The sequence below is a fragment of the Mucilaginibacter mali genome (genome assembly GCF_013283875.1).
Taxonomy (GTDB): Bacteria; Bacteroidota; Bacteroidia; order Sphingobacteriales; family Sphingobacteriaceae; genus Mucilaginibacter; species Mucilaginibacter mali.
Genome location: NZ_CP054139.1, coordinates 2,128,693 through 2,359,378 on the forward strand (window position 1 = coordinate 2,128,693; position 230,686 = coordinate 2,359,378).

195 protein-coding genes, 1 tRNA gene, 1 other RNA gene, 1 pseudogene and 2 riboswitches (2 of these 200 running past the window's edge) are annotated in these 230,686 nt (G+C 45.5%); of the genes and pseudogenes, 102 read left to right on the plus strand and 96 right to left on the minus strand.

The window, feature by feature from the left end; genetic code table 11:
• Positions 1-207, plus strand: partial view of a DNA helicase RecQ gene (recQ, locus tag HQ865_RS08990; RefSeq protein ID WP_173417762.1) — the final stretch only. 1,986 nt of this gene lie to the left of the window's left edge; 207 of the gene's 2,193 nt are visible here — the last part of the coding sequence; the start codon falls outside the window, past its left edge; it ends in the stop codon at positions 205-207.
• A 112-nt stretch (positions 208-319) separates the two neighbouring features.
• On the opposite strand, the gene HQ865_RS08995 is transcribed toward recQ, so the two are convergent.
• Positions 320-2,221 carry an OmpA family protein gene (locus HQ865_RS08995; protein ID WP_173414574.1) on the minus strand — a complete coding sequence of 634 codons (1,902 nt, stop codon included), beginning with the start codon at positions 2,219-2,221 and terminating at the stop codon, positions 320-322.
• A gap of 38 nt (positions 2,222-2,259) precedes the next feature.
• Positions 2,260-2,883 (minus strand): 7-carboxy-7-deazaguanine synthase QueE, encoded by a 624-nt coding sequence (locus HQ865_RS09000; RefSeq protein WP_173414575.1) that lies wholly within the window; start codon positions 2,881-2,883, stop codon positions 2,260-2,262.
• Positions 2,884-3,043: 160 nt separating this feature from the next.
• Between HQ865_RS09000 and HQ865_RS09005 the strand changes: the two genes are divergently transcribed.
• From HQ865_RS09005 to HQ865_RS09015, 3 genes are read left to right on the plus strand one after another with little or no spacing between them, the layout of a single operon-like run.
• On the plus strand, positions 3,044-3,808 hold the full coding sequence (locus HQ865_RS09005) for a hypothetical protein (protein ID WP_173414576.1): 765 nt from the start codon (positions 3,044-3,046) through the stop codon (positions 3,806-3,808).
• 6 nt (positions 3,809-3,814) lie between these two features.
• Positions 3,815-4,153, plus strand: a complete 339-nt coding sequence (locus HQ865_RS09010) for a Rieske (2Fe-2S) protein (RefSeq protein ID WP_173414577.1) — start codon at positions 3,815-3,817, stop codon at positions 4,151-4,153.
• On the plus strand, positions 4,154-4,585 hold the full coding sequence (locus HQ865_RS09015) for a hypothetical protein (protein WP_173414578.1): 432 nt from the start codon (positions 4,154-4,156) through the stop codon (positions 4,583-4,585). It abuts the gene before it with no gap.
• A 397-nt stretch (positions 4,586-4,982) separates the two neighbouring features.
• On the opposite strand, the gene HQ865_RS09020 is transcribed toward HQ865_RS09015, so the two are convergent.
• From HQ865_RS09020 to lepA, 3 genes are read right to left on the minus strand one after another with little or no spacing between them, the layout of a single operon-like run.
• Positions 4,983-5,864, minus strand: a complete 882-nt coding sequence (locus tag HQ865_RS09020; protein ID WP_173414579.1) for a bifunctional 5,10-methylenetetrahydrofolate dehydrogenase/5,10-methenyltetrahydrofolate cyclohydrolase — start codon at positions 5,862-5,864, stop codon at positions 4,983-4,985.
• Between the two features lie 13 nt (positions 5,865-5,877).
• Positions 5,878-6,492 carry a hypothetical protein gene (locus tag HQ865_RS09025; protein WP_173414580.1) on the minus strand — a complete coding sequence of 205 codons (615 nt, stop codon included), beginning with the start codon at positions 6,490-6,492 and terminating at the stop codon, positions 5,878-5,880.
• 9 nt (positions 6,493-6,501) lie between these two features.
• Positions 6,502-8,289, minus strand: a complete 1,788-nt coding sequence (gene lepA / locus HQ865_RS09030) for a translation elongation factor 4 (protein ID WP_173414581.1) — start codon at positions 8,287-8,289, stop codon at positions 6,502-6,504.
• A gap of 86 nt (positions 8,290-8,375) precedes the next feature.
• On the opposite strand from lepA, the gene HQ865_RS09035 reads away from it, so the two are divergent.
• On the plus strand, positions 8,376-8,897 hold the full coding sequence (locus HQ865_RS09035; protein ID WP_173414582.1) for an SHOCT domain-containing protein: 522 nt from the start codon (positions 8,376-8,378) through the stop codon (positions 8,895-8,897).
• A gap of 25 nt (positions 8,898-8,922) precedes the next feature.
• Here the strand turns inward: HQ865_RS09035 and HQ865_RS09040 are convergent, their stop codons facing one another.
• Together HQ865_RS09040 and HQ865_RS09045 are read right to left on the minus strand one after the other, a co-directional pair.
• Entirely contained in the window at positions 8,923-10,575 is a 1,653-nt protein-coding gene (locus tag HQ865_RS09040; protein WP_173414583.1) for a hypothetical protein, read from the minus strand.
• A gap of 164 nt (positions 10,576-10,739) precedes the next feature.
• Positions 10,740-12,017 carry a DNA polymerase Y family protein gene (locus tag HQ865_RS09045; RefSeq protein ID WP_173414584.1) on the minus strand — a complete coding sequence of 426 codons (1,278 nt, stop codon included), beginning with the start codon at positions 12,015-12,017 and terminating at the stop codon, positions 10,740-10,742.
• A gap of 916 nt (positions 12,018-12,933) precedes the next feature.
• On the opposite strand from HQ865_RS09045, the gene HQ865_RS09050 reads away from it, so the two are divergent.
• The 4 genes from HQ865_RS09050 to HQ865_RS09065 all read left to right on the plus strand — a co-directional run bounded on the left by HQ865_RS09050 (position 12,934) and on the right by HQ865_RS09065 (position 18,950).
• Positions 12,934-14,283: a PhoH family protein gene (locus HQ865_RS09050; RefSeq protein ID WP_173414585.1), complete on the plus strand. Its 1,350-nt coding sequence runs from the start codon at positions 12,934-12,936 to the stop codon at positions 14,281-14,283.
• 89 nt (positions 14,284-14,372) lie between these two features.
• Positions 14,373-15,578, plus strand: coding sequence for a glycoside hydrolase family 88 protein (locus HQ865_RS09055; protein WP_173414586.1), 1,206 nt, complete (start codon positions 14,373-14,375; stop codon positions 15,576-15,578).
• Positions 15,578-16,537: a family 43 glycosylhydrolase gene (locus HQ865_RS09060; RefSeq protein WP_173414587.1), complete on the plus strand. Its 960-nt coding sequence runs from the start codon at positions 15,578-15,580 to the stop codon at positions 16,535-16,537. Before HQ865_RS09055 ends, HQ865_RS09060 begins: the two co-directional genes overlap by 1 nt.
• Positions 16,538-16,604: 67 nt before the next feature.
• Complete coding sequence (locus HQ865_RS09065) at positions 16,605-18,950, plus strand: glycoside hydrolase family 31 protein (protein WP_202020461.1); 2,346 nt, start codon at positions 16,605-16,607, stop codon at positions 18,948-18,950.
• Positions 18,951-19,059: 109 nt separating this feature from the next.
• Here the strand turns inward: HQ865_RS09065 and HQ865_RS09070 are convergent, their stop codons facing one another.
• The 9 genes from HQ865_RS09070 to HQ865_RS09110 form a co-directional block, all read right to left on the minus strand.
• Positions 19,060-20,787 (minus strand): RagB/SusD family nutrient uptake outer membrane protein, encoded by a 1,728-nt coding sequence (locus tag HQ865_RS09070; RefSeq protein WP_173414589.1) that lies wholly within the window; start codon positions 20,785-20,787, stop codon positions 19,060-19,062.
• Positions 20,788-20,811: 24 nt separating this feature from the next.
• On the minus strand, positions 20,812-23,874 hold the full coding sequence (locus tag HQ865_RS09075) for a SusC/RagA family TonB-linked outer membrane protein (protein ID WP_173414590.1): 3,063 nt from the start codon (positions 23,872-23,874) through the stop codon (positions 20,812-20,814).
• A 41-nt stretch (positions 23,875-23,915) separates the two neighbouring features.
• Entirely contained in the window at positions 23,916-25,622 is a 1,707-nt protein-coding gene (locus tag HQ865_RS09080; protein ID WP_173414591.1) for a RagB/SusD family nutrient uptake outer membrane protein, read from the minus strand.
• A gap of 4 nt (positions 25,623-25,626) precedes the next feature.
• A complete protein-coding gene (locus HQ865_RS09085) occupies positions 25,627-28,785 on the minus strand; it encodes a SusC/RagA family TonB-linked outer membrane protein (RefSeq protein WP_173414592.1) in 3,159 nt (1,052 codons plus the stop codon).
• A 288-nt stretch (positions 28,786-29,073) separates the two neighbouring features.
• A complete protein-coding gene (locus HQ865_RS09090; RefSeq protein WP_173414593.1) occupies positions 29,074-29,931 on the minus strand; it encodes a ThuA domain-containing protein in 858 nt (285 codons plus the stop codon).
• A 9-nt stretch (positions 29,932-29,940) separates the two neighbouring features.
• On the minus strand, positions 29,941-31,104 hold the full coding sequence (locus HQ865_RS09095; protein WP_173414594.1) for a glycoside hydrolase family 18 protein: 1,164 nt from the start codon (positions 31,102-31,104) through the stop codon (positions 29,941-29,943).
• A 551-nt stretch (positions 31,105-31,655) separates the two neighbouring features.
• Entirely contained in the window at positions 31,656-34,547 is a 2,892-nt protein-coding gene (locus tag HQ865_RS09100) for a two-component regulator propeller domain-containing protein (RefSeq protein WP_173414595.1), read from the minus strand.
• Positions 34,548-34,713: 166 nt separating this feature from the next.
• A complete protein-coding gene (locus tag HQ865_RS09105) occupies positions 34,714-35,469 on the minus strand; it encodes a ThuA domain-containing protein (RefSeq protein WP_173414596.1) in 756 nt (251 codons plus the stop codon).
• 184 nt (positions 35,470-35,653) lie between these two features.
• The gene (locus HQ865_RS09110; RefSeq protein ID WP_173414597.1) at positions 35,654-36,829 is read right to left on the minus strand and encodes a DUF5009 domain-containing protein; all 1,176 of its coding nucleotides are present in this window, start codon (positions 36,827-36,829) and stop codon (positions 35,654-35,656) included.
• Positions 36,830-37,030: 201 nt separating this feature from the next.
• Here HQ865_RS09110 and pelA point away from each other — a divergent pair, with 201 nt between their 5' ends.
• The 4 genes from pelA to HQ865_RS09130 all read left to right on the plus strand — a co-directional run bounded on the left by pelA (position 37,031) and on the right by HQ865_RS09130 (position 40,685).
• A complete protein-coding gene (gene pelA / locus HQ865_RS09115) occupies positions 37,031-38,248 on the plus strand; it encodes a pectate lyase (RefSeq protein ID WP_173414598.1) in 1,218 nt (405 codons plus the stop codon).
• A gap of 270 nt (positions 38,249-38,518) precedes the next feature.
• Positions 38,519-39,109, plus strand: a complete 591-nt coding sequence (locus tag HQ865_RS09120) for a TetR/AcrR family transcriptional regulator (protein ID WP_173414599.1) — start codon at positions 38,519-38,521, stop codon at positions 39,107-39,109.
• A gap of 48 nt (positions 39,110-39,157) precedes the next feature.
• Complete coding sequence (locus HQ865_RS09125; RefSeq protein WP_173414600.1) at positions 39,158-39,382, plus strand: hypothetical protein; 225 nt, start codon at positions 39,158-39,160, stop codon at positions 39,380-39,382.
• A gap of 16 nt (positions 39,383-39,398) precedes the next feature.
• Positions 39,399-40,685 carry an MFS transporter gene (locus HQ865_RS09130; RefSeq protein ID WP_173414601.1) on the plus strand — a complete coding sequence of 429 codons (1,287 nt, stop codon included), beginning with the start codon at positions 39,399-39,401 and terminating at the stop codon, positions 40,683-40,685.
• Positions 40,686-40,742: 57 nt separating this feature from the next.
• Here HQ865_RS09130 and HQ865_RS26050 read toward each other — a convergent pair whose 3' ends face one another.
• Entirely contained in the window at positions 40,743-40,877 is a 135-nt protein-coding gene (locus HQ865_RS26050; protein ID WP_262889724.1) for a hypothetical protein, read from the minus strand.
• A gap of 70 nt (positions 40,878-40,947) precedes the next feature.
• Between HQ865_RS26050 and HQ865_RS09135 the strand changes: the two genes are divergently transcribed.
• Both HQ865_RS09135 and HQ865_RS09140 read left to right on the plus strand, forming a co-directional pair.
• Positions 40,948-42,543 (plus strand): ABC transporter ATP-binding protein, encoded by a 1,596-nt coding sequence (locus tag HQ865_RS09135; protein ID WP_173414602.1) that lies wholly within the window; start codon positions 40,948-40,950, stop codon positions 42,541-42,543.
• Complete coding sequence (locus HQ865_RS09140) at positions 42,543-43,661, plus strand: glycosyltransferase (RefSeq protein WP_173414603.1); 1,119 nt, start codon at positions 42,543-42,545, stop codon at positions 43,659-43,661. Before HQ865_RS09135 ends, HQ865_RS09140 begins: the two co-directional genes overlap by 1 nt.
• Here HQ865_RS09140 and HQ865_RS09145 read toward each other — a convergent pair.
• The 6 genes from HQ865_RS09145 to HQ865_RS09170 are packed head-to-tail and all read right to left on the minus strand — an operon-like array spanning position 43,589 to position 49,478.
• A complete protein-coding gene (locus HQ865_RS09145; protein ID WP_173414604.1) occupies positions 43,589-44,695 on the minus strand; it encodes a glycosyltransferase family 4 protein in 1,107 nt (368 codons plus the stop codon). The two genes, HQ865_RS09140 and HQ865_RS09145, sit on opposite strands and share 73 nt — an antisense overlap.
• An 11-nt stretch (positions 44,696-44,706) precedes the next feature.
• The gene (locus HQ865_RS09150) at positions 44,707-45,621 is read right to left on the minus strand and encodes a hypothetical protein (protein WP_173414605.1); all 915 of its coding nucleotides are present in this window, start codon (positions 45,619-45,621) and stop codon (positions 44,707-44,709) included.
• Positions 45,622-45,637: 16 nt separating this feature from the next.
• On the minus strand, positions 45,638-46,582 hold the full coding sequence (locus tag HQ865_RS09155; protein ID WP_173414606.1) for a GNAT family N-acetyltransferase: 945 nt from the start codon (positions 46,580-46,582) through the stop codon (positions 45,638-45,640).
• Complete coding sequence (locus tag HQ865_RS09160; RefSeq protein WP_173414607.1) at positions 46,575-47,582, minus strand: polysaccharide deacetylase family protein; 1,008 nt, start codon at positions 47,580-47,582, stop codon at positions 46,575-46,577. Before HQ865_RS09160 ends, HQ865_RS09155 begins: the two co-directional genes overlap by 8 nt.
• A 4-nt stretch (positions 47,583-47,586) precedes the next feature.
• Entirely contained in the window at positions 47,587-48,738 is a 1,152-nt protein-coding gene (locus HQ865_RS09165) for an amidohydrolase family protein (RefSeq protein ID WP_173414608.1), read from the minus strand.
• Positions 48,735-49,478: a class I SAM-dependent methyltransferase gene (locus tag HQ865_RS09170; protein WP_173414609.1), complete on the minus strand. Its 744-nt coding sequence runs from the start codon at positions 49,476-49,478 to the stop codon at positions 48,735-48,737. The genes HQ865_RS09165 and HQ865_RS09170 overlap by 4 nt, the downstream gene beginning before the upstream one ends.
• A 142-nt stretch (positions 49,479-49,620) precedes the next feature.
• Here HQ865_RS09170 and HQ865_RS09175 point away from each other — a divergent pair, with 142 nt between their 5' ends.
• From HQ865_RS09175 to HQ865_RS09190, 4 genes are read left to right on the plus strand one after another with little or no spacing between them, the layout of a single operon-like run.
• Complete coding sequence (locus HQ865_RS09175) at positions 49,621-51,120, plus strand: B12-binding domain-containing radical SAM protein (protein ID WP_173414610.1); 1,500 nt, start codon at positions 49,621-49,623, stop codon at positions 51,118-51,120.
• Positions 51,121-51,131: 11 nt separating this feature from the next.
• Positions 51,132-52,187, plus strand: coding sequence for a radical SAM protein (locus HQ865_RS09180; RefSeq protein ID WP_173414611.1), 1,056 nt, complete (start codon positions 51,132-51,134; stop codon positions 52,185-52,187).
• Positions 52,188-52,193: 6 nt separating this feature from the next.
• Positions 52,194-53,666: a B12-binding domain-containing radical SAM protein gene (locus HQ865_RS09185; RefSeq protein ID WP_237073782.1), complete on the plus strand. Its 1,473-nt coding sequence runs from the start codon at positions 52,194-52,196 to the stop codon at positions 53,664-53,666.
• On the plus strand, positions 53,660-54,478 hold the full coding sequence (locus tag HQ865_RS09190) for an SAM-dependent methyltransferase (protein ID WP_173414612.1): 819 nt from the start codon (positions 53,660-53,662) through the stop codon (positions 54,476-54,478). The genes HQ865_RS09185 and HQ865_RS09190 overlap by 7 nt, the downstream gene beginning before the upstream one ends.
• Positions 54,479-54,481: 3 nt before the next feature.
• Here the strand turns inward: HQ865_RS09190 and HQ865_RS09195 are convergent, their stop codons facing one another.
• From HQ865_RS09195 to HQ865_RS09215, 5 genes are all read right to left on the minus strand, one after another.
• Positions 54,482-55,402, minus strand: a complete 921-nt coding sequence (locus HQ865_RS09195) for a hypothetical protein (RefSeq protein ID WP_173414613.1) — start codon at positions 55,400-55,402, stop codon at positions 54,482-54,484.
• Between the two features lie 114 nt (positions 55,403-55,516).
• Positions 55,517-56,779 (minus strand): O-antigen ligase family protein, encoded by a 1,263-nt coding sequence (locus tag HQ865_RS09200; RefSeq protein ID WP_173414614.1) that lies wholly within the window; start codon positions 56,777-56,779, stop codon positions 55,517-55,519.
• Positions 56,757-57,875 (minus strand): glycosyltransferase family 4 protein, encoded by a 1,119-nt coding sequence (locus tag HQ865_RS09205; RefSeq protein ID WP_173414615.1) that lies wholly within the window; start codon positions 57,873-57,875, stop codon positions 56,757-56,759. Before HQ865_RS09205 ends, HQ865_RS09200 begins: the two co-directional genes overlap by 23 nt.
• Positions 57,872-58,837, minus strand: a complete 966-nt coding sequence (locus HQ865_RS09210) for a glycosyltransferase family 2 protein (protein WP_173414616.1) — start codon at positions 58,835-58,837, stop codon at positions 57,872-57,874. Before HQ865_RS09210 ends, HQ865_RS09205 begins: the two co-directional genes overlap by 4 nt.
• Positions 58,827-60,491, minus strand: a complete 1,665-nt coding sequence (locus tag HQ865_RS09215) for a hypothetical protein (RefSeq protein ID WP_173414617.1) — start codon at positions 60,489-60,491, stop codon at positions 58,827-58,829. Before HQ865_RS09215 ends, HQ865_RS09210 begins: the two co-directional genes overlap by 11 nt.
• 199 nt (positions 60,492-60,690) lie before the next feature.
• On the opposite strand from HQ865_RS09215, the gene HQ865_RS09220 reads away from it, so the two are divergent.
• Together HQ865_RS09220 and HQ865_RS09225 are read left to right on the plus strand one after the other, a co-directional pair.
• A complete protein-coding gene (locus HQ865_RS09220) occupies positions 60,691-62,103 on the plus strand; it encodes an oligosaccharide flippase family protein (RefSeq protein ID WP_173414618.1) in 1,413 nt (470 codons plus the stop codon).
• Positions 62,104-62,186: 83 nt separating this feature from the next.
• Positions 62,187-63,305 (plus strand): glycosyltransferase family 4 protein, encoded by a 1,119-nt coding sequence (locus tag HQ865_RS09225; protein ID WP_173414619.1) that lies wholly within the window; start codon positions 62,187-62,189, stop codon positions 63,303-63,305.
• Between the two features lie 7 nt (positions 63,306-63,312).
• Here HQ865_RS09225 and HQ865_RS09230 read toward each other — a convergent pair whose 3' ends face one another.
• Positions 63,313-64,116 carry a glycosyltransferase family 2 protein gene (locus HQ865_RS09230; RefSeq protein ID WP_173414620.1) on the minus strand — a complete coding sequence of 268 codons (804 nt, stop codon included), beginning with the start codon at positions 64,114-64,116 and terminating at the stop codon, positions 63,313-63,315.
• Positions 64,117-64,732: 616 nt separating this feature from the next.
• On the opposite strand from HQ865_RS09230, the gene HQ865_RS09235 reads away from it, so the two are divergent.
• The 6 genes from HQ865_RS09235 (at position 64,733) to HQ865_RS09260 (ending at position 70,349) form a co-directional block, all read left to right on the plus strand.
• On the plus strand, positions 64,733-65,368 hold the full coding sequence (locus HQ865_RS09235) for an RNA polymerase sigma factor (protein WP_173414621.1): 636 nt from the start codon (positions 64,733-64,735) through the stop codon (positions 65,366-65,368).
• Positions 65,365-66,687: a hypothetical protein gene (locus HQ865_RS09240; RefSeq protein ID WP_173414622.1), complete on the plus strand. Its 1,323-nt coding sequence runs from the start codon at positions 65,365-65,367 to the stop codon at positions 66,685-66,687. The genes HQ865_RS09235 and HQ865_RS09240 overlap by 4 nt, the downstream gene beginning before the upstream one ends.
• 4 nt (positions 66,688-66,691) lie before the next feature.
• The gene (locus HQ865_RS09245; RefSeq protein WP_173414623.1) at positions 66,692-67,240 is read left to right on the plus strand and encodes a YceI family protein; all 549 of its coding nucleotides are present in this window, start codon (positions 66,692-66,694) and stop codon (positions 67,238-67,240) included.
• Positions 67,241-67,262: 22 nt separating this feature from the next.
• The gene (locus HQ865_RS09250; protein ID WP_173414624.1) at positions 67,263-68,180 is read left to right on the plus strand and encodes a DUF5777 family beta-barrel protein; all 918 of its coding nucleotides are present in this window, start codon (positions 67,263-67,265) and stop codon (positions 68,178-68,180) included.
• Between the two features lie 86 nt (positions 68,181-68,266).
• Positions 68,267-68,710 (plus strand): QcrA and Rieske domain-containing protein, encoded by a 444-nt coding sequence (locus HQ865_RS09255; protein WP_173414625.1) that lies wholly within the window; start codon positions 68,267-68,269, stop codon positions 68,708-68,710.
• 112 nt (positions 68,711-68,822) lie between these two features.
• Positions 68,823-70,349 carry an IS1182 family transposase gene (locus tag HQ865_RS09260; RefSeq protein WP_173414626.1) on the plus strand — a complete coding sequence of 509 codons (1,527 nt, stop codon included), beginning with the start codon at positions 68,823-68,825 and terminating at the stop codon, positions 70,347-70,349.
• Between the two features lie 155 nt (positions 70,350-70,504).
• Here HQ865_RS09260 and HQ865_RS09265 read toward each other — a convergent pair whose 3' ends face one another.
• The gene (locus HQ865_RS09265) at positions 70,505-71,614 is read right to left on the minus strand and encodes a bile acid:sodium symporter family protein (RefSeq protein ID WP_237073783.1); all 1,110 of its coding nucleotides are present in this window, start codon (positions 71,612-71,614) and stop codon (positions 70,505-70,507) included.
• A gap of 123 nt (positions 71,615-71,737) precedes the next feature.
• Between HQ865_RS09265 and HQ865_RS09270 the strand changes: the two genes are divergently transcribed.
• Positions 71,738-75,043: a glycosyl hydrolase gene (locus tag HQ865_RS09270; RefSeq protein ID WP_173414627.1), complete on the plus strand. Its 3,306-nt coding sequence runs from the start codon at positions 71,738-71,740 to the stop codon at positions 75,041-75,043.
• A 188-nt stretch (positions 75,044-75,231) separates the two neighbouring features.
• Here HQ865_RS09270 and HQ865_RS09275 read toward each other — a convergent pair whose 3' ends face one another.
• The gene (locus HQ865_RS09275; protein ID WP_173414628.1) at positions 75,232-75,756 is read right to left on the minus strand and encodes a hypothetical protein; all 525 of its coding nucleotides are present in this window, start codon (positions 75,754-75,756) and stop codon (positions 75,232-75,234) included.
• A gap of 78 nt (positions 75,757-75,834) precedes the next feature.
• On the opposite strand from HQ865_RS09275, the gene HQ865_RS09280 reads away from it, so the two are divergent.
• The 3 genes from HQ865_RS09280 (at position 75,835) to HQ865_RS09290 (ending at position 81,107) form a co-directional block, all read left to right on the plus strand.
• A complete protein-coding gene (locus HQ865_RS09280; RefSeq protein WP_202020462.1) occupies positions 75,835-76,971 on the plus strand; it encodes a redoxin family protein in 1,137 nt (378 codons plus the stop codon).
• A 164-nt stretch (positions 76,972-77,135) separates the two neighbouring features.
• On the plus strand, positions 77,136-79,637 hold the full coding sequence (locus HQ865_RS09285) for an ABC transporter permease (RefSeq protein WP_173414629.1): 2,502 nt from the start codon (positions 77,136-77,138) through the stop codon (positions 79,635-79,637).
• 45 nt (positions 79,638-79,682) lie between these two features.
• Entirely contained in the window at positions 79,683-81,107 is a 1,425-nt protein-coding gene (locus HQ865_RS09290) for an amidohydrolase family protein (protein ID WP_173414630.1), read from the plus strand.
• Positions 81,108-81,118: 11 nt separating this feature from the next.
• Here the strand turns inward: HQ865_RS09290 and HQ865_RS09295 are convergent, their stop codons facing one another.
• The gene (locus HQ865_RS09295) at positions 81,119-83,305 is read right to left on the minus strand and encodes an FUSC family protein (protein ID WP_173414631.1); all 2,187 of its coding nucleotides are present in this window, start codon (positions 83,303-83,305) and stop codon (positions 81,119-81,121) included.
• Positions 83,306-83,481: 176 nt separating this feature from the next.
• Between HQ865_RS09295 and HQ865_RS09300 the strand changes: the two genes are divergently transcribed.
• The 3 genes from HQ865_RS09300 to HQ865_RS09310 all read left to right on the plus strand — a co-directional run bounded on the left by HQ865_RS09300 (position 83,482) and on the right by HQ865_RS09310 (position 87,422).
• Entirely contained in the window at positions 83,482-86,064 is a 2,583-nt protein-coding gene (locus HQ865_RS09300; protein ID WP_173414632.1) for a phosphoenolpyruvate carboxylase, read from the plus strand.
• A gap of 3 nt (positions 86,065-86,067) precedes the next feature.
• Entirely contained in the window at positions 86,068-86,790 is a 723-nt protein-coding gene (locus tag HQ865_RS09305) for a ThuA domain-containing protein (RefSeq protein ID WP_202020463.1), read from the plus strand.
• 95 nt (positions 86,791-86,885) lie between these two features.
• Positions 86,886-87,422, plus strand: coding sequence for a DUF4142 domain-containing protein (locus HQ865_RS09310; protein ID WP_173414633.1), 537 nt, complete (start codon positions 86,886-86,888; stop codon positions 87,420-87,422).
• A gap of 2 nt (positions 87,423-87,424) precedes the next feature.
• On the opposite strand, the gene HQ865_RS09315 is transcribed toward HQ865_RS09310, so the two are convergent.
• The 13 genes from HQ865_RS09315 to HQ865_RS09375 all read right to left on the minus strand — a co-directional run bounded on the left by HQ865_RS09315 (position 87,425) and on the right by HQ865_RS09375 (position 101,079).
• Positions 87,425-88,627: a DUF763 domain-containing protein gene (locus tag HQ865_RS09315; protein ID WP_173414634.1), complete on the minus strand. Its 1,203-nt coding sequence runs from the start codon at positions 88,625-88,627 to the stop codon at positions 87,425-87,427.
• A gap of 127 nt (positions 88,628-88,754) precedes the next feature.
• Positions 88,755-90,017: a tetratricopeptide repeat protein gene (locus HQ865_RS09320; protein ID WP_173414635.1), complete on the minus strand. Its 1,263-nt coding sequence runs from the start codon at positions 90,015-90,017 to the stop codon at positions 88,755-88,757.
• Positions 90,018-90,020: 3 nt separating this feature from the next.
• Positions 90,021-91,142 (minus strand): tetratricopeptide repeat protein, encoded by a 1,122-nt coding sequence (locus HQ865_RS09325; protein WP_173414636.1) that lies wholly within the window; start codon positions 91,140-91,142, stop codon positions 90,021-90,023.
• A gap of 9 nt (positions 91,143-91,151) precedes the next feature.
• The gene (gene gyrA / locus HQ865_RS09330; RefSeq protein WP_173414637.1) at positions 91,152-93,740 is read right to left on the minus strand and encodes a DNA gyrase subunit A; all 2,589 of its coding nucleotides are present in this window, start codon (positions 93,738-93,740) and stop codon (positions 91,152-91,154) included.
• Positions 93,741-93,907: 167 nt separating this feature from the next.
• The gene (locus HQ865_RS09335; RefSeq protein WP_173414638.1) at positions 93,908-94,303 is read right to left on the minus strand and encodes a hypothetical protein; all 396 of its coding nucleotides are present in this window, start codon (positions 94,301-94,303) and stop codon (positions 93,908-93,910) included.
• Positions 94,304-94,308: 5 nt separating this feature from the next.
• The gene (hemF, locus tag HQ865_RS09340) at positions 94,309-95,220 is read right to left on the minus strand and encodes an oxygen-dependent coproporphyrinogen oxidase (RefSeq protein ID WP_173414639.1); all 912 of its coding nucleotides are present in this window, start codon (positions 95,218-95,220) and stop codon (positions 94,309-94,311) included.
• A 73-nt stretch (positions 95,221-95,293) separates the two neighbouring features.
• Positions 95,294-96,532: an MFS transporter gene (locus HQ865_RS09345; RefSeq protein WP_173414640.1), complete on the minus strand. Its 1,239-nt coding sequence runs from the start codon at positions 96,530-96,532 to the stop codon at positions 95,294-95,296.
• A gap of 123 nt (positions 96,533-96,655) precedes the next feature.
• Entirely contained in the window at positions 96,656-96,853 is a 198-nt protein-coding gene (locus tag HQ865_RS09350; RefSeq protein ID WP_173414641.1) for a cold-shock protein, read from the minus strand.
• A 340-nt stretch (positions 96,854-97,193) separates the two neighbouring features.
• The gene (locus HQ865_RS09355) at positions 97,194-97,697 is read right to left on the minus strand and encodes a hypothetical protein (RefSeq protein WP_173414642.1); all 504 of its coding nucleotides are present in this window, start codon (positions 97,695-97,697) and stop codon (positions 97,194-97,196) included.
• Between the two features lie 230 nt (positions 97,698-97,927).
• Positions 97,928-98,674: a menaquinone biosynthetic enzyme MqnA/MqnD family protein gene (locus HQ865_RS09360; RefSeq protein ID WP_173414643.1), complete on the minus strand. Its 747-nt coding sequence runs from the start codon at positions 98,672-98,674 to the stop codon at positions 97,928-97,930.
• A 7-nt stretch (positions 98,675-98,681) separates the two neighbouring features.
• Positions 98,682-99,299, minus strand: a complete 618-nt coding sequence (locus HQ865_RS09365; protein WP_173414644.1) for a histidine phosphatase family protein — start codon at positions 99,297-99,299, stop codon at positions 98,682-98,684.
• Between the two features lie 77 nt (positions 99,300-99,376).
• Positions 99,377-100,570 (minus strand): aminofutalosine synthase MqnE, encoded by a 1,194-nt coding sequence (gene mqnE, locus HQ865_RS09370; RefSeq protein WP_173414645.1) that lies wholly within the window; start codon positions 100,568-100,570, stop codon positions 99,377-99,379.
• Positions 100,571-100,665: 95 nt separating this feature from the next.
• A complete protein-coding gene (locus tag HQ865_RS09375) occupies positions 100,666-101,079 on the minus strand; it encodes a hypothetical protein (protein ID WP_173414646.1) in 414 nt (137 codons plus the stop codon).
• A gap of 146 nt (positions 101,080-101,225) precedes the next feature.
• On the opposite strand from HQ865_RS09375, the gene HQ865_RS09380 reads away from it, so the two are divergent.
• The 6 genes from HQ865_RS09380 to HQ865_RS09405 all read left to right on the plus strand — a co-directional run bounded on the left by HQ865_RS09380 (position 101,226) and on the right by HQ865_RS09405 (position 108,235).
• A complete protein-coding gene (locus tag HQ865_RS09380) occupies positions 101,226-102,344 on the plus strand; it encodes a trans-sulfuration enzyme family protein (RefSeq protein ID WP_173414647.1) in 1,119 nt (372 codons plus the stop codon).
• A 178-nt stretch (positions 102,345-102,522) separates the two neighbouring features.
• Positions 102,523-102,634, plus strand: a riboswitch (SAM riboswitch).
• A gap of 243 nt (positions 102,635-102,877) precedes the next feature.
• Positions 102,878-103,930, plus strand: coding sequence for a homoserine O-acetyltransferase family protein (locus HQ865_RS09385; protein ID WP_173414648.1), 1,053 nt, complete (start codon positions 102,878-102,880; stop codon positions 103,928-103,930).
• An 8-nt stretch (positions 103,931-103,938) separates the two neighbouring features.
• Positions 103,939-105,174, plus strand: coding sequence for a homoserine dehydrogenase (locus HQ865_RS09390; RefSeq protein ID WP_173414649.1), 1,236 nt, complete (start codon positions 103,939-103,941; stop codon positions 105,172-105,174).
• Between the two features lie 155 nt (positions 105,175-105,329).
• On the plus strand, positions 105,330-106,499 hold the full coding sequence (locus tag HQ865_RS09395; protein WP_173414650.1) for a glycosyltransferase family 87 protein: 1,170 nt from the start codon (positions 105,330-105,332) through the stop codon (positions 106,497-106,499).
• A gap of 7 nt (positions 106,500-106,506) precedes the next feature.
• Complete coding sequence (locus tag HQ865_RS09400) at positions 106,507-107,463, plus strand: glycosyltransferase family 2 protein (RefSeq protein WP_173414651.1); 957 nt, start codon at positions 106,507-106,509, stop codon at positions 107,461-107,463.
• Positions 107,444-108,235 carry a polysaccharide deacetylase family protein gene (locus tag HQ865_RS09405; protein ID WP_173414652.1) on the plus strand — a complete coding sequence of 264 codons (792 nt, stop codon included), beginning with the start codon at positions 107,444-107,446 and terminating at the stop codon, positions 108,233-108,235. Before HQ865_RS09400 ends, HQ865_RS09405 begins: the two co-directional genes overlap by 20 nt.
• A 47-nt stretch (positions 108,236-108,282) precedes the next feature.
• Here HQ865_RS09405 and HQ865_RS09410 read toward each other — a convergent pair whose 3' ends face one another.
• The 3 genes from HQ865_RS09410 to HQ865_RS09420 are packed head-to-tail and all read right to left on the minus strand — an operon-like array spanning position 108,283 to position 113,851.
• Complete coding sequence (locus HQ865_RS09410; RefSeq protein WP_173414653.1) at positions 108,283-109,770, minus strand: dihydrolipoamide acetyltransferase family protein; 1,488 nt, start codon at positions 109,768-109,770, stop codon at positions 108,283-108,285.
• Positions 109,771-109,814: 44 nt separating this feature from the next.
• Positions 109,815-111,062, minus strand: a complete 1,248-nt coding sequence (locus tag HQ865_RS09415; protein WP_173414654.1) for a competence/damage-inducible protein A — start codon at positions 111,060-111,062, stop codon at positions 109,815-109,817.
• Entirely contained in the window at positions 111,062-113,851 is a 2,790-nt protein-coding gene (locus tag HQ865_RS09420) for a putative LPS assembly protein LptD (RefSeq protein ID WP_173414655.1), read from the minus strand. The genes HQ865_RS09415 and HQ865_RS09420 overlap by 1 nt, the downstream gene beginning before the upstream one ends.
• Before the next feature lie 53 nt (positions 113,852-113,904).
• On the opposite strand from HQ865_RS09420, the gene HQ865_RS09425 reads away from it, so the two are divergent.
• The 4 genes from HQ865_RS09425 (at position 113,905) to HQ865_RS09440 (ending at position 117,311) form a co-directional block, all read left to right on the plus strand.
• Positions 113,905-114,774, plus strand: a complete 870-nt coding sequence (locus tag HQ865_RS09425; RefSeq protein ID WP_173414656.1) for an N-acetylmuramoyl-L-alanine amidase family protein — start codon at positions 113,905-113,907, stop codon at positions 114,772-114,774.
• Between the two features lie 25 nt (positions 114,775-114,799).
• Positions 114,800-115,744, plus strand: coding sequence for an MlaD family protein (locus HQ865_RS09430; protein WP_173414657.1), 945 nt, complete (start codon positions 114,800-114,802; stop codon positions 115,742-115,744).
• A gap of 6 nt (positions 115,745-115,750) precedes the next feature.
• Positions 115,751-116,329, plus strand: coding sequence for a Crp/Fnr family transcriptional regulator (locus HQ865_RS09435; protein WP_173414658.1), 579 nt, complete (start codon positions 115,751-115,753; stop codon positions 116,327-116,329).
• Positions 116,330-116,417: 88 nt separating this feature from the next.
• Positions 116,418-117,311: an SDR family oxidoreductase gene (locus tag HQ865_RS09440; RefSeq protein ID WP_173414659.1), complete on the plus strand. Its 894-nt coding sequence runs from the start codon at positions 116,418-116,420 to the stop codon at positions 117,309-117,311.
• A 238-nt stretch (positions 117,312-117,549) separates the two neighbouring features.
• Here the strand turns inward: HQ865_RS09440 and HQ865_RS09445 are convergent, their stop codons facing one another.
• The 4 genes from HQ865_RS09445 to HQ865_RS09460 form a co-directional block, all read right to left on the minus strand.
• Positions 117,550-118,461: a ribonuclease Z gene (locus tag HQ865_RS09445; RefSeq protein WP_173414660.1), complete on the minus strand. Its 912-nt coding sequence runs from the start codon at positions 118,459-118,461 to the stop codon at positions 117,550-117,552.
• 21 nt (positions 118,462-118,482) lie between these two features.
• On the minus strand, positions 118,483-118,860 hold the full coding sequence (locus HQ865_RS09450) for an STAS domain-containing protein (protein WP_173414661.1): 378 nt from the start codon (positions 118,858-118,860) through the stop codon (positions 118,483-118,485).
• 55 nt (positions 118,861-118,915) lie between these two features.
• Complete coding sequence (locus HQ865_RS09455; protein ID WP_173414662.1) at positions 118,916-119,860, minus strand: phosphoribosylaminoimidazolesuccinocarboxamide synthase; 945 nt, start codon at positions 119,858-119,860, stop codon at positions 118,916-118,918.
• An 81-nt stretch (positions 119,861-119,941) separates the two neighbouring features.
• Positions 119,942-120,904, minus strand: a complete 963-nt coding sequence (locus HQ865_RS09460; protein WP_173414663.1) for a PhoH family protein — start codon at positions 120,902-120,904, stop codon at positions 119,942-119,944.
• A 102-nt stretch (positions 120,905-121,006) separates the two neighbouring features.
• Between HQ865_RS09460 and HQ865_RS09465 the strand changes: the two genes are divergently transcribed.
• From HQ865_RS09465 to HQ865_RS09485, 5 genes and pseudogenes are all read left to right on the plus strand, one after another.
• Positions 121,007-121,783, plus strand: coding sequence for an SAM hydrolase/SAM-dependent halogenase family protein (locus tag HQ865_RS09465; RefSeq protein WP_173414664.1), 777 nt, complete (start codon positions 121,007-121,009; stop codon positions 121,781-121,783).
• Positions 121,784-121,795: 12 nt separating this feature from the next.
• Positions 121,796-122,311: a hypothetical protein gene (locus tag HQ865_RS09470; RefSeq protein WP_173414665.1), complete on the plus strand. Its 516-nt coding sequence runs from the start codon at positions 121,796-121,798 to the stop codon at positions 122,309-122,311.
• A 36-nt stretch (positions 122,312-122,347) separates the two neighbouring features.
• Positions 122,348-124,192, plus strand: a complete 1,845-nt coding sequence (locus HQ865_RS09475) for an ABC transporter ATP-binding protein (protein ID WP_173414666.1) — start codon at positions 122,348-122,350, stop codon at positions 124,190-124,192.
• A gap of 77 nt (positions 124,193-124,269) precedes the next feature.
• A pseudogene (locus tag HQ865_RS09480) lies at positions 124,270-124,619 on the plus strand (four helix bundle protein).
• A gap of 54 nt (positions 124,620-124,673) precedes the next feature.
• The gene (locus HQ865_RS09485) at positions 124,674-126,068 is read left to right on the plus strand and encodes an MBL fold metallo-hydrolase (protein WP_173414667.1); all 1,395 of its coding nucleotides are present in this window, start codon (positions 124,674-124,676) and stop codon (positions 126,066-126,068) included.
• A 182-nt stretch (positions 126,069-126,250) separates the two neighbouring features.
• On the opposite strand, the gene HQ865_RS09490 is transcribed toward HQ865_RS09485, so the two are convergent.
• The 3 genes from HQ865_RS09490 to HQ865_RS09500 all read right to left on the minus strand — a co-directional run bounded on the left by HQ865_RS09490 (position 126,251) and on the right by HQ865_RS09500 (position 129,531).
• Positions 126,251-126,940, minus strand: coding sequence for an SIR2 family NAD-dependent protein deacylase (locus HQ865_RS09490; RefSeq protein WP_173414668.1), 690 nt, complete (start codon positions 126,938-126,940; stop codon positions 126,251-126,253).
• Between the two features lie 71 nt (positions 126,941-127,011).
• A complete protein-coding gene (locus tag HQ865_RS09495) occupies positions 127,012-127,587 on the minus strand; it encodes a DUF6580 family putative transport protein (RefSeq protein WP_173414669.1) in 576 nt (191 codons plus the stop codon).
• A gap of 33 nt (positions 127,588-127,620) precedes the next feature.
• A complete protein-coding gene (locus tag HQ865_RS09500) occupies positions 127,621-129,531 on the minus strand; it encodes a TonB-dependent receptor plug domain-containing protein (protein ID WP_173414670.1) in 1,911 nt (636 codons plus the stop codon).
• Between the two features lie 104 nt (positions 129,532-129,635).
• Positions 129,636-129,841, minus strand: a riboswitch (cobalamin riboswitch).
• A gap of 127 nt (positions 129,842-129,968) precedes the next feature.
• On the opposite strand from HQ865_RS09500, the gene HQ865_RS09505 reads away from it, so the two are divergent.
• Positions 129,969-130,679 carry an SRPBCC family protein gene (locus tag HQ865_RS09505; RefSeq protein WP_173414671.1) on the plus strand — a complete coding sequence of 237 codons (711 nt, stop codon included), beginning with the start codon at positions 129,969-129,971 and terminating at the stop codon, positions 130,677-130,679.
• Positions 130,680-130,687: 8 nt separating this feature from the next.
• Here the strand turns inward: HQ865_RS09505 and HQ865_RS09510 are convergent, their stop codons facing one another.
• From HQ865_RS09510 to HQ865_RS09520, 3 genes are all read right to left on the minus strand, one after another.
• On the minus strand, positions 130,688-131,983 hold the full coding sequence (locus tag HQ865_RS09510) for an alkaline phosphatase family protein (RefSeq protein WP_173414672.1): 1,296 nt from the start codon (positions 131,981-131,983) through the stop codon (positions 130,688-130,690).
• A 57-nt stretch (positions 131,984-132,040) separates the two neighbouring features.
• The gene (locus tag HQ865_RS09515; RefSeq protein ID WP_173414673.1) at positions 132,041-132,454 is read right to left on the minus strand and encodes a BLUF domain-containing protein; all 414 of its coding nucleotides are present in this window, start codon (positions 132,452-132,454) and stop codon (positions 132,041-132,043) included.
• 72 nt (positions 132,455-132,526) lie between these two features.
• Positions 132,527-133,042, minus strand: a complete 516-nt coding sequence (locus HQ865_RS09520) for a GNAT family N-acetyltransferase (RefSeq protein ID WP_173414674.1) — start codon at positions 133,040-133,042, stop codon at positions 132,527-132,529.
• Positions 133,043-133,206: 164 nt separating this feature from the next.
• Here HQ865_RS09520 and HQ865_RS09525 point away from each other — a divergent pair, with 164 nt between their 5' ends.
• Both HQ865_RS09525 and HQ865_RS09530 read left to right on the plus strand, forming a co-directional pair.
• Entirely contained in the window at positions 133,207-134,877 is a 1,671-nt protein-coding gene (locus HQ865_RS09525) for an ArnT family glycosyltransferase (RefSeq protein ID WP_173414675.1), read from the plus strand.
• 8 nt (positions 134,878-134,885) lie between these two features.
• Complete coding sequence (locus HQ865_RS09530; protein WP_173414676.1) at positions 134,886-135,494, plus strand: FMN-binding negative transcriptional regulator; 609 nt, start codon at positions 134,886-134,888, stop codon at positions 135,492-135,494.
• Between the two features lies 1 nt (position 135,495).
• On the opposite strand, the gene HQ865_RS09535 is transcribed toward HQ865_RS09530, so the two are convergent.
• Both HQ865_RS09535 and HQ865_RS09540 read right to left on the minus strand, forming a co-directional pair.
• Positions 135,496-136,752, minus strand: coding sequence for a cation:proton antiporter (locus HQ865_RS09535; RefSeq protein ID WP_173414677.1), 1,257 nt, complete (start codon positions 136,750-136,752; stop codon positions 135,496-135,498).
• Positions 136,753-136,781: 29 nt separating this feature from the next.
• Positions 136,782-137,699: an MBL fold metallo-hydrolase gene (locus tag HQ865_RS09540; RefSeq protein ID WP_173414678.1), complete on the minus strand. Its 918-nt coding sequence runs from the start codon at positions 137,697-137,699 to the stop codon at positions 136,782-136,784.
• A 176-nt stretch (positions 137,700-137,875) separates the two neighbouring features.
• On the opposite strand from HQ865_RS09540, the gene HQ865_RS09545 reads away from it, so the two are divergent.
• Together HQ865_RS09545 and HQ865_RS09550 are read left to right on the plus strand one after the other, a co-directional pair.
• Positions 137,876-138,115 carry a hypothetical protein gene (locus HQ865_RS09545; RefSeq protein WP_173414679.1) on the plus strand — a complete coding sequence of 80 codons (240 nt, stop codon included), beginning with the start codon at positions 137,876-137,878 and terminating at the stop codon, positions 138,113-138,115.
• A 15-nt stretch (positions 138,116-138,130) separates the two neighbouring features.
• Positions 138,131-139,081, plus strand: coding sequence for an aldo/keto reductase (locus tag HQ865_RS09550; protein WP_173414680.1), 951 nt, complete (start codon positions 138,131-138,133; stop codon positions 139,079-139,081).
• A gap of 249 nt (positions 139,082-139,330) precedes the next feature.
• On the opposite strand, the gene HQ865_RS09555 is transcribed toward HQ865_RS09550, so the two are convergent.
• On the minus strand, positions 139,331-140,173 hold the full coding sequence (locus HQ865_RS09555) for a hypothetical protein (protein ID WP_173414681.1): 843 nt from the start codon (positions 140,171-140,173) through the stop codon (positions 139,331-139,333).
• A 249-nt stretch (positions 140,174-140,422) separates the two neighbouring features.
• On the opposite strand from HQ865_RS09555, the gene HQ865_RS09560 reads away from it, so the two are divergent.
• The 3 genes from HQ865_RS09560 to HQ865_RS09570 all read left to right on the plus strand — a co-directional run bounded on the left by HQ865_RS09560 (position 140,423) and on the right by HQ865_RS09570 (position 144,176).
• On the plus strand, positions 140,423-142,369 hold the full coding sequence (locus HQ865_RS09560; RefSeq protein WP_173414682.1) for a heparinase II/III domain-containing protein: 1,947 nt from the start codon (positions 140,423-140,425) through the stop codon (positions 142,367-142,369).
• Between the two features lie 74 nt (positions 142,370-142,443).
• Positions 142,444-143,736, plus strand: coding sequence for a PQQ-dependent sugar dehydrogenase (locus HQ865_RS09565; RefSeq protein ID WP_173414683.1), 1,293 nt, complete (start codon positions 142,444-142,446; stop codon positions 143,734-143,736).
• The gene (locus HQ865_RS09570; protein ID WP_173414684.1) at positions 143,736-144,176 is read left to right on the plus strand and encodes a c-type cytochrome; all 441 of its coding nucleotides are present in this window, start codon (positions 143,736-143,738) and stop codon (positions 144,174-144,176) included. The genes HQ865_RS09565 and HQ865_RS09570 overlap by 1 nt, the downstream gene beginning before the upstream one ends.
• 72 nt (positions 144,177-144,248) lie before the next feature.
• On the opposite strand, the gene HQ865_RS09575 is transcribed toward HQ865_RS09570, so the two are convergent.
• From HQ865_RS09575 to HQ865_RS09585, 3 genes are all read right to left on the minus strand, one after another.
• The gene (locus HQ865_RS09575; protein WP_173414685.1) at positions 144,249-145,247 is read right to left on the minus strand and encodes a Hint domain-containing protein; all 999 of its coding nucleotides are present in this window, start codon (positions 145,245-145,247) and stop codon (positions 144,249-144,251) included.
• A gap of 84 nt (positions 145,248-145,331) precedes the next feature.
• Positions 145,332-146,507, minus strand: coding sequence for a pyridoxal phosphate-dependent aminotransferase (locus tag HQ865_RS09580; RefSeq protein ID WP_173414686.1), 1,176 nt, complete (start codon positions 146,505-146,507; stop codon positions 145,332-145,334).
• A gap of 34 nt (positions 146,508-146,541) precedes the next feature.
• A complete protein-coding gene (locus HQ865_RS09585) occupies positions 146,542-148,134 on the minus strand; it encodes a flavin monoamine oxidase family protein (protein ID WP_202020464.1) in 1,593 nt (530 codons plus the stop codon).
• 222 nt (positions 148,135-148,356) lie between these two features.
• On the opposite strand from HQ865_RS09585, the gene HQ865_RS09590 reads away from it, so the two are divergent.
• The 3 genes from HQ865_RS09590 to HQ865_RS09600 are packed head-to-tail and all read left to right on the plus strand — an operon-like array spanning position 148,357 to position 151,662.
• Entirely contained in the window at positions 148,357-148,719 is a 363-nt protein-coding gene (locus HQ865_RS09590; RefSeq protein WP_173414687.1) for a BlaI/MecI/CopY family transcriptional regulator, read from the plus strand.
• A 5-nt stretch (positions 148,720-148,724) separates the two neighbouring features.
• Entirely contained in the window at positions 148,725-150,620 is a 1,896-nt protein-coding gene (locus tag HQ865_RS09595; RefSeq protein ID WP_173414688.1) for a M56 family metallopeptidase, read from the plus strand.
• Positions 150,621-150,663: 43 nt separating this feature from the next.
• Positions 150,664-151,662, plus strand: coding sequence for a hypothetical protein (locus tag HQ865_RS09600; RefSeq protein WP_173414689.1), 999 nt, complete (start codon positions 150,664-150,666; stop codon positions 151,660-151,662).
• 74 nt (positions 151,663-151,736) lie between these two features.
• Here HQ865_RS09600 and HQ865_RS09605 read toward each other — a convergent pair whose 3' ends face one another.
• Positions 151,737-152,822 carry a DNA topoisomerase IB gene (locus tag HQ865_RS09605; RefSeq protein WP_173414690.1) on the minus strand — a complete coding sequence of 362 codons (1,086 nt, stop codon included), beginning with the start codon at positions 152,820-152,822 and terminating at the stop codon, positions 151,737-151,739.
• A 247-nt stretch (positions 152,823-153,069) separates the two neighbouring features.
• Between HQ865_RS09605 and HQ865_RS09610 the strand changes: the two genes are divergently transcribed.
• Complete coding sequence (locus HQ865_RS09610; RefSeq protein ID WP_173414691.1) at positions 153,070-154,086, plus strand: aldo/keto reductase; 1,017 nt, start codon at positions 153,070-153,072, stop codon at positions 154,084-154,086.
• Between the two features lie 124 nt (positions 154,087-154,210).
• On the opposite strand, the gene HQ865_RS09615 is transcribed toward HQ865_RS09610, so the two are convergent.
• Positions 154,211-154,498: a hypothetical protein gene (locus HQ865_RS09615; RefSeq protein WP_173414692.1), complete on the minus strand. Its 288-nt coding sequence runs from the start codon at positions 154,496-154,498 to the stop codon at positions 154,211-154,213.
• Positions 154,499-154,613: 115 nt separating this feature from the next.
• Here HQ865_RS09615 and HQ865_RS09620 point away from each other — a divergent pair, with 115 nt between their 5' ends.
• Entirely contained in the window at positions 154,614-155,921 is a 1,308-nt protein-coding gene (locus HQ865_RS09620) for a tetratricopeptide repeat protein (protein WP_173414693.1), read from the plus strand.
• On the opposite strand, the gene HQ865_RS09625 is transcribed toward HQ865_RS09620, so the two are convergent.
• The gene (locus tag HQ865_RS09625; RefSeq protein ID WP_173414694.1) at positions 155,884-156,468 is read right to left on the minus strand and encodes a riboflavin synthase; all 585 of its coding nucleotides are present in this window, start codon (positions 156,466-156,468) and stop codon (positions 155,884-155,886) included. The genes HQ865_RS09620 and HQ865_RS09625 overlap by 38 nt on opposite strands.
• 65 nt (positions 156,469-156,533) lie before the next feature.
• Between HQ865_RS09625 and HQ865_RS09630 the strand changes: the two genes are divergently transcribed.
• On the plus strand, positions 156,534-157,001 hold the full coding sequence (locus HQ865_RS09630) for an NUDIX domain-containing protein (protein ID WP_173414695.1): 468 nt from the start codon (positions 156,534-156,536) through the stop codon (positions 156,999-157,001).
• A 63-nt stretch (positions 157,002-157,064) separates the two neighbouring features.
• The gene (locus tag HQ865_RS09635) at positions 157,065-158,303 is read left to right on the plus strand and encodes a TPR end-of-group domain-containing protein (RefSeq protein WP_173414696.1); all 1,239 of its coding nucleotides are present in this window, start codon (positions 157,065-157,067) and stop codon (positions 158,301-158,303) included.
• On the opposite strand, the gene accC is transcribed toward HQ865_RS09635, so the two are convergent.
• Both accC and HQ865_RS09645 read right to left on the minus strand, forming a co-directional pair.
• Positions 158,304-159,788 carry an acetyl-CoA carboxylase biotin carboxylase subunit gene (gene accC / locus HQ865_RS09640; protein WP_202020465.1) on the minus strand — a complete coding sequence of 495 codons (1,485 nt, stop codon included), beginning with the start codon at positions 159,786-159,788 and terminating at the stop codon, positions 158,304-158,306.
• Between the two features lie 267 nt (positions 159,789-160,055).
• Complete coding sequence (locus HQ865_RS09645) at positions 160,056-160,424, minus strand: VOC family protein (RefSeq protein WP_173414698.1); 369 nt, start codon at positions 160,422-160,424, stop codon at positions 160,056-160,058.
• 100 nt (positions 160,425-160,524) lie between these two features.
• On the opposite strand from HQ865_RS09645, the gene HQ865_RS09650 reads away from it, so the two are divergent.
• From HQ865_RS09650 to HQ865_RS09660, 3 genes are all read left to right on the plus strand, one after another.
• The gene (locus HQ865_RS09650) at positions 160,525-161,424 is read left to right on the plus strand and encodes an ABC transporter ATP-binding protein (protein ID WP_173414699.1); all 900 of its coding nucleotides are present in this window, start codon (positions 160,525-160,527) and stop codon (positions 161,422-161,424) included.
• 5 nt (positions 161,425-161,429) lie between these two features.
• On the plus strand, positions 161,430-162,740 hold the full coding sequence (locus HQ865_RS09655; protein ID WP_173414700.1) for an ABC transporter permease: 1,311 nt from the start codon (positions 161,430-161,432) through the stop codon (positions 162,738-162,740).
• Positions 162,741-162,911: 171 nt separating this feature from the next.
• Positions 162,912-163,838, plus strand: a complete 927-nt coding sequence (locus HQ865_RS09660; RefSeq protein WP_173414701.1) for a Ppx/GppA phosphatase family protein — start codon at positions 162,912-162,914, stop codon at positions 163,836-163,838.
• On the opposite strand, the gene HQ865_RS09665 is transcribed toward HQ865_RS09660, so the two are convergent.
• Positions 163,839-164,597, minus strand: a complete 759-nt coding sequence (locus tag HQ865_RS09665; RefSeq protein WP_173414702.1) for a carboxypeptidase-like regulatory domain-containing protein — start codon at positions 164,595-164,597, stop codon at positions 163,839-163,841.
• A gap of 9 nt (positions 164,598-164,606) precedes the next feature.
• On the minus strand, positions 164,607-165,344 hold the full coding sequence (locus tag HQ865_RS09670; protein WP_173414703.1) for a carboxypeptidase-like regulatory domain-containing protein: 738 nt from the start codon (positions 165,342-165,344) through the stop codon (positions 164,607-164,609).
• Between the two features lie 64 nt (positions 165,345-165,408).
• Here HQ865_RS09670 and HQ865_RS09675 point away from each other — a divergent pair, with 64 nt between their 5' ends.
• A complete protein-coding gene (locus tag HQ865_RS09675; RefSeq protein WP_173414704.1) occupies positions 165,409-167,400 on the plus strand; it encodes a M1 family metallopeptidase in 1,992 nt (663 codons plus the stop codon).
• 266 nt (positions 167,401-167,666) lie between these two features.
• Here the strand turns inward: HQ865_RS09675 and HQ865_RS09680 are convergent, their stop codons facing one another.
• Positions 167,667-169,193 (minus strand): IS1182 family transposase, encoded by a 1,527-nt coding sequence (locus HQ865_RS09680; protein WP_173414705.1) that lies wholly within the window; start codon positions 169,191-169,193, stop codon positions 167,667-167,669.
• A gap of 92 nt (positions 169,194-169,285) precedes the next feature.
• On the opposite strand from HQ865_RS09680, the gene HQ865_RS09685 reads away from it, so the two are divergent.
• The 13 genes from HQ865_RS09685 to HQ865_RS09745 all read left to right on the plus strand — a co-directional run bounded on the left by HQ865_RS09685 (position 169,286) and on the right by HQ865_RS09745 (position 179,364).
• Positions 169,286-169,684 (plus strand): GNAT family N-acetyltransferase, encoded by a 399-nt coding sequence (locus HQ865_RS09685; protein ID WP_173414706.1) that lies wholly within the window; start codon positions 169,286-169,288, stop codon positions 169,682-169,684.
• Between the two features lie 8 nt (positions 169,685-169,692).
• Complete coding sequence (locus tag HQ865_RS09690; RefSeq protein WP_173414707.1) at positions 169,693-170,157, plus strand: DinB family protein; 465 nt, start codon at positions 169,693-169,695, stop codon at positions 170,155-170,157.
• Positions 170,158-170,351: 194 nt separating this feature from the next.
• Positions 170,352-170,726 carry a hypothetical protein gene (locus HQ865_RS09695; RefSeq protein ID WP_173414708.1) on the plus strand — a complete coding sequence of 125 codons (375 nt, stop codon included), beginning with the start codon at positions 170,352-170,354 and terminating at the stop codon, positions 170,724-170,726.
• A gap of 344 nt (positions 170,727-171,070) precedes the next feature.
• Complete coding sequence (locus HQ865_RS09700) at positions 171,071-173,401, plus strand: TonB-dependent receptor (RefSeq protein WP_173414709.1); 2,331 nt, start codon at positions 171,071-171,073, stop codon at positions 173,399-173,401.
• A gap of 3 nt (positions 173,402-173,404) precedes the next feature.
• Positions 173,405-174,862 carry a PepSY-associated TM helix domain-containing protein gene (locus HQ865_RS09705; RefSeq protein WP_173414710.1) on the plus strand — a complete coding sequence of 486 codons (1,458 nt, stop codon included), beginning with the start codon at positions 173,405-173,407 and terminating at the stop codon, positions 174,860-174,862.
• Positions 174,863-174,864: 2 nt separating this feature from the next.
• Positions 174,865-175,071, plus strand: a complete 207-nt coding sequence (locus tag HQ865_RS09710) for a heavy metal-binding domain-containing protein (protein ID WP_173414711.1) — start codon at positions 174,865-174,867, stop codon at positions 175,069-175,071.
• Between the two features lie 13 nt (positions 175,072-175,084).
• The gene (locus HQ865_RS09715) at positions 175,085-175,495 is read left to right on the plus strand and encodes a hypothetical protein (protein WP_173414712.1); all 411 of its coding nucleotides are present in this window, start codon (positions 175,085-175,087) and stop codon (positions 175,493-175,495) included.
• On the plus strand, positions 175,492-176,151 hold the full coding sequence (locus HQ865_RS09720) for an SCO family protein (RefSeq protein WP_173414713.1): 660 nt from the start codon (positions 175,492-175,494) through the stop codon (positions 176,149-176,151). Before HQ865_RS09715 ends, HQ865_RS09720 begins: the two co-directional genes overlap by 4 nt.
• Positions 176,148-176,564 (plus strand): c-type cytochrome, encoded by a 417-nt coding sequence (locus HQ865_RS09725; RefSeq protein WP_173414714.1) that lies wholly within the window; start codon positions 176,148-176,150, stop codon positions 176,562-176,564. Before HQ865_RS09720 ends, HQ865_RS09725 begins: the two co-directional genes overlap by 4 nt.
• A gap of 124 nt (positions 176,565-176,688) precedes the next feature.
• An RNA gene (rnpB, locus tag HQ865_RS09730) (RNase P RNA component class A) lies at positions 176,689-177,069 on the plus strand.
• Between the two features lie 107 nt (positions 177,070-177,176).
• The gene (locus HQ865_RS09735; RefSeq protein ID WP_173414715.1) at positions 177,177-178,556 is read left to right on the plus strand and encodes a sigma-54-dependent transcriptional regulator; all 1,380 of its coding nucleotides are present in this window, start codon (positions 177,177-177,179) and stop codon (positions 178,554-178,556) included.
• Positions 178,557-178,577: 21 nt separating this feature from the next.
• Positions 178,578-178,853, plus strand: a complete 276-nt coding sequence (locus tag HQ865_RS09740; RefSeq protein ID WP_173414716.1) for a hypothetical protein — start codon at positions 178,578-178,580, stop codon at positions 178,851-178,853.
• 73 nt (positions 178,854-178,926) lie between these two features.
• A complete protein-coding gene (locus HQ865_RS09745) occupies positions 178,927-179,364 on the plus strand; it encodes a hypothetical protein (protein ID WP_173414717.1) in 438 nt (145 codons plus the stop codon).
• A 7-nt stretch (positions 179,365-179,371) separates the two neighbouring features.
• Here the strand turns inward: HQ865_RS09745 and HQ865_RS09750 are convergent, their stop codons facing one another.
• From HQ865_RS09750 to HQ865_RS09760, 3 genes are all read right to left on the minus strand, one after another.
• Entirely contained in the window at positions 179,372-180,106 is a 735-nt protein-coding gene (locus tag HQ865_RS09750; RefSeq protein WP_173414718.1) for an AAA family ATPase, read from the minus strand.
• A 102-nt stretch (positions 180,107-180,208) separates the two neighbouring features.
• The gene (locus tag HQ865_RS09755; protein ID WP_173414719.1) at positions 180,209-182,659 is read right to left on the minus strand and encodes a bifunctional YncE family protein/alkaline phosphatase family protein; all 2,451 of its coding nucleotides are present in this window, start codon (positions 182,657-182,659) and stop codon (positions 180,209-180,211) included.
• Positions 182,660-183,779: 1,120 nt separating this feature from the next.
• On the minus strand, positions 183,780-184,217 hold the full coding sequence (locus HQ865_RS09760; protein WP_173414720.1) for a nuclear transport factor 2 family protein: 438 nt from the start codon (positions 184,215-184,217) through the stop codon (positions 183,780-183,782).
• Positions 184,218-184,526: 309 nt separating this feature from the next.
• Between HQ865_RS09760 and HQ865_RS09765 the strand changes: the two genes are divergently transcribed.
• A complete protein-coding gene (locus HQ865_RS09765; RefSeq protein WP_173414721.1) occupies positions 184,527-187,421 on the plus strand; it encodes a S9 family peptidase in 2,895 nt (964 codons plus the stop codon).
• 119 nt (positions 187,422-187,540) lie between these two features.
• On the opposite strand, the gene gpmA is transcribed toward HQ865_RS09765, so the two are convergent.
• A complete protein-coding gene (gpmA, locus tag HQ865_RS09770; protein WP_173414722.1) occupies positions 187,541-188,230 on the minus strand; it encodes a 2,3-diphosphoglycerate-dependent phosphoglycerate mutase in 690 nt (229 codons plus the stop codon).
• Between the two features lie 106 nt (positions 188,231-188,336).
• On the opposite strand from gpmA, the gene HQ865_RS09775 reads away from it, so the two are divergent.
• Both HQ865_RS09775 and HQ865_RS09780 read left to right on the plus strand, forming a co-directional pair.
• Positions 188,337-188,924: an acetate uptake transporter gene (locus tag HQ865_RS09775; protein WP_173414723.1), complete on the plus strand. Its 588-nt coding sequence runs from the start codon at positions 188,337-188,339 to the stop codon at positions 188,922-188,924.
• A gap of 142 nt (positions 188,925-189,066) precedes the next feature.
• On the plus strand, positions 189,067-189,450 hold the full coding sequence (locus HQ865_RS09780) for an SRPBCC domain-containing protein (RefSeq protein WP_173417768.1): 384 nt from the start codon (positions 189,067-189,069) through the stop codon (positions 189,448-189,450).
• Between the two features lie 15 nt (positions 189,451-189,465).
• Here the strand turns inward: HQ865_RS09780 and HQ865_RS09785 are convergent, their stop codons facing one another.
• The gene (locus tag HQ865_RS09785; RefSeq protein WP_173414724.1) at positions 189,466-191,382 is read right to left on the minus strand and encodes a tetratricopeptide repeat-containing sensor histidine kinase; all 1,917 of its coding nucleotides are present in this window, start codon (positions 191,380-191,382) and stop codon (positions 189,466-189,468) included.
• A gap of 16 nt (positions 191,383-191,398) precedes the next feature.
• A complete protein-coding gene (locus HQ865_RS09790; protein WP_173414725.1) occupies positions 191,399-191,974 on the minus strand; it encodes an acyl-CoA thioesterase in 576 nt (191 codons plus the stop codon).
• Positions 191,975-192,123: 149 nt separating this feature from the next.
• Here HQ865_RS09790 and HQ865_RS09795 point away from each other — a divergent pair, with 149 nt between their 5' ends.
• Together HQ865_RS09795 and HQ865_RS09800 are read left to right on the plus strand one after the other, a co-directional pair.
• Positions 192,124-192,855 (plus strand): toxin-antitoxin system YwqK family antitoxin, encoded by a 732-nt coding sequence (locus tag HQ865_RS09795; RefSeq protein ID WP_173414726.1) that lies wholly within the window; start codon positions 192,124-192,126, stop codon positions 192,853-192,855.
• 53 nt (positions 192,856-192,908) lie between these two features.
• Complete coding sequence (locus HQ865_RS09800; RefSeq protein ID WP_173414727.1) at positions 192,909-194,762, plus strand: chloride channel protein; 1,854 nt, start codon at positions 192,909-192,911, stop codon at positions 194,760-194,762.
• A gap of 82 nt (positions 194,763-194,844) precedes the next feature.
• Here HQ865_RS09800 and HQ865_RS09805 read toward each other — a convergent pair whose 3' ends face one another.
• A complete protein-coding gene (locus HQ865_RS09805) occupies positions 194,845-196,116 on the minus strand; it encodes a DUF1501 domain-containing protein (protein ID WP_173414728.1) in 1,272 nt (423 codons plus the stop codon).
• A 24-nt stretch (positions 196,117-196,140) separates the two neighbouring features.
• The gene (locus HQ865_RS09810) at positions 196,141-198,144 is read right to left on the minus strand and encodes a DUF1800 domain-containing protein (protein WP_173414729.1); all 2,004 of its coding nucleotides are present in this window, start codon (positions 198,142-198,144) and stop codon (positions 196,141-196,143) included.
• A gap of 474 nt (positions 198,145-198,618) precedes the next feature.
• On the opposite strand from HQ865_RS09810, the gene HQ865_RS09815 reads away from it, so the two are divergent.
• Genes HQ865_RS09815 through HQ865_RS09825 form a run of 3 tightly spaced genes read left to right on the plus strand, consistent with a single transcriptional unit; the run spans position 198,619 to position 203,543 of the window.
• Positions 198,619-199,392 carry an ABC transporter ATP-binding protein gene (locus HQ865_RS09815; protein ID WP_173414730.1) on the plus strand — a complete coding sequence of 258 codons (774 nt, stop codon included), beginning with the start codon at positions 198,619-198,621 and terminating at the stop codon, positions 199,390-199,392.
• A gap of 3 nt (positions 199,393-199,395) precedes the next feature.
• Complete coding sequence (locus tag HQ865_RS09820; protein WP_173414731.1) at positions 199,396-201,138, plus strand: hypothetical protein; 1,743 nt, start codon at positions 199,396-199,398, stop codon at positions 201,136-201,138.
• The gene (locus HQ865_RS09825; protein ID WP_173414732.1) at positions 201,135-203,543 is read left to right on the plus strand and encodes a S9 family peptidase; all 2,409 of its coding nucleotides are present in this window, start codon (positions 201,135-201,137) and stop codon (positions 203,541-203,543) included. Before HQ865_RS09820 ends, HQ865_RS09825 begins: the two co-directional genes overlap by 4 nt.
• Before the next feature lie 342 nt (positions 203,544-203,885).
• Here the strand turns inward: HQ865_RS09825 and HQ865_RS09830 are convergent, their stop codons facing one another.
• Together HQ865_RS09830 and HQ865_RS09835 are read right to left on the minus strand one after the other, a co-directional pair.
• On the minus strand, positions 203,886-204,779 hold the full coding sequence (locus HQ865_RS09830; RefSeq protein ID WP_173414733.1) for an SMP-30/gluconolactonase/LRE family protein: 894 nt from the start codon (positions 204,777-204,779) through the stop codon (positions 203,886-203,888).
• Positions 204,779-206,281 (minus strand): alpha-L-fucosidase, encoded by a 1,503-nt coding sequence (locus HQ865_RS09835; RefSeq protein WP_173414734.1) that lies wholly within the window; start codon positions 206,279-206,281, stop codon positions 204,779-204,781. Before HQ865_RS09835 ends, HQ865_RS09830 begins: the two co-directional genes overlap by 1 nt.
• Positions 206,282-206,373: 92 nt before the next feature.
• On the opposite strand from HQ865_RS09835, the gene HQ865_RS09840 reads away from it, so the two are divergent.
• The 6 genes from HQ865_RS09840 (at position 206,374) to HQ865_RS09865 (ending at position 212,002) form a co-directional block, all read left to right on the plus strand.
• Positions 206,374-206,835 (plus strand): DUF4268 domain-containing protein, encoded by a 462-nt coding sequence (locus HQ865_RS09840; RefSeq protein ID WP_173414735.1) that lies wholly within the window; start codon positions 206,374-206,376, stop codon positions 206,833-206,835.
• Positions 206,836-206,945: 110 nt separating this feature from the next.
• Positions 206,946-208,055 carry an SPFH domain-containing protein gene (locus tag HQ865_RS09845; protein ID WP_173414736.1) on the plus strand — a complete coding sequence of 370 codons (1,110 nt, stop codon included), beginning with the start codon at positions 206,946-206,948 and terminating at the stop codon, positions 208,053-208,055.
• 19 nt (positions 208,056-208,074) lie between these two features.
• Positions 208,075-209,205, plus strand: coding sequence for a zinc finger domain-containing protein (locus HQ865_RS09850; RefSeq protein WP_173414737.1), 1,131 nt, complete (start codon positions 208,075-208,077; stop codon positions 209,203-209,205).
• A 33-nt stretch (positions 209,206-209,238) separates the two neighbouring features.
• Positions 209,239-210,201, plus strand: a complete 963-nt coding sequence (locus tag HQ865_RS09855; RefSeq protein WP_173414738.1) for a lipase family protein — start codon at positions 209,239-209,241, stop codon at positions 210,199-210,201.
• 42 nt (positions 210,202-210,243) lie between these two features.
• A complete protein-coding gene (locus HQ865_RS09860) occupies positions 210,244-211,104 on the plus strand; it encodes a hypothetical protein (protein WP_173414739.1) in 861 nt (286 codons plus the stop codon).
• Positions 211,105-211,543: 439 nt separating this feature from the next.
• Positions 211,544-212,002 (plus strand): hypothetical protein, encoded by a 459-nt coding sequence (locus HQ865_RS09865; protein ID WP_173414740.1) that lies wholly within the window; start codon positions 211,544-211,546, stop codon positions 212,000-212,002.
• 56 nt (positions 212,003-212,058) lie between these two features.
• Here HQ865_RS09865 and HQ865_RS09870 read toward each other — a convergent pair.
• Positions 212,059-212,132: transfer RNA gene (locus HQ865_RS09870), tRNA-His, on the minus strand.
• A gap of 162 nt (positions 212,133-212,294) precedes the next feature.
• Here HQ865_RS09870 and HQ865_RS09875 point away from each other — a divergent pair.
• Positions 212,295-214,397, plus strand: a complete 2,103-nt coding sequence (locus HQ865_RS09875; RefSeq protein ID WP_173414741.1) for a heavy metal translocating P-type ATPase — start codon at positions 212,295-212,297, stop codon at positions 214,395-214,397.
• A gap of 94 nt (positions 214,398-214,491) precedes the next feature.
• Positions 214,492-214,962, plus strand: coding sequence for a ribonuclease HI (gene rnhA / locus HQ865_RS09880; RefSeq protein ID WP_173414742.1), 471 nt, complete (start codon positions 214,492-214,494; stop codon positions 214,960-214,962).
• Positions 214,963-215,082: 120 nt separating this feature from the next.
• Here rnhA and fbp read toward each other — a convergent pair whose 3' ends face one another.
• From fbp to HQ865_RS09910, 6 genes are all read right to left on the minus strand, one after another.
• On the minus strand, positions 215,083-216,132 hold the full coding sequence (fbp, locus tag HQ865_RS09885) for a class 1 fructose-bisphosphatase (protein WP_173414743.1): 1,050 nt from the start codon (positions 216,130-216,132) through the stop codon (positions 215,083-215,085).
• Between the two features lie 24 nt (positions 216,133-216,156).
• Positions 216,157-216,648 carry a metallophosphoesterase family protein gene (locus HQ865_RS09890; protein ID WP_173414744.1) on the minus strand — a complete coding sequence of 164 codons (492 nt, stop codon included), beginning with the start codon at positions 216,646-216,648 and terminating at the stop codon, positions 216,157-216,159.
• Between the two features lie 93 nt (positions 216,649-216,741).
• A complete protein-coding gene (locus tag HQ865_RS09895; protein ID WP_173414745.1) occupies positions 216,742-217,449 on the minus strand; it encodes a tRNA1(Val) (adenine(37)-N6)-methyltransferase in 708 nt (235 codons plus the stop codon).
• 222 nt (positions 217,450-217,671) lie between these two features.
• On the minus strand, positions 217,672-218,058 hold the full coding sequence (gene gloA2, locus HQ865_RS09900; protein ID WP_173414746.1) for an SMU1112c/YaeR family gloxylase I-like metalloprotein: 387 nt from the start codon (positions 218,056-218,058) through the stop codon (positions 217,672-217,674).
• Between the two features lie 105 nt (positions 218,059-218,163).
• Positions 218,164-220,389, minus strand: a complete 2,226-nt coding sequence (gene purL, locus HQ865_RS09905) for a phosphoribosylformylglycinamidine synthase subunit PurL (RefSeq protein WP_173414747.1) — start codon at positions 220,387-220,389, stop codon at positions 218,164-218,166.
• A gap of 196 nt (positions 220,390-220,585) precedes the next feature.
• Complete coding sequence (locus HQ865_RS09910; RefSeq protein WP_173414748.1) at positions 220,586-220,792, minus strand: hypothetical protein; 207 nt, start codon at positions 220,790-220,792, stop codon at positions 220,586-220,588.
• Between the two features lie 160 nt (positions 220,793-220,952).
• Between HQ865_RS09910 and HQ865_RS09915 the strand changes: the two genes are divergently transcribed.
• Complete coding sequence (locus tag HQ865_RS09915; RefSeq protein WP_173414749.1) at positions 220,953-222,332, plus strand: MATE family efflux transporter; 1,380 nt, start codon at positions 220,953-220,955, stop codon at positions 222,330-222,332.
• A gap of 106 nt (positions 222,333-222,438) precedes the next feature.
• Here HQ865_RS09915 and HQ865_RS09920 read toward each other — a convergent pair whose 3' ends face one another.
• From HQ865_RS09920 to HQ865_RS09940, 5 genes are all read right to left on the minus strand, one after another.
• Entirely contained in the window at positions 222,439-223,341 is a 903-nt protein-coding gene (locus tag HQ865_RS09920; protein WP_173414750.1) for a histone deacetylase family protein, read from the minus strand.
• 40 nt (positions 223,342-223,381) lie between these two features.
• Complete coding sequence (gene kynU, locus HQ865_RS09925) at positions 223,382-224,668, minus strand: kynureninase (RefSeq protein ID WP_173414751.1); 1,287 nt, start codon at positions 224,666-224,668, stop codon at positions 223,382-223,384.
• Positions 224,669-224,732: 64 nt separating this feature from the next.
• Positions 224,733-225,335 (minus strand): DNA-3-methyladenine glycosylase, encoded by a 603-nt coding sequence (locus tag HQ865_RS09930; RefSeq protein WP_173414752.1) that lies wholly within the window; start codon positions 225,333-225,335, stop codon positions 224,733-224,735.
• Complete coding sequence (locus tag HQ865_RS09935) at positions 225,332-225,985, minus strand: alpha/beta fold hydrolase (protein WP_173414753.1); 654 nt, start codon at positions 225,983-225,985, stop codon at positions 225,332-225,334. Before HQ865_RS09935 ends, HQ865_RS09930 begins: the two co-directional genes overlap by 4 nt.
• Complete coding sequence (locus HQ865_RS09940; protein ID WP_173414754.1) at positions 225,985-226,461, minus strand: GAF domain-containing protein; 477 nt, start codon at positions 226,459-226,461, stop codon at positions 225,985-225,987. Before HQ865_RS09940 ends, HQ865_RS09935 begins: the two co-directional genes overlap by 1 nt.
• 42 nt (positions 226,462-226,503) lie before the next feature.
• Here HQ865_RS09940 and HQ865_RS09945 point away from each other — a divergent pair, with 42 nt between their 5' ends.
• Together HQ865_RS09945 and HQ865_RS09950 are read left to right on the plus strand one after the other, a co-directional pair.
• Complete coding sequence (locus tag HQ865_RS09945) at positions 226,504-227,121, plus strand: hypothetical protein (RefSeq protein ID WP_173414755.1); 618 nt, start codon at positions 226,504-226,506, stop codon at positions 227,119-227,121.
• Between the two features lie 11 nt (positions 227,122-227,132).
• On the plus strand, positions 227,133-227,381 hold the full coding sequence (locus HQ865_RS09950; RefSeq protein ID WP_173414756.1) for a hypothetical protein: 249 nt from the start codon (positions 227,133-227,135) through the stop codon (positions 227,379-227,381).
• A 326-nt stretch (positions 227,382-227,707) separates the two neighbouring features.
• Here the strand turns inward: HQ865_RS09950 and HQ865_RS09955 are convergent, their stop codons facing one another.
• On the minus strand, positions 227,708-228,424 hold the full coding sequence (locus HQ865_RS09955; RefSeq protein ID WP_173414757.1) for a Dph6-related ATP pyrophosphatase: 717 nt from the start codon (positions 228,422-228,424) through the stop codon (positions 227,708-227,710).
• 167 nt (positions 228,425-228,591) lie between these two features.
• Between HQ865_RS09955 and HQ865_RS09960 the strand changes: the two genes are divergently transcribed.
• Both HQ865_RS09960 and HQ865_RS09965 read left to right on the plus strand, forming a co-directional pair.
• Positions 228,592-229,341: an SDR family NAD(P)-dependent oxidoreductase gene (locus tag HQ865_RS09960; RefSeq protein WP_173414758.1), complete on the plus strand. Its 750-nt coding sequence runs from the start codon at positions 228,592-228,594 to the stop codon at positions 229,339-229,341.
• 107 nt (positions 229,342-229,448) lie between these two features.
• Positions 229,449-230,027: a TetR/AcrR family transcriptional regulator gene (locus HQ865_RS09965; RefSeq protein WP_173414759.1), complete on the plus strand. Its 579-nt coding sequence runs from the start codon at positions 229,449-229,451 to the stop codon at positions 230,025-230,027.
• Between the two features lie 72 nt (positions 230,028-230,099).
• Here the strand turns inward: HQ865_RS09965 and HQ865_RS09970 are convergent, their stop codons facing one another.
• A protein-coding gene (locus HQ865_RS09970; RefSeq protein ID WP_173414760.1) for a D-2-hydroxyacid dehydrogenase crosses the window boundary here: on the minus strand, positions 230,100-230,686 show its 3' portion. The gene runs 367 nt beyond the window's last position; the window shows 587 of its 954 coding nt (coding positions 368-954); the start codon falls outside the window, past its right edge — the gene reads right to left on this strand; it ends in the stop codon at positions 230,100-230,102.

Sequence of the window (230,686 nt, forward strand, 5' to 3'; positions counted from 1 at the left end):
ATTGTAAACTCAGGTACCAAGCTTAACCTTAACTATTATATAGATGAGGTGATAGATGAGGACAAGCAGGAAGAAGTATTTGATTATTTCCGTTCAGCAGAGATTGACTCCATCGATAATGCCCTGGTTGAGTTAGGCGCTGATGACTATACCCGCGAAGAGGTGCAGCTAATGCGCATCAAATTCATGTCGGAATTAGGGAACTAAGCTGAAAGGCGAAAGCACAAAGCCAAAAGCGGTTATGAAGCGTTATGCTGATAGCTGCTTTTTTTTGACCAAAGGCTAAGGACTTTAATCTTTTTGCTTTCGGGTTTTAAGCTTACTTCGCGATGATCTTAAATTCTGTCCGGCGGTTTTTAGCGCGGTCTTCATCGGTGGTATTAGGCGCTATGGGCTGCGTTTTTCCGTAACCTTTAAATACCATCCGAGTTTGATTGATGCCATGATCGCCAAGAAACTGGTATACGGATTTAGCCCTATTTTCTGATAGGGTTTGATTGGCAATATCGTTACCCACATTATCAGTATGGCCGGATAATTCAATCCTTACGGATGGGTTTAGGTTTAAGAACGCTATTATTTTTTTCAATTCCGCCATCGATTCCGGTTTCAGGTCGAAACGGTTCGTATCAAAGAATATGTTTTTCAGGATCACCTTATTGCCGATGTCTATTGGCTCGAGCGAGACCGAGATGTTAAAGGGCTTTTTCGGTTCATGGTCTTTCAGCGAAAAATTCTCGGAGTAGAACATATACCCATTTTTTGATATGTTGAGGCCGTAGTTTTTACCCGATGTTAGCGTAGCCAGGAAATCGCCACCCGTTGCCGAACTGTAATCCTGGTACACGGGGATATCCTTTTCAAGGTCGATGATCTCGACAGCAGCCTCAAGCGGTTGCTTTTTTGCAGCGTCGGTAATAACGCCTTTAACATAAGTTACCATATGTGGCCGCACAGTTGATGGTAACTCGAAGGTGTAAATATCGTACCCGCCATATCCGTTCAGGTTGTTTGAGGCGAAAAAGGCATATGCGCCATTGGCAGTAATGGTAAGGCCGTTCTCATCGCCGCTGGAATTGATTGGGTAGCCCAGGTTTTCGGGTTTTTGCCATTCGCCGTTTTTGCCAAGTCTGCTGATAAAAAGATCTTTATTGCCCATTCCCGGCCAGCCGTTCGAACAAAAATACAAGGTGCTATCATCGGGATGGATAAACGGCGATTGCTCATCGAAGCTGGTATTGATATTAGGCCCAAGGTTTACCGGTTCGCCCCAGCCTTTTTCTGTCAATGTCGATTTCCAGATATCATATCCGCCATAACCACCTTTGCGGTTACTTACAAAGTACAAGGTACGCCCATCAGCGCTGATAGATGGTTGTGATTCCCAGCCCGCAGTATTAATAGGCGGACTCAGGTCAAAGGGCTTAGACCAATCGTTACCTCTTTTTTGCGAGATATAAATATCGCACCGGCCCAAACCATCTGGGCGGTTGCAGCCGGTAAAAAATAAAAACCGGCCATCCTGCGATATAGATTGCGCCCCCTCGTTGTAATTTGGTGTATTAATAACGCTGCTAAGCGGGGAAGATAGCTGCCATTTGCCATCCAGTTTGGTGCTTTTATAAAAATCCTCGTTGTTGGCTATCTTACGGGTAAATACCAGCATGCTTTCATCGGCTGTGGCTACCGGCAAGTATTCGTCGGCAGCGGTATTTATCTCAGGCCCCATGTTAACAGGTTTAAACGGCACAGGATGCTGCATGGCATTAATGCTGAAGTCGCAGTCGGCTATTAATTTTCGGGCTAAAAAGCGGTTTGCTTCGGTAATGTAGGGTGCGGCCAGGTATTTTTCCAGGTCGGGTTTGGCTGCTGCGTATTCCGCGTTGTATACTTCAGCTTCACCCAATTTAAGGTAGATAGCACGGTTATAATCGGGCCTGAGTTTTACTACCGCCCTTAACTGTGTGATGGCGTCCTTATAATTGCGTTTTAAGCGCAGCAGGTCGCCCAGTTGCGAATGCGCCTCTACAAAATTATCGTCCTTTTGTACCGCTTTATAAAGGTATTGTATGGCCAGGTCGTAATCGTTCTCATCTATAGCCTGGTTAGCCCGGGTATAAAAACCGGCCGCCTCCTTATCAGTAGTAGAATATTGTCGAACCTGGGCAAATGTCAGTACCGGGAGGGAAAACAGCAATATGAGTATGATAGAAATCCTCATGCAGAATTATAGCGGTATATAATTCTAAGTTACACTTTTTAAGGAATATTCAAATATTTATGTGTCTGCAACGAAATTTCCCATTGCGGGTTGTGCATTACATAATCAACAATCAGCGGGATCATTTCCTTCGACTTTGACCATTCGGGTTGCAGGTATAGCTTGCATGCGGGGCCAACCATCTTTGCATGCTCCTCGGCCCATAAAAAGTCCGATTTGTTAAAAACGATCACTTTCAGTTCGTGCGCCATTTCGGCCACATGTTTTACCGGTGCCTTAAATTTTTTAGGCGACAGGCAGATCCAATCCCACGAGCCCGAAAGGGGGTAGGCGCCTGAGGTCTCGATAAAAGTCCGGATACCTTTTTGTTGTAGCTGGCCGGTCAGGTAATCAAGGTTGTAGATCAGCGGTTCGCCGCCAGTTACTACTACGGCTTTGGCGGGGTGCTGCGCGGCGTGTTCTACAATCGTATCAGCCGCGGTCAGCGCGTGTAGTTCGGCATCCCAGCTTTCCTTTACATCGCACCAGTGGCAGCCCACATCGCAACCGCCAAGGCGTATAAAGTACGCGGCCTTCCCGGTATTATACCCTTCGCCCTGTATCGTGTAAAACTCCTCCATCAATGGAAGCAATGTGCCGTCTTCCGGAATTACGTGTGCCATAATAATTTGCAAAGGTACTTTTTTGGGCTGAAAGCCGAAAGCTTAGGGGCAAAGGTGATATTATGGTGATAATATCTTTAGCGTACCAACGATTATTTTAGTTTTCGCTTGCATTGTATTTAATTAATATTCAGTAATATTACTTAATTATTGCGGCAGCATGAAAAAGCTTTACTTCCCCGTCATCCTGGTGCTTATCTTTTGCCTCTCGTCCTGCGTGGATATCGAGGAGCATTACGATTTTAAGGCCGATGGATCATGCGCTGTAGTGTACGACTTTGACATGAGTAAGGCCGTGTCCGTTTTGATGAACCTGATGAGCGACTCCGTCCGCTCGACACCCGAATTTGGGATGGTGAAAGATACCACGCTTAACTTTTATACCGCGTTGCCGGATACCACTATCGACAAAATGACGCCGGATGAGATCACCATGGCTAACTCAAGCAGGTTAAAAGTAAAAATGAACCTGAAAAACAACCTGATGAAGGTGAGTTTAACCCATGATGCTAAAAACATCAACGACCTTAAATATTACCTGGCGCACATATCTAAATTAAGCAGCATTGGCGGTGTTAACGCACTGACAAAGAATAATAAGAAGAGCAACTCGTTCGATCCGCAGCAATTGATAGCGGGCGAGGATTACTATATCTACGAGATCACCGAGAAGAAATTTTACCGCATTATCGATCTTTCCAAGTTCAACGCCTTTCTTAAACGCACCTCGTCAACCTTTGCCATGGCCAAAGCTATGTTGATTGAAACACCCTATAAGGTAGTGCTTAATTTTGCCAAGCCGGTAAAAAAGATAGATAACCCCAAGGCTATCCTATCTGCCGACAGGCGGCGTGTAACCCTGCAAACCAGTATGGATGATATCATCAAAAATCCAGCATCGATGAACCTGAAAATTGATTTCTAAACAATAATGAAATGGTATAATACCGGGCTGCCCTATACCGATAGGCCTTTTATAAAAAAGATATCACCCGGTGGGCGTATCGTTTGTTTGGTTGGTTACGAAGGAAAAGTATTCGCCGTATCGTCTAAATGCCCGCATGCCGGCGAAGATCTTTCGGGCGGATGGTGCAGCGACGAATCTAAACTGGTTTGCCCGTATCACCGTTACTCGTACGATTTGGAGACAGGCAAGGGCAGCCCGGGACAAAACGATTATATTAACACCTATGCCGTTAAAATAGAAGAGGGGATGATTTGGGTTGGGTTTAACACCTTTAAAGAAAAACTTAAACAACTGTTTCAGTAAATGGACACCTTATCAATAGACAAGCTAACCACCGGTTTTTACTATACCATTAGCTTCGATCACCCCTCCGAGTTTGACATCACCTCGCTGAAAAACTTTTTTTATGGCGAAGGTATCCTCATCAATAACTCGTTTGGCAAACCGGTTGCGCTTACGGCCGATGCCTACGCCAATAAGCTAAAGGCCCAGGTGGCCGATCATACACTTAAGCACTATTTTCAGCGCGAGATATTTGCTAAAACCGAAGTGTTTGGCAAGATAGCCCAGCGTGTAAGTACCTACGAATATACTTTTGCCGATAACCGCGCCATAAACATGCCCCGTGGTGTTAACTATATTCAATATTTAAAGGTTGATGGTAAATGGAAGATCACATCGATGGTGTGGCAGGATGAGAACGAGCATCACCAGATACCGGCGGAGTATTTGTAATTAAAGAACTTGTATAATTGCGAATAGTTCGGCTAAAGCCAATAGTGCCGAAAATATATCCCGTTGGCTGAAGCCAACGGCAATGAATGTTTTTGAAATTTATTGCCCCCCATTTATGGGACGGGGTAATAAATAAGATGAAATGGCTTTAGCCTAAACATATGCGCAAATGCAGCTTGGCTATGTTTTTTGCACTACTTATTAATGCTATAATTTTTGTTTCAGAATAATAAAATTCCTGCAACTTGCATATAAAACATCAGGAACGACTGGTATTGAAGCAAATAAAGGATTTTGACTGGTGATGTCTATGTTAGCAGTTGATCATTCAGGATTATTTCAGGCATGCCGCTGTTTAATTATAATCGGTGAAATCAATTCTGAAATCGGTGAAATCTTAAGAATAAACCTCCTTATTAGCCGAAGCCAAAGTATTCTTCAACAAACCGATAATGGTCATCAAGCCAACACCGCCCGGAACCGGAGTTATCCACGATGCCTTTTGCGAAACGCCCTCAAAATCAACGTCGCCATAAAGCTTAAAGCCCGATTTGGTAAGGGTTGATGTTTCGCGGTTCATGCCTACGTCAATCACTACCACGCCGTCTTTTACCATATCGGCGGTAACAAAATTCTTTTTACCGATGGCTACGATCAATATATCAGCATCAAGCGTAAATTTCTTTATATCTGGGGTACGACTGTGGCAAATGGTTACCGTACAATTACCCGGTTGGGTGTTGCGGGCCATCAGGATGCTCATGGGTGAGCCGACTATGTTGCTGCGGCCAATCACCACACAATGCTTGCCGGCGGTTTCTATGCCGTATTCCTTCAGCATCAGGGTGATGCCATAAGGTGTAGCAGGGATAAATGATGGCAAATTACGCTGCATGCGGCCCAGGTTAATAGGGTGGAAACCGTCTACATCCTTGCGATGATCGATGCGTTCGGTTACCTTTTCCGGGTCGATATGTTTGGGTAGGGGAAGTTGTACGATGATGCCGTCTATATCCTCATCGGCATTTAGTTCAGCTACCTTTATCAGTAGTTCCTCTTCGGTAACGGTATCCTCGTAACGCACCAGGCTCGATTTAAAACCTACAGCTTCGCAATTCTTCATTTTGCTGGCCACGTAAGTTTCACTGCCGCCATCGTGCCCAACCAGTACCGCCACCAAATGGGGCTTGCGGCCGGTGCGCGCTAAAATTTCGGCAGCCTGTACGGCTATTTCACCTTTAAGTTTTTCTGATACGTATTTTCCGTCGAGTAGTTGCATTAGTATTTTTATTTTAATCAATAAAAGTCCAAGTTATCCTTTTGGGTTTAGGGTTTGCATGTGGGAACGATGGGTCAAATATTGATTCTTTTACAAAAAAAATTTTTTCATTATCTAATAAAGCCTTAAAAAAATTCTGTTTTGGAACGTAGTAATGATCATCTGGTGTCCCAATTGTATATTTTTGCTCTTCAAATTCTTTTAAAAAAGGAATGTCAGAAATCGATTTATATTGAGGCGTACCTGGTACCGGTAAGTATTTAAAATGAGAATTAATCATTGGACCTATGTTAGCTCGATATTTAATAAGCTTTATGCAGTTGGGTCCAGGATAGTAATAATAAACATCTGCAGCAAAAGTTCCAGGAAATATGGATTTATTATAAATAGGAGGCGAACAAAGTTTGTAAAACCCTAATCTAAGAGATCTTAAACCTTTTTTGAGAAACTCACTATAAGGTCCGTCTTCATCTAATCCAAAAAAATGATTAAGTTCTGGTGTTTGTTTTGCGTGTCCTATACTTATGGGTGAATAGGCATCTAAATCAAGTGCATTTTGATGTTCCTTGGGATTATTAATGGCTTCTTTTAACCCATTAAGATACTCTGAAGCTTCTTGATTGGTCATAAATTGATATTAATCCAATTTCAAAACCGCCATAAACGCGCTTTGCGGTATCTCTACGTTACCTACCTGGCGCATGCGCTTTTTACCGGCTTTTTGTTTTTCCAACAGTTTACGCTTACGTGAGATATCACCGCCGTAACACTTGGCGGTTACGTCTTTACGCATAGCCTTTACAGTTTCGCGGGCGATGATCTTGGCGCCGATGGAGGCCTGTATAATGATCTCGAATTGCTGGCGTGGTAAAAGTTCCTTCAGCTTTTCGCAGATCTTTTTACCAAAATCGTACGAGTTGCTGCGGTGGATCAGTGATGATAAAGCATCTACCGGTTCACCATTCAGGCGAATATCCAGTTTTACCAGGTCACTTTGGCGGTAGCCAATCTGGTGGTAATCGAACGAAGCATAACCTTTTGAAATGGTTTTCAGCTTATCGTAAAAGTCGAATACGATCTCGCCCATCGGCATCTCAAATATCAGCTCCACACGGTCGGAGGTAAGGTACGATTGGTTAGTGATCATACCGCGTTTTTGGATACAAAGCGACATCACCGGCCCAACAAACTCAGATTTGGTAATGATGGTGGCCTTAATGAAAGGTTCCTCTACATACTCCAGCTTGCTCGGGTCGGGCAGGTCACTTGGGTTGTTCACCAGCAGGTCTTCGCCTTTGGTGGTGTAAGCAATGTACGACACGTTGGGTACCGTAGTGATCACCGTCATATCAAACTCGCGCTCTAAACGTTCCTGGATGATCTCCATGTGCAGCATCCCCAGGAACCCGCAACGAAAGCCAAAGCCCAAAGCCGCCGACGATTCAGGTTCGAAAACCAAAGAGGCGTCGTTCAGATGCAGTTTAGCCATGCTTTCGCGCAGCTCTTCATAATCTTCGGTATCAACAGGATATATACCCGCAAATACCATTGGTTTTACCTCTTCAAAACCCTGAATACCTTCGGCGCAAGGGCGGTCTACCGTGGTGATGGTATCACCAACTTTTACCTCTTTTGCTTCCTTAATACCTGATATGATATAACCAACGTCACCGGTTTTGATCGAGTCCTTAGGTAACTGGTTCAGTTTTAATGTACCCACTTCATCGGCAATGTACTGACGCTCGGTTGCCACAAATTTTACCTTGTCGCCTTTGCGGATCTCGCCGTTCACCACCTTAAAATAAGCGATGATACCGCGGAACGAGTTAAACACCGAATCGAAGATCAATGCCTGCAGCGGCGCTTCCGGATCGCCAACGGGAGCGGGGACGCGGTCAACAATGGCCTTTAAGATATCGTGCACACCCATACCTGTTTTGCCCGAAGCGGCAAGGATCTCCTCGCGCTTGCAGCCAATCAGGTCTACTATCTGGTCCTTTACCTCCTCGGGCATAGCGCCGGGCAGGTCCATTTTATTTAAAACCGGGATGATCTCCAGGTCGTTCTCTAAAGCTAAATACAGGTTAGATATGGTTTGCGCCTGAATGCCCTGCGATGCGTCTACGATTAGCAGCGCACCCTCGCAGGCAGCTATCGAACGGGAAACTTCGTAGCTAAAATCCACGTGTCCCGGGGTGTCAATCAGGTTCAGCACATATTTCTGGCCGTCAAGCTCATAATCCATTTGGATGGCATGGCTTTTAATGGTGATCCCGCGTTCGCGTTCAAGGTCCATATCGTCAAGCAATTGGGCCTGTGCCTCGCGCTTGCTGATGGTGTTGGTATATTCTAACAACCGGTCGGCAAGGGTACTTTTGCCGTGGTCGATGTGTGCTATGATACAAAAATTACGTATGTGCTTCATTCAACCGCAAAAATAGCTTTTTGCGGCGATAAATTCGTATCAATTAAAGGATTTGCCTAACTTGGTATCAGAATTATACCTACACTATGAAAAAGATATTGCTAACAGCGGCGCTTTTTGTACCGCTTTTTGCGCTCGCGCAGGACATTAAAGAATACAAAGCCACCAACGGGGTTACTTATCATATTAATGATACCGTTCATTTGGGCAAGGGTTCAAATTCAAACGGATCGTTCATGTTTGTGCAGGACAGAGGCCTTGGTTTTACCTTACCCGGCCCTCCGGGACGTACCGCTGGTGGACGTGGTTTACCCAAAGATCTGGCCAATGGCGGCGTGATCATCCGAAGCATTAAAAAAACTACCGAGAACAACCTGGAGAAATACGTATTTATGGTTTATGCCGGTGGCCCGCTGCGCTTTACCCTGTTTATTGATGATGCTATTTCTGTATGCGAAGTTACGCCGTGCAAGCAATCAAGTGCCGGATCACCTGTTCCTGTAGCTTCCGTTGCCGACGAGATCAAAAAACTGAAGCAGTTGATGGATTCGGGCGCCATCACTAAAGAAGAATACGAATCAAGAAAAAAGAAGCTACTGGATCAGTAGCTTCTTCAAAACATATCTTTTAAACTTATTGAACCTGTCCGCCTGCTTCTACAAATACCGGCGTTTCGGTTACGGTAACTTTTAATTTGCCAGCCGCGGCCGCGCTTGTAGTTTTGGTCATCGCGTCGGCGCCTGCTGTTGGGGTGTAAATGGTAGCGCTCGAAACGCCGCGGCCCAGATCTAAAGTATAAGTACCGGTGCGCCCTTTTTGGTCGGGGATGGTTAGTACATACATTGTTTTTTTACCGCTTACATAAACATCCACTAAAGGGTCGGCATTGATGGTTTGGCTATAGGTGTAACTGCCCATCAATTTGGTTGTCTGCAAGATATAATCGGCGGCAGGGCGGCGTTTAATACCTTCGGCCAGGCCCGATGTAGCGTATTGCGTCGGGTTATCAGCGGTTACATCAAACAACTGATAAAAATACAAGCTTTGCACATTATGGCGCATGTACAGCAGGCAGGTGCGTAATATCCAGTCGGCTTGTGTAATTAAGGCCGATTTTGAACCGATGGCGATAGCGCGCTGGTAACTGCCCGCGTTAATATCGTAACCGGCCTCGGTAACCCAAACGGGCAGATTATATTGTTTGCCCACCTTCACAAAACCATCGGCAATGCTACCCGCGGCCGATAGTTCGGGCGCTATACCTGTAGTGGCCTGCTTATGCGTACGCACATCGCCATCGTTTGAATAGTAATGATAATTGATAACATCAAAACACAGGTTAACCGCTCCATTGGCTTTATAACCACGGTTGATTTTACACCACTCGATAATGCGGGTAACGTAGGTTGGGTCGCAGGTGGCTATACCGCCCATCACCACTATCATGTTCGGGTCGGCGGTTTTAATACCGGCATTAGGGCCTAATTTGCCTTTATCGCCATCGTAAAAAGCCGAAAGGTTAGCGGCGTATTGTTCTGGCGTTTGAGTGGTCAGCGGGCCTTTCCACCAGCGGTCGGGTTCGTTATTACATTCGATGTATTTGATCAGGTTCATACCGATCTTTACTTCGTTGATATGGTCGTTAGTCCAGCGCGGGCGCGAATCAACAGTTACCAAACCAGGGTTAACAGCAGCGTTAGAACCATACCTCGCCGCGAACTGGAAGCCAACGCGTGCCTGCTGCACATAGCTGGCTGGTTTGCTTAGGTCGGCGCCGTAAGGTGCCGGCACATTCTCGTCATCTTGTTGAGCAGATGGATATCCTGCCACCATCCAGCGGGGGCAATTCTTCAGGTCGGCCAATACCGTAATGCCTTCTGCCTTGCAACGGGTGTAGATCAGGTCGTAATCCCAGCTGCCATCGTTGGTAGGGTTGTAGGTATAATTGCCCTCGGTATTTTCAAGCTTGTTCCAGTTCATGTAATGACGCACCGCGCTGAACGACTTGATGAGCGACATGTTATCTTCGTAAATGGTATATTTTACATTCGGTTGGTTAGGGTTTTGCAGGAAATCCCATTCGTACGAATTGATACCGAACATATTCTTTAAGGGGGTATTGTTGGCGGGGGTAGCAGTGCCCGTTTTCGACATCATTTCGATCGGCATGCTGTCTTTTACCGACTGGGTGGGCTGCAACGGCTTTACAACGCATCGCGACATTAATAGTACTAATAACACCAGGGCCTGATACATGGGTAATTTTTGGGTAAAGAATAGTTTCATAACAAAGATAATTAGGGTTGGGCACTTATGTAAACAATTGTATTAAAAACCCTAATGAGGGGTCAGTAATACAACTGTTTGATTTTACACTTGTACGTTGTACACCAAAAACTTGTTGTGATTTTCTGAAAACAATTTAACCTGAAGTTGAGGAAGGCGAGAGGTTAGGCTTTATAGTCCAGCTCGCTCAGATCCTTTACCGAGCCAAAGCCTATCACATCCTTAATTACCTGTCCGTCGGTCATTTCTACAGCCCGTATCAGTTTGTCCGATCCAAACTTATCCTTAATGGCATGCATGGTTTTAAAGGCCGTTTCTTTCTGATCCATATCTTCGAACAGGCTGTACAGCATATTATCGGCATTTACAAAATTGGTGACCGATACCCGCATTTGGGTAATATCGTTATTAAAGATGGGGCCGCAGTTCATCATGTCCATAAACTTTTCGGTGCGCAGGCGTATGCCACGCATCAGGCTGATGGCATCCTGGATAGGGGTGGTGAGGGCAAAGGCGTCGTCCCAGCGGGTGCCATCCTCGTAACGTGCCGTAAAACCTACCGCTTTGCAGCGAAACTTATGCTTTACCATCCGTTTTTCAAGCGTTAGGCAAAGGGTCATAAACAGCTGATCGATGTACTCCATGCTTTTTCGCTTCTCGGCCGAGATCTGCCGCATGGCCTGCATACCCCGGTATTCGTGCGATACGATATTGGTTTCGATAAAATTCAACCGGTAATGCCAGAATACGCCCTCAATGCCCTTAAATATGGCTTTCAGCTTTTGAGGGCCGGCGTAGCGCATATCCAGCGGGGTCATTACGCCGGCCCGCTCCAGCCGGTACGACATGTTACCGCCGATACCCGGCAAATCGCCCAGGCGCAGGGGGCGCAGGATATCATCTATATTATCATGGGTGATCATCAGCAGGCCATCCTGCTTTTTGCCCCGTACCGATGCCAGTTTAGCCAGGAAGGCATTCGGCGCGATGCCAACCGAACAGGTAAGCCAGTCGCCAACACGCTCCAGGATCTCACGTTTTATTTTTTTGGCGATGGTTAACGGATCAGTATTTTCATGATGCGTTAGGTTGATGATGGCCTCGTCGATACTTTTGGGCACCACATCCATGCAGTGCTCTTTCAATACATTAATGATCTTGGTATGATAACCCCGGTAACGGGCAGGATTACTTTCTACCGGCACCAGGTCGGGACAAACCAGCATGGCATCATTAAGGCGCATGCCAGCCTTCAGGCCACGCTCTTTGGCTTCGGTTGAAAGGGAAATAACGCAACCATACTTGCCGGTATACACACAAACGCCCACCGGGCGACCGCGCAACCAGTAATTTACCTGCTGCTCACAGCGGGCAAAAAAACTGTTCATATCCACAAACAGCACCCGCGAATCCTTCTTTACCGCTACCGAATTCTGATTCATGATATCAAAATTGCTAATAATATTAGTAACATGCAATATTTATTTTAGATATTTTTGATTGTATTAATGTTGTCGTCGGCTATAGTTCGTCAGATTCAGGGCCGCAGGTGATATCCCAATATAGCGCTGGGTTTCAAACCCATCGCTACTGATGAGCCAAAGTGTTACAAAGGAAAATCTGAAAAAAGGAAATCTTACCCTTAATCTCACCCGCAAAATAACCTAATTAAGCCCAACCTGTTCATAACCGAAATGTGAATAACCACGTACATAAACGCTGTGCAAGCCATTAAAAAGCAGGTATTTATCATTGCAAAAGTGTTGATAAGCACCCGCAGTTGGTTAATAAGCTGTTTATAAATACATTAAGATTTTGCTTGACATGGGTGCTTAATGCAACTATCTTAGAATCAACAAGAACAACGTACTTTGACAGTCCCGCTTAAAACAGGAGCCGACCGGGTGAAACCTTTGGGCCAGGCGGTTTTAAAAGATTACCCAAAATGCCAGCCGGCCGAAAGGTCCGATCAGCTCACCGGGATAGTTTAGGGGCATACACTGGTTGCCGGCGCCACGGCGTAACGCAATACAGGTAACGGACATTAACCATATTCAAAGTTTGCACAAACCTGGATAGTTTAACCGGTCAAAACTACAAAAGAACTTGGGCGCCGGGTGTGCAGCTATGGCTGGGCATCAGGTCAGAAAACGGAAGTCGAATCGCAAGAGGAGGCTTCCGTTTTCGTTTTTTGTAGTGATTTGGTTGGGGACGAATTAACCACAAAGTGGCACAAGGATTTTCTTACCTCATATTTAGCTCAAAAGCCTTTGTATTCTTTGTGCTAATCTTTGTGCCTTTGTGGTTAAATCACCGGGCGATTTTCTTAATCTGCCAATAATTCCCTAATTTGGCACTATGACTAAAGAGGGCAGGAATAAGCCACCGGCTAAAAAGAAAATATTCGTTTTAGATACATCCGTTATCCTTTACGATCATAACGCTTTCGAGAATTTCCAGGAGCACGACGTGGCCATTCCAATACAGGTGCTGGAAGAACTGGATAACATGAAGACCGGGAATGATACCCGCAACTTCGAAGCGCGGGGTTTTATCCGCCTGATGGACAACCTGTCGCGCAAGCGCCTGCTTAACCAGTGGCAACCTTTAAACGGGCAAAACAAGGGCAACTTCAAGGTAATTATGGATAACAAAAACCTGGGTGTTGATGCCGAGGAGGTTTTTGGCGATGATAAGATAGATCATCGTATCCTAAATGCCGCCCTGTCATTACAACAGGAAAATCCCGATAAGCGGGTGGTGCTGGTATCAAAAGATATCTGCCTGCGCCTGAAAGCCAAATCACTTAATCTTAATGCCGAGGACTACGAAACCGGCAAGATCAAAAACCTTGATGAGTTATACACCGGCACTACCATTAATAAGGCTACCGATAAGCTGATCAACCAGTTAAATAAGGAGGACGTGCTTACCGCTGCCGATTTGGATATTCAGCCGGGTCGTGGCAACCACTTTTATTTGTTAAACGGCAAGCGCTCGTCGCTATCTGCGTTTTACAGCGCGCAGATAGATCATTTGGAGAAGGTTAAGGAAGAACCCGTGTTTAACATATCGCCCAAAAACCCGGAGCAGGCCTGTGCCTTACACGCACTGCTTAATACCGATATTAAACTGGTAACCATACAGGGTAACGCGGGTACGGGCAAAACCCTGCTGGCATTGGCCGCGGCTTTGGAGCAACGCAAGTATTACCGGCAGATCTATGTCACCCGTCCGATCGTCCCCCTCAGTAATAAGGAGATCGGCTTTTTGCCGGGCGATGCCAAATCAAAAGTAGACCCTTATATGGCACCCATTTGGGATAACCTGAAATTTATCCGCGAGCAATTTGCCGACGACGAAAAGATGCAGCAAAAGATAGATGAACTGGTCACTAACGATAAGATCTCCATCGCGCCGCTGGCCTTTATCCGCGGGCGTACGCTTACTAAGATCTTCTTTATTGTGGACGAGGCCCAAAACCTGACCCCGCACGAAGTGAAGACTATCATATCCCGTGCGGGCGAACACAGCAAATTTGTATTCACCGGCGATATTTACCAGATAGATACCCCATACCTGGATGCCGAAAGTAACGGCTTATCGTACCTGATAGACAAGGCCAAAGGCCACCCGCTTTACGCGCACATTACCCTGCAAAAAGGCGAACGCAGCGAACTGGCCAATTTGGCTAATGACCTGCTGTAGGCAAGTGAGAAATATTTAAATTTAGGTGACGATTAAATTGATAATCGCCTATATTGCAATACTTTATAAAACGAAATATAAACTTAATAATGATCTTAAAAAACATCCTGTACACCGTAGCGCTGGTGATGCTAAGCTGCACGGCTTCGTTAGCGCAAAAAGTTAAATTTAAACCCAACCCGCAACTATTAAAAACCATCAGTGCCGATTATAAGGACGGTGTTAATCAATATAAATTAATGATGAAGGGCCTTGAGCCCGGAAAATTCCCTAAAAGCTATTACCCGAAAACAGGCAAGTTCGAGACCAGTAACTCGGGCTGGTGGTGCAGTGGCTTTTATCCGGGTACTTTGCTATACCTGTATAAAGCTACCGGCGATAAAGCCATGCTAACTGAAGCCAACCGCATACTGGATGTGCTGGCAAAAGAACAGTATAACAAAACCACGCACGATCTGGGCTTTATGATGTATTGCAGCTTCGGTAACGCGGAAAAGTTGGAACCGTCTGCGGCTTACAAGCAGATCCTGATCAACAGCGCTAAATCGCTTTGTACCCGTTTCGACCCCAAAATTGGTTGTATCAAATCCTGGGATTCTAACAAACCGGAATATTTGGTGATCATTGATAACATGATGAACCTTGAACTGCTGTTTTGGGCCACCCGCGCCACCGGCGATTCCAGCTTTTATAAGATTGCCGTTACCCATGCCAATACTACCATGCGTAACCATTTCAGGCCTGATTATAGTTCGTACCATGTGATCAACTATAACCCGCAAACCGGCGAGGTGCAGCAAAAACGTACCGCGCAGGGCTTTGCCGATGAATCGGCATGGGCGAGGGGGCAAACCTGGGGCCTGTACGGCTATACGGTGATGTACCGCGAAACAAAAGATAAAAAGTATTTGGCGCAAGCTAACCATATCGCGCACTTCATCCTGAATCACCCCAATCTGCCAAAGGATAAGATCCCTTACTGGGATTTCAACGCGCCGAATATCCCGGATGCTTTGCGCGATGCTTCGGCAGGGGCCATCATGGCATCGGCTTTACTGGAACTGTGCCGTTATACTGATAAAAAAGATAGCCAAACTTACTTCACCACCGCCGAAACTATTATCCGCAATCTGTCCAAAGCGCCGTATTTAGCCGAGTCCGGTACAAACGGGGGCTTTATTTTACAGCATTGCGTTGGCCATTTCCCGGCCGGTACCGAGGTTGATGTGCCTTTAACTTATGCTGATTACTATTTTATTGAGGCTTTGGGCAGGTATAAAAACATCGGCAAATAATGGTTACGATAAAAAAAGCATTGACTTTGCTGATAGCCGTTGCGGCATCGGCACCATTAATGGCGCAGGAAAAAGATACGCTTAACGCACCCGCGCCGGTATTGCCGGGTGTATATGCTGATCCGAACATCACTGCGTTTGGCAAAAAGTTTTACATCTATCCAACTACCGATGGTACCACCGGCTGGCTATCAACCTCGTTCACCTGCTGGTCATCAGATAATTTGGTGGATTGGAAGAACGAGGGCGTGATCCTTGATCTGCCGCGGGATCTGACATGGGCCAAGGAGCGTGCCTGGGCGCCGACCATCGCCTTTAAAAACAATAAATACTATTACTACTATTCGGCCAATACCAATATCGGCGTGGCAGTAAGCGATAAACCTACCGGTCCGTTTAAAGACCCGATAGGCAAGCCGCTGATAGCCAAAGGCACTAAGCGTGGCCAAATGATAGACCCGATGGCCTTTATTGATGATGATGGGCAGGCCTACCTGTATTGGGGGCAAGGCCAATGCAACATCGTAAAGCTGAATGCTGATATGATATCCTGCGATACTTCGAAAATTACCTCCATTAAGCCGCAGGGATATAACGAAGGACCTTTTATGATCAAGCGCAAAGGTGTTTACTACCTGATGTGGTCGGAGTATGATACGCGTGATCCACGTTATTCCATCGCTTATGCTACATCAAACTCGCCATTAGGGCCGTTTACCAAAGCTGTGGGACATCCCGTACTAAAAGGAAAAGGCGTTGTAAAGGGAGCGGGACACCATTCTGTTGTACAAGTGCCGGGTAAGGACGAGTGGTATATCGCCTATCATCGCTTTAAAATCCCGGATGGCAACGGCTACAACCGCGAAACCTGTATATCGCCCATGCGTTTCGATACCGATGGCAACATCCTGCCGGTAGATGTTTTTGAAAAGCTGAAACCTGTTAAAATAAAGAAATAACCTTTTAAACCTTGATCGTAAAATGAAGCGAAGATATCTATCCATGCTATTAAGTTTAACTGTTGTTATGACAGTAAACTTTAAGGCGCTGGCCCAGTTACAGGGCATGCACCTGCTGAACGAACCCATAGATATCAGCACCGATTTTAAGGATTTTAAAAACACGTATTACCTGGCCGATAGCCTGGCCAACTTCGACCCGGTAACCGCAACAGGCAAGATCGTTTACAAACGCTATATGTACAAAACGCCCCTCGCGTTCAATAATATGATGGGTGCGCTTACGGCTGTACCGGCTAACGAATTTCCATCAACCGAATATGAAATAGCGCCAACCTTGCCGTTCTCTATCCAATTTGTATCAGCGCGCACGGTACGCATCAGGGCCTTATCGGGGCCGCAATTTAAGCCAGAGCAAGAGTCGCTGATGCTGGTGAACGGCAAAGCGCCGGTAGATACCAAAAGCTGGAAGTACAGCCCGGTTAAGGGTGGTTACCAGTATACCAGCGCTTATGGTTCGGTTACAATATTGACCAAGCCATGGCATGTGGAGTTTAGGGACGCTACTGGCAAGCTACTGACCAAAACCATACATGATAAGGATAATGCCGGGGTTGACTTTACACCGGTAATGCCGTTCTCGTACGTGCGGCGCGCATCCGATTATTCGCGCAGTATGAACGCAGTATTTTCGTTATCTCCCGGCGAGAAGATCTTTGGTTGCGGTGAATCATTTACCGGCTTAGATAAACGTGGCCAAAAAGTAGTACTATGGGCCGACGATGCCAACGGCGTGCAAAACGAAACCATGTACAAGCCTATCCCTTTTTTCATGAGCAACCGGGGGTATGGTATGTTTATGCATACGTCAACCCCCATCACCTGCGATTTTGGCAAATATTTTGGCGGCGTAAACAGTCTGATGATTGGTGATGATGAACTGGACTTGTTCGTTTTCCTTGGCGAACCTAAAGATATACTAGACGAATACACCAACCTGACCGGCAAAGCTTCGATGCCGCCGCTATGGTCATTTGGGTTTTGGATGAGCCGGATCACTTACTTGTCTGAAAAGGACGGCCGCGATATAGCCGCCAAATTGCGCGAGAACCGCATCCCGGCCGATGTGATCCATTACGATACGGGCTGGTTCAGCACCGACTGGCGGGTGGATTATAAATTCGCGCCCGATCGCTTTACCGATCCCGCCAAACTAATGAGCGACCTGAAAAAGGATGGCTTCCACGTGTCGCTGTGGCAACTGCCTTACTTCACACCAAAAAATATTTATTTTAACGATTTGGTGAAGAACGATTTGGTAGTAAAAGATGGCAAGGGCAACCTGCCTTACGAAGATGCCGTGCTCGATTTTAGTAATCCGGCCACTGTTACCTGGTACCAGGATAAAATTGCCGGGCTGTTAAAGTTGGGGGTGGGCGCTATCAAGGTAGATTTTGGTGAGGCAGCGCCAAATAACGGCCTGTACCACTCGGGAAGAACCGGATTCTATGAGCATAACCTATACCCGCTGCGCTACAACAAAACCGTGGCCGATATTACCAAAAAGGTTACGGGCGATAACATCATCTGGGCGCGCAGCGCCTGGGCCGGCAGCCAGCGTTACCCGCTGCATTGGGGCGGAGACGCGGCCAACACCAACACCGCCATGGCCGCCGAATTACGCGGCGGTCTCTCGTTCGGCCTGTCAGGCTTTTCATTCTGGAGCCATGATATTGGTGGCTTTGTGCGTAAATCACCCGAAAATTTGTATGCGCGCTGGGCTGCATTCGGTATGTTGACCTCACACAGCCGCGCTCACGGCGCACCGCCAAAGGAGCCATGGGCTTATAGCCCGGAGTTCCTGAATACTTTTCGCCTGACTGACGAGATGCGCTACAAGCTAATGCCATACATTTACGCGCAAGCCAAAGATTGCACCGAACGTGGCCTGCCGATGGTACGTGCGCTGTTTGTAGAATATCCGAGAGATCCCGGCGCATGGCTAACAGACGATGAATACCTGTTTGGATCGGACATGTTGGTAGCGCCGCTGTTTGAAGAAGTAAAGGAACGCGAAGTTTACCTGCCAACCGGCAACTGGATAGATTATCAAACCGGCAAAACTTACAAAAGCGGCTGGCATACTATTGCCGCCGGATCTGTTCAAGCTGTAATACTGGTACGCGAAGGCGCGGTGATCCCACATATCAAGCTGGCGCAATCAACCTTGCAGATGGATTGGTCGAATATTCAGTTGGTGGGCTATACCACAAAAGGCCAAAAGGGTAGTGGGTTGATTTGTTTGCCATCGGATAATGTGTTGCATCGGATAAATACCTCGGGCAGTAGCATTGTTAATGATCCTTATGCGGGAAAAGTGAAATGGCAGATCAAGTCATATCAAAATAAATAACGCATATATACCGCCCGATCAAGCGTGGACGCTTGACCGGGCGGTTGGGTTAAACAAAAATGGTTATGCCGCTATGGCATAACCATTTTTATAAAGAGGATATCGAAAATTAATATCCTGGATTTTGCTTCAATGCCGGTGCCTTGTTCAACTCCACCTGCGCTATCGGGAACAGGTAGTTTTTAGCCGTAAACACACGGTTCTCTACTGTAAACGGCGAGTAGGTGAACACACCGGGTGATGTTTGGGTGATGTTCATGCCGCGTGCTGGCAGGCTAAATGTAGTTTCGGCTTCTTTCCAGCGGCGCACATCGTAAAAGCGGTGTTCTTCAAAGCAAAGCTCTACCTGGCGCTCTAAGTGGATGCGCTTGCGCAGTTCGGCCTGGGTGGGCGCTACATAGCCGTTGCCTGCCGCGTTGGTGGTTTGCAGGGCAGGCATGGCCACACCGCCGCGCGCACGGATCAGGTTCAGGCTTTTCAGTACTTCGGCCATGCCGGCGGTGCCTTGCGCTTCATTAATAGCTTCGGCATAGTTCAGCAATACTTCAGCATAGCGGTACAAAACCCAAGGCTTGCGCACGCTGGTGTTTGATGAAGTGTTCCAAACGGCGGCTTCGGCCAAAAACTTGCGCATATAATAACCGGTTTTGGTGGCATTTACGTTTACACCAATGGCATCCTTACCACCCGCGTAAATATCAACCGTTTTACTTTGAAAGGTTGATCCATTCAACATTACGGAAAAGCCAAGGCGCGGGTCGCGATTGGTGTACGGCGCGTTGGCGTTATAGCCGCTTAACGGATCGGTTATTACCCTGCCGGTAGTCTTCATTTCAAAGGCGTCAACCAGATTTTGGGTAGGGTCGGTGCGGCCATTAGCGCCGTTATAGCTTATTGGCGCATTGTTGGTCTCCACAGTGGCATCATTAGCTGTTTGCGTAGCAAAGATCACCTCGGTATTATACGGCGCGCCAGATATATTCCACAGGAAGATATTGGGATAAGACGTATACAAGCCTGCCTTGCCGCCATCGATAATTACCTTGGCAGCGGTAGCGGCGGTCTGCCACTTGGTTAAATCGTTTGACGGATTATACTGCGGACTGGCGGCGTATAACAACAACCGTGCCTTAAGCGCTTGTGCTGCTATTTTGGTGGCGCGGCCACGGTTATTGGTAGCCCAGGCGGCGGCGTTATCCGGCAGGCGGTCGGCAGCCGAATCACAATCGGCCACGATCTGCTTTACGCAATCATCGAAACTGTTACGGGGCAAATCCAGGTTCTCGTCACTGTTCAGTACACGGGTAACCAGCACCATGCTGCCGTATCGCTTCACCAGTTCAAATTCAAAGAATGCGCGCAGGTAGAATGCCTGGCCACGTAAGCGGGCAATTTGCGCATCGTAAGTAATGTCAGCCGCATTTGATGTTACCAGCTCCTGCGCCGGGATCACCGCGCTGCCATACGCTTTGGCCAAAAAGATATTGGCCTTTCGGATGCCGCTGTACATGTTGCTGTAAACATCGTCAATGGTTCGCACCGGGCTCCATGTACCGTTGTTAAAGATATTGATGGACGAGTTAAGATTTGAATTAACTGCCTCATCGCTGCCCGAGGCCAGCATAGAGCCGTCGCCATCTAAATTATAGCGCGATTGCAGCGAGGCGTACACATTGTTCAGGTAGTTACGGGCAAAATCGGGGTTGGCCCATTCCTGCGCTTCGGTAATAGCGCCATCGGGCGGGATAGACCCGTCCTGCAAAAAGGTATCCTTTTTACAACCCGCGGTGTACAAGCCGGCAAGGGCCAGCAGCAGGTATATTATATTTCTTTTCATTGTTTTCATCGTTACGGTCGTTAATTAAAATTTCATATTTAAACCGAAGGAATAGATCTTCATGTACGGATATGAACTGTTATACCCGGCCTCAGGCAGTTCAGGGTCGATAGGCAGGTTACCCAACTTGTCGAATGTGATCAGGTTCAGGCCGCTTACATAAAACCTTAATTGCGATAGCTTCAGCTTTTTGGTGAAGCGTGAAGGGATGGTATAACCAAACTCGGCATTCTTCAGGCGGATGTAATCGCCCGAACGCAGCCAAAAATCGGAGTTTTGGGTGTTGTTACCACGGTCGCTGATCATCAGGCGCGGGTATGCTGCATCGGGAGTGGCCGCAGTCCAGCGGTCAACACTAAACTGGTTAAGGTAGCCGTTGTTGGCATTGCCTGAGTTGATGATGTTCTGGATGCTGATGGTACGGCCGCTCACGCCCTGGAAGAACAAGGACAGATCGAAATTATGCGCAGCCACCTTTGTGCCGAAGCCGAAGAACGATTTCGGTACGAAGTTGTAATCGGTGGTCACAAAGTCAAGGTTATCGATCACACCATCGCCGTTGATATCCTTGTATTTGATATCGCCCGGTTTAACCGTACGCGAGAAGCGCTGCACCGGCGAGGCATCAATCTGCGCCTGGTTTTGGAAGATCCCATCCGATTGCAGGAAGTTACGCACGTAGCTGCCGGCATTGGTCAGCATTACGCTGGTAATGGGGTGGCCTAATTGCTTTTGATAATCGGGCAAACCGGCACCCTCGTTGATAGCCAGGATCTTGCTGGTGCTGTAGGTATAGTTACCGAACAGGCTCAAATCAACCTTGCCGATCTTTTTGTTGAAGGTCAAGTTTGCCTCGAAACCGGTATATGTAGCTTCGCCCTCGTTAACCTGTACCAGCGACTGGCCGATGATACTTGGCAGCAGCGAGTTGGTCAGCAGGTTTTTGCGGTCCTCATGAAAATAGTCACCGCTGATATTGATCAGTTTATTAAATAAGGTAGCATCAAAGCCAACGCTGGTTTTATAGGCGCGCTCCCAGGTTAGATTAGGATTGCCCAGCGGGTTTTCTGAAGTACCACCGACACCGGTATAGCTGGTACCAAAGTTATAACCACCGGCACTGCTGTTATAGGTGGTCAAAAACGAGAAGCGGCGGGCCAGCGATGTCAAAGCATCATTACCAACCAAACCGTAAGAACCTCTTAATTTAAGGAAGTTAAGGAATTTGGTATCCTTCAGAAAGTTCTCGTCAGAGATGATCCAGCCGGCTGAGGCGGCAGGGAAGAAGCCTACGCGCTTGCCCGGCATAAAGTTTTCTGAACCGGAGAAGGTACCGGTTACATCAACAAAATAGCGTTGCTTGTAATTGTACGATAAGCGGTTGGAGATCCCGTCGCGGCGGCTGTCCAAAGCACCGAAGGTAGCATAAACCGCCCTTGATATACGGGTGCTGAAGTTAATGCCGTGATCGCCAAAGGTATGGTCGTAATCTAAACCGCCCCAAAGCTCGGTTTTGCGGATGTTGCCCGAAAATGTGTTTTGCGAGTAGTTAGGAATAGTTGCCGTGCCGTAACGGGTATAACCACCGGTACCGTTAGCTTCATAAACCTCGTAATCCTGGCTATAGCCTGACCGGTACAGACCATAAACATCGTAAGCGTAAAAGATATTAGCGCTTAATCCCGGTAAAATACCGTCCATTTTTTGCTTAGCGCTGATAGTGGCCATCATATTACGGCTAAGGTCGGTAGCCACGCCCGATGCAGACATTTGCGCCAGCGGGTTACTTTTTTGGTATAGCGAAGTACCGCCATACGAACCATCAGGGTTTAGCAGCGGGAACGCGTTTGCAGGGGTATTATAAACCGTGTTCAGGAAGGTACCGGTACCAATGATAGGGAAGCGCAGGTTGGTGATCCTGCCGCCGATATCGAGGGCCACATCCAAATTCTTGCTCACCTTCATGTCAAGATTGGTGCGCAGGTTGTATTTGTTAAAGTTGGTATTGGCATCGTACAAAGGATTGGTGCCGCCCTTGTAAAAGCCCCCCTGGTTGTAATAGCTTAACAGGGTAAAGAATTTAACATACGAGTTACCGCCGCTTACGGTAGCTACATAGCGTTGGGTGGGGGCAACTGTCTTAAAGAAATCGCGTACGAAGTCATTGTTGGGATATTTGTACGGATCGGAACCGGTTTGATAGGCCGTTAAAGCTGTTGCTGAATAGGTAGGTGTGATACCGCTGTTGGTTTGCGCCTCGTTATATAACGACGCGTAGGTATAAGAGTTTAATGGCTGCGTGATCTCTAATGGAGACGATACACCGTATTGCCCATCAAACGTTACCTTGGTGCTGGTGGCGCTGCCACGCTTGGTGCGCACATAAATTACACCGTTGGCTGCGTACATGCCATACCAGGCCAGTGTAGCCGCATCTTTTAATACGCTTACGCTTTCAATTTCGGCCAGATCCATCGATTTAAAATCGCGTTCCACGCCATCAACCAAAACCAGTGGATCCTGGTTGTTGTTGTATGATGAACGGCCACGGATGGTAAAGTTAGATACATCATAACCCGGCTGCTGCGAACTGTTCGGCGTGATCAATAAGCCCGATAAGCGGCCGGTGAACACGTTATTAAGCGACGAAGAGGGGATAGACGGCAGGTCATCGCCATTTATACTGCTGATGGTGGCTGTTAACTGGCGCTTTTTACGCACGCCGAAGGGAATGTAAACATCATCATCGTCGCCAGCCTGGAATAAAGCTTTGGTGAGCATAATGGTATTTTTGTACTTTATTTCGGGTACGCCTTTGGTAACGGTAAGGTAGCCATCAAACTTAAATACAAACACATCGCTGGTGGTACAGGTGGCAGAAAAGCTGCCATCGGCGCCGGTAACCATGCCCTTATCATTCTTCGACTCCTGTTTGTAAACCAATACACCCGGCATGGGTTTATTGTCGGCGTCTACCACTTTGCCGTTCACAGTGGTCTGCTCATCGGGCTTTTGCGCGTAAACGCTTTGCGCGCACAGCCACAGGAAGGGCAGGCACAGCAGGTATTTTATCTTAAATAATTTCATACTCTAAAATTCTTTATGCATTAAAAAATGAATACATCCAATTAATTCCACCCGGGGTTTTGCACCAGTACACCCTTGCTTTTGTAGATCTCGCTGCGTGGGATAGGGTAGCGGTGCTGCTGCTCGGTATAAGTTTTTTGGAAAGTAGCGCCCAAAAGAGTAGGCGTGTAAGTGAATGAGCCATTGGTGTTTTTGATCACCTTCATACCGTAAATAGGCACGTTGATAGTGGCCGGGCCATTATGCCAGCGCATAATATCGTACCAACGGTGGTCTTCAAAAGCCAACTCAATAGCGCGCTCATGGCGGATGGCCACACGCATCTGATCCTTACTTAAACCAGCGGGGAGAACCGGCATATTCACAGCCGGGCGCTGGCGAATGGCGTTGATAGCCGCGTAAACAGAGGCATCAGGCGCGTCCAGGTATTCATTTTGTGCTTCGGCGTAGTTCAACAACACTTCAGCATAACGGAAATAGATATAGTTTAACAGCGTAGTACCACCGCCAACACGGTTGTAGGTCTCCGGCCAGTATTTTTTGCAATAGTAGCTGGTGGCGGTGTAGGTAATAGCGCTTGGGTCGATATCCTTACCCTTGGCGGTAACCTTGCCGGTGCCGTCTGTCTGGATCCATGTATCCATGGTTTTACCCTGCCAGGTTTGGCCGTTATACAGGATATTGGCGTAAAAGCGCGGATCGCGGCCTGCGTAAGGATTTTGAGGGTCGTAGCCTGATGTCGGGTCGGTGATATCCTTACCGGTAGCCTGCATCTGGTACATATCCACGTGGTTTTGTGTAGGGTCCATTTGTCCCTGCGCGCCGCCCGAGCTTGGCGACATCGAGAAGTCGGCAAACATACCGTCGATAGCGCGCGGGCCACGTACCTTATACATGATATACTCCTTCTTAGCCAGATCGGGGGTTGGTGTAAAGTTCAGCATATCGGCATAGGTATCCTGCAAGGCATACTGGTTCAGATCCATTACAGCCTTGGCAGCATCGGCGGCGGCCTTCCATTTAGTTTTATCGTTGGTTGTGTTGTTAAGCGGACTTGCGGCGTATAATAAGGTGCGGGCCTTTAAAGCCAGCGCGGCACCCTTTGTGGCACGGCCATAGTTCGACGCAGTGTAATCGGCATCATTACCCAATAGGGTAAATGCCTTATCCGCATCGGCTACTATTTGTGTGATACAGGCATCATACGATGCACGTGGCAGGTTAACATCATCGTTTACACCATAAGGTTTAACCAGTAATGGCACACCGCCAAAACGCTTCACCAACTCGAAGTAGAAGAACGCGCGCAGGAAGTGCATCTCGCCTTCAACACGCTGCGCCGGGAAGATGGTAGCTGCCGGAACGCCGCCTATCTTATCCAACATTTTGTTGGTTACGGCAATGCCTGCATACATGTTTGCCCAAACGTCGCCGATATCATTTAAGTAAGCTGCGGTCGAGTGGTCGAAGTAAAGGCCACGGTTAAGCGTGGTAACGGTGTACTCGGAGTTACCCGAAACAGCTTCGTCCGATGCCTGCGAGGTGCAGCCACGGTGATCGTTAAAACGAACGTAATCGTTGATCAGGTAGTTATAGGCATTGTCGGCAAAGCGTGCCGCCTGAACCGGATCGGAGAAAACCTTGTCCTCGTCAAGCGCTATGCCGGGTGTCCTGTCGAGGTATTTTTTGCACGATGTGCAGGCCAGCGACAGGAAAATGATCAGTGAATATATCTTGTAATTTTTCATCTTCTTAAAAACTAATGTTCATACCAAAATTGAATACCCTCGACGATGGATACAGCGACTGTAGCGGGAATGCCTGGTTAACCACGTTCAGGTTTTCAGGATCTACATACATCTTGAATGGTGTCCAGGTGATGAGGTTTTGGCCGTTCAGGTACACACGTACGCCTTGCAGCTTCACTTTATCTGTCCAGGATTTTGGCAGGGTATAAGCCAGTTCAACGGTACGCAGCTTCAGGTAACGGGCGTTTTGCAGGTTAAAGCTGTTCAGCGCGTTGTTTAAACCGGTATAACCACGCGAGTGCAGTGCAGGCCAGGTAGCGGTAGCGGCAGTTTCCGGTGTCCAGGCGTTTAGCATGAAAGGATACATTTGCTGTCCGTTGTTCTGGTCGTTCAATATCAGGTTAGAGCTTACGTGTCCCACGCCCTGGAACATCACGTTCAGTGAAAGGCCCTTGTAGGCAATACGCGGGGTAAAGCTGTAAATGTATTCGGGGCGATTAGTGTAGCCAATAGCCTGACGGTCCTGGTCGGTAATAACACCATCGCCATTCAAATCCTTAAACTTTAAGTCGCCGGGAATAGGGGTAATGCCCTGTGGTTTTACAGAAGCAGCCACATCGGCAGCATCTTTGTAGAAGCCTTCGGCTACGTAACCGATAAACTGGCCAACACTTTTTCCCTCCAGTTTCAGGCCGTCAGGAATACCGAGTGGTTCATCTGCCGAGCGGATCACGTTTTTGGCGTAGCTTAACTGCGCGTTGATACCATAAGAGAAGTTGCCCTTCTGCCCGCCGTAATCCAGTTCAATTTCGTAACCTTTGTTGTACACTTCGCCCACGTTAAGTGCCGGATACGAGTGGCCAAAGGTGAGCAGACCGCTCTGACGGTTGGTCAGAATGTCCTTACGGGTCTCATCAAATACATCAATATCCAACCTTAATTTATCATGGAAGAAGCGCGTCTCTAAACCAATATCGCGTTTGGTACCTGTTTCCCAGGTAATGGCAGGGTTGCCCAACGCGTTATCGCCAATAAAAATTGTTGGGTAGTTGGTAATTGAGTTTGCCGAACCAAAGCCTACGCTTGAATTGGCGCTATAGCTGGTAAGGAACAGGAAGCGGCTATCCAGCTTATCGTTACCCACCTTACCATAGCTACCACGCAGTTTAGCGTAGGTTAACACATCGGTTTTAGGGAAGAACGACTCGTTGGTCATTGTCCATGCTGCAGAAAATGCTGGGAAGAAACCATACTGATGACTTTTTCCATCACCGCCAACAAAATTTGACGGCGCGAAGTTTTCAGAACCATTATACGAACCGTTAAACTCGAACAGGTAACGGCTATCGTAATTGTAAGTAAGACGATTAACAAGGCCCTGCGAAGCACGCGGCGGCGCGGTGAACACGCTACCGTCCGATCCGGCTTGTATCAGCTGGCGGGTGCCCATTAACAGGCCCGAAACGGTGTGCCTGCCAAAGCTGCGGTTATAATAAAAGCCCGATTGCAAAGAGGTGTTGGTGTTACCGGAGATCACCGCGTTGATACCGCCCAGAGGTACGTCGCGGTTACGGGTATCAGTTGAAAGGCTGATGGCGCCGGTTTGCCTGTCCCAAACATAAGCGGCCCAGTTGGCATTACGGCGTTGCACGTTGCTATAATAAGAGTCGTAACCGAAATTGGTTTTGAACGATAAGCCCTTGGTGATAAAGCCCAGCTTGTATTCTAAATTAAAGGTGCTTTCGATAGTGTTATTGTCATCGTTACGGGTACCGAAGCGGGTAAGCACCGCGTAAGGGTTCCATAAGTTGGTACCTACCCCTGGGTTTTGCGCTATGCGGCCATCGGGCAGGAAAACAGGGTAAGCGAACGACGGCACTTGCAGGATACGCGAGATCATACCCTCGATGGTATCGTACGAGAATGCCGACGATGATAACAGACCGGCTGGCTGGTACCTGTCTGAATAACGACCGCCCAGTTTAATGCCCACGGTAAAGTCCTTGTTTAGTGTCAGGTCTACGTTTGAACGGAAATTGTAGCGGGTAAAGCTTGGTGTAGTTTCGATACCATAAGGCGAATCGAAGTGTTTAAAGATACCATCCTGGTAAGCATAACCGGCTGATACAAAGTATTTAGCCACTTTAGAGCCGCCGCTTACATTGAAGTTATGCTGCGTTTGGCCATAGTACTTTTTAGTAAGGTATTTAAACCATTGAACATCAGGATAGCCATAAGGGTCGGAACCATCCTTAAACTTCTGCAACTCAGCATCAGACCATGGAGCGGCCTTCGCATCGTTCAGGTATGCCTGGTTCAGCAAGCGGGCGTTATCGTACGATCCTAAGGCTAATGGCAGGCCGGTATAAGTTTGTAAGCTGTAGTTGCCGGTATAACTGATACGTGCTTTGCCTATTTTGCCTTGTTTGGTGGTAATTACAATTACACCATTAGCACCTTTGATACCGTAGATGGCGGTTGATGCTGCATCCTTTAAAACCGAGATGGTCTCGATCTCGTTCGGGTCAACATCGCCAAAGCTTGGTCGTTCGATACCATCCACCACTACAATTGCCGAGGCATTGTTATAGGTAGCGATACCACGAATGAATATGGAAGATGCATCGGCACCCGGCTGACCGCTGGTTTGCACAGCTAACAAGCCGGTTAGTTTACCGATCAGCGTGTTAGTGGCATTTGGTGTTGGCGACCGCATGATCTCCTGCGAGCCGATCTGTGAGATCGCGCCCGTTACGGTAGATTTCTTCTGCTCGCCGTAACCTACCACCACCACCTCATTCAGGTTTTGATTGTCTTCTTCAAGTGTTACATTGATGGTTGTTTTGTTGGCCGTAAACTCCTTTGAGGTGTAGCCGATACTGGAGAAGGAGATCTTAGCTGTGGGACTCACGTTTTTAAGCGTGTATTTACCTTCGGCATCGGTAAGTACGCCGTTGGTAGTACCTATTATCTTGACGGTTACGCCGGGTATCGAAGCCCCCTTGATATCGCGCACTACGCCCGATACATTGTTGGTTTGGGCGAACGCCCCAAACGAAAACAGGCTAAAAACCAATATCCCCAGCAGGGTTATGGCTTTTAGTGGCCTTCGTTGTTTAAATGAACGGGACGAAGCCCTTTTTTGCTTGTAAATTTTATCCATAATTGATTGGTATTTAGGATTTTGAATTAATTGGCATTAAGTAACCCACCACATTGTGTGATGTGATACCTTGTTGGTTTTTGTTTACAAAAGGGCATAGCACAGCCACCCCCATATTTGGGGACGTTTTTTTTGAATGAAGTTTATCGGGGATTATTTGCCGGGCTTCATGGCGGCGGGTTTAATTGCCGCGCTCAATAATGCTAACCACTTCGTTGGTGTACTTAGGGCGGTTCCATTTTGTTTGTTAAGTCGTTCTCTCGCATGTTATTGGTTTTGGTATAGTATTTAGTTTGTCTTCTTTTTACTGCCCAGCCATAGCAGGGTGTTTACGATCAGCTTTTCCTCCATCTCGCTGCCGAAGGTGCTCGAAAGGGTTTTATTGGTGTTATCATACTTGTGCTCATAGTCCATATCGTTATGGCCCATGTTAAAATAAACCATGTTATACTTTTTGTTGGCCCATACTACAGGGTAGTGGCCACTGTGCCATATCTCATGCTGTTTTGGCCCTGTACCCAGCGGGAAGCTGGTCGAGTCGATAGCGCAGATAATGGAGATATCAGGGTTTTTGGTCAGATCCTTTTCCCAACGATACCATTCGTTTGGCGATGCTTTAAAGGTTGCCGGCATGCCTTTGGCTACCGGGTGTTTTTTATCCTCGATACGCAGGATGGCAGATGTTGGTCGCCAGGTATTGCTCACATATTGGCCCGAACCTAAAAACTCGTTATGGTACCAATCCCAGTTTTGTTGCACAGCCGACGGTGTTAAGGCAAATGCCGCGAAGTGGAAGCCTGCCCACGAGCCGCCGCTTTTCATAAAGGCTTCAAAGGCGGCGCGTTGTTCTGGTTTTTCGGGGCGGGTATCTAAAAACAGGATCACCTGGTATTGCGCCAGATACTTGGCGTTCATGTTATCCCAGTTATTGGTAGAGTCGTAGCTGAAATTGTATTTGGCAGCCAGCTCAGGGAAGCGCTTGTTGGCCTCGTGAACAAAGCTGATATGCGCCAAATCTGCTTTGCCGGTGTAAAATGCAATTACCCTAAACTTAGGCTTTTGCGCGTAAACACCGCAGCAAATGCCCAACAGTAGCATAAGCGACAGGAGTTTAAGCAAATTGTGTTTTGTAAAAGTTTTCTTCATATTTATGGTTTATGGGTTTATGGGCTTGGGTTTTATTTTGAACGATGCGTTGATCTGGTCGAGCAGGTAATCCTTCGGGTCAGAATCGTACTCCCAAAACATTACGCCCCCCATATGATGATCCAATACGTATTTGCATTTGTTGTCAACCGACCATTCATCGTCATATGTGATAAATTGCCGGGTTTCGCTGTTGAACAGATAGGGGGCTTTGGCCATGGTGTCCCGGTACATCGCGTATCCCTTTTTATTCACCAGGCTATCCTTTATAAAGTAATAATCGGCCTGGCGCAAGTGCTGCGTAGTGCTATCGCCAATGCCTTTGGACGCAGTGCTATTTAACTGAAATACACGGCCATAAAAAGCTACGCCCATCACCAGTTTATTAGCCGGCACACCTGCATTTATAAAAGCCTTGACTGCCTTATCAGCATTATCGTTCCTGTCCTTATCAGATGAGGCGAACAAATTGGTATGATGCACCGCCACTTTGTTACCGAAGTAATCGTAGGTCATCAGGTTGATATAGTTGATGTACTGCACGGCCACGCCCATTTCGGTATGATCCAAAAAAGCCTTAAAGCCACCAACGGCGGTGGTTAGCAATAACTTCTTCCCTGATTGATTTCCGGCCATATCAAGTTGCCGGCGCAATTCGGCGAACATCAGTGTATAATTCTGTTTATCCTCCTTGCGATGAACGTTTCCGGCGCCATTCATATCGGGGTATTCCCAGTCGATATCGATGCCATCCAGATCAAAGCGCTTTAATATCGCTACAGCGCTTTGGGCAAAGGCCTGGCGCGATGTATCGGATAGTACCGCGTCAGAGAAATTGCCGCTCCAACTCCAGCCACCTATGGATATTAATAGTTTGATATCAGGGTTTTTCTTTTTCAGCAAGCTTAAATTCTTCAGGTTAACGGTATCCGTGCGCTCGCGCGATAATACAGCGCGGTTGTGTTGCACATTTACAAAGGCGTAGTTAACATGGGTAAGCTTAGCAGCAGAGATCAGGTCCATATTGATCACTTTGCCACGATAACCGCCTACATAACCAATAATTACCGGCTTGCTGTTGCTTTGGGCATAAACATCTGGCATAAAAAAACAAATAACCAGCAAGGCGGTTAGGCTTGTAAGTTTTTTAATGGTTTTAAAATACGAACGCATGTGCTAAAAGGTTTATAAACTGTTTGCATAACAATGCCACTTGCGCGGCTTGCTATCCGGTGTTTTTTATATAAAGCGTAAAAATTGGTAACTGGTTAAACCGGAAAAAGAGACGTGTATAGTGCCATTTTCGCCTGCTGTTTTCCTTTATTGTATGGTAAAATTAGCTCTAATAATGGCATTCGCAAGTGTGTTTAGTACACTCATTTTTTACGATGATTTTTATTGATACGCTTAAGAAGCAATCCTAAAAAAAGTCTTAAATCAGGCTAAATGGGCCATATTTGATTTGTGATTACGCCTTTCCCGATTTTTTATTTGCGTTTAAATCACAAAAAAATATTTTCATTTTTTTTGTTTTTCCGCCACTACAAAAGCCCCTCAAAAACATGTAGGGCAAAAGCGGGGTATTACTACATGGCTATTGGTTTGTAGGGATGCTTTGCATTTATTGGTACTACATGCATAACCGATAGTACGTTTACAACTAATCACCCTAAAAGATAGGATAGGAGCTGGAGAGTAAGGTACAAACAGGATGATGAGGCAGGTTAATTGGTTACCTCCAGCAGGAAGTTATACAGATTAACTTCGGTAGATAATTGTAGCTTTTTACGCACCCTGTACCTGCTGATCTCCACGCCTTTGAGCGATATATTAAGTAACTGGGCAATTTCCTTTGACGTAAGGTTTAATCGCAGGTAGGCGCACAGTTTCAGGTCGGTGGGACTTAAAGACGGGTACTTCGCTTTCATTACCGAAAGGAAGTTGTTATGTACCTGGTCAAAGTAAATGGCGAAGTTGTTCCAGTCATCGTCCTTTTTATCAATATCGCTCAAAAGTTTAAATACACTCCTAAACTCGTGCGCCAGCGAAGGCATATTCTGCTTTTTGATCAGGCTTGTTAATTCCTCCCTGATATTCAGCATAGTGCGGCCACGATCTACCAGATGCATGGTAATCGTAGCCAACTCCTTGTTCTTGTAGTTCAGTTCAGTTTCCAGCTTATCATTCTTCAGCGTCATAATTTCCTTGTCGTTCCTGTCCAGTTCAAGGCTGTGCAGATAACTCTGGCGTTGCTGCTCTTTCTCATGTATAGCCCTATGGTGATCAATGCGCCGGCGCAGGTATTGGATCACCGCGTAAACGCCGAATATTAACAGCAATAAGTAAAACATCCAGGCCCAAACCGTTTGATACCAGGCCGGTTGAACGATAAAAGTATAGTTGACCGCCTGCGATGCCGCCCCTAAATTATTGCGTGCCTTTACCGAAAAGGTATACCTACCGTAGGGAAGGTTAGTATAATCCTTCTCCGTTTTAGCCGACCATACCGACCAATCCTTATCAAAACCAATCAACTTGTGACTAAACTCCTGGTTGCTTTTTTGCGCATACAGCGTTGTAGAATATTCAAAATGGAATGAATCCCAATGATTGGATAATTCGGGTATTGCCTGTTTACCGGGGCCGAAATATCCGCCAAAGATCAAACTGTCCTTTTCGGCAATGGCTTTTACTGTGGTAAGCAGTACGTTGAATTTGGTGCCGGTACTGGCGTATTGCCTGTAGTTTAAATGAAAGATGCCGTTGTTCGACCCGATAAGTACGTTTTCGGCATTGTAGGGGTAAATATATTCCCAACCCTTAACGGTTTGCCCCGCCAGTTCAGAAAAATAGGTGACCGTATAATTATTCTTCCCCGATGGTTTATGAAAGTCGATCACCCCGACGCGTTGATTACTAATAAACCAAATGTTATGCTGAGCATCTTCGGTAAGATATTCTACCGACGCGTTGTCAAATACATGCTGGTAAAATGCGGAGGTTACAAAGCGATTATTATCCTTATCGTATTCATAAACGCCTTTTTGTGTAGCCGCAACCAGTTTATCCTTAATAAAATAAACCCGGTTGTTGAGGATTGACGGCAGCCCATTCTTTTCGGTATAAGTGGTATTGCGGATAATCCGCTTCCTGTCGGCCGATACCTGTAGCCTGAAAATACCACGATAGGGGTGGCTGGCCCAAATTACATTATCTCTGTCAAGCGCGATGTTCGTCAGCGATTCGTAAATGCCGTTAACCATGCCCTGGTTAGTGAAATTGCCCTCGGCGTATTTCAACAACTGCAAGCCTACATAGGTGCCTACTATCAAATCGCCGGTATTTGGTATAAGCTTGATCTGGCAGGCGCCCTGACCCGTCGAGATAGATGTTGCCGAATTGTTATTGATAACAAAAGGTCCATCCTGGTGTCCCATCAGCAGGTGGCCATTAATTTCATCTAAACTCCACACCAGCCCCTTCGTGCCGGGCACTTCCGTAAAAGCGCCGGTGTTGTTGCTGATATTGCTTTGCCGCATATCTAAAGGCACACTGTATAAACCGTTTGACGTACCGATATAAAGCCGTTGATTAAAGATGTGAATGGCGTTGCTTTTTAAGGGATTGGTTTTATCTGGATAGATGTGCTTTACCGGCGTATTGTAATTTACCAGGTCAAGCCCGTTCTCCAGCCCAAGCCATAGGTTGCGGTCCCTGTCAAGCAATACGCTACGGATATTATTGTTTTGCAAACCCTCGCCGCTGGTAAAATGTTCTGTAAGTTTGCCCTGTCCATTAATAATAAACAAACCCTGGGCAGTTGTACCGATGGCATAGCTATCGTTACCAAGGCTACGGAGGCAATTGACACGTTCCCTGCTTAAAACAGCGTCGATAGCAGTTGGCTTTTTGATCACCTCATCGCCGGCAATCAAAAAGATGCCATTCTTAACAGAGGCGGCCATTAACGTATCGCCGTGATAACCGATAATTCCGGCTATATTGATATTCTTCGCCGATAACTGCTTATTGAGTTGCTGCCAACGGCCATTATTAAACCACATTAAACCCATCTCGCGGTCGTCGGCAAATAGCCGTCCCCCGGCAAGGCTCATCATTCGCCAGCCACCGTAGGTATCGTAGGTCTTCATGCTTTTGTAATCGTACTGAAAAATACACTCCACAGTACGAAAGAAAACCTCGTTTTTGCCGACAATGATGGTCAGGATGTCGGCAAACTGTCGTGCCACCTGCGGCAGCAGGTTTTTAATAGTGTGGAATTTCAGGATGCCGTTATCATCGGGGAAAAAGTAACCGATCTCGTCCTGTCCGCCCACAAAAATGCGGCCTGCCGGATCGATAGCCAGCGCCCTTACCGCGCCTTTATTAGGTAAGGGGTAGGTTTTCCAGTAGCTACCATCAAAGGTGAGCAGACCATCCTGGTTACCAAAGTACAGGATGCCGTTCTTATCCTGGTTGGCATCCCAAATTTGGGTGCTGGCGTTATAATCGGTAGGGGTATAATTTTTTATAGCTGGTATGCCGATGGTGGTTTGGGCCAATGCCATACGCAATAAGGCCTGGCACACTACAAATGCTATAAGTAACTTCTTCATTCTGCCGGTAACGCGATTGGGTTTAAAGCAGGAAAGTTAATAATGATTTTACGATGTAGTGCTAAGCATTAATACACCTGAACATAATTTACGCCTTATTTGATCATTTTGTAGGGTTTTGCAAATGGTTTGTAGTGTTGATGTAGTGTGCCGCTAACAGGGTGCCTTATTTGCCGACTGCCCAAAACAAGGCGTTGCGAACCATATTGGTGTAAATCGGATCGCTCAACAGTTCAGTGTAGTGGCCCATGGCAATGTAGATGTTACGGGCTTTTACATGCTGGTTTGTCCATACCACCGGGTGGTCACCCATTTTTACCTTGACGGTGGACGGATAGGTGTTTTCGTCGATAGAGGCCAGCACATGTACATGGCCGCGCGGACTTTTATTGTAAGTGTACCATTGGTCGCGGGTTGCAAAGGAGTAGGGCAGTCCCTGCATGGCCGGGTGCGATGCATCCTCTACGTTTAGTGTTGCTGTAGCACCGCCGGGAATGTAGTTTTCAAACTGAATATGCCCCATAAACCGCGAATACCAGCGCCACATCGGGTAGCCATCAAACACGCCTAACAATGTGGGGTGATGAAAGCCTATCCAGCCACCTTTTCCCTTTTTGATATAATCCTTAAAGGCCTGTTGTGCCTCGTTGCCCCAGGGATAAGGAGGGTAATCTAACTGGATGAACAATTGGTATTGGCTTAAATAAGCCTTGGTGATGGGTTTGGTATCGGTGATATAATCGATGGTAAAATTGCTGTCGATAGCCAATTTATTGAGCCATATTTTGGCCACGGAATCAAATTTAGCATGGCCTCCGCCGGTTTCTGCAATGGCCAGGGCTTTGAAGCGGGGCTTATGTTGCGCCGTGGCGATGGCGCACAACAAGGCAAAAAATAAGGTGAGTATAGTTAAGGTTCTCATTAAAAAATATAGGTAGTGGTAAAGTAGGGCGATGTAAAAAGATGTTTATCAAAGGGGATGATCATATTTGGATCAGTAAAATTTTTCGGCCCGTACATCTTCTTTTCATATACTGTATGGCCTAAATTTTGGTTTATTATAAATTGGTAGCCGGGGAGTGTAATAACTCTCCGGCTTTTTTGTGTCAGATCTTCAGTCGCAAATGGCGCTTCTCCATTAAGCCAACTAACCAGATGATGATGAGCGATGTAACTGCCGAGCGTAATAACCCTAATCCGCCGGTATTAATGAAGTGAGCATACCTGATATGGCATAACTTAAAAATGAAGTATTGCAGATACGGGATCAGGTAGCAGGTAAGCGTATTTGTACCCGCCGGACTAATAAATTTAAACCAATCTTTTTTGCCCTTGATATCTACCACGTAGACCAGCACTGCGAAGCTTAGGATAGTGATGCCGCTGCAAATAAGCACCCATGATGGTGTGGAATGAATTTTAGAGATACCACCCGTGTAAGGCCGTATAATAAACCCGGAAACAAGCGCAATCACACCCGAAATATACAAGAACCACCATACACGGTTTGTTTGGCCGTGTTCCAGCAGCATCCCGAAAACTTCGGTAACCACCACGCCACCCATTACCAATGCCGCCGCCGATGCATCGCCAATAACCGGGAACCAGCCATGCATAATATGAGCATGCAGTGCGATATTTATACCCAATAAAGCGGCAAAAACGATGATCAAAACCACAATCCGGCCTTTTGATAACAGGTAAACCAGCGCGCAAACTAAATAGGCCCAGCCGATAATGCCTAAGATACCCCACCACGAGGCTTCCATGCCGTGTAGGTCGTCGCCCTCGCCGCCTTTGAAAATGACAGCGAGAAAGATCAGCGTAGCGATACCTGTGCCAACAAGCGTATATTGCTTGGCCTTACTTAAAGTTTCGGGATAATCCAGCCAGATCATGAAAAAGGCCAGGTTAGAAAGGATGGCCCAAACCGGCTTCGACATGATGGCGGCCCGGCTGTTATAATCATCAAGATTTACGTGGAAGAAGCCCATGATGAGCAGCGCCGCGCCACGGGTAAGGATGTAGATCAGGATGCTAAAAAACGATTTGCCGCTTTTTATTCTGTTTTTAATAGCGAATGGCAGCGACAAGCCTACGATAAACAGGAACGCCGGGAAGATGATATCGGCAAAACCAAGCGCGTCCGGATAGTTATCAGCGTGCCCGATCCAGCCCGGGATGTTTCGGATACCGTCCGCATCATTGACAAATATCATCAACATCATGGTGATAGCACGCAGCACATCGATAGATAGCAGTCTTTTAGGTAATTGCCGCATGGTGAGCAGGTTTAATTGTTTGGCTGCAAATCTATTGGGATAGGTGTAAGCTGTGATATTTACCGTTCCCTACATCGCCACTACCTTGCCTGATTTGTTTTCTGATCATTGGATGAATAGTCGCCAAATTGTTACCACTGAAATCGATTGTTTAATAGCTAATCCATTAAATTTACCAAATTGTTATAACCTTAATTTTGTATGAAATACCTTAAATACCCCTCTGGTAGTAGTGCTTTTGTAGTTGTTGCAATAATTGTCATTACTACATGTTTTGTTTCCTTAACCTACGCGCAGGACGTTGCGGCCAATTATAAATATACCCGTGTAGATCCGGCGCCATTTGCCGATAATGCCGGGCACTGGTATGCCATATTCGATAAGAATAACATGATCAACGCGCGCCCGGGACGACCTAAGTACGACCCGACCGAGATCACCAGGATTGCCGATAATATACTGCTGTTTCAAAAAAGCAACGGCGGCTGGCCGAAGAACTACGATATCTTCGCTGTACTGACCGATGATCAAAAGGATAGCGTATCTGCTGCCCGTAACGAGTTACACACCACCTACGATAACGGCAGCACTTATACCCAAATAGCCGTATTGGCCAGCGTGTACACCGTAACCAAGGTAGAGAAGTACAAAACAGCGGCTTTGAAGGGTTTCGATTTTATCCTGAAATCACAATACAAAAATGGTGGCTGGCCACAATATTACCCGCTGGAAAATAATTATAGCCGTTGTATCACCTTTAATGACGGCGTTTTTGAGGGCATCGTGGAGTTGTTAAAGGATGTGCAGGATAATGAACCGCAGTACGCTTTTATCGATGCTAAAACCCGGGCAAAATTGGCCGAAGCATATGATAAAGGGATTCAATGTGTTTTAAAAGCACAGATAGTGGATAACGGCAAGCCCACCGCCTGGTGCCAGCAGCATGATGAAGTTAGCCTGCAACCCGCCTGGGCCCGCAAGTTTGAACCGCCAAGCATTTGCAATAAGGAAAGCGCCGACCTGGTGCTGTTCCTGATGAATATTGACCATCCGAAAAAGGAGGTAGTGGACGCCATACAAAACGCGGTAGCCTGGTTTAACGAATCGAAGATCTTGAATACAAGGGTGAATACCATCGCTGCCCCCCGGATGGTTACACCATTCCGCGTATCTGTAAGCGACAGGGTAGTGGTGACCGATAACACTGCACCTCCAATATGGACACGCTATTATGAGTTAAAAACGCATCGCCCATTGTTTTGTAATCGCGACAGCAAGGTGGTGTATTCGCTTGCCGAAGTTGATCGTGAGCGCAGGGATGGCTATGGCTGGTATACCTATTCGCCGCAACAGGTGCTGAATAAATACCCGCAATGGCAACAGAAGTGGGCTGCCGGGGTGGATGTGTTGAAGAAGTAACTCGAGTGTTGTTGGGTTGAAGTTGAGCTTGAACCCCAATTAGCGCTTTTTACAAAATCAACCCGCTATTCTAACGCGAGCGAAGAACTGCCTCTTGAATGAAACGAAAAATCCCGGGCTATGCATTACCGCTTTGCTAATCGGGGATGTTTCGCTATGCTCAACATGACGGAGTTAATTGATTAAGCGCTGACGCGAATAATAGCCAGGAATTTTTTTATAAAAATACTCTATAACTAAATGAACATTCATTTATATTTGTAACGAAATATGCGTACAAGAGATACAGAAAAGGAAGAACTGGTAAAGGAAAAGGCCATTGAGTGCATTGTAAAAGATGGGCTGGAGGGCTTTAGTATGAATAAACTGGCCCGGATGTGTGGGATATCGGTAGCCACTTTGTACATCTATTACAAGGATAAGGATGACCTTATACTGAAAATAGCCCTGGAAGAAGGCGACAGAATGGGGGATGCCATGATCCGCGACCTGGATCCGGAACTCTCGTTTGAAGAGGGCTTGCGTATACAATGGCGCAACCGTTACGAGCACATGATGGCGCGCCCCAACATGAGCACGTTTTTTGACCAGGTGCGCTCATCAAGTTACCAGGAAAAATTTGTTGAGCAGTTTTTGTCCAAGTTTAAGGTTATCGTTGGTCAGTTTATGGATAATGCGGTAGCACGCGGCGAGATAAACGAAATGCCTTTCGAGGTCTATTGGTCGGTGGCTTTTGCGCCATTGTACGCATTGATACGCTTTCACATGGAGGGGCAAAGCATTGGCGGAAAACCATTTACTATGACCGACGATATACTTTGGCAAACTTTCGATCTGGTTGTTAAAGGCTTAAAGAATTAACAATTTTTTTATGCCTGATTAATGAATGAACATTTATTTACTAATTGTATGGAAAACTTTGATCACATACACATATTCAAGACCAACATTTGCACCGATGTTGACAGGCAAACCATCCATGAGTTGCTGGACGGCGATGTTGCCATAGAAGGGTGGACCCTCGACACCGAAGACGAGGACAAGGTGCTGCGCGTGGTGAGTTGCACACTGCAGCAACAACAAATTATCGACCGTATCAATTCTAAGGGCTATATCTGCTGTGAATTGATCTAAAAAAATTAAAACACAAATGAAACAACAACAAACAGAACCTATACCATTTACCGGCTATCAAAAGCTGGTGTTATTTTTATTGGCCATCACCCAGTTTACGGTGATATTGGACTTTATGGTGATGTCGCCACTGGGCGATATGCTGATGAAATCTATGGACCTGAAGCCATCTGCCTTTGGTGTGGCCGTATCGGCTTATGCCATTAGCGCTGGTATCTCGGGGTTACTTACAGCCGGCTTCGCCGATAAATTCGATCGTAAAAAGCTGCTGTTATTCTTTTACACCGGATTTATTGCCGGTAGTATATTCTGCGGTCTATCGCATTCCTTTGTCCAACTGGTGGCCGCGCGTATTGTTACAGGCTTATTCGGTGGGGTTATTGGCTCTATATCCATGGCCATCGTTACCGACTTGTTCGCTATTCAGCAGCGTGGGCGTGTGATGGGTTACCTGCAAATGGGCTTTGGCGCCAGCCAGGTATTAGGTATCCCGATCGGCTTATACCTGGCCAACCTTTGGGGCTGGGAAATGCCGTTCTTTATGGTGGGCGGCCTGGCTATTTTAGTAGCGCTGGTAATTATGCTGAAGATGCAGCCCGTTGATAAGCACCTGGCCCTGCAGCACGATAAATCGGTATTAACTCACCTTTGGCATACGCTTGCCCGTCGCGAGTACCGCGTGGGCTTTATGGCTACCGCTCTGTTAAGCATCGGCGGCTTTATGATGATGCCATTCGGCAGCGCCTTTGCAATCAACAACCTGGGCGTAACCAATGCGCAATTACCCTTATTGTTTATGATATCGGGCATCAGTTCCCTTATTGTGATGCCGCTGGTTGGCCGACTGAGTGATAAGATCAGCCGCATAAAATTATACCTTATCGCATCGGTATGGACGATGATCATGTGTGTGGTTTATACCAATCTTACCTTAACCCCATTTTGGCTGGTAGTTGTACTGAACGTATTGATGATGGCCGGTGTGTTAACCCGTATGATCCCGTCATCAGCGCTCATCAGTTCGGTGCCCGATATGGAAGACCGTGGCGCCTTTATGAGCGTTAATTCATCGTTACAGCAAATTGCGGGAGGTATTGCAGCCACCGTTGCCGGGATGATCGTGTTGCAACCCACCAAGTTCAGTCCGCTGCAAAATTATAATGTGGTGGGGTATGTTATTGTGGTGATATCCATCATCAGCATTCTACTGCTGTACCGGGTGAGTAAAATGGTGGATAAAAAGACAGGCACTAACCCGCCAGTTGTGGTAGAGGATGAGGTAGTGGTGAGCGAGGGGTATTAAGCATTATTTCCAAACCGTCATTCTTAGCTATTGTTGATGACGCACCGTTTATAAGCCTTACGAAGTTTTGAAAACATCGTAAGGCTTTTTTGATATAGCCACCGACGTGATCACTTTTAACTTTATACTATGGGCAACTATAACCAAACGCAAACCGTAATAACTAAAAGTAATAGGCAATATAGTTATCATTGTTTTGAAGGTAGTTTTATCCCGGCTATTTAGTATACTCACCAAAACGGAGCGGAGGCAATTATTTGCAATGGCCGGCCTCGACCTGCTGATGAGTTTGGCCGATGTGGCCTTTTTAGCCGCGTTGCTGTTTATCATCCGTGTTTATACCGGTGGCAATACGGTGGGAAGTAGCTTTGCGAATTATGCGGAGCTTATCATCCAAAAACCAGTAATGCTAACCGGCGCCTTTCTTGTGCTGTACACGTTTAAAAACATTGCAGGGGTATGGATATTAAAATGCCAGCATAATTACGTGTTTAGGGTATCGTCAAGGTTATCTGAAAAAAATATAAATAACTATTTTAATGGCAGTTATGCAGATTATGTGCATACGGATTCCTCCATCCGCGCAAGGCATATCAGCAATGTGCCAATAGAGTTTAGTAGCTATGTTTTAACTAACCTGCAGCAGATCATCGCGCAGGGGATGCTCATTATTTTTACCGTTTCGGCCATCTTATTATATCACCCGGTGCTGTTTGTATTATTGCTGCTATTGTTATTGCCACCTGTAATTTTATTAGGCTGGTTTAGTCGCGGACAGCTTAAAAAGGTACGTGTACAGATCAAGCAAAGCAGCGCAAAGGCGTTGCAATACCTGCACGAATCACTGGCTGGTTATGTAGAGGGGAATGTTTATCATGCATCAGGCTTCTTCATCAAACGCTATCTTCAGCATCAGCAACAGCTTAATCAAAACATCGCTACCCAGCAAACTTTGCAGGGTTCATCGTCGCGGTTTATAGAAGTGTTTGCCCTTCTGGGCTTTTTTATCCTGGTGGTGATCAACAGTTATTTTAGCGGAAGGGATACTATTGATGTACTAACCATCGGTGTGTTTATGGCTGCGGCTTACAAGATCATCCCCGGTGCGGTGCGCATACTGAACAGCGTTACACAGATGAAAACGTATAGCTTCATTTTGGATGACCTTGCAAATGAAGCTTTACCAAAGGAAAATGTAACGACATCAGGGAGGAGTTCCGGAATAAACAATATCCGCTTTGATAATATTAGCTTTAAATTTAAGGACCATAATGTGGTGGATAACCTAAGCTTCGGGTTGCAACCCGGCGATATTGCCGGGATATCTGGTGTATCCGGTCGCGGTAAAACAACTATTATTAATTTATTGCTGGGATTTTTGCAGCAGGATAGTGGTTTGATATTTATAAATAACGAAATTAGTGATATCGCGTATCGTAAAACCTACTGGCAAAGGATAGCGTATGTAAAGCAACAAGCTTTTTTTATTAATGATACCATCCTGAAGAACATTACTTTAACAGAAGATGGTTTTGATAAAGCAAGGCTGGATAAGGCTTTGCAGATAAGTGGTTTGGATGTGCTTTTAAATACATTCCCTGAGGGAATAGATAAATTAATAAAAGAGCACGGTAAGAACATCAGCGGGGGACAACGACAGCGGGTTGCACTGGCACGTGCGCTGTACCATGATCACGATCTGCTGATACTTGACGAGCCATTTAGCGAACTGGACGAGGATGCTGAGCGGGAAATATTGACCCGTTTAGGCAGCGATAATACTAAGGGTATAATGGTGCTTTTAATAACGCATAACAAAGCAAGTTTGTGCTTTTGCAATAAAATTATTTTAGCCTGATGAACGCTAAACCTAAAACATTGGTAATATTAAGTCCGGGGTTCCCTAAGGATGAGGGGGATACCACGTGCCTGCCATTACAACAGGTCTTGCTGAAAACCATCAAGCAAAACCACCCCGAACTGGAATTGCTGATCATCGCCTTTCAATACCCTTTTAAAAAGCGAAATTATAGCTGGCACGGCATCCCGGTGATGGCATTTGGCGGCAGGGGCAGGGGCAATGTGTTACGTGCTTATAATTGGGCTAAGATTTGGGCGGCGCTGACTGGTATCAATAAAAAAAGAAATATACAGGGAATCCTGAGTTTTTGGCTGGGCGAATGTGCCTTTATTGGCGAACGCTTTGCACAAACACATCATCTGAAACATTATTGCTGGATATTGGGCCAGGATGCCAAACCAACTAACCGTTATTATCAACTAGCCCGCCTGCATGGCGAATCGATGCTGGCCTTATCTGACTTTATAGCCTCAAGCATATACATTAACTATGGGATGATGCCGAAGCATATTGTCCCCGGTGGACTGGATACCACTATGTTTGCTAACGGAAATTCAGAACGCGATATCGATATTTTAGCAGCAGGATCGCTGATCACGCTGAAGCAATACCATTTGTTTATAGAAGTGGTTTGCCGTTTAAGGCGGCAGAACCCCAATATTAAAGCTGTTTTATGCGGCGAGGGGCCGGATAGAACGCGCTTGACAAGCATGATCAAACGGTTAAAAATGGACGAGCACATTACGCTTGCAGGCGAATTGCCGCATGCAGATGTGCTCAAACAAATGCAGCGTTCGAAGATTTTCCTGCATACTTCAAGTTACGAGGGATTGGGCATGGTTTGCCTGGAAGCATTGTATGCAGGTGCGAAGGTGATCAGCTTCGTGAAACCGATGGACGCTGAAATTGCCAACTGGCACATCGCCGATAGTACTTTAACCATGGCCAATATAGCCCATGATATACTAAAGGATACCAGTACCATTTATTCGCCTATGCTTGTTTATGATATTAACGATATCGCCAGGCGGATAGCCGACCTTTATGCGGTTAGTCCTTCTACTATCGCTTTAAAGCGCGTTGTAATGGCTTTAAATGAAAGTGTGGCGTTGTAATGAGTTAAAACCTCGGCCCGCTTTTGTTGCACATCTATTTGCCTGCTTTTTTGCAGGGCGCAGAACAACGCATCCTCCTTACCGGCTTCATACAATATCCCGCAGTTTCCATTATCGGTTATCATCCTGAAAGATGGAATATCGGTTATTACAGGGATGCATCCACATGACATGGCCTCGCAAACCGCCGCGCCGCCGCTTTCGTAATGTGAAGTGGAGATAATAAAATCGGCGCTGTTGAACCAGTATAATAATTCGTTGTGAGGTACTTTACCTATCAGTATGATGTTTTTCCTACAGTGCAGAGCGGCATCAAGCAGTTGCTTAATGGCAGGCAACAGATTATTGGTTTGGTAGATAAGGTACAATTTAGCCGCAGGGTGTATCTCCAGATAGCGTAAAAATGATTTGATGGCCATTAAGGGATCTTTATTGCTATCGAGGTTACCTATCCACAAATACGAGGGTTGCCCGTTTACTCCTGTTTTTGATAGAGCCGCCTGCCGGTTAACCGGCGCGAATACTGACGAAACCGGCATTAATTCGTGAATTTTATCAGCCCGGCTGATATTGCCGCTGCTCTGCCACTCATCGCCCATTTGTTTCGATGCGAACAGGTAGGCATTTATGCTTTTGTCGGATACCCTGTTGATATATTTTTTTATTCCGTTGCCCGGCCGTTCGGCACGATGTTGTATGATGATCCTTACTTTTTTTCCCAATATCAGTCGCAGTTGCATAATTTCCAGCGGATGCTGCAAACCGTTGATGATAACAACATCGGGCTTTAGCTTTTTTACATATTTGTGTATCCGGTAGGGGAAATGGGTTTTCTCGCGGTTGAGGTTTACAAAACGGTAATTTACGTCCTTGTGAACGTATTCGCCAACATAATCAATTTGCTTAATGTAATAAACAGTATCGGTCTCGGACAGACATTCAGGCATACCGGCATAAGGCGCTATCCGGTTGATCCAGCTTTGCGGGGTATCAAAGCCGGGCGAGTAGTAATAGCCGAGGAAAACGTAAATCATCGCTGTGTGTTTTAAAATAGCCCCTCCATGCTTTTGTAATTACCCTGTTGCGCCTGCAAAAAGCCTACATGATACAGCGATGCCGGGTTTTGCCTGATCACTCTTTTATTTACCACTTTGCCAAGCAGCAGCATGTGGTATCCCATTTTTTGATGATGAACGATCTCTACCTCCTTATACCAACCCGAAAATTCGGGCACCGGGAAACCGAACATCTCGCTGTTAGATACACCAAAGCTTAGTTGGCCTACAGGCGTAGGCACCTTGCTGGAGTGCTTGCCCAGGTTATAAACTGTATCGATATCTACGTTACTGGTATCGCAGATAACCACTTTTTTTGCTTCAAGTATTTTATCAAGCGTGATGTTAGTGGTACGCAACCCAAGCAGGTATAATCCCTCGGCTTCGATATAACTATGGATATCCATCGGGAAGATATTGCAATAATCGGCATCGCGGTACGATACAATGATAATGCTGCGTGGGTAAGAATATAATGCGCTGATCACTTCGCGGTGATGGTAGGTATTGTTCTTCGCCCGCAGTAAATAGCCGAAGAATACCAGGCGATGCAGTATGCTTAGCTGATAATTGCCGACTTTTAGAATCTTATAAAGCAATAAAACCCCGTGCTCCGTCTGTATCTGTTCAATTAATGAGACCCAGATGCGTGCATTAAGCGTATCCTCATTTATAAATTCAATTTTGGAAAATTGGAGATCGGCCATATCCGCCTGTTTTTGCGGCAACCAAACGGCCATGCAAAACGGGGCCAGGCAGATCATCCCATGCTGGCGGGTGATATCGAAACTGTAAGGGCCGCTTGTCAGCATCACCCGCTCGGCAATCTCATCTGCCTGCAAACGGGTGATCATAAAGGCCTGTATCTTGCCGGCACGTTTAAAAAAAAGGTTCTTGATCAGCATGGCACAGGTGTTTATTTTAAAATGTATCGATATCAGCCGCGGTAAATTTTATGCGGTTAAGTGGAAGCCGCTCGCCCGTTTCCTTAAAAATTACCTGGAACGAGGGCGCCGACCAGTAACGCTCGTTAAAAAGACCGTGTAGTTTTGTGCCCGGGCTCGATTGAAATATTACCTGCTTAACCCCAAGCCGGCGTGCCAGTTGCAACACAGTATGCATTACCCTGCTGAAATTATTAGTAGCGAGGCATATATCGCCTATAATAAGCCCATTGCTTATCTTTAACCAAACCAGTGCGTGTTTGGCCCTTATCACCACGGTAGGGCTGTATGTTTTATAACGAAAATGATCATCAGTTCGATAAACCCCGTCAAAGCCCTCATTTAGCGCTGAGTTATTTATGCCCTGCTGGGCAACGCTATATTTCTTGAGGATTTTATTGGCGTAAGCCGTGTACAGATGTCGCAACATGGGCAACTTTTTAAGCTTGTGCTCCCAATTATAACGATGGACGGGGATCACAAAGCAGTCCATGGTATCGGCAACCTGCCATCCCAACTTATCAACATAACCAGGCAGCGCATTTTGGTTGGGGAAGCCAAAAACGGTATGTATCCCGTTCTCGCGGCATAGTTCTACAGTTAAGCTGGCCAATTTTAAAAACAACCCCCGCCCCCGGTGATCCGGATGGGTCATAGCATCGGCAGCCTGGGCTGTTGATATTTTTTTATTGCCATGCTGCAACAGGCAGGGGAGCGCGCCATAAAACGCAACCGGCAAACCATCCTGGTTATAAGCGATGTAACCCATATACTTTATGCCCATATAGGCCGTATTGTACTTGCCCCTAAAAAACGCAATACTTTGTTCACGATGATACACTGCTTTGAACAGGCGGCAAACATCCCCAATGTCATCAGGCGATAGGCGCTTTATATTATATATATCGATGGGCTTACTCATATCGCCTGTTTACTGTGGCATGCATTTGATTATTGACAGATATAAACGGATTTATCACAAAGCGCTCATGCATGGCAGGGTTTTCTTTATCCTGTTCAAACAGAGAGTCGAGTAGCAGTAGTTTATCGTATCCTGCATTTATACACGTATTAACAACATCGGGATCATAGCTTCCATAAGGAAAAGCAAAACTATCAACTGATTTTTGTATGATGTTTTCGAGATAGGTTTTTGATTGTTTTATCTCGATAATTGATTTTTCTAAACTAATATTAGCCAAGTCGTTATGATAATATCCATGTGAGCCGATGGTAACATATGGTGATGCGGACATCTGCTTTATCTGTTCCTCTGTCATTTGCAGCCAGTAGTCTTCATCCTTTGCGTTCTCCCGGAACGGCGCCAGCGGGTATAATTCTCCCATCACAACTACCTTTTGCTCAAAACCAACCTTACGCAGACTATCGGCCAGTCTTATACCAGTGTTGGTGTCATAATAACGATTAACCCTATCCTTAACAAACACCCCATCTTTTATGCCGATTCGTGCCGGGCCATATTTGCTGACGATGCTTAAGAAATCGTTCCACAAAATGTCATACCCGGCCTGCCGGATGGCTGTTATAAAGAATGTAGCCGGTACCCGGTACTTTTCAAGCAAAGGCAAAACGTATTTGTAGTTATTGGCAAAGCCATCATCAAAAGTGAGGCAGACATTGAATTTATCCGGGTGGAATTTCTGATCGTAATAATCCTGCAGTGATAAGATATGGAAATGCTTTGTATAATATTGCAGGTGCCGTTCAAAGGTTTTCAGCGTTAAAAAGAGGGTGTTGAACCGGGTATGATCATCCAAACAGATACCGTGATACGTGAGGATGCGGCTACCCTTAACACCTTGATAAAAACCTGCATCCAAACCCATACCATGCCTGATATCCCGGTACAGGTGTACGGCATTTCGGCGTACTTTGGTTTGGATCTTCTGCGCTAAATTCATTTAATTAATTATGACAGGTGCAATGCACAGGGAACTGTGCATCAGTATAGTATCGCTTAATATCGGCCATTAGTTTAGGCAGGTCGCCATATACATATTTGTATACGCCACCAATCCTTATCTTGCTGAAATTTTGCTTCGGCAGTTGATTCAACTGGCTGTATAATATCTCATCGAATAAGCGGATATTACCTTTATGGATTACCAAAAGTATATCTGCAGGACCTATAGACAGCAGGTTTTCTATCGTATTCGGTGCGCCTTTCAGGCGGGCTACAACTATATCGGCGTCCCGGCCGGAGGCGATGATCCCGGCATTCAATTCCCATGTCTTTGCCGCACTGATAGTAAGGTCATTATACAACTCCTGATCATCTAAATATCCTGCTTTACGGGCTGTGCGGATATGCTCCCAGATATTCCAATCGCCGGTAAGCGTCGAATCGGTACCAAAAAGCACCTGTGTATAATTCTTCAACCGGTTAACAGGGGCAGTTACACCCAGCATAAAGTAATTAGTTTGCGGGCACCATACCAATGCCTTAAACTCCTTAGCCTGCCTCGGGGTCATGGCTACGCCGTGAACGCCGATCATTTCACGGTGCAGTAAGTTCCAGTTTATTAATTGGTCTATCTCCGTTTCGGCGGCTTTATCAATGCCTTCACCGGTATGGATCACTACAGGCATGTTCTTCCTCAGCGGGTTATTTAACCGGCGCTTCCACTGCTTTTCAAACTGTACCGAATGTAGCGACTGACAATTATCTAAAATGGTAACAGGGGAGTTGCTGATGGGCAATTGCTCACCGTGGTTCACCACTGTGGTTACTCCGCACAGCAGGTTTTTGTACACGCCCCATTGCGTGCGCAGGTTTTGCGGTACGTTTAAAACGGCGGCAATTTCCTGCGGATATTTTTTATGGATATAGTTGCCCCACTCGGTATAGTTTTGATATTGGCGGTCACCCAGTTGGGAGAAAAGGTTAAAATCCAAATGATCGTGCGAGTTGATCAGTCCCGGGAAGATCACAGCATCGTTAAAAACAAGCTGCGTATTATCGTCATGCACATCGGTAGCATCAACAATAAGCCCCCCGCTGATATGGATATCAACCTCCTCATTACTGCCAACCCGGTACACATTGCTCAGTTTCATGCCTTTTGTTTAAAATGCAGGCCATAAATAATAGGCATCCCCTTAAATTTCTCATACACGTGCAGTGCGTTCTGGCTTTCATAATAATGCTTCAGGGTCTCGTCGATAATGATCTGCTGCTCGCTCACTACTTCCCAATCTTTAAGACTCATAATAGCCTTTATGCTGGCCAGCTGATGCACAAAATTACGTACCGCGATATGGCTGCCGTTATGTTTAAACGTGCGCTGCCCGCCCATATCCAGGGCTTGCGGATGGAAATCGGTGATCAGGATATCGCCGTTATTTTTCACTATCCGGCACCAGTTTAACAGACTGTTTTCTAAGTTTTTAATATGTGCTACCGTAAGTGTAGATACAATGATATCGAAGTTATCGGTTGGGATATTCAGCAGCGAATCGTTAGTTACCAGTTCGGTATCGGCCTGTGGAAATTTTTCCTTTAAACGGTTCAGCATCCCGGCCGATACATCAAAGCCGGTAATATGTGCCGGTTGCCATTGCAGCATCTTTTGCCAATGCCGCCCTGTACCACAACCAATATCGGCCACGCGTTTATCCTTGATATCGATAGCTGATAACAGCCTGCGGAAGACCACCTCATCCAGGTCAAGCATCAGGTTGCCCGGCTGGTTATCATAATTAACCGACCAAATATCGTAAGCTGGCCCCGCCTCAGTTTCGGGGATGCGGGTGCGTTGCAGGCCTTTGGGCAGATACTTTTTTAGTTCCTGTAGCATGGGCGTTTTATTGGTGGTTTTAATAAAGGATACGGGCTGTAAAATATAATGGTTGCTTAGGTAGTTTTATTTGATACAAAGGCAACCCGCAGGCGTCAACGGGCGTAATTATTATCAGAAACATTGCTGAGAGAACAGATATATGAACAAGGTCTTGCTTTTTAACCCCCGCAGTGCCAACAACAAATACCGCATACCCAATTCTATATTAAACATCGCTGCATCGGTAGATGGAAAGTATGATTGGGTGATTGTTGATGGTAACTGCGAACACGATCCTTTAGCTAAAATATTATCCTACCTTGATACGGGCGAATTCCGCTATCTCGGCTTTTCGGTAATGCCCGGACCACAGTTGCGCCAGGCTATCCCCATATCTAAAGCAATTAAAGAAAAGCATCCCAACACTACCATGGTATGGGGCGGCTATTTTCCGTCGAATCACGCTAAGGTAGTGCTCGATTCTGGTTACGTAGACTTCATTATTAATGGCCCCGGCGATAACGCGTTCCCTAACCTATTGGATGCGCTGGAGCAGTTTAAACCATACGAGTTCATCAAAAACCTGATCTACAAAGCCGATGGCAAGATCACCAAAACTATTAAAGAAGACCTGATCGACCAGGACAGCCTGCCATCTTTACCTTACGATAAGCTGAATAGTTTTTACCCGATCCCCAAGTTTTTGGGCAAAACCTATTTAGGCGAGAAAACTTTAGCTTATCACTCCAGTATCGGTTGCCCGTTCACCTGTTCTTTTTGTGCGGTAGTACCCATTTACGAAGCACGGTGGAAAGCCAAATCGGCCCAATCGGTTTATAACGATGTAAAGTATATTAAAGACAAATGGGGTGCCGATGCGATAGAGTTTCACGACAATAACTTCTTTGTATCCGAAAAGCGAGCAGTTGATTTCGCCAGATTGATCACTCCCGAAAAAATGACCTGGTGGGGCATGGCCCGTATTGATACGATGGATAAATTTAAGGATTCATCGCTGGCGGCAATTCGTGAATCGGGCTGCAAGATGATCTTTTTCGGGGCCGAAAGTGGCAACAACGCCGTGTTGGAACAAATGGATAAAGGCGGTACCCAAACGGGTGAGCAGATCATTCGTTTTGCAGAGCGAATGAAGAAATTTGATATCGTTCCCGAATATTCGTTTGTATTAGGTACCCCTGCACCAACACAAGAACAGGTTGAAGCACAGATAGATTTCGAGATCGACTTTATTAAAAAGGTGAAGCAGGTAAACCCAATGACCGAGATCATCATTTACACCTATAGCCCGGTACCAACCGAGGGTTCTACGATGTATGAAGAGGTAAAAGCCGCGGGCTTCGCCTTTCCGCAAACATTAGAGGATTGGATCAGCCCGGCGTGGGAAAGCTTCGATCTTCGCAAGAACCCGCTAACCCCATGGTTAACGCCGGAAATGATAAACAAGATCCGAAACTTTGAAACGGTGTTGAACGGATTGTATCCAACAGTTACCGATATCCGCCTGAATAGCCTGAAACGCAGGGCCATCAAACTGGTAGCCGGCTTACGCTACAAAATAGATCTGTACAAATATCCGTACGAAATAAAACTACTGCAAAAGGTATGGCGATACCGGCAACCTGAAATTCAAGGATTTTAACACCTGTTGTGATGCAGATACCCTCATTATATCACACCTGGAAGCGTTACCGCACGCTGCAAACGCATAAGATAACTGCCTTGCCTATTGTTATCCTGATGCCGCACAGTGCCTGCAATTGCCGATGCGTAATGTGCGATATATGGAAAGATAACCGCAACCTGAAGCAGTTGACTGAAGACGATATTAAGGGTCTGTTAGGATCGTTACAGGAACTGGATACGCGGCAGGTGCTCATGTCGGGCGGAGAGGCGCTGCTAAATCCCAACTTTTTTGCCCTTTGCAATATCTTAAAGAAACAGGGTATTAAGGTAACGCTGCTTTCCACTGGTTTATCCTTAGAGCGAAATACAGTAAACCTGCTGAACCTGGTTGACGATCTGATTGTATCGCTGGATGGTGATGAAGCGATGCACGACGCGATACGTGGTATACCACAAGCCTTCAGTAGGTTAAGAGGTGGGGTAATGCATCTTAAATCCATCCGGCCAAAATATCGTATTACGGCACGGACTGTTATTCACCGAATCAATTTCAGAAACTGGCTGTCGATTATCAGGGATGCCAAAGCGATGGGTTTGGATCAGATCAGTTTTTTACCTGCCGATGTAAGCAGTCATGCCTTCAACCGACAAACTGCCTGGAACGAACCAAAGCAGCATGAAGTATTGCTGAGCGAAGCGGACCTGCCCGAATTACAGGCGGTGATCAACCAATTATTAATTGAACATAAAGATGATTTCAGGAACGGTTTTATCGCCGAATCGCCACTGAAGATACAAGCCATATATGATTACTATGCAGCATATTATGAATTAAATCCGTTTCCATATAAAAAATGCAACGCGCCCTGGGTGTCAACCGTTGTGGAGGCGGATGGCAGTGTGCGGCCCTGCTTTTTTTTAGATACTATTGGCAATATCCACCAGGATAATTTAACCGATATTTTAAACAGTGAACAGGCCATTAACTTCAGGAAGGGTTTGGATATGGGTAAAAATCCCACCTGCGTTAAATGCGTCTGCTCGTTAAATCTACCGCCCCGGATGAACCCCGCGGCTAACTAACATAAATTGGAATACCGAAGCAACATATTATTCTGCCACTCGTACTTTATGCGGTTCGACCCGAAGCAATGGGCTATCGGCAAGCCGTACCCGCCTTTAGGCACCATACAGGCTGCCGCACTGATGCGGCAGCAAGGCTATGAGGTGGCGCTGTTCGATACGATGTTTTCCACAGATGCCGATGAGGTTATTGAAATATTGGATGAGCAACAGCCCCGGTTTTTCGTGGTGTATGATGACGGCTTCAACTACCTCACCAAAATGTGCCTTACCAATATGCGCGAGGCTGCATTTAAAATGTGCCAACTGGCAAAGGAGCGAGGCTGTACGGTTATTGTTTCCAGTTCGGATAGCACCGACCGTTACCGGGAGTATTTGGAACAGGGTGCTGATTTTGTCATTATTGGCGAAGCTGAGCAAACATTGCTGGAGTTAGTTGATACAATCACTTCAAATCAATCAAATCTATACGACATAATCGGCATTGCTTATTTAGTGGATGGCAAGCCGGTTAAAACCCACCCGCGGCCAGTTATGAAGGATTTGGATAGCCTGCCTTTACCAGCCTGGGATTTAATTGATATGGAACAATACCGGCAAATCTGGATGAACAGTACCGGTTATTTTTCATTAAATATGGGCACCACGCGTGGTTGTCCGTTTAAGTGCAACTGGTGCGCTAAACCCATTTACGGTAGTCGATATAATTCGCGCGGGGTGGAGCATGTGATAGCTGAACTGAAACTACTAATAAATGATTATAGTGCCGAACACATTTGGTTTTGCGATGATATCTTCGGTCTGAAGCCCGGTTGGGTGCCTGAATTTGCCGAACGGGTAAAACAGGAGGGTTTGAGGTTCAGGTTTAAGATCCAATCGCGTGCCGATTTATTATTACAGGAGGAGCAAATTACAGCATTGGCCGCAGCCGGTTGCGAAAACGTTTGGATAGGGGCTGAAAGCGGCTCGCAAAAAGTGTTGGACGCCATGGATAAGGGTACCACCATCGCACAGATCCATGAATCGACCCAATTGATGAAGAAGCACGGTATCAAGCCGTCATTCTTTATCCAGTTTGGATATCCGGGCGAAACTAAAGATGATATCGCCCTGACCATAGCCATGATCAACGAGTTACTGCCGTTCGAGATCGGTATCTCCGTATCTTATCCATTACCCGGTACCCAGTTTTACGAACGTGTAAAAGCCGATCTGAAAGCCAAAACCAACTGGACTGATTCAGACGAGATGGCACTGATGTTCAGCAATACCTTTTCGCCATCGTACTATAAACAATTGCACCGCTATGTGCATAGCAATTATCATCAGCATTTAGCTAAGAACAGCTTCGCACAAATAATGGCTAAGCCGCTTAAAGCTGATCTCAAACGGATAAAGAAAGCACTGTCTATTCTCTATTACACACCGGTTACCTTAATAGAGGGCTACCGTCTTAAGCAAACTGAAAAGGCATGGTAGGCGATCAACTTACATCCGAAGAACTGGCCGGCGATGCCTTCAACAGGCAGTCGGTTATTTTTGATACGCTGTACGGTGCCAATACTATTATTAGTTATAAGCGCGGCCGTGTACGACAGCATATAGCAGCCTATTTAAAGCCCAACAGTTATATTCTTGAATTAAACAGCGGCACAGGTGAAGACGCTATGTTTTTTGCCACACAAGGCCATACGGTACACGCCACCGATATTTCCACCGGCATGCAGGAGGTGTTACAACAAAAGGTAAATAGTGCTGGCTTAAATACGCAGATAAGTAATGAGTTATGCTCATTCACTAATCTCGTTAATCTGGAAAGTAAAGGACCTTACGATGCTATTTTCTCAAACTTTGGTGGCTTGAATTGCACCGGGGAGTTAGATAAGGTGTTATCTTCCTTGTCGCCTTTGCTGAAATCAGGAGGCACGGTTACGATGGTTATCATCCCAAGCTTCTGCTTGTGGGAAACATTGCTGGCATTTAAAGGTAAATTCCGCACGGCTACCCGGCGCTTTTTTAGTCGCAACGGCCGTATCGCACATATCGAAGGGCAGTATTTTAAATGCTTTTATTATAGCCCGCAGTATGTGATCAATCAAACCAAAGCAGATTTTGTGCATCTCAATACTGAAGGATTGTGCACCATTGTGCCACCATCGTACATTGAAGGGTTTGCAGAAAAACATCCTAAAAAATATCAATGGTTAAAAAAGTGGGAGGGCAGGTTAAAAGGCACCTGGCCCTGGAAACATATCGGCGATTACTTCATCATCACCCTGCAAAAGCGATAGGTTTTAATATACCATGCTACTCTCCCTGCTTTGGAAGAGGCGGGCCACTTTCTCGTGGTAACGATTCATTAGTTTATCCTGAAACTCTACCGGATCGGGTTTGGCACAATGCTGGCCGGCGCTCATACTGAGTATTACGCCGTGCATGTTCAGGCGTTTTTCAACGGTTTTTTTGCCCCAGCGTTTACAGGTGATCTTCATTAAGATCTTATCTATTATACTACCCAATTTATTATTAAGCAACACTTCAATAAATGCTTTTAATAAATTGTTTTTTAATGACTTAGCCGATGATAAACGCAGGTAATTATTGGGCAGATAATCTTGTGTCCAACTGTTGGCGGCAAAAAACCGCTCGAACTGGGTATCGCCTTGCAGTGGTACCAGGGTAACTACTTCGGTCGCGGTATAAATGTTTTTTTCTTTTATCTGCAGTTCGGCTTCATCCACATAATAATTCATGCAGAAATAATGTTGCTTATTCACAAGGAATGTCAACTTTTTAAAGGTATGCATAATAGTGCGGGCTATCCACAGGCGATTTTTTGCGGTAATGATGAACAGGTCAATATCCGAATCGTCATCGGCATAATTTTTTGAGAGAGAACCCGAAACGGCAATGCCTCTTACATAAGGGAAACAGATAAGTAACTCGCTTACCTTACGGGCAGTTCCCAACAGTTCGGCAGCTTTCCGGTTACCTTCTACACGGCGCCTGATCAGCGAGGTATCATTCTTTAAACTATAAAAAGTGCCAAAATTAAAGATCGACTGACTGGCTATCATGTAACGCAGGGCAACATCCAAATCCTGCTGTGTATGCTTTTGCTGCAGGAACAAAAATATTTCACCACGCGTTAAAGGATAATTAAACATATCGAAATACGCGAGGGTAGCTAAAATATTTTTGTTGATGCCAGTCAAGGTGTCAGGATATTTAATATTTGATAATGACATTCTTAGCAACGCTTTTATAACCTGTTTGCTACTATAATGACGTAGCGGATACAGCTTTGGTTGCCCTTATTACAGAATTATTTATGTAAATAAATAGTTACTTTTCGCGGCCTTTTTTATTCCACCAAAAACAAAGAATGAAAGAAAAAAACTATAGAAATAAACCCCTTTTTCAGCGTTAAGCAGACTCTCTGATAGCGATACGGTAATGATGAGCAAGGTGAATACAAAAAATAGCATATCGCGCCGCCACAGTGCTGTTCTTACCGCGTAAAACAGTGTGGCTAAGTAAATTAACAAACCAACCATTCCACTGGTTAACAAGAAAGTAAGATATTGGTTATGCGCATTAAGCCGGTTAAGGTAGGCGATGTATAGTTTATCGTGAAAGTACTTATCGCCCAAAATACTCAGTTCAGAACCGGCGCCATAACCAAATACCGGTCTTTTTTTTACCAGTTGAATGGCAGCTTCCCAGCGTACCAGGCGGGGTTCTACACTTTCGTTGGTAACCGGCTTTGAAAGATCGTTTGCCAGATCGGTCACAAAACGTTCTTTAAAACCGTTAACGCTAACCGAAGAGGCAATCACAATTAGCGATAGCACGGCAGCGGCCGCAATAAAGCGCAGGCGCTTTGCCACCGGCACCATAAAATAAGGAATTACCACGTTGATACCGATCAGCACAACTACCAGTACCGCTTTTGATCCTAATTGCACAATCCCGGCAAAAAGTAAAATAACGGCAATATATAAACCAGTTTTAAGGTATACGCTTCGTGGCTCAAATAAGCGGGTAAGCAGGTAAAATAAGGCCAGGGCAATTTGCAGCGACAAGAAAGTAGCGTGCATATTAATTGGCCCGCTGAATTTATGATTGATAAACAAATTGGAAATGATGGCACGAACCGGGAGATGGAAGTAATGAATGACATAAAAAGCACGCACGTACAAGCCGGCTATTACCAGTACACAAACCAGCGCAAACAGCGTCAGCAGCTTATCCCGATACTTATTGATATTGAGCGTTGTGAGCGCAAAAAATACCGGGAATAATAAGATCACCAGTTGGCGGGTAATATCCACTCCCGCCGTGGCTGGGTATTTGCTATAAAGGGCGCTGCTGAGGGTAATAAAAAACACGGCCTGTAGTAGCAACGTCCGAGGTGTAAACAAGGCTTTTAAGCGCGTTTTATCTAAATGAATAAGCGTATGCAGCGCAAAGCTGATGAAGGCAGCGTGGCTAAAAAACTGGTCGAAGGGGAGCGTGGCCAGCATCAGCATAATATGGTAATAACTGATACGGTTTGCCGTAGTATCATCAATTAAAAACAATGCTTTCATGTAATAAAATGCTTTGCTTTAATTGATGGGATAGTACCAGTTGATAGGCTTTCAGTGTTTCGGCAGCGGTTTTTTGCCAGGTGTAGTTGTTGGCTATTTTATGATATAAAGTGAGATCATATTCTGCCACGCCGGCCTTTTCAACGGCCTGTAAAATACTTTCAGGTGATTCCGGGTCGCAATAAAAAGCATAGTTTTCAAAGTAACTGCGGGTATCGCCCTTATCGGTTATTACAATATTGCACCCCATGGCAGCAGCTTCCAGCGTACTGAGTCCGGTAGTTTCGAACCAGCTGGGTAAGATATGCACCTTGGCTTTTTGGTAATGTTCAACCAGTTCATCCAACGGTAAATAGTCTATAAAAGTGATATTATCGGCGGCTAATTCCCGGCAGGCTTTATAATAATCAGGCTGATTGGGTGCAGGTTTGCCTACTAAAACTACTTTAAAGCGCGTATTGTTAAGTGCTTTTATTAAGTTCAACTGGTTTTTGTTGCCTTCTATACGAGCCACGCATAAAACCGTATCAGGTTCCTTAGATGTGTGCTTGTTCCGGAAAATATCCAATTCCACGCCATTGGGTATTACCCGGTAATCTCCCGTTTTACCGTACCGGCTAACTAATCTATCGTACTCAGATGCTGAGTTTGGCAGCAGCATTGCCGCGCCATCCAGTAACTCCCTGATGCTTCGGCGCTGTCCCTTCCATATAAATTGCAGGCTGGCTAAATGATCCTTACCTAATATGCAACGGGCCATGGTTTTGATATATTCTACAGCATCGGCCGAAAAGAACCTTAGTAAGCGACCCAATCCACGGCGATGGTGCTGGTCATATTCGCTCTGGTCTAACAAAATAGTCGATATTACATATGGTTTGCCTGATGCTTTGGCATGGCGCAGCATATCGGCAGGGCGAGGGATATTGAAGAAATGCAAGAGGTCGTAATCGGCGTAAGCAATATTGGCGTTGGATAATTTAATATCCGCTTCTACACCAATCTTCCACAAGTAAGCAGCAGTTTTTTCTATCTGCACAGTGTCTCCACCACGACCGGTATATAAGGTACTTCGCGCTATCAGTGCTACTCTCATATTTTACCCGGGCTTAATTTGTGCAACCATAAAATAAACTTCTCGGGTAGGTAACTTGCGGTATAAAGCAGGTAATTGTCCCAACGCAAAGGATGCAGCGAGATGGCTTTGGCAATATGTTCGCGCGCCAGTTCGGGCTGGTAATTGTTCACCAGGAATTTTTTACCGCACAGGGCGTAATATGATCCTTCTTTAATTTTAGGCAGATATTGCCTGCGCCCGATGGCCTGCAACTCGTCGCCATCCGCAGCGGTAATACTGCGCTTTTTAAGCGTGCTGTATTTGATATCCCTGAATTTTTTGGTGCGCCACTTCTCATCAATGGTGATAGATCCGGGATTTAAACGCACTTTGATCAAAGGTTGCGACAGGTTACAGGCTTTATGATCTTTCAGAATGTTTACCCAAAGAAAATGATCTTCGAAAGTATAAGCATGCTCGTTATAACCGCCACTGCCAATAATGGCATCTTTTTTATAAAAAACACTGGAGTGGATAAATGGGCAAACGGTATACTTTAGCTCCTGTATTTCCTCGTTCAAATGTGCTTCGGGGTGATGCGTAAAAATAAACCGACCGGCTACATCCATATAATCTACAGCCGAACCGATAATGCTATATTCGGGGTGGGCGGTTATAAATTCGTATTGGACACGCAGGCGATCGGGGTAGCAAATGTCGTCAGCATCAAAACGGGCAATATATGGTGCCCTTGCATGTGATAAACCTGTATTCAGCGCGGCGGAAACACCTTTGTTTTCCTGGTTAATAAGCACAATGCGGCTATCACGACAAGCATAAGAATGGATAACGGACGCTGTATTATCGGTAGAACCATCGTTGATTATCAATAATTCAAAATCGGTAAAGGTTTGCTTCAATACCGAAGCTATGGCTTCGCCTATGTATGGCCCCGCGTTGTAAGCAGGCATTAAAACCGTTATTTTAGGTTCAGTTTGCATGGGCAGGGGATAGGTTATCAGTTGAATTTTCTTTAATATTTAGAAACATTAGCAGCTCAAATAATATTACAACAGATAGCTGTTCGAACCAATAATCGACAAAAAATATAGCTCCGGTCATTAGCAAAAGCGGGATGCCATAAGTGAAATATTTGATACTGCGTACAAAATAACCAATATACAATACGATAAATAAGATAAAGCCTAATATACCATATTCGCTCAGTAACTGATCGTAAACAGAGTTAGGGCTATTGGTAAGCGAATGGAGGTTTGCCCTCCTGCTAAAATAATTCAGATATACTTTTAAATGGTTGGTCAGAAACTCGTTACTGATATACGTATAGCTTGCCGGGAAACCACCAGCTATCCCCAGGTTACTTACCCTGAATGCCAGTTTAGATGAAAAATTCCCCATCCCGTCCCCCCAGATGATCTTAGCCGGCGAATGCTCTAAAAAGGTTAATGTTTGCTGCATAGCTATCAGCTTTCCCGGCTGCAATTTTACCGGTATAATTTTACCGGGTAGTTTAAGTTTATTTTCATTGGTATTAATAAAAGTCAATAATCTTTTCTGCTCGATAGTCGTATCAGCACGATTTTGAAAAGGGGCGGAATGGATGCTGGGTTTGGGTATCGATAATTCCTGCTTAGCTATCATGCTATCAGGAATGGCCATTGCCGATGTGTTTTTTGTTAAAACAAGCGGCTTCTTTTTATAATTTGCCAAACTATCCAGGTAAAGCATCGCTGTTCTTCTTTTACGCTCATCCGGATTCAATGTGCTATCGGCTCTTTGCAGCAAGGGTATCTGCGTTTGCGGCCTTATATTGGGTAATTGCTTTTGGTGGAATATTTTGCCAAATGTTTCGCCAACATAATTGCTGTTTTGCGGCGATATCTTGCCAAGAAAGATCAGCAGAAAGCCAACGCACACAATAATAATGCTCTTTTGATCCTTATCGCTATTAAATGCAAATAGCCCGCCCAATGTCAGCAGCAAAACAATATTCACAAAGTTACTGGCTGTTAATAACAAGCCTGCCATACAAAGGCATACAAGCGCAAACCGCCTGCGCAGTAAAAAATAAATTACGCCAAAGGCGTTTAAAACGGCATTAGTGGTTGAGGTATCAAACGTAAGTCCCTTAATATAATCGCCTGTGCTGATGAAGTACTTTTGATAATTGCCCTGGTAACGGTAAGGATTCAGCGCACCGGTTTCTATAACAATGGCTACTATATTGCCCAGTGTAAATAGCAGGTTAAGTACAAAAAAAATAAAAATAGTGCGGTGTAAGGTGTCAATACTACTTTGTTCTACAGATAATTTTACCTGGTGTGCAGCAAATATGCACAACGTCCAAAAGCCAATGCCGGTTAGTAGTACGGCTGTATAGTGTGTACTATGAAAATTTTTGTTGAGGATAAAAGTAGTTAAGGCCAGGGCTATTATAGCCACATAAAAAAGCGGCAAGCGCGAATTTTTAAAATGAAACCCAAAGCGGAAATTTGGTCGCACGCAGTATACAATAATAAGGGCCAGTAGCTTGATTGCCAGTTTTACATTTAAAAACAGCACCAGCAAGATCAATAATTTCCAATCGATATCACCGGTTACTTTTTTTAACTGTATAATGGCCTGTTTTATCATGTTTTGTGGAATGCAGCCCGTATTGGTCTACGTTTTTAAACAATACGCCATCATGCGGTAATAGGTTGCCTTGTTTATTGGCCTTTATAACCATAAATTATATCGCGCTGACCTTAAATCAATTGCCCGGTAATAATCTAACAGAGGCAACCTGTATAATCAAAACATTGTATTAGCTTTAACAGATAAAGCCAAAGCGTTGCCACAAAACAAATTATTCGCCAGGTTCCTTTATTCGGGTATGCAGGCCATAGCCGTGCAGGTGTTGGGCAGTTTATTCTTTTACCTGATATCGGTATATCTATCTAAGGATAACTTCGGGATGATCAGTTGGCTGAACGCTTTATCGTTGTTTTTTACTACCATATTGGGGTTTGGACTGGAGCAGGTAGTTACCCGTCGTATTGCTGCCTCAAACAGGTCTGACTGGGCCGCAGGCGCGTTTTTTATACATTCTGTGGCCGGTTTTATAATTACCCTGCTAATTTTATTGGGCCTGAAGGTTATTTTTCACGATGCTGTCTTTCAGTATCTGCCATGGTTTTTTGCCGCGCAGGGATTGATATTTACCGGCGTGCCCTTAAAGCAATTCCTAAATGCTAAGGAACGGTTTACCCCTTATGGTGTAATTGCCCTCATTAGCAACAGTTTTAAGATACTGGTGGCCTGGTACCTGCAATACAAAGGTTTATTAAATACGGGTACGGTGATTACGGTATTGATCGGATCAGCGGCATTAGAGCTGCTTTGCCTCCTGGCTTATGTCGTGCCTAAAACCACATTTAGCTTCAAATTCAATGCAAAGCCATATATTAAACTTATACGCGAATCGGCAGCACAATACATCTCGGTTATTTTTGATATGAGCCTGTCGCGTATCGATTGGATTTTGCTGGGTATCATTACCACTAATGTTGTATTGGCCGATTACAGTTTTGCTTATCGCGCTTTCGAACTGGCCCGGTTGCCTATGCTTATTATTGGGCCGATGATCTTGCCACGCTTTTCGCGACTGTTGGCTACTACTAAACGATGGGATGATTTTAAAGACTGGATCAATGATTTCAACACCGTTGAACTGTTTTTTGCCATGCTGATACCTTTAATACTCAATTTTTTATGGACGCCGGTTGTAGGATGGATCACGGGTGGTAAATATGGTCAGGGGAATTCGTTACAATTTATGCTGCTATCGTTATGCATCCCGTTGCAGTTTTTTGTCAACCTGTTGTGGACGGTTGGTTTCAGTGCTAAAAAATACAGATCGGTAACCGGTATCACCATCGCATGCGCTGTTACTAACATCGCGCTTAATTTACTTTTGATACCTATGTTTGATAGTTTGGGCGCGGCGATAGCATTCCTGGCAACTACGGCGCTGCAAGGTTTTTTATATTATCGTTTAGTGAACAGAGAAGTTGTAGCGGTTTCTATATTTCCGTTGGTGGCATTTATCTTGTTGGCAGGAATAGTTTATATTGCTGTAAACTGGCTGAGTATACATTACATCTTCCGGCTCATCATTGCTATTGCGGCATACCTGTTTATAGCTGCCGGCTGCAAACTGATCACGAAGCAGCGCATGGTTAATTTTAAAAACTTTTTGTCCTGATGAATATCCTGTACTTGTGCGATGAGTATCCACCTGGCCGTCATGGGGGCATAGGCACATCGGTGCTACTCCTGGCCAGACAGATGGTTAAAATGGGGCATAGGGTAGTAGTGGCAGGATTTTATAGCCCCGGATATGGGGGGAGTGATGAATTTGATGATGAGGGTGTAAAAGTTTATCGTTACCGTTGGCGAATGGACGGTGTTTTAAAAAATGAGCAAAAACTAAGCACCCGTATTATAAAAAAACTACTGACGATATCGGGGATATTAGATCGTGATATTAAAAAAAGCCTGGTATTGTATCAAAGCAGCTTGGAGAATATCATTGCCAGGCATGAAATAGACATAATTGAGATGCCTGATTATAACGATTATGTAAGGCATTGCCGTTCATTTATTCCGTTTCCAAAGCTGTCAGTCCCGGTAGTTATAAAAATGAATGGTTCCATCACTTATTTTAATCGCGAAGCAGGTAAACCAGTACCCGATCATATTTTTAAAATAGAGCGAGGTATTATAAACCGATCCGCTGGAGTTGCGGCAGTAAGCCAGTATACAGCGAGTAAAAGTGCTGAATATTTTATCTATACAGATAAAATAGATATAATCCCCAATGGAATAAACACGGCTATATCCTTTGATGGTATAAATAAGAACCCGCTACAAGTAATTTTCACCGGTACACTGGTGCAGAAAAAGGGCATATATCAGTTAGCGAAAGCCTGGAATATGGTTAATCGTCAAGTACCCGGTGCCCGCTTGCTGGTACTTGGTAAAGGGAATTGTCAAAAGGTAATGAATCTGTTAAATCCAGACGCGCAGACAACTGTATCGTTTATGGGGCATGTTGCCGCCGGAGAATTATACCGCTATCTCAGCAGTTCGGCCATTGCCGTATTCCCTTCATACGCTGAGGCTTTTGCCCTCGCTCCATTAGAAGCTATGGCCTGTGGAATAGCGGTGATCAATTCCAACCGCACATCGGGTCCTGAATTGATAGATAATGGCATAGATGGCTTACTGATAGATCCGGATGATATTGATCAACTGGCATCGGCCATATTACATTTGTTAAATAATGTTGAAATAAGAGAGCAGATAGCGAAAGCGGGGAATAAGAAAGTGGGGGAGGTGTTTGATATTGCCAATATCGCGCAGCAAAACACTGATTTTTATAACAGAGTTTTAATAGCTAAATAGGCCGCCGTTATTCTGTCCAGTTTAATAACAGCCTGTGTTTAACGTAGTGCCTTTTGGTATCAGTACATTCCAGATTTTCCAGGTAGTGATATTTAAGCCAGGTGTTTTTTGCTGAGTTTTTAGCGATATGCCAACCCTCTACGCCATCTAAAAAACCCAGGTATAAAAAATAATTCCTTATAAAATTAAAAGCGGGAGCCAGGTACAGTTTTATATAATTGCTTTTTTTGCCGCTGTTGTAATATTTTTTGGCGCTCAGCGATGCGTAATAAATAGCTTTCTCCCTGCATTCATATTCATCCCTTACCGAATAATGATGTATGTGGCCCGGCAAAGTCTTTTTAACAGTCGACCTAGGCAACACCAGGGTTTCATGTACAGGTAATTCCGTCCATTTTACAGTCTCCCGGTTAAATAGTCGAATATGATGATCTCGCCCCCAGCTACCAAACCTAATTAGCTTACTGCCGAAATAAGTTTTAAAGCGAATATCGTATACAACGTTTTCTTTGCTATAATCTAAACGGAATAAGGAGTGGATAAGGTCTTTGTCAATAATTTCATCGGCATCAATGCTCAGTATCCATTTATAACGCGCATGGGCAATGCCTTTGTTTTTATTAGCTCCATAGCCGTGCCAGTCTGCTTTAAATATCCGGCAATTGTTTGTTGCTGCTATTTCAACAGTATCGTCATTGCTGCCATTATCAATTACTACAATATCATCGGTAATTAAACGTGCCATTGCAATGGTACGCGATATAATTTCCGCCTCGTTTTTTGTGATGATAATAACTGATACAGGAACCATAGTGATACAATTAATAAACAAAGGATCATTACACAAACTGCCTGTGTTTATTAATTATATCGTAGGACTTATGCTATAGGTTGCCTGTAATGGATTAAAAAAATAAAGCATTATTTTTTGTTTTGTGCCTCCCAGCCAGCAAAATCAAGTGTGCGGCCTTCCACTTCATTTTGGCATTCGAAATTAGGGCACAAAATCACCCATGCTCTTATTCTTTGTTCAATAACAGGCCGCCTTCCGCATTTAATGCAGTTTAACACATGGTAGCCTTCTTGTATCTTTAGATATTTTTTACGCACCGGCTTTAGAAATTATATATAAAATAGTTAAATTGTTGGTCAAAAGTGTTGAGTGATTTTCTATCTATCTCAGATGTACGTATAATTTAAATAAGTAGTTGCCTTTATACTACGGTACTTGAAAAAATGTTCGTCTAAAAAAAATCTATCCCGGTAAAACTAAAAAAACTATTGCCGTTTGCATGGTTTATTTAAAATGAATTAAAAAAATTACAAAAAAAATGCGTGTCAGGCAACCTTTATAAATTGTGCTTCGTTTTTAACTGTAAACACAACTATTAAAACGATCGCATCAATTTTAAACAGGCAAAACCCAGATGACTGAAGAGGATCTACATCAACTGATCAGGAACTGCGCCAAGCAGGACAGGAAATGCCAGAAATTGCTCTACAAAGCATTTTATGGCTTTGCCATGGGTATTTGTTTAAGGTATGCGGGGAATAGGGACGAGGCAGCGGAAGTAATGAACCAGGGATTTTTTAAAGTATTTACCAATATAGACAGGTATGATCATAGCCGGCCGTTTAAAGCCTGGCTGGGCCGTATCATGATGAATGCTTCGATAGATCATTACCGGGCGAATTTAAAAATGGCTTATACTGATGATCTGGAAAAGGCCGAACACATAAGCGATGGCGAACTGGCTGATAAAAAACTGAACTACGACCAGCTTTTGGCTCTTGTTCAGAAACTACCACAAGCGTATCGAACAGTATTTAACTTATTTGCTATAGAAGGTTACGGGCACGATGAAATTGGCGAAATGCTGGGCATTAGCGCCGGTACGTCAAAATCAAACCTGCACAAGGCACGGCAAAAGCTTAAACTAATGATATTAAAGGCAGAGCAGCCCTATACCGATCAGGGCGGCAAAATGAATTACTCATCTGTAGTAGCTATTAGCTCGACAGATATAAACGGCATTTTTTTTAATAACGGGATAAGGATATGAGCGCGGAAGAAAAAAATAAACTGGATGAACTATTAAAAAAAGGACTGGGTACACCAGACTCCTTTGCTGAATATAACGACCAGGATTGGGATGACCTTGAACAGCTGCTTGATGCTGACAAGGCGCCGCGCGGTATTATTTACTGGCTGCCCCGTTTAGGTAGTGTAGCCGCTATACTGTTATTGTTTTTAGGTTGGTGGATGTTTAAACCAGCCAAAATTGAAGTGAAACCAACCGTTTCGATTAAGCCATCCACGCAATTGCCTGTAAATAACAGGCCGGATAGTAATAATGTTAACGGTACAACACCCGTACAAATAGCACCTAATGCAAATAACCAGGCTATTGCAGGGACTGATGTCAATAAGACTGCACCAACAGCGCCTGCATATGCGCATGTTACTATTAAACATGCCCCGTTAATTACAAATAAAGCTGTAGACAAACGGCCTGATAGCCATGATGTACAACCTGTAACAAATAATACATCTCAACAAGATATATTAGCTAAGGTTGATCCTAAAACCGATAACAAAGTAAACGACCAGGTAGTAAAACCGGGTAATACAGATAGCAAGGTTAATGATGCTAATACAACAACATCCACCAATGTGATAGCATCCGCAGGTACACAACAAACTGTTACCGATAATAATCCAGCTAATCAGGCTGCTCCGGTTACGGTTAAAAAACCTAAAGTAAGCAACCCATCGGGCTTTAAACCACAATTTGGCTTAGCTATCATGGCATCGCCTGATATTAATGGGGTAAGTTCGTTTCAGAATGCAAAGGTAGGTACCAATATAGGCTTGCTGCTATCGGTAGGTGTTACCAAAAAACTCACTATCAGTACAGGCGCCGCCTATTCTAAAAAGCCTTACCAAGCCGATTTTGCCGATTACTATGCCGGGTATAAGTTTAAAACCGATCCGCAGAATGTATATGCCGATTGCCGCGTACTGGATATCCCTTTAAATGTAGATTATAAATTATATAGCAGAAACAGGAACTCATTCAGCGTAGGTTCGGGGCTTTCCTCATACCTGATGCTAAAAGAAAAATACACTTATAATTATGCCTCTCCGTACACTACCGGCCCGGCCAGCTTTACGGTTACCAATAAAAACAGGCATTATTTCGGTGTGCTTAATTTAAACGCTACTTACGAACATCAGTTAAATACCAAATTTAGTATTGCGGCGCAGCCGTACTTAAAAGTACCGCTTACCGATATCGGTAATGCCCGGGTTAAACTCCAGTCGGCGGGAGTTGCACTGGGTGTGCGCTGGAACATCAATAATAGGTCGATAACGCCTTAAAACTATGAAACATATCAGTATTATTTTACTTGCCTGGTTAGGGATTAGCCAGGCAGGGGGGGATCTCTATACCTGTAAAAATGCCGCTATCAGCATTTATTCAAAAGCTCCGATAGAGGATATCGAGGCTAAAACTGCCAACGGTACCTCTGTTTATAATGCCGCTACCGGCGATATGGCTTTCAGCGTTCCTGTAAAATCATTCAAATTCCAGAAGTCGCTGATGCAGGAGCATTTTAACGAGAATTACATGGAAAGCGATAAATACCCCAATGCTACATTTAAAGGCAAGGTGCAGGAACATCCCGACCTAAGCAAGGATGGCACCTATAACGTAAATGCCACCGGCGATCTGGAGGTGCATGGTGTAAAGCAAACCCGCACCATTCCCGGCACACTAACTGTAAAAGGCGGCGTGGTAAGCCTTAATACCGAATTTATGGTGAAATGTGCCGACCACAAGATCACCATACCAACACTTGTGTTTCACAACATAGCCGAATCTATAAAAGTCCAGGTATCGGCAACTTATAGTAAATACCAGGGCAAATAATAAAACCTTAAAACTCACATCAATGAAAAAAACGACGATCATAGCATTAGCAGGACTAATGTTAAGCGCCACGGTGATGGCTCAAAAAACCAACCCGGCCGATTCATTAATGAACGCCATGAACAAGGATACCGGTAGCGAGCGGGTCACTATTTTTAAGTCATCGCGCATGGTGTTGCTGCAATCAACCGAAATGATAAAAAAGAATAACCTTAACTTTTTGGTAATTCACCGCTTTGGCGATTTTGCAGGCAAATCAGGCGGCGGCCAAACGTATTTTGGTTTAGATGCGGTTAACGATGTATACCTGGGTTTAGAATATGGCATAAGCGATAATTTTAATATCGATATCGGCCGTAGCACAATAGGCGGCCTTGCCGACCTGGAACTAAAGTATGCCGTGTTGCACCAAACTACTAACGGTGGTTCGCCAATTGCCATTACACTGATAGGCGAGGGCGGCGTTAGGCCATATCGTACATTTAATAGCTTTAGCGACCGTTTATCATACTTCGGGCAGGCTATTTTCGCTCGCAAATTCGGGCCCGCTTTTTCGATGCAGTTAGCGCCAGCTTATGTGCGTAATAATACACCTATGCCGGCAGTTACAGGGGCACCAAGCTCGTTTTTTGCCCTTGCCGGTACCGCCCGCTTCAAGATCAGCAACCGTGCCGGTTTGATCATCGATTACGCCAAAAACTTCTCAGATTTCGCCAAAAACAACAGCGATTGGTCTGACCCGCTGGGTGTAGGTTTTGAAATTGAGACCGGCGGCCACGTGTTCACCATGAATGTAACCAATGCGCGTGCTGTTAACGAGATCAACTACCTGAGCGCCGGCCAGGGCATGGCATTTGGTCGCGGCCAATATCGCTTAGGCTTCACCATATCAAGGATGTTTGATTTTAATGGCGGGCATAAAAAGAAGGATAAAGAATAAATAAATCAACCCAAGTCCTCTCCTTTGGAGAGGATTTAAGAGAGGTAATAAATAACAAGATCGATCATTATTGAAATTAAAGCCCTATGGAAAGAGACGAGTTTTTATCGAAATTAGGTATAGGCATATTAGCCGTATGTGCCGGTTGCGGCATTGCATCGTGCGGCAGTAAAAGCGATGCGCCTGCACCAACCAGTGGCGGCACAGGCCCGGCAAAAGGCAGTGGCAATGTTTTCACCGCCGATCTGAATACCGAGTTAACTACTGTTGGTAGTTCAAAAACGTCAAACGGAGTAATATTAGTGCGTTTAGCCGCGGGTAATACGGCATCGTCGTTTACGGCTGTTCAAGTGGCCTGTACACACGAGGGTACTCCTATAGGTTACAACAACGGGCAGGGGATTTTTATATGCCCATTGCATGGCAGCCAGTTTAGCAAAACTGGTGCCGTGCTGATGGGGCCGGCTGCTGCTGCCTTACAGCAATATACCGTAAGTATTCAGGGTACTACCTTAACGGTGGTTGCCTGATGAAGATATGTGAGTGATTGTGATGTAGAATGGTTTATGTAAAGCAATGAGGCTGTCTCAAAAGCGAGGCAGCCTCTTTGTTTTTGAGCGTAATTTTCAGTAACTTAAAGGCATGGGAGGAAAAGTAGTCTTTAAGGAATATGATCCTGACCAGTTAACCTTTTTACCGTATAAACTGGAGGAACTGGTACCGCAGGGTCATCCGGTACGTATTGTATCGAAGGTGGTCGATCAGGTAGATGTTAAACCGATTAACCGCAAGTATAAAGGCGGCGGGGCATCCAGTTTTCATCCGCGGCTGATGCTCAAGCTGCTGATCTACGGTTATCTGACCAACACGTATTCTTCACGGAAGTTGGAAGACCAGGCCGCGCAGAATGTACATTTCATGTGGCTTTTAGGCATGAAAAAGCCTGATCACAATACCATCAACCGTTTCCGGAGCGAGAAGCTGTCGGGTGTTTTAAAGGAGATCTTCTCACATATCGTATTGTTATTACAGCAGGAAGGTATCGTCTCGCTGAAAGAAGCTGTTTTTACCGATGGTACCAAGATCGAATCGGTAGCGAACAAGTACACTTTTGTATGGGGCAAAAGCATTAAGAACAGCAAGGAGAAGATGAAAGCCCAATTGGATGAACTGTGGAGTTATGCGCAAACCATCGCTGCCGAAGAACTTAAAGACACCGCACCGCTGGAATACAGCGAGATCAACCCGGAAAAAGTAAAAGAAACGATCTCAAAGATCAACGCCGCCCTGGACGATAAGGAAGATGTCGATAAGAAAGTAAGGCAGAAGCTGAACTATGCCAAAAAGCACTGGCCGGAGAACCTGGCCCGGTATGACGAGCAGGAAAAGCTGTTAGGCGGTCGCAACAGCTTTTCGAAGACCGACCCGGGTGCCACCTTCATGCGGATGAAAGAAGACCCTATGCTGAACGGGCAGCTTAAACCCGGATACAATCTGCAGATCTCCACCCAGGAGCAGTTCATCTTGAACTATAGCCTGCACCAAACCACAACCGATTACCAGACCCTTCCATCACACATCGAACAATACGAAACTTTATATCATGCACTTCCAAAAGCGGTAGTGGCCGATGCGGGCTACGGTTCGGACGAGAACTATGGCGTATTACAGCAAAAAGGCATTGAAGCTTATATCAAATACAACACGTTCGACCAGGAACAAAATAAAGGCATCAAAGCATTCGGTAATGACAGTTTGCACTATAATGAACAGGAAGATTACCTGGTATGTCCGATGGGACAACACATGCAGCATATCGGCACCGGGCAGCGGGTCTCCACATCCGGCTATGTGCAACTGATCAGCCGCTATCAGGCGCAGAATTGTGAAAACTGCCCCATGCGGGGCGTTTGTCACCAAGCAGCCGGTAACCGCGTGGTGGAGATCAACCACAGCCTTAGAATACACAAGCAGATAGCGAAAGAAAGACTGAATACCGAACAGGGCATCAAATACCGAAAGCGACGGCCCGCAGATGTCGAACCGGTGTTCGCCAACCTGAAGCATAATCACGGCTTCAGGCGATTCCTGCTGAAGGGAATGTCCAAAACCGAGGTCGAAATAGGGTTATTATCCATCGCACATAACCTCAGAAAGTGGAAAGCCTGATAAAAAAGGCTTTTTATCCGATAAAAACACCTGAACCAACTCAAAAAAATCGAAAGCAGGCTGATACAGTCCCGCTTTCCTAATAACTCATCTAAATCGGCATCAACGAAAAAACCGCCTCATAATTGACTTATGAGACGGCCTCTTGCTTGTTTTTAGGTTAAGGCAACCACTTCGGGCTCCGTATCTTTTATCGGCTTACGATGCCACCACGATGCCAGTACCGAACCTGTGATATTCATCACCGGGCCAAATATAGCAGGGGCCAGGCCTACTGTGGCTATTTTACCCATGCCCTTGGCCAGGCCCGATGCCAGTCCGCCGTTTTGCATGCCCACTTCAATAGCCATGGTGCGGCAATCGCGCTCGCTCATCTTAAATAATCTACCCGACCAATACCCAAGAAAATACCCGCACAGGTTGTGTACCAACACCAACAGTATGAGTAATGGGCCGATATGTAGCAAGCTTTCCCTGCCGGCAGAAATGATGATCAGGATGATAACAGCGATACCCGCCATCGATATCAACGGCATAACTTTATCCAGCCATTTGGCTTTGCCATGCATAAAATGATTAAATACCAGGCCGGCGCCGATAGGAATGATCACCATCTTCATGATATCCCACATCATGTTCAGCACATTGATCTCGATAAAACTACCGGCCAGCAATTTGATAAGCAAAGGTGTTAATAGAGGTGATAGCAAAGTAGATACGGCAGTAATGGTAATTGACAGCGCCAGGTTGGCTTTAGCCAGGTACGATATCACATTTGATGCCATGCCATTAGGCGAGCAACCTATCAGGATAATACCTGCCGCTATCTCGGGCTGAAACCCGCTCAGATTGGCTAAGGTAAAACCAATTAACGGCATAATAATAAAATGACTGGTCACTCCAATAAACACGCCCCGTGGATTTTTCAGCACACCGGCAAAATCGTGCACACTCATGGATGTGCCCATGCCAAACATAATAATCTGTATCAGGGGAGTGATCAGTCCGGCTAATTTATAGCTTTTAAACTCTACAAAATTGGCCGGGTAATAAAGCGCGGTAGCAACCGCTGCGAATATGATGATGGTATAAGTAAATCCTTTAAGCCTCGGGTTGAGCAGGAAACCGATAGCTAAAGCCAGGAAGAAGCTGATGATAGATGGCCCGCCATTTTCAATATGATAAGTAGCTGCCATTAAGCAGAAAGCGAGCAGGAAAAACACAGCCATACCCATGGCTACTTTATAAAGTACAGACGTTTTCAAATTACAATTGGTTTATGGTATCCGCAGCTAATTTATTGATTTCTGTAACGAAATTGAAACCTCTTAAAACTGTTTATCAGACAGATAAAACGCTATATTTATAGCAAACCACACTAACCTGTTATGAAACCTAATCGATTGATAACCGGAGCGGGTATAAGCCTGCTACTGATAACTTATTTATGTGCTATTGCACAGGATAATAAACTACTGTCTGATTTTAAGAACCCACCGCCCGGCGCCTGGCCGCGCGCATGGTGGCATTGGACAAACAGCAACGTAACCAAAGAAGGTATCACCAAAGATTTTGAATGGATGAAACGCGTGGGTATACAAGGTATGCAATTGGGCGATGTGGCATCTGGCGGAGGCCAAACCGTCCCGAATAAGATCGTGTTCGGATCGCCTGAATGGCTGGACGCAGTAAAATATGCCGCTACTGAGGCGGATCGCTTAAAACTGGAGATGACCATGTTCACCTCAGCCGGCTGGAGTTTAACCGGTGGCCCATGGGTAAAACCTGAGCAAGCTATGAAAAAGCTGGTTTGGAGTGAAACGCCGGTGAATATATCAGGCACATCGCCTAAAATTACCTTACCCCAACCACCAAGTAACGAGGGCGCAGGGCCATTGCTGAAAAACGGTACCAGCACAAAAGGCTTTTACAGAGATTTTGCCGTTGTGGCTTTCCGGACACCAACTGATGAAAACGCATCCGTCGAAAATCCAGTTTTAGCTACATATAAAGGTGGCATAAATACCAACGACTTGTTTGATGAGAACCAAACCACCGGTATTTCTATTCCGGCTGATCCCTCCTCAAAAAAGGGTTGGCTATTGATGACCTATGCTAAGCCATATACGTCTAAAGCAATTACAATAGGAGGCCGCAGAGGTATCCCATTTGGTACTTTACAGGTAAGTAACGATGGCATCGCCTATAAAACCATCGCCACATTCCCGGGTAAATCGGGTTATCGTGGCGGGAATATCCGCACTTATTCATTCCCGCAGGTTACAGGCAAATATTACAAACTGGTATTCACCAACGCGCCCGTCAAGCCTGCTGATGTGATATCCGAAGTTACTACCGCTGTCGACACAGCCTACCAGCTAACCGAAGTACATCTGCACAGCGGTGCACGCATCAATCGCTGGGAGGACAAGGCCGGTTTTAATTTCTTGTTTGAATATACTAATACCGAAACACCTGCACAGGCTGCGGCATCGTATATTAAACCTGATGATATCATCGACCTGACCAAACAAATGCAACCCGATGGCACGTTGAACGGCATCAACCTGCCTAAAGGCCAGTGGACGATCATGCGTTTCGGTTACGCGCTTACCGGGGCTAAAAACCGCCCGGCGGTGCCCTCAGGTTTGGGCTACGAGTCGGATAAGATGAGCAAGGCGCACGTATCGGCTTATATGGATGGGTATACCGCTCCGCTTAAAAAGGCCCTTGGCCCGCTATATGGCAAAAGCCTGCAATACATGGTGATGGATAGCTGGGAGGCCAACATCCAAAACTGGACAGACGAAATGCCTGCCGAATTTGCTAAACGCCGCGGCTACAACATCCTGCCGTATCTGCCGGCGTTGGCCGGGCATATTATAGGTAATGCCGAAACAAGTGATCGCTTTCTGTGGGATTTTCGCCGTACACTGGTAGACCTGATAGCCGAAAACCATTATGGAACCGTTACCGATTACCTGAATAAAGATGGCGTTAAAACCTACAGCGAAGCCGGCGGCGTGTCGTTGGAATCGATAGAGGATGCCTTGCTGAACAAGAAGTTTGTAGATATCCCCATGGGCGAGTTTTGGGTTCGTGATTTGCATCCCTCATCGATGTATTACGAAGACATGCGCGGCGCGGCCTCGGCATCGCACATCTATGGGAAAAATTTAGTTGCTGCCGAAGCTTATACCGGTGGCGGATACGAAGCGCCCAATACGCTGAAAAATATTGCCGATTATTGGTTTACGCAAGGGGTTAACCGCCTGGTATTCCATACCTCGGCGCACCAGCCGCTGGACACCAAGCCCGGCAATACCATGGTGGGTACCCACATCAACCGTAACATCACCTGGGCAGAATTGGGTCGCCCTTTTATGACCTACCTTGCCCGCAACAGCTATATGATGCAGCGCGGCCTGTATACTGCCGATATTGTTTACCTGCTGAACGAGGGCGCGCCATCAACCATGCCTTTCTGGGGGCCGGGAATACAGCCAGCTACGCCCGATGGATACGCTTTCGATTATATCAATGCCGATGCCTTGTTAACCCGCATGTCGGCCAATGATAAAGGTCGTTTGGTATTGCCTGATGGCATGAATTACAGCATACTGGTACTTCCCGAAACACAGGAAATGACCTTACCTGTTTTACGCAAAATACAAGCGCTGGCGCAGGCAGGCGCGACTATCGTAGGACCTAAGCCAATCAAATCGCCGGGCTTAACGGGTTATCCATCGGCAGATGAAGAATTAAACCAAATTACCAGCGAAGTTTGGGGCGATTTGGATGGTGTTAGTCGCACCACCCGCACCTATGGCAAAGGCAAAGTGATTTGGGGTTTGCCTTTACAACGTGTACTGCAAGCCAACGGTGTCATTAAAGATGTAGACGCGCATCGCCCGCTGGCCGAGGTTTCATGGATACACCGCCACGACGGTAACAGCGATATCTACCTGATGGTAAACCGCACAAATATGCAACAAGATTTGGATGCCGATTTCAGGATCACCGGTAAAGACCCGGAGCTGTGGCATGCCGATTCGGGCAACTCGGAACCTGCCGCATTTAACATGAGTGGCAATGCAACTACCGTACACCTGCACCTGGCTCCCCGCGAAGCTGTTTATGTGCTGTTCAATAATAATACTTCGGCAACAAGCCGCACGATCACTTACAATCTACCTGCGATGCTTGGTACCATTACAGGCCCGTGGACATTGGGGTTCCCGGGCGGTTGGGGCGCTCCGGCATCTATACAAACGGATAGCCTGGCATCATGGACAACGAATACTGATCCCGGTATCAAGTATTTTTCGGGTACAGCTACCTACACCAAAACTATCGATGTAAAAAAGGAGTGGTTAAAAGATAAGTCTGCTGTTTGGTTAAATTTAGGACAGGTAGGGGATATTGCCGTAGTTACCGTAAATGGCAGCAAGCCCGATACGCTATGGAAGGCGCCTTATATCACCGCATTAGGCAACCAGCTAAAACCCGGTAAGAATATCGTCGAAATAAAAGTGACGAACGAATGGAGCAACCGCATAACCGGCGACTTGCAATTGCCGGCTGATAAAAGGTTCCTGAGCCCCGGCCCGCCTGCATTCGGCCCACCAAGGACTACGTTAAATCCATCGGGCTTATTAGGCCCGGTTACCATATGGGGAGTAAAGAAGGAATAAAAATCCGTCATCCCGAGCGATAGCGAAGGATCCCAAAACACACCTCGTCATGTTGAACGATAGCTAAATATCCCCGGCTATGTATTACCGTCCTGCTTATCGGGGTATCTTTCGCTATCGCTCGGGATGACGGGGGTTCATAAAAAAGTCGCGCTAAATTTGGCGCGACTTTTTTATGAATTACTAATTTAACTCAAATGCATACTATTATCGGGCGTTACAGTCGCTTTCTTCCGGGCTTTTATTTTTAATGTCTGATAGGTAACCCCAATTAAAAAAATAATGAATATAATGCCAAGAGTGGTCTTTACAATCGGATCCTGATCGCTGGCGGCGATAGGGCCGCTGAGGGGTACACGCGTTAATGTTTCAACGGTTGCCGGCACCATCGATAGAAAAAGCGTTAACGATAAGATAATGGCTTGCGTATAATCGCCTTTTTTTTTCAGCACTGGTATGGCTTTCGCATAAATACCGATAGGCAGCAGGACTAAGATAATAATGGCCAGTGGGTGCCCCGGTGTAGGATGCCCTGTGCGCATAATAGGCAGAGCCGTTAAGCAGGTTAAAATGGTTAAGCCGATGTACCATTTGCCAGGGCTGGTTTTAGGGTCGATTTTACCATAACGTGGCAGCGCTACTAAAGCAGATCCGATAGCCAAAATACTAATGGCGGTATGGATAATTCCGAGGGTTGAAAGGTGATTAGGCATAATATTGATTGTTAAGGTGTTAGCAATATAAGCAATCGTTTATTATATTTAAGTAACACTTAAAATAATACTACAAATATGCCGATGCTAACCCGCAGGATGTTTACCTGTTTTTCATTTCTGTTATTGCTCATCTATACCAGCGCATTTGCCGTTGACGATCATAAAACAATGGCTATCGGTTCTTCAGCACCCGACTTTTACCTGCGTGGTGTCAATGGTAAAATGTACAGTTTAGCTTCATTTAAAAGTGCTAAAGTATTGGTAGTGATATTCATGTGCAATCACTGTCCTACATCGCAAGCTTATGAGGAGCGTGTTATAAAACTGACTAACGACTATGCTGGCAAAGGGGTTAGGGTTGTAGCCATCAATCCTAACAACCCCAAAGCATTACGCCTGGATGAGTTAGGTTACAGCGATGTAGGCGACTCGTTTGCCGATATGAAGATCCGTGCGCGGGATAAGCATTTCAACTTTCCGTACCTGTATGATGGCGCTACCGAGATCACTTCTAAAAAATTTGGCCCTACATCTACACCACACGTCTTTATTTTCGATAAACAACGTAAACTGCGCTATAATGGCCGCATCGACGATATGGAAGACCCCGCTAAAACGCCCACATCTTTAGATGCACGGGATGCCATTGATGCTTTATTGGCCGGTAAAGAAATCGCGGTACCGGTTACCAAAACCTTTGGCTGCTCGGTAAAATGGGCCGAAAAGCGCGACTGGATAAAAAAGGCCACGATAACCTGGGCTAATGAACCGGTAAAGCTGGACACCATCAATATAAATGGTATAAAGCATTTACTGGAAAGCAAAACAGGTAAACTGCGCCTCATCAATATTTGGGCGACATGGTGCAGCCCCTGCGTTGCCGAATTTTCTGACCTGGTAACTATCAATCACATGTACCGCGACCGGGGTCTGGAGTTTGTAAGCATCACAACTGATGATCTTTCTGCAAGGGATAAGGCTTATAAGTTTTTACAGCGCAAACAGGCGTCGGGCAAAAACTATATCTACACTGGCGATAATAAGTATAAAATGATAGAGGCCATCGACCCTAAATGGTCGGGCGCTTTGCCTTATACCATGTTGGTTAACCCCAATGGTAAAGTTGTATATCAGCACCAGGGCATGATCGACGCGGAAAAACTAAAGAAGACTATCTTCAACGATCCACTCATCGGGCGAATCTATAAATAGCTATAGCCCAATAACATGCCATTAAACCGAACGGTGCCTGTATCATAAGCGAACACTTTTATTGGTTTAAATCGATATAATATATTGATTTTTAAATAGATATAGGTATGGCATTCTTTTTAGTATGATATCTTAAACTATTATCATCTTTAAACTGGTCTGCTATGCTTAAAAACTACTTCACCATTGCCTGGCGCAACGTACAGCGTAATAAAGGCTACACGCTGATGAATATCGCCGGGCTTGCTTTTGGTCTTGCCGCTTTTATAGCAGCATTGGTATATGTGAATTACGAGACCGGTTTTGATAAATGGGATAAGCAATTAAGCCGTACTTACCGGGTTGATATGAAGGAAACCTGGGGCGAAGAGACCACTAATTCGGCATGGACACCTTTTCCTTTAGCCGCCCAGTTAGTAGCCAATTGTCCCGAAGTGCGGGCTGCTACCAGGATATCGGATAAAGGGCAGCAATTGGTTACCGTGGGCGATAAAGCTTTGTATATTGAAAGGGTAATGGCCGCCGATAGCTCCTTCCTGACCGTGATGCCTTATAAACTAAAATACGGCAGTATGGTAAGCGCCCTAAAGCAACCGGGCGATGCCATTATTACCGGCACTACCAGTATGAGGTTATTTGGTACGGAGAATAGTGTGGGTAAAACCATGGTTTTAAATAATGGGAAAACCTATACCGTTGCTGGCGTCTGCGAGGGTAAGGCACAATCGCACCTTGATTTTGATATATGCGTTTCATTTTCATCGCTGACCGGTACAAACTGGTCGGCTAATGTTTACTTTACTTATGCTTTGCTTAGGCCGGGAACTTCGGTAGATGCTTTATCTAAAAAAACCAAAAGTTTGATAGTTAATAGTCTTGCCACTTACTCATATGGTATGATGTCGGCCGGCAATCCTAAAGTAACCGAACCTGGCAAGCAGCCGGAGCAATGGATAAAAGCCAACCTGGGCCACAGTGTAGACCAGGTAACATTTGAGCCTGTGGCCGATGTGCATTTATTCTCGAAGGCTAAAATATATCGTGACGCGGCCGGGAATCACCCATTGTTTAATACCAAAGCAGGGAATAGCACGCCGGTTATATTTTTTGGTATTGCAGCTGTACTGGTATTGGTGCTGGCCTGCATTAATTATATCAACCTTTCTATAGCGCGTGCTGGTAAGCGCGCCAAAGAATCGGGCATCCGCAAAGTGATGGGAGCAGGCCGCCGTCAGCTGATCGGCCAATTCCTGGCCGAGGCTTTTGTACAAAGCTTTATGGCGATGTTGATTGGTATATTGTTAGCCAAGTGGATCATCGCCATTCTTAATTCGGCTTTCGGGATGCATTTAAGCTTCTTCGATAATGGTTCGGCAATGGCGAACTGGATGTTTGCCGGGCAATTATTATTGCTGGTACTGGCGGTTACGCTGTTATCGGGCGCCTATCCCGCATTTATATTGTCATCATTCCAGGCGGCACGGGTTTTAAAGGGCGAGATCACCAAAAGTGTGAAGGGGAAACTCCTGCGCAACGGACTTGTCATATTACAATTCAGTATATCGGCTTGCTTTATTATTGGTATGGCGGTGGTTTACCTGCAATTGCATTATATCAATTCTACCGATCCGGGTTTTACTACCGAGCAGGTGATGGTGCTTAAACCGTATTCGGGTAGGTTGATAGATCCGGGAATGCCGGATAACAGGATCGATCTTTTAAAAACGCAAATGATGCAAATACCGGGTGTTAAATCTGTAGCGATGACCGATTTTTATCCCGGCACGCCATCAAACGTAACCGGAGCCGATGCCAGCTTTAATAACCGCAAAGGGCAGGTTACTTTCGATTTTGTACATTTTGATTATTTTAAAACGCTCAATATCAAGTTTGTTTCCGGTCGCGATTTTTCACCTGTTTATGCTTCAGATACGGTGAATTCGGCCATTATCAACCAAACCACTGCGCGATATATGGGTTACAGGGATCCCATCGGCCAGCAGGTAGAGCTGATAGGCGTTAAGTATAATATCATCGGTGTGGTTAAGGATAATCATGTGGCGGGCTATAACTCGTTGATTGTACCAGAAGTTTACGGGATAGCTGTGCAGAAGCACATGTTTGGCGGGTATAAATCCATCCTTGTAAAAGTGAATGGGCGCGAGGCATCGGCTACAACCCGGGCTGTAGAGAAGTATTGGAAAAGCATTGAACCCGGCTACCCTTTGCGTTATACCTGGCTCGACCAGGATTTTGCTAAGCTATTGGATAAATACGAGCGCTTCGGCAAGATCACCATTCTATTATCGGCAGTATCTATTGTTATTGCCCTGATGGGGATATTTGCACTCAGCGCGTTCGCAGCAGCACAACGAACCAAGGAGATTGGTATCCGCAAGGTATTCGGCGCATCAGCTGCGGGCATCACTGCTATGTTATCCATGGATTTCCTGAAGCTGATCATTCTCGCCCTGGTTGTCGCGTTCCCGGTATCGTACCTGGCATCACGCAAATGGCTGCAGGAGTTTGCCTACCAGGTACAGCTCAGTTGGCTGGTATTTGCTGCGGCCGGCGTTGTGATATTGGTTATAGCCTTAATTACCGTTAGTATACAAGCCATAAAAGCAGCAGTGGTAAACCCGGTAAAAAGCCTGCGAACGGAATAAGCTTAATGCCCGTTAAGTTTATTTGAAAATGCCTAAATTGGATGCATGAAAATCAATCGCTTTTTTCTTGTAGCCTTATTATCAGGCATATGGTTTATCGGCCGGGGGCAAAATTACACGCCGCAGGTTGCCGCTTACATTAAGTTTAATGAGGCTATTATAGCCATTACCAATGTAAAATTGATAGATGGCACAGGTAATCCCGCAAAGTCGAACCAAACCATTATTATTCGTAATGGCAAAATAGAGCAGGTGGGCGATGCCGCGAAAATAAAACTCCCGGATAATATCAAAACCATCGACGGTACGGGCAAAACACTTATCCCGGGATTGGTGATGCTGCACGAGCATATGTATTATACTATGCCTGCGGGTAATATGTTCAATATCGCGCAAATGCCTTATTCGTTTCCGCGCTTATACCTGGCCGGCGGGGCTACAACCATCCGCACGGCGGGCAGTATCGAGCCACAAACCGACCTTAACATTAAACGAATGATAGCCGATGGCAAAATGTTAGGCCCGGATATGGATGTTACGGCGCCATATATCGAAGAGCAAGGGTACGATATCCCCGGCCTTAACGTAATTAAAGGCCCGGAAGAAGCCGCGGCTACCGTTAACTTTTGGGCCGACAGGGGATGCACCTCCTTTAAAATGTATGTGCACGCCACCAAGGCCGACATGGCTGCCGTAGTGCGCGAAGCACATAAGCGTAAACTGAAAGTAACCGGGCATATAGGTGCGGTAACCTATCGCGAAGCTGCAGAAATAGGCATTGATAATTTAGAGCACGGTTTTATGGCCAGCGGCGATTTCGATAGCCTGAAGGTAGAAAATGCGGTTGATGATAACCACGAACGCCAATCGCTGATGAAACTGGATGTGAATAGCCCAAAAATGAAGGATCTGATGAAATTCATGATCGGTAAACATGTGGCTTTAACTTCCACCTTAACAGTTTTTGAGCCATCTACCAGCCGCGAGGTATTCCCAGGCGGGGCTGATGAAGCGCTTACGCCTGAAGTAAGGGAAATGGTGCAAAAGAAATGGCAGGCAGCTCAAAATCGCGACCAGGCCAGCGCAGCCCTGTTTGCCAAGGAGCAGGCCTGGGAAAAGCAATACGTAGCCATGGGCGGCTTACTGGTAGCAGGTACCGATCCAACCGGTGCGGGTCGTGTAGTGAGCGGCTATTCTAATCACCGTGAAATAGAATTATTGGTTGAAGGCGGTTTTACGCCTGAACAAGCTATAAAAATATGCACTTTGAATGGTGCGATGTATTTAGGCAGACAAGGTGATATCGGCAGCATCGCACCCGGAAAAAAGGCAGATCTTGTTTTGTTAAATGGCGATCTGTCTGCCGATATCAAAAATATCCGTAAAACCGATATGGTGTTTAAAAACGGTGCAGCTTTCGATTCGCAAAAAATATTCGATTCGGTTAAAGGACATGTGGGGATGAACTAATTAAACTATCACTATTGCAGATAGTTATCTGTAACTTTTGCAATATCGTTAGTGATCTTGTTGATAAAGCCTAATTGCTCTTTCAGCAATTTTTCATCAGCGGTAAGATCGGGGATGGAATCCGTTGGTTTAATACCTTTATCGGCTGTAAACTCCACAGTTTTGCCCCCCAGCTTTTTATCAGTCTCGTTTAACACGGCCACACTGCGTTTAAACAGTTTGATATGATCGGGGTGGGGTTTGGCTGTCATTTTTGCTGATGAAGCGGTAGGGGCAATGGTAGCCAGGTACGATGACAGAATATGGTTCAGTACCACAAATTTGTGCACCTCCTTGCTTTTCTTTTGCTTCCTTTTAGGTTCTGATGTCATCCGTTCAAATGCGGCCGAAAGGTTAGCCGATGTTACATAAACCTCTTTACGGGCCAGTTTATAATCGGTGGTACCAGTCGAGGCGCCGGTCATGCTTTCGGCAATTTTAGCCAGGTAATGCGTATTGGCATAAACCACATCGCGCAGACTTTCGGTAATGATTTCCGATTCCCACGACGGGAACAGCACATAACTGGCAATAAACGCGATAACCGAACCGATAATGGTATCCACAATACGCTCCTGGGCTATATTTAAGTGCCCTACGCCTAAAAACTTGAAAAGGATCAGCACATAGGGGGTCATTAAAATAACGCTTACCACGTAGTTTAAACGCTGGAAGCTATAAGCGCCCATCATAAATATCACCAGCAGAACAAACTGTACAATAGTGTTATGTACAAACACTAAAATCAATACACCTATAACTCCGCCGGCAATGGTGCCAATTAAACGTTGGTAATTACGCTGCTTGGAAAGGCTGTAGCCTGGTTTTAATATAACGATGATAGTTAACAGTACCCAATAACTATGGTGCCCAAAAACCAATTTGCGGCCGGTAATATAATCGGCAAAAACAATTACCTCGGCGCTTTTGGTTACAAAAAAGCCGAAGATGCACACCAGCGATACCCGGAGGGCATGTTTAAACGCCGCCGAACTGAACGTAAGGTTATCGAAGAAGATGCGTGGCGCGTAATCCTGGTGGGTAACAAATTTTGAATACTCCTCGTCCTTACGTTCCATTAAACTGGCAGAGGATTTGGAGTTGTAGTAGTTAAAAACGTCGGATATACGCCGGTTAAGATCGCGCAGATTGATCAGGATCTTTTTTAGCACCAGGTTACTGATACCCGGATCGTTTTTACCTACGCCATCAATCATGGTTTTTAATTGTTCCAGATCCTTATCAAAATTAGCCATGTGCTTATAGCGGCTGTTCGACAGGATGGCAAAACCAATATTATCCAGTTCGTCGGCCATGCGGTGCAGTAAAGCGGCTATTTCTTCCAGCACGCCTGTGTGGCCAAATTTTTCGTGGATATCCTTATAATCATAGTGTGTGGCCATGATCTGTTCGTACAGATCGACCAGGTCGACAAAGGTGATCAGCAGTATCCGGCTGGCATAGGTCGATTCCTTTACCATGACGCGGCTCTTGAATAAGATCTCGCGTACAACATCCTGGTGCTGGCTCACCTGTATCTGGTGCGATACCAGTTTGCGGTAATTCTCATCGATATCGGTATCGGGCTTATAAAAATCAGCTTTGATACGCAGGAATTTCACCACATCAAGCATGTTTTCGCCAAGGGCCTGCTGTGCTGCGCGATATGGCCTTATCGTGAAAAACAGCAGGCTTTGCAACATATACCATACACCGCCTGCCAGCAAAGTAGCACTGTAACTAACTATTTCGTCGGGCTGAATGGCCTTATCCATCATGAATATCATAATGAGTAACGAAGCAGTACCTACCGATGCCGCCCGATTGCCATAAACGGTAAACATCGAAAACAGGAACGAGAACAAAGCGATCTCTACACCCAGTGTATACAGGTTCAATCGCGCAAAGCCGGTGATCACCGCAACCACAAATATTAACCCATTGCATATCAGCATGGCATTACGCTTATGCATAGTTGGCCCCGGCACGTCTACCACGCAAACGCACAAAGCGCCCAGCGATAGTGTGAGGCCCATATCAAACAAATTAAATTGGGTAAGTATCAGCGTAGGCAGTAAAATGCCCAGCGAGATGCGTAAACCATCAGAAAAATACTGGCTGTAGAAAAAGCTTTTTATTTCCCTGCTTTGTGTGTTCATTAATATTAGGCGTTTATATCGATGTGAAATTAAACAATTTAATAGTTTTTATTGTTTTTAATGCGGATTTCTTAATAATTTAGCCTGTTGCTAAAAAATATATTAATAGTGATTAAATTGAACCCCACAAAATTAGTCGTATTTTCGGCATCATATAACAACCTTTATAAATTTATATGCCATCAGTAACCAAGCTTAGTCAGCGGGAAATCATTTTTAACCAGGAGGTGGAAAGCCGTTTCCAGTTATACGATAGCCTTTTTCTTACGTTACCTTTTTACCAGGTAAAAGATACAGGTATTTTACTTCCTTTTTTCAGTTCGCATTGCGAAAAAGAAACAGCTAAGCAAAAATCGCCCGCGGCTATTATCGAGTCGTTCTTTAAAAAGTATGTACCCGATATTGATCACGAGGAGCAGATCAACCGCCTGTTCAGGTTCATTCAGTATATCGAGCGCCAGGTGGTTCTATTTGATGCCATTGAAGATTCATCCTTTAACAAGATCGGTCACTTTGAAAAGACCGGTACCCTGCAAAGCCTGTTGCAACAGGTGGATGGCGATGATGAAATGCGCCAGCAGATAAAGGAAAAGCTGAAAACATTTTCGCTGCGCCTGGTACTGACCGCGCACCCAACCCAATTTTACCCAAGCCGGGTGCTGGGTATCATGACCGACCTGATCGACGCCTTAAAGGTTAATGATATTAATACTATTAACGCGTTGCTACAGCAGTTGGGTAAAACGCCTTTCTTTAATAAAACTTCACCTACCCCTGTTGATGAGGCTGTTAGCCTGATCTGGTTTTTGGAGAATGTGTTCTATCATGCCGTAACAGCAACACAGGCCAAGCTTGAAGAAGAATTTGATCTGAAAGATGGCGATAACCAGGTGGTTGAACTGGGCTTTTGGCCGGGTGGCGACCGCGATGGCAACCCGAACGTTAATTGCGAGACCACTAAAACCGTTGCCGCCAATTTAAGACAGATCATATTCCGCTGCTATTACCGCGATTACCGGGTGCTGAAACGCCGTATTACCTTCCGCGGTGTGGAAAGGCCGATGAAGGCGCTGGAGACGTTACTTTACCAAAATGCTTTTAATGAGCAACCGCAACCGGCCAACCTGCAGGCCGACCTGATCGGGCTTTTGTCATCTATCAAAGAAACCATCATAAACGACCATGACGGCTTGTTCTTAAACCTGGTTGATGACCTGCTGCACAAAGTGCGCGCGTTTGGTTGCTACTTCGCCACGTTGGATATCAGGCAGGATAGCCGGGTGCTGCGTAATGTATTTAAGTATTGTACTGCAGGCCGCCAGGTTGATAAAGCTATAAAGAACGGCTACCTGGATTTAAGCGAAGAGGATAAGCTTAAGGCACTTACCTTTAACGAGGCTAACTTATTTGTTGGCGACGATGCCGACGACCTGGTGAAGGATACATTGGATACCATCAGGCTGATGAAGACTATTCAGCATACCAATGGTGAGCGGGCCTGCCAGCGCTTTATTATCAGTAACTGCCAGCAGGCATCGGATATTTTGCAGTTGATGGACCTGTTTTTATGGAGCGGCTGGAAAAAGAACGAACTGACGGTTGATTTTATGCCGCTGTTTGAAACCGTGAACGATTTGGCCCACGCGGCCGAGATTATGGAGAAGCTGTATACGCATCCGTTCTATAAATCGCACCTGAAGAACCGCCATAACCGCCAAACCATTATGCTTGGCTTTAGCGATAGTACAAAGGATGGTGGTTACCTGATGGCCAACTGGTCGATATATAAAGCTAAGGTTGAGCTGACGGCCATGGCGCGCAAGCATAATATACAATTAGCGTTTTTTGATGGGAGAGGGGGGCCTCCTGCGCGCGGCGGTGGTAAAACACACCGTTTCTACTCATCAATGGGTAAAGATATTGCTAACGATCATATCCAGCTGACCATACAGGGCCAAACTGTGAGTTCGCAATACGGTTCGGTTGATACGGCAAGATTCAATTCAGAGCAATTGATCAACGCGGGTATCGTATCGGCTTTAAATCCAAACCGCCATGATCTGCTGGATAGCAGCCACAAAAAGATGATATCTGAAATGGCGGATGAAAGCTATAAGGCTTTTCTTGCACTGCGTGAAGATCCGTTGTTTGTGGAGTACCTGGAGAAATTAAGCCCGTTGAAATTACTGTCGCGGATCAATATCAGCAGTCGCCCAACTAAGCGTAATGCAGGTGCCAAACTGAAGCTGGAAGATCTGCGCGCCATCAGTTTTGTAACCGCCTGGGGCCAGATGAAGCAGAATATCCCGGGTTTTTACGGCGTAGGTACCGCGTTAAAGAAAATAAAAGGGGAGAAGCGCTGGAAGGAAATACAGGAATTATACCATAACTCGGGTTATTTTAAAACCGTGGTTGATAACTGTATGATGTCCATGTCGAAATCGGATTTCCGCGTAACTGCCTATTTGGAAAGCGATAAAACTTTTGGTGCATTTTGGAAGAAACTGCACGATGAGTACGAACTAACTAAAGAATTATTGCTTGAATTAACCGGTAGCGAATCGTTAATGGAGGAATACCCGATAGAGCGGCGATCCATAGCGCTGCGTGAGCGAATTGTATTGCCTTTGGTTATTATTCAGCATTATGCGCTGCATAAATTAAATCATCAGCACCAAGAGGAATTTACGGATATTTACAATAAATTAGTGATCCGTACGGTTTACGGTATTGTAAACGCCGGACGTAATTCTGCCTAAGTTATGATGAAAAAAGTTTTCCTGCTGGCTTTGTGCGCCACCGTGTTTTTAGGTTTCAAAAAGAAAAGCCCGGATAAAGTGCTGATCTTTTCGCTAACCAAAGGTTATCACCATGCCAGCATCGCGGACGGTATCACTGCCATTCAAAAAATCGGCGAAACTGATAATTTCAGCGTGGATACAACCACTAATCCGGCCATGTTTACCGATGCTAACCTGAAACAATATAAGGCGCTCATATTTTTAAGTCCGACGGGAAACGCGCTGCTCAACGCCGATCAGCAAAAAGCTTTTGTAAATTATATACACAAAGGCGGTGGTTTTGTAGGCATACACGCCGCTACCGATTGCCTGTACGATTGGGATTGGTATGGTAAACTGGTGGGCGCTTATTTCACCAAGCATCCTAAAATACAACCGGCTAATTTAAATATTATTGATACTAAGCACCCATCTACCAAAATGCTGCCGCAAACCTGGCAACATACCGATGAATGGTATAATTTTAAACAGGTAAGCCCGGATATCAATGTGCTGATGAAAATTGATGAAACCAGCTATACCGGTGGTGAAATGAATGGAAACCACCCAATGGCCTGGTACCAGAAATTTGAAGGTGGCCGTGTTTTTTACACCGCCCTTGGCCACACCAAAGAAGATTTCACTACCGACAATTTGTTTTTGCAGCACCTTACGGGTGGCATTAACTACGCTTTAAACCGTTAGTAGTAGTATATTTATGCCAATGGTTAAATAATTTTCCATTGTGGTAAACCAGTATTAGCAATAATTGTTACCCTATTATTGCTAATCTATTAACGATGAAAAAAACAACCCCTTTATTTTTGTTGCCGATTGTTTTGGTAACTATTGCATCCTGTACCGGGGATAATAAAAGAGCTAAGAATTTTAATAATAAAACGCTTGTGGACGGACAGGCTTTGGGCTTTATAAAAAAAGCAAGCGAAGCCGGCCTGGCAGAAATAAAGGCATCGGCAATTGCGGAAACCTTATCTAAAAATCCACGCGTAGTAAAGTTTGCTAAAATGATGGTAGAAGACCATACCGAAGCCGGCAAACAATTAGCCGACCTGGCCGATAATAAACTGGTGGACAAGGTAGATACCATATCAGTAGCACATCAAAAAACCATTGATAGTATTGCCCGGTTAAGCGGACAAAATTTTGATAAAGCGTATATGGGTATGATGGTAAAAGACCATACCCTGGCTGTAGATTTGTTTCAGGAAACCACCCATAATAAAAACAACGCGGTGCAACAGTTTGCCAAGAAAACTTTGCCTACCATTAAAATGCATCTTGATTCGGCCCGGGCTATTGAAGCCGGGTTGAAATAAGTTTAAAATAGTTTCAGCTGCTGCTGTCCCGGAGGTTTAGCGCGGCCAAATACAGTACGCCCGCCATATTTCCATGAATCGGCGCGCTCTTGCTCAATTACCTTGTCGAAATTGGTGTTAGGAGTGAAGTCCTGTTCTGCATTCCTGGCTATAGTGTGTAGCTTTTTAATCGCTTCAGTTTTATCTGAATTACCCATTTTGGCTTTGTGGATTGCTGTGTGTAGCGTAGCCAAGGTTTCATCGTAAACTTTTGTAGGAACCGGAAAGGGGTGGCCATCCTTCCCGCCATGAGCAAATGAAAATCTTGCAGGATCTTTAAAGCGTGAAGGCGTGCCGTAAATTACCTCGCTAACCAGCGTTAACGATTGCAATGTCCGCGGGCCTAATCCTTCTAATAAAAGTAGATCTTCAAAGTCAGCCGGTCGCTTTTCTTGTGCCAACCACAGTACAGCGCCGAGCCGCTTCAGGTCGACATCCTTCGAACGGACATCATGATGTGCCGGCATACTTAAATGCCTGATCTCGTTCAGCATAACATCAGGTTTTTCGCTTGATATATTCATAATGCCGGTACGTGTAGCGTCCGCGCGCTTATCAGCAAGATTTAATATTTCTCCGTGATTTTGCCCATAAATAGCGCTGTGAGGGTCGTTTATAAACGATGTCAGATCATCCGAATGCCAGTGATAACGCCGGGCGGTACTGCTAAAATCGCTCATACCTTGCTGTATTACAGACCATTTGCCAGCATTACTTACAACAAAGTTGTGTGTATATAATTGAAATCCGTCCTGCACAGCGGTATTGTCAACTTTAGCACTCAATTTGCTACAGCGCACTAAATAATTAGCATCTAAGCCCGTTGAATCGCCCAAACGCATTAATTCAACCGGTGTTTCTCTTGAAAATTTTCCTTTTCCGCCGCAAATGTAAATGCCTAATTCTTTAGCGTGTGGATTTATAGCGCGTTTCAGCGCGCCCATAACTGATGTTGTAATTCCCGACGAATGCCAATCCATGCCCATAACAGCGCCCAAACTTTGAAACCAAAACGGATCAGCCAATCGTTTTAAAACTTCTTCGTTGCCGTATTCCATTACCAAACATTCTACAACAGCTAACCCAAGTTTAGCCATACGCTCGGCAAGCCACTTTGGAACATAACCATAATGCAAAGGAAGATCGGTACTACCGGAGCGTTTCATACTAACAAAGTTAGCAAGATATTCGGTATTTATATTATCTAAATAAAGTAAAAATAATTAATGTTATGTTAAATAGAAGTTTTAAAGAGAAAGGCTATTTTTAGTAGCCTCTTCTCTTTTGTTTGTCTTATTTAGATACGCCGGTCAACTCATCAATTTGTTTTTTGATGGCTGAAGCGTTAGCCACATCGTTTTTACCAAGATAGTAAGTTCTAAGGTTGGTCAACGCGTCCAGGTTTTTTGGTTGCAGGTCAACCGCTTTTTGCAGGTAAGGTTTTGCAGCGTCAAACAAAGTGTTTGCTTGTTTCATTGCCGCATCGTATTCTTTTTGTTTTGTTACCGGTAATTTCCTGGCCGCATTAAACAGATCGATCGCTGGCGTGATCAATACGTAACCTAAGTTTAAGTTTGCTTCAAAATAGTTCGGATCAATTTCCAGCGCTTTTTTATACATCGCTTCGGCTTTAGCTAAAGCTTCGTCGCGGCTTTTGGTTAAAGCGGCTGTAGCAGCTGCATCTTTACCCTTCATGTTTTTTGTGGCTTGGTCGGCAACCTGGGTATAAGTAATACCAGCGTAGTAGTACAGCGTTTTGTTTTTAGGATCGTTGGCAATTGTTTTTTCAATTTTTCCTAAAACTTCAGACTGCTTGCCGGTTTGCAAGTTCATTTCTAATAAACGCTTGCTGATAGCTGCATCGTTAGGGAATTTTTCCGATGCCTCGGTCATTACTTTAATAGAGCCGGTAGTGTCCTTTTTTTGAAGGTAAAAGCCCGATAGATCCTGGTACGCGGCAGCTTTTTTAGAATAATTGGTGGTTAGCAGTTTTTGATAATTTGTAATAGCTGCATCCCAATTGCCGGCATTGGCCGCGGCAATACCGGTATAATAGATGGCATTGGTGTCTTCAGGAAGTATGGTGCGATAGTAATCGAACGATTTATAGGCCAGGTCGTATTTTTTCTCGCCATACTCTTTTACGCCTTTATTTAATTGATACTGTGCCATGGTTATTTCGGCGCCATCAATTAGTTTTTTGTTTTCGCCGGCTTTATCCAGTTCCTTAGCTTTTTTAAGCGCTTCTTCGGCGGTTGTGAATAATGGCATTGATGTAGTAGCAACAGTGTCGTTAAATGCTAATGAAGCATATATAGAACCTTTTAACGCATAAGTAAGTGGCAGCGCAGATGTTTTGTCGTTGGCTGCAGCCTTGTCAATAGATGTTCTTGCAGTTTTAAGGCTGGTTATTGCCAGCGTGCCCATTGACTTTTGGGTTTTCAAAGTCTCATACTTATTGTATTCAGACTGGGCAGTATTTAACTCTCCCTTTTGCGCGAAAGCCGTCACTGTAATTAAGCCTAACAGGCCGGTCATCAAAAAGTTGATTTTCATGATTTATTCGTTGGTTAACTGTTTTAATTTATTATTTACCTTGTTTAACTGTTCTGTGTTTCCCTGCCTGGTATACGCGATCTGCAAAAGTTGCAGGCATTTTGCATCGCCCGGCGATATTTCATTGGCCTTTTCCAGCCATTGCGCGGCCCTTTTCAGATCATTGTTCGCGTTTGCGTCCTTTTTTAAGGAACTGGTTTTTAAGTATAATAAGCCAAGATTAAAAACCGGATCGTAAAATGTACTGTTCAGATCTATGGTATGCAAATACATAGATTCCGCCCTGTCATATTCGTTTAAACGATCGTAGCAGTTAGCCGCTATAAACGCAATATCAGCATTATTTGGATTATCGTCAAGCAGTTGAGGCAATAAAGGGGCTAATGCACTATAATCTTTACGATTGTTGTAAATATTGGCTTCCTCCAGTAAAAAAGTACGGTCGCCCGGGAGCAACTTCCTCCCCTTTTGCAAGATCTGAAGGGCTTTGGCGGTATCCCCTATCGCTTTATAGGTACTGGCTGCGGCATCAATGTACTCGGCTTTTATCGTATCGGTATTTAGCAGGATGGTATAACACTTTGCAGCCTCCTGGATATTACCCGTTTTATTATTAGCATAAGCGATATAGGCGTTTATCTCCCTGAAGGATGGCGCGTAAGTTTGCGCTATCTTAAACACTCTCAATGCGTTAGTATAGTCAGAAATACGCATTTGGATAAAACCCCGCCTTAAATAAGCATTGGCCAGGCAGCGTTTGGCGTAATTCATCTCGGCCTGGTACTTATAGATCTTCTTCTTTTTATCCAAATCATCCACCAGGCGAACGGTTTGCAGAAAGAAATTTGGCGGATTACCAAGTTTGTTCAGCGAGTCGGTATATACAATGCTGGTGTAAACCAAGGCCTTGTATACGTTCTTCTCCAGATCTGCCGAATCTGATTTGGTTTTAATTAAGCTATCAACCGATTTTTTGGCATTGGCCAAATACTTCAGGTCTTGCTGCTTCCTATAAAATGCTAAACTGTTTACCACCCCCTTCAACTTTTCAGACTGGCCGAAAGTAAAGGATGTAGTAAACAGTAAAACAACTACCGAAAAAATGATTTTACGGTTGTTCATCATATATGATTTTTATTCTTGATCTTCAGCAGGAGGTTCTGGCTGGGTATTACTGCCACCTTGATTGCTGTCAGCCTCTCCCCCTTCGGTTGTGCCATTTTCAAGGCCCTCTCCTTCCGGTTTTTCTTCTTCCTCTTCGCGTTCAATTTTTGCTACCGATGCAATTTCATCATCACCTTTCAGTGTGATCAGGCGTACGCCCTGTGTGGCGCGGCCCATTGTTCTCAGTTCGCTTACGGCTATACGAATAATAATACCCGATTTGTTGATGATCATCAGGTCTTCCTCATCAGTAACACCTTTTATGGCAACAAGTTTGCCTGTTTTTTCGGTTATGCTGATGGTTTTAACACCCTTGCCACCACGGTTGGTAACGCGGTAATCCTCAATATCAGTACGTTTGCCGTAACCTTTTTCTGATACCACCAGTACGGTAGTTTCGGGGTTATCTATACTGATCATACCAACAACCTCGTCCTGCTCACTGTCAAGCGAGATACCACGCACGCCGGTAGCGGTACGGCCCATTGGGCGTACGGTCGATTCGTTAAAGCGGATGGCACGGCCCGATTTCAGCGCCATAACGATCTCGCTGCTGCCGGTGGTCAGGCTTGCTTCCAACAGGGTATCGCCCTCGTTAATATTGATGGCGTTGATACCGTTTGCACGCGGACGGGAGTACGCTTCTAAAGATGTCTTCTTGATAACACCTTTGGCAGTACACATAATGATAAAGTTATTCTCCAGGTATTCCTGGTCTTTTAACGATGTCAGTTTGATGTATGCCTTTATCTTCTCTTCTTTAGGGATATTGATGATATTTTGGATAGCGCGGCCTTTAGAAGTACGTGTGCCTTCCGGAATTTCAAATACCCTTAACCAGAAACAGCGGCCCGCTTCGGTGAAGAACAACATGTAGTTGTGGTTCGATGCAATGAACAGGTGCTCGATGAAGTCCTCATCACGGCTGTTACTGCCGATAGCTCCCTTACCACCACGGCCCTGGCGACGGTATTCCGTTAACGAGGTACGCTTAATATAACCCTCGCGTGAGATCGTAATCACCACGTTTTCATCCTCGATGAAATCTTCGGTGTTCATTTCTGCTGATGAGTGTACCATTTCGGTTTTACGCTCATCACCGTATTTATCGCGCATCTCGGTCAGCTCGGTCTTGATGATCTGGTAACGCAAGCCTTCGTCGGCTAATATCGACTTCAGGTAATTGATCGTCTCCATCAATGCTGCGTACTCATCCTTGATCTTATCACGCTCCAGACCCGTTAACCGGCGAAGGGTCATATCTAAAATGGCGCGTGCCTGTATCTCAGATAAACCAAATTGGGTCATTAAGCCATCACGTGCTTCTTCCGGCGTATTCGATCCACGGATCAGGGCGATTACCTGGTCTAAGTGATCTAAGGCTATCAGTAAGCCTTCCAGGATATGCGCGCGCTTTTCGGCTTCGGCCAATTCGTATTTGGTACGGCGTACAACTACCTCGTGCCTGTGCTCAACAAAGTGATGGATCAGGTCTTTCAGGTTCAGCAGCATCGGGCGGCCATGCACCAGGGCGATGTTATTGATACTGAACGAGGTTTGCAGCGAAGTATATTTATACAGGTTATTCAGTACAATCAGCGCGTTGGCATCACGTTTTATTTCATATACCACCCGGATACCTTCGCGGTTAGATTCATCGCGGATTGATGAGATACCTTCTATCTTTTTATCATTCACCAGTTCGGCGGTACGCTCAATCATCAGCGCCTTGTTCACCTGGTAAGGGATCTCGCTAACTACAATACGCTCACGGTCACCATTGTATACTTCAATTTCGGCACGGGCGCGGATGACAATACGGCCACGGCCGGTTAAGAAAGCTTCTTTAGCGCCATCGTAACCATAAATGATGCCGCCTGTAGGGAAATCCGGGCCTTTAATGTGCTTCATCAGCTCGGTAACCTCAATGTTGCGGTCGTCAATTAAAGCCAGCGTAGCATTAATTACTTCGGTTAAGTTGTGCGGGGCCATGTTGGTGGCCATACCTACCGCGATACCCGAAGCGCCGTTAACCAGCAGGTTAGGGATCTTGCTCGGCAATACGGTTGGCTCCTCTAACGAGTCGTCGAAGTTCAGCTGGAAATCAATGGTATCTTTATTGATATCCGCCAGCATTTCTTCGGCTATTTTTTGCAGTCTTGCCTCGGTATACCTCATCGCCGCCGGTTGGTCACCGTCAAGCGATCCGTAGTTACCCTGTCCTTCAACAAATGGGTAGCGAAGGCTCCAGTCCTGCGCCATACGCACCATGGCGTCGTATACAGAGGTATCACCGTGCGGATGGTACTTACCGAGTACCTCACCCACAATACGGGCCGATTTTTTATAGGGTTTGTTATTGTTCAGGCCCAGGTCTAACATACCGTAAAGTACACGCCTGTGCACCGGTTTTAAACCATCGCGAACATCGGGCAGCGCCCTTGATACGATAACCGACATTGAATAATCAATGTAGGCAGATCGCATTTCTTCATCAATATTTATGGGGATTATCCTGTCTTCTTTATGCGAATTTTCGTTTTCGTTATCTTCAGCCATTCTTGTTTAGTTAATAGAATAAAGGTCGCAAAAGGTTTATACTTTTTTAATTTTCAAGGCGACCTGCGAAGATAGGAATTTTAACTTTAGCGACAGATTTTTTTACTAACATCTAAGGGGTTTTGCACATAAAAAGCCCATTTTCAAGGCATTATTTATCCACAATTTTAACGCTGTTTTTTCCAGTATTCTTCTACCTGCATACCGGTAGGCAAAACAGCTTGTAAAATCAGCGTATCCCGGCGTAACTGGTAATGATAATGTACGGTTTTCCCGGTAAGTTTTGAGGGTTGCGCGCTGTAAGTTTCGGTTTCAAGGCAGGTGTCGGGCTTAAGCAGGTAATTGCCCGATTGATACTTTTGCGGCTTTTGACCTTTCTCCAAAAGATAAGCGTCAAACTTATTATCCTGGTACTTGCGTTGCAGACTATACTCCTTTGGTGCGCCCTCTTTTTTACCGTTGTAGATACCACCAACAAAAATCCAGTTACCCTTTAGCGATGTTGCCCCCTGGAAAGCCGAACAGGTGACGATAACAATAAAAGCGACGGCGAATTTTTTCATATCGGTTACCAGTTGATGCCTTTTTTTAGTAATGATAAAGTGCGGGCCTCTTCGCTCCCATCTTCAGGTTGAAAGTTATACAGCCATTTGGCGGTTGGCGGCAAGCTCATCAGTATCGATTCGATGCGGCCATTGGTTTCCAACCCGAATTTGGTGCCAGCATCATATACCAGGTTAAATTCGGCATAACGGCTGCGGCGCAGGTATTGCCATTCCTTCTGCTGGTCAGTGTACGATTTATCGCGGTTACGGTTTACCAGTTCGGTGTAGATATCGATAAACGAACGGCCTAACGATTTTGAAAATTCGAAGATATCCGTCCAGGCCAAATCATCTGTGGATACCAGTTTATCATAAAATATACCTCCGATACCGCGTGTTTCCTGGCGATGTTTAATGTAGAAGTAGTCATCGGCCCATTGCTTAAAGCGTGGGTAGAAGCCCGCGTTATATTTATCGCAGGTACCTTTCAGGTGTTGGTGAAAAAAACGTGCGTCTTCATCAAAAACATAATGTGGGGTCAGGTCGATACCGCCACCAAACCAGCGTACCGGTTGCTGACCATCAGCGAATGATGATGGCATTTCGAAATAACGGATATTCATGTGGATGATGGGCACCATCGGGTGATTTGGATGGATCACAATAGAAATACCGGTCGCGAAAAAATCGTTCTGCTCAACCTTTAACGATCGTTTTACCACATCGGACAATTCGCCGTGCACGGCAGAGAAGTTAACACCACCCTTTTCGAGGATGTTACCATTCTGAATTACCCGGGTACGACCGCCGCCACCGCCATCACGCTCCCAAATTTCTTCTTCAAAGCCGGCTTTACCATCTAAATGCTCAAGCGCGGCGCAAATTTCGTCCTGGATTTGTTTATAATCGGCGGTGATCTGTTCTTTAGATATCATCGCGACAAATTTGCAGAAATTTTGCGGATAACGGATAAGCGCTTACCTTTTCTTACCGAAGCATGATCAAAGCTTAACTTGCACCCTCTACATAATTCAGGTCCTTGCCAAAGGTCTCCTTTAATTGACTTAAGGAGAATAGCGCAATAATAGTCAGCAGTATCATTACAATATACCCACTGTTGATCATTCCATATTTAGCCGAAAAGAAGGCGAATATCCCATTGATTGGTATCAGCGAGCCGCGCACAAAGTTGGGTACGGTGGTAGTAACTGTCGCCCGTAAATTGGTGCCGAATTGCTCGGAAGCGATGGTAACAAAAGTAGCCCAATAACCCACACTACAACCCATAAAAAAGCAGATCCAGGTAAACTGGCCGGCGGTTACCCCTTGCGAACTTAAATAGATGACAGCGGTAACTACCGATAATAAAAGGAAGATCATCATGGTTAGCCTACGCGATTTGGTGATCTGTGCCAGTATGCCGGCAAACAGATCGCCTACAGAGATGCCGATATAGGTGTACAGCACCCCATCGCCGGCATTTAAAACATCCTTAGCGCCCAGGGCCTTGCCAAATTCGGGCGATAACGTAACCAGTACCCCTACCACATACCAAAGCGGCGCGCCTATTAATATACAATATAGATATTTTAAAAAGCGCTTACCATTAGTAAACAGGCTGAAGAAATCGCCGCGCTTAACGTCCGATTTCTCGGCATTTTTAAACATGCCCGATTCGAACGTACCAACACGCAGTAATAACAATACAATCCCTAATCCCCCACCCACAAAATACGCCTTTTGCCAGCCGAAATGCTTTGCGATGATATTAGCCAGTACAGCGCCAAATAAACCAACTACAGCTACAATCATGGTGCCGTAGCCTCGCTTTTCTTTGCTCATGGTTTCACTTACCAGGGTTATCCCGGCGCCCAATTCACCTGCTAAACCAACGCCTGCAAAAAAGCGGATGGTAGCATACATATTTACATCGGTTACAAAGCCGTTTACAAAATTGGCAATGGAATACAGCAATATCGACCCGAACAATACCTTAATACGGCCCAGCTTATCGCCAACAATTCCCCACAATATGCCGCCCAGTAACAGGCCAAACATTTGTACGTTAATGATGAATGTCCCCTGAGCCTTCAGATCGGCCGGGGCGACGCCGATATCAGTTAAGCTTTTTACACGAACGATAGAGAAGATAAGCAGATCGTAAATATCAACAAAATAGCCCAGCGAGGCTACCAGCACTAAAAATATCATGTTGCGATTGGCACTGGCGGAAGTTGGTGTTGTCATGTATTTAAATTGGGATACGAATTGGCAGCCTAAAATAGACGAATTAGCTTATCAACTGAAATTTTTTGCACAAAAAAACCCCTGCCTTTGGCAGAGGTTTAAATTTCCTATCAGATTATAGAATTATATCTTTTTCACTTTTACGGCCTGTAATCCTTTTCTGCCTTCCTCCACATCGTATTCAACGGTATCATTATCCTTGATAGCGTTAACTCCGCCCAATACATCTTTAAAATGCACAAAAAGGTCCTTTCCTTCTTCGGTGATGATAAAGCCGAAGCCTTTTTGCGTGTTAAACCATTTTACTTTTCCAGTTTTCATAATATAATTAGCGTATTAAAATTGTTCTTAAGATTATTACAAAACCAGACTGAAAATAAAACAGATTAATCATCAGAAAGGAATTAAACTAAAATCCTGTTATCCAAATATATAAATTAATTATAAAAAAAAATAAAAATTTTGTTTTAGTGATAAATAACCAAAAGAAATTATGCGAAAGCGGCAATATACATACCCCTTGAATGTATACGTGCGCCATTGGCAGGCAAATGAAGATGTTATACTTTTATAAGACTTTATAAAACAGGTTATGGGTGGATAAAAACAAGCAAAGCCCGGCAATTACCGGGCTTTGCAAATGAATAAAGGGAGCTTGTAATTATTTAACTTGTTTAAAGAAGTAAACACCACCTTGTGCCGATACACGCACCAGGATTTCGCTGTCAGCTTTTTTCAGGTCGACAAAGTAGTCGATAGCTTCAGGCTGAGAGATAGCCAAGTTTACGTAGAATGACATGTCAGACTCGGCTGATTGGAATTTAATCACCTGGCCTACAGTGTAATCTTTGTAAGTATCAGCAATTTCTTTTTTAGCAGCTGAAGGAACTTTTTTGTAATCAAACTCTTCGGTTACACCCAGGTAAGTACCGCTCAGATTGTAGAAGGCAGTTTTCTTAACACCGTCAATAGTGAAATCTGCTTTTTGAGAAGTAGGTGTAATTGTCCAAACCACGTTTTCAGCACTGTTAAAATCAGCATTGAACTGGTTTAATACGTAGTATGATATATTTTTAGAATCGTCATACTTTTTACCGCCATCGGCAGCTATCGCGCTTACGCTAAATGTTGCAGCAAATACAGCTGCTAAGATTAATTTTTTCATAGTCTTAAATTTTAAATCCGATACAAAAATACATCAGAATTGATGTTTTGGCAAATAAAATTTAATTTTTATGATAATTTCATAATATGTATCTCTTTTTGTTAAGATATTTAAATTATGATAATTCACTTAGTGTGTTTTTTACAATATCTTCAAGCTTGTATAATACTTATAAATGTCAGTTTTACATATAATATAGCATTCTGCCTGAAAAGTTAACAAACTGGTAATCAATTAAGCTTTTTTATGTAATCAATAAACAAATGCAGGGCTTTAACCTTATCAGCATCCAGATCAAAATCCAGTTTGTGCATTAAGTAGTCATCAAGGTCAAAATCAGCACGGGCGGGTAAATTGGCAATAACGGTTTTTCGGTTATCTAAACCATGTTTTAAAGCTTTGCTAAACTCAGCTGTAAATTCTTGCGGAATGGGTTTATTGGCTATCCAGGCGGCAAATACAAAAGGAAGGCCGGTAAATTCCTTCCAAACTTCGGCCAGGTCATATGTATAGGCGTATTTTCCTTTTTTATCGAAGGTGCGGTCGCCTATTTGCACAAAGGCCGTGTCCGGATCATCCGAATGGGCATAATCAGGTGCATTAACAATCAGTTGTGGTGTTACTTGCCAATGATTTTTTAGCAAAACGCGGGCAAGGTTGTTAGATGAACGCGATTCCGGATCAAGTTGTAAAGTCTTCACCTCGTGAATCTCGCAATTGCTAAAAATAAATACCGAGTTAACCGGGCCATTAGCGCCGATACAGTAATCGGAAACAATTTCCCAATAGGGCATATTTACGGTAGCGGCAACCGGGATCAGGCCGATATCAACCTGGTTATCGATCAACTTTTGGGCACAATCAGCCGGGATGTCAAGACTCAGGTCTATTTGATCAATAATATCGCTATGGGTAATACCATATATAAAAGGCTGCGTGTTAGTATAACTAACCGCCGATATTTTTACTTTATCCACGTTGTGGTTAATGATTTTTTAAATGAATAGAATTGTTAAAATCAACGATCTCGAACTTACTGCCATCGTGAATCACCTTATAAAGCACCAGGTTTTGATGCGGAAAATCCTCCATCCGGGTCAACGGCAAATCATTAAGCAGGCATAGCAATAATCGCATAGCGCGGCCATGCATGCAAATCAGTACGGTGTGCTCTTCACTATGGCTCATAATAGTGGCCATGGCTTCTTTTTGGCGCGCTTGTACCTCGTTAGGGCTTTCGCCGTTCTCAAATTTAAAGTCCAGTTCGCCGGCCGTCCAGTTGCGTACTGCTTTTAAAAACGCGGCCTTAGTTTCAGGCGTGCTTTCCTTGCCCTCGTAAATTCCCCAGGCCAGTTCGTCAAGCCCGGCTAATTTCTCGTAAGGGATACCCTTATCTATAAATTGCTGTATGCTTTGCTGGGTGCGCTTAAGTTCGGAGATGTAGATCTTATCAAAAGATACGTCCTTGTACGAATCGTAAAACAAATTTGCCTGCAAACGGCCCTCAGCATTCAGATCGGTATCCATACCTCTCCCCTGCACTATTCCCTGTTTATTTAAATCTGTTTGTCCGTGGCGTACAATATATAGTGTCTTGGTCATTCTTTTTGATAGTTCATGGTTCATGGATCATAGTTCATGGCAGAAACCGTTATGAACTATGATCCATGAACCATCGGCTAATTTATCACCGGTAATTTATAAAATTGCGGCTTCGCCTGGTTAGGGAACTCATATTCATTGTAATCGGTGACTACGTTATATAAGGTATCCCTTTCTATCGGGTGGCGGCCGGCTTGCTTGATCAGTTCCACCAGTTCGCGTGTGCTCATGGCCGGGTGCTGTTCTTCGGCGCCTGCCATGCTGTAAATTTTGGTGGTATCGTCCAGTGTCCCATCAATATCATCAACACCAAAATTCAGAGAAAGTTGCGCCGTAGTGCGGCTGATCATTGCCCAATAAGCTTTGATATGGTCGAAGTTATCCAGATAAATACGCGCGATGGCGTAGTTACGCAGGTCTTCCACTACCGATGTTTCGGCAATGTTCGACATTTGGTTATCTTTATTCCTAAACTTCAGCGGGATGAAGGTTTGGAAGCCGCCAGTTCTGTCCTGTAACCAGCGTAGCTGCTCCATGTGGTCGACGCGATGTTTGTATTCTTCTATATGTCCGTACAGCATCGTAGCGTTTGACCGCATACCCAGTTTATGCCATTCCTCGTGAATTTGCAACCATTGGTCGCCGGTGCATTTATCCCTGGCTATCTGGTCGCGTATTTCGGGATGGAATATCTCGGCGCCACCACCGGGCATACTTTCCAGGCCCGATTCTTTCATCATGCGCATGCCGGTGGCATAATCTACCTTAGCTTTTTTAAAAATGTAGTGATATTCAACCGGGGTTAATGCCTTTACATGTAACTCAGGGCGATGCTCCTTTATCCGGCTGAAAAGCTCCATATAAAAAGGCATATCATATTGTGGCAACACACCGCCGACAATATGTACCTCGGTAACCGGCTCATCATCGTATTTGGCGATCATGCCCAGCATATCCTCCATGGTATACTCCCAACCTTGCGAGCGCTCCTTAATTAAGCGCGAGTAGGAGCAAAATTTGCAATCGTAAACACACAGGTTAGTAGGCTCGATATGGAAGTTGCGGTTGAAGTAAGTTTTATCGCCATGCTTCTGCTCGCGGATATGGTTGGCCAAGATGCCTAAATATCCTAATTCCCCTTTCTCATAAAGCAAAACACCTTCATCAAATGTAATGCGCTGACCGTGGAGTACCTTTTCGGCGATGTGTTTTAATTCGGGTAAAAGATTTGCACCATTCAGCAACACCCGGAATTTATCTGATACATCCATCTGTAAATAAATTTGCTCCAAATGTAGCAAAAAGCGTGGTATTGCTAATTCTTTTATTACAATACACGTTTAAACATATAAGTTTGACAATTTATTTACAGTGGTGTTATGGATTTGATATTTACCCCGATGAAACAATCGTCCTGGCACCCTTTCGGGAAGTAGCCGCAGGTGCTGATCATCCCGTCATCATTGATTTCAAAATAGATTTCGTTTTTGCTTTTATCAACCGATAGCCATTCGGCTTTAGCTTTGGCGTAAATTTCATCTATAGTTAATGATGGCGGCACTTCGGTATGTGTGTTCAGCGTAGCCGAATTCTCCGTCCATGTTTTAACCACCGATCTGTTTCCGGAATTACTGGTGTAAAGTGTATAGGCCCTTTCGGTCACTACACCGTTTCTTACAGTGATGTTTGTTTCGGTGCTGCTCCCGCTAAAAGAAGCGGTAATTACTGTGTACGTGTACGAATTGTTGACGGTTGATTTAAAGGCGTTCCATTTTTTCAAGCTCGTATCAAACTCAGAATGGTAGGATATATTATCTTTTTTGCAGGAAAAACAAAGCAAAATTACAACACAAAAGAGTGCATATTTCATATCTGTTAAGGTTTTTAAATAGCAATACGTAATTTAGCCGCCCAACGCTACACAATATGAAAATAGAGACCATTGCCATACATGCCGGAAATAAAACCGATGACGCCACAAAAGCGGTGATCCAACCCATCGTCATGTCGACTACGTTTGAACGCGAGGTTGACGGCAGCTATGCCAAAGGTTATATCTACAGTCGCGCTGCTAATCCTAACAGGCATTTGCTGGAAAATGTGCTGGCCCAGTTAGAAGGCGGTGTTGAGGCAGCGGCTTTTTCATCGGGCAACGCGGCTGGTATGGCGGTATTTCAGTCTTTAAAACCCGGTACGCATATTATTGGGCCTGATGATATGTATCATGGTTTGCGCAACCAGATCAAATCATTGTTTGCCGGAATACTTGAGTTTGATTTTATTGATGTGAATGATGAAGCGGTGCTGAAGGCGCACATCAAATCAAATACAGGATTGATCTGGGTAGAAACGCCTTCGAACCCTTTATTAAAGGTAACCGATATTAAAAATGTAATTGCTATTGCCAGGCAGCATGATATTAAAGTAGTGTGCGATAATACATTCGCTACGCCGATATTCCAGCAGCCGTTGAGCTTGGGAGCCGACCTGGTGATGCATTCATCAACCAAATACTTCGGCGGGCATAGCGACCTGATGGGCGGCGCGTTGATCACTCCCGAAAATAATGAATGGTGGCAGCGTATCCGCCAGGTGCAGGAAATGGGCGGCGCTATCCCCTCGCCCATGGATTGTTATTATTTGGTGCGCAGCTTAAAGACTTTGCCTTACCGGATGAAAGGCCATGAGCACAATGCTAACTTGCTAACCCGGTTTTTAGAAAAGCACCCCAATGTAGAAAGCGTGATGTATCCGGGCTTGGCTTCACATCCACAGCATGAGGTTGCTAAATCGCAGATGCTGGGCTTCGGGGCGATGTTCTCGTTCTGTGTAAAAGGCGGTGCTGATGAAGCTAAAAAGGTATTATCCAAACTGAAATTGTTTACCATAGCCACCAGTTTGGGCGGTGTGGAAAGCCTGATAGAACACCGTGCATCGGTTGAAGGGCCGGATACTAAAACACCGCATAATTTATTGCGGGTGTCGATCGGTTTAGAACACATTGATGATTTGATCGAGGATATGGAGCAGGCGCTTGCTTTTTAGGCAAAAGGATAAAGGTAAAAAGGCGAAAGGTCAAAATTTGCGAACCTTTATCCTTTCGCCTTTTACCTTTATCCTTGAAATAAAAATAAAATTTGGCAGATAAGTAATTATCATCCTATATTTGGAACATTATTTGGTAGTGATACCAAAATCAAATCAAACCCCTCAAAAAGGTTTCGATTTATAAAGAAGCGGCGAGAGATCAGGCTCAGAGACCCGCTGGCAACCCTCCAGGGTGGAGAAGGTGCCAAATCCTGGCCCGGTGAATGGATCATCGGGGGATATAAATTAATAACCATGAAAAGTCTGATTATTATCCAACAAAACTCTTCTGATACGCAAACGCGTACCTGCTCAATTTGCCATACCCCTAACCGCGGTATGCGAATTTGTTGTTGCTGTTGCTAAGCAATACACGTTCCCTCAGTATTAATTATCGCGAACACGTGTATAGCTTTTAATAGCTTAATTCGCTATTTATCAATTAATTATCAATTTATTTCAGATCACACAATGCCGTCGAAGCATTAAACATGAATACACAAATATTTAAATACAATAAACCCTTCGAACTGGAATCGGGCAAGCACCTGCCCGAACTGGAGATTGGTTTTCATACCTACGGGACCCTTAACCGCGATGCCAGTAACGTAGTTTGGGTGTGCCACGCGCTCACAGCAAATTCGGATGTACTGGATTGGTGGAAAGGGCTTTTTGGCGATGGCTTTTATTTTAATCCCGATGAGCATTTCATCGTATGCGCTAATATCCTGGGTTCGGCTTATGGCACTACCAATCCTTTAAGCGTTAACCCTGCGACAAGTCAGCCCTATTACCTTACATTTCCTGATTATACCATCCGCGACATTGTAAAGGCACACCGTTTACTGGCCGATCATTTGGGCATTAATCAAATAGAGATATTGTTGGGCGGCTCCTTAGGCGGGCAGCAGGCTTTGGAATGGAGCATTATGGAGCCCTCGCGCATCCGCAACCTGATACTGATTGCCAGTAACGCCCGGCATTCACCATGGGGCATCGCCTTTAACGAGTCGCAACGCATGGCTTTAAGCGCGGATAGTACCTTATATGATAATACCCCCGATGGTGGTAGCAAAGGATTGAAGGCTGCCCGCAGCATCGCCCTCCTATCGTACCGTAACCATAAAACGTATAACCTTACCCAGCAGGAACAAACGGACGAGCTGCATAATTACCGCGCGGCCAGCTACCAAAACTATCAGGGCCAGAAACTGGTGAACAGATTTAATGCCTACAGTTATTGGTATTTAACCAGGGTGATGGATTCGCACAATGCAGGCCGCGGCAGGCATGGCGTTGAAGCGGCACTGGCTACCATTACGGCACGAACGCTGGTGATCGGTATTAAGTCAGACGTGTTATTCCCTATCGAGGAGCAGCAATACCTGTTCAGACAGATCCCAAAGGCGGCTTTGGCCGAAATGGATTCGTTTTACGGGCATGATGGGTTCCTGATCGACACCGAATTATTAACCAATATTATTTCATCCTTTTTTAAAACAGACGTAAAAGGCAAGATCATCGACTTGCAGCAAACCGCATAAATATAAAAATGAGCAAAAAACTAAAGATCGGACTTTTTGGCTTTGGCGTAGTGGGCCAGGGCTTGTATGATATCATCCGCACTAAAAACCTGAATATCGAAATTGTTAAAATAGCAATCAAAGACCCTGCGAAAACACGTTCGCTGCCGGCCGAATTATTCACTACCGACCGGGACGAACTGCTGAACAACCCGGAGATCAATACCATTGTAGAGCTGATCAACGATACTGAAGCAGCATACCACATTGTATCCACCGCTTTAAAAACCGGGAAAAATGTGGTATCGTCCAGCAAAAAGATGGTGGCCCTGTACCTGCAGGAACTGATTGACCTGCAACATGAGCATGGCACATCGCTGCTATACGAGGGCGCAGTATGCGGCAGTATCCCTATTATCCGTAACCTGGAAGAATATTATGATAATGAGTTGCTGCACTCTATCAGTGGTATCTTTAATGGTTCGTCCAATTATATCTTATCAAAGGGATATAACGACAACATAGACTACGACAGCGCTTTGAAACTGGCGCAGGATCTTGGCTTTGCCGAAACCGACCCTACTATGGACGTGGGTGGTTTTGATGCCAAATTTAAACTGGTTATTGCTGCAACCCACGCTTACGGGGTAATTGTAAAACCCGAGGATGTATTGAACGTTGGCATCCAAAACCTGGCCGCGCGCGATCTGCAATATGCCCGTGAAAAGAAATTGAAGATAAAACTGGTGCCGGTCGCCAAAAAACTGGATGAGGAGAACGTAACCATGTTTGTGCTGCCTAAGTTTGTGCACGAGAACGAGTTTCTGTACAATGTAGATTACGAGTACAATTGTGTAACCGTACAGGCTGCCTTTGCCGATCAGCAGTTCTTTTATGGTAAGGGAGCGGGCGGTCACCCTACGGGTTCGGCGGTGTTATCAGATATCGCGGCTTTGCGTTACGATTACCAGTACGAGTATAAAAAAGCGCACAACAAGCGCGATCTGCAGTTTACCAACAACATCGAACTGAATATTTACCTGCGTTACGAGGACGAGAGTTTAGTTGACGCGCTGGAATTTGAACACATCCACGAGCGCTTTTACTCGGGCGATTACAAGTTTGTGATCGGAAAGATCAATTTGCAAAATCTGATCGATAACCAACACCGTATATTGAATAGTAAGGCGTTTGTAGCCTTTGCCGATCAGCTAACAGGGGTCAGTTTAGCTACGGCAGCAAAACAATCGGCTGAGGTTTTTTAGTAGATTTCCTCACCTGTACAATCTAAAGGCATCCATTAAGGGTGCCTTTTTTATTGCCACGCATTCCATTTCCATGTCATCTTATCGTTGTATATTTTAAGCTGCAAATTTTAAACATATCTTTATCTTTGTAACCCATTGACGCGACCTGATTAATGTCAAAACTTTACCAACTGTTCAGCAATAAGATCTTTATTACTATCCTGTGGTTTGGGCTAAGTTTTTTTGCCGCCTTTAAAATGGCCATGGGGCATGCCATTAATAACTACCTTATCTACAAATACGTATTTGTAAACCTGCTGCACCAGCACAACTTATACATCCCTCAACCCGGGTTTTATTACGATACCAATCACTATGGCCCACTTTTCGGTTTAGTGATAGCACCGTTCACCTTATTTCCTGATGGTGCCGGCGCTGTGATCTGGACACTGTTCAACACGTTTATCCTTTACAAGGCCATACTAATGCTACCCCTAAAAACGGAGTACCGCTATTTTGTACTGTTGATCTGCGCGCACGAATTAATGACCTCAGCCTATAGCGTGCAGTTTAACCCCATCATGACGGCCATCATTATCCTAAGCTTTGTATTCATCCGCAACGGCAAGGATTTTTGGGCGGCCTTACTAATCATCGCCGGCACGTATATTAAATTGTATGGCATTGTTGGGCTGGCGTTCTTTTTCTTCTCGGATAATAAAGTCAAACTAATATTGTCGCTGATATTTTGGTCGGTAGTATTATTCGCCTTACCTATGCTCTGCTCTTCGCCTGCATTTGTGGTACAGTGTTATAAGGATTGGTACCTGAGTTTGAGCGATAAAAACCTGCACAATGCCGTTTCGGATATGCAGGATATTTCGGTTATGGGCATGATCAGGCGGATCTTCAGTTACCCGCAATTATCAAACGGGCTGGTTATTTTACCGGGGATGCTTTTGTTCGCGCTCTCTTATCTACGTATAAAAGCCTTCAAAAACGTTCATTATCAATTGTTGATACTGGCCTCTACCCTATTATTTACCGTGATATTCAGCACCGGCTCCGAATCGCCTACTTATATCATCGCCTTTGCCGGAGTGGCCATTTGGTTTATGAATTTAGACAGGCCGGTTACCCCGTTTGAGATCTTTTTATTAATATTTGCATTAATTATAACCAGTTTATCGCCTTCAGATCTGTTTCCGAAGAGCATTAACCGGCAATATATTAAGCCGTATGCTTTAAAGGCTCTGCCTTGCTTTGTAATATGGCTCAGGATTGTTTACGAAACTTTAACACGGGATTTTAAGCCGCAGCCCCAGGCCGAAATGCCCCGATAAGTGTGATATGAAGAAAATATCGGTTGTTATACCATCTTTTAATGAGGCAAGTAATATAAACGAACTGGTTTCGCGCTTAACTGCCGTGTTAAATAATGTTCCTTATACTTACGAGGTCATTTTTATTGATGACGGTAGTTCTGACAATACCCTTGAGGTGCTGAAGTCTGTCAACATCCAAAACAGTAATCTCTACTACCTGGAGCTATCGCGCAATTTTGGGCACCAAAACGCGCTAAAGGCGGGTTATGACTATGCCGATGGCGATTGCATCATCAGCATGGATGGCGATTTGCAACATCCGCCCGAACTGATCACCCAGTTTTTAGAGAAGTGGGAAGAAGGCTACGATGTAGTTTACACCACCCGTGAGTATCAAGATGAGGCCAGTTACTTCAAAACAAAGTCGTCGGCTATTTATTATAACATGATCAATTCCCTGTCGGATACAAAGCTGGAAAAAGGCACCGCTGATTTCAGGCTGATCGACCGGAAGGTAGCTAACATATTGGGAAATTTGAACGAAGATGGCCTGTTTATCCGCGGCTTGATCAAGTGGTTGGGTTTCAGGCAGTTTGCCATCAACTACCAGTGCGATGCGCGTTTTTCGGGCAAGAGCAAGTATACGCTAAAAAAGATGGTGCGTTTTGCTGTGCAGGGTATCACGGCTTTTAGCGTGCGGCCCTTGTATATGGCTACCGGTTTGGGCTTATTTTTCGCTTTATTGGCCACATTATATATTCCGTATATATTAATCAGCTATTTTTATTTCCCAAAACACACCGTTCCGGGTTGGACATCCATTTTGGCAACCGTTGTTTTTTTTGGCGGGATACAATTGGTGGTGTTGGGTATTATCGGCATGTATTTGGGCAAGCTATTTATGCAGGCCAAAAACAGGCCCAATTACATTGTACGGTCAACTAATTTAAAAAGAATAAATAATGATACTGCTAAGCTTTGATATAGAGGAGTTTGACATGCCGTTTGAGTACGGCAAAAGCCTGCCTTTTGACGAGCAGTTGGCCATATCAACCCAGGGTACGGTGGCTATTCTCGACTTGTTGAAGCAAGCGGGTATTAAAGCTACCTTTTACTGCACCGCTAATTACGCCAAACATAAAACAGATATTATTGCCCGGATAGTTGACGAAGGGCATGAACTGGCATCGCACGGTTATTTCCATTCAGAATTTATTCCGGAACATCTGGCGTCATCAAAACGTGTACTTGAAGAGATCGCAGATCTGCCGGTTAAGGGTTACCGCATGGCCCGGATGATGCCGGTTGATGAGCGCGAAATATATAAAGCCGGTTATAAATATAACTCATCCATCAACCCTACCTGGCTGCCAGGGCGTTATAACAATTTCAGCAGGCCGCGCAAATGGTTTTGGCAGGATGGCGTTTTACAGATCCCTTCATCAGTATCGCCAATACTCCGCTTCCCTTTATTTTGGTTAAGCTTCCATAATCTGCCCATGTTTATACTAACCTGGCTATGTGATATCACACATCGTAAGGATGGTTACCTGAATTTATATTTCCACCCCTGGGAATTTACCGATTTGGATAAACCGGAAAAATATGGCTTCCCGGGCTATGTAACCCGTACAACCGGCGAAGATTTTATTGAGCGGATGCGCTACTTTATCAATTGGGCGCTTGAGCGTGATTACCGCTTTGTGCGCACCGGCGATTTCGCGGCCGATATCATACAAAAAAGCCGGAAATAAATTTCCGGCAATTTTTGCATTATGGTTGTTTAACTGATCTTGCGTTTTTATATCTCCCTGTTCATATCCCAGTTTTCCAGGTAATCGGCCACACGACGGACGAACGAGCCACCCAACGCGCCATCAACCACACGGTGATCGTAAGATAACGACAGGAACATCATATGCCTGATAGCGATCACATCGCCCTCTTTGGTCTCTAAAACAGCCGGTTTCTTTTTAATGATACCGATAGCCAGGATAGCCACCTGCGGCTGGTTAATGATCGGCGTGCCCATTACGTTACCAAACGAACCTACGTTTGTTAAGGTGAAGGTGCCGTTCTTCACTTCATCAGGCTGTAATTTATTGGCACGGGCACGATTTGCCAAATCGTTAACAGATTTGGTCATGCCGGTTAAGTTTAGCGTATCAGCACGGTGAATAACCGGCACGATCAGGTTACCGCTGGGCAAGGCTGTGGCCATACCAATGTTGATATCCTTTTTCTTAATGATCTGTGTACCGTTTATTGAGCTGTTTATCAGCGGGAAATCTTTAATTGCCTTAACTACAGCTTCAATAAATATAGGTGTAAATGTAATGCGTTCGCCGGTACGGCCTTCAAAGTCTTTTTTGATCTTATCTCGCCATTTTACCAGGTTAGTTACATCAGCCTCCACAAACGATGTTACGTGTGGCGATGTATGCTTGCTCATTACCATATGGTCGGCAATCAGCCTGCGCATCCTGTCCATCTCAATGATCTCGTCGCCAGCCATCGGCACATAAGCCGGCTTGGGCTGTGCGGGTGTTGCTCCATTTTGAGAAACTGCTGGTTGCGGCGCCGGTTTTGGTGCCTGAGCCGGAGCAGCCTGCGGCGCTGCGGGTTGAGCGGGCCTTTGTTGTTGAGGCTGTGCTTGTTGTGGCGCGGCAGCAGGTTGTGGCCTTGCCGCTTGTTGTTGCGGTGCAGGTGCCGGCCTGTTTTGTTGCGATTGCCTGCGGTTAATATAATTAAGCAGGTCGTCTTTGGTTAAACGGCCATCCGCGCCTGTACCCGGGATCCGGTCAAGTTCGGCAGTGCTGATGTTTTCCTGCTGCGCGATATTTTTTACCAGCGGCGAATAAAAGCGATCATTATTAACAAAGGTTGGGGCTTGTATAACAGGCTCTTCCTTTTTTAACTGGTTGATGCCCGGTATCGGCTCCTCCTCAAACTCTACGGCATCATTAGCCGGGAACGATTCGCGGTATTGAGGGGCCGGCGTTGGCGGTGCCGCTACCGGTGTAGGTGCATGGTTACTATCTGACGTTACCCCGGTTTCTATCTCGGCAATTACCGAACCCACCTGCACAACGTCATTCTCATTACATAGTTGCTTAACAAGTTTTCCGCTCACCGGCGATGGCACTTCGGAATCGACCTTATCGGTCGCTATTTCCATAATTGCCTCATCGGCTTCGATAGTGTCGCCAGGAGATTTTAACCACCTGATGATCGTTGCTTCCGCAACACTTTCACCCATTTTTGGCAGCAACAATTCGTATTTGGCCATATTAGAATTTAGAATAGATGGGTCAAATTTAACAATTTCAACCCTTAGTTTTCCACTTCTGCAAGTAAAGTATTCAACATTCCTAATGCCGAAATTGCGCTCCTTTCGATGTTTTGGGCCCTTTTGTTACCAAATGTGAATTTCTTTGCGACTGTTTTGTTAACAGAAGCAACTGCTATCCAAACAGTTCCGACAGGCTTCTCTGCGCTGCCCCCGCCCGGGCCGGCAACGCCGGTGACGGCAATGGCATAATCTGATTTAAAATTTAAGATCGCGCCTTCTACCATTTCGCGTACGGTTTCTTCGCTCACGGCACCGTGTTGCCATAAAGTCTCGTTCTTTACGCCCAGTACGCTCTCCTTTAATTCGTACGAATAGCACACCGTTCCGCCAAAAAACACAGCAGACGACCCGGGATGCTGGGTGAATAAATGCGAGATATAGCCACCGGTGCAGCTTTCGGCTACAGACAGCGTTAAACCACGGGCTTCCATCTTATCCAGCAGTATTTTTTCCAGCGGAAGATCATCTTCGGCGGCAACTACATTGGCTACCCGTTCTTTGATCAGCTGCGCGAATTGCGTTATTTCCTGATTTAAGATGGTTTCATCTTCACCATAACCACTCAGGCGCAGGCGCACCTGGCCAAGTTTTGGTAAATAAGCCAACTTAATATGCGCCGGCAAGCTATCTTCAATATCGGCAATACGTTCTGCTAGGAACGATTCGCCCTCTCCTACGGTCAATATGGTTTTGTGTATAATAACGGGGAGTTTAAAGGTAGTCTTCAACTTCGGCAATACCGTTTCCTCCATCATATACATCATCTCGTGCGGTACACCCGGCATCGATACATAAACCCGGCCCTCATGGTTAAACCACATGCCCGGCGCGGTTCCATTGTTATTGATGATCACTTCGCAATTTTCGGGAACCTGGGCTTGCAGGCGGTTTACTTCCAGCAGCGGGCGGTTATATTTTTTAAATATGCGCTCCACATTTTCCAGCGTCTCTTTACTCTCAACAAATCCCGCGTTAAAATATTCGGCCAGTGTTTTTTTAGTGATATCATCCTTAGTTGGGCCAAGGCCGCCGGTTATCAGGATGATCTGCGCACGGTTATGTGCCTCGGCAAGAGCAGTTAATATATGTTCACGATCGTCGGATACAGATGATATTTGCTTTACACGTACGCCTATTTTATTCAGTTCGCGGGCAATCCAGGCCGAGTTGGTATCAACTATCTGCCCTATCAGTATCTCGTCGCCGATGGTTATAATTTCAGCAAGCATTATAAATTGTTATAATAATCTTTTCGTTTACTCAGTTTCAGATCCTGTAAAATAGATGCCTTTACTTTCAGATCGACACTGTATGATTTATAGAATCCAAAAGGTATCCAGTGCATAGACAGATCCCAGCAGTGTAGATCGCGGTAAATACTAAAAGAGGTTGCGTCACTAAATTTTTGCATTTTCAAATCGTAGTTGGTAGAAAACTGTACTTTCCACTTAGGGGTAATGCTAAGGTCGCCGCTAATTTGCATGGTATTCGAAATTACCGAGTGCAGCCTGTCGTTATTATAGTTAAAACTATAATTTAAGGATAAGTTCCACGGCACGTTAAAATCCACATAAGCATTCGGGTCGGTATTTAATAAAGCCAGTTTATTAGCCTGCTCCGCCGTCATGTTTTGTATGGTATTAGGTGGTTGCCTGTTGTTTGGTAAATTGGCTTGCTGTGGTTTAAACGCCGATGGGTTTAAACTGGCGCCCATTGATACGTTGAAAGAGTTTAAGAATGGCAAGTTACCATTTTGGAAGGTATACTTATTTAATCGTTGGGTATAACGTACTACCTGGTTATTGGTAATAGAGTCGCGCACGTTTACTACATAGGGGTCAAACACGCCACCAAAACTAATAGATACCTTTTGATTAAGAATGGCCGTGTGCCCGCTAAAGTTGATAGGTGATAATTTGAACGAGTCGGCCGCGAAATTATAGAAGGTACTAAACGATAAACCCTGTAATATAGGCACAATGCGGTCTTTGCCCGATGTATCGGTACTTTTAGCCCGCACCTTGGCCTCGATGGTATTATCAACAGAAAAACTTAAACCAGCGGATCGCCCACCACTTGGCCCACCGTAAATAGACTGATCGAAGATAGAATAACGTTGCACCGACGCCGGATATGGCACCGTAGCATTAGCTACTGCCACCTGGTTAAACCCGTATGACAAACTGGTATAATCAGGTCGGTAGTTAAAAGCAATAGATGGCGTGATCACATCCCTGATTTGCTTAACCTTGCTGTTTTTAAAAGTAAGGTAGGAATAAACCTTGGTAGATGTTCCCGCGCTAAGGCTATACTCGCCTACACGCTTGAAGCCGGGGACCGTATCTACGATCATCGAATCTAAGCCGGTTAAACTACCACGCGCATAGTGCTTACGTGTAGTTTGGAAATACCACCTGTCATTATAATTCAGGCTTGTATTAAACTGAAAGTATTTAAGCACGTTTAGGTTTAAGCCCACCGGTATTTGGTGCTGTAACCCATTTTGAAGGCGTTTTTGGAACGTGCTGCTTTTAAATAACTCATTTTCCGGTATTGCATTTAGTTTGTTTGTTCCGGTAAGACTGTAACCTATGGTTAGTTTCTGATACCATTTTTGCTCACCCACACGATCTTTCTTATCAAACGGACTAATGGTAGACATGTTGAAGCTAAAGCTTGGTAACTCCAGCGTAACTATCTTTTTGCTCAGATCCTGGCTATGAGATAGGTTGGCCGTAAAGTTAAAAGGTGTCCCCTCCCATGTTTTGCCGTATGCTATACTGGAGTGCAAGTTATTTTGAGTTAACTGCTGCAGGCTGTAGTTGGTAGTGGCCGGGTTGTTTTGATAATAGCTTGATGTACCGGCGTTAACCGACGCGCTGAAGGTGGTACCCGGATGAGCGTTAGGGCTGGTGCTATGCGACCATTGTACATTAAAATCTTTTTGCGCCGGGTCGCCTTCTAAACCGTAATTGTGCGAACCATAGGCCAACGTTAACGAACCCTGGTATTTATATAGTTTAGTGTAACGCACGTTACTGTTCAGTTCGTACGATCCTTTGGCGTAAAGAGTTCCCTGGGTAGTAACATCCACATAATCATTTATACCGAAATAATATCCGAAATTACGAAGGTAAAAGCCCAGTTTCTGATCCTCACCAAAGGTTGGTAGTATAAAACCGGATGCACGGGAATCAGGCTTTGGGAAAAAGCCGAACGGCAGGCCAATAGGCAGCGGTACGCCCTCAATCTCAAGGTAAAACAGGGATGATATGATGCGGTTCTTTTCGGCAATACCTTTAGTAATTACGATACCGAAGTGTGTATACGGGTAAGGCAGATCGCAGGTGCTTAACAGCGAATTTTCGTAGGCAACCTCGTCATTTTTTAATTTTTTGATCTTTCCACCCGATATATAGTTGCCATCCTGCTCGGTAGAACCGTTCCATACCTTGCCGCGTTTGGTCTCATAATCAACCAATAAGGAGTCGGAAGTTACCGGCTTTTCCTGTTTATCCATTTTAGATATAGGGCGGCCGGTGTAACGATGCGTTTTAGGATTTATTAAACCGCTCGCAAATATCAGGTGTTTCGTTTCGTCGATCCTGATGTAATCGGCATCAAGTTCCATATCGCCGTAGGTAACCCTTGCCCCGCCGTACAGGTAGCGCATTTTATGTTCCTCGTCAAAAAAGGTCGAATCGTTTGCCGTGGTGTTAACCTTTTCAGTAAGCTCGTCGCTATCACGGGCTGCCGGTGGCGTGGCTCCGGCCACGGGTCTCTTTTTGGTGGTGTCCTGTGCTTTGCCGCCGCGTGTTGGTTTCTTTTTGGTGGTATCCTGTGCCTGGCTGCCGGGTTTAGGCTTCAAACGTAATAATTTCCTGTCCCGAACCGAATCCAGCTTAATTATCGTATCTTTAGCTAAAGCATAACGATTTAGTGCGCTTTTGTTCGCAGCAGCAATCTCATTCCAAACCAGTATAACTGCCAGCAGAAAAAAAAGTCGTATAAATTTCAAAATCGATTATGAATACTAATTTTGCAAGATATGGTTAACAGCGCCCAAAAATAATGAAAAATAAAGCATTGGAAAGATTGATTTGTGGTTTATCGTTGTCATTAGTTTCGCTTACGCTTTTCTCTTTTACTAATCCCCGCGATACCGTCGTTGCTCCGGCTTTTAAATTAAAAACCGTTGTTGTTGATGCCGGACACGGCCGTATGACCAACGGAAACTGGCGCGGCGCATCAGGCGATTATTCGCAGGAAAGTAAAGTAACGCTTGCGGTGGCCCTTAAATTGCAGGCCGCTATACAAAAAGAATTACCCAGCATTAACGTTGTAATGACCCGCACAACAGATGCCGACGTTTTATGGCAAAAACGTGCCGATATAGCCAACCAAAATAAAGGCCAGCTATTTATTTCGTTACATTGTAATTCACTGCCTGACAGGGTCATCCGCGGAAAGAAAGGTAAAAAGATACACGTTCCGGACAGGTCGGGTAAAGGCGTTTTACTGCTTGTTTATATCTATCGCCGTGTGGGCGAACAGGAAGCGGCCATACGTGAGAACGAATTTGAGGATAAGAATTATAAAGATGATGCCGAGATGAACCCAACAGATCCGGCATCAATTATACTTTTAAACGCGTTTAAAGATAAATATCGAAAACAAAGTTTGCGTTTTGCGAATTTAGTGAATGACGAGTTTGTAAATACCGATGGCCGCAGAAGCGAAGGTGTGCGCGAGCAAAGCGTACTGGTATTAGCCCGCAGCGGTATGCCATCCGTACTGGTAGAGATGGGCTATATTAATAACCCCGATGATGAGAAGTACATGAACTCGGAAGATGGGCAGAACGAAATTGTAGCGACACTCATCAGGGCGATAAAAAGTTACAAAAGGGAAGTTGAACAAACAGACCCTACCGGAAATTGATAAGTAATTATAACATACATCTATTTTGAAAATATCTAACGAAACCAAGATCGGCGCATTAACGGCCATTAGTATCGCCATACTGATCATCGGCTACAATTACTTACGCGGTAATGACGTTTTCTCAAGGTCGAACAAGTACTATGCTGTTTATAAAAGCGTGGAGGGTCTGGCCGTATCAAAACCTGTATTGGTAAATGGCTTCCAGATTGGCCGTGTATCGCACATGGAATTGCAACCTGATGGCCGTACCATAGTGGAGTTTAAAATTGAGCCAAACTATAATATCCCTAATAACACCCTTGCCAAACTGGAAAGTACCGATTTGTTAGGCGGCAAAGCCATTGTTTTTGAACTGGGTAATAGTAAGGAATATGCCGAAAATAAAGATACCCTGCGTGCTGATATACAGGGCAGCCTGGCCGAAAGCCTGCAACCTATCCAGCGCAAAGCAGAAATATTGATAGGCAAGGTAGATTCGTCGTTAGCGGCGATCAACAAAATACTGAACCCCGAGTTTCAACGCAATGTTGACCGTAGTTTTGCCAGTATAGCCAATTCGCTCCAAACACTGGAGGGGACAACCAAAAAGATAGATAACCTGGTAGCCGCGCAAACCAATCATATTAATAATATACTGGCTAACGCCGAAACAGCTTCGGGCGGGTTGAAGACCACCGTTAACAACATGAACGAAGTTACCGGCAACTTTAAAAAAGTGAGTAACGACCTGGCTAACTCCAATATCAAACAGACCTTAGAAAACGCCAACAAAGCTGTGGCCGATCTGCAGGCAGTAATGGCAAAAGTGAATAGTAAAGATGGTTCACTTGGCTTATTGCTGAATGATAAGCAGATGTACCAGAACCTCAATAACGCCTCAAAAAGCCTTGATGACCTGCTTATAGATCTGAAAGCGCATCCGAAACGTTATGTAAGTTTCTCGGTATTTGGTGGCAAGAAAGACTAATTGCTCATGTTTTCCGCATTTGAAGATTATATCAACAGCCAGATCCGGGTATCTTCTTCCGAACTTGAACTGATATGTGGCAAAGCTATTAAGCAACGTATACGCCGTAAGCATTTCCTGCTGCAAGCCGGCGAGGTATGCCGCCATAAGGTATTTGTTTTGAGTGGCATGCTCCGCATGTATAGCATTAAAGCAGATGGTAGTGAGCATATTATGCAATTCTCGCCCGAGAATAACTGGTGTACCGATCCTGAAAGTTTAAACGATGGTATTCCTTCGAAATACAATATAGATGCGCTGGAGGATAGCGAGGTATTGCTTTGGACGAAAAGCGATTTTAGTTTATTGTGGGAAGAAATCCCCCAGCTTAGGGCGCTTACCGAAAAACTGATCACTAATAACCTGCATGCAAGCCGCCAGCGCATCCTTACAGCTATCAGCGCTACGGCCGAAGAAAAGTACGACGATTTCATACAAACCCAGGCTGATGTTTTTGCCCGGGTACCTTTACACATGGTAGCCTCCTATCTCGGCGTTAGCCGCGAAACCCTCAGTCGCATCCGCCACGCTCAGGTTAAGGGGTAAATAAAAACGGTGACAAATGTCCTCGTTTTTGCTTGCCCGCATTCATCACCTTTGTTAAACATTTATTTATATAAAATTTAACAAGAACATGCGTGTATTTGTAACAGGTGCATCAGGCTTTATAGGTTCGGCCGTAGTGCAGGAATTAATTAACTCGGGGCATACCGTATTGGGCCTTGCCCGTTCGGAAGGGTCAGCAAAATCTATTAAGGAAGCCGGCGCGGATGTGCATTATGGCGACCTGCAGGATTTAGATAGCTTGCGCAGCGGCGCCGCCCAGTGCGATGGCGTGATCCACTTAGGCTTCATTCACGATTTCTCGAAGTTTGCCGAAAATTGCGAGACAGACCGCAAGGCCATTGCAGCGATGGGTGCTACGCTTGCTGGCAGTTACAGGCCCATCATCATCACATCCGGAAGTGCCTTACTGGCCGGCACGCCACTGGCCACAGAGGATATGAAGCCGGCATTCGACTCAAAATCATTCCCCCGTGTAGCATCAGAAGAAGCCGCTGCCGAACTGGTAAAACAAGGCATACGTGCATCGGTAGTGCGCTTGCCGCCGTCGGTACATGGCAATGGCGACCACGGCTTTGTACCAATGCTGATCACCCTTGCCCGCGAAAAAGGCGCGACTGCCTATATAGGCGATGGCGCTAACCGCTGGCCGGCAGTACATCGCTTTGATGCCGCCCGTTTATTCAGGCTGGCGCTGGAAAAAGCGGCTATCGGCGTAAATTATCATGCTATAGATGATGACGGTATCCCGATGAGCGAGATTGCCGGTGTAATTGGTTGTAAACTTAGTTTACCGGTAGTATCAAAAACAAAAGAGGAAGCTGGCGAACATTTTAGCTGGATGGCGCATTTTGCCGCTTTAGATAACCCGGCATCAAGCGCGGTAACACGTGAGCAATTGGATTGGGAACCTAAGCAAAAAGGCTTGTTAGAAGATTTGGAAAACGGGACTTATTTTAATTAAGCAATGAGTGAGACTTCCGAAGTTTTTTTAAACTTCGGAAGTCTTTTATGTCGTGAAATGATTGCGCCACCTCTAAATTCAGAAAAATTTGCAGCATGGAAAGTTGTTAGTTATGCTGAACATTGAACACGGTGCATAAAATATTGATTTTAAGCAAGTTAAGTGTTCAAATTATGTTCAAAAAGCGTTCAAAAGCGTTCAATCTGATTCTTAATATTTTTAACAAAAATATTAAGAATCAGATTGAAAACGTCTTCCCCTCAATAGCCAATTCCGTTTCCGGGAAAACACTGCGGCTTTCGTCAAGTAACTCATTAAGGGTTTTATACCGGGCCGAGAAATGACCGATCATTAGCTTCTCCGCCTTGGTTTTCAGCGCAACCTCTCCGGCTTGCAGAGCGGTGGTATGGTGGGTTTCTAAAGCCCTATCGCGCATATTATCTAAAAAGGTGGCTTCATGGTATAACAGATCGGCGTTAGCTATGGTCTCGAAATAACTCTCGTTATATAGCGTATCAGAGCAATAAGCATAAGCCCGCGGTCTGTCCGAATCGATGGTTAACTCATCGTTTTTATATAATTCACCTTTACTATCGGTATAGTCCTCCCCTTTTTTAAGCTTCGAATAAAACTCGATGGGGATGTTCATCCGCTCTATCTTATCCTTTATCAGCTTGCGCAAGCGTTTCTTCTCCCTGAATAAAAAGCCGGTGCAGGGTATGCGATGATCAAGCGGGAAGCTGGTGATGGTTACGTCCTGGTTCTCTACCAGTTTAACCACTTTGCTGGCATCAGTAAAAGTATATTCGATAGGGAAATGGATAACCGTTTCCGAATATTTAAACTGCAGATCGATAATATCCTTTAGCGGGGCCGGGCAAAAAATATGCAATGGCTTAGTGCGTCCGTTAAGATGAAGTGAAGATAAGAGGCCAACCAGTCCCAGGTAATGGTCGCCATGTAAGTGGCTGATGAAGATATAATCTATGCGGCTTGCTTTAACATCAAAGCGGAGCATTTGTTGTTGAGTGCCCTCGCCGCAATCTATTAAGTACAGGCGCTCGTTGATATTGAGCGCCTGTGCTGTAGGGTTCCTGTTAAAAATGGGTGTTGCTGAACTGCTTCCAAGTACGGTAACTTCGAATTTCATGAACGTTTAACAAGCCGAAGCTTATTTTGCTTCTTTTTTTAATTCTTTTTCTATCTCCTCCATAAAAATCAGGTCGATAGCTTCGTCAACACTTGGGACAATGGTTAATACTGTATCCAGTTGCGAGATGGTGATCAGGCGTGAAACCGCGTCGTTAAGGCCGACCATAATGAACGAGCCTTCGGCATTTTTACACAAACGATGACCAACCAGCAGGCTGCTCAGACCAGACGAATCGGCAAATTTTACCTGCGACAGGTCTAACACGATGTTGCGCTGCCCCTCGGCATTGATCAGTATCAGTTCAGATTTTAATTGCGGCGTAATTAACGAATTGATCTTCGATTCATTCAACTTCACCAGCACATATTTTTCGTGTTTATCAACAGCAAATTTCATGTTGTTATTCGTAATAATTTAAAAAGCTAAGATATAATTAATTTCATTACAAAACCTATAGCTTTTGCAATGCGGCGTTAACTGCGGCCTCTACCCTGTTCAAAACATTTCCCTGTTCGGGCTTAACAAATTGCTCGCCGGTTATTTGTTCAAACAGTTCAATATAGCGCTCCGAAATTGAATTTACAATCTCCGGTGTCATTTCAGGCACTACCTGTCCATCCTTACCCTGGAAGTCGTTTTCAATCAGCCATTTGCGTACAAACTCTTTTGATAACTGCTTTTGCGGCACGCCTTTTTGCTGGCGCTCTTCGTAACCCTCGCTATAAAAATAGCGCGATGAATCTGGCGTGTGGATCTCGTCTATCAGGTAGATGGTGCCATTGGCTTTACCAAACTCGTATTTGGTATCAACCAGTATCAGGCCACGCTTAGCGGCAATTTCGGTACCACGGGTAAATATGGCACGGGTGTAAGCTTCCAATTGGATATAATCTTCTTCCGATACGATACCACGGGCCAGGATATCTTCGCGTGAGATATCCTCATCATGCCCTACCGATGCCTTGGTGGTTGGGGTGATGATCGGCTCAGGCAATTTATCATTCTCCTTTAAACCATCAGGTAGCGCTACGCCGCAAACCTGGCGTTTACCGGCACTATATTCGCGCCAGGCATGGCCGGCTAAATAGCCACGTATCACCATCTCTACTTTAAACGGATCGCAAATGCGGCCAATGGTTACGCTTGGGTCGGGTACGGTTACTACCCAGTTTGGTACAATATCTTCGGTAGTTTTTAAAAATGTAGCAGCTATCTGGTTTAGTACCTGTCCTTTGTATGGAATTGCCTCGGGCAGCACCACGTCGAATGCCGAGATGCGGTCGGATACCACCATCACCAGGTATTTATCCTGTACAGTATAAACATCCCGTACCTTACCTTTATAAAAACCGGTTTGCCCGGGGAAATTAAAATGTGTTTCTTTTATCGCGTTCATTATTAGTAATTAGAGATTAGTTAACCAGTGAATAGTTGATTTGAAACCTAATCTCTAATCAACTATTCACTAATTAACTAACTATTGTATATCCCCGTAGGCCTCCAAAATGCGCCTTACCAGTTTGTGGCGTACCACGTCTTCGCCGGTCAGGTAGATCAGGTCGATGCCTTTGATATCGTTCAGGATCCGTAAAGCTGTAAACAAGCCCGACTGTTGCTTTTTAGGTAAGTCTATCTGGGTAACGTCGCCCGTAACAATAAACTTAGCCGATGGCCCCATACGCGTCAGGAACATCTTCAGCTGCATATCGGTGGCGTTCTGGGCTTCGTCCAATATCACAAAGCAGTTATCCAGTGTACGGCCGCGCATAAAGGCCAGCGGGGCTATCTCTATAGTTCGGTTCTCTAAATAAAGCTTCAGTTTTTCGGCAGGGATCATATCGTCCAGCGCATCGTATAGCGGGCGCAGGTACGGGTCTATCTTTTCCTTTAGGTCGCCCGGTAAAAAGCCAAGGTTCTCCCCTGCTTCAACCGCCGGGCGGGTAAGGATGATGCGTTTGATTTCTTTATTCTTTAACGCGCGTACGGCCAGCGCTACCGCTGTATAAGTTTTACCGGTACCTGCGGGGCCAATAGCAAACAGGATATCGTTTTTGGCGATGCTATCTACCATACGGCGCTGGTTGGCCGTGCGGGCCTTCACCATAATGCCGTTAGGGCCAAATACAATTACTTCGCCTGTGGTAGATTTATCAGAGCCGCCCTCGGTATTTGCAGGCGCCGTCGATTGTTTGGCGCCGAAGACACGTTCTACATCGTTGCTGTTCAGCGATTCAAACTTATCTACATGGTCTACCAGTTGTTTAAACTTATCGTTAAATGAATTTAACTCCTGTTCATCACCCAACACTTTTACATCGCTGCCACGGGCTACAATTTTTAATTTGGGGTATTGCTTCTTAATAATCTCGAAATGATCGTTGTTAGGCCCCCACAATACCGCCGGATCGATGTGTTCAATTGATATTTTTAGTTCGTTCAAACTGAATTGATTTTATAGTTACAGATTTTTTTCTGATTAAAAAATTGAATATTTGTAGCGCTTAATGCTTGTACAAGATTAGCAATAAATATTTTTATATTAATGGGAATAATTACATTAACTACTGACCTTGGCGATAAAGATATCTACCAGGCTGCTTTAAAAGGAAGCATCCTGAAAGTACAGCCAACAGTTAATATAGTTGATATTACCCATAACGTACAGGCCTTTAATATACAACAAGCCGCCTTTATTTTAAAAAATAGTTATTACTATTTCCCCGAAAAGACAGTGCACCTGATCGGTATAGATACCGTTTACAATAAAGATGTTAAGTACCTGGCGGTAAGGTACCGTAACCACTATTTTGTTGGGGCCGATAACGGCATTTTTTGCCTGATGTTTGGCAAGGATCCTGACGAGATGGTAGAGATCAGCATTATGCAGGACCTGAAGTTTCTGCACTTCCCGCTTACCGATATTTTTGTGAAGGCCGCCTGTCATTTAGCGCAGGGCGGTAAGCTTACCGAAATTGGCGAACCTGTGGATAGCGTTGAAAAGAAGATGAACCTACAACCGGTTATTGAGAAAAACCTGATAAAAGGCGTAGTGATCTATATCGATTCGTTCCAGAACGTGATCACCAATATCACCAAGGAACTGTTTATGAAGATACAGCAGGGCCGCCGCTTTATCCTGTATTTTAAGCGTAACGAGGTGATTACCCAGTTAAGCTGGTACTACAACGAGGTTGATGAGGGCGAGAAGCTTTGTCTGTTCGGCATTAGCGATCATTTGGAAATTGCCATAAACAAAGGCAACGCCAGCGGGTTATTAGGGTTGAATTTGGGTGATAGCGTTATCATCGATTTTCAGTAACCCTTAGCCGATATGAAAAAGATCCTTATTTGCCTGCTGCTTTTAGCGGCCGGCGCTTCGTTCGCCCAAACCCGATCCGATTCTTTAGCCTATAATTTACAGCGCAAGAAAATAAACGGCATGCTCGACGCCCGCCGGCAAAAGTTTGGCCAGTACCAGGAAAGCCTGAGCCAGCATACCGGCATTTTTGGGCTGCAAACTAAAAAGGATATTCGCCATAGTAACGAGATATTGATGGATATAGTGCAAACCGACGATGAGATCTTTCGCCAGCTGAAGATCTTGCTCGATTACCGTGCCTTTGCTCAAACCCAGGTGCAAACCCGTGTACAGGATGCCGAGGGAACTAATCTTAACTACATGAATACGATAAACAGGTTACGCAATTCGCTCGACCAGGCAAAGAAGGATGCCGAAAATGCGAAGGCGCACCAGGATAACATCATCAAAATGATGTTTGGCATCCTCGTACTCATGTTTTTGTCAATTTTATTTTTGATTAGCCGAAAACGCCCTATTAAAGTTTAGCTTTGCGGGTTGATTTTTGACACTTAAATATTAAAAATGGCCCGGGGACGATTGAATAGTGGCAGTAAGCAGGGAGTAGAACTGCCGAAAGCAAAATTGAATAAACAAACGATACAGCACATGGTAAAGCTGCTATCGTACCTGAAACCTTACCGCGGTAAATTTATAGCTGCGCTTTTTTTCCTGTTTATCTCCAGTTTAACGGGCCTGACATTTCCAAAATTTTTAGGTTCGCTGATAGATGCTTCGCATGGTAAGCACGATTATTCGTTTTTGCCGGCTACTATTAACGGTATTGGTCTGCTGGCTTTCGGGATGCTGTTCGCACAGGCTTTTGTGTCATTTTTTAGGGTAGTATGGTTTGTACAGGTGGCCGAGCGGTCGCTGGCCGATATTCGCCGTGATACCTATTTTAAGCTGATCACCTTGCCAATGAACTTCTTCTCGAACCGTAGGGTTGGTGAACTGAACAGCCGTATCTCGGCCGACCTTTCGCAGATCCAGGATGCCATTACCACTACACTGGCCGAGATGATCCGCCAGATCATCGTGCTGACCGGGGGCATCACTTTCCTGGTGATCGTATCGCCAAAACTGACTTTATTATTGCTGTGCATGCTGCCTTTCCTCATCGCGTTCGCGGTGGTGTTTGGGCGGTTTATTCGTAAGATATCGCGCCAGGCACAAGATAAACTGGCTGAATCGAACACTGTTGTTGAAGAGACTTTACAGGGCATTGCCAATGTAAAAGCCTTTGTAAACGAAGCCTATGAGGCCGGCCGTTATAATAAATCATTGCGCGAAGTGGTAGCCATCGCCGTGCGTGGTGCGAAGTTCCGTGGCGTGTTTGCTTCGTTTATCGTGTTCTGTATTTTCGGTTCGATAGTCGGGATTATCTGGTTCGGATCGGTACTGGTAAGCCGCGGAGAATTATCAAGCGGGCAACTGACCGAGTTTGTGATATACGGTATCTTTGTGGCCGCATCAATGGGTAGCTTCCCGGAGTTGTATGCCAATATCCAAAAAGCGGTGGGCGCCAGCGAGCGTGTGCTTGAAATATTGGCTGAGGAAGGCGAGCCTATTGAAATGGTTGAACATAACAATACAGTAGTTGAACATATTGAAGGTAACCTAAGCTTTAATAACGTAGTATTCGCCTATCCTTCACGCCCCGAGATTACAGTGTTAAACAGCATATCATTCGAAGCCAAAGCTGGTCAAAAAGTGGCCATTGTGGGGCCAAGCGGTTCGGGTAAATCTACCATGGCATCGTTGATCCTGCAATTCTATCATCCGCAGGAAGGTAAAATATTGTTTGATGGCCGCAATGCTGATAGCTATTCGCTTACCGATATCCGTAACCAGGTAGCCATCGTTCCGCAGGATGTATTGCTGTTTGGCGGTACCATTATGGAAAACATCGCCTATGGTAAACTAAGCGCTACTAAAGAGGAAATAATCAAAGCTGCCCAGCGCGCCAATGCCGATCAGTTTATTACGGGCTTCCCTGAGGGCTATGAAACCGTTGTAGGTGAGCGCGGCGTGAAACTTTCAGGCGGCCAAAGGCAGCGCATCGCCATAGCACGTGCCTTGTTAAAAAATCCATCGATACTGATACTGGACGAAGCCACCTCATCGCTCGACTCTGAATCGGAGCGCCTGGTACAGGAAGCGCTGGAAGAATTGATGAAAGGTCGTACATCTATTATCATCGCACATCGTTTATCAACCATCCGCGAAGCCGACCAAATTGTGGTTATCGAAAAAGGCGCAATTAAAGAAACCGGCAGTCACGAAGAACTGATGAACAATAAGGAGGGCCTGTACCGATACCTGAGCCAGTTACAATTTGAGAGTAAAGAGACGATAGAAGAAAAGTAAGTAAGGAATAGTTCATGGTTCATTGACCATGGTTCATAGTTTGAAAATGTATATATTCAGCAAAAAACTATTTAACCATGCTTTTTCGTTTTGAAGATCTTCAAGTGTGGCAAAAAGCCATTGATTTAGACGACCATATCAATTTACTTACTAAATCATTCCCTAAAGATGAGTTGTTTGTTCTTGTATCTCAAATAAAAAGAGCGGCTGATTCAGTTGTTTTAAATATTGCAGAAGGGTCTACTGATCAAACGAAGGCAGTATTCAAAGTTTTTTAGGTTATTCATTAAGATCGGCAATAGAAGTGGTGAGTTGTTTATTCCTTGCCAAAAGGAGGAATTATATAAGCGAGGAACAGTTTAAAACACTTTATGAAGAATATGAAGTCTTAGTCAAAATGATAACGGCCCTCAAAAATTCTATTTAATCACTATGGATGGTTCTATACTATGAACCATGATCCATGAACTATGAACTAAGAATGAAACTAACTATTCATGGCGCCGCACAGCAAGTTACAGGAAGTATGCACTTGCTGCAGGTGGGCCAATATAAAATACTGATTGATTGCGGGTTGGATTACGATAAGGATCGCAGCATGCAATCGAACGAGAATTTCCCGTTTAACCCCGCCGATATTGATGTGGTGATACTCACCCACGCCCATATCGACCACTCCGGCAACCTGCCTACACTGATACGCCTGGGTTATCAGGGCCAAATACTCTGCACCGCCCCCACTGCCGATCTGACCGAACTATTGCTGTTCGATTCGGTAAGTATTTTTATGAGCAAGCAGGAAAAAAGTCGCAAGCATAACCGCAAGAACAGGCATAGCAGTGGGGTGCAACCACTGTACCTGCACAAGCACGTGATGGATACGGTGGAGCAGTTTGTTACCATCGGCTTTAATAAACCGTTCCGTTTAAACGGCGATGTGGAGTTGACCTTTATCCCTGTCGGCCATCTTTTGGGCGCGGCGGCAGCGGTCTTGAAGATCAACGATAACGGCGAAGAGAAAACAATTGCCTTTACCGGAGATATCGGACGTAAGGGCTATCCAGTACTAAACGATCCGTCCCCGCTCCCACCGGTTGACTATTTGGTTACCGAATCGACCTATGGTGGCCGCATGCACACCAAAGACAAAACGGTTGAGCAGGTGCTGATAGAAACCATCGAAAAAGCCTGTATCCAGGAACGCGGCCGGATGATTATCCCGGCGTTTAGTATCGGGCGCACACAATCGCTAGTGTTTTCACTAAATAAGATATTTAGCCAGGGCTTGTTACCCGCTGTGCCGGTGTTTGTAGATAGTCCGCTGGCGCTTAGATCGACCACGGTTTACCGGAAGCACCACCACTTGGTTAATGACGAGGCTAAGGATTTCTACAATCAGCAAGGCGACGAGTTTGAGTTTGATAACCTCACCTATATTGAAAGCCTGCAGGAAAGCAAACAGGTAAGCAACTACTTCGAACCCTGCATCATCATCTCATCGGCAGGTATGCTGGAGGGTGGCCGTATACAGGATCACCTGTTTCATAATATCCAGAATTATTACTGCACCATCCTGTTCATCGGCTATTGCGCTAAAGGTACTTTAGGGCACCGCTTGCTGCGTGGCGACCCGATCGTTCGCATTAAAGACCGCGAACTGTCTGTTTATGCCACTATAAAACAAACAGACGTACTAAGCGCGCACGGCGATCATGAGGACCTGATGAATAACGTTAAGAGTCAGAGCAATAATAAGATCAAGAACGTTTTCCTGGTACATGGCGAGCTTGCCAGTATGGAAGCCATGGCTGCTGCTTTAGAAACGGATGGCTATCCTGTGGTTATTCCTGAAAAGGGTGTGGCTTATGAGTTGTAGCTTTTAACAAGCTCAGCTCAAATTTCCAATTTATAATTCATTGCCGTTGGCTTCAGCCAACGGTATAATTGCCAAAGTATGTGGCTTTAGCCAAACTATTGACAAAGTTTCGGCTAAAGCCACTCTGCTGTTTGATTAATCCGTTGGCTGAAGCCAACGGCAATGAATGAGCCCCTTAGATTTTAATGCTCATTTAATAGTTCTGCTACCAACTCCGATACACCTACTGACGCTTTTTTCTCGATCTTGGTAAACACCCGCCGGCCCTGTATTTCGGGAATCACCGGGTCAACAATATACTTAGGTACTTCGGGCCGAACATAGTTAACCAACCCCGCAGCCGGATATACGGCCAGCGATGAACCGACAAGTATAAACAATTCAGCCCGCATGCAGATCTCGGCCGCCTTGCTGATCATCGGTACATCCTCGCCAAACCATACTACGTGCGCACGGAGTTGTGAGCCTAATTCGCACAGGTCGCCCATTTTTATTTCCCAGCCATCCAGTGGGTAGGTTAAATTGGGGCTGATGCTGCTTTGCGAACGGGTGATGATACCGTGCAGGTGCAGCACATTGGCGGAGCCAGCCCGCTCGTGCAGGTCATCTATATTTTGGGTGATGATGGTTACCTCGTATTGCTTTTCCAACTCAGCTAAGGCAAAGTGGGCGGCATTAGGCTTGGCCTCCAATACCGATTTACGGCGTTCGTTATAAAAATCCTGCACCAAAGCCGGATTACGCGCCCAAGCCTGCGGGGTGGCTACATCTTCAATGTTGTATCCTTCCCAAAGTCCGTCGCTATCCCTGAATGTTTTTAAGCCGCTTTCGGCGCTGATGCCGGCACCGGTTAATACTACAATCTTTTTCATACTAACAATATTGCATAAAAAAGGCGATGGATAAATCCACCGCCCTTAATATTTGGATTTAAAATTTTCTGTTATAAAGCTAATTCGGTGTTGCTGCGTAAAATGGTGTACTTGCTTTTTGCCAGTTCAAAACCGCCGAACAAAAGCGCGCCATAGATCGCATCGCCTAATACCATATTCTTTTCAAACGGAATAGCAGCCACCAGCGATTGCATGTAACCGCCAATAGTATGCGGGTAAAGCGTACCATATAACCATGGCAGATCCATGATCAGCCAGTGTATCAATACCGATGCTACCGAGGCTAAAAATACGTTCAAGGCGTTTACCTTTTTTATCATCGTACCAATAAATACCATCAGCGCGAAGCACAGGTACATATAAATTGAACCGCCGTACCACAGTACCAGTTTTCCGGTGTACAGATAATTAATGGCAATATCGCTCAAAAACAAGGTTAGTAATGGCACCAGGTAGGCTTTCCACTTATCGTTAAAATAAGCGCCACCAAACAGGGCTACTGCCCCTACAGGTGTAAAATTGCTCAGAAACTGAAACTTGTAGCTTACCAAACGCATGGCCACGGCAAATACAATCATTAATATCAATACCGTGTTGCGTGTGTTTATTTTTTGCTGAGATGACATACTAATTGGTTATTGAGCAAAACTATCAATTTTTTAACGAATATTGAAACTCAAACCCGCATTAAAGTTTGTACCTAAAGCGGTGTAGCCATACAATTCCGCGTATTTGGCATTCAGGATATTCTTTACATCGGCAAATACCTTTAACTTTTTACCAACCAGGTTATACTCGGCATAGCCATCTAACAGGCCGTAACCCTTTAGGCTTTGTAGCTCGGTGGCGAAAGTAGCCGAATTATAGAACGAATCATACCGCTGACTATAGTGGCGATAGTTAAGACTGGCGTAAAACTTAGATGATACCTGCGCACCTGCGAACAAACCAAAAGTATGTCCAGGGCGGCGATACAGGTAATCCAACTCTGATGCTGCGCCGGCGGCGTTCTTGCTGATCGCTTTGCCTTCAAAGTAATTGTAATAGCCTTTCAGGGTAAAAATGCCCACCGTTGCCGAGGGCTCAACTTCGATACCTTTCACGTCCTGCTTATCCTGGTTAATATAACCCTGCGGGTACAGGTAAACAATGGCGTTAGTTACTTTACGCTGGTAAACATCAACCCTTAAATTAAATTGTTTTACAGGCGATGTACTGAACCCGGCTTCGTACTCACGCGATTTTTCGGGTTGCAGGGCCGGATTAGGGCCAAATTGCCCGTATAAAGCGCTAAGGTCTGGCGCTTTGAATGAAGTTGACGCAGTCCAGAATATCTTTAGTTTATCATCTTGAATGATGTTGAACGATGGTGTAAATGAAGATGTCCAGTTATCGCCAAATTTGGTATGATGGCTATACCTTCCGCCGGCTTCTAAATTAAAAAACGAACCGATATCGTTTAAAAACACCGAAGCATAAGCGCCCAGCAAATTAGCCGATGAATCTACCCTGGCGGTTCCGCCGGCATTAATGCGCGAATTACGGTTATCTATACCACCCAATATCTTAATATGATCGGTAATTTGATGATTATAATATAATTCGGCAAAGTTTAAGCGGCCGGTATACGGGCTTGCGCCATACTGTGGCGATACATAACTACGGTCGGTATTCTCGTAACTATAGTTAAAATTAAACAAGCCCTTCCCTGTATTATAAGTGGCATTAGTACCCAAATTTAAGTGCTTGCTGGTAAAATAGCTGCCACCATCGGCATAGCCGCCGTCATCATAATTATATTTGCCTTGTAAAAAGCGTACAAACGGGTTGATCTTAAACTTATCAGTAATTTTAATGCCAAACTGCGCGTTTACCGCGTCCTGGCTGTATCCATCCTTATCGTAAAAGCTGGTTGCTGTGGCAGGCTGGGCAGCTTCCGATACACCATCGCTGCGCTCGTGGCTGTAATTGATATTATAGCTTAGATTTTTTACCTGCGCTGTTAACCCGATATTACCTTTAACGGTACCATAGCTTCCGGCGCTGGCCACACCATTAACACCCGGTGTTGGCGTACCATCTTTCTTTGTAATGATATTGATCACCCCGGCCACAGCGTCAGATCCGTAAAGGGTAGATTGCCCGCCCCTGAGGATCTCTATATGATCGATCTGATCGACTGATAACAAGCGCAGATCAAAAGCGCCGCCCACATTTGACGGGTCGAATATCAGCACACCATCCAGTAAAATAAGCGTATGCTTGTTATCGGCGCCGCGCATGTAAACACTTTTGTTAAGGCCGGGATTAGCGTTCGCTCCATTAATAACAATGCCAGCCTGTTCGCTTAATAATTGCGCAACCGACTTGCCCGAACTACGTTCCAGTTCCTGCCGCGTGATCACCGTAGTCACCTTACCTGTTTGCGATTGTTTTTGATTAGCCTTTGTAGCGGTGATCACTACATCCTGTAGTACACGTGCAGTGTCCTGCGCGCGCGCTGCTGTACTCAACAGCGCCAGTTGTGCAAGCCCCAGGCCTGCAACAACGTAAACACAATTTTTTTTCATGTTGTTGTGAGTTTTAACCCACAGCATACAGAAAATGAAAGATCCGAATGGGAAATACACAAAATAGCGGTATTCTCATCCAAGCTTCAATCCCCGAAAGCTATGAATAATATGCGCTATGGGCAGGTCTTCTGGCTCACTCTCCTTTGTCCGGTCTTCCCATCCCGATAAGTATCGGGGCAGTGACCATTTAGAATGGACATTGGTTATCAGAGTTTACAGCTGCGGGACAGCTCCGGACTTACACCGGATTCCCTTTTAATTGCAAAACATTATGCATGCATTGCAAACCTAAAGCGGTGCAAATGTAAAAAACAGATCAATAATAACAAGTTCGGTAACAGGATAATTATCTATATGCTGGTCGATTTTCTTTCTGATTAAATATTTATCAGCAACCAAAACCTTTTGTATGCTACCCGGGTTTTATTAATATCATGGCAACACTAACAGCTTCAATAAGCGGCCATTCGATGGCCGATACCGCACATATTAATTTAAAATGGCCCGAGCGCTATGTATCTGTAATTGCAGGCGTAAAGATGGGCTTTTCGGGTTTGGTGCATATTTTCAGCAGCCCGGTAACCAGTTTATTTAAATTGGGTACAAGCGGATATTTATTAAGCCGTGGCTTAACCGGCCACTGCGAACTGTACGAGAAAGTTGGCAAAACCTCTACCGAACCTGTAAGCATAGCCATCCGCACATCGGTAACGATTGATAAACCGCGTGAAGAACTATATACTTTTTGGCGCCGGCTGGAGAACTTGCCCTTGTTTATGAACCATTTAAAAAGTGTGGAAATGCTGGACAATGGCAGCTCCCGCTGGTCGTTAAAGCTACCGGTAGATATAGCCGCGCTTAGTTGGGACGCGGAGATCACACACGATGAGCCTGGCGAACTGATCGCGTGGTCATCAGTACCGGGTGCAAATTTGCAAACAACAGGTAAAGTACGTTTTATAGATACGCCTGAACCCGGGGTTACGCTTATACACGTAGTAATTATGTATCACCCACCCGCCGGATTGATCGGCGCTACCCTTGCCCATCTGATCAACCCGATGTTTAAGAAAATGGTGGAAGATGATATTCAGAACTTTAAGCGCTATATGGATCTGAGCAACAGCCTGCCCATAGCCAGTTAAGGGCTACGCTAAAATTTATTTTGATAGGGAATAACGATCTTATCGGCAATAGTTGAATTTCCGTCGATCTTTTCGGTGATCTTTAGGCGCAGCACCTTGGCGATAATAGCATATACATCCACATTATTAAATGTTGGAATTTGTACGCCTTTTTTAAAATCCGGCCCCCAGGCGTAAAATGTGGCCTGCATATCCTTTATGTCATGCGGTTCGTACCCATGCGCGCCAGGTTCTACGTAAGCGCTGTTCAATATAAAAATATGCGGATAGTTGGCCAATAGCACAATATCACCTATATGCCCCGCCCTGTCATCTTTTTTTCCATAATGCAAGGAATCGGGCACATTGTTTTTTAAAAATACTTTATAGTTATCCCCGGCATTTTTTAGTAATTGCTGATAAGCCTGCATAACCGCATTTTCGTGTCCCTTTTTAGCATATACGTTTACCAACAAACCCTCGCCCGATGTAATAATAAAATTGGCGGTATCAAGCGCTGCAGGCGTCGGCAACGGATTGTCGGTAGGTATTTTAACCATTCCGTGATCTGAAAGGAAAATGAAATTAACATCCAGCCCGGTTTTAGCCACTGTTTTGGTCAATTCATATACAACAGAATCAATATATTTTATGACTTTAATGGTTTCCGGCGCGTCAGGCCCTTTTTTATGGCTGATCTGGTCAACCTCGGGCAAATAAAAGGTAATCAGGTGCGGACGTTTCTCAGGCGACAGCATTAGCCAGTTATGTACATCCTGTATGCGGTTATGGATAGAAATATCCTTGTTAAAATGATAATAATAGGTTGGCTGTACGCCCTTTATTGTCGCCTCCGATCCTACCCAGTAAAAGCAGGCGCTCAACATTCTCTGCTGTTCGGCCAGTGTCCATATCGGGGTACCGTTATACCAGTTCACCCCGGTATTGGTACTATTTTTCGAGTAATATAACTGATGTTCAGCATTATAAAACCGGTTGCTGATGATGCCATGATGAGACGGGTACAAACCAGTAACCAGCGTATAGTGATTAGGAAAGGTAATAGATGGGAACGAGGGCATCAGCGAGGCGGCCCTAACGCCGCTGTTGGCCAGGGCTAATAAATGTTCGGTATGATACTTTTCGGCATAATCATACCTGAAGCCATCAGCTGATACCAGAATAATATAAGGTTTTTGCTGCTGTAGACGGCTGTTTGCCCTATTTGCGGCAACCTGCTGTGTAGTGTCAGTTTGTGCTATTGCAGTAAAACTAAGCAGGCACAAAAACGCAGCTGCGAACAAATTTTTAAAACAATCAGTCATCGTTTTAAAAATACGGTATTACTATTAAAAAAACAGTTAAATGATAATGCGTGGTAACTAATAATACATATTGTTATCGGCAAATGTTTTGATCATGGCTACACCCGGGTGATTGTCATTATTGGTAATTATATGTTTTTGCGGGTTAAAATATCCTTCTAAAGCCCCCATATCGTTTATGTTAATGATCTTAAACCCCATCGTCCAATCGGGGAAACTTCGTTTATCTGTTGATGTATGGATTAGTTTAATGATATTTTTATGACGGCTATCCCGTACGATCAGGTCATAAACTATATTAACCGATTCTGGCTCCCCCTCCAATAACTGGATGAATGTGCCCTCGCTATAAAGTAAAACACCGGTGATATGATGTTGCTTATTATTACGGCGGCTAACGTGCAAAATGTCTGTTAGCTCCTTAGTGTCAAGCAGTTTTTTTGCCGTACTAATGTAAATAAGGTACTCCATTGGGTATGATCAATTAGTGCCGATAATTACGGTCTTTATTTTCTATCAGATCTGTAAATAATATTGGAACTATCATTTATTTACTATTTTTTCCATTGTGATCAGCTCAATAGGCTCATGAGGTATCCCAAATTTCTCTTCAGCATGAAAAGGTTGTACTTCGCCGGTAGCCTTAAACCCGCGGCGTATATACCAATCTATCAGTTCGGTACGGGTAGATATAACGGTGATGCTGATAGCCGGCAGGCTCAATTCTGATGCCAGGACTGCGGCTTCCTGTAATAACAGGCGGCCAATACCAGCGGCCTGCATCTCAGGCCAAACAGAAAGCATGCCTAAATACAATTTATCGCCTTTATCTTCCAGGTAAACACAGCCCTTTATTGAGCCCTCATCGTTGGTGTATTTTAAAATAGTGATGGCGGGGTTGGCAAGATACCCCACGATGGTTTCTTCATCAATACGGTTACCAGCCAGCAGGTTAGCTTCTGTAGTCCACCCTTTTTTTGAACTATCGCCCCTGTAGGCCGAATTAACTAATATATTCAATTCCCCGACATCGGTAATGGTAGATTTTGTAATAGACATATAATATTGCTGGCCATCAAACCTAATATATTTAAAGTTCAATTGAAATAGCCGGAGTCTTAATTTGTCTTGATCAAATCAATCATAATGAATAACGGGGGCATGCACTTTTTTATTTAGTAATATTGCAACCGATAAAACCCATAACCATCTGGTAATTTTATATGTTGGCATTAAATACAAATTTTAAATATCCCAGTGGCTTTTTATTATTGCTGGCATTGGCTGTTTTTATAAATCTATGCACTATAAATACAGCCTTTTTTACAGATGATCCCGGCCTGTACGCTTCCATCGCCAAACAACTGATCTACAAGCGCAACTTTTTCCAACTGTTCAGCTACGGTCGCGATTGGTTGGATAAGCCCCACCTCCCCTTTTGGTTCATCATGTTTAGTTTTAAGCTATTCGGCATCCATACCTGGACTTATAAACTGCCCGCCCTTATTTGCTTTTTACTGAGCCTGCTTTACACCTGGCTGTTCACTAAAAAACACTATGGCGAGTTAACAGCTATGATGGCGGTGCTGATCGTCAGCACATCGCTGCATATCATCATGTCAAACACCGATGTGCGTGCCGAGCCTTACCTGATGGCCTTTATTATCGGGGCGATCTATCATATCAGTAACCTTGAACAGCGCTTTAGCATTGGTCAGTTTGTTTTAGCGGCACTGCTAACCGCTTTTGCCATCATGACCAAAGGCATCTTCGTTGTTGTGCCAATTTATGGCGCTTTGGGCGGGCAACTAATCCTGCAAAAGAAGTATAAGGAGATCTTCCGTATCAAATGGATAGCATTGGTATTGCTTACTATCATTTTCATTATACCTGAGCTATACGCTCTTTACATCCAGTTCGATGTCCATCCGGAGAAAACGGTGTTTGGCAGGCATGGCGTATCGGGTTTAAAATGGTTTTTGTGGGACAGCCAGTTTGGGCGATTTGCCAATAATGGCCCCATTACCCGCCCTAAAGGCGATGTGTTTTTCTTCATCCACACCTTGTTGTGGGCATTCGCGCCATGGTGCTTGCTGTTTTATTACGCAGCTTTCCGTTCAGTCAGGAAGATAGTTAAAGGAATCGGTCAGCCTGAATATTATGCTTTAAGCGGTGGGCTTATTTTGCTGATACTGTTTTCGATATCCAGTTTTCAATTACCGTTTTATACCAATATCATCTTCCCGCTGTTTGCTATTCCAACGGCTAATTTCTGTTGTGAAGTAGTAAACAATAAGGCCGAAGGTAAATTCCGGTCGATAGCGCAGTGGGTTTATATGGCAGCATTTCTGTTGGTGATTTTGGTACTGCATTACTTTTTGGAGCCGGCTGCCAATTATTTTTTGGTGATAGGTTTACTGTGTTTAGCTGCCGCATATTATATCATTTTTAAAAGTAAGGCTCAAACGCATATCCGTTTGTTTATGTTGACTTGTGCGACGATGCTATTTGTTGGATTTTATGTTAACACCACTTTATACCCGGTAATAGTTGGCTTTAAAGGCCCGATAAAAGCTGCCGAAGCCGTTAACACAATTATCCCGAGTGAAAGCCCGGTATATTCTCTGCGCGATCAGAATAATATCTTCCAGTTTTATTGCGACAGGCCGGTAAAGCTGGTCGCTCTTGATCAATTGGCATCCACCCAAACAGAAAAAGGCGCGGTTTTCTACGTTGATAAGGATGCCCTTACCTATCTTATACAAAACCATGTTGCATTTAATATTATATGGTACGGAATCGATTATCCACAAGAAAATATTTTGCCCGCGTTTATTAATAGCGACACCCGCGGCGAAACGCTGCAATCGGTTTATTTAATAAAAAGGAAGTAACTCACACCATGTATATCCCCAAACATTTTCAGCTTGATGACCGGCAGGAAGCCGTTGCCTTTATGCAACGGTATAGTTTTGCTACGCTGATTACAGCTAATAATAATTACCCCCAGGCTACTCATATGCCTTTCCTGGTCAAGCAACAGGATGATGAATTGATCCTGTCATCGCACTTTGCAAGGGCTAACGCGCAGGCTGCAGATATTGAAAAAGCAACAGCGCTGGTGATCTTCACCGAGCCGCATGCTTATATTTCGCCCGTTAATTACGAAAAAGAGCAAAATGTACCCACCTGGAATTATATTGCCATACACGCCTATGGTCAAGCCAAAATTGTGCACGATACAGACAAACAGTTGCAAGTATTAGATAAAATGGTAGCCTTTTATGATATTGCGTATGCAAGACAATGGGAAAAGTTGCCTATGGATTATAAACTAAAAATGATAAAAGGCATTATAGCGTTCGATATTGTTGTTACCGATCTGCAGGCTAAAAAGAAGCTTAGCCAAAACCGCACAGAGACCGAGCGGAATAATATCATTAAATCCCTAAGTGATAGCCCGCACAATACCGAAAAAGAAATAGCGGAGTACATGAAAACGGCAAGGTAAGTTATTTCGCGTCAGCATGATCGGCCTTGTAAATCGAATTAATTACACGGTTTAGTGTTAAACCCTGTACAATAATAGAAAATATCACTACGAAATAACTGCCGGCCAGTATTAGTTCGCGGTATTTGGTATGGGGTAAGGATAGCGCTAAGGCTATAGATATCCCGCCCCGCAGGCCGGCCCAGGTCAGGATCTTCACATTGCTGTGATTTACATTGAGCGACCGTTTTAAAAAGATGAGCGGTAAGGCAATGCTTGCCCAACGCGCGGCCAGTATCAGCAAAATAGCCAGGCTGCCGGTCATCCAATAATTGTTCAGGAATGGAAAATTCACCATTTGCAAACCTATCATCACAAACAAAATGGTGTTTAGCAACTCATCAACCAATTGCCAGAAGCGCTCCAGCGCCTGGTGCGAATGCTCCTGATCATCTAAATTAATAGACCGGTTCCCGGCAAACAAGCCTGCCGAAACGACTGCCAGCGGGATAGACAAATGGAAATAAGTGGCTACCAGCGAAATACTCATTACCAGGGATAAGGATACGAGAACTATCGTCTGAAAATCTTTTATCGATCGCATCAACCTAAACGCCAGAAAGCCGAATAAAAGCCCCAGCGCTATACCGCCAAATACCTCGCGTACAAAAAGTACCACGGCATTGCCAAAATCAATATCATTAATGCCCGATTCGGTAATCTCCAGCAGCGTTATAAAAAGCACCAGGCCCACCCCATCATTAAACAGGGATTCACCGGAAATAATGGTTTCCAAGTGGGCCGGTAAGCGTGAATTTTTTATGATAGCCCCAACCGCCACCGGGTCTGTGGGTGATACCAGCGCGCCAAACAAAAGGCAGTAAACCAGTGGTACGTAGATATGAAATATAGGCGCGATAAAATAAAACAGCGCCCCGAAGATGACGGTAGATATCACCACGCCTAAAGTGCTGAGCAGTAAAACCGGGCGCATTTCCCGTTTTAGCTTTTTAACATTAAGGTTAAAGGATCCGGCAAACAACAGGAAACCCAGCATAATGTTTAAAACCGTGCGCGAGAAATCGATATTTTTTGCCAGCACGGTAAGGTATTTTGCCGCGGCAGGGTTAAGGCTATCGATAATAAGAACAACGATAGACACCCCGATAGCAAGCGAGATAATGCCGATAGTACCCGGCAACCTGATAAACCGGGCATTAATGTACGAGTAGGCCGCGCTTGTAATAACCAGTAAAGCAATAATGAAAAACAGATCCATCGGCCATGATTTTAGTTTACACTAACACCTTAAGCCCTGATTTGTTTAGTTATCATAAAACCTGCCAACATGCCCAGCAATATAGTTGCTGCCTTAAACTTTGTGCTTACCGTAAATGGGGGGATGTACTTAGTGCCTGTTTCGTCGGCCACCGCGGGTTTATCAACGTATCGGCCACTTGAAGGCACTGCTATTGCGTTAAAATTGGCGCTCAATTGTTTTAGTGCTTCGGTCGCTTCCCTGCCGCGCAATACCGGGCCATGGCCGGCAGCTATAATACGTGGTTCTAATTGCGCCAATATGCCGACTGATTGCTCTGCCGACGCCCAATCGGGTGTCATATACATTGGCGGGCCTGATAATTTCTTCACATCGCCCAATAAGCCAATGGCCGACTCTGCATGGGTGGTAGCTACAGCATCGCCCGCTATAAGGGTGGTATTAAGTGGAAAAAACAACGAAATATGCCCCGGCGAATGTCCCGGGGTAAAAACCACCCTCCATTCAGGCAGTTCATCAAGGCCGCCGGCCATATTTACCGGTTTAATATGACCGCTTAAATCAACCGGCGAGCGGCTGAAAAATACGGAAAGCAAGCTCATCAACCCATGTCCTACGCTTGGATCAGCAGGCGGATACGCCGACTGGCCAGTCAAATACGGTATTTCAAATTCATGCGCATAAACCGGTACATCCCAGTGTTTTAATAATTCAGGTACCGAACCTGAATGATCGGCATGGCCGTGTGTCAGTATAATGGCGTTGGGTTGCGTCCCCTTGCCAAAGAGATTTTCGGCCATTTTAATGATCTTATCGCCCGAACCGGCCGGCCCTGCATCAACCAACACCCAGCCCTTTGCAAAATCCCTGCGATTGGCGATCATATATACATTTACGTAAAATAATTTCATGCCCCACACTCCCTGGGCCACCTGGAAGTATTTCATAATCCTACTCCTGTTTTAACTTATTGTAAATGAACACGCTTGCAATAGTATGGTTTTAACATTATCCCAACACAGGCTTAATAAATACTAACAATATCAGCGTAATTAACATTGCCATTACAAACCGGCCTAAACACAATCCTATTTGCGCTGTTACAACTGAATATAAATAAACTATGAAAGCACCAATTGATGTAACCCTTACCGGATCTGACGGGCCTATTGAGGGCCTTGCCAGGGTTATTGGCCATGACGGCTATAAGAGCGCCTACGAATTTTTATCAACCGATGAAACCCTGCACCTGATCATAGCGCAGGATGCTACCGGCGGGTGGCACCGCGTGGGTGGAAGCGACCCCTATTTTTCTGGCTGGGTGAATGAACTGGCCGAACAGGTTTCAGGTGTAGACCGATAGCCTTATATTTATTGCATGGAAAAACGCGAATTAGGAAAAACCGGGATAGCTGTTAGTCCGCTAATGTTTGGCGGCAATGTATTTGGCTGGACGATAGACGAAGCCACCTCCTTTAAACTGCTGGATGCCTTTACCGACGCCGGCCTTAACTTTGTAGATACCGCCGATGTATACTCGCGCTGGGTGCAGGGAAATAAGGGTGGCGAATCGGAAACCATTATTGGTAACTGGTTTAAGCGATCGGGCAAGCGTGATAAAATTGTATTGGCCACTAAGGTTGGCAAGGATATGGGCGATGGCAAAAAGGGGCTTGCAGCCGGGTATATCAAACAAGCGATCGAAGATTCCTTAAAACGCTTGCAAACTGATTATATCGACCTGTACCAATCGCACGATGACGACCTGAACACACCTTTCGAGGAAACACTTGAGGCATACAGCCAATTGATAAAAGAGGGAAAGGTTAGAGTGATCGGCGCGTCGAACTACAAAACAAACCGTTTAGCTCAAGCTTTACAGGTAAGTGCCGAAAAAAACCTCGCATCTTATCAAACCCTGCAACCTGAATATAACCTATACGCACGACAGGATTATGAAACGAACCTTGAACCGCTTTGCCTTGAACGTGGCTTAGGCGTTGTGCCATTCTACTCGCTGGCCAGCGGGTTTCTGACAGGCAAATACCGCTCTGAAGCAGATTTTAACAAAAGCAAACGCGGCGGCGGCATGACCAAATACCTAAACGACCGCGGCCTGAGGATATTGGACAGTTTAGATAAAATAGCCGACCAATACCAAACATCACAAGCCAGCGTGGCTTTGGCCTGGTTAATGTCGCGCCCGTCCATCACTGCCCCTATTGTCAGCGCGACGAGTATCGGCCAGTTAAAGGACCTGATTGATGCCACTGAGCTGAATTTGAGTGAGGAGGGGGTTAGGGTGTTGGATGAGGCGAGTGCGTATTGAGTAGACTCACCCGGTCGTTGCTTCGCTCGCCCCCCCCTCTCTGCTTCGCAAAGAGGATATAATTATCGGTAGCGATGGATTTGAAACCCATCGTTACATGAACACGACAACTCCTGCCCTCTTTTTGCGCAGCGAAGAGAGGGCCGACCAGCGAAGCGTGGTCGGGGTGAGTCTACAGGACGATACACAAAAAAGCCGCCCCGAATCCGGGGGCGGCTTTTATAATATATGTTGAGTTGGTAATATTAATTACGGACGTACTGGTCTTGCGGCAAACTCACGGCTGTCCTGTATCATGCCCATTTTGTTAGCGGCATAGTGCTGTTCAACACCGTTGTTACCGCCCCTGTCCTGGCCATGGTTAGTTGGCTGACCATTGTTGCCACCGTTTCCACGGCCAGCACCCTGTTCACCTCGTGAGGGTTGTTGGTTACCGCCCTGGTTTTGGCCTGGCTGACCATAGCCACCTTGATTGCGGCCGGGGTTTTGTTGGTTGTAGCCACCATTGTTTTGGCCTTGACCGTAACCGCCCTGGTTCCTGTCGGGTTGAGGCTGATTATAGTTGTTGTCGCGGCCGCCACGGTCGCGGTCATCGCGCCTGTCGTAGTCGTTACGGTTTGACTGGTTCCAGCCACGGTTGCCGTATTGTTCGCGGCCACGGTACGGATCACGGTCGTAACGGTCTCTGCCGGGATATGCCCTTGCGTAAAAGTCTGCACGGTTAACATATCCGCCAAACCGGCCACGGTAAACATCGTGGTGCATAAACGGACGGTTTGTGCGTATCTCAAACCGGCGGGCAGTCCTCCAGTCAAAGTTGTGGTACATGCCTGGCAGGTAAGCCGCGGCTATCCAGCGGTCGCCATCCTGGTAGTAGTAGCAATGTTCGGCAACGCTGTAATAAGCTTCTACTTCGGGGTAATAATAATAGTCATCGTATACAGGTTCGTTAACAACTACCGGCTCGGGAGCGGGAGTATAAACCGGGTGGCTGCCCAGGTTTAAATTAATACGGATACCTATTTGAGCATCAGCGGTCTTTACACCTAAACCACCTAAAACCATTGCTGAGATTATGATGAGCTTTTTCATTTTTTTAAGTTTTTGTTTCTTTAGTATAATAGACGGATATCACCACCCATGGTTTAATAATTATCGCAACAAATTCCGTTTCATTTAAATTTCATAAAACTATACTTTGTTTTAAGTTATTTTTAAGATATAAAATTCTACAAATATGAATATTTTCAATTTTTAAGCTGATAAAATATCGACAAATGCCATCCGGGCAGAATTAAATTTTTTTTATGATATTTATTGCCACTACATCTTTTATAACCAATGAAAATAAAAACCAGGCTATTGCTTACAGCTTTATGGCTGTTTTGCGTTGCATTTAGCTTAAAGGCGCAGGTAACCCAGCGTAACCTGCTGCAAAAATTCAGTATGCAGCAAGTTGGGCAATGGCTCATCCCGCAAAGTACATGGCAGCCATTCCCCAAAACAGCCGCCGAATGGCGCAGGCAACTGCCCGATACACTGATCAAAAAGATCATTAACAACGGTGAAGCAGCTTTGAAGAAACCTTTTAACGATATCCCTGCCACCGTAACGCTTGAATATGTGCGCACCGGCAACCGCAGCCATTACGAGGCGCTCTCTTTTGCTAAGCGCAACCAGTTATTTGACATGATAATGGCCGAGGCTGTTGAAGATAAGGGCCGCTTCACCGATCATATTGCCGATGGTATATGGTCGATATGCGAGGAAACATTTTGGGGGGCCACGGCCCATCTGAGCGCGCAAAAGGCAGGTTCAGGCTTGCCCGACGCGCAGGAGCCGATAGTCGAACTATTCTCGGCCGAAACCGCAGCCACTTTAGCCTGGGCAGATTATTTTGTTGGCCCAAAGCTGGAAAAGGTTTCAAAACTGATCCGCCCGCGCATTTATTACGAAGTGAACCGCAGGCTCCTCACCCCTATGCTTACCGCTAAGTATGGCTGGATGGGCGCCGGAAAGCCAGACGCTAAGCTAAATAACTGGGCGCCCTGGATCATGAGCAATTATATTACTGCCAACCTGCTGCTTGAAAAGGATGAAACTAAGCGCGCGCAGGCTATTGGAATAGCCATGAAAATTACCGATCAGTACATCAACGGGCTTGGCGACGACGCCGGTTGCGATGAAGGGCCCAGCTACTGGTTTGCGGCGGGAGGCGCTGTGTTTGATGTATTGAACCAACTGGCTGATGTAAGCAATAATAAACTGAGTATTTATGCCGATCCCTTTATCCAAAAAATGGCGGCTTATATTTATAAAACGCACATTGCCGGCAAATACTTTATCAACGTGGCCGATGCTCACCCCGAAATTTCGGCCGATGGTGTGATGATCTATCGCTTCGGCAAGGCCGTTAACGATCCGAAGATGACCGCATTCGGTAGTTGGGCCTTCAGCAATCTCCAACATAAGGCTGTGGCTATCGAGCAATTTCATCGTACACGAACCTTATATAATATGTTCGCACTAAATACGCTGTCAGGCAGTGATAATAAATACACCGATGTGCCTGATGCCTGGTTCAGCGATGTGCAGTTGATGGTATCACGTACTAACAATGGCCTGTTTGTAGCATCGCATGCGGGTAATAATGGCGAGAGCCATAACCACAATGATGTCGGCGATTTTATGATTTATGCTGATGGCTACCCGGTTATTATTGATGTGGGGTCGGGTACTTATACGGCGCGCACCTTTGGTAAGGAGCGATATGAATTGTGGTTTAACACCTCTCCTTTTCATAACCTGCCGGTAATTAATGGAAACGCGCAAAGTGCCGGTGTTAAATTCGCTGCAAGCAATGTAAAATACGACCTTGATAAATCGGTAGCCAAACTGACGATGGACATTAAGGATGCTTACCCCGCCACGGCCGCAATTAATAGCTGGCAGCGTGATGTAACTGTTAATAAATCGGGCAGGATCGAGATCACAGATAACTACAAAGCATCCGCACCAGTAAAAACATTAAACCAAAGTTTTATGACGGTATGCCCTACCGATATCAGCCAGGCGGGTAAATTGATATTCGGCTTACCGAACGGTCAAAAATTAACACTTGAGTATGACGCTACCGTATGGGATGTAAAGAAGGAAAAGATCGACCTGGTTACGCCTGAAGACCAGGGTTTAAAGTCAAGCTGGCATCAGCAGGATATTTACCGTATACTACTAACCGCCAAAGCTGTAGCAAATAACCGTATTGTAAAATATATTATACACAAATAAGTAAGTGTAATTTATACAACACAATTTCAACCGTTTAACGTATTATTGTAACGCGACCTTAGTAAAGATCTACCATGAAAAAGAAAACCCTGTTAGCATCGTTTTTACCGATGTTAATCACTGCCGCTATCTTAATAGTTGGCCCCAGTTTCCGAACGGCATTTTACAAAGCCGTTGATAGTAAGCAAGATAACACCGGCCTTAAACTGCCTGCGGGCTTCAGCGCAAATATTACTGCCGAAACCGGTGCGCGCACCAGGCATATTGTTGTAGCGCCCAATGGTATCATTTACCTTAAACTGGCCCGTCCTGATAAGGAAGGCAAAGCTATTTTAGTATATAAACAAGGCGCTGACGGTAAGGCTACCAAGGTATCGGGCTTTGCAAATTATGGTGGCACTGGTATCTACCTTAAAAATGGCTACTTGTATGCGTCATCTAATACCGAAGTTTTTCGTTATAAACTGAACGCTAATTACGAAGTGATCAACCCGAACGAACCTGAAAGGATCATCCGGGACTTGAAAATGGGCCGTCAGCATGAAACAAAATCTATTGTGCTGGATAACGACGGCAATGTTTACGTAAACATCGGTGCCTATTCAAACTCCTGCCAAAAGGAAGACCGTGCCAAAGGCTCGATGGGGATCCCCGGCTGCCCGATATTAGATTCGGCAGGTGGCATTTGGATGTTCAGAGCTGATAAACTGAACCAAACTTATAAAGATGGCGTGCGCTATACCACTGGTTTGCGTAACGTAGTGGGCCTCGACTGGAACCAGCAACTGAACCAGTTATTTGTAATGCAACATGGACGCGACCAGTTACACGATATCTTCCCGGACATGTATACCACCAAAGAATCGGCAGAACTGCCCGCCGAATGTATGTACGCGTTGAAAAAGGGCGACAATGCCGGCTGGCCATATATCTACTACGACCAGATACAGCACAAAAAAATCTTAGCGCCTGAATATGGCGGCGACAAGAAAAAGGAAGGCGATAAGTCTATTATCGATCCGGCAGTAGCATTTCCTGGACACCTTGCCCCTAACGGCTTGCTGTTCTATACCGGCAATCAATTTCCTGAACGATACAAGAACGGTGCTTTCATCGCGTTCCATGGCTCGTGGAACCGCGCACCGGAACCGCAGGCAGGTACCTTCGTAGTTTTCCAGCCATTTAAAAACGGCAAGCCATCAGGCGATTGGGAAATATTTGCCGATAATTTTTCGGGTAGTCCTGAAAAAACTGCCGCCGGTCGCCCCGATCATAAACCTTGCGGCCTGGCCCAGGGTGCAGATGGTTCGCTTTATGTAACCGACGACGTAAAAGGAACTGTATATCGTATATCTTATAAAAAATAATGAAGAAATTTTATTGCATCCTAACACTGTTGATTAGTTTTTCGTTTGCCAGTACTTATGCCCAGGCACATAAACCTGCCGCGAAAGCGCCTGCGGGTGGATTGAGCGCATCGGTGGCCGCAGGCAAAAAAGTTTATACCCTCTACTGCCTCACCTGCCACCAGGCCGATGGCGGCGGCGTACCCAACATGAACCCACCGCTTATAAAAACCAGCTATGTACTGGGCGATAAGAATAAGATCATTAAAATTGTACTGAAGGGCTTTAACGAGAACGTGGAAATAAACGGCGATACCTACACCAATGTAATGCCCCCACAAGCTACACTTACCGACCAGGAAATAGCCGATGTATTAACTTATGTTCGCAATAGCTTCGGAAATAAAGCTGCAGCTATAAAGTCTGCTGATGTTAAGAAGGTTCGCACAAGCCTGAAGTAAACGATATTATAATAAAACAAAGAGCCCATCCTTAAAATCAGGACGGGCTCTTTGTTTTATTAGGGCCGTTAATTACTTCTGCATCACCATCACACCATTCATCAGCAGGGTGCTGCCACCGTCGGCTACAATGTTATATACTTTTTGTACACCTCCGCCCTTTTCGCTTTTCTGCAGCACAGTGAATGCCTCATACTTTCCGGTCTGCTCATTAAGGCAAAGCACTTCTTGTCCCTCTGCAATCTGGCCAATTTTAATATTGCCGTCTTTGGTCATCATCGGGTGGTTGGGTGTAGCTTGTAAAACTTTACTGTTCAGGTTAACCAGCTGACCTTCTTTTGTGTCTTTCGTAATAACCGATACCAATACCAGGCGGGTTAATGCATAGTTTTTGGCATCGTGGGTAGTCAGTTCTTTCACTTTCACCACACTGGCCGCTTTGGTAGTTGGGTCGATAGAGATCACCTCATCCCCGGGCTTAATATTATTCAATAATTTCTTACTGCCGTTGGCCATGGTTACTTCCTCATCGCCGGGGAAGCAGATATCGTTGCCGTAGGTGGCGTTTTCCTCCTTCATGTCCTTGCCGCCGTTAAGTACCTTATATTGCTGAAAGGCCATTTCTTTTGAAAGTACGTAAGATAGTTTCAGGATAAAGTTGGCTTCCTCTTTGTTGATGTTGTCGATATCGTTAAAGTACTTATCCCAAACTTTGGCATCGGCGGTAAAATCAGGCACTACGGCTTTGTATAGCTTACCTTTCTCGTTGGTGTAAAATACCATCATGCCAATTTCCTGCATACCATCCTTGGCAATTAGTTTATATAGGTCGATACGCTTTTTTAACCCGTCGGTACCCGTAATGAAGTATGGTTTGCGGGCTTCGTACCGGTCGAGCACATAAGTGTTTTCAAACTTTACATAGGTATCCTTATCCAAATCGGCAATGGCGAAGGTTTGGGCCTTATTGTATTCGTCCATAGTAAGCGGACGGGGATTTGGCGCCTTGGTTTGTGCCTGCGATAAAGTAACAGCCGAAGCTAACAGTAATGTAGATAATAATTTACGCATAGGTTTTTGAGTAAAAACCACCGGCGTTTACACGCCGATGGTTTGTTTAGAAATAGATATTTGTCCCGGTGGTATTAAGCTTGATTATGATATTTGTTTAAACGCTTCAGCAAAGGCCTCCATCTCGTCCATGCGGCCAATGCTTACACGGCAGTAATCTTTGCCATTCATTTTCCATGGGCGCACGCTTACGCCCCGGTTGTTCAGCTCCTGTACAAAGCGCTGGGCCTCCATTTTAACAGGGAAAAGCACAAAGTTGGCCGATGAAGGAATATAATCGTAACCCTCCTTCTTCAATACAGAATACAGATACTCTTTAGAAGCCAGGGTCTTCTTCAAGGCATCCTGCAAAAAATCGGTCTCCTGGTAAGCGGCTATCGCGGCAGCTATAGTAAGCGCGTTAAGGCTCATTACGCCGGTAGCGTAACCGCTTAGCGTACGCGCTGTTTGTGGCTGCGCGATGATATAGCCACAACGCAAACCAGCAAAGCCATACAATTTAGAGAAAGTGCGGGCCACGATAATGTTACTGCCTTTCTTCACCATATCTATCATGGTAGCGCTTTTCGGGTCGGGCATATAATCGATGTAGGCTTCATCAACAAAAACCATGGTCTTTTTACTTACGCGTTCGCAAAAATCCTTTAGCTTTTGGGTATCTACTACGGTAGCTGTAGGATTGTTAGGGTTACAGATATACACCAGGCCTGTATTGGCATTTACTTTAGCTTCCATGGCATCCAGGTCGAGTTTATAATCGGATGTCATGGGCACCTTTACCCATTTAGAGCCTAACCGCTCGGCGTGCGATGGCAGGTCATCGTACGATACCTCGCCCGAGATGATCTCCTTGCCACCCATGCCATAAAATGTACCGGCCGCAGCCAGTATCGGGGTCGAACCGGCATCCATCAGGATGTTTTGCGGGGTAACGCCCTCGTGTTCGGCAATCTTCATCATCAGCGTGCGCGTATTGGCAAAAGGATACTGATAGCTGGTATCAATGGCTTCCTGTATGGCCTTCTTTGCGGCAGCTGATGGCCCGAACGGGTTCTCGTTAGCCGAAAGACGCGCCTTCATTACCGGTGGCGCCTGTAATATGGCCTCCCGGTCGGTAAGACAGCTATTTAAAGGGCTTGCTAAAGATTGCTTAAGCGGCATTGCCGATAGTTTTTCTAAAGTTCCTGATGCAACAGCCAGTCCCCCGGCCATTAAAGCGCTGGTTTTTATCCAGTTTCTGCGATTGAGTGAGGTAGCCATGTGTTTAGTTTTTTGTTTGTTCAGTTAATATCGATTATCCCTTTGCACCCTGTGCCGGGTATTTAATGCGTTGTTCGGTTATGCGCGCATGTAATGCCGCCACAACGCTCCTCGCGGATTCGAAGGCACCCGCCATCCAGGCATTCAGGTAGGTTAAATGTTCGCCCGCGAAGTAGACACGCCCATCGGGTTTTAGCAGCGCTGGGTATTGGTTTTTACGGGCATCGGTGGTGTACTCGGCCCATCCGCCCAAATTGTATTTAGTTTTATGCCAGCTTACCGAGAACGATTTTTCAAACTCAGTATCATACTGCGGGTGTACCAGGCGGCCTTTTTCCAGCGCCAGTTTTTCACGGTCGGCATAGCTTAACTCGCCGGTGCGTTTAGCTTTATCGTTAAAGTTGTAGTAGCCGATCAGGATGCCCTTTTTACCCAGGTAATCGTAAGATGGGTAGAAGATCTGCGTCAGCTCGTTATTGGTATGGGTGATGCCGCCGTAAATATGGTCGTCCTCTTCCCAAAAGCGGCGTTTAAATTGCAGACCGATCTTACCGGTCTTCATATAGTCGATATAATCGATCGCCCGGCTCACATCCGACGAAAAATTGTTATTGATATTACTTAGCACCGGCAAGGGCAATGTGCAGATACACATATCGCCGTTAAGGCTATGCATACCTTGCGCGTCCTTATATTCAATAGTTACGCCATTAGCTGTATTGGTGATCTTTGTTACCTCGGCACCCAGTTTCAGGCTTTGGGCAACCTTTTTCTCCAATGCCTTCGCTATCTGATCCATCCCGCCAACCGCCTGAAACATGGTCATCTGCAACTCGTAGGTGTATTCGGCCACATTATAAAAATCGGGGTCCATCAGGCCGGAGTGGATAATATCCGCCAGTTTATGCGGATCAGATATTTTGCCGGGCCTATCCCCGGCTCCTGGTGCTTCACTATAACCACGGCGGGCGGATGCTTTATAGAGTTTATCGGTGTCAAGACCGCCCTCAGCGCGCAGGTATTCGATCACCTTTTCGGCATCCTCTTTGGTCAATGCTGCATCCAAATTGCCATGATCCATGGTTTTGGCCAGCATCTCGGTCATATAACCGCGGATATCGTTATGTACTTCACGTACGCGGACCTTTTTATTGGATAGCGGGCCTTTACCCTCTGCAAAATAATATGCCCCCTCATTTACGTTATTATAAACCTGTATCGGTACGTTCAGTTCCTTACAATAATGGAGGGTTAGTTGATGGTGATGTGGTATCCGCGACGGGCCGGCGTTAAAATAAAGGCCATCATCAAAGTGCGCGGTGGCAATAGGTTTATCTGTTTCGGTATTGGTACTGCCATTGCGGATACTCCAGCACCGGCCACCGGCGCGCTGCCGGGCCTCTAATATGGTACAGGTGTAACCCAGTTTGGCCAACTCATAAGCGCTGGTCATACCGGCTAAACCACCACCCAATATAATGATATGCTTGCCTGCTACCCTGCCTTCAAGGTTAAAAGCGTGCGCGGGTGCGGCACGAAGCATGCCCAGGGCCATCATAGCCGGGTACGCGCCGCCTGCAAGCATCGCGCTCTTACCTAAAAAGTCTCGCCTGGATATTGTTTTCAAATGAAATTGTGGTTTGGTACTGTTAAAGATAGCGTTTTGTATGATCTCAGTGCAATTGGTAACACTTTTTTTAGATAATTGAAGAGAAACTTGTGCATAGTCTACTGATATTGTCGTATAAATAGGCGTATAAGCCTACATAAAATTGATCTGTTAAAATTTGTTAAATAGTTTTGTTTATTACGAAACTTTCGTAGGTTTACATTGCAATCAAAACAGACAATGGAAAAATTAACAATACAGGAAGAAGAAGCAATGCAGGCCATCTGGCAAACAGGCGGTGGTATCATCAAAGATTTTTTAGATGTGATGAACGAGCCGGCTCCCCCCTACACCACCCTTGCATCAACTGTGAAAAACCTGGAACGCAAGAATTTTGTAGCCAGCGAAAAACATGGCAATACCTATCGCTACAAACCAACCATTGTAGAAGCCGATTATAAAAAACGTTTCATGAACGGTTTTGTGAGCGATTACTTCCAAAATTCGTACAAAGAGTTGGTTACCTTCTTCGCTAAAGAAAAGAAGATCAGCGCCAACGAACTGCAGGATATTATCAACCTTATCGAAAACAATAAAAAATAAACGCTATGCCGGCCTTGTTTATTTACCTGATAAAAGTGAATGTAGCCCTGCTCATTTTTTGCGCCGGGTATTACGCTGTACTGCGCCACCTTACCTTTTATAACCTCAACAGGATATACCTGGTAACGGCTATTGTTTTTTCAACGCTGTATCCCAGCGTCAACCTGTCGGATTTTCTGAACCGTCACGAGGAGATCTCGCGCCCGATACAGGTTGTCATCGTCAACTGGCAGGAACCGGTTAAATCTATAACCAAAACATTTTTGGGCCGCGATGTTTGGTTTTGGCTGCAGGCCGCTTTTTGGACGGGTGTTATCCTGTTCGCTATCAGGCTGGGGATGCAATTGCTTTCGCTGTATCGCCTGCATAAACGCTCGGAACCGGCGCAATTGCACCACTATGTTATCAGGGTGATCAGGGGTAATATCAACCCATTCTCGTTTTGGCAAAGCATTTATATCAACCCGGATAATCACGATCCGCGCGAGTTGGATGCCATACTGGAACATGAGCACATCCATGTAAGCCAATGGCACACGCTGGATATACTGCTGGGCGAGATCAGCGCGATATTTTATTGGTTTAACCCCGGTGTATGGTTAATGAAAAGGGCCATCCGCGAGAATATTGAGTTTATAACCGATAATAAAATATTACAAAAAGGTGTCGATTGCAAAGCTTATCAATACAGCCTGCTGAACGTAAACTTCGGCGCGCAGGGTAACGCGATAGTGAACCATTTCAACATCTCCACCATTAAAAAACGCATTATCATGATGAACGCTAAAAGATCTTCGAACGTAAACATTACCCGGTACCTGTTTTTGATACCTGCCGTAATGATGTTATTATTAGTATTTTCGGTATCGAAAGCTGAACTGAACAAAGCGGTAAAGACCACCAGCGCGCATATGATGCGCACTTTTAAAACGGTAATCACCAAGATAGACCTGCTACCCGGTAATGAAGAAAACACCGCGGCAGTTACCCGCGAGCCATCGCCGGTATTAAGCGCAGTAAGCACCATACGTTTCGACTCGGACACTACACCTGTAAAAGCAACCGAACGTACACTTTTTGCCGACACTGGCAGAAAAATAACCCTTAAACTCAAGGGTGGCAATAGCGACGAGCAACCGGATATTTATTTAGATGGAGTTAAGATGAGCCCCGATGCTTTAAGTAGTATAAACTCCGAAAGCATTTCTAATATTAATGTAATTAAAAATTCGACCAGCGCGCCGCATGGTGTTATACGGATTGTTACCAAAGGACATGAAGATAAAGATGTAACCGGACATTTCTTGATAGACGGACATATATTAATAGACACTACGCCGGTAAACATTAAAGGCAGGATTAACGCCATAAGTTTAACTAAACCCGTTGAAGGGCTGATGATAGACGGCAAGCCAAACGAGGAAGTGATCGTAACCGGTTACTCATCGCGAAATATCACCAAAGTGCGCCTGAACGGTAAGGACGTACCGGCATCGGATGTACATAATGTGCAGGTTAAAGGCGACTCGATAAAAGCGCTGATGATCGCCTCTAAAACTGGCGCCCGGACGGTGGGTGGTACGCAGATATATAGTTTAAAAAAGGCCGATGGTAAAAACAGCCTCGATTCGGTAACTGTGAGGAATGTGGTTGGTATATCAACAAGGTCGGCACAGCTAAAACCTGGAAACGCCTTTGCTTTTAGCACAGCGCCTGTTACTATTGATAAACTTTCGGAATTGCTGATTATTTTGAACGGCAAGGAAATTACCCAAAAGCAATTCAAAAAAGTATCAGCCGGTGATTTGGAAAGTGTGACTGTATTAAAGGATGCGGCCGCTATTGCCAAATATGGCGATAAAGGCAAAAAGGGCGTACTGATCGTAACCACTAAAAAATAGCGGTAAAGCTTAATTTTTCAACCTAAAACAAGCCAAAAATCTGATGAAAGGATATTTGATGGGATTGCTATGCCTTGTAACGGACACAGTCGGCGCGCAAAATTATACCATTACCTTTAAAACAAGAGATGCGGATAGCACTAAGCGCCTGCGGATAGCCATGCCGGTTGGCGGTACAGCCTTCCCGGTGCAACAGGTTTATAATTTAAGCACCGGCAGCCCTCAGAAGATTGTTAACAACGCTACAGTTCCCGGTTGCATACAGGTTTATTACGGCAAAAGTTACCTTTTTTTCATCGAGCCTCAAAAGAGCTACACCATTACCTTTGAAGATCAGTACGCGCAACAGCCATTCACGTTTACAGGCGATAATGCGGAGGGACAATACCTGTTAAACAAACTCCAGCACGCTGATTATCAAAGCAAAGGCGACGCTTATATAGCTAAAGATAGCATATTCGCAAACGTGCAAGCCAGCATTAATAACGATGAAACAGCCGAGCGTGAACAATACACCACATTGCTGAAGCAAAAAAAGATAAACGATACCTTTTACCAGTTCGCCGTAAACGAGGGCGCCTATTATTATGCCTCCGTGCTGGCATCTATCATCTTTACCAAAAACGATCACAAAGAGTTTACCGATGCCTGGCCAAACTTGTTTAAGGCGCATAGCTTAACAGATCCAAGGGCCTTGGCTAATACCAGTTTTTACGATTATGCCGATCAGTACGCTGGTTACTATAAAACATCGTACTACCGCAAGATCACCAATACAGTTAAGCGTTTCGATATTCGTAAATCCAACGATTACCTGGTAGACTGGTACCACAAATACGCCGATAACCTGCCCGAACCGGCAAGAGAGTACCAGTTGGCCCGCTTCCTAAGCCGGTTTATTAATATGAAAAAGTACGAGCCAGAACTGGTTGAGCTATATACCGATTTCAATAAACATTATCCCCAAAGCATTTACGATAGCCATCTGAAACCTGGCATAAATGAGATCATCGCCTTTCATCAAAAAGCCAAAGCAGGTTAAAGCAACGAAAACAAGATAGCGGATGATTACCTATCTGAATCCATTTGAGTTTCATGTTCAGTTAAATAGTTAGATCAACTGGCTTCGGCCAGTTTTTCTGTTTCAAGCAGGTGTAGTAATGCCTTTTCGGCGGTATTCAGTTCGGCTGCCTTAATATCCTGGTGCCCATCAATCGCTTCAAGATACCTGAACAGGTGTCCCTCCTCATAAGTTTTTATTACCGTTGGATGCACGTAGTATTTTTTGCAAACCGTGCGCGTATTACCCAGGTTAAGCGCCACCTCATCAAGCACGCTGACGATCTTCTTTTTACATTCGGATACGGTATCAAATTCGCCGGCCTCCTTAAAGGCATACAGCGCGCTCACACTGCCGGCCCAGGTACGGAAATCCTTGGCGGTATAGTCCTCCCCTGTTATCTCCTTTAAATAATTATTCACGTCGCCCGATCCAACCGAACAGCGCTCGCCATCGGCATTATAATACTGAAACAACTCCTTGCCGGGGATATCACGGCACTGCTTCACCAGCCGGGCCATTTTGCGGCTTTGCAGGCTCACTTTATGGAAAACGCCTTTTTTGCCCTTAAACTCAAAATTGATCTTAGCCCCATCAACTTTTACGTGCTTATTCATCAGCGTAGTTAAACCGAATGAGCCATACAGTTTTTTATACGATTCGTTCCCTACCCTGATGCTGGTCAGTTCCATCAGTCGCACAATGAGTGCCACCACTTTTTCATGATCCAGATTATGCCGGTTCAGGTCTTTATCTACCTGCTGCCTGATGGCCGGCAAAGCAGCCGCGAAGCTTTGCAGGCGGTGATATTTAGATTGGTTGCGGATCTGGTTCCAATGCGGATGGTAGCGGTATTGCTTACGCCCGGCGGCATCTGTGCCGGTAAATTGCAGGTGGCAATTCTCTTTCGCCGAGATCCAAACATTGGTATAAGCTGGCGGGATCACCAGCTTTTTGAACCGGTTGACCAACTCCTTGTCCTTAACCAGCTTACCATCAGCATCGTAAAAGGCAAAACCACTGCCTAGTTTTTTACGGGTGTAGCCCGGTGTGCTGTCGGCACAATAACAAAGGCCAACGGCTTTAGCGGTTACTTTAGGGTCGCGGCCTATCTTCTCAAGTTTTTTTAACAGGCGGTTCATATTGTTGATGAACAATAATTGGGTGTTTAAGGTTTTATTGTTAGTGGCAATTTAACCACAAAGCCCACAAAGAGAGGAAGCACAAAGTTCACAAAGCTTTTATAAAGTGTAATGAGCCTTTGTGAACTTTGTGAAAACCTTAGTGTACTTTGTGGTTAAATTGCCCCTAATGCCTCAAGTTTTACCTTTTATTGACCATTATTAATCTTAAAACACCCAACTTCATATTTACATCAACTAAAATTCTATGAAATACAACTTTTTAGGTAACACCGGGCTGTTAGTGTCCGAATTATGTTTTGGCACCATGACTTTTGGCGGCAGCGAGGGTATGTGGGGCGCCATCGGCAAAATACAGCAGGATGAGGCCAACGACCTGATCAAAACCGTTGTAGATTCTGGTATTAACTTTATCGATACCGCTAACGTTTACTCATTCGGGCTTTCAGAAAGCCTGTTGGGACAATCGATAAAAACCCTTGGCCTAAACCGCGATGAGTTGGTTATTGCCACCAAGGTGCGCGGTAAAATGAGCGAGGGGAAGAACGATATCGGCCTGTCGCGCTTCCATATCTTCAATTCGGTAGACCTGAGTTTAAAGCGCTTGCAGCTTGATCATATCGACGTGCTGTATGTGCACGGCGTTGACAAGCGCACACCAGTTGAAGAGATCATGCGTTCGCTAAACGATATCGTAATGACCGGAAAGGTACGTTACGTAGCCGTTTGCAACTGGCCGGCCTGGATGGTGATGCAAGCCAATGGCATTGCCGAAAAGAACGGCTGGCATAAGTTTGTAGGCATGCAGTATTACTACTCGCTGGCAGGGCGCGATATCGAGCGTGAGGTATTGCCCTTGGCCATTGATCAAAGCATTGGCGTAATGCCTTGGAGCCCGCTGGCCGGAGGCTTTCTATCAGGCAAGTATACCCGCGATACCGAAAAAGCAGGCGACTCGCGCCGCGACGTGTTCGACTTCCCTCCTGTTAATAAGGATAAAGCTTACGATATTATTGATGTGATTGCCGAAATAGGCAAGGCGCACAATACATCGGCGGCACAAATTGCCCTGGCATGGGTAAGGCATCAGCAGGGAATTACCAGCACCATCATTGGCGCTAAAAACACGGCCCAATTGCTGGATAACATCAAATCCACAGAAGTTGAGCTTTCGACAGATGAACTAAAGCGAATTAACGAAGTAAGTGCGCTGCCAAAGGAATATCCCGGCTGGATGGTAGAACGCCAGAATGAGGGACGATAAGATAGAATCAAGAATATAGATTCAAGAGACAAGACTATAAATGCGAAAGCCGGTCAAAATTGAGCGGCTTTCGCATTCCAGTCCTGATTCCTGACTCTTCAAGTCTTGAATCTAAACTCCTGGGCTACTTACCCATCGCTTCCTGCTCCTTCAGCGCGGCAACATTGTTACTGCTGCTAAATTTGTCGGTTTTAACGGCGAAGTCTTCTAAGATACCGGCAATGGTATCCAAATTATCCGATACACGCTGATGCATATCGGGCAGATCTTTTTCCAGGCGCCTATCGCCCAGGTCAATATTATCAACCTCTATCTTTGTTAGTTTTTGTATGATGGCCTGCTGGCTGTTTTTCAGATCCTCTAACTCGTGGACTATCTTTTCCATCAGGGCAAACTTCTTCAAAGTATCCATTTTGTTTAATAGTTTATGGTGAATTAATAATAGTCCAACAGCCAAAAACAATAATTTGTTTAAAAATTTGGATGTTTGACTACAAACTAATACTTTAGTTAAATATTAACTGACTATGAAAACTACCCTACTCACTTTAGTATTTGCCTTATTGTTTTCGGTTACATTTGCACAGCAGGCCACCAGGGCCGACGACGCGCTATTGTTAGAATACTACCAGGCCCAGCGCTACCAGGATGCCGCCGATTATCTGAAGAAAACCTTCCCCGAGCCTGTTACCGATATCAAGATTCTGGCTAAACTGGCCTACACCACCAACATGGCCAACAAGCTGCCGGAGGCCCAAGCCTATTATGAGCGTATCTATAATATAGATACCACTAACGAAGGCGCTTTGTTCAGCATAGGTAACATTAATTTGAGGCGCGGGAATATGCCGAAGGCTGAAGTTTATTTTAAACGCATCCTTTTGCAGGACACCACTAACTTTTCGGTTTATACCAAGCTGGCGGCCATCGCGTCGAATAAAAAGGATACTACTGCTACCCTTAGTTACCTGCAAAAAGCCAATAAGCTAAACTTTTTTGATGTAGATGTGGCTGTTGATTTGAGCACGCTGTACATGGCGCAAAAAAAGTTCGACCTGGCACTGGCGGTATTAAATAAAGCATCAGAGAGTGATCCGGATAATATCTATATCCTGATCAACATGGCCACGCTTACTTTTAAGGAGAAAAAATGGCAGGAAACGGTTGATGCCTGCAAAAAACTGATTTCCCTTGACGCCGCCGATGGGCAGGTGATGTATAAGTTAGGCGTATCGTACTACAATTTAAAAAACTACGCCTGTGGTGCTGAAGTGTTAGCAGGTATGGATGACCGGGATCAGACTGAATTTAGCGATTACTATGCTTCGCAGTGTTATAAGGGCTTAAAGGATTATAAATCATCCATAGTTTGGTTAAACAGCGCGTTAAAACAAGGTATAACCGGTAATGCATCAGCTTATTACGGTGAGATAGCCGACAATAACGAAAAGATGGATCAAAGCAAGAAGGCGGTACTGGCATATCAAAAAGGCTTACAATTTAGAGAAGACCCGGCTATATACACAGCACTTGCTGATCTGTACGCCACCAAATTAAACGATAAGGTAACCGCGGCCAAATACTACAAAATGGCGGTGGCAAGCTATCAGAAAATGATACCGGATAATGGCAACCCAATGAACATTTATATGCTGGCCAATATATTTGACGCCCAGCTAAAAGATACGGCAAGCGCTATTAAATACTATAAGAAATTTTTAGATGCAAAGCCATCAAAGTCGCAGCAAAACTTTATTAATTACACCCAAAGTCGCATCGGGCAGTTGCAAAATAAAACTACCGCTGCATCAAGCGGGCAACATACTTCCCAATAATATCAAACTCCAGGTTCACGGTATCGCCAACGCAAACGTTCTGCAAATTGGTATGCTCGAAGGTGTAAGGGATAATGGCTACCGAAAAGCTGTTATCCCTTGAGTTTACCACCGTCAGGCTGATACCGTTCACGCATATCGAGCCTTTCTCAACCGTTACATTGCCTTTAGCAGCATCATACGCAAAGGTATATTCCCAACTACCATCCAATTCTTTAAAGCCAACGCATTCCGCGGTTTGATCCACATGGCCTTGTACGATGTGCCCATCTAACCGGGCATTCATTTGCATGCAGCGCTCCAGGTTTACCAAATCGCCCATTTTAAAATGGCCGATATTAGTTTTATTCAGCGTTTCTTCAATTGCGGTTACGGTATGGCCGCCATCGGCAATGGCTACTACGGTAAGGCAAACACCGTTGTGGGCTACAGATTGATCGATCTTTAATTCGTGTGATATAGTCGACGATACGGTAATATGCAGATTGCCCTGATCTTGCTTCAGATCGGTTACATGGCCTAAGGTTTCAATTATTCCGGTAAACATAGGGCGAAGTTAGATATTAGCGGTAAGAGATTAGTGATTAGATTGTAAAATGATAGATTTACAAAATGGCAAAGCAAAGCGCGGGCATATTAGCTTACCGGGTAAATGATGATGTTTTAGAAGTTTTCCTCGTACATCCAGGCGGCCCATTTTGGAAAAATAAGGATGCCGGGGCATGGTCTATTCCCAAAGGCGAGTTTAATGATAATGAAGAACCGCTTTCCGCTGCCCGTCGCGAATTTGAAGAAGAAACCGGTCAAAGCATTGCTGGCGATTTTATTGAGCTGAAGCCCGTCAAACTCAAAAGCGGCAAAACGGTTTATGCCTGGGCTGTAGCCGCTGAGGTTGACGAAAATAGTATCCAAAGCAATACATTTGAACTGGAATGGCCGCCCAGATCGGGTAAGATGATACAGGTGCCGGAGATCGATCAGGCCGGATGGTTTGATGTGCCGGCGGCAATGGAAAAGATAAATCCGGCGCAGATGGCCCTGATAGATGAACTCGCGAAATTGCTGAAAGCGAATAGCTAAAATATTTTTCATAATCACTGCAACATTTTGATTCTATAAAGCATTTTGTAAAAAACTATTATCATGAAAAAGCTGGCCTTATTATGTGTTTTCTGCGTGGCAGTTGGTACAACTTATGCTCAACAGCAGCAACCAACCGATGAATTTGGGATCTTCAACGCCAAAGTTGAGGCTGAACGATATGCCGCAAGTCAGAAGCAGGATTATACAACTGCCGACAAGGTTTTATTAAGCTGGATAGATAAATACGACAACTCACCGGACGCGGTAAAACTGAAATATAAGGGCTACCGGGGAAACATCTACTATAACCTGGCCTGTTACGAATCATTATTAGGCCATAAGGAGAACGCGCTAACCGCCTTTGAAAAATGCCAGGCCTTGGGCTATAACGATTACGCCCACACCATAACCGATACCGACCTGAACAACCTGCACCAGGAAAAAAGATACCTCACCGTTGTACAAGCCATGCGCGAAAAAGGCGATATGGGCTATGTATTGCAAAAATCAGGAGCTTATAAAAAGGAAAAAGCAGCCAACGCGCCGGCATTCAGCTATCAATCAGCCAACACGCCCGAACTGGTTAAATTGAAGAATACCTTCAATTTAGATTCGGTTGCGGGTAATAAGGATGAGATCAGCAAGTTTAAAAACCTGCTATACTGGGCGCATAACCAGGTAAAGCATGATGGTAGTTCCAGCAACCCGCTGTCAAGAAACGCTATCGACCTGATCGCCGTTTGTAAGAAAGAGAACCGTGGTGTTAACTGCCGAATGATGGCCACCATTTTGCGCGATGCCTACCAGGCAGAGGGTTTTCAAACCCGCGTAGTTACCTGTATGCCAAAGGATACGTTGGATAACGATTGCCATGTAATTACCGTGGTATGGTCTAAAACGCTGAACAAATGGCTTTGGATGGATCCAACTTTTAACGCTTACGTTACCGATACCAAAGGCAACCTGCTGAACATTGAGGAAGTTCGTGAGCGCCTGGTTCGCTCAGGCACTAAGGAATTGGTTTTAAACGATGATGCCAATTGGAACAATCAAAACAAGCAAACCAAAGATTACTACCTGGGCTACTACATGTCTAAAAACCTTTACTGGCTGCAATGCGCTGCAAAAAGCGAGTGGGATATCGAAACCGCAAAAACCGGGAAGGCCCCTATTCAATATATTAACCTGTATCCGGGCAGTTTTACCACGCTGCATATTTCGGGCGGCTCGGTAAAGGAATCGAACAGGTTTGCAACTACTAACCCAACTTATTTCTGGCAAAAGCCGGCAGCGCTATAATTAGTAGCTGCGGCGGTTTTTCACCCAGTTTGATGTCTCGGCAACAGCTGCTGGTGCGGCCTTAACGCCTTGTTTGGTATTGAGTAATTGCTCCATTACCAGCGCGGCGATGAAAGCTTCATTAATATCCTCGGTTTGCAGCATTTCAGGTGCGAAGTACTTTTTTACAAAGTGGGTATCAAACTGGCCGCATGTAAAAGCCGGGTGCTGCATTACAAACTTACCGAAGCCTAAGGTGGTGGTGATACCGGTTATGGTATACTCATCAATCGCCCTGATCATGCGCTCGATAGCCTCTGTACGGTCTTTACCGTAGGTGATCAGTTTGGCTATCATCGGATCGTAATAGATGGGGATCTCCATACCTTGTTCAAAGCCGTCGTCCACCCTAACGCCCGGACCTTTGGGGGTAACGTAGGTTTGCAGCGTACCGATATCCGGCAGGAAATTATTAGCCGGGTCTTCGGCGTAAACACGCAGTTCAACCGCGTGACCGATGATATTCAGATCTTCCTGCTTAAAGCTGATGGCCTCTCCCCTCGCAATCCTGATCTGCTCTTTTACCAGGTCTATGCCGGTTATCAGTTCGGTTACGGGGTGTTCTACCTGCAGGCGGGTGTTCATCTCCAGGAAGTAGAAGTTTAGCTGCTCATCCAGGATAAACTCCACGGTGCCCGCGCCGGTATAGTTAACCGATCGGGCCACATCCACAGCGCATTTTCCCATTTGTTGGCGTATCTCCGGTGTCAGTACCGATGACGGCGCCTCCTCTATTACCTTTTGATGGCGGCGCTGTACCGAGCATTCTCTTTCAAATAAGTGTACGATGTTATCATGCGTATCACCTAAAACCTGTATCTCGATGTGGCGTGGCGAGGACACATATCTTTCAATAAACACGGAGCCATCGCCAAAGGCCGATGTAGCTTCTGATACGGCCAGTTGCATTTGCTCTTCAAAATCGGCGGCTTGCTCTACTATGCGCATGCCTTTGCCGCCACCACCTGCGGCGGCTTTAATTAATATAGGGAAACCCACCTCTACCGCGCGCTTTTTAGCTTCGGCTACATTGGTAATGGCCTCCTCGGTGCCGGGCACCATGGGGATATTATACTTTAACGCGGCTGCTTTGGCTGATAGCTTATTACCCATTACCTCCATCGCCTCGGGCGATGGGCCGATCAATATCAATCCCGATTCTCTGACCAGGCGGGCGAACACCGGGTTTTCTGAAAGGAAGCCATAGCCGGGATGAATAGCTTCGGCGCCGGTTTGGCGGCAGGCATCGATGATCTTTTGCCCTACCAGGTAGCTTTGATTACTGGGCGCTTCACCTATAAAAACGGCCTCATCGGCATAGCGCACATGCAGGGCATCCCTGTCGGCGGCCGAGTATACGGCTACGGTTTTTATCCCCATTTCGCGCGCGGAGCGCATTACCCTTAAAGCTATTTCGCCACGGTTGGCAACCAGTATTTTTTTCATGCTAAGCATCAAAGTTAGTAGAAATGGTGGTATCACCTCATATTATTTAATTAAAATACGGAGTGAATCGTGGTGCTTTTGAGTGGTTTTAGGCTGTTTTATTGCCCGTTTTAGAAAAAGTAAAATGCAGGATAGTATAATAACTGTCAACATAGATTCATCAAGCCGATAATATCAGCCCTTATAAATCAACCATGACAAGATAATAATTCGCGATAACATTGTTGGTGACGTAGGTGTGCCCTTTTCATACGCTATTAAATATTTTTATTTTTTCACCACTACTACCCTATACCCATCCGGATCGGTATAAGTTGATCCATTTACTTTCCAATATGGATTCTTAGCCGTGACTTCTGCCACACCCTCATCCTTAAACCTCTCAGCCAATCGCCGATAATCCTCTGCCGTATCCGGGTAAAACACCAGCAGGTCGTCTTCATCGGACTGATGTACAGGAGCTTCATCGGTAGCGGTAAACTCAAGGTGCCAGTCGGCCCCGGGCAAGCCCAGGAAAACGCCATCGTAGCCATCATGCCCGGTAAAACTGCCCAATACTTGCATACTTAACAAGCGTGTATAAAAATCGGTCAGCAACTGCAAATTGGCGGTGTGGCGGGCTACTCTTAATTTCATAATGGTAAAAATCTGTTTTTTTAATCAGAACATAAATTAACTGTAACATAATTGTTGTACTTTCATCTAACCATCAAAATCAAAATAACTGACCCCACACATGTTAAGCATCCGCAATATTGTGAAGCAATACGCCGGTCACCGCGCGTTAAGCGATGTAAGTTTAGAGGTAGAGGCCGGGCAGATCTTCGGGCTTTTAGGGCCCAATGGCGCCGGTAAAACCTCCCTTATCCGTATCATTAACCAAATAACCGCCCCCGATAGCGGCGAGATCTATTTCAACGGCGAAAAGCTGAACCAAAGCCATATCGAGCGCATTGGCTACATGCCCGAGGAACGCGGCCTTTACAAAAAGATGGAGATCGGCGAACAGATGATCTACCTGGCCCGTTTGAAAGGCCTTAGCCGTGCCGAAGCGCAAAAGCGCCTGAAATACTGGTTCGAAAAGCTGAAGATAGAGGCCTGGTGGAATAAAAAAGTGGAAGAACTATCCAAAGGGATGCAGCAAAAAGCACAATTTGTGGCCACCATTTTGCACGAGCCGGAACTGATCATCCTTGACGAACCTTTTAGCGGCTTCGACCCGGTAAATGCCGAGGAAATTAAGGAAGAGATAATAGAATTAAACAAGCGGGGCTCTACCATCCTGTTCAGTACCCACCGTATGGAATCGGTAGAGGAAATGTGCAGCGCGATAGCTTTGATCAATAAATCAAAAAAGATATTGGACGGCAAGGTGCGCGATATCCGCAACTCGTACCGTAACGATACGTACCTTATTGAATATACTGGCGATAAATTGGTATTAGACGGCAGCCAGCCATTTGAGGTATTACACGAAGCTGTTAACTACGATAGCCACACTATCCGCGTGCAGTTAAACGGCAAAACATCAAACGATGTATTACAGTACCTGATCCCTAAGGTGCAGATAAATATGCTCAAGGAAGTAATACCAAGCATGAATGAAGTATTTATTATGAACGTAAACCAAAAATAAAAGCCATGAATAAAGTTTTCCTCATTATACAGCGTGAATACATGGTGCGGGTAAAAAAGAAATCTTTTTTACTGATGACCTTTTTGGTGCCCGGACTTATCCTGATCATGTATGCCGTAATAGGTGTATTACTGGTGAATAAAAGCGGGCAGGAACTGTCGGTTGTAAACGTAATTGATAAAAGCGGAGTTTTTAAGGGCAAATTTAAAGACACCAAACAGGTTAAATTTGTAACCGGCGAACAGGATATTGTTAAAGCCAAAGCCGAATTAAAAGATCACAATACCTTTTACGTGCTCGACATTGCTGCCGATTATACCAAAAAAGACGCAGTGCAGGTATACGCTGCAAAAACGCCCGGCCTGGAACCATCTAACCAGATAGAAAATCAGATGAACGATATAGCCACAAACGATCAGATGGTTAAAGCGGGCATCGACACTGCCAGCCTGCACAAAATACGGAGCAACATAGATGTAAACACCAAACAATTAACCGAAACCGGCGAGAAGGACGCGGGCGTAGGCGCGGCATTAGCCATGAGTATTGCCGGGGCCATATTGGTTTACATTTCGCTGTTTATTTACGGCGCGCAGGTAATGCGTGGTGTGCTTGAAGAAAAAACCAGCCGCATTATTGAAGTGGTGGTATCATCTGTAAAGCCTTTCCAATTAATGATGGGGAAAATTATAGGTGTTGGCATGGTTGGCCTTACCCAATTTATGTTGTGGATCATACTTTCGGCAGGAGTTAGTGTTGTTGCCACCGGGGTGATCTTTAAAAATAAGGTTCCTGCACAAACCGAAATACACGGGAAAAAGATAGTTGCACCACAATCAACAGTGCCACAAAGCCCCGTGGTTAAATTCTTTTCGGGTATTGATAGCAGCAACGTTGTAAAAGAACTGGGAGGTTTTATCTTTTACTTCCTCACCGGGTATTTATTGTACAGCGCCTTGTTCGCGGCGGTTGGTTCGGCGGTTGATAGCGAAACGGAAACGCAGCAATTTATGTTTCCCATCACGCTCCCCCTGCTATTTACCTATATACTTTCGGTAAGTTATTTATTCCAGGCGCCAAATAGCACCCTGGCCGTATGGCTTTCGATGATACCATTTACCGCGCCGGTAGTAATGATGGTGCGCATGCCCTTCGATCCACCGGCCTGGCAAATTGCGCTGTCGGCTTTTATGATGATCGTAGGCTTCCTGTTCACTACTTGGGTGGCAGCACGTATTTACCGTGTAGGTATCCTGATGTATGGTAAAAAAACAAGCTATAAGGAACTGGCAAAATGGTTCTTTTATAAAGAGTAATACACACTTCTAAATCTCCCCGAAGGGGGAGGCTTAAAAAACTTCCCAAACCCTTCCCCTCGGGGAGGGTTTGGGAGATATCAAGACACACCAAACCCAAAACAATATCAACAATTATTATCCCCGCAAATTGTAAAAACATTTGCGGGGATTTTTTAGTTTTATACCTGCATGAACAAACCTATAGCCGTAATGGATCTGGGCACCAACACCTTCCACCTGTTGATTGCCGAAAACAACCCCGACGACCCTAAAGAACTTTTACACCTGTACGAACCGGTGCGCCTGGGCAAAGGCGGCATTAATAAGGGCATTATCCAGCCCGATGCCTTCGAGCGGGGCATTAACACCATGCAGAAGTTTAGGGATAATATGGACAGGTTTAATGTGGGACAGGTAAAAGCTATAGCTACATCGGCCCTGCGCAGTACATCAAACGGTAAGGATTTTATAGCAAAGGTAAAACAGCAAACCGGCATACAAATAGAGGTGATAGATGGCGAACGCGAGGCCGGATACATTTACCGGGGTGTTAAAGCTTCAGGTTGCCTTTCGGGCGATAATAGCCTCATTATCGATATCGGCGGCGGTAGCGTAGAGTTTATTATCTGTAACGATCATGGCATCAGCTGGAAGCAAAGCTTCGAGATAGGTGCAGCCCGGCTAATGGAGCGCTACCACGAGGTAGACCCCATCAGCGCCGAATCGGTAAGCGAGCTGCAGGGGTATCTCGACCAAATACTCGTCCCGCTTTTTGAGGCAGCTAAGGATGTGCACATCCAAAAACTCATCGGCTCATCAGGCGCTTTCGAAACCTTTGCCGAGGTGATGGAACTGGAAAAAGGTCACCACTTTGATCTGAAAGCCATTAAAAGCATGGAGTTGAATACGGAAGAGTTTGAAGAGCTGACCGCCCGGCTCATCTCCTCATCGCATGATGAACGTGCCGCTACCAAAGGCATCATCCCCTTACGGGTGGATATGATCGTTGTAGCATCGCTGATAACCCGTTATGTGATGGACAGGTTACAGATCTACCAGGTAGCTATGTCGATGTATTCGCTTAAAGAAGGGGTTTTGGCGGAGTTGCTGGGTTGATCAACCGAAAATCTTTTTTGTAGGCTGTTTAATTAGATGCTCATACAATCGCCTAAAGAAGGATGGTCGCTGCTTTGTTACCACGGTATAAATAGCGCCACCTGTTACGGTGGCCTTCAAATGGCTTTTGTAACCCACTATGTTAGCCCGGCTGCTGCTTGTTAATTCCAGGTCGATGATTTGATTGCCCGCCACTATTGCAGAAACCTGTTGCGGATGATATCCGGTAAAGCTTACCATCAGCGAATCGGTGCCTTCGGGTACATTAATACTGTATTTTCCATCCGGCCCGGTTACCGTATGAAAGGTAGTTCCTTTTGCACAGATCACTACGCCGGGTAAAGGCGCTTTATCGGCGCTGTCGACAATGGTTCCGTTAATGGTTTTAAATACTATAGGTTTTGCCGGTTTCGATTGATGGACAGTTCGGTGCTTAATTGTTTTATGCTGCGCGTAAGCACCGCTAACGGGGATGGCAAAAAACAAAGATGCGGCCAATCCGAAGCGCTTCCAGCTAAATTTAGCTTCCTTCGGCGTGTTCAATTCCCTGTTTATACTTTCCAATTGCCATAAATTTACGCGTCCACATGTATTGATGCTATTGGTAATGGTATCGATGATCTGCTGATTGCTCATCACCGTAAAGTCGGTTACCGTTTTGCAGCAATAGGCGCAGTGCCTGCCGCCGGTCGAGGCCATCATCTCATCCCAGTTTTGGCTGCAGGGTTCGGGGATGCTGATTTGTTTAAGCGTCTTCATGGTTACTCACTAATATCTGTTATTTAAATATTTTTTAACGGGCTGCTTTACAAAACGGTAGTAAACACGCTTAAAAAATGGCGGGCGTTTTATAATAACCTCACCCATCATCATTTCTTTCATTTTTAGTAGCAATTTTATCTCCTGTTGGCTATCGGTAGCAGCAATACGTACTGTTTGCATCTCAAAACCTATAAATGTAATTGTCAGTTCCGTTGCCGATTGAGGTACCTTTAAAGTAAAGTTTCCATTTTCATTTGCCATTGTGCCTATTGTTGTTCCGCTAACTTTAATAGTAGTACCGGGTAGTGGCAAGCCATCGCTAACGCTTAAAACAGTACCGGTTATTGTTTTAAACCGGGTGCTATCCTGGCTGGCCATTTCACCAGGTATTTTTTTTTCGTCAATTTGTTCAGTTCCGGGCTTTTTGGTTGTGGTTTGCGATTTTGATTGATTAGATAACAGGAGAATTCCCGCCATTAAAGCCAAATGTTTCCAAAAGCTTTTACGGTTGCTTATCGCGCGTAGGTCCCGGTTTATATGCTCAACCTGCCAGGGCTCAAACCGGCCGCAAATTTTATTACTGTTCGATAACAGATCGATGATCTGCTGATTGCTCATCACCGTAAAATCGGTCACCGTTTTGCAGCAATGGGCGCAGTGCCTGCCACCAGTCGATGGCGTCATCCCATCCCAGTTTTGGCTGCAGGGTTCGGGGATGCTGATGTTTTTGATGCTCTGTATCATTTTTGGTAGACAAATTATATTTACCATGATGCTTTGTATATTGCTTTTCCATAAACTGATCGATATGAAATTTAAATTTTTACTTACCCCAACTTTGTTTCTGTTGATTTTGGGCATCGCGGCCCATGCGCAGCGTCGCGGTGGCAGCCGCGCCAACACTAACGATACCATTAAATCCAACTATGTACCTAAGGAACTGTTTGCCCCTCTGCACTACACCGATAAGGGCAACGAGTTTCACAGCGCCAACGGCGACCCCGGCCCTAAATACTGGAAGCAACGGGTTGATTACGTACTGAAGGCTACCATAGATACTACCGCCAAAAAACTGACCGGCGTTGAGAATATTACCTACACCAATAACAGTCCCGACGCGCTGAGTTACCTGTGGGTGCAAATGGATCAGAACACTTACCGGGAAGATGCCCGCTCTAACTTTTCAACAGGCGGCGGTGGCGGCGGTCAGCACACCAAAGGCTACGAACTGGAATCGGTAGAACTATCCATTGCCGGTAAGGTGCAAAAGGCCAGCTACATTGTTACCGATACCCGCATGCAGATCCGCCTGCCTAAAGACCTGGCCCCTAATGGCGGCAAGATCAATATCCTCATCAAGTATCATTACACCATCCCGGCCAATGGCAACCGCACCGGCTACTTTAAAACCAAGGATGGTACCACTTACGAGATTGCCCAGTGGTTCCCCCGCATGTGCGTTTACGATGATACCAGCGGCTGGGACACCCTGCCATTTTTAGGCACAGGCGAGTTTTACTGCGAATACGGCGATATCGATTATACCGTCACCCTGCCATCAAACTTTGTAGTAGCCGGCTCGGGCGAGTTGGTTAACCCAACCGAAGTATTGACACCAAAGCAAATAGCCCGCCTGGCACAAGCCCGCAACAGCGATAAAACCGTGATGATCCGCACCGCTGCCGAGGCTGGCGACCATTCGTCGCACCAATCGGCAAAGCCAATGCTTACCTGGCACTTTAAAATGTTTAACACCCGCGATGCGGCCTTTGGCGCATCGAACGCGTATATATGGGATGCCGCGCGCATTAATTTGCCCGGTGGTAAAAAATCGCTGGCTATGTCGGTTTACCCGGTAGAAAGCGCCTGGGAGCGCTCAACCGAATACCTGAAAGGATCGATAGAGTACTTCTCGCAAAAATGGTACGTATACCCCTACCCGGTTGCCATTAACGAAGCCGGCCACGCCGGTGGCATGGAGTACCCGGGTATTTTGTTTGATGGCTTAACGTCAAAGGGCGAGGGCTTATTCTCGCTCATCGCGCATGAGATCGGCCACAACTGGTTCCCGATGATCGTTGGGTCGGATGAGCGCCGCTTTGCCTTTATGGACGAGGGCTTTAACACCTTTATCGATATCTACGCCAGCGATGTGTTCAACAAAGGCGAGTACGCCCCCAAACGCGATGGCGAGTACGCACCAAACAAAGGCAATCCTGCCGATGAGATCATCCCAACTATTGTTGACCCGAACGCGCCCACCATTATGACTGCCGCGGACGCTGTTGCCGGGCAATACCGCCACCCGGTTGAGTACTTTAAGCCCGCCTTCGGTTTAGTACTGTTGCGCGAACAGATCCTGGGTAAGGACAGGTTTGATTATGCCTTCCGCAATTACATTCACAAATGGGCCTACAAGCATCCACAGCCTGATGACTTCTTCCGATCGATGGAAAGTGGCGCCGGCGAAGACCTTTCGTGGTTTTGGAAGGCTTGGTTCTATAACAACTACAAGCTTGATCTGGCCATTATCGATGCGCAATACGTAGATAAAGACCCGAAAAAGGGCCTGTTGGTTACCATTGCCAACAAAGAAAAAATGCCAATGCCGTTTTGGGTAGAAGTGATCCTGAAAGATGGTGGCAAATACCGTACCCAACTGCCGGTGGAAACCTGGATCCAAACCAAAGCCATCACCTTCACCATACCAACCACATCCGAAGCCGAAAGCGTACGCGTTGACCCGGATGCGGCCTTGCCGGATATTAACCGGGCGAATAATATTTTTAAGGTGAAGTAAAGCCTAAGAATTTTGCACGTCATCCCGAGCGATAGCGAAGGATCCGTGGCTATGCATACCGCTCTGCTCATTGGAGATTCTTCGCTATCGCTCAGAATGACGATATCGGATTAAATAAAAAGAGGCCGTCTCATAAGTCAATTATGAGGCGGTTTTTTCGTTGATGCCGATTTAGATGAGTTATTAGGAAAGCGGGACTGTATCAGCCTGCTTTCGATTTTTTTGAGTTGGTTCAGGTGTTTTTATCGGATAAAAAGCCTTTTTTATCAGGCTTTCCACTTTCTGAGGTTATGTGCGATGGATAATAACCCTATTTCGACCTCGGTTTTGGACATTCCCTTCAGCAGGAATCGCCTGAAGCCGTGATTATGCTTCAGGTTGGCGAACACCGGTTCGACATCTGCGGGCCGTCGCTTTCGGTATTTGATGCCCTGTTCGGTATTCAATCTTTCTTTCGCTATCTGCTTGTGTATTCTAAGGCTGTGGTTGATCTCCACCACGCGGTTACCGGCTGCTTGGTGACAAACGCCCCGCATGGGGCAGTTTTCACAATTCTGCGCCTGATAGCGGCTGATCAGTTGCACATAGCCGGATGTGGTGACCCGCTGCCCGGTGCCGATATGCTGCATGTGTTGTCCCATCGGACATACCAGGTAATCTTCCTGTTCATTATAGTGCAAACTGTCATTACCGAATGCTTTGATGCCTTTATTTTGTTCCTGGTCGAACGTGTTGTATTTGATATAAGCTTCAATGCCTTTTTGCTGTAATACGCCATAGTTCTCGTCCGAACCGTAGCCCGCATCGGCCACTACCGCTTTTGGAAGTGCATGATATAAAGTTTCGTATTGTTCGATGTGTGATGGAAGGGTCTGGTAATCGGTTGTGGTTTGGTGCAGGCTATAGTTCAAGATGAACTGCTCCTGGGTGGAGATCTGCAGATTGTATCCGGGTTTAAGCTGCCCGTTCAGCATAGGGTCTTCTTTCATCCGCATGAAGGTGGCACCCGGGTCGGTCTTCGAAAAGCTGTTGCGACCGCCTAACAGCTTTTCCTGCTCGTCATACCGGGCCAGGTTCTCCGGCCAGTGCTTTTTGGCATAGTTCAGCTTCTGCCTTACTTTCTTATCGACATCTTCCTTATCGTCCAGGGCGGCGTTGATCTTTGAGATCGTTTCTTTTACTTTTTCCGGGTTGATCTCGCTGTATTCCAGCGGTGCGGTGTCTTTAAGTTCTTCGGCAGCGATGGTTTGCGCATAACTCCACAGTTCATCCAATTGGGCTTTCATCTTCTCCTTGCTGTTCTTAATGCTTTTGCCCCATACAAAAGTGTACTTGTTCGCTACCGATTCGATCTTGGTACCATCGGTAAAAACAGCTTCTTTCAGCGAGACGATACCTTCCTGCTGTAATAACAATACGATCTGTGAGAAGATCTCCTTTAAAACACCCGACAGCTTCTCGCTCCGGAAACGGTTGATGGTATTGTGATCAGGCTTTTTCATGCCTAAAAGCCACATGAAATGTACATTCTGCGCGGCCTGGTCTTCCAACTTCCGTGAAGAATACGTGTTGGTCAGATAACCGTAGATCAGCAGCTTGAGCATCAGCCGCGGATGAAAGCTGGATGCCCCGCCGCCTTTATACTTGCGGTTAATCGGTTTAACATCTACCTGATCGACCACCTTCGATACAATACGTACCGGATGACCCTGCGGTACCAGTTCCTCCAGTTTATACGGTAAAAAGGTTAACTGGTCAGGATCATATTCCTTAAAGACTACTTTTCCTCCCATGCCTTTAAGTTACTGAAAATTACGCTCAAAAACAAAGAGGCTGCCTCGCTTTTGAGACAGCCTCTTTTTATTTAATCCGATACATTTGCCCTATGAACATCACCTACAGCACCACAATTAAACCTACAGCCCAACAAGTTATCAGCCTGTATGAAAGCGCCGGACTAAACCGCCCTACCAAGGACGAAGCCCGCATCCAAAAGATGTACGATAACTCTAACCTGTTCGTAACCGCCTGGGATGGTGACCTGTTGGTGGGCGTGGCCCGTTCGCTTACCGATTTTTGCTATTGCTGTTATTTGTCAGACCTGGCCATCCGCGAGGAATATAAAAAAGCTGGAATTGGCAAAAAACTGGTTAACCTTACCCGAGAGGCAATCACCGAAGAAAGCATGCTGCTGCTATTATCTGCCCCGCTGGCTATGGAGTATTACCCAAAAATCGGCATGACCGAAGTGAAGAACGGTTTTATAATCCCACGTAATCAATAAGCAGCGCCATGATATCGTACTTTAAAACCCTGTTTAACTACGACCGGCATACCAACCTGCTGATGGTAGATCAAATCCTGGCCGCCGGCATTTCATTCGGTCAGCCGGTTGTATTGATGGGACATTTACTTGGCGCGCAACAAACCTGGCTGAAGCGGGTTACCAACTCTCCCATCCCGAGCGGCCCGATATGGCCCGAAGACTGGCCTGCGGAAAGCCTGAAGGAAATTATCGAACAAAATCATAAGGCATGGATAACGCATCTTGATAGTTTGCAGGAGGGTGATATCGATACCATCATTCATTACCAAAACTTACGCGGCGATAGCTTTAGCGAACCGCATCGGGATATTATCGCGCATGTCGTTAATCATGGCACTCACCACCGGGCGCAGATCGGCTTCCTGCTTAAATCGGCCGGGGTGGCGACTTTGCCGCCTACGGATTATATTTTTTACGTCAGGGGCTTGTAACACTATAAAACTTGTCATGCTGAACTTGTTTCAGCATCCCATCACACAGGTCCAGCACGCAAAGCGCAAACTATGCAAGTGGGATGCCGAAACAAGTTCGGTATGGTGTACAATGTTTTAACACCGCAGGATTCTCCCCAATTTAACGTCAAATTGCTATTGTTTACGCATTTCGTTTACCTTAACTTTGCCCCATGTTAAAGCGCGGTGTTGCCATCATACTTATTGCATGTACGCTTGCAGCCAATTTTACCAAGCTGTTTGTGTTTGCCGGCTTTGAGATGAACCAAAAGTACATCGCCAGCACCCTTTGCGAAAATCGCGATAAGCCATGGATGCATTGTAACGGCCGCTGCTACCTGATGAAAAAGATAAAGCTGGCCGAAGACAAGGAGAAAAGCAACGAGCGCGAAACGCAGAAGAACCTTCTGCAACAGGTATACTTCACAACCACGAAGCAAATCACCTTTACATCTCACCTTTTACAGGTATTTCCTGAACGGTATAAATCCATGACACCTCAAAGTGTCTCGATCAGTATTCTACAGCCTCCGCAACTTGCTTCTTAAATTTTCTTTTTAGGATAATCCAACCAACGTGTCATGCTGAGTAATATAATCCCGGCGGCCTCTAATGGTTTTTATGACATGCCGATGAAAGCCCCCTCTAAATCTCCCCCAAAGGGGGAGACTTTGGAACCCTCTCCTCTGGAGAGGGCAGGGTGAGGCTTCAGCGGAAAAACAAACATGTCATGCTGAACTTGTTTCAGCATCCCATTCGCATATCCTCGTATGCTCGAATTTTCATGCGGGATTCCGAAACAAGTTCGGGATGACGAAATGTTGTTAATTGCTTATCCTTTTCGAATTATTATTATCAATGATCTGTAAAACAGATTGTTAAAAGAATACATATGAAGCAAATATTCATTTCCATATACCTATCTATAATTACGCTCGTTGCCTATGGTCAAAGCATACACGGCACCGTTACTGATGCCATTACGCACGAAGCCATCGCCGGTGTTACCGTTACATCGGCCGATAGCAGCCAGCATACCATCACTGATGCTAAGGGCAGATTCAGCATCAATACAAATACCGATCTGAAGTTTAGTTATATCGGTTACAGCAGCTATACCGCAGATACCAAAAGCGGCGCGCAGTTAAACATCAGTCTTAATCGTGCAGCTATCGATCTGCAACCGGTTATCATTTCGGCCAACCGCGAACGGCAGGCCCGGCAGGATGCCCCTATCGCCATCAGCAAGATCACTTCGGTGCAGATACAGGATACCAAAGCCACGGCGCTTTACCAGTTGCTGAATAAGGTTTCGGGCGTATACATGGTCAATCTCGGGAACGAACAGCATACCATGGCTATCCGGCAGCCCATTACCTACAACGCGCTTTACCTGTATATGGAAGATGGCCTGCCCATTCGCCCTACCGGTATTTTTAATCATAACTCGCTGTACGAGATCAACATGTCGGGGGTGCGGGACATCGAAGTGATCAAGGGGCCGGCATCATCCTTGTATGGCAGCAATTCGGTTGGCGGCGCGGTGAATTTTATTACGCAAAACCCACCGTCAGGCTATGCGGGCAATGTTTCCATCCAGGGCGATAACTACCGTTATCGCCGGGTAGATGCCGATGGTGGCTTTAGCTCGGGCAAGTTTGGCCTGTATGCAGGCGGTTACATCGCCCATCAAAAAAATAGCTGGCAGGATTATTCGGACTTCGATAAGTATTCGGCCAACCTGAAATCGACTTACGATTTGGATAACCGCACTAAGCTGACCGCCGCTGCATCGTACAATTACCTGAACACCCAAACCCCGGGTAGTTTAGATAGCGCGCATTTCTACAACCGCAGCTACGGCAGCAACCAGCGTTTTACCTATCGTAAGGTGAGCGCCTTTAGGGCCAATGCAAGGCTGGAGCATACATGGAACGATCAGAACAGTACCTTCTTCACCGCATTTTATCGTGATAATTCCACCGCGCAACTGCCCAGTTATTTTATATCCGATGTGCGAAACGCGGCTGGTGTTTACCAAAGTTCAAACGGGCAGGTGAACGATCAAAAGTTTCACAGTCTCGGCTTTTTAACCCAGCACCGCAGCGATTTTAACTTCCTGCATTCGCGATTAGTGGTCGGCGCTTATTTGGATGACAGCCCGAGCAGCTACTATGCGCAATACCTCAGCATACAAAAGGATGCGGCCAATAACTACTATACCGGCTTCACCAATACGGGCACTTATATTGATGATTATCGAATTAAGCTGTTGAACTACGCGGCTTATACACAGTACGAGATCCATCCCTCCGAAGCCCTGCGCATTGTAGCTGGTTTACGATACGACCACGTGCATTACGCCTTTACAAACGGATTGCCCGCTGCAAATACCAGGTATAAACGGCAGGAAACCAATAACTTTAATATTGTAGCGCCCAAGCTGGGCTTAACCTATAACTTCGGTAATAACAAAGGGCTGTATGCCAATTACAGCGTGGGCTTTCAACCACCCGAGACCGGCGACCTGTACAGTTCGCGCCAGTTAACGCCGCTAAAGCAGGCTACCTTTAACAATTATGAGGTAGGCGGCTGGTTCTCGGCGTTGGATAAAAAGATGTATGTGGAAGTTAGTTTGTATGATTTGGAGGGGCGTAACGAGATCATCAGTCAGCTGCTGGCCGATAATACCACGCAGAACCAAAACGCCGGCGCTACCCGCCACCGTGGTGTGGAGTATGCTATTACTTACGCGCCCGTTCAGCAGTTAACATTCAGGTTTAATGGTACCAATGCCCGGCATACTTACTTAAATTATAGCGAGGTGCGTACCAATTATGCTACCGGCAAAAACTATACGCTGGTTTATAACAATAACCGCATGAGCAACGCCCCGGCCTGGACGGCTAATTCGGAGATCACCTATAAACCGGAGTACTTCCCCGGCTTCCGCATAGCGGCCGAGTGGCAGCACCTGGATAAATACTTTACCGATCCGGCTAATACAAAGACCTACGGCGGCTATAACATTTATAACCTGCGCCTGGGGTATAATTGTAAGCAAGAAGCCTTAAAAGGCGTTGGTATATGGTTTAATATGCTTAACCTCAGCAACAAGTTGTATGCTACCACGGTTACCAGCAACCAATATGGCGATACGTATACTGCCGCGCCGCCGCGCACCTGCACGCTGGGCATCAGCTATTCATTTTCAAAGCATTAACAAATGGAGAAGACAAATAACAAGCTGCAGCGCAGCTTCTATAAATGGCACCGGATATTGGGATTGATCGCCCTGGTGCCCATTATGGGTTGGACACTGAGCGGTCTCTCCCACCCATTCATGTCCAACTGGTTCAGGCCTTTTATCCCGCAGGAAAGCTACACGCTGCCGACAATAGCCGAAATGAAGCCGGCATTAAGTTTAACGCAAGTGCTGGATCAAAACCACATCAATGAACTGCGGAACTTTGGACTGGTACGCTTCAAGGGGCAAACCTATTATCAAATACTGCAAAAGGACAGTGTATGTAATTATTATTCAGCTACCGATGGCAAGCTATTGCCCGGTGCAGATAAGTCCTACGCAGTTTACCTTGCCCGGTACTTTACCCAGGATTCAGTATCGAAGATCAGGTCCATCAGCCTGCAAACCAAATTCGACGCGCAATATCAACCCATTAACCGCCTGCTGCCGGTATGGAAAGTCAGTTTAGATCGTCCTGACGGTATGGATATTTATATAGAAACCAGTCAAAGCCGTATGGGCACATTCAATAATAATACCCGTAAGGTAATGTTGGGCGTGTTTGAGCAAATGCACACCTGGGATTTTATGGCTGATTGGTTTGGCGATAGTTTCAGGTTAATATTTTTGAACTGTGTCGTCGGCATACTGTTTCTATCGCTAATAAGTGGCGTTGTGATTTACGGCTTCTTTTGGAAGCGGTTTAAGGAAATAGCGCAAAAGCGCAAGGCTAAGGGCACGGATTATAGACGAATTACCCATCGTTACCATCGGCAGTTGGGATTGATCATGTCGTTTATTATGCTGCTATTTTTTAGCAGCGCCCTGTTCCATTTACTGGTGAAGCTGCATAATATACAGCCCGCCCATACGGAATATGAGCAACTGATCAACCGGAGCGAATTAAAAAGTGATAACCTGCATCTGCCAATAGCCGATACACTGGCTACCAAACAGGCATTGGTGAAAATGTATGATGAAGATGTGTACTACCAGGTTACCGACTATAAAAAGAACATCCATTACTACAGCACTGTTGATGGCGCCGAATCACCGTATGGCGATATCAACTTCGCGGAATACCTGGCCTACTTCTACCGCCATAAACCCGGAGACCGGGAGGAGAAGATAAATATGAAGGCTGAACCGGTCAGGCAGTTCACCAACGAGTATGGCTTTATCAACAAGCGCCTGCCGGTAGTTAAAGTGAGTTATCCGGGTAACGATAACTGGTACGTGGAAACATCAACCGGTAAACTGGCCACTCATGTGGCCGGGATAGACCGCGCCGAGGGCCTGTCGTTCATCTTCCTGCACAAATTCTTCTGGATGACCTGGGCGGGTAAGGATATCCGCGATGTGGTGAGTATCTTGTGCGCCTTAAGTATTTTAATAGTAGCATTATTAGGCTTCGCGGCCTTTATCAAAACTAAGTAATTATGAAAAAATATATCATCATAGCTTCATGCACACTGCTTACATTTGTCGCGGCGTGCGGTAATACCTATCAGCAAAAAACAACACCGGCAACAAAGGCTAAAAACGCCAAACAATATACCTGTACCATGCACCCCGAAGTGTTGAAAAACGAACCGGGCCTGTGCCCAAAATGCGGGATGGAACTGGTAGAAAAAACGAACAAATAAAACATACATCAACATGAAGACAAAAATATTAGTGGCATTATTAGTGGTAATGTCAGCCATGAGTGGTTGTAAAGACGAAAAGGCTGAAGAAAAAGCAGGTATGGACGCAGTAATTAAACTGCACGATAAAGCCATGGGCAACAGCGAATTGGCCATTAAAAATAAAGTGGTGATTGATAGCCTGGCTAAATTGAGCAACAGCCTAAACTTTATTACAGAACTGAATGCCCTGAGCAAGCAGCTGTCAACTGCCGATGAGGCCATGGAGGACTGGATGCACAAATTCAACCCCGATTTTACCGGTAAATCGCATACCGAAATTATGGATTACCTTGCCAAACAAAAGGCGCAGGTGCAACAGGTTGATTCGATGCTGATCATCGCGAACAAGGCTGCCGAAAAACGCTTACCGAAAACGAAATGAGAAAAATATTGATCCTATTAAGCTGCGTTGCTATCGGCATATCAGCTTGTAAATCTGGCGCTGGTAATAATAACGCTTTGCCAATACTGGGCAACCGCGAAGCCGTAACTAAAACGGTGGATGGCAAAACCGTAACCGATACCGTTTACCAAACCATCCCGGCTTTTAAGTTTGTGAACCAGTATGGCGATAGCATCACCAACAAAAACCTGAACGGGATGATCTATGTGGCCGATTTCTTCTTCACCAGTTGCCCCTCTATTTGCCCGGTAATGCACCGCAACATGCTTAACGTGTATAACGAGTTTAAAAATGTGGCCAATTTTAAGATCCTGTCGCATACCATCGACCCGAAATACGACAGCGTTGCCGTAATGAAAAAGTATGCCGATAAGCTGGACATCAGCGGGCAAAGCTGGTGGTTTTTGCAGGGCAAAAAGGAGGAGACCTACAAGCTGGCCGAAAGCTACCTGGCTCACGCCGCCGATGATGCCAAAGCGCCTGGCGGGCACATTCACGATGGCTACTTCCTGCTGATCGACAAGCAAAAGCATATCCGCGGCGCTTACGATGGTACCGATGCCGCGCAGGTAACCAAACTAATTGCAGATATCAAGATCCTGCAAGCCGAACCCGACCAAAGCATGGCCCAATGAGATCGATAGCAATAATAAGCGCGCTTTTAATAGTGGTTGCCCTGATAGCATCGTGCCAAACAGAGCAACAGGTGGAATTTAACCGATACTATGCTACCGGGGCAGCCGTTTACCAGGCGCATTGCCAAAACTGTCACGGCGATAAAGGTCAGGGACTGGCGGCATTGATACCGCCATTAACAGATACCACTTATCTAAGGAAGAACCGCGCCGCCCTACCCTGCGCCATGCAGTTGGGCGTTAATGGTAAAATTACCGTTAGCGGAAAGGAGTTTGAAGGCCAGATGCCGGCTACCGAGTTAACGCCGATAGAAATTGCCGAGGTGCTGACCTATGTTACTAACTCGTTTGGAAATAAGCAGGGGTTGATAAGTGATACGGAGGTGGAAAAGGGATTGAAGGGATGTAAGTAAGTAGCCCCCCTCGTCATTGCGAGCGAATCGTGGCAATCCCCGAAATACAGAGCGGATCTGCTTACCGGGGATTGCCACGTCGCTTCGCTTCTCGCAATGACGCGTTTTTTATTACCTTTGCCCCATAGCAAATCGTTCTATCGCTGCTCCGCTTCGGCGGGGCAGAGGAAAGTCCGGGCAACACAGAGCATCCTGCTTCCTAACGGGAAGGCGCCGTCAGCCGGCGACAGCAAGTGCCACAGAGAATATACCGCCCTCAATTTATTGGGGGTAAGGGTGAAAACGTGAGGTAAGAGCTCACGGCTTTTCCGGGCGACCGGGATCGCGGTAAACCTCAGGAGTTGAAAGACCAAATAGGTGCCGGAAGCGGGGCGGCTCGTCTCCTTTTCGCAAGAAATGCCGGCATGGGTAGGTCGTTTAAGATGTGCAGCAATGTACATAACAGATTAATGATAGAAGTTGCCGAAAGGCAAAACAGAACCCGGCTTACAGCTTTGCTGCTGATATTTGCCCCCTTGTAAAAAAGGGGGCATTTTTTTTAACACAAAACCCAAAGTGTTTTGTTTACTATACAAATTTTATACATTTACTAAATTCAACCCCATACTGCTAATGGCAAAGATCCTTATTATTGACGATGAGCGGGCAATCCGCAATACCCTGCGAGAAATATTAGAATACGAAGATTATACGGTTGAAGATGTAGATAACGGCATCGACGGGTTAAGCATGATCCGCGATAACGATTACGATCTGGTGCTGTGCGACATTAAAATGAACCGCATGGACGGCATGGAAGTGCTGAGTGAGGGCCTGCAAATAAAGCCCGATCTGCCCTTTATCATGATATCCGGTCACGGAACAGTTGAGACCGCTGTTGAGGCCAGCAAAAAGGGCGCGTTCGATTTTATCAGCAAACCGCCCGATCTGAACCGCTTGCTGATCACCGTCCGCAACGCTTTAGACCGTGGCAGCCTGGTTACCGAAACCAAGGTATTAAAACGCAAAGCATCTAAAACCCGCGAGATACTGGGTTCAACACAGCCTATACATAAAATTAAGGAAACCATCGATCGTGTTGCTCCTACCGATGCACGTGTACTGATCACTGGCGCTAACGGTGCCGGTAAGGAATTGGTAGCCCGCTGGCTGCACGAAAAATCGAACAGGGCTAATGCGCCATTAATTGAAGTAAACTGCGCGGCTATCCCGTCAGAACTGATCGAAAGTGAACTGTTCGGGCACGAGAAAGGTTCGTTCACTTCGGCGGTAAAACAGCGTATCGGCAAGTTCGAATCGGCCAGTGGTGGCACCTTGTTTTTGGACGAAATTGGCGATATGAGTCTATCCGCACAGGCTAAAGTGTTGCGCGCCTTGCAGGAAAATAAGATAACCCGCGTAGGCGGCGAAAAGGAAATTGATGTAGATGTGCGCGTAGTAGCGGCAACCAACAAAGATCTGCTAAAGGAAATTGAAGCCGGTAACTTCCGTATGGACTTGTACCACCGCCTCAGTGTGATCCTGATCCATGTACCACCGCTTATTGAGCGTCGTGATGACATCCCGCTGCTTACCCAAAGCTTTTTAGAGGAAATTTGCGGCGAATACGGCATGCCGGTAAAACGTGTGTCTGAAGCCGGAATGGAAGCGCTGAAAGCCCTGCCATGGACAGGTAATATCCGCGAATTGCGTAACATGGTAGAGCGCCTGATCATCCTGAGCGATAAGGTAATTACCGATGTTGATGTACGTTCGTTCGCTAACCCCTCGGCGCCGGTTACGGCTACCGCAGGCGCGGCGGCTGCGCCTGAAACAGATTTCGATCAGTTTAAAAACTTCCAGGAATATAAGGATTATGCCGAACGCGAGTATATCAAGTTCAAGCTGGAGAAGAATAACTGGAACGTATCAAAAACTGCCGACGATATCGACATACAGCGCAGCCACCTGTATAGCAAAATAGAGAAGTTTGGATTAAAGAGAGGGGAATAACCCCCTCTTTTTATTGTTATCATGCCTGAGAAACTTTTAAAATTATCTTTTTACATAACATTAATAGAAGCTATTGCGGCATTTGTATTTGTATTCGTCAGTATCAGCAATCCCAACCCGGGCGCAGAATTAGGGCCATTAGTGTTGGCAGGTTTTTATGGGGTAACGGCTGTATATTACGTATTAATTGCTTTGGCTATCTATATTATATCGTATAAAAAAAATTCGCCTTATATTGTATTGATATCCTGGCTATTACTTGATTCTGTGCCGGTCTATTTTTATTTCTTTGGGTGATAGCCACGCGGCATCTAATTACTAAAACGATATAACTATGTTCAAAAGGCTAATATTAACTTGCATTGTATCTATGTTTTTTTTTCATGCATACAGCCAGTCTTTGGTTACTGATACCACCATGGCTACCTATTTAAAAAAACACCGCTACATATTGCTAAGCGATAGCAGCCACTTGCCCCAGCCTGTTATGCCGTTTTATGCCTCGATTATGGAATTTGCACATGGCGACCGTGCCTATTTAAAAAATTGCTATATCCCAGCCGGCGGCGCGCTCGACGAGCAATACACCCTAACTATCACTTTAATAGATATTACCGGCATAAGCGTAATAAAAAAATATGATGAGGATAAGGCCGCGAATGTAAAAACGTATGGTGGCCCCGGAGAAATGCCTATAGTTATGTCAGGAAAAAATCCCCCTTTCCCAAGCGGCAACTTAAGCGGGCGTGATGGCAAGCTGGTTATTAGTAAATTGATTGGTAAGATTGATTTTAAACTTGCAAAGTAAGCAGCTGTTAGCCCTTCATCAAATGATGCAGGTATAAGTCTGGGTTGTTCAAAAACGATTTGGTAAAGCTAAAATGCTCCGTGTCTTCATAATTAGTTTCGTGTACGCCATTCTCATCAAACTGCAAAATGGTGGCATTAGGGTAGCAGATCAATATGGGCGAGTGCGTGGCGATAAGGAATTGGGCGCGACCGCTTCGCTCCAGTTCATGTATAACCGACATAAAGGCCAGGATACGTGCCGGCGACAAGGCTGCCTCGGGCTCGTCGAGGATGTAAATACCCGATTCGAACTGGTTGCTGAATAAGGACAGGAACGATTCGCCGTGCGACTGCTCATGCAGCGACCGCCCACCATAACCCATCAGCGCGCGACCATCCTCGGCAGCCAGTTCATCAAGATAAGACGCGAAATTAAAGAAGCTTTCGGCCCGCATAAAAAAGCCGTTACTGATCCGTTTCGGGTTCCAGCCCAATTGCAGGTGCCGCGCCAGTGCCGATTCGTAACCCTCAAACCGGTAACCGGTATTTATATTATGGTTTCGGTTGCCCCCACGCAGGTTAAAACCACATTGCTCGGCAATGGCTTCCAGTAAGGTAGATTTCCCTGACCCATTCTCCCCTACAAAAAAGGTTACATTGCTTTTCAGCTTTAGCTGCAACCCTTTATTAAGGCTTGGGATGTGCTGCAGGTAGGTACCATCGGTTAGCGCGGGGACAGATATGTTGGATAAAAGCGGCACAGATTTATCTTTTGCATAATTATAGGATTAATTTCTGAAAGCGGAAATCGGAACTGCGCATTTTATCCTGTTTTATAACACTTAATTATTGGTACAATTCATTTAATCATCATCCCCATCGGCGCTGGCTGTCGCTTTTACAAACGCGGCGCGTACCGGGCTGGGGGCGGTCGCGTTAATGCCTTTTATGGCTTTCCATAACATATTGTTCATAATGGCATCAGGCACCTTGTCAACGCCAGAAAAATCAAGACCTTTTGATAAAGCACCCAGTTTGTTATCCCTCGGGTTCAGTTCGTTAAGATTGATATTTGATGGCAAACTATTGAAGGGCGTTTTGTTTACCTGCGATGTAAAGCAGCGCCACATTGGCGTAGCCGATGCATCGTATTGGGTCATTGGCGCAAGGCCCAATATCAGCTCCATAGTGCGCAGCATGGATGAGGTAGAATACATGGTATGATCTACAAAACCACGCTTAACAAAACCACCGGCAATATACGCGGGCGAGCGGTGGGCATCCACATGGTCGGGGCCGTTCTGAGCGTCATCTTCCAAAATAAAGATCACACTGTTTTCCCATATCGGGCTTTTGCTGATATGTTCAACCAAACGGCCAACAGCAAGGTCATTATCAGCCACGTGGGCAAAAGGTGTAGGCCGGCCCGGCTTAGTGCCTTCGGTATGGTCAGATAGCATGCGCAATGTGCTCAGTTGCGGCACCGCGTTGATGCGCATCAGCGAGTCGAAATCCTTTTCCCATTTTTCATAGCGCAGGGTATCTGGGTCAAGCAAGTCGCGTGTAGGATACGATTTGGCGAAATGATCTTTCAGTACGGCGATCTGCGGTGTGTTATCGGCATTTATAAACTCGCCGTAGGTACGGTAGCTGATATTGGCACGGCTGGCCGCATCCCAAATATAAAGCTTGTTTTTGCCGGTATTGCCGGTTGCGCCTTTACCGTGATGACCGTAGCTGGTAGGCCAGTTCTTTTCCATATAATCGGTAGCATAGGCGCCCAGGCTCCAGTTGTGTCCATCGGCGCTTACCTCGCCATCTACATAAAAATTATCCAGCAGCACAAAGTTTTCGGCAAGTGCATGGTGGTTTGGTGTAATACGTCTACCAAAAAGCAGCAGACTGGTATCGCCATTGCCTTTAGGCATATCAGACAATACCTGGTCATAAGTGCGGTTTTCCTGGATGATATAGAAAACGTGTTTAATTGGTGATTTATCCCCTACTTTAACCGGTACAGGGTTTCCGGGCTCGCCAAGGGCGCTATGCTCCTGCTGACGGCTGTAAGGCGTGTTATGATATACCGCCTGCGAATAAACAGAAAGCTGCTGCTCTTTAGGGATATCTATAATGCTCAATGTGCCCATCAGCAAGCCGCCGCCAATGTATTGTACCGGCTGATCTTTATTGGGGTCGCCGCCATGCAGCAACACGGTTTGTTTTTTTGATATAGGGTTAGGCCCGTGAGGATTAGGCAACGACGAAAACCCCTTGCCATTTGCAACGTACAGCTTATTATCAATTACACGCACCACGCTTGGATACCAGCCGGTAGGAATAAAGCCCTGCGATTTGCTTTTCCCCGGCTGGCTTACATCAAACACGGCCAGGCAATTATTATCGGCATTGGCAATGTAAAGGGTTTTATCATCCTTGCTTAAAGCTACCGAATTGCTGGTGGTACCGCTTAACGGTGTTGGATATACCGCGGTGTTCAGCGTTTCCAGTACTTTGTTTTGCTGCAAACTAATTACCGATACCGTATTATCATTAGCATTGGCCACGTACAGGTATTTATTATTGTGCGACAGGCACAGGTCGTTTGGATTATCGCCTACGGCAATCGTATTGGTTACCTGGTTAAGTTTGGTATCAAAAACCGCCACTTTATCGCCGCCCCAAATACTGATGTATAGCTTTGAATTATCGGGCGATAGCAGGCAGGTGTAAGCTTCGGCCGCCAGTTTAATTTTTTGCGTAACCGCTTTGGTTTTTATATCGATAAGATAAAGACTGTTATCCTGCTTGGTCACCACGTATAAAACACCTTTCCTGTCATCAAGCGCCAGACCGGTGGGCGAGATCATGGTAGCGTTAGCGCCTGCCCCCCAGGCTGCGCCTAATTTAATGGTGTCCTGCGCGTTCAGTTTTTTATTGCTGATATCGTAGCGGACGATCCAGTTATTATCGCCCCCTGAAACATATAGCGAACGTTCATCGGCACTGAAAACAATACCACCCCATGCCCTGCTGATCTCTACTTTATCCAGTTCGCTGTCGGCAACGGCATCAAGCAACTGTATGGTTTGGGTGCTTTCGCCATCGTTGGTTACCGCTGCAAAACGATGACTTTTGCTAATGGCGATATTCAGCGGCAGATCGCCCAATGGCAGGCTTTTGCCAACCGGCGTTAACGACCAGCCGTTGGGCAGCTTAACCCGGCTGCGTTCTAAGGTTTCCAAATTTTGCGCATGTAAGCCCCGGTAGCCTAAAAGCAATACGCCGGTTGCAAGTAATAGTTTATGGTACGACACGTTTTTTGGTATTAATGTGTTATTGCCTGTAAATACCTGGCAAGCTTATGCAGCCCTGAATCACGACGTGCGAAACTACAAAGTCAATATTAAGTTGACATTAATTATGAAGGGTAGAAAAATTTGAGGGCATGGGCGGAGACAAAAGTATTGAGGTAACGGTTTATTCATCAGTTATTCGGAGCCGGGGGCGAACTGTTTTAATACACGAGCTTCCCTGGCCTCCGTGTCAACCGCTGTGATCTCTGTGGGTAAAATCTCCCCAAATCTCAAAACCCATACAAAAACGATATAAAACGAAAACGGGAGGCCGCATCTTTCGAATTGATCTCCCGTTTCCAAACCCTGTGTGCAACCGTGGCTGCTCATGGGGCATCAAGTTTTGTGTAGTTCTGACTGGTCTACTCCTATCATTGCCTTCCGCATTTGTCCGAAATTCGTCCGCTTTTACTTCTGCCGCTTTTGCAAGCTGCCTGATGTCGCGGTGCTGTTATCTTCGTTATGCCAACGCCGATATTGTGTAGCGCCTGTTACCTGTTCCTGCTTCTTACCGTGGTCGTCCGCAGTCAGCGTAATGCCCCTTTAACCATCCATTCTGTTTAAAAACCTTTCGGCTCTGTGTGTTTCCCTGGTGGCTCAGTACCTTCCCGCATTCTTTAGCGCCCCCGAAGGGTTGCCCGATCTGCGTTCCGAATTACTGTAAGGCTGTCAAAGTACGTCGTTCTTGATGTTATCTAAGGTAGCAGCTAAAGCGATACTTGTCAAGTAAAATCGTACCGTTTTTATAAACAGGTTATTAACCTTAAATGCTGGGTTATTAACACTTGAATAGTTGCAGTATTACCTGATAAAAAGCCAATTGCAATGAACACTTCAAGGGTTATTAACATTCCACTTTTGCACAAATGGCATCAATTTTCGCGGTTTTTCAAACATTAAAAAATCGTAAAACTAAGATTAAGTTAAGTTTTCCTTGAAATGAGAGGGGAATTTTTAAGGGATGTCTGAACCTTGATTAAACAGATTTTCAGGATTACAGGATTTTTATTAAATGCGGATAAGATCCTGTAATCGGTGCAATCCGTTAAATCAAGGTTCAGACAAAATCAGCGGTCTGGGATTACGGCGTTGGCAACTTATATGCCTGGCGGGCCAACAGCAGCCATTGCCCTTTTTGTTTCTGGAAGATCAGCATAATACCTAAAACAGTGCTGCCGGGTTTGCCACCATCATTGGTTTGGGCTGATAGTTTATGGCGTACAATAGCAGTAGTGCCCACTACTTTCACGGTTTGCTCGGTCAGATCAATAGTTACAAAGTCTGATGCGCCGCTGGCAATGGCTTCTACAAACTCGGCCTTGTTTTGGATCTTTCCGCTGGAGTGGCCGTAGCTCAGGTCATCGGCTGCCAGTTTGGTCAGGTCGGCGCGGTTACCGTCTACCATGGCTTTACGCATAAACTCAACAGCGGCGGTTACGTCCTTTTCATCCTTGCTTTGGGCAAAGGCGGTAGCGGTAAATATTAAACAGGCAAACAGTAACAGGTGTAATTTTTTCATCAGTATGGTGGTTTATAATAATGTTTACTAAAGTAGTTCGACTATCGCACATATCCAAAAGTTTAAGCGCAAAGCCGAAAGCCGAAAGCTAAAAGCTAAAAGCATAAAGCATAAAGCATAAAGCATAAAGCATAAAGCATAAAGCATAAAGCTAAAAGCATAAAGCATAAAGCAAGGAAAAAGCTTTCTGCTTTAGTCTTTCGGCTTTAAGCTTCAAATTGTAAAATCCTTATACCTTTCGCCTTTCTCCTTTCACCTTTCCCCACCAAAGCGTATCTTGTAACAGGAATTAACCAAATTTAACAGACAATGCGTAAACTTTTACTGCTCAGCCTACTCTCGGCTGCGTATTTGGGTGCTAACGCCCAAAAAAAACCATTAGACCACACCGTGTTTGATGGCTGGCAGGCGGTATCTAACCAAACCATCAGCGATAACGGCAAATGGATCTTATACGTGGTAAAACCACAGGCCGGCGACGCCAACCTGGTGATCACCGACCCGAAGATCAGTTACAACTTCCAGGTACCGCGCGCGGATACGGCCCGCTTAACTTCCGATTCTAAATACGCGGTGTTTTTGATCCGCCCATCGTATGCCGATACGCGCATGGCCAGGATCAAAAAGAAAACCCCGGCCGAAATGCCTAAGGACACCCTGGGCCTGATCACTTTAGGTTCTAATGTCATTACCAGGGTTCCGGCAGTGCGTTCTTTTAAAATAGCCGAGAAGGCTTCAGTTATTGCCTACCTGGCTTCGTCTACGGATACCACAAAACGTCCGGCGGCTGGCGCGGCAGGTGCCGGTGCTCCTGCTGGCGGAGCAGGCGGTCGCCGTGGCGGTGGCGCGGGTGCCCCTGCAGGAGGTGCAGGCGCACGCGAAGGTGATGATTTGACCCTGAAGCAATTAGCAACAGGTAAGCAGCGCACCTTTAAATACGTAACCCAGTATCAGTTAAACAAAACCGGCAAACTGCTGGCATTTGTGGCTGTGGCCCCTGCCCGTAACGCGCCGAAAGGTGCCAAAACCGGGATGTTTGTTTACGATATCGAAAAGGACACCCTAAAAACCATCAGCACCGGTAAAGGAACTTACGGCAGCCCCGTGTTTGATGATGCAGGTAACCAGTTGGCCTTCACCGCTGAAAAGAACCCGGAGAAGGCGCAGGTAAAACCTTATAAACTATACTATTATAATACCCAGAAAGACAGCGCCGACGTTTTGGCCGCGACCGGTTCGGCAGGTATGACCGATAAATGGTCGGTTTCGGGCGATGGCCGTGTGTACTTCAGCCGTACAGGTAACCGGCTGTTCTTTGGCACCGCTCCTATTCCTAAACCTGTTGATACCACCATTGTTGATTTTGAGGTGGCACACCTTGACATTTGGAATTACAAGGATGAATACCTGCAACCCGAGCAGCTAAAAAACCTGCAGCGCGATCTGCGCCGCAGCTATCTGGCTATGATAGACCCGAAGGATAACGACAAAAAACTGGTGCAACTGGCCGATAAATATATCGAACAAGTTATCCTGCCCGAAAACAACGACTCGCGCTGGGCTTTGGGTACCACCGATACCGGCACCCGCGTACAAGCACAATGGAACGGCGGCGGTATGAACGAGGCTTACCTGATCGACACCAAAACCGGCGAACGTAAACGCATTATTAACCGCACTAAGGCGCGCTACAGCATGTCGCCGGCGGGTAATTATGTAATGTGGTTTGATGCTAAGGAGCAAACTTATTACACCTACTCTATCGCCACCGGTAAAAAAATGAACATCAGCAAAGCTACCAGTACCAAAATGGGCGACGAAGATAACGACGTACCTGATGATCCCGGCGCTTACGGTGTTTCGGGTTGGACGGCCGGCGATAAATCGATACTGGTGTACGACCGTTTTGATATCTGGCAAATAGATGCCGAAACCGGCGCTGCAACTAACTTTACTAACGGTATGGGTCGAGCTAACAAGCTCATCTTCCGCTATCCGTTTATCGATCGTGGTGGCCGTGGTGGACGTGCCGCGGGTGGCAATGGCCCGGATGAGTTGAAATACATCAGCGATAAGCAACCGCTTTGGTTGCTCACCCAAAACTACGAAACCAAACAGTGGGGGTATTACAAAAAGCAATTAGGCAGCACCAAAGCACCTGAAAAAGTGATGATGGGCGATTATGCCATCAGCGCTTTGCAAAAGGCTAAAGATGCCGATGAGTTTATCTATACCAAGCAAAATTACCAGCACTCGCCCGATCTGTATACTTCAATCGATCTGAAAAAAGAGACCCAAATTAGTAGCATCAACCCGCAACAAAGCAACTATAACTGGGGTACTGCCGAACTGGTGAAATGGACTACGCCGAAAGGCTATAATTCGATGGGTATCTTATACAAGCCCGAGAATTTCGACCCGAATAAGAAATATCCGATGATCTGCTACTTCTACGAGAAGGTATCGGAAACCCTGTACAACTACCAGGCCCCCGCTCCTACGCCGTCGCGTTTACCGATATCGTTCTTTGTGAGCAATGGCTATTTGGTGTTCACACCTGATATCAGTTATGAGGTTGGGCACCCGGGACAATCGGCTGTTGAGTTTATCAACTCTGGCGTAGAGATGCTGAAGAAAAATCCATGGGTTGATGGCGCGCACATCGGCATACAAGGCCAAAGCTGGGGCGGTTACCAGGTGGCTTATTTAATTACTGCTACCAATATGTATGCCGCTGCCTGGGCCGGCGCACCTGTTGCCAATATGACATCGGCTTACGGGGGTATCCGTTGGGAAAGTGGTGTAAACCGCCAATTCCAGTACGAAAAGACGCAGAGCCGTATAGGCGCTACCCTTTGGGAGAAGCCAGAACTGTATATCGAGAATTCGCCGCTGTTCCACCTGCCAAAGGTGAATACGCCGGTAATGATCATGAGTAACGATGCCGATGGCGCCGTACCATGGTATCAAGGTATCGAGATGTTTACCGCCCTGCGCCGTTTAAACAAACCCGTATGGTTGCTGGAATATAACGGCGAGGCACATAACCTTGTTCAACGCCAAAACCGCAAGGATATCACCATCCGCGAGCAGCAATTCTTCGATCACTTCCTGAAAGGCGCGCCAAGCCCGGTATGGATGGATAAAGGCGTACCTGCTGTGGATAAAGGCAAGGATTGGGGATTTGCTTTGAGCGATAAATAAAACAACCACCCTGTCATTGCGAGCGATAGCGTGGCAATCTCATAGGACAATCCAATCGGACCTGCCTATGAGATTGCCACGTCGCTATCGCTCCTTACAGCAATGACAATAGTGCATTATTATTCCAAATAATAATGCCTTATCCTGTTCAATCCCTCATCCAACTCATAAATCCAGGGCACAGCGGTAGGGATCTCCAGCTTAGTTACATCTTCGTCGGATAAATTATCCATATACTTGATCAGCGCGCGCAGGCTGTTGCCGTGCCCGCAGATGATCACCTTTTGATTTTGTTTAATAGCTGGTACAATAAACTCGTTCCAGAAGGGTAATACCCTGTCTATGGTCTCGGTCAGGTTTTCGGTAAGCGGGATCTCGCGTTCGGTCAGGTTTTTATAGCGCAGGTCGCGACCGGGATAGCGGTCGTCTTCTTTAGTAATGGCAGGCGGGTACTCATTGGGGTCGCGACGCCATTTTTGCACCTGTTGTATACCATATTTGGCAATAGCCTCATCCTTATTATCGCCCTGTAAGGCACCGTAAAAACGTTCGTTCAATCGCCATGATTTTTGTACGGGGATCCACAAATGGTCTAACTCTTCCAATATAAAATGCAGGGTTTTAATGCTGCGCTTCAGTACCGATGTAAAACCGGCATCAAAGTTATAATCGTATTTTTTAAGGATCTGCCCTGCCCGCTTGGCTTGCTGATAACCTTCTTCGCTCAGGTCAACATCTGTCCAGCCGGTAAAGCGGTTCTCGTGGTTCCAAATACTTTCGCCATGGCGTATTAAAACTACTTTTTGCATATTGTTCATTTAACACTAAAGCGTTGTTCCGTGTTTGTAAAATTACTTGATTATTAGCAGCAAATAAATTAGATTGCCTCTTCAATCCATTTAAAAACCTAAAATAATGATCCCTGAAACACCTGTACCTGTAAAGGATGGCATCGCTAATCCTGCGCCCTTAGGCCTTTGCGCCTTTGGCCTTACCACTGTTCTATTAAATATGCACAATGCCGGCATGTTCGAAATGAATTCGATGATCCTGGCCATGGGCATTTTTTATGGCGGCCTGGCACAAGTTATTGCCGGCGTTATCGAAGCTAAAAAGAATAACACCTTTGGCTTAACCGCGTTCACCTCATACGGCTTCTTCTGGCTGTCGCTGGTTGGCTTGATCGTAATGCCTAAGTTAGGCTGGGTAGCTGCTCCTCCGGCAAGTGCCATGGCCGCGTTTTTGGCGATATGGGGTGTATTTACATTCCTGCTTTTCTTTGGTACCTTAAAATTGAACCGTGCGCTGCAATTTGTATTCGCATCGTTAACTGTATTGTTTTTCCTGCTTACCGCCGTTAAAATAACCGGCAGCGAAAGCCTGGAGCATTTTACCGGTTACGAAGGTATAATTTGCGGTGCATCAGCCATTTACACCGGTATTGCTAACGTATTGAACGAGGTTTACGGCCGCACAGTGTTGCCGATTGGGCCAGTGGCTTAAACTAATTTGTCATTGCGAGCGATAGCGCGGCAATCTCGTAGTATGCAAATCAAACTACGGGATTGCCGCGTCGCGCTTTCGCACATTGCCTTGTATGCCCCTCGCAATGACATTTTGGTTAAAAATGCGTTACTTTGCCCTTGTGAAAGATTACAAAAAATACTACCTCATCCCCGCTACGCCCGAAGAGATCTACCTGGCGCTGACCAACCCGTTCACTATTGAACTTTGGACAGGCGACCCGGCGGTGATGTCGACCGAACCCGGTACCGAATTTTCGATGTGGGATGGAAGCATTGTGGGTAAGAATATCGAATTTGAGACAAACAAGAAGGTTGTTCAACAATGGTATTTCGACGGACAGGACGAACCATCTATCGTAACTATCAAATTACACCCTGATAAAAATGGTTCTTCGGTAGAGTTAAGGCACAATAACATCCCCGACGAAGCCTTTGAAGATATCAGCGCCGGTTGGGATGAAGCTTATTTTGGCGCACTGAGCGAATTTTTCGAGTCGATATAAAATTCGCTGTTATAGCTATTCCTGAACTTGCAGATGTAATGAAGTAGTAACCGGGAGAGTGAAATAAAACCGGCATCCACTTCCGGGTGTTGCTTCAACCCATAGCGCACCATTATTCATTTCAATTAGTTCCTTACAAAGTAACAAACCTAAACCGGTCCCCTTTTCGCCCGATGTGCCGGGTTGCGAGAAATGCAGTTTCTTATTGAACAGCTTATTTATTTCTTCGGGCGACATACCTACCCCGGTATCCTCTACACAAACCTGTACATCGTTATTTTTTACAAACGATATCACTTGAATTTCTCCGCCGTTACCGGTAAACTTTATGGCGTTGCTAACAAGGTTACGTAATATCACTTTAATGTGGTTTGCATCGGCCCATACCTCTGCCTTTGTGATGCAATGGTTAGTCAGCGATATATCTTTCTGTTGCAGCTGGTGCGCAAATGTTTGCAGCATTTCGTCGGCTATCGCGCAAATATCAATGCTCGAAGCACGTACCTTTTGCCCCTGCATCTGGTTATCGGCAAAACCCATCAGGTTTGAAAGGGTTAGTTCAGCACCCTTAATTACCGGGGTAAGGTCTTGCATTAGCTTGGTCACTTCATCGGCTGTGATGTAACCAACGGCAAACAGGTCGGAGATGCTGATCAAACTGGCAATAGGCGTACGCAGATCATGGCCAATAATAGCCAATAATTTATCTTTTAGCTTATTAACCTCTTCAAGGTCGGTGCGCTGAGCCTCGATCAGCTTTTTCTGGTCTATTAATACCTGGTGCTGTGCTTGCAACCGGGCGTTCATTTGGTTTTTCTCGCGATAGTAAACAAATATCACAATGATCAAAACAACTGCTATCACCAAAAATATCACCAGTAGCGCGATTGTTTTATTCTGGCTTTTTATCAGGGCGCGGTTGGCATCGCTGGTGCTTTTAACCTGCTCTATCGTATTTAACCGGGTATTAAGCAGGTTGTAATCCTGTATCAGTTTTAAGGTTTTAATGTTTGTGAAATTCTTAACGCTATCGTATAGTTGTGTAGCTTCGGTTTCGCTGCGTAATGCCTGCTTAACGTTCCCTTGTTTTTCGTAGATATCCGTTAAAACTTTTAAAGCCCTCAGTTTCAGGTCAGAAGAACCAATGGTATCGGCCAGCAAATAGCCTTTTTGGGCATACCCCAACGCTTTATCCGGGTTGTTTTTTAAAACAAAGATCCGTGATTGATCTATAGACAAAACCGAAAGCAGGCGCTTATTTTTAAGTGGTACGGCTAAGTTATAGCAGGTATCCAGTGTACGTTCGGCAAGGTCTAATTTACGCTGACCGATATAAATTTGCCCGAGCCGGTTATATAAAATAGCTATAAGATTAGCGTTATGGGTTATTTTACTGTACTTAAACGCCACCTGTATATGCATCATACCATCATCATAATCGTTGGTGGCGTTAAAAAGCGAGGTCAGTTCGGTAAATATTAATGCTTTAAGCGCGGGGTCCTTCCCGGCTTGCTTTATGGCAGCTTTAAAAAAATGCAGGCCCAGCTTGTAATCTTTCAGGTCTACATAGTTACGGGCTATATTACGGTAGCAATCGGCAAGTGCTTTGTTATCATCCCTTAAATAAGGTACCGCCAGCACTAAATAAAATTGGCTGACGGGTAATAACGACTGTACCCAATAACTAACGCCTATGGTATTAAAACACTGGCCTATACCGTGTTTATAGTTTATTTTTTTTGATAGTACCAATGCCTTTTCGGCAAAAACCCGTGCTGAATCAGGCTGTTTTAAAACTAATCCCCTTGCGCGGGATATCAGGAAGTTTATATTTTGGATGGCGGCCGGGTCGGGCCTATTCTCTTTTTTTACGGCAGGGTAAGCCATTGTACATATCAATGCCAATAAAATTGATCCCAGCCAGTTTTTCATTAATAATAGTATTCCGTTAGTCTTTTAAACTTATTACGCAGCGTTCGCCATCAAGGTTTTTTCTGCAATATTCTAAATCAAACCCGGCCTTTATGCTTTTGGCCTGTGCCTGGTGCATTTGTTTTTCCAGTTTACGCCTGCGGGCTTCTTCAAAGCGCCGCACCTGTTCGTGGGTTTCCAGTAACAGCGCGGGCACCTCAACCGGTTGATTATTTTCGTCCTTAGCTACCATGGTGAAATAGCTGGTATTGGTATGCTTTACCACATTAGCTTTCACATTTTCAGATATCACCCTGATACCCACCACTAACGATGTTTTGCCCACATAATTAACCGATGCCATTAGGGATACCAGTTCGCCCACCTCAACCGGTTGCAAAAAGTTTACCGTATCTATAGAGGCTGTTACGCAATAATTGCCAGCATGCTTCGCGGCGCATACGTAGGCAACCTTATCCATTAATGAAAGTAAAATGCCACCATGTATCTTGCCACCAAAGTTAGCGTACGATGGTATCATCAGTTCGGTAATAGTTGTGCTTGAAAAATGTACAGGTTTATGCGGAAGTGTTGAATCAATCAAGGGCGGCATTGTTAACATTACTAAGGGCTTACAAGTTTACTCAACAAAAAGGGTATTTCATAAATACAGAGAAAACAATTTAATTTTTTCTGAAAATTTTAAACCCGGTTTAAAAAATAAAGTCAAACCATATTATATTGCCTAAAATCTAATTTGCTGTGAAAACAATTTGCCTGATCACTTTTTCACTGCTAATTTCTTCGGTGTGCATTGCACAGGCAACCGTTGAGCAAGCAGAAAAATTAACCAAAAAAATTACCGCCTTTTACCATGTGTTGCAAGCCGATCCTAAAGTTAAACATGGTTTGTACCAGGCACGGCACGATAAAAATATGGCCCTGGCCAGCGGCCTGTATGAAAATGACAAGCGCGTAGGTTTATGGCATTTTTTTGATTACCAGGGTAACCTGCTTCAAAATTTCAATTACGATAAAAACGTGCTTACCTATGAAGCCCTTGATGACCAGGTAAATGGGTTTAAGTATTTTTTTGATAAAACGGTAAAAGCGACTGATACCGTTACCAAACCCATTAAAATAGGCGGTAGGTACTTTGGCTACCTTAATTACATGACCTTATTTAAACTGCCAAAGGAGTTTGACACAGAATCGCACCCGAGCTATAATTTAATTACCGTAGAGTTATTAGTAAGCCCGGGCGGACATTTGGCTGATTATATTATACACCTGCCGGTATGGGGTGGTAAAAAAGACCTTAGCTTTAATATCGATATGCTAAGTGAAGAAGACAAGGTATTTATACCGGCAACCATTAACGGCGAACCGGTATCGGCAAGGATAATTATACCTTGCAGCATTGATGGCCGGGGGAACCTCACTTTCGGCATTCTGGCGAAAGTTTTGGAAAGCATGCGGGAAGATTCGAATTAACTATGTTGTAATATCACATACTTTATAGTTAATTTTGGCACAAACACAAAAGGTTGAACGATTACAGAAAATTAAAACGGTTTCACAGCTTTTATAAATTTCAAAAGGACTTTAAGGCTAAAAGTTTGCGTAAAGTACGCGGCTATGAAATAGCGCTGCTTTGGTTAAGTAAATATCTTAATCGTACACAATTCCTTATTTTATCAGGTATTTTAGTTGGTGTTACAGCGGGCCTTGCCGGGGTGATATTAAAAATGCTGGTGCATTATATCCATTATCTAATAACCAACAAGTTCAGGTTCGAACAGCAGATCGTTTTTTATATCGTGTTTCCTTTATTGGGCATCACTTTAAGTACGGTAATTGGAATAGTGTTTTTTAAGAATAAAGCCGGAGATCGAAAGGGTATACCAGCTATTTTACACGATATAGCACAAAATTCAAGCGTGGTAGCACCGGTAAAAATGTATTCGCAAATTGTGCAAAGCGCAATAACTGTAGGGTTAGGTGGCTCGGCCGGATTGGAAAGCCCCATAGCCGTAACAGGGTCGGCCATTGGATCTACCTTTGCCAAAACTTATAATTTAGATTATAAAGACCGTACACTTTTGCTTGCCGCCGGGGCCACAGCGGGCATAGCATCGGCATTTAACGCGCCGATAGCCGGTATGATGTTTGCCTTTGAGATACTGCTGACCGGTGTTGTGTTTACCGATTTTATTCCCCTGGTAGTAGCGGCAGTTTGCGGTAGTTTAGTATCGCGCATGATATTGAACGAGGAAATATTATTCCAGTTCCGGTCTCGCCATGCCTTTGATTATAAAAACATCCCGTATTACCTGTTATTAGGCTTTTTAGCGGGTTTATATGCCCGTTATTTTGTATTGATATCGCACTGGGTTGAACATAAATTTAAATCATTAAAAATTGGCGCACTGCAAAAAGCAATAATTGGTGGTTTAATGCTTTCCTTACTTTGTGTACTCTTCCCGCCACTTTTTGGCGAGGGCTATCAAACGGTGAAAGATTTGGCCAACGGACGCATTCAAAATATCATAGCACTAAGTTTCTTGAAGTATTTTGATTACCACACCTGGTTTGTATTGATTTTTTTAGGGTTTATTTGCCTGTTAAAGGCTTTTGCTACCTCCATTACGCTAAATAGCGGCGGTACCGGCGGTAACTTTGCCCCTTCGCTATTTGCGGGTGGCGCCCTTGGTTACTTCCTGGCTTTTGTTTGTACACAATTGGGTTTTGGTAATGTACCTGTCACCAATATGGTTTTGGTGGGTATGGCCGGGGTAATGAGCGGCGTGATGTATTCACCACTGACCGCTATCTTCCTGATAGCAGAATCAAGTTCCGGGTACGATTTATTTATCCCGTTGATGATCGTTTCGGTAATGTCCTACCTGCTCGGCAAGCGCTTCTCTCCCATCTCTTTAGACCTTAAAGCACTGGCCGAGGATGGCGAGATCTTTACCCGCGAACATGACCGCAACCTGCTATCGCTTTTGCAAACAAACGATTTGATAGACAGGGATGTACAACAGATAAACCAATCGGCATCTTTTACGCAATTAATTGAACTGGTGCGTGTTGGTAAGCGTAATTTTATAGCAGTAGTTGACGCTGACCAGCATCTTACCGGTATTGTGATGCTTGAGGATATCAGGCCTGTGATGTTCAATAAAGAACAATATCAGCACCTTAATGTAAGCACTGTAATGACCACTCCCCAAGCCCTGGTTGATATTGCCGATGATATGCCCGACATTATTAAAAAGTTCGATGAGACTGCTACCTGGAACCTGCCGGTTGTAGATGATGATAAATTTGTAGGCTTCATTTCAAAATCGGCCATACTAAACCGTTACCGGGAAATACTGAGGGAACACTCGGCATAGGCTTAAAAAAGCACGCCATTCCCTGTTTGCACAAAGAATGGCGTGTGGTGATAGGTATAGGATATGTTTTTCTTAGCGTTTCTTAGGATCTCATTACACCGATTCGCTTACCAGTCCAGTCTGGAAATAACACCTTATCGTTGCTGATACCCAAATGCCGGTCTGCAACTTCACTAAACACGCTGCGGAAGTCGGTAGTTACGGCCAGATCGCGGCCATCTTCCAGGTTATTTACTGATAATGGTTTGATATCGCCGTGAACTATGCCGCCATTTACATCGCCGCCTAAAATAAAGTTGCACGATGCGCGGCCATGGTCAGTACCGCCGGTGCCGTTTTGGTGTACGGTACGGCCAAACTCGGTCATGGTCATTAGGGTAACATCATCCTGGTAAGCGCCAATATCATTCCAGAATGCTACAATGCAATTGCTCAGATCGTTTACGTTGCGGGCAAATATGCCGTTATCGCTCCCCTGGTTAAAGTGGGTGTCCCAGCCGCCCGATTCGGTAAAGGCAACTTCCAGGCCCACATCCATTTTTATCAGCTGGGCTATTTGCTTCAGCGCGGTACCTAATGCTGTATTTGGATAAACAGCGCCATTAGCCGGCTGATAGTTACGTACATCGGTTTTTTGCAGCATCTTCACCGCGTCGAAGCTTTCCTTACCGGTTTCCTTTAACAGGCCGGTAGCGGTTTGCGAGTACAGATCTTCAAAACTTTTAGCAGCCATATTTGCCCCCACCGGGTTACCACGCATCTGGATGGCAAAATCCTGCAGGCTGCTGATGGCTACCGATGGATTATCACCATAAAACGAACGTGGCAGCGATGAGGTTAAACTAACCGCTTGAAATGGCGTAGCCGCATCATGGCCTAACAGGCCCACTGCTCTGTTGAGCCAGCCGCTGCTGGTGCCTTTATTAAATGGTGTGCCGGCTTCCATATAATCCTGCGCGTCGAAATGCGAGCGGGTGTTATTTGGCGAACCGATGCCATGTACAATTGCCAGTCTTTTATCCTTGAACAAAGGCTCAAACGCGCTCATCGATGGGTGCAGCCCAAACCGGCCATCCAGGTCGATCAATGGCTTGGTATTGCCACCCTTTGCTGCCGATAAGAACAATGTTGGCCTTGCAGCCTTCAGGTTCTCGTCGGTAAATGGTGTTACGGCCATCAGGCCATCCATTGCCCCACGCTGGAAGATGCATACCATGATCTTCTTCTTTTTGTAAGGGCGAAATATCTTGTCGCTCGCTGCCGCTTCGGCTAAGAAGGCGGGTATGCCGCCCATAAGGCCAACCCCTAACAGGGCCAGGCCGCCTGATCTTAAAAATCCTCTTCTTGATACCATGATCTTGTTATTTTAATGGGGTAACTATCTTCTTTGAAACTCGGGCGAACCAACTATAATACCAACCACCTGCGATAGCATGGAGTTATTGCCCTGCGCCGTCATCTGCGCCTGGTAGCCGTTCTTTTTGCCAAAATTCTTTTTGCCGCCTTTGCCCTGCGGGTCGCCGGCATTGGCCATCATCATATCCTGCATATTGCCGCCGCTGCTCATATCGGGTTGTTTCGGCGCGGCCTTGTCGGCAGCATCGCTTACCTTTTGTACCAGGTTAGGGTCGCTTAGCATTGGGGTAAGCTGCTTGATGGTCGCGTCGATATTGCGTTCGGGCATTACCAGTTTGCTATAGATGCGCAGGGCAGCTTCGGGGCTTTCCGGTTCGTGATGGTTATTCAGCGCGGCAAGATCTATCCGAACACCCGGGATACGGCCTGATGCCAAAGCCAAACCGAAATTCATACGGTTAAGCAAAGCGCCGGTATTGATCCAGTATTGGCCCCTGTCGGGGAAACCGGTCGGCGCCTGGTAGGCATACATCTTCTGCCCCATTTTATTAGCCCAGCTATATAGTTGAAATGGCTGATAGATCTTCGCATCTAAACTGCGTACCGAACTCACCACCAGTTCGAAAGGTGATTTTGTTTTTTCGCGCACAGCCGATGGGTTCCAAAATTCGGGCGCGGTGGCCATGGTGATCATCACCTCGCGGATATCGCCGTCCTTATCTTTAAAGGTTTTGGCCATCTTATCCAGCAAAGTTTGCGGCGGAGTATCGTTTACAAAGCGTACCGCTATTTTTTTGGTAATGAATTTCGAGGTTGAATTATGATGTGCCAGCATATCCAGCAGATCGACACCCTCCTGGTAACCCTCGTTACCAAATTTACGACCTAACACAGTTTTGCTGCCGGTATCGTGGCGGTTTGGTGTAAACAGGAAGTCGCCATCGTGTATAAAGCCACGTTCTTTCATGCGCTCTTCGCCACCCATTTTTACCAGTTGCTGCATCATGCCACCGCCGGCGCCACCGCCCATGTACTGGCCCATTGGGTATACTGTCCAGCCGGTCAGTACTTTCGCGGCCTGGGTAACATCCTGTTGGGTGTAGCCACCATCAACACCAAGTGTGTGCAACTCCATCACCTCGCGGGCATAGTTCTCGTTCAGTCCCTGGTTTTTACGGCCTTTTTGCAGCTTTTCAACAGCGGCAGCCATTTGCGGGTTATCGGCCATTTGCTTTTGCATCATTTCTAACCGGCGCTGAAACTGCGGGTTCCTGTCCTGGTTGGCGTTAGTGCCCGAACTGCTGAAGTTATCCAGGTAGTAAAGCATAGCCGGCGATTTAGCAGTGGCCAGCAACAAGTCGCCAAATTTACCGGTTACGTTCGGACGGATCACATCGCGCTCGTAATCGGGGATAAATTCGGCACAATCGTTTTTGGTGGTTGATACGTTAAAATGGTTGAACCAGAAATCGGTCAGCACTTCGCGCAACTGGTTGTTACTGTAAGCTGCACGTAAGATCTTTTGGTTATAAAACTGGCGGAATAATTCCTGTGCAGGCTTAAGGCCCTTCTTTTGCATGTAGGCTGCAAGGGCATCGCGGTATTCCTTTCGGTCGGCCTTTGCCGAATCCTTATCTATCACCCCATCCCTGATGGCCATACGCAAAGCAGCGCCGCCACGCGGATAGATATCGGCAATCTGCGCGTTGGTTAGTTTCAGATCAGGATATTGGTCTAATAAAGTATTTAATGAATCATCGGGCATATTGCCGTCCAACTGCTGTTGGAACCAGTTTTCGAGGCCCATTTTTACTACCGCGTCAATTTCGCCGGGAGTAGGCCCGTAAGTAAAACGACTGAGCAAATGCGCGGCGGCTTGTCGCTCGGTCAGGCCATATTGCTTATAGGGAAAGGTAAATTTTGTTTTGTTGACGGCGGCGCTGCGCACAGCCAAAAATGATGACAGCACGGCAACGCCGCACAGCATCAGCACCAACATGGACAGATATTTTAAGGGGCTTTTCATAATAAGTTCCAGTTAAATAGCAGGGTGTATATATTGGGTAAGACGCAACTCCCGCCTTTTGGTTTAATTGTTTATGAATAAAATTATGTTTTTTTCATGACAATTTCATTTGGGGTGGTTTTGCATGATATTTCCTGTAACTATTTAGTAACAGGGGTATCTAAACTTTCGTAAACAAGTACTTTATGTTGCGCGTGCTAATTGGTGATTTAACCACAAAGGGCACAAAGATCTTTCACAAAGTACACAGAGATTTGCTTAACTATTTTAAGGTTCCACGGCGACAAAGGCCACTAAGTTGATGTTTTAATAAAAACGTCTTTGTAAACTACTTCTACTATGTAAAAGACTGAACACCCGGATTACGGGCCTTAGCGTGCCCTTTGTGCAAAATCTTTGTGCCCTTTATAGTTAAATTGCCCGCAACCAATCTTAATTAACTATCTTGAACAACAAAATACCGACCCCATATTTATGAATGACCAACCATTGATCCAGATCAGGAACCTGTCTAAATCGTACGGTTCTAAACTGGTACTAAAAAATTTAACATTAGATATTTTCCCCGGCCAGGTAATTGGCTATATCGGCCCGAATGGCGCCGGTAAATCAACCACGGTAAAGATCCTCACCGGGCTTATCCCCGATTTTAACGGTGAGGTAATTGTAGATGGCATCAACATGAGCCAGGATCCGCTGGAGATAAAAAAACTGATCGGCTACGTACCCGAGAATGCCGAGATATACGATGTATTGACGCCCATGGAATACCTTGACTTTATCGGCAAGTTGTATAACATGGAAGAGGCGGTATTACACGATCGGGCTAAAAAACTGCTGACGGCTTTTGGTCTTGGCGATAATATCGACTCGCGCATGGATACTTTCAGTAAAGGTATGAAGCAAAAGGTGCTGCTGATATCGGGCATTATCCATAACCCTAAAATTATTGTACTGGATGAACCACTATCGGGTTTGGATGCCAACGCGGTGATCATGATCAAGGAACTGATCGTTAAACTGAAGCAGGAGGGCAAAACCATCTTCTATTGCAGCCATGTGATGGATGTGGTGGAAAAGGTATCCGACAGGATCTTGCTCATTAACAAAGGCGAGATCATTGCCGATGGCAGCTTCGAATCGTTGAAGCAGGATCATGCCGATACGCTGGAACAGATATTTGCCAAACTGACCGGCCGCGAAATAACAGGCACCGAAGCTGACGCCATCATTAACTCATTTGACTAAAAAATGGATAAGCTATTTCTCCGTTTACTGCGGTCATTTGACCCTGTGCTGAGCAAGGCGGGTGTAGACACCGGCCAACTGCACGAAATTTTGCGCGTTAAGCTAATGATGGATAACCGCCGTCCGCGTACCCTGTTTGCCAAAAGGCGTGCAAGCAGCGGCAATGTGGGCAACCCCTGGATGCTGATGTTCATTACCATGCTAATGGGTTTTTTCATCGGTCTGCTTTTGTTTTTCACCAACATGCCATTGGCGGGGCACACGTTTTACTTCACCATATTTATGGTGCTGATGTGCTTTACACTGGTAACCGATTTCACCACGGTGCTGATAGATACCCGCGATCAGTACATCTTGCTCCCCCGCCCGGTTAACGACCGTACCATCGCCGTATCGCGCATCCTGCATATTACCATATATGTATTGCGCCTGGCACTGGTGCAGGGCTTACCCGGTATTATTATGGCTGGGATTGCCGATAAAAACGTATTCTCGTCGCTGCTGATGCTGATAGAGATATTGGAAGCCACCTTCCTGAGCATCCTTATTGTTAACCTGATTTATTTAGCCATGATGCGCAGCGTTAACCCACAGCGCTTTAAGGATATCATCAGCTATTTCCAGATCGCTTTTTCTACACTCATTTTCGCGGTTTACTATCTGCTACCAAAGCTGATAGATTTTAAGGTACTGCGCGGTATGGATCTGCTGAGCCATTGGTGGGCCTATATTTTGCCACCGGTTTGGATAGCGGCCTTAAACGGTGCGGTAATACACGCATCGCAAATAACCGTAGTTATAGCGGCTTTGGCGGTGCTGGGACTGGTTACACCTATCATTGGCTTGTGGTTTGTAGTAAAAGTGCTGGCCCCGGGCTTTAACCGTAAACTTGCGGCGTTGTCTACGTCCGAAAGTGTGGAAACTGCTGTGAAAGTTAAAAAGGAATACAAAGAAGATTTTCGCGATAAGATAGCCAACATTGTAGCCCCCGACCCGGTGGAAAATGCCGGCTTCCGCATCAGCTGGAAACTGGCTGCCCGTACACGGGAGTTTAAAATGAAAGCCTATCCATCATTCGGTTTTGTACCGATCATGTTCCTGTATTTTACGCTAAGCACCGGCAAGGGCATGACCATGGGGCAAAAGATGGCCAAAGTGCAGGGTGGCGCCAGTTATGTTTTTTTGGTTTACCTAAGCACTATTGTACTTTCAACCATATTAACGTATATCACCCAATCAGAGAAGTATAAATCGGCCTGGGTGTATTACGCTTTACCTATCGGGCAGCCGGGTAAGATCCTCTCGGGTATGTATAAGGCGGTGGTTACGCTCTACTTTTTGCCTTTTGTTATCATTTTAGGCATAGGCATGTCCATCGTGTGGGGGCCGCAGGTTATTAACGATATCATTCTCTCGTTTTTTATCTGTGTGATATATGGCATACTGATGGCCTTGTTTGCTGTAAAGGGCCTGCCATTCTCCAAACCGGTGATGAACAAACAAGGCGGCGGCAGGGCCATATCCAGTTTGGTAACGCTGGGATTAGTTGGTATCTTAGGCTTCGGGCATTTTTTTATTGTGAAGTGGGAAACAGCGGTTTGGCTAAGTATTATACCAGTTGCCGCCATTGCGTGGACAATGCTGCATTATTACGGAAAAACCACCTGGGACGACCTGGAATCGTACGAGGAATATGAAGTAGAAAAACCCAAAACCATCAAAAAACCAATTTACAAAACCAAATGAAGAGACCTTTACTTTCTCTGCTGCTGTTTTTAGGCACAGCCGGGGCTTACGCGCAGGATGCCGTTAGCTACCAAATGCCGCCAAAGGCCATGGCCGATCTGCTACTGGCCAAACCAACGCCATCGGTAAGTATCGATTCTAAAGCCGAATGGATGTTACTGAGCGAGCGTAACACTTACCCATCGGTTGAAGAACTGGCGCGGCCTGAACTACGCATTGCCGGTATGCGTATCAACCCGGCCAATTTCTCGTTAAGCAGGCAGAGCTTTGTGAACAACTTCACCCTGCAGAATATCAAGACCGGCAAAACCTTCCCGATCACCGGCTTGCCGTCGCCATTATTAGCGGGTACCTTCAGCCGCAGTCCGGATGAGCATAAAATTGCCTTTACACAGGTAAATGCTAAGACTGTCGATCTGTATGTGATCGATATCGCTACCAAAAAAGCCATGAAGGTGAACAAGCATCCGCTTAACGTGGTGCTGAACAGCGGCATTGTTTGGGCAGATAACAACACACTGCTTTACCGCGTCATTAGCAAACCGGCAAGTATGGCACCGCAGGCACCCGCCGCGCCAAAAGGGCCAACCGTACAGCAAAGCTTAGGCAAAGCATCGCCAAGCGCCACTTACGAAGATCTGATCAAAAACCCTTACGATGAGCAGCTATTCGCCTTTTACGGCACATCGCAACTGGTAAAAAACAAAGGTGGTGTAGAAACACCAATAGGTAAGCCAGCCATTTACAGTAGCGTACAGCTATCGCCCGATAAGCAGTTTATGCTGGTGCGGACGATCAATAAGCCGTTCTCGTACCTGGTGACCGCGGGCGGCTTCCCTTCTACCGTTTACATTACCGATATGACGGGTAAGGTTTATAAGCAACTGGCCCAGCTGCCATCAAGCGAGGCTACGCCATCGGGCTATGATAATACGCAGAATATCCCCCGCTCTTTCGACTGGCGCGACGATGAACCTGCAACTATCACCTGGGCACATCCGTTGGACAGCGGCCTGATCAAAAAGAAGGTGGATTATCATGATGTGGTGTACGAACTGAACTCCCCTTTTAAAGGTGAGCCAAAGGAGTTGTTTAAAACCGAATACCGCTTCCGCGGGATCACCTGGGGTAATGATAAACTGGCTTTGGTTAACCAGGGCATGCGTTCGAAGCAGATCAACCGCGTATCAACCTTTAATACATCGACAGGTAAGCTGGAAACACTGTATGAACGCAGCCAAACCGATGCCTACAACAATCCCGGAACCCCGGTAATGTCGCGCAATAAATATGGCCGCGATGTGATACAAACCACCGATAACGGCACCAAAATACTGATGAACAACCCAACCGGTGCATCTAAAAATGGCGACCTGCCCTTCCTGGCCAAGTTTGACCTGAACAGCAAGAAGAACGAGATCATCTGGCGTTGCGAACCGGGGCATTATGAATCGGTAGTAGATGTGATAGATGCGGATAAGCTGGTGTTGCTGACCCGTCGCGAATCGCAAACGGAAGTGCCTAACTACTATATCAAAAATTTAGTATTGCGCATGGCCGATGTGCCGGTTACGCATTTCACCAATCCATACCCGCAACTGGAAGGCGTTAGCAAGGAGAAGATCCATTACAAACGCGCCGATGGCGTTGACCTGACCGGCGACCTGTACCTGCCGAAAGGCTATAGCAAAGAAAAGGACGGTCCATTGCCGGTGCTGATCTGGGCCTATCCTGCCGAATACAACTCGGCTGATGACGCGGCGCAGGTGCGTGGTTCTAAAGACCGTTTTACGCTGATTGGCGGCGGCAGCCCGATATTTTTTGTAACGCAAGGCTATGCCATTTTAAACAATGCCGAAATGCCCATCGTTGCCAAAGAAGGTAAAAAACCTAACGATAACTTTGTTGAGCAATTACAACTGAACGCAGAAGCCGCCATTAACAAACTGGCCGACATGGGCGTAGGCGACCGTAACCGCATTGCCGTTGGCGGCCACAGCTACGGCGCGTTTATGACGGCCAACCTTTTGGCGCATACCAACCTGTTTAAAGCCGGTTTAGCCGAAAGCGGTGCCTATAATCGTACCCTTACCCCCTTCGGCTTCCAGAATGAGGAGCGCACCTATTGGCAGGACCCTAAGTTATATTACGATATGAGCCCGTTCAGCTTCGCGGATAAGATCAAAACCCCTATCCTGCTGATCCACGGTGAGGCCGATGATAATCCCGGTACCTTCCCAATCAACAGCGAGCGCTTATTTGCGGCAATTAAAGGCTTGGGCGGTACGGTAAGGTTTGTTTATCTACCTTACGAGGCCCACGGTTACCGCGGCAAGGAAAACCTGCTGCATAAGCTATGGGAGCAGTACACCTGGATGGAGAAGTATGTGAAGAATGCAAAATAGTCCGAAAGTCCGAAAGACGGAAAAGTCCGAAAGATAAAAAGGGATGGCTTAACGCCATCCCTTTTTATTTCGACGTGGCGAGTGGGAACGTACTGACAATAAACATAATAAGTGGTGGCGGAAGTTTGTCAGTACCCATAAAAACCACAGCCGAGGAGAAAAATTGAAATTTTGAACAAATGCATATACTTAACTAAAAATCAATGTGTTGCGTGTTCAATTTTTGTTCAAAAAACGCGGTTTTTTGTTCATTTTTTTTCTAACATCCGTTCAAGCGTGAACGTTTGACTTGCAATATAACTTCTCTGTCCCTCCCCCGAAGAAGAGGTTAGAAGGGGTGTATTACTCCACCCCTTTCACATTCATCCTTAAAGTATAAATAGCCGTCGACGCCGTGATAAACAGCAATTTCCTATCCTTACCGCCGAAGCAAATATTGGCCGTCCATGGTTCGGGGATATCGATATGGGCCAGCTTCCTGCCGGTAGGGTCGTAAATGGTAACTCCCCGGCCGCACAGGTACAGGTTACCCTGTTCATCCAGCGTCATCCCGTCCGATCCCTGGTTGATGAGAACTTGTTTATCCTTCAGGCTACCATCATCGGCAATACTGTATTTGTAGATCTTGTTGGCCTGTATATCGGCTACGTAGAGCGTTTTACCATCGGGTGTGCCCACTATTCCGTTGGGTTTCTTCAGCTGATCTTCAACTGCTATTGGCGCGCCATCTTTGGGCAGATAATAAACCTTCTGGCCGTCCAGGTCGCTTTTTTTGCGTGTCCAGTAATCGCGCTGGTAATAGGGATCGGTGAAGTACATGCCCCCGGTTTTGTTGTTCACCCAAACATCGTTAGGGCCGTTAAGGAGGTGCCCGCCCAGGTCTTTTACCAATACCGTAACCTTGGCATCCTTATCAATCAACCATAGCTGATCCTCTTCATCGGCGCAACTGATCAGGTTACCCTTTTTATCAAAATACATCCCGTTACTGCGACCGGCCTTCTCCATAAATATGGATAGTTTGCCATCGGTATCGTACTTCCAGATCTTGTTATTAGGCTGATCGGTAAAAAAGATATTCCCCTTTTTGTCCGGCGCGGGCCCTTCGGTAAAGCTGAACTGTTTAGAGATCAGCTGCGGCTTTTGCAAGGTGTCGTACAAAGGTTTGTTCTGTGCAAATGCGCCGATGCTTATTATGCCGGGCAATACACAGGTTAAGGTTTTAATCCGTATCATTAATCTTCCATTTTAACCGGCGGTGGAAACCTTAGTTCATTATACAAGCCAAAATCGCTCAGGGCTACGCAGGCGGCAGCGTTGGTTACACGCAATCTTATCTTACGTGCTTTAACAGGTTTATCCAGCCGTATCAGTTTGTTTGCGCCAATACTGGTGGCCGTGGCTATTTCCTGCCATTCTTTACCTACCATTATATCAATGGCAACACCATCAATCCGCTGACCTAATTTGATATTCTCGCGCAATTGTATCACGTCAAATGTTTTAGCTTGATGCAGGTCGATGATCAATTCGGGTGTCAGTACGCCATCATCGGTAGCCCAATAGCTGTAACGGTCGTTATCCGTTAAATGTGCGGGGCCAAATTTAAGCCTGTTACCGCCGCGCACATTGCTGGCCGAAAACGTAGCCCCTTTTGCAAGGTTAGTTTTAAAGGTCATCCGCAGGTTGGCGCCTAAACCCATCAGCGCGTTTTCATCTTCGGTAGTGATCAGGCCACGCTTATCAGGTGCTAAACCCAGGTCAAGACAGGCGCCCCTGCCCACGCTTTTATAATACAGGTCCATCAACTGGTCGGGCGTTTTTGTCTTGCCATCTTCCTTTTGATGATAGAACCATCCCGGACGCAACGGCACGTCGCATTCGGCAGGCATCCAGTATTTACCATCGCGATGACCTTCTATACCCTCCTTATCCAGCACAAAACCATTGCCGGGGGCTTTGCCGGCTTCGGGAGCGTGCGGCGTATAAGTTGCCCAATAGGTTTGGCCAGCATATCCGCTTTCGTTACCCACCCAGCGCACATCAGGGCCAACATCGCCAAAAATTACCGCGCCGGGTTGTAGCTTGCGGGCAATGCCCCAGGTATCATCCCAACCGTAATAAGTAGAGCGGTCTATTTTACGCACTTCCTTAGCGCCGCCGTAATAGCCATCGCCACCGTTGGCGCCATCGTGCCATACAATAAACAGCGGGCCATAATTGGTATACAATTCCCGCAATTGCTTGCGGTAAACATCGGTTACGTATTCGGGTTTGCCGTATAGGGCACTGTTCCTGTCCCAAGGCGAGCAGTATACGCCCATCTTCATGCCCAGCTTATCGCAGGCCTGGCGGTATTCGCGCAGGATATCACCTTTGCCATTTTTATACGGGCTTTTGCTGATGTTGTGTTCGGTGGTTTTGGTTGGCCACAGGCAAAAGCCATCGTGGTGCTTTGCTACAACAATGATCCCCTTAAAGCCTCCCTTTTTTGCGGCGCCTACAATTTGCATAGCGTTAAACTGCGTTGGGTTAAATATGGCCGGGTCTTCATCTCCATAACCCCACTCCTTATCAGTAAAAGTATCGGGGCCGAAGTGAATGAGGCAATACATACCGGTTTCCTGCCAGTTTAACTGGCGCTGGCTTGGTAAGGGACCATAAGGCTTGGGCGGGGCCTGGCAAAAAGCGCTGGTGTACAGGGCAAGAACTAAAATAAACGATAAGTGTTTTTTCATTAATATCAGGTTTGGTGAAACTTACGCAGTTTTGGAAACTTCCTAAGTCTGAATGTTAGGGCTAATTTAGTTGTTAATATTTATTATTGCACATGTTTTCAAAAGCGGAAGCTTCACAAATACGACAAGAGTTCTGGACTACCTTCGGGCAATACCTCCGGCCCATCCTATCGGCCGATGGCGAAAAGGTGAATTGGATAAACTATAAAACGGGTATTAAATACGTGTACTTCCGTATGGAAGCCGAGAACCGGCTGGCCCGCATCGGCATTGAGATAACCCACTATGATACCGGTATACAGGAGTTGTTTTACGAGCAGTTTGCCGAACTGAAAACCATGCTGCACAGCTATCTTAACGAAGAATGGCAATGGCAACTGCACCATACCGATATGGAGGGCAAAACCATCAGCCGCATTTATAGCGAACTACCCAACGCCAGCATTTTTAACCGGGAGGACTGGCCCCGGCTCATCAGCTTTTTTAAACCCCGTATTATCGCCCTCGATGAATTTTGGAGCACAGCTAAATATAGCTTCGACGCTTTAAAGTAAACAGGCCGCTCACTACTACAATACCGGCCCGGTGAAATAATCATTGGCCGGCGTAATTGTTATTGACTATTTTTTTACATCTTAGTCATGATTTAACCTTATAACAGTATATGGGCCTTTTTGATAGTTTACGCAACGAGTTATTAGATATAATTGAGTGGGTTGATAATACCCAAAATACATTGGTGTGGAAATTTCCGCGCCAGGATAATGCCATTAAAATGGGCGCCAAACTGATCGTCCGCGAATCGCAGGCGGCTGTTTTTATGAACCAGGGACAAATTGCCGACATTTTTATGCCCGGCACCCATGAACTGCGCACCGAAAACATGCCCATCCTAACCACCCTGATGAGTTGGAAGTATGGCTTCAACAGCCCCTTTAAAACGGATGTTTACTTTGTAAGTACCCGCCAGTTCACCAATCAGAAATGGGGCACCAAAAACCCGGTAATGATAAGGGATGCCGAGTTTGGCCCGGTGAGGCTGCGCGCGTTCGGATCGTTTAACTTTAAGGTACAGGATCCCAAAGTGTTTGTTACACAAGTATCGGCCACCAACCCCGATTTTATAGTTGAGGATATTAACGAGCAGTTGCGCAACACGGTAATATCCCGGGGGATGGACGCCATGGCGCAATCGAAGATCGGTATATTAGACCTGGCTGCCAATTATAACGAGGTAGGCAGCATGATCACCGAAACCGTAAAGCCTGATTTTGCCGAACTGGGCCTTGATCTTACCAAATTACTGGTAGAAAACATCTCGCTGCCACCCGAAGTTGAGCAGGTGCTTGATAAGCGCAGCGAAATGGGGATCATCGGTAATCTTGGCGCATACGCGCAATACCAGGCCGCCAACGCCATCGAAAAATCGGCAGAGAATACCGTTGGTGGTAACCTTGGCATGGCTGGTATGGGCCTTGGCGTAGGCGCGGCTATGATGGGACAGGTAGGCAATGTTTTTCAACAGAACCGCTTTGACCCTAATGCTTCAAACCCGGATACACCGCCGCAGCTGCCCAGTGTGCAGTTCCATTTTGCTAAGGATGGTAAATCGGACGGGCCACATAGTTTGAACGAGATCAACGCGATGATCAGCAATAAGGTGATCACCCGCCAAACCCTGGTATGGAAAAAAGGCATGGCCGAATGGGCCGCCGCCGGAACCGTTGCCGATCTGGCCGATGCCTTTAATAACGAGCCGCCGCCATTGTCTTAATCCTTCTTGATAAATATATATGGACGGAAAGACCAACCTGGCTGATATCAACCGATCGTTAAATTGTGGCGGCTGCGGTGCGCTGCTTCATTTTGAACCGGGCACGCACAGCTTAAAGTGCGATTATTGCGGCCAAAGCAACGCGATACAAAGCGGCAATGACAGCCGGGAAATCACATCTTACGATTTTGATGAGTTTGTTGCCGGTATTGATACCGAAAAGCAAGGCAATAATTTAAAAGTTGTTGATTGTACCAATTGCGGTTCGCAAACGCTTTTAGATCAATACGTCAGTTCGGATAAATGCCCGTTTTGTACAGCGCCCCTTGTGTTGAACATGACAGGCGGACAGCAATATGTGCAGCCGCATTATGTGCTGCCTTTTGAAGTAACCAAACAGCAGGGGATCCAGTTTTTTAATAAATGGATCAGCAATTTGTGGTGGTCGCCCAACGACCTTGAAAAAAAGGTGAACGGCAGCACTTCCATACTAACCGGCGTTTACCTGCCGCATTGGACTTATGATACCGACACCATAACCGATTACACCGGCGAACGCGGCGATTATTACTATACCGAAGAAACTTATACCGAAACCGTCAACGGCAGAACGGAAACCAAGACCCGTCGGGTGCGGCATACAAGCTGGTCGTACGCATCGGGGACGGTTTATGCCGATTTCAGGGATGTGATGGTGCCGGCAAGCCAATCGTTAAAAGCGGAAACACTGACCAAACTGGAACCATGGAAACTGGAGATGCTGGTGCCGTTTGATGAACGCTATATGAGCGGTTTCCGATCAGAAACCTACCAGGTAGACCCTAAGCAGGGTTTTATTTCGGCAACTGAATATATGGCTGGCCCTATCAGGTCAAAAATAAAAGATGGTATAGGTGGCGATGAGCAGCGGATAGACCATACCGATACCGTCTATAATAACAAAGCCCTTAAATATTTGGTACTGCCGGTTTGGGTGAGCGCCTACAATTATAACAACAAGGTTTACCAGTTCACCATCAACGCCAGCACAGGCGAAGTGATCGGTCAGCGGCCTTTAAGCTGGATAAAAATAACGCTGGCTATCCTGTTTGTACTGATGGTAATAGCAGGTATTGTGTTTTATTTTCAGCAGGCAAATGCTGGGGTGTAAGCGTTTTTGGCTATCTTAGCCTTTGAAATACTTATGCAAAAACAGTTACGCCTCATCCTTATTTTTCTGCTATTAACTGTAACGGGGTTCGCGCAGCAGCGCTATGTCGGGCCGCTTGCCCCTACCGGATTTCACCCGGATATGAACCGGTATGAGCAGGAGACCGCGATGTATATGGCCTACCTGTCCGATCTGTCGTACGAAGACGGCTGGTCGGTTAAGGATGTGTTCGACCTGGTTGACCGTACCTATCCATCGGCTAAGCTGGCCTGCCGCTTTTTGCAGGACAGGAAAAGCGGCACCCAGGCCATTGTTTGGGGAATGCATGAGGGCGTTATCGTAGCCATCAGGGGTACACAACCCAAACAACTGCTCGACTGGCTTACAGACCTTAAAATATCCAACTATGTAAATACCGACCAAATGGACGAGCGCCTGAAAGCCCTGCCAGCCGGTCATGCCGGCTTCCGCAAGGCCGCCATGCGCCTGGTAGAGGAATGCCAGTTGCTGGATGCTATCAGCGAGGTTGCAGCCGTTACCCATCCGGGAGTGCTGCACGCGCAGGTGCCGGTGTATTTAACCGGGCACTCTATGGGCGCGGGCATATCGCAATTGTTGATCCCCGTTATTGCCGGGCATTTTCGCTTTGCAGGGGCTTACCACTTCGCCCCGCCACTGGCAGTAGCTATTGATCAAAGCCAGGGCCTGAAGGAACGCTTCGGCAATAAGGTATACGATATTGTGAACTACAAAGACTATGTAACCCGCGCCGGCCGCAACGAAACCAGCCATTACGGCAAGTTTTACCGCATTTGCAAAGAAGGCGAACTGGATAAGGAAAACGAGGTTTTCGCCCGCTTTAAAGGCCTGGAATACCTGACCGAGTTTTCGCTGCACTCGCTGGAGAGTTATATCAAATTATTGCGACAACCGAAAAATACTACGGGATTGGTGCAGCAAAGGATGGTTAATGGGCAGGTTTGTAAGATTGATTGAGGGAATGAAGATGATTATTGTGGAAATTTTTGACTTTTCTTCATGGGAAAAAAGACTATCAGCAATTCTGATATTACCGATTGGGTAAAATTAGGTAGTGAAATCACAGGTAGCACAGCTGGTGCCTTGATTGGCTCATATTTTGCTGGTGTTGGAGGAGCCGTAATAGGTGCTTCAATAACACCATTAATAAATGAAACTATATCTAAGATAGGTGGGGACTTCAAGAATATGTTTTTGGGAAGACGAGAAGAAGTGCGGATTGGTGCAACATTCTCTTTTGCACTAAACAAAATAAAACAAAGATTAGATGCAGGAGAAACGCCAAGACTTGATAGTTTTTTTAATATGGATAACGGTAACAGGCCGGCTTCCGAGGAAATATTAGAGGCTGCCCTAAGACTCGCTCAAAGAGAACATGAAGAACTAAAGATCAAACACTACGGATATTTAATAGCTAATATTTATTTTGATGATAGCATCGATCGGGCTTATGCTAATTTCCTGATTAACATTGCCAATAGATTGTCTTATAGAAAGTTATTGTTGATTGAACTCTTTAATAACACTGAAAAATTTGAATTGTATCAAAAACGAAAAATTGATAATACGCCCCCTCATATAGTTGGAGGTGTAGACCTATCATTATATTCTTCAAATAAACTCGATTTAAGAGCGCCTCTAAAACGTCGAAAAGTAGATTTAAGTGTTGAGATTGACGAATTGGAATTATATTATCTTATAAATAAAGAATCGGGGATTAAGATAAAACCTTTAGCTGACAGCTTTGCACATATTGGTTTAACTAATATTGGATCTGATTTAAGACGCTTAATGGAACTTAAAGAACTTAACACAGATGATTTAGAAGAGGTTGCGAGTGTTTTACGCTATAAAGAATAAAATCATACCAAATAAGGATTGATTAAAAAAATCAATTAGCCCTTTTGAAATCCACATGGAGAAATTTTTTAAAACACCTGATCAAATATCAGCGTTGATGCAGCATTGGTTCCTTTCCTATCACGGTGAGGATCGAGTGTGCGGAAAAAGGAATCAAGACAGACGGATATTTTGCCGAGTTTGGTTTAGCAACTCAAAGTCGGCAGACAGTATATTGGTCGATACCATCCGGAGTACCAGGGTTTGCTTTTTGGAATGTTACAAAAAAATGCACACTTATAGGAAGAAAGTATCTTTAACGGACTAACCAAAAAAAGCCTTAGTTTCCGAAGAGGCTTTACGGATGGACAACGGAGCATAGTCCGCACCATTATATTGATGAATTGATTGAAATAGACGGTTTTTCAAAAATATCATTAGATAAAAATCATATTTGAATATGCTTAATTTATTCAAGAAGAAGTCGATAATGCTTATTAAGCATCAATACAAGAATTTGCTTATTGATCTTCCTGCAAATTGGGAATATGAGCTTGAACAAGACGAGCAGGAAGCTTGTTTTGATCCCAGCTGTCAAAGCACACTTCGCCTTAACATTATTAAAGTAATCCCCTCCGATGGAGCATCTAATGAACAAAACATAGAAGCGCTTACTGGAAATCAACAATTTATGACCACGCAAAATGGGTATCTTTTGACAAAAGCTAATTATAGAGACTCTATAGATAGTGGTGAAAATATTACCCTTGTCTCATGGAGATTAATTAGTAATGCTGGTTACGAAAAAATAATGGCTGTAGTCACCTACACCGTTTTGAAGAAAGAAAAAAATTCAAAAAAAGAAAAGATGATTATCCATCTTATTGAAAATTCTCTAAAAAATTCAGAGTTATCATAATTTGTCTTCAATAGACTATAACAAAAAAAGCCCCTCATTTTCATGAGGGGCTTTCGGGTAAGTAATGGGGCTCGAACCCACGACCCCCAGAACCACAATCTGGTGCTCTAACCAACTGAGCTATACCTACCGTATTTGTTGGGAGTGCAAATGTATAAAAAAGGGTTTTAATGTCAAATCCTTTTTTACAAAAATCGTTAATCAACTAATATCATGCTAAATGCATTTTAATATTACATAAAGCTTACGCAATTATTTAGAACCGTTATAAACTATTGGGTAGCTTTGGGACATGACAGAACAATTGGTTGAGCTGAATGTAACCGGGATGCATTGCAATAACTGCGCTATTTCGGTACACCGTATGCTGGAGAAGAAGGGACTGCAAAATATCCTGGTCGATTTCGCTGGCGAAGAAGTAAAGTTCTCTACCGCCGATGCATCGGCGGTGCCGGGTATTATTAAAGATATCGAGGGCCTGGGCTACCACGTGATCGAAGACCTGTCGGCCCACCAGGAAAAGTTCTATCAAAAAGTGGAGAGTAAATTTATCTTCTGCGCCATCTTCACCGCCCCGCTCCTGCTGCACATGGTTTTGCCCTGGCATTGGCTGCACCACGCAAGTGTACAGTTAGCGCTTTGCCTGCCGGTATTTATTGTTGGCTGCCTGCACTTTGGCAAAAGCGCTATTACTTCTATAAAAAGCGGCGTGCCCAATATGGATGTACTCATCTTTATCGGATCGACAGCGGCCTTTATTTACAGCCTGGTTGGTACCATCCAAAATCTTGGCGGGCAATACCAGTTTTACGAAACCTGCGCCACCATTATCACGCTGGTGCTGCTGGGCAATTTATTCGAGAAGCGTTCGGTAACGCAAACCACATCAGCTGTGAAAGACCTGGTAAAATTTCAGCAGGTTGAAGCCCGCCGCATTGTTAACGGTGAAATAGAAGTGGTTAACGCCAAAGAGATCAAATCGGGCGATATTGTACTGGTCAACACCGGCGACAAAATACCGGTTGATGGTGATATTTTGGAAGGCAGTGCCTCGGTTGATGAATCGATGCTAACGGGCGAAAGCGTACCGGTTGAAAAGCAAAAATACGACAGCGTGATCGGCGGCACCATCCTGCAATCGGGCAATATCCGTATCATGGCTACCAAAGTAGGTTCAAACTCGGTACTGGCGCAGATCATCGACCTGATGAAGCGTGCGCAGGCCGCTAAGCCCCCTATCCAAAAACTGGGCGATAAAGTAGCTGCGGTGTTTGTACCGGCCGTTATCCTGATCGCCTTAATAACCTTTTTACTTACTTACTTTGTATTTAATGGCGGGCTGCAAAACTCGCTGATGCACGCCATCGCGGTGCTGGTGATCTCCTGCCCCTGCGCCATGGGCCTGGCTACACCGACGGCGGTAATGGTTGGTTTGGGTCGTGCTGCTAAAAACGGTGTGCTGATAAAAGGTGGCGATACCATAGAAGCCGTGGCCAACACCAAATACGTAATATTTGACAAAACCGGTACCCTTACCACCGGCAAGTTCGCCCTGCGCGATATCAAGACCTATGGCGATGTTCCGGTAGAATCCGCGCGTGGTATCATCGCAGCTATCGAAGCACGTTCTAATCACCCCATTGCCCGCTCACTGGTTGAACAATTAAAGGCGCAGCCACAGGAAAAGCTGATCCTGAAAACTGTATCCGAAGAAAAAGGCCTGGGCATGCGTGCAGAAGATGTGCAGGGTAATCACTACTTCCTTGGCGCGGCTAAAGATGGCGGCGATAGCAATTATAACCTGTCCCTGTATAAAAACCAGCAGCTACTGGCGCAAATAGCTATCCAGGATGATATTAAGCCCGGTGCCGCTAACCTGATCGCCAGTCTTAAAAAGATGGGCATCACCCCCGTGCTCCTCAGCGGTGATAAAGCAAGCAGATGCAACGATGTGGCGCAAACGCTGGGCATTACATCGATCCATGCCGAAAAGCTGCCTGATGAAAAACTGGCCATAGTTGATGTGTACAAACAAAAAGGCAAAACCGTAATGATTGGCGATGGCATTAACGATGCCCCGGCCCTTACCAAAGCTGATGTTGGCGTATCCATGAACGATGCCAGTCATATCGCTATCCAATCTGCCCGGGTAATTTTACTCAACACCGACCTGAACTCGCTGCTATTCTTTTTGCAGGTGAGTAAACATACGCTGCTTACCATCAAACAAAACTTGTTCTGGGCCTTCGCATATAATATTGTGGCTATTCCTGTAGCGGCGCTGGGCTTTATGAGCCCGATGTTTGGCGCTTTTACCATGGCTTTTTCGGATGTGGTGGTGATCGGTAATTCTTTGCGGTTGAAGATCAAAAGAATAAGCCCCCCAGCCCCCTAAAGGGGGAGCCTGCTAAGCGTAGTTACCTTAGAAATATTACCTTTGCGTTATTTCAAATCCAATTTTTATTCCCCCTTTAGGGGGCAAGGGGCTTATGATCGAACTTTTTACTGATGGCGCGTCGAGTGGTAACCCCGGTCCGGGTGGTTACGGTGCTATCCTCCGCTCCGGACAGCATTATAAAGAATTGTCCGAGGGTTTCCGAAAAACTACCAATAACCGCATGGAACTTTTGGCGGTAATAAAAGGACTGGAAGCGTTAAAGAATCCTAATCAGCAGGTTATTATCTATTCCGACTCGAAATATGTGATCGACTCCGTTGAAAAGAAATGGTTGCAGGGTTGGGTAAAAAAAGGCTTCGCCGGTAAAAAGAACCGCGACCTGTGGATGCGATACATTGAGGTAAGCCGCATACACCAGGTACGCTTTGTATGGGTAAAAGGACACGCCGGTCACCCCGAAAACGAGCGTTGCGACCAGTTAGCTGTTGCGGCAGGTAAACAAAAGAATTTGCTGATAGACGCCGTTTTTGAAACGGAAAGTATGAGAACGGATTTGTTATAAAACACCACAAAAAAACGTCATCCCGAGCGATAGCGAAGGATCCCAAACTTTGCATATCCGCTATATTAAACGGGGATCCTTCACTATCGCTCAGGATGACGGGTTTGTTTATTGCCGGGGTTACTGCACCGATACCACTCCCTCAAAATTAGTTTTGGTTACCTGCGGCGAGAAGCAAGCCATCATCTCCTCGGCCTTTTTTACCATGTGTTCAGAGCCGATAAAGATGGCCGAGCGTTGGTGCAGTTCGGTTACATCCAATTCTAATATGCGCTGATAACCATCACTGGCGCGGCCACCGGCTTGTTCAATAATAAAGGCCATGGGGTTGCATTCGTAAACCAAACGCAGTTTACCTTTTGGCGATTTGGCAGTGATCGGGTAAATAAAGATCCCGCCTTTGATCATATTACGGTGCAAGTCGGCTACCATAGATCCGGTGTAACGCGAGGTGTATGGGCGATACGTTTTATCATCCTCAACCTGGCAAAACTTAATGTATTTCTTTACGCCATCAGGGAAGTGAGCGTAATAACCTTCGTTAATGGAATAGATGACACCATCTTTAGGGATAGTCATATTAGGGTGCGATAAACAAAACTCACCTATCGACGGATCAAGCGTAAAGCCGTTTACCCCCTTACCTGTAGTATAAACAAGCATGGTTGACGAACCATAAATAACATAGCCGGCTGCAACCTGTTCGGTACCTTTTTGCAATACATCTTCCATTGTAGCTTCGCCCTCCTTGCTTTTGCGGCGGAAGATGGAGAATATAGTACCCACCCCTACGTTCACATCTATATTTGATGAGCCATCCAAAGGATCAATAGCCACCACATATTTGGCGTTTTTAGATATTTCATGATCGATATAGATGTACTCGTCGTTTTCCTCAGACACCACGGTGCAACACTCGCCCCCGCTTTTTAATGCCGAGATAAATTGTTCGTTAGCATATACGTCCAATAGTTTTTGTCCCTCGCCCTGCACATTAATGCTGCCCGCGTCGCCTATAATGTCTGCCAAACCAGCCTTATTAACCTCACGGTTCACCAATTTGGCGGCAATGCCAATATCGCGCAATAAACGCGAAAGTTCGCCTTTGGCATAAGGGAAGTCGGCTTGTTTTTCAATAATGAACTGGCCCAGGGTTTTAACTACCTTCATATGTACTTAGTGTATATTTTACAGTTACTTTAACAACTCTACTGCTTCTAAGGTATGGATTTTTTCGTCAGAAACACAAAATTTTATTAAGGTTCTTACTTTATGCCAGCCCTGTTTTCCAGCGGCTCCGGGGTTAATATGCAGGCATTTTATCTTTTCGTCGAACATCACCTTTAAAATATGCGAATGCCCGCAGATAAAAAGCTTCGGTGGCTTAGTGTATATTTCATTTCTGATGGCAGGATTATACCTCCCCGGGTAACCGCCAATGTGCGTCATCCAAACATCCACGTCCTCGCACATAAACCGCAAATGTTCGGGGAATGTCTTGCGCAGGTCCCCGCCGTCGATATTGCCATACACGCCACGCAGCGGTTTCAGGGCCGATAAACGGTCGGCAACTTCCATTGTGCCAAAGTCGCCAGCATGCCATATCTCGTCGCAATTATCAAAATGCCGCAGGATATTATCGTCTATATAGCCATGCGTGTCAGATAGTAAGCCAATTTTAGTCATTTGTCAGTTGTCATTTGTCATTAGTTCATTCCGGAATTATCGACAAGGCCAAAATGACCAATGACAGCGCAGCGAAATGACCAATGATCATATCTAAGGAAAGATCGTGAAAAATTGTTGTAAAGCCATACAGTACTGTCCTGTGTATTGTTTAGGTGCATCATAAATAACAAAATCGTTTTGCTGTAGTTTTGTTTCTGTCAGGCCAAAAACTAATAGCTGCCGGTGCGGTTCAGATTGGGGGTACGAGCCGATATTTATCAGCTGCTGCAAATTTAAACCATATTGTTGGGCTTGATGCTTAACCAGCTTGGCTGTATCTATCGGTAATACCAGCCAAAACACACCGCCTGTTTGCAAATGAGCCGACACGCCCGAAAGCATATTATCAAACAAAGCTGCATCGGCATGTTTAGCCAGTTGCTTCCCCGCCCCCGGCGATTTTAGCGAGTTGATATAGAATGGCGGGTTGGAGACAATCAGGTTATATTTCTTATCCGGGTTATCCTCAAAAAAACGCTCAAAGGATAAAGCATATACTTTCAGCCGGCCTGCAAATGGCGAAGCTGCAAAATTAGCCTTAGCGGTTTGTGCTGCGCTTTTGTCTATTTCTACCGCATCGATACTTGCCGTGGTAAAGCGCTGGGCCAGCATCAGTGCTATAACGCCTGTTCCGGTACCAATGTCTAATATATCGCCGGCATTTTCCGCAGCGGCCAGTGCGCCTAACAATACGCCGTCGGTATTGATCTTCATGGCGCAACCGGTTTGGTCTACACTGAATTGTTTGAAATGGAACATTAGGCGAAGCTATAAATTAGGATGTAAAACCGGCACGCTTACTTTATGATTTAAATTTTCATTTTCATTGCCGTTGGCTTTAGCCAACGGATTACCTGGCCGGATAAGGGCTTTAGCCAAACTCAGTACATTTTGGCTAAAGCCATACAAATAATTGATGCTAACCGTTGGCTAAAGCCAACGGCAATGAATTAGTGAGTTGGGTAATATTAACTTGTAATACTACTTCTCATAAAACTCTACAGGTAACCCATCCGGATCGGCAAAAAAAGCAAAGCGCTTGCCGGTATGCTCATCTACCCTTATCGGTTCGGCTATTACCATATGGCGATTTAGCTCCAACACAGCCACTTCTATATCATCCACCTCAAAAGCCAAATGGCGCAAACCCGCAGCTTCAGGCCGCGATACCCTTTCAGGCGGATCGGGAAATGAAAAAAGTTCTATCTGATATAAACCACCAACAAACAGGTCAAGCTTGTACGAATCGCGTTCGGTGCGGTAAACTTCCTGTACGATATCCAAACCTAAAACTTCGGTGTAAAAGTGTTTGGATACTTCGTAATCCGAACAGATGATGGCGATGTGGTGTATGCGGTTGAGTTTCATTTTCTTTATTAGCTAAAAGCGTAAAGCAAAAGGCAGAAAGCTTTTGACCTTCTGCCTATTTGTAGTATATGTTTGGCTTTCTGCTTTAAGCCTTATGCTTTCAGCTTACTCGCCTAGTATTACGTGCAATACGTTATCGTAAACCAGTTTTACGTCCTGTATGTTGCCATATAGTTCTTCGTCAATCATCAGGTTACCTTCACGGGCTACGGTACCCAGCAGGCTAAATTCAACCTCGCTGGTAGCCATCAGCTCAACAAAGCGCTCCTGGTCGGCCGGGGCAACGCTTACTACAATGCGGCCCTGTGCTTCGCCGAACAGGAAGGCATCTTTACGAATGCTGCTATCGGTAGTAATATCAAAGCCTAAGCCATTTGGCATGGCAGATTCTACCAGTGTGATAAACAAACCACCATCGGCCACATCATGCGCCGATTGGATGATCTTGCTGCTGATCAGCTGTTTGATCACCTGATGGGTATCATATTCTTTATCGATATCAAAATATGGTGCAGGTGCTTTCAGTATCTTATGGTACGATGCCAGGTATTGCGATGATGCGATATCATTTACCGATTCGCCGATCAAATAGATCAGGTCATCCGGCTGTTTAAAGTCCGAACCCATGATATTGCTCAGGTCATCCATTACACCCAGCATACCAATAGTAGGTGTTGGGAATACCGGGCCTTCATCGCTCGATTGATTGTAGAAACTCACGTTACCACCAGTTACCGGGGTTTCAAATTTGGTACAGGCTTCGCCCATGCCTTTTATAGCGCCAACAAACTGCCAGTAAACTTCAGGGATGTAAGGGTTACCAAAGTTCAAACAGTTAGTAATAGCTACCGGCTCGCCACCGGCACAGGTAATGTTACGGGCAGCTTCGGCAACTGCAATGGCGCAACCTTTTTGCGGGTCGGCGTATACGTAGCGGCTGTTGCAATCAACGGTAATTACAATCGCTTTATCGGTATCCTTCACCGCAACCACAGCCGCGTCGCTTGGGCGGTTGGTGGTCATGGTAGCCGTACCGATCATCGAATCGTACTGGTCGGTTACCCAACGTTTCGATGCGATGTTAGGGTGCGATATCAGGTGTTCGGCCACGTCTTTCAAATCAGCCGGAACAGGTACATCATCAATGTTAAATTTCTGATTTTCGGCATAGTAAGCCGGCTCGCGGTACTCGCGCTGATAAACCGGGGCGCCGCCACCTAATACCAAATCATCGGCAGGTACATCTGCAACCAGCTCGCCGTTCATGTAGTAGTGCAGGCGCTGGGTATCGGTCACCTCGCCTATTTGCACGCAGTTCAAATCCCATTTATCAAATATAGCCTGCACCTCAGCCTCGCGGCCTTTGTGCACTACGATCAGCATACGCTCCTGCGATTCTGAAAGCAGGATCTCAAACGGCTTCATATTATCCTGGCGGGTTGGTACTTTATCCAGATCGATACGCATACCATGCTCGCCTTTAGCGCTCATTTCCGAGTTTGAGCAAATGATACCGGCAGCGCCCATATCCTGCATACCCACAACGGCGCCGGTCTTAATTACTTCTAAAGTAGCTTCCAGCAACAGTTTTTCCTGGAAGGGGTCGCCTACCTGTACAGCCGGCAAATCGTTCACCGAATCTTCGGTAATATCTTTCGACGCGAAAGCCGCGCCATGGATACCATCCTTACCTGTAGCCGAACCCACAATGTAAACCGGGTTGCCCACACCATATGAGGTAGCCGAAACGGTCTCGCCTGCCTTAACAATACCGGCCGAGAAAGCATTTACCAGGGGGTTGATGTTGTAGCAATCGTCAAAAAACAATTCGCCGCCAACGGTTGGGATACCAAAGGCGTTGCCGTAGTGGCTGATACCTTTTACCACACCTTTTACCAGCCATTTGGTTTTATCCAGGCTCAGATCGCCAAAGCGCAGCGAGTTTAGTTGAGCGATAGGACGGGCACCCATGGTAAAAATATCGCGGTTGATACCGCCAACACCTGTTGCAGCGCCCTGGTAAGGCTCTAAAGCCGAAGGGTGGTTATGCGATTCTATTTTGAAAGCGCAGCCAACGCCATCGCCAAGGTCGACAAGGCCGGCATTTTCCTCACCTGCTTTAGCCAGCATGCGCGGGCCATCTTTAGGCAAAGTTTTTAACCAGGTGATAGAGTTTTTGTACGAGCAGTGTTCGCTCCACATTACCGAGAAGATAGATAGTTCGGTAAAATTTGGCACGCGGCCCAGTATTTCATTTATGCGATCAAATTCGGCAGGCAATAAACCCAGATCTTTAGCGGTTTCGACGGTGGTCAATTGTTGATTGTCCAATGTATGACGTGTTTGGTAAGACTTGCGCAAAAGTAGGAAAAATGTGGTGTAATGTGTGGTGTTTTGTGAATTTATGTGTGAAGAAGTACACCTAATTTCCCACAAACTTCACAATAATTCCCTCAATAAAGATTGTAAGGATAAATACAAGCAGGCGACTTAATGCTGTATTTAATGGTTTTTTCAAAAATGAACGTCAGTATTTCATCGCGCCCGATAGCCCCGCTTTCCCTCCAGGTTTTTCACGGCGCACAATTCCGGCCCCGGCAAAAGCTTTCTGCACAATCGGGTTTCGGTTTAACAGCTGGCAAATTTGGCTAAAGCCATTTTTCTGAAGCTCTTTACCCGCCCCATAAATGGGACGGCAATGAATTACACTCTGTAGATTAATCATCTGTTTCATTGCCGTTTGGCTTTAGCCAACGGTGTTAAACAGGCAGATAAAACTGGCTTTAGCCAAAATGGCGAACTCAGTTAAACAACACCTATAGCCACGTTTCTTCACCTCTCAGCATTTCAACCTTACAACAATAAACCCTACTTTTGCCACGCCCCTGCCAATTATGAAAACCCTTTATAACAAATACAAACCGCATTATCGCGATAACCTTAAACTGGCCATACCGGTAGTGATATCGCAGGTGGGCCACGTACTTACACAGGTGAGCGATAGCGTAGTGATAGGCCATTTCGCGGGCACTATTCCGCTGGCCGGGGTGTCCCTTGGGAATAATATTTTCATTGTGGTACTGGTGATCGGCCTTGGTATCAGTTATGGTATCACTCCGCTGATCGCACAACATAACGGTCGTGGTAACCATGCAGAGTGCGGGCGTTTGCTGGCCAATAGTCTTTTCATCAACATTATGTCCAGCATTATTTTCTGCGCGCTCATCATCTTTGGTGGCGAGTTGATATTGCCGCATTTAGGTCAATCGCCGCAGGTTATCGAACAAGCTCAGCCATTCCTTAATTTGCTTGGCTTATCATTTATCCCCATGTTGATCTTCAACACCTTTAAACAGTTTACCGAGGGATTGGGCTTTACCAAACAGGCTATGCAAATATCAATTTGGGGCAATGTGATCAATATCGTGCTGGGCATCACGTTTGTTAAAGGCTTATTCGGCATTACGCCTATGGGTATCCGCGGCGTGGGCTATAGTACACTGATAGACCGCTGCATTATGGCCGTTGTGATGGGCATTTACGTATTCCGCTCGCCAAACTTCCGCCGATATTTAAGTGATTTTAAACTTAGTTTTATTGAAAGGGCACGCAGCATGCAAATATTAAAGATCGGCATCCCCGTTTCCTTACAATATGTATTTGAAGTGAGCGCCTTTGCCGGGGCCGGTATTTTGATGGGCACCATCAGTCCGGTGGCACAAGCAGCACACCAGGTAGCACTTAGCATGGCATCCATGACCTATATTATGGCCAGTGGCGTAGCATCGGCAGCGGCTATAAAATCAGGCAACCATTTCGGTGCTAAGGATCATGATAACCTGCGTTCATCAGCCATATCCAGCTATCATATCGTTATTGTATTTATGAGCATTACGGCGGTAATGTTTGCCCTTGGCAACCAGCTTTTGCCGTGGATATATACTTCAGACAAAGCCGTAATAGCCATTGCAGCACAATTACTTATCATCGCAGCGGCATTCCAGTTATTTGATGGTACACAGGTAATTGGCCTGGGTATTTTACGTGGTATGGGCGATGTGAATATCCCGGCATTCATCACTTTCCTGGCTTACTGGATATTGGGGATACCGGTTGGTTATCTGCTGGGCATCCGTTTTCATTTAGGCGCTATCGGCATATGGTACGGGTTGACTTTGGGGTTGATGGTCGCATCGTTATTGTTGTTTATCCGTTTTCAGGGTATCAGTAAGAGGTTGAAGTATCAGGAAACGGCGATTATTGAGCGGGATTAGAAACCTATTCGTCATCCAGAGCGATAGCGAAGGATCCCCGGTTAGCAGAGCGAAAATGCATTGTTTGGGATCCTTCGCTATCGCTCAGGATGACGTACTTTTCTGATCAAAAATACAACTCATCCGCCACCCGGAAAGTATTGCAATGCGCCTCTACAATATCCTTTATCTGCGGCGAATATCCCCCGCCCATGCTTACTTCAACGGGTATTTTATATTTGATACATTGCTCAAATACAAAACGATCACGGGCTTTGCATTCTTCAATAGTTAGGGATAATTTGCCCAGTTTATCGGTAGCCAAAACATCTACTCCCGAAAGGTAAAATATAAAATCAGGCTTTTGTTGTGCTATCAGATTCGGCAGGGTATCGTACAGGATGCGCAAATATTCCTCACCATTTACGCCATCCGGTAAAGAAATATCCAGGTCAGACTTTTCTTTTCGGTAAGGAAAATTATTAGCCCCATGCATGGAAAAAGTGAACACCCGCGGTTCGTTCTCAAATATCTGCGCGGTTCCGTTACCCTGGTGCACATCTAAATCAACAATTAAGATAGATGAGGCTAATTTATTATGCAATAACCAATTAGCTGCCACCGCCTGGTCGTTCAGCATGCAAAAGCCCTCGCCCCAGTTAGTACCGGCATGATGCGTACCACCGGCCGCATTAAAAGCTACGCCATATTTGATGGCATACTGACAAGCGTTGATAGTCCCCTGCGAGATGCGGCGGCAACGTTCTATTAATCTTTCTGATAAGGGCAAACCGATACGGCGTTCTTCCAGTGGGGATAAAGTGAGGTCGCGTAAACCTTTCCAGTAAGCGGCATCATGCGTCCACAGGATAATTCCTTCGTCCACCATTTCCGGTTCGAAAAGGTTTTCGGCGGTGATCAATCCTTCGTGCAGCAATTGCTCGGGTATCAACTCATACTTCAGCATCGGGAAGCGGTGCCCTACCGGCAAAGGGTGCGCGAATACGGTGGAGTAAGCGATCTTGAGCATTAGTTCATAGTTGATAGATCATAGTAACCATACTTGATCGCTAAAACAATTGATCGGCCGCTTCTGATAGTAATTTACCTGTTCGGTACACATCCATAAATGTATTATAAAGCGGCACCGGGCTTAAGCGGATCACATCTGGTTCGCGCCAGTCGCCTATTACGCCGTGTTCGGACAGGTAGTTGAACATCGCTTTACCGTTCTGCTTGCAGATGATGGATAACTGGCAGCCGCGTGCCGATGCTTCAGCCGGTGTAATGATCCTGAATAGTTCTCCGCCTTTCCGTTCATTGATACCATTGATCAGAAACTCCAAATAAGGCGTAAGGAGCAAACTTTTTTCACGAAGCCTATCTATACCAGCCGACTTGCCAAAAACGCCCAGGGCGGCTTTATGTGCAGCCATAAGCAATATTGGCGCGGTACTTACCTGCCAACCATCTGCTCCCGGTTCGGGATCGAAGCCTTTGGCCATTTTAAATTGAGTGGCTTTGTTGTTGCCCCACCAACCGGCAAAGCGGTTTAGCTTGTTATTGCCAAAATGTTTTTCGTGCACAAATATCCCACTGATACCGCCCGGCCCCGAGTTCATGTATTTGTACGAACACCAGCAGGCAAAATCAACATCCCAGTTGTGCAATTGCAGGGGCACATTTCCTGCGGCATGCGCCAGATCGAACCCTGCATATACACCCACGGCGTGTGCGGCCTTAGTAATGGCTGGCATATCGAAGAATTGCCCTGTGTAATAATTTATCCCCGCAAACAGCACCAGGGCCAACTCACTGGCATTATCGTTAATGGTTTTAATGATATCTTCGGTACGCAAAGTATACTCGCCTTCGCGTGGGAAGATCTCTATAATGGCATCATCCGGTTCGAAACCATGAAAACGCACCTGGCTTTCTATCGCGTACTGATCGGACGGAAAAGCACCCGCTTCCATCAATATTTTATACCTTTTATTATTTGGCTGATAGAAACTTACCATCAGTAAATGAAGATTTACTGTAAGTGAGTTCATTATGGTTATCTCTTTTTCGCCTGCGCCCAATAAGCCGCCAAGCGTGCCTTTTAACTGCTGCTGATAGGCCAGCCATGGGTCGCCGCCATCAAACCAGCCTTCTACCCCTTTACTTGCCCAATTCTGCATTTGCGCGGCAATGCTATCCGCTGCCGCTTTGGGCTGCAAACCAAGTGAATTACCGCACAGGTAAATAGCATCCTTGCCACGATGCTGCGGTATAATAAACTCATCGCGCAGATGTTTCAGGCTATCCTGATCATCTAACTGCTGTGCAAATTCGGGAGTGTTCTGGAAGTTCATCGGGGCCAATATTACATTTTTAAGCTGAAAGGTAAAAGGCTAATCTTTAATCAGCGATTACTGATCACGACCTGGGCTTACTTACATACGGGTTGCCCTTTACATAAAAGCGATACGGCAGTAAAGCATCATTACCAGCATAATCTACACCTACACGTGGGCCTGCTACAATGGCTTCACCAGGAAAGGTTAACCCCTGATCTTCTATCCACAGGGTATCACTTTGCAAACTGATGGCATTTATTTTACGCGATATACCCAAAGCCTTAGCCACCGAGCCGGGCCCCATAGTAATATTGGGCTTAATGACGGCCATATTGCGCCGGGCCTGCATTACAGCTAAACCAATAGTGGGGTTGATGGCACGGATAAGGATAGCATGCGGCTGTCCTTCTACCGAGGTTACCACGTTCAGCATTTCGTGAATACCGTAACACAGGTACACATAAGCCACCCCGCCTTGCATAAATATGGTACTGGTGCGCGGCGTTCGCCGGTTACCATAAGCGTGCGAAGCCCTATCGATAATGCCATTATAAGCTTCTGTTTCAATAATGTATCCACCGGTAACTAAACCATCAATACAGGTAAACAGGTATTTGCCGATCAGGTCGCGGGCCAGAGCCACGACATCATTGCTGAGGTAATATGAGGGCTGTAATTTCAATTATTAATGATCTGTTTTAGTATGTCGTTTATCTCGCGCGCCCGGTCGAATATCATGATGTGCGTACCGCCTTTGATGATGGTTGCGCCTTTTATTTCACGGTAGTTGAATACCTGGTCATGGTCGCCGGTGATATGATAAAGGTTTTGCGGGATGGTTTTGTTTTGCCAGTGCAGGGCAGCGCCCATGGCCCATTTAATAAAAACCGGCGAGGTATTTTGCAGCATACTGTTGAACATGTAAGCATCTACCGAATACATTTTACCGAATATGGGCGCTATCAAACCACCCATTTTGGCAAACAGGCCGCCGGGTATCAGCCGATGTACTGGCAGGTATTTGAACAGTTTAAAATAGAACGGTGCTTCATTGATGGACTTGATACTGCTAATCAGTATCACCTTATTTAACTTTACTTTATTGGCTATCTCTACTCCCAGCATCCCGCCAAGTGAATTACCGATAACGATATCATTATCCCTGATATTATATTTATTAATAAGCTGTTGCGCATAATCACTTAAAGTATCACCGCGCGATGGTTCTATCCAATCGATATAGATCAGTTCATCATCGGGGCCGCCGGCTTTGATATTTTTGTAGATACGTTTATCGGCGCCTAGACCGGGAATCAGAAAGATGCGGGCCATTAAAAGTTAATCAGTTTGATGATTTGCGCCAGGTATTGCGCGTCAGTCTCGTCGAACAGATCAAGTTCTGACGCGTCGACATCCAGCACACCAATTACCTCGTTGTTTTTAAATATGGGTAGTACAATTTCAGACTTGGATAACGAGCTGCAGGCAATATGACCGGGGAATGCTTCTACATCGGGCACGATCAGCGTTTGGGCCTGCTCCCACGATGAACCACAGACTCCTTTACCTTTGTTGATGCGTGTACAAGCCACCGGCCCTTGAAAAGGGCCTAATACCAACTGACTATCCTTTACTAAATAAAAGCCCACCCAAAACCAGTTGAACTGTTCTTTTAAAGCGGCGCATACATTGGCCATATTGGCTACTAAATCGGTCTCGCCGTAAAGCAATGCTTCAATTTGCGGGATGAGTGATTGGTATTGTTCGGCCTTGCTGGTCGATGTGCTGATGCTTAAATCTTCTGCCATAGTATTACAGCTATTTAATATATTTAACGCAAAAATACGGTTATGGAAACAATCCTTAAGCAACGAAGATTTATTGTGACAAAATTATTTGAATTAACAGACAGGTCGCTAAAGGTTACTGTTTCCACACTCACAAGTTCTAATGCCATAGAGATTGATTTTGAAAACATAACAACAAAAATCAGCCACCAAAAAGGGCCTAAACGTATACCGACTATTTTTACCGGACTTTCTTTGGCTGGACTAATTATATGTATTTTATCGCACTTCCTTGAAAAAAACGGCTCCAAAACAGAAGATGTTTTATTCTATTTTGTAGTATTTGTGGCGTGCGCCCTGATAACATACCTGAGTTATGAAAATGAATTGAATCTCCTATTGATACACGGCACAAAGCTTACCTTCTTCGCAAATTCCCCTACTAAAAAAACGGTTGAGGATTTCTTATCATTGATAAAAAAACATCAAAAGGAATACCTTTTAAACCGTTATGCAACTGCAGATGACCTTTTATCGCAAGAGCAACTGGCAACTAATTTACGCTGGTTATTAGAACGTAACATTATTGACAGCGAAGAGTGTGAAGTTTTAAAACAAAAGCTAATTATTCCCAAAACTGAACACGTCAAAACTGTTGGTTTTACTTTTGGATCTAATTAAGAAACATATACATGAGAATAATTGCCGAACTGCCACACCCCGATTTTAAGATCACCATTATGAGCATGAACCAAAAGTTTATTGTGAAGATGGAGAAGGGGGTATACGAACAAATATTTAAAGTTGCCGAAATGGATTTAACCGACGGCGTAAACAGCGTATTTGAATTGCTGGACGAAGCGTTCCTGGCCAAAACAGGCGAGCGTTTCAGGGAGATGCATAATGATTACCGAGAAGCGTATGGGCGGTATAATTATTAGATGCAACTATCTATATTACAACGCATTACTATCATAAAAACATCAAAACAGAATTTTATTTGGCAAAATCAATACCAAAACACGCTATCATGCGCGTTATTTGAAGTTATTTTTCCTTTTTTTGATACTTATATACTGAAATATAATTAGTTATAAAGTATTGAAAAATTATGTTCGGTGGGTAAATATGCCAAATATGTGGGAGGTTGTGGGCTAAAACAACATTTTGTCATTGCGAGGAGCGTAGCGACGCGGCAATCCCATAGGCAGGGCCACATTGCTTGTCCTATGGGATTGCCACGCTATCGCTCGCAATGACAGGATGCCTATAACGGCAGCAAATCACAATACCAAAACCCGCTCCTGCGCTCCGGATCATCTTTCGCAAGGCAGGTATCATCGGTATCTTTAGGGGCTTTATATTCTTTAAATACCCGCTCCCCTGTTTGGTATTTTATCTCGTTTTTAAATATCGGGCCTTTAAAGGCATAGGTATGAAACTCGCCGTTCTCGCCGCAAACATCTACATCGGGTGGCAGGGCGGCTATCAGTTCGGGGGTTATCTCCTGCCCTGCCAGGTGGCCTAAACGCTCCTGCGTGCAGGCTATTACGGTGCCGAAGCCAAGGTTAAGAAACTCATTGATCAGTTCGTGCGTATCACGTTTCCATAATGGATAGATACCGGTTAGCCCAACTTCGGCCAGGCGCTGGTCGCGGTAGGTTTTCAGGTCTTCCAGAAATATATCGCCAAAAATAGAATGGGTTATCCCCTCGCCTTTTAAGTGCATTAGGTGGCCGCGCATGGTCTCGTCGTACTCCTGCATACCCGGCATCTCGGGAAGGCGCACCTGGTAAAGCGGGATGCCGATTTCTTCGGCCTGGCGCAATAACAGTTCTTCGCGTACGCCGTGCATCGATATACGGTTCATGGCATCGTTAACCGTGGTGAGCAGGTACTTTATTTCTATATCAGGGTTTTGCAGGCAATGGTATAAAGCCAGCGCGCTGTCTTTACCGCCGCTCCAGTTGAAGATGCATTTCATAGTTAGAGATTAGGAAATAGCCAATTTCTGTCAGGTGCGAAATTATAGAAACATCTCCCATTTGTCATCAAATCCTAATCTTTTTTAAATCGGAATGATTATTCCAAAAACAGATCTACATTTGCGGAACGATTGTTCCAAAAATAAAAAAAACAATCACCATCACAATGAAAAAGTTAACAGAAAAAGTAGCAGTAGTAACAGGCGCATCAAAAGGTATTGGTGCCGGTATAGCAAAAGGTTTGGCAGCAGAAGGTGCCGCGGTAGTGGTAAATTACTCGTCGGATAAAACCGGAGCCGAAAAAGTAGTAGCCGATATTGTAAGCAATGGCGGCAAAGCGGTAGCCGTACAAGGCAACGTATCTAACCAAGCCGATGTAGATAAGTTATTCGCCGAGGCCAACCAAAACTTTGGCGGTGTAGATATATTGGTTAACAATGCCGGTGTTTACCAATTCGGCGCTATTGAAGATATCACTGCCGACGAGTTCCACCGCCAGTTTAACACCAACGTATTGGGTTTATTATTAGTAACCCAGGGCGCGGTAAAAAGCTTTGGCGATAAAGGCGGCAGCATCATCAATATCAGCTCTACCGTAACCCGCATCACGCCTCCGGGTAGCTCTATCTATACCGCAACCAAAGGCGCTGTAGATTCGATCACACAGGTATTATCAAAAGAATTAGGCCCTAAAAACATCCGTGTGAACGCTATTAACCCGGGCATTGTTGAAACTGAAGGTACCCATACCGCTGGTTTTATTGGCAGCGATTTCCATGCTGAAGCTATAAAGACCACGCCGTTGGGCCGTACCGGTCAACCGGATGACATTGCGCCTATTGCTGTGTTCCTGGCATCAGAAGATTCTAAATGGTTAACCGGCGAGACCATGATTGCCAGCGGCGGCATGCGTTAATTGCTTAAAAACTAACGCTTAGGTATGCAAGCATAGGCGCTTAGTTTAATTATTGACCCAAAAAATCAATAGCTTTGCCCTTTAATAAAGGGTAAAGCTTTTTTATTATGGCACGCACAAAGCTTTTTGACGAGGACGAGGTACTGGATAAAGCGATATGCCTTTTTTTGCACAAAGGCTACAATGGCACATCTATGCAGGATTTGGTAGATGGCCTTGGCATTAGCCGCTCAAGCCTGTACGATACCTATGTAGATAAGCATACCCTGTATGTAAAGGCGCTGGAGCGTTATCAAAGCGCCGGGGGCAGCAAAATTTGCAATATTGTAAGTGATGATACGCCTGCTAAAGAAAAAATCAGCCATCTGCTGAAACTATTCACCGGTAATTTATTGAATGATGCGCCGCAAAAAGGCTGCTTACTGGTTAGTGCCGAACTGGAGATGGCCCCGCACGATCCGCTGATTAACGAGATGATCTGCAAGAACGAGCAGCTATTGGAGGATGCCTTTCTTCGGGCTATACAAAAAGGCCAGGAAAGCGGCGAGATCAGTACTAAGCAGGACGCTAAGGCCCTCACCCGGTTCTTTTTAACCACTGGTAAGGGATTGCGGGTATCTACGCAGGAAACCGACCCTGCTTTTTTTGAGAATATTATTCAAACGGCGTTGCTGGTTTTGAATTAAACAAAAAAGGCCCTGCAAATGCAAGGCCATATCCACTAAGGGATTGTTTTGGGTAATTGTGAGGGTGATATCTTATTGCTTGAAATGATTAATGATCAAGCTGGCTAATTCAGTTCCGATACGTTCCTGGGCCTCGTTGGTAGCCGCGCCAATGTGCGGCGTTAACGAAATTTTAGGGTGTTTCAGCAAGATCTCATTAGGGGTTGGCTCGTTATCATAAACGTCCAGACCGGCGAAACTTACTTTACCGCTATCTAAAGCTGCCACTAAAGCAGCTTCGTCAATCAGGCCACCGCGCGAGCAGTTTACAATGGCAACACCTTTTTTCACTTTCTCAAATTCGGCAGCGCCCAATATTGGTTTCTCGATGAATGGCGTGTGCAGGGTAATAAAATCAGAGTGTGCGATGATCTCTTCCTGGGTAGCGGCTTTAACAGCTACATTTACTTTAGTGCCGCCACAACCTAAAACAATCTCTACTTCAGGATTGAACGGAAACAGGTCGTAAGCCAAAACATCCATACCTAAGCCAATGGCAATTTTTGCCACCTCGCGGCCAATACGGCCAAAGCCCAGGATACCGATGGTTTTGCCACGCAGTTCGATACCTTTTGCATAAGCTTTTTTCAGGTCGTTGAATTTGGTAGCACCTTCAACCG

Bases quoted from the DNA above. Each gene is read 5' to 3' on its own strand.
- HQ865_RS09085 (WP_173414592.1), bottom strand. From the start codon at position 28,785: ATGGATAAAATTTACAAGCAAAAAAGGGCTTCGTCCCGTTCATTTAAA.
- HQ865_RS09075 (WP_173414590.1), bottom strand. From the start codon at position 23,874: ATGAAATTATTTAAGATAAAATACCTGCTGTGCCTGCCCTTCCTGTGG.
- HQ865_RS09820 (WP_173414731.1), top strand. From the start codon at position 199,396: ATGGATAAGCTATTTCTCCGTTTACTGCGGTCATTTGACCCTGTGCTG.
- HQ865_RS09345 (WP_173414640.1), bottom strand. From the start codon at position 96,532: ATGACAACACCAACTTCCGCCAGTGCCAATCGCAACATGATATTTTTA.
- HQ865_RS09170 (WP_173414609.1), bottom strand. From the start codon at position 49,478: ATGCTACAGGAACTAAAAAAGTATCTGCCCAAAGGCCTGCAACGCACC.
- HQ865_RS09860 (WP_173414739.1), top strand. From the start codon at position 210,244: ATGGGAAAAAAGACTATCAGCAATTCTGATATTACCGATTGGGTAAAA.
- HQ865_RS09285 (WP_173414629.1), top strand. From the start codon at position 77,136: ATGCTTAAAAACTACTTCACCATTGCCTGGCGCAACGTACAGCGTAAT.
- HQ865_RS09665 (WP_173414702.1), bottom strand. From the start codon at position 164,597: ATGAAGACGCTTAAACAAATCAGCATCCCCGAACCCTGCAGCCAAAAC.
- HQ865_RS09890 (WP_173414744.1), bottom strand. From the start codon at position 216,648: ATGACTAAAATTGGCTTACTATCTGACACGCATGGCTATATAGACGAT.
- HQ865_RS09605 (WP_173414690.1), bottom strand. From the start codon at position 152,822: ATGAACCGCCTGTTAAAAAAACTTGAGAAGATAGGCCGCGACCCTAAA.
- HQ865_RS09205 (WP_173414615.1), bottom strand. From the start codon at position 57,875: ATGAGAGTAGCACTGATAGCGCGAAGTACCTTATATACCGGTCGTGGT.
- HQ865_RS09535 (WP_173414677.1), bottom strand. From the start codon at position 136,752: ATGGATCTGTTTTTCATTATTGCTTTACTGGTTATTACAAGCGCGGCC.
- HQ865_RS09940 (WP_173414754.1), bottom strand. From the start codon at position 226,461: ATGGCAGAAGATTTAAGCATCAGCACATCGACCAGCAAGGCCGAACAA.
- HQ865_RS09785 (WP_173414724.1), bottom strand. From the start codon at position 191,382: ATGAAAAACTGGCTGGGATCAATTTTATTGGCATTGATATGTACAATG.
- HQ865_RS09615 (WP_173414692.1), bottom strand. From the start codon at position 154,498: ATGGATACTTTGAAGAAGTTTGCCCTGATGGAAAAGATAGTCCACGAG.
- HQ865_RS09000 (WP_173414575.1), bottom strand. From the start codon at position 2,883: ATGGCACACGTAATTCCGGAAGACGGCACATTGCTTCCATTGATGGAG.
- HQ865_RS09700 (WP_173414709.1), top strand. From the start codon at position 171,071: ATGAAGCAAATATTCATTTCCATATACCTATCTATAATTACGCTCGTT.
- HQ865_RS09470 (WP_173414665.1), top strand. From the start codon at position 121,796: ATGAAAAAGATCCTTATTTGCCTGCTGCTTTTAGCGGCCGGCGCTTCG.
- HQ865_RS09405 (WP_173414652.1), top strand. From the start codon at position 107,444: ATGATACTGCTAAGCTTTGATATAGAGGAGTTTGACATGCCGTTTGAG.
- HQ865_RS09835 (WP_173414734.1), bottom strand. From the start codon at position 206,281: ATGAAAAAACACTTATCGTTTATTTTAGTTCTTGCCCTGTACACCAGC.
- HQ865_RS09295 (WP_173414631.1), bottom strand. From the start codon at position 83,305: ATGAACACACAAAGCAGGGAAATAAAAAGCTTTTTCTACAGCCAGTAT.
- HQ865_RS09055 (WP_173414586.1), top strand. From the start codon at position 14,373: ATGATCTTAAAAAACATCCTGTACACCGTAGCGCTGGTGATGCTAAGC.
- HQ865_RS09320 (WP_173414635.1), bottom strand. From the start codon at position 90,017: ATGAAAATCAACTTTTTGATGACCGGCCTGTTAGGCTTAATTACAGTG.
- HQ865_RS09355 (WP_173414642.1), bottom strand. From the start codon at position 97,697: ATGAAAAAATTAATCTTAGCAGCTGTATTTGCTGCAACATTTAGCGTA.
- HQ865_RS09725 (WP_173414714.1), top strand. From the start codon at position 176,148: ATGAGATCGATAGCAATAATAAGCGCGCTTTTAATAGTGGTTGCCCTG.
- HQ865_RS09060 (WP_173414587.1), top strand. From the start codon at position 15,578: ATGGTTACGATAAAAAAAGCATTGACTTTGCTGATAGCCGTTGCGGCA.
- HQ865_RS09260 (WP_173414626.1), top strand. From the start codon at position 68,823: ATGGGAGGAAAAGTAGTCTTTAAGGAATATGATCCTGACCAGTTAACC.
- HQ865_RS09440 (WP_173414659.1), top strand. From the start codon at position 116,418: ATGCGTGTATTTGTAACAGGTGCATCAGGCTTTATAGGTTCGGCCGTA.
- HQ865_RS09790 (WP_173414725.1), bottom strand. From the start codon at position 191,974: ATGCCGCCCTTGATTGATTCAACACTTCCGCATAAACCTGTACATTTT.
- HQ865_RS09160 (WP_173414607.1), bottom strand. From the start codon at position 47,582: ATGAATTTAGCGCAGAAGATCCAAACCAAAGTACGCCGAAATGCCGTA.
- HQ865_RS09920 (WP_173414750.1), bottom strand. From the start codon at position 223,341: ATGCTCAAGATCGCTTACTCCACCGTATTCGCGCACCCTTTGCCGGTA.
- HQ865_RS09695 (WP_173414708.1), top strand. From the start codon at position 170,352: ATGTTAAAGCGCGGTGTTGCCATCATACTTATTGCATGTACGCTTGCA.
- HQ865_RS09020 (WP_173414579.1), bottom strand. From the start codon at position 5,864: ATGCAACTACTCGACGGAAAATACGTATCAGAAAAACTTAAAGGTGAA.
- HQ865_RS09230 (WP_173414620.1), bottom strand. From the start codon at position 64,116: ATGGTTCCTGTATCAGTTATTATCATCACAAAAAACGAGGCGGAAATT.
- HQ865_RS09580 (WP_173414686.1), bottom strand. From the start codon at position 146,507: ATGGCTACCTCACTCAATCGCAGAAACTGGATAAAAACCAGCGCTTTA.
- HQ865_RS09025 (WP_173414580.1), bottom strand. From the start codon at position 6,492: ATGACCAATCAAGAAGCTTCAGAGTATCTTAATGGGTTAAAAGAAGCC.
- HQ865_RS09620 (WP_173414693.1), top strand. From the start codon at position 154,614: ATGAAAACTACCCTACTCACTTTAGTATTTGCCTTATTGTTTTCGGTT.
- HQ865_RS09950 (WP_173414756.1), top strand. From the start codon at position 227,133: ATGAGAATAATTGCCGAACTGCCACACCCCGATTTTAAGATCACCATT.
- HQ865_RS09760 (WP_173414720.1), bottom strand. From the start codon at position 184,217: ATGAAAAAATTACACCTGTTACTGTTTGCCTGTTTAATATTTACCGCT.
- HQ865_RS09815 (WP_173414730.1), top strand. From the start codon at position 198,619: ATGAATGACCAACCATTGATCCAGATCAGGAACCTGTCTAAATCGTAC.
- HQ865_RS09290 (WP_173414630.1), top strand. From the start codon at position 79,683: ATGAAAATCAATCGCTTTTTTCTTGTAGCCTTATTATCAGGCATATGG.
- HQ865_RS09315 (WP_173414634.1), bottom strand. From the start codon at position 88,627: ATGAAACGCTCCGGTAGTACCGATCTTCCTTTGCATTATGGTTATGTT.
- HQ865_RS09395 (WP_173414650.1), top strand. From the start codon at position 105,330: ATGTCAAAACTTTACCAACTGTTCAGCAATAAGATCTTTATTACTATC.
- HQ865_RS09720 (WP_173414713.1), top strand. From the start codon at position 175,492: ATGAGAAAAATATTGATCCTATTAAGCTGCGTTGCTATCGGCATATCA.
- HQ865_RS09565 (WP_173414683.1), top strand. From the start codon at position 142,444: ATGAAAAAGAAAACCCTGTTAGCATCGTTTTTACCGATGTTAATCACT.
- HQ865_RS09050 (WP_173414585.1), top strand. From the start codon at position 12,934: ATGACTAAAGAGGGCAGGAATAAGCCACCGGCTAAAAAGAAAATATTC.
- HQ865_RS09415 (WP_173414654.1), bottom strand. From the start codon at position 111,062: ATGCTTGCTGAAATTATAACCATCGGCGACGAGATACTGATAGGGCAG.
- HQ865_RS09490 (WP_173414668.1), bottom strand. From the start codon at position 126,940: ATGAAAAAGATTGTAGTATTAACCGGTGCCGGCATCAGCGCCGAAAGC.
- HQ865_RS09125 (WP_173414600.1), top strand. From the start codon at position 39,158: ATGGAAAACTTTGATCACATACACATATTCAAGACCAACATTTGCACC.
- HQ865_RS09600 (WP_173414689.1), top strand. From the start codon at position 150,664: ATGAAAGGATATTTGATGGGATTGCTATGCCTTGTAACGGACACAGTC.
- HQ865_RS09610 (WP_173414691.1), top strand. From the start codon at position 153,070: ATGAAATACAACTTTTTAGGTAACACCGGGCTGTTAGTGTCCGAATTA.
- HQ865_RS09350 (WP_173414641.1), bottom strand. From the start codon at position 96,853: ATGAAAACTGGAAAAGTAAAATGGTTTAACACGCAAAAAGGCTTCGGC.
- HQ865_RS09435 (WP_173414658.1), top strand. From the start codon at position 115,751: ATGTTTTCCGCATTTGAAGATTATATCAACAGCCAGATCCGGGTATCT.
- HQ865_RS09300 (WP_173414632.1), top strand. From the start codon at position 83,482: ATGCCATCAGTAACCAAGCTTAGTCAGCGGGAAATCATTTTTAACCAG.
- HQ865_RS09865 (WP_173414740.1), top strand. From the start codon at position 211,544: ATGCTTAATTTATTCAAGAAGAAGTCGATAATGCTTATTAAGCATCAA.
- HQ865_RS09455 (WP_173414662.1), bottom strand. From the start codon at position 119,860: ATGAACGCGATAAAAGAAACACATTTTAATTTCCCCGGGCAAACCGGT.
- HQ865_RS09385 (WP_173414648.1), top strand. From the start codon at position 102,878: ATGAATACACAAATATTTAAATACAATAAACCCTTCGAACTGGAATCG.
- HQ865_RS09955 (WP_173414757.1), bottom strand. From the start codon at position 228,424: ATGAAATGCATCTTCAACTGGAGCGGCGGTAAAGACAGCGCGCTGGCT.
- HQ865_RS09110 (WP_173414597.1), bottom strand. From the start codon at position 36,829: ATGCGGCAATTACCTAAAAGACTGCTATCTATCGATGTGCTGCGTGCT.
- HQ865_RS09855 (WP_173414738.1), top strand. From the start codon at position 209,239: ATGCAAAAACAGTTACGCCTCATCCTTATTTTTCTGCTATTAACTGTA.
- HQ865_RS09235 (WP_173414621.1), top strand. From the start codon at position 64,733: ATGACTGAAGAGGATCTACATCAACTGATCAGGAACTGCGCCAAGCAG.
- HQ865_RS09130 (WP_173414601.1), top strand. From the start codon at position 39,399: ATGAAACAACAACAAACAGAACCTATACCATTTACCGGCTATCAAAAG.
- HQ865_RS09245 (WP_173414623.1), top strand. From the start codon at position 66,692: ATGAAACATATCAGTATTATTTTACTTGCCTGGTTAGGGATTAGCCAG.
- HQ865_RS09135 (WP_173414602.1), top strand. From the start codon at position 40,948: ATGGCCGGCCTCGACCTGCTGATGAGTTTGGCCGATGTGGCCTTTTTA.
- HQ865_RS09850 (WP_173414737.1), top strand. From the start codon at position 208,075: ATGGACGGAAAGACCAACCTGGCTGATATCAACCGATCGTTAAATTGT.
- HQ865_RS09555 (WP_173414681.1), bottom strand. From the start codon at position 140,173: ATGAAAAAGCTCATCATAATCTCAGCAATGGTTTTAGGTGGTTTAGGT.
- HQ865_RS09670 (WP_173414703.1), bottom strand. From the start codon at position 165,344: ATGATACAGAGCATCAAAAACATCAGCATCCCCGAACCCTGCAGCCAA.
- HQ865_RS09035 (WP_173414582.1), top strand. From the start codon at position 8,376: ATGAAAAAGATATTGCTAACAGCGGCGCTTTTTGTACCGCTTTTTGCG.
- HQ865_RS09675 (WP_173414704.1), top strand. From the start codon at position 165,409: ATGAAATTTAAATTTTTACTTACCCCAACTTTGTTTCTGTTGATTTTG.
- HQ865_RS09270 (WP_173414627.1), top strand. From the start codon at position 71,738: ATGAAACCTAATCGATTGATAACCGGAGCGGGTATAAGCCTGCTACTG.
- HQ865_RS09595 (WP_173414688.1), top strand. From the start codon at position 148,725: ATGCCGGCCTTGTTTATTTACCTGATAAAAGTGAATGTAGCCCTGCTC.
- HQ865_RS09505 (WP_173414671.1), top strand. From the start codon at position 129,969: ATGGCAACACTAACAGCTTCAATAAGCGGCCATTCGATGGCCGATACC.
- HQ865_RS09280 (WP_202020462.1), top strand. From the start codon at position 75,835: ATGCCGATGCTAACCCGCAGGATGTTTACCTGTTTTTCATTTCTGTTA.
- HQ865_RS09765 (WP_173414721.1), top strand. From the start codon at position 184,527: ATGCGTAAACTTTTACTGCTCAGCCTACTCTCGGCTGCGTATTTGGGT.
- HQ865_RS09165 (WP_173414608.1), bottom strand. From the start codon at position 48,738: ATGAAACTGAGCAATGTGTACCGGGTTGGCAGTAATGAGGAGGTTGAT.
- HQ865_RS09190 (WP_173414612.1), top strand. From the start codon at position 53,660: ATGGTAGGCGATCAACTTACATCCGAAGAACTGGCCGGCGATGCCTTC.
- HQ865_RS09540 (WP_173414678.1), bottom strand. From the start codon at position 137,699: ATGAAATACTTCCAGGTGGCCCAGGGAGTGTGGGGCATGAAATTATTT.
- HQ865_RS09645 (WP_173414698.1), bottom strand. From the start codon at position 160,424: ATGAAATTAAGAGTAGCCCGCCACACCGCCAATTTGCAGTTGCTGACC.
- HQ865_RS09365 (WP_173414644.1), bottom strand. From the start codon at position 99,299: ATGACCAAGACACTATATATTGTACGCCACGGACAAACAGATTTAAAT.
- HQ865_RS09090 (WP_173414593.1), bottom strand. From the start codon at position 29,931: ATGAAGAAAACTTTTACAAAACACAATTTGCTTAAACTCCTGTCGCTT.
- HQ865_RS09895 (WP_173414745.1), bottom strand. From the start codon at position 217,449: ATGTTCCATTTCAAACAATTCAGTGTAGACCAAACCGGTTGCGCCATG.
- lepA (WP_173414581.1), bottom strand. From the start codon at position 8,289: ATGAAGCACATACGTAATTTTTGTATCATAGCACACATCGACCACGGC.
- gloA2 (WP_173414746.1), bottom strand. From the start codon at position 218,058: ATGAAACTCAACCGCATACACCACATCGCCATCATCTGTTCGGATTAC.
- HQ865_RS09100 (WP_173414595.1), bottom strand. From the start codon at position 34,547: ATGAAGAAGTTACTTATAGCATTTGTAGTGTGCCAGGCCTTATTGCGT.
- HQ865_RS09935 (WP_173414753.1), bottom strand. From the start codon at position 225,985: ATGGCCCGCATCTTTCTGATTCCCGGTCTAGGCGCCGATAAACGTATC.
- HQ865_RS08995 (WP_173414574.1), bottom strand. From the start codon at position 2,221: ATGAGGATTTCTATCATACTCATATTGCTGTTTTCCCTCCCGGTACTG.
- HQ865_RS09715 (WP_173414712.1), top strand. From the start codon at position 175,085: ATGAAGACAAAAATATTAGTGGCATTATTAGTGGTAATGTCAGCCATG.
- HQ865_RS09105 (WP_173414596.1), bottom strand. From the start codon at position 35,469: ATGAGAACCTTAACTATACTCACCTTATTTTTTGCCTTGTTGTGCGCC.
- HQ865_RS09495 (WP_173414669.1), bottom strand. From the start codon at position 127,587: ATGTCATCTCAGCAAAAAATAAACACACGCAACACGGTATTGATATTA.
- HQ865_RS09515 (WP_173414673.1), bottom strand. From the start codon at position 132,454: ATGGAGTACCTTATTTACATTAGTACGGCAAAAAAACTGCTTGACACT.
- HQ865_RS09155 (WP_173414606.1), bottom strand. From the start codon at position 46,582: ATGAGTAAGCCCATCGATATATATAATATAAAGCGCCTATCGCCTGAT.
- rnhA (WP_173414742.1), top strand. From the start codon at position 214,492: ATGATCGAACTTTTTACTGATGGCGCGTCGAGTGGTAACCCCGGTCCG.
- HQ865_RS09120 (WP_173414599.1), top strand. From the start codon at position 38,519: ATGCGTACAAGAGATACAGAAAAGGAAGAACTGGTAAAGGAAAAGGCC.
- HQ865_RS09040 (WP_173414583.1), bottom strand. From the start codon at position 10,575: ATGAAACTATTCTTTACCCAAAAATTACCCATGTATCAGGCCCTGGTG.
- HQ865_RS09710 (WP_173414711.1), top strand. From the start codon at position 174,865: ATGAAAAAATATATCATCATAGCTTCATGCACACTGCTTACATTTGTC.
- accC (WP_202020465.1), bottom strand. From the start codon at position 159,788: ATGAAAAAAATACTGGTTGCCAACCGTGGCGAAATAGCTTTAAGGGTA.
- HQ865_RS09570 (WP_173414684.1), top strand. From the start codon at position 143,736: ATGAAGAAATTTTATTGCATCCTAACACTGTTGATTAGTTTTTCGTTT.
- HQ865_RS09915 (WP_173414749.1), top strand. From the start codon at position 220,953: ATGAAAACCCTTTATAACAAATACAAACCGCATTATCGCGATAACCTT.
- HQ865_RS09690 (WP_173414707.1), top strand. From the start codon at position 169,693: ATGATATCGTACTTTAAAACCCTGTTTAACTACGACCGGCATACCAAC.
- HQ865_RS09810 (WP_173414729.1), bottom strand. From the start codon at position 198,144: ATGAAAAGCCCCTTAAAATATCTGTCCATGTTGGTGCTGATGCTGTGC.
- HQ865_RS09965 (WP_173414759.1), top strand. From the start codon at position 229,449: ATGGCACGCACAAAGCTTTTTGACGAGGACGAGGTACTGGATAAAGCG.
- HQ865_RS09705 (WP_173414710.1), top strand. From the start codon at position 173,405: ATGGAGAAGACAAATAACAAGCTGCAGCGCAGCTTCTATAAATGGCAC.
- HQ865_RS09510 (WP_173414672.1), bottom strand. From the start codon at position 131,983: ATGACTGATTGTTTTAAAAATTTGTTCGCAGCTGCGTTTTTGTGCCTG.
- HQ865_RS09825 (WP_173414732.1), top strand. From the start codon at position 201,135: ATGAAGAGACCTTTACTTTCTCTGCTGCTGTTTTTAGGCACAGCCGGG.
- mqnE (WP_173414645.1), bottom strand. From the start codon at position 100,570: ATGGATGTATCAGATAAATTCCGGGTGTTGCTGAATGGTGCAAATCTT.
- HQ865_RS09275 (WP_173414628.1), bottom strand. From the start codon at position 75,756: ATGCCTAATCACCTTTCAACCCTCGGAATTATCCATACCGCCATTAGT.
- HQ865_RS26050 (WP_262889724.1), bottom strand. From the start codon at position 40,877: ATGATAACTATATTGCCTATTACTTTTAGTTATTACGGTTTGCGTTTG.
- pelA (WP_173414598.1), top strand. From the start codon at position 37,031: ATGAAATACCTTAAATACCCCTCTGGTAGTAGTGCTTTTGTAGTTGTT.
- HQ865_RS09520 (WP_173414674.1), bottom strand. From the start codon at position 133,042: ATGTCTATTACAAAATCTACCATTACCGATGTCGGGGAATTGAATATA.
- HQ865_RS09525 (WP_173414675.1), top strand. From the start codon at position 133,207: ATGTTGGCATTAAATACAAATTTTAAATATCCCAGTGGCTTTTTATTA.
- HQ865_RS09150 (WP_173414605.1), bottom strand. From the start codon at position 45,621: ATGCTGATCAAGAACCTTTTTTTTAAACGTGCCGGCAAGATACAGGCC.
- HQ865_RS09180 (WP_173414611.1), top strand. From the start codon at position 51,132: ATGCAGATACCCTCATTATATCACACCTGGAAGCGTTACCGCACGCTG.
- HQ865_RS09475 (WP_173414666.1), top strand. From the start codon at position 122,348: ATGGCCCGGGGACGATTGAATAGTGGCAGTAAGCAGGGAGTAGAACTG.
- HQ865_RS09140 (WP_173414603.1), top strand. From the start codon at position 42,543: ATGAACGCTAAACCTAAAACATTGGTAATATTAAGTCCGGGGTTCCCT.
- hemF (WP_173414639.1), bottom strand. From the start codon at position 95,220: ATGATATCTAAAGAACAGATCACCGCCGATTATAAACAAATCCAGGAC.
- HQ865_RS09845 (WP_173414736.1), top strand. From the start codon at position 206,946: ATGGGCCTTTTTGATAGTTTACGCAACGAGTTATTAGATATAATTGAG.
- HQ865_RS09745 (WP_173414717.1), top strand. From the start codon at position 178,927: ATGTTTTTTTTTCATGCATACAGCCAGTCTTTGGTTACTGATACCACC.
- kynU (WP_173414751.1), bottom strand. From the start codon at position 224,668: ATGAACTTCCAGAACACTCCCGAATTTGCACAGCAGTTAGATGATCAG.
- HQ865_RS09465 (WP_173414664.1), top strand. From the start codon at position 121,007: ATGGGAATAATTACATTAACTACTGACCTTGGCGATAAAGATATCTAC.
- HQ865_RS09200 (WP_173414614.1), bottom strand. From the start codon at position 56,779: ATGAAAGCATTGTTTTTAATTGATGATACTACGGCAAACCGTATCAGT.
- HQ865_RS09070 (WP_173414589.1), bottom strand. From the start codon at position 20,787: ATGAAAAGAAATATAATATACCTGCTGCTGGCCCTTGCCGGCTTGTAC.
- HQ865_RS09010 (WP_173414577.1), top strand. From the start codon at position 3,815: ATGAAATGGTATAATACCGGGCTGCCCTATACCGATAGGCCTTTTATA.
- HQ865_RS09910 (WP_173414748.1), bottom strand. From the start codon at position 220,792: ATGAAACAGATGATTAATCTACAGAGTGTAATTCATTGCCGTCCCATT.
- HQ865_RS09450 (WP_173414661.1), bottom strand. From the start codon at position 118,860: ATGAAATTTGCTGTTGATAAACACGAAAAATATGTGCTGGTGAAGTTG.
- HQ865_RS09680 (WP_173414705.1), bottom strand. From the start codon at position 169,193: ATGGGAGGAAAAGTAGTCTTTAAGGAATATGATCCTGACCAGTTAACC.
- HQ865_RS09145 (WP_173414604.1), bottom strand. From the start codon at position 44,695: ATGATTTACGTTTTCCTCGGCTATTACTACTCGCCCGGCTTTGATACC.
- HQ865_RS09380 (WP_173414647.1), top strand. From the start codon at position 101,226: ATGAAAATAGAGACCATTGCCATACATGCCGGAAATAAAACCGATGAC.
- HQ865_RS09425 (WP_173414656.1), top strand. From the start codon at position 113,905: ATGAAAAATAAAGCATTGGAAAGATTGATTTGTGGTTTATCGTTGTCA.
- HQ865_RS09840 (WP_173414735.1), top strand. From the start codon at position 206,374: ATGTTTTCAAAAGCGGAAGCTTCACAAATACGACAAGAGTTCTGGACT.
- HQ865_RS09735 (WP_173414715.1), top strand. From the start codon at position 177,177: ATGGCAAAGATCCTTATTATTGACGATGAGCGGGCAATCCGCAATACC.
- HQ865_RS09175 (WP_173414610.1), top strand. From the start codon at position 49,621: ATGAACAAGGTCTTGCTTTTTAACCCCCGCAGTGCCAACAACAAATAC.
- HQ865_RS09095 (WP_173414594.1), bottom strand. From the start codon at position 31,104: ATGCGTTCGTATTTTAAAACCATTAAAAAACTTACAAGCCTAACCGCC.
- HQ865_RS09875 (WP_173414741.1), top strand. From the start codon at position 212,295: ATGACAGAACAATTGGTTGAGCTGAATGTAACCGGGATGCATTGCAAT.
- HQ865_RS09530 (WP_173414676.1), top strand. From the start codon at position 134,886: ATGTATATCCCCAAACATTTTCAGCTTGATGACCGGCAGGAAGCCGTT.
- HQ865_RS09630 (WP_173414695.1), top strand. From the start codon at position 156,534: ATGGCAAAGCAAAGCGCGGGCATATTAGCTTACCGGGTAAATGATGAT.
- HQ865_RS09410 (WP_173414653.1), bottom strand. From the start codon at position 109,770: ATGGCCAAATACGAATTGTTGCTGCCAAAAATGGGTGAAAGTGTTGCG.
- HQ865_RS09575 (WP_173414685.1), bottom strand. From the start codon at position 145,247: ATGCGTAAATTATTATCTACATTACTGTTAGCTTCGGCTGTTACTTTA.
- HQ865_RS09500 (WP_173414670.1), bottom strand. From the start codon at position 129,531: ATGAAAAAAAATTGTGTTTACGTTGTTGCAGGCCTGGGGCTTGCACAA.
- HQ865_RS09005 (WP_173414576.1), top strand. From the start codon at position 3,044: ATGAAAAAGCTTTACTTCCCCGTCATCCTGGTGCTTATCTTTTGCCTC.
- HQ865_RS09685 (WP_173414706.1), top strand. From the start codon at position 169,286: ATGAACATCACCTACAGCACCACAATTAAACCTACAGCCCAACAAGTT.
- HQ865_RS09045 (WP_173414584.1), bottom strand. From the start codon at position 12,017: ATGAATCAGAATTCGGTAGCGGTAAAGAAGGATTCGCGGGTGCTGTTT.
- HQ865_RS09240 (WP_173414622.1), top strand. From the start codon at position 65,365: ATGAGCGCGGAAGAAAAAAATAAACTGGATGAACTATTAAAAAAAGGA.
- HQ865_RS09650 (WP_173414699.1), top strand. From the start codon at position 160,525: ATGTTAAGCATCCGCAATATTGTGAAGCAATACGCCGGTCACCGCGCG.
- gyrA (WP_173414637.1), bottom strand. From the start codon at position 93,740: ATGGCTGAAGATAACGAAAACGAAAATTCGCATAAAGAAGACAGGATA.
- HQ865_RS09080 (WP_173414591.1), bottom strand. From the start codon at position 25,622: ATGAAAAATTACAAGATATATTCACTGATCATTTTCCTGTCGCTGGCC.
- HQ865_RS09945 (WP_173414755.1), top strand. From the start codon at position 226,504: ATGGAAACAATCCTTAAGCAACGAAGATTTATTGTGACAAAATTATTT.
- HQ865_RS09775 (WP_173414723.1), top strand. From the start codon at position 188,337: ATGATCCCTGAAACACCTGTACCTGTAAAGGATGGCATCGCTAATCCT.
- HQ865_RS09250 (WP_173414624.1), top strand. From the start codon at position 67,263: ATGAAAAAAACGACGATCATAGCATTAGCAGGACTAATGTTAAGCGCC.
- HQ865_RS09660 (WP_173414701.1), top strand. From the start codon at position 162,912: ATGAACAAACCTATAGCCGTAATGGATCTGGGCACCAACACCTTCCAC.
- HQ865_RS09335 (WP_173414638.1), bottom strand. From the start codon at position 94,303: ATGAAAAAATTCGCCGTCGCTTTTATTGTTATCGTCACCTGTTCGGCT.
- HQ865_RS09015 (WP_173414578.1), top strand. From the start codon at position 4,154: ATGGACACCTTATCAATAGACAAGCTAACCACCGGTTTTTACTATACC.
- HQ865_RS09625 (WP_173414694.1), bottom strand. From the start codon at position 156,468: ATGTTTACCGGAATAATTGAAACCTTAGGCCATGTAACCGATCTGAAG.
- HQ865_RS09830 (WP_173414733.1), bottom strand. From the start codon at position 204,779: ATGATACGGATTAAAACCTTAACCTGTGTATTGCCCGGCATAATAAGC.
- HQ865_RS09545 (WP_173414679.1), top strand. From the start codon at position 137,876: ATGAAAGCACCAATTGATGTAACCCTTACCGGATCTGACGGGCCTATT.
- HQ865_RS09445 (WP_173414660.1), bottom strand. From the start codon at position 118,461: ATGAAATTCGAAGTTACCGTACTTGGAAGCAGTTCAGCAACACCCATT.
- HQ865_RS09485 (WP_173414667.1), top strand. From the start codon at position 124,674: ATGAAACTAACTATTCATGGCGCCGCACAGCAAGTTACAGGAAGTATG.
- HQ865_RS09325 (WP_173414636.1), bottom strand. From the start codon at position 91,142: ATGATGAACAACCGTAAAATCATTTTTTCGGTAGTTGTTTTACTGTTT.
- HQ865_RS09065 (WP_202020461.1), top strand. From the start codon at position 16,605: ATGACAGTAAACTTTAAGGCGCTGGCCCAGTTACAGGGCATGCACCTG.
- HQ865_RS09635 (WP_173414696.1), top strand. From the start codon at position 157,065: ATGAAAAAGCTGGCCTTATTATGTGTTTTCTGCGTGGCAGTTGGTACA.
- HQ865_RS09210 (WP_173414616.1), bottom strand. From the start codon at position 58,837: ATGCAAACTGAACCTAAAATAACGGTTTTAATGCCTGCTTACAACGCG.
- HQ865_RS09740 (WP_173414716.1), top strand. From the start codon at position 178,578: ATGCCTGAGAAACTTTTAAAATTATCTTTTTACATAACATTAATAGAA.
- HQ865_RS09215 (WP_173414617.1), bottom strand. From the start codon at position 60,491: ATGATAAAACAGGCCATTATACAGTTAAAAAAAGTAACCGGTGATATC.
- HQ865_RS09960 (WP_173414758.1), top strand. From the start codon at position 228,592: ATGAAAAAGTTAACAGAAAAAGTAGCAGTAGTAACAGGCGCATCAAAA.
- HQ865_RS09305 (WP_202020463.1), top strand. From the start codon at position 86,068: ATGATGAAAAAAGTTTTCCTGCTGGCTTTGTGCGCCACCGTGTTTTTA.
- gpmA (WP_173414722.1), bottom strand. From the start codon at position 188,230: ATGCAAAAAGTAGTTTTAATACGCCATGGCGAAAGTATTTGGAACCAC.
- HQ865_RS09225 (WP_173414619.1), top strand. From the start codon at position 62,187: ATGGTTAAAATGGGGCATAGGGTAGTAGTGGCAGGATTTTATAGCCCC.
- HQ865_RS09255 (WP_173414625.1), top strand. From the start codon at position 68,267: ATGGAAAGAGACGAGTTTTTATCGAAATTAGGTATAGGCATATTAGCC.
- HQ865_RS09550 (WP_173414680.1), top strand. From the start codon at position 138,131: ATGGAAAAACGCGAATTAGGAAAAACCGGGATAGCTGTTAGTCCGCTA.
- HQ865_RS09655 (WP_173414700.1), top strand. From the start codon at position 161,430: ATGAATAAAGTTTTCCTCATTATACAGCGTGAATACATGGTGCGGGTA.
- HQ865_RS09390 (WP_173414649.1), top strand. From the start codon at position 103,939: ATGAGCAAAAAACTAAAGATCGGACTTTTTGGCTTTGGCGTAGTGGGC.
- HQ865_RS09805 (WP_173414728.1), bottom strand. From the start codon at position 196,116: ATGGTATCAAGAAGAGGATTTTTAAGATCAGGCGGCCTGGCCCTGTTA.
- fbp (WP_173414743.1), bottom strand. From the start codon at position 216,132: ATGAAGGTAGTTAAAACCCTGGGCCAGTTCATTATTGAAAAACAAGCC.
- HQ865_RS09310 (WP_173414633.1), top strand. From the start codon at position 86,886: ATGAAAAAAACAACCCCTTTATTTTTGTTGCCGATTGTTTTGGTAACT.
- HQ865_RS09400 (WP_173414651.1), top strand. From the start codon at position 106,507: ATGAAGAAAATATCGGTTGTTATACCATCTTTTAATGAGGCAAGTAAT.
- HQ865_RS09560 (WP_173414682.1), top strand. From the start codon at position 140,423: ATGAAAATAAAAACCAGGCTATTGCTTACAGCTTTATGGCTGTTTTGC.
- HQ865_RS09590 (WP_173414687.1), top strand. From the start codon at position 148,357: ATGGAAAAATTAACAATACAGGAAGAAGAAGCAATGCAGGCCATCTGG.